Below are 230,686 nucleotides of genomic sequence, written 5' to 3' on the forward strand. Positions count from 1 at the left end.
CTGTCGATAACCAGTAAGCGGTGGTGGTTACGATGCTTAACAGTAAAGAGCAGTACAGTAAGGAAGTGGTACCCGCCCTGCAGAAAGAGTTCGGCTACAAGAACGTGATGCAGGTGCCGCGTATCGAAAAGATCACCCTTAACATGGGTGTCGGCGAAGCGGTTGGTGACAAAAAACTGATTGAAAATGCCGTGGCGGATCTTGAGCGCCTGGCAGGTCAGAAAGTGGTTGTTACCAAGGCACGTAAATCCGTTGCGGGTTTCAAGATCCGTGAAGGTTGGCCTATCGGTTGTAAAGTTACCCTGCGTGGCGAACGTATGTGGGATTTCTTTGATCGCCTGGTTCACATTGCGGTTCCCCGCATTCGTGACTTCCGGGGTCTGAATCCCAAGTCGTTCGACGGTCGTGGTAACTACAGCATGGGTGTGCGTGAGCAGATCATTTTCCCCGAGATCGAGTACGACAGAGTCGACAAGATCCGTGGTCTGGACATCACCATTACCACCACTGCCGGTACCGACGATGAAGGTCGCGAACTGTTGAAAGCCTTTGGCTTTCCGTTCAAGAAATAAGGAACGAGTGTAATGGCTAAGGTTTCCATGAAGAACCGTGAGCTCAAGCGCGAGCAGACTGTTGCGAAATTTGCAGCAAAGCGTGCTGAACTCAAGGCGATTATCAAGAACCCGAATACCAGCGATGATGACCGTTGGAATGCACAGATGAAGCTTCAGCAGCTTCCTCGCGATGCGTCCCCTTCGCGTCTTCGTAATCGTTGCCAGGTGACTGGTCGGCCGCACGGCGTTCTGCGCAAGTTCGAGCTTTCACGGATCAAACTCCGTGAATACGGCATGCGTGGTGACGTTCCGGGCCTGACCAAGGCAAGCTGGTAAGATAGGTACCCTGACTCCGGTCAGGTGCCTGTTGGTAAGCGGTGCGGCACGCCGCTGCACAACTAAAAAGATCAGGAGCCTCATACCAATGAGTATGCAAGACACGCTTGCGGATATGTTCACTCGTATCCGTAATGCACAGATGGCATCAAAAGCAGACGTTGCGATGCCGTCTTCAAAGATGAAGATCTCCGTAGCCCAGGTCCTTAAGGATGAAGGTTACGTTGACGATTTTTCCGTTTCAGCCGACGCGAAGCCCGAGCTGACGATCACTCTGAAGTACTTCGGTGGCAAGCCGGTTATTGAAGAGATCAAGCGGGTCAGCCGTCCGAGTCTGCGCCAGTACAAAGGCGCTGGGGAACTGCCGAAAGTATCCGGTGGTCTGGGAGTCGCGATTGTCTCAACGTCCAAGGGCGTTATGACAGACCGCGCCGCACGTGCTGCTGGCGTGGGTGGCGAAGTCATCTGCACCGTATTCTAGGAGAACCACATGTCCAGGGTTGCCAATAATCCTGTCGTGCTGCCTTCCGGTGTTGAGGTTAAGCTGAACGGACAGGAAATCAATGTGAAGGGCTCCAAGGGAGCGCTTCAAATCACCATTCACCAGGCGGTTGAAGTAAAGCAGGAAGAAAATGTTCTGCGCTTTGCGGCTCGCGATGGTGCTAAACAGTCCCGCGCTCTTGCTGGTACTACTCGTGCACTGGTCAACAACATGGTGACCGGTGTCTCCACAGGCTGGGAACGTAAACTTCAGCTGACGGGCGTAGGTTACCGTGCCCAGGCGCAAGGTAAGAAGCTCAACCTGACACTGGGTTTTTCGCACCCGGTCGAGTATGAGCTGCCCGAGGGGATTACCGCAGAAACTCCGTCCAATACGGAAGTTGTGATTCGCGGTATCGACAAGCAACAGGTTGGCCAGGTCGCTGCGGAAGTCCGCGCGTTCCGTCCGCCCGAGCCTTATAAGGGCAAGGGTGTTCGTTATGCGGATGAGCAGGTCAGACGCAAAGAAGCCAAGAAGAAATAAGGCGGGACTATGAGCGCGAATAACGAAAGATTGCGTCGCGCACGCAAAGTGCGCATGAAGATCCGTGAGCTGGGTACCAATCGCCTGTGCGTGCATCGCACACCGCGTCACATGTACGCCCAGGTCACGACTGCAGATGGCAGCAAGGTTATTGCCACTGCCTCCACGTTGGATAAGGAACTGCGCCAGGGTGCAACCGGTAACGTGGACGCTGCCAAGAAGGTCGGTCAGTTGATTGCTGAGCGTGCCAAGGCGGCAGGTGTTGAGCAGGTTGCTTTTGACCGCTCCGGTTACCGTTATCACGGCCGTGTCCAGGCGTTGGCCGACGCAGCCCGTGAAGCTGGCTTGCAATTCTAAGAGGTGGAGAAGATGAGCGTTAACGAACAGAAGGCGCCTGAGCTCCAGGAGAAGCTGGTTCAGGTCAATCGCGTCGCCAAGGTGGTTAAAGGCGGCCGTATTTTCGCCTTCACCGCACTGACTGTAGTGGGTGATGGTAAAGGTCGCGTTGGTTTCGGTCGTGGCAAGGCGCGTGAAGTGCCGGTTGCTATCCAGAAGGCCATGGAAGCTGCACGCAAAAACATGGTAGAGGTTCCGCTGGACGGCACCACTCTGCAATACCCGGTCAAGGCTCAGCATGGCGGCTCCAAGGTCTACATGCAGCCGGCGTCCGAAGGTACTGGTATCATCGCCGGCGGTGCGATGCGTGCGGTACTGGAAGTTGCGGGTGTTCAGAACGTACTGTCCAAGTGTTACGGGTCTACCAACCCGGTGAACGTTGTACGTTCCACCATCAAGGGTCTCCAGGCGACACAGGCGCCTGAAGATATTGCAGCCAAGCGCGGTAAGACCGTGGAAGAGATTCTGGGTTGAAGTCATGGCGAACGCAAAAACGATCAAAGTAACTCTGACCCGCAGCCCCATCGGCTGCCAGCCCAAGCACAAACTGTGTGTGAAGGGCCTGGGTCTTCGTAAAATCGGTCACACCGTGGAAGTGGAAGATACACCTTCCATCCGCGGCATGATCAACCGGGTTGATTACCTGGTTCGGGTTGAGGAGAACTAAGATGCGTCTGAACGAACTTAGTCCAGAACCCGGTTCACGTCCGGCCGCCAGGCGCGTTGGTCGTGGTATCGGTAGTGGTCTCGGTAAAACCGGTGGTCGCGGTCACAAGGGTCTGAAGGCCCGGTCCGGCGGCAGCGTAGCACCTGGTTTTGAGGGCGGTCAGCAGCCGTTGGCCCGTCGTCTGCCGAAGTTCGGCTTCACGTCTCGCCAGCAGCGTTATGTTGCCGAAATTCGCCTGAACGAACTGGCGAAGGTCGAAGGCGATGTAGTTGATCTCGAAGCCCTGAAGAAGGCAGATATCATTCGTGAAGAAATTCGCGAAGCCAAGGTTATCCTGTCCGGTGAACTGAGCCGTGCGGTAACCGTCAAGGGACTTCGGGTAACCAAAGGCGCGCGCGAGGCAATTTCTGCCGCGGGTGGTAAAGTCGAAGACTAAGGCGAGTCGAGGACTAAATGGCCAAGAACGCATCATTGCCTGCGGGCGCGGGTAAAGGACTGGCAGAGCTGCGATCGCGGCTCTGGTTTGTCTTCCTGGCATTGCTGGTGTACCGGATCGGTGCCCACATTCCGGTGCCGGGTATCAACCCGGACCGTCTGGCGGCATTGTTTGAGCAGAATCAGGGCACAATCCTGAGTATGTTCAACATGTTTTCCGGTGGTGCGCTTGAGCGCATGAGTATCTTCGCTCTCGGTATCATGCCGTATATCTCGGCCTCGATTATCATGCAGCTCATGACTGCGGTCAGTCCGCAGCTTGAGCAGCTGAAGAAAGAGGGCGAAGCTGGTCGGCGCAAGATCAGCCAGTACACGCGGTATGGTACGGTTATCCTCGCCCTGGTTCAGGGCGCTGGTATCTCTGTCGGTCTGGCATCGCAGGGTGTCACTTTCAATGATAGCTTCAGCTTCCACTTTGTGGCAGTTGTGTCCTTTGTCAGTGGCGCGGTGTTCATGATGTGGCTGGGTGAGCAGATCACCGAGCGCGGCGTAGGCAACGGCATTTCACTGTTGATTTTCGCAGGAATCGTGGCCGGCCTGCCCGGAGCAATCGGTCAGACGTTGGAACAGGCGCGGAACGGTGAGATGAGCCTGCTGGTGGTTCTTGGTATTGGCGTTCTGGCGATTGCTGTGATTGGCTTTGTGGTCTTTATGGAGCGTGGGCAGCGTCGGCTGACCATTAACTATGCCAAGCGGCAACAGGGTCGTCGGGTGTTCGCCCAGCAATCCAGTCACTTGCCGCTCAAGGTGAACATGGCCGGTGTTATTCCGCCCATCTTTGCGTCTTCCATCCTGCTGTTCCCGGCGTCGATCGGCCAGTGGTTTGGTCAGGGCGAGGGCATGGAATGGCTCAGCGATGTGTCGCAGGCGCTTGCTCCCAGCCAGCCGTTGTACATTATTCTGTTTGCAGCAGCAGTGGTCTTTTTCTGCTTCTTCTACACAGCCCTGATGTATAACCCGAAAGAAGTTGCGGATAACCTCAAGCGCTCTGGCGCATTTATTCCGGGCATCCGTCCTGGTGATCAGACCGCCAAGTATATTGATGGTGTGCTGACCCGCCTGACGTTGTTCGGTGCAATGTACATTGCAGCAGTGTCCCTGTTTCCTCAGTTCCTGATGGTGGCCGGGAATGTACCGTTCTATCTGGGTGGTACCTCACTGCTGATTGTTGTAGTCGTGGTGATGGATTTCATGGCGCAGGTTCAGTCGCACCTGATGTCCCATCAGTATGAATCGCTGATGAAGAAATCCAATCTCAAGGGCTATGGTCGGAACGGTTAATCCCGTTCCCCTTGAAAACTGGAGTCGACAATGAAAGTACGCGCTTCGGTAAAGAAAATTTGCCGTAACTGCAAAGTAATTCGTCGCAATGGCTCGGTACGGGTCATTTGCTCGGAGCCTCGTCACAAGCAACGCCAGGGCTGATCCGAATCGGATCCGGAACTGACATTGTAGAGGGTACGAATAATAGCGCTTGACCCCAGCCGGGGTCAGGCGCTATTATTTCGCGCCCTTTTATAGTGGCGGAAAATTCACACAGCAAAGCTTTGAACGCGGAGTAATTTGGATGGCACGTATAGCCGGTGTCAATATACCCGATCACAAACATGCTGTTATCTCGCTGACCTACATCTTTGGTGTTGGCAAGACAACAGCCCAGAAGCTTTGCGACGCAACCGGTGTCAAGCCGGACGTCAAGGTCAAGGACCTGAGCGACGAGCAGCTTGAAGCACTTCGTACTGAAGTGGGCAAGGTGTCTGTCGAAGGCGATCTGCGTCGTGAAGTACAGATGAACATTAAGCGTTTGAAGGATCTCGGATGTCACCGTGGTCTGCGTCATCGTCATGGCCTTCCGGTCCGTGGCCAGCGCACCAAGACCAACGCACGCACCCGTAAAGGTCCTCGCAAACCTATTCGTAAGTAACAGGTAGGCAATCATGGCAAAGCCAGGTACACGTACCCGTAAAAAGGTGAAAAAGACGGTTGTTGATGGCGTCGCGCACATTCACGCGTCCTTCAACAACACTATCGTGACCATTTCTGACCGTCAGGGCAACGTCCTGTCCTGGGCCACCTCCGGTGGTTCCGGTTTCCGTGGGTCACGCAAGAGTACACCTTTTGCTGCGCAGGTAGCAGCTGAAAGAGCCGGTAATGCGGCTGCTGAATACGGCCTTAAAAACCTGGACGTAGAGGTTAAGGGTCCTGGGCCCGGACGTGAATCTGCAGTTCGCGCGCTGAACGCGTGTGGCTACAAGATCACCAACATCACAGATGTGACGCCGATTCCCCATAACGGCTGTCGTCCGCCCAAAAAGCGCCGCGTCTAACACAGGAGACAGTGAATTATGGCTCGTTATATAGGCCCGAAGTGCAAGCTGTCTCGTCGTGAAGGGACAGATCTTTTTCTGAAGAGCGGTGTTCGCGCGCTCGATTCAAAGTGTAACATCGAGACTCCGCCGGGTATGCACGGCGCGCGTCGCGGTCGTCTGTCCGAGTACGGCGTACAGCTTCGTGAAAAGCAGAAAGTTCGTCGTATCTACGGCGTACTGGAGAAGCAGTTCCGCAACTACTATAAAGAGGCAGCCCGAATCAAAGGTGCAACCGGTGAAAACCTGCTGCAGCTTCTGGAAGGCCGCCTGGATAACGTTGTATACCGCATGGGCTTTGGTTCTACCCGTGCAGAGTCCCGTCAGCTCGTTTCTCACAAAGCCATCCTGGTAAACCACAAGGTAGTGAATATCGCTTCCTATCAGGTCAAGCCGGGTGATGTTGTGAGTGTGCGTGAGAAGGCCAGAAACCAGCTGCGTGTCAAAGGCGCACTGGATCTGTCTGCAAGTCGTGCACCGGTGAGCTGGGTAGAGGTCGACGCCAACAAGATGTCCGGCGTTTACAGGTCAGTACCCGAGCGTACTGAATTGCCGGCCGACATCAACGAGAACCTCATCGTCGAGCTTTACTCCAAGTAAAGCCTGATTTGCAACGTAAGTAGCAACGATAGCAGATAGGGGCGTCTATGCAGCGTTCAGTACATGAGTTATTGACACCTCGTACCATTGACGTGAAGGAATCAAGCGCCACACGTGCCAAGGTTACGCTTGAGCCTCTGGAAAGGGGCTTTGGTCATACCCTGGGTAGTGCACTGCGCCGGATTCTCTTGTCTTCGATGCCGGGCTGCGCCGTGACTGAAGCGCAGATCGGCGGTGTCCTGCACGAGTACAGTGCCATTGAGGGTGTCCAGGAAGACGTGATTGAGATTCTTCTGAATCTCAAGGGCGTCGCCGTAAAAATGCACGGTCGGGACGATGCCGAGCTTACGCTCAGCAAGAAAGGCCCGGGCGTTGTGACAGCCGGTGATATCAAGCTGGATCATGATGTCGAGATTGCTAACCCGGAGCACGTGATCTGTCACCTTAGCGAGAAAGGTGAAGTGAACATGCGGCTCCGCGTTGCCCGTGGTCGCGGCTATGAGCCGGCAGACCAGCGTGGTCTTGACGAGGACGAAACTCGTGCCATCGGACGCCTGCAGCTGGATGCAACGTTCAGCCCGGTTCGTCGTGTGGCTTATGCCGTGGAAAGTGCACGGGTAGAGCAGCGGACCGATCTGGACAAGCTGGTTATTGACCTGGAGACCAATGGCACCATCGACCCGGAAGAAGCAATTCGCCGGGCGGCTACCATTCTCCAGCAGCAACTGGCGGTGTTCGTCGATTTCGATCATGAGAAAGAACCCGAGCGCGTTGAAGAAGAGGAAGAAATCGATCCGATTCTGCTGCGCCCGGTTGATGATCTGGAGTTGACAGTGCGTTCAGCTAACTGCTTGAAGGCTGAGAACATTTACTACATCGGCGATCTTATCCAGCGCACAGAAGTTGAGCTGTTGAAGACGCCTAACCTTGGTAAAAAGTCGCTGACCGAGATCAAGGACGTTCTGGCGTCCCGTGGTCTGTCATTGGGTATGCGTCTTGATAACTGGCCACCGGCTAGCCTTCGTGGCGACGACCGGGTTCTGGGCGGTTAATCGCCGATTGGTTTAAGGTAAGGAATCAGAGCAATGCGTCATCGTAAGAGTGGTCGTAAGTTCAGCAGGACCAGTGCGCATCGCAAGGCCATGTTCCGTAACATGACTGCGTCACTGGTTGAGCACGAGCTGATCAAAACAACGCTGCCGAAAGCCAAAGAGCTTCGCCGGGTAGCTGAGCCTTTGATCACGCTTTCCAAGAATGATTCGGTCGCGAATCGTCGTCTGGCGTTCTCACGCCTGCGCGACGATGCAGCGGTTGCCAAGCTGTTTGGTGAGCTTGGTCCCCGTTACAGCGAGCGTCCGGGTGGATACCTTCGTATCCTGAAGTGCGGTTTCCGTGCCGGCGACAATGCCCCCATGGCATTTGTTGAGCTGGTTGGTCGCCCACTGGATATTGAGGCGGAAGAAGTGGACGAAGACGAGGATTAATCGCCTCGGCTTGGTTCGAAAAAACCGGAAGGGTCAAGTCTTCCGGTTTTTTTGTGCCTGGAATGAAAAAGGGGTCAGAAGAAGGCTTTCTTCTGACCCCGTGTTTGCCCGTGACAGCGGGGTCAGATGAAAGCTTTCATCTGACCCCATGTTCATCTCCGCAGCATCGGTTTCAGGTAACGACCCGTGTGGGAAGCCGGGCTATCTGCAACTTCTTCGGGTGTACCCTCTGCGATAATCTGTCCGCCACCGGAACCGCCTTCCGGGCCCAGGTCGATGATCCAGTCGGCGGTCTTGATCACGTCCAGATTGTGTTCGATCACGACAATGGTGTTGCCGTGATCCCGCAGGCGTTCCAGTACATTGAGCAGCTGCTGGATGTCATAGAAGTGCAGGCCGGTGGTCGGTTCGTCCAGGATGTACAGGGTTTTGCCGGTATCCCGCTTGGACAGTTCCTTGGCAAGTTTTACCCGCTGGGCTTCGCCGCCGGAGAGGGTGACGGCGCTTTGGCCCAGGCGAATGTAGGACAGGCCCACGTCCATCAGGGTCTGGAGTTTGCGGGCGAGGAACGGCACGGCATCGAAGAATTCCCGGCCCTCCTCAACGGTCATTTGCAGGACTTCGTTGATGTTCTTGCCCTTGTAGCGGACTTCCAGGGTTTCACGGTTGTAGCGTTTGCCCTTGCAGACGTCGCAGGGAACATACACATCTGGCAGGAAGTGCATCTCTACCTTTATTACGCCATCACCCTGGCAGGCCTCGCAGCGGCCGCCTTTGACGTTGAAAGAGAAGCGCCCGGGTTTGTACCCCCGGGAGCGAGACTCCTGGGTGCCGGCGAAGAGTTCCCGAATAGGAGTAAACAGGCCGGTATAGGTGGCGGGGTTGGAGCGTGGAGTTCGGCCGATGGGGCTCTGGTCAATATCGATGACCTTGTCTAGCTGGTCCAGGCCCTTCAGGGACTGATAGGGCGAATGGTTCAGGCTTGAGGCCTTGTTCAGCTTGGTGGCAGCCACCGGATACAGGGTGCTGTTGATCAGGGTTGACTTGCCCGAACCTGATACACCGGTGATGCAGGTCATCAGCCCGAGGGGCAGGGTAAGGGTGACATCCCTGAGATTATTTCCTGTTGCACCGGACAGGGTCAGTGTTTGACCGTTGCCCTTGTGTCGTTCTTTGGGAATCGCAATTTCCCGGGTGCCATTAAGGTACTGGCCAGTGAGCGAGTCAGGATTGTCGATGATCTGCTGAGGAGTGCCCTGTCCGATGACTTTCCCCCCGTGGATGCCGGCACCCGGGCCGATGTCGATCACGTGATCGGCGGCACGGATGGCGTCCTCGTCGTGTTCAACCACAATAACGGTGTTGCCCAGATCCCTGAGGTGGGTGAGGGTGGCCAGCAGCCTGTCGTTATCCCGCTGGTGCAGGCCGATGGAGGGCTCGTCCAGGATGTACATGACGCCCACCAGCCCCGCGCCAATCTGGCTGGCCAAACGGATCCGCTGGGCTTCCCCGCCGGACAGGGTGTCCGCACTACGCTCAAGAGTCAGGTATTCCAGGCCGACATTCACCAGAAACTGCAGGCGTTGCCGCACCTCCTTCAGGATTTTCTCAGCGATTTCCCCTTTTTGCCCGGGCAGGGCCAGGGTCTCGAAATAGTTGTGCGCGTCGCCCACGGGCAGCCGGGTTACGTCTGAAATGTTGTGATCTTCGATAAATACATGGCGGGCACTGCGGCGCAGACGTGAGCCGTGGCAATCCTTGCACGGCTGGGTGCTCAGGTTGCGGGCAAGTTCCTCCCGCATACTCTGGGAGTCGGTCTCCCGGTAGCGGCGCTCCAGGTTTGGCAGAATGCCCTCGAACGGATGAGCCTTTTCCATGATATGGCCCCGGGAATTCACATAACGAAACGGAATGTCTTCGTTGCCGGAGCCGAACAGCAACACGTTGCGAAATTCCTCAGACAGCTCCGCCCAGGGCGTTTCCAGATCGATACCATAATGCTCTGCTACGCTGCCGAGCATCTGGAAGTAGTAGACAGCTCTCCGGTCCCAGCCCTTGATGGCACCGGCGGCCAGCGTTGCTTCCGGGTGCTGGACAATCTTTTCCGGATCGAAGAACTGTTTTACACCCAGACCGTCGCAGGTCGGGCAGGCGCCGGCCGGGTTATTGAACGAGAACAGACGGGGTTCCAGTTCACTGAGGGCATAGCCACACTGGGTGCATGCGTAGCGGGCGGAGAAGGTATGTTCTTCACCTTCACCGCTCATCGGAGCAACCAGGGCAATGCCATCCGACAGCTCCAGAGCGGTTTCAAAGCTCTCGGCAAGGCGCTGCTCCAGACCCGGCTTGACCTTGAAGCGGTCGACCACTACATCAATCTGGTGTTTGCGTTTCTTGTCCAGGGCGGGGGCGTCGTCGATGTCGTAAACCGTGCCATCGATCCGAAGGCGAATAAACCCCTGGCTGCGCATGGTTTCGACCACCTGGAGGTGCTCGCCTTTCCGGTCACGAATGACCGGTGCCAGGATTATCAGTTTGCTGTCCTCCGGCATCGCCAGTACCTGGTCGACCATCTGACTGATGGTCTGCGCCTCCAGGGGCTGGCCGTGGTCCGGACAGCGGGGCTCTCCGGCCCGGGCGAAGAGCAGCCGGAGGTAATCGTAAATCTCGGTAATGGTGCCCACGGTGGAGCGAGGGTTGTGGGAGGTGGATTTCTGTTCGATGGAAATCGCCGGTGACAGGCCCTCGATGTGGTCCACATCCGGTTTTTCCATCATGGACAGGAACTGGCGGGCATAGGTGGACAGGGATTCCACGTAACGTCGCTGGCCTTCGGCATAGAGCGTGTCAAACGCCAGGGATGACTTGCCCGAACCGGAAAGGCCGGTTATCACAATCAGCTTGTCCCTAGGCATATCCAGGTCGATGTTCTTCAGGTTGTGGGTTCGTGCCCCTTTGATCTGGATATGGTCCATAACACCTCGCTCGGATAAAAACGAAAATTATACCGCGTTGGGTCCCCCACGGCGAAAAGGGTGTAGGGGGCAAGGCGCAGTGACCGGTCCCCCGTTGCGGCGCCTTCTGTTACAATGCGCCGCCTGCGAGGGATATGTGCCCTCAATCTGACTGCTTTCAACCCCCGGCTGAGGTACATAACTGCCATGAACACGCTGGAAAAACGCTCCGTATCGGCCCTGGCGTCAGTCTACGCCATGCGCATGCTCGGACTGTTCATGGTGATGCCGGTGTTCATGCTGCTCGGTAGCGAGCTTGAAGGCGCCACGCCCGCCTTGCTCGGTTTTGCCATGGGCGCCTATGGCCTCAGCCAAGCCTTGTTACAGATTCCTTTTGGCATGCTCTCTGACCGGGTCGGGCGAAAGCGCATGATCTATATCGGTCTCGTGCTGTTTGCTGCGGGTAGCCTTCTGGCTGGCGCCACGGATTCCATATACGTTGTGATTGCCGGGCGGATTCTTCAGGGGGCGGGGGCGATTGCCAGTGTGCTGATGGCCTTGCTCAGTGACCTGACCCGGGAAGAGGAGCGAACCAAGGCCATGGCCACGGTGGGGATCACCATTGGTTTGTCGTTCTCGGTTTCTCTGGTTCTGGGGCCCCTTCTTGGTGCCTGGTGGGGGTTGTCCGGTATTTTCTATGTCACCGCGGCGTTGGCCGTTGTGGCGCTGGTGATTGTAAATCGTCTGGTACCTACCCCCCATCAGCACAAAACCAGTGCCGATACTCATCCGGCCAGGGATATGCTGGGCCGTGTGGTTTCCGATGGCCGCCTGCTCAGGCTGGACTTCGGGATCTTTGCCCTGCACCTGGTGCTGACTGCTTTGTTTCTGGTATTTCCTTCGATGTTGCGGGATACCCTGGGGCTTGCCAGCAGTTCGCACTGGTGGTTTTACCTGAGCGTGATGGTAACGTCTTTTTTTGCCATGGTGCCGTTCATCATTATCGGCGAGAAAAAACGCAAGATGAAACCGGTTCTGTGTGGGGCCATCACCCTGCTGACCCTGGCCACCGCCGGGTTGACAGGGGTGTCCGCCAGCCTGGTGGCTGCGTGGGTTGGGCTGTTTTTCTTTTTCATGGCGTTCAACCTGCTGGAAGCCAGCCTGCCCTCGCTGATCAGCAAGGAGGCGCCAGCGGCCAGCAAGGGGACGGCGATGGGTGTCTATTCCACGTCCCAGTTCATGGGCGCGTTTCTTGGCGGTTCGCTGGGCGGCTTCCTGTTAGAACAGTCCGGTACTGAGGGTGTCCTCTGGTTTATGGTTGTCGTGCTTGGTCTTTGGTTGCTGGTTGCCCTGACCATGCCTTCGCCCGGCTATACCACCAGTTTCGTGGTACAGTTGCACAAGGTTATGGGTAACCAGTACGACGATATTGATGGCCACCTCCGTCGCCTGCCGGGTGTGCAGGATGTGGTCATTGTTGAAGACGCTGCTACCGCCTATCTTAAGGTGGATCGTCAGCAATTTGATGAAGCGTTACTTGCGGACTTTTCCTTTGTCCGGCAGGCTAGCAATTGTTGAAATCCGGAAGCCCGCAGGGAGTGCGGGTTGTCCCTGAAAACAGAGTCAGGAGCAGAACATGGCACGAGGCGTAAACAAGGTAATTCTTATCGGCAATCTGGGGCAGGACCCGGATACCCGCTACACCCCCAACGGCAATGCCGTGGTGAATCTGAATCTTGCGACAGACGAGAGCTACAAGGATCGTCAAACCGGCCAGCTGGTGCCGAAAACCGAGTGGCACCGGATCGTGATGTTCGGCAAGGTTGCCGAAGTTGCCGGCCAGTACCTGCGTAAGGGCTCAAAGGTCTACATTGAGGGCAAGCTGCAGACGCGTAAATGGCAGAACAAGGAAGGCCAGGACGTTTACACCACCGAGGTGGTGGTGGATATCAATGGCCAGATGCAGATGCTCGACAGCCGTGGTGCCGAAGGTGGCGCGAACCAGGGCGCCCCCGCGGGGCGGCCGCAGCAGTCTGACTATAACGCCCAGGGCGGGCAGCAGAACAATCCGCCACCGAAGCAGCAGTCGGGCGACTATGGCAGCCAGCCGTCTCAGGGTAGTATGCCGGAGCCGGTGGACGATTTCGATGATGACATTCCGTTCTGAATGACATAAAGTAATTATTGTTAAGTGATTCATGGTCAGGTTTATTTAATAGATTGGTTTTACAGGCAATAAATGAAAAATAAAGCCCTTTGAGTGTGTAAACATTTGAAGGGCTTTTTTGTTTTACATAGTTTTGCTTGTATATAAGATCGCACAAATGTCAGCTTGTAAAGATGGGGTTTTATGGCTATCCTTTTTTTGTCAATAAGGGTGGTGTAATGAAAATAGAGCTAGTCACACACAAAACGGGTGAGCAAATACCAATGATGCTGGATGCTTCTGGTATGCCAGTTGTCTTACCCAATGAGTTTGTCCTTTCCAGACGATCCCTTAGTACCAATACATTGGTTCGAAATTTGAGAGAGCTGTCAGTGCTCTATCGTTGGCTGGATAAATCAAATTGTGACTTATCTGCGAAATTACTGGCTCAAAACTCATTCAATGAAGCGGAATTAAAAGGTGGTTTGGTTGAAGCGTTAAGAATCGATCAGGCAAATGGACGTATAAGTGCAGTAGCACCTAATACCTTCAATCAACGGTTAACAACTATCCGACAATTTTTCAGTTGGTGCATGGACGTTCTGACTAGTCAGCTGCCCCTATCTTCCTTGGACTATGAGCGTTTAAGGGAGAGAAAGTCATTTTTGCTTAAAGCGCTCGATGGTAGCTTTATGTCTGCCACACCAATGAGAAAGAGTCTTCGAAAGGGGCTAAATGAGGCAGAAGTTGATTTCTTGCTTGCGGTATTGCACCCCGATGCTGAGCAGGGTTATGGGCGAGATTCTGCTGTAAAATTTAGAAATTATGTATCTGTTGGGCTGATGCTATTTTGTGGTTTAAGGCCAGGTGAGCTGCTTTGCCTCAGGGTAGAGGATGTCCAGGTTGGTGCGATTTCGGCGATAAAGGTTGAGCGTAGACCAGCGGACCCACTAGATGTAAGACGACCTAGGCCTCAAATAAAGCGCAATGGTCGAGTCATCCCGATTGAGAATAGGCAGCTTGCATTTGCTTTGGATGAGTACATTGTTACTTGGCGTGAAGTGCTTGAAAGTAAAAGCCAAGACGAATCAGACTATTTAATCTTGAGTGATGAGGGTTCGCCTTTGTCGCAATCCTCAATTACACAGTTCTTTCAGTTGTTGCGTTCGCAATACGCTGACGATCTTCCTGAAAACTTAACGGCCAAGTCTCTTAGGCATACATTCTCATCCCGGCTTGAACGGGTGTTGCGTGCTTCAGGAATGGATGAGCAGCGCAGAAGGGAAGCCCTAGCCTTGCTTCGTGGCGATAGTAGTTTGGATTCACAAGATACTTACATAGCCCAGGAAGTGGAGGAGCAGGCAATTAAGTCACTGAAGCGGTACCAGGCTGAAATAGTGTCTGGGAGGACGCCGGATTGAATACTAGATTATTGAAACCAAAGGCTGTCGAGCAGCCTTGGCCTGAGATAGAGAAACTAATTACCCGTGAAGGAAAGGAAGTTGATATATCCGGTGATACTTGGAGATTGCCGTATTCTGCGAGGGATAATTCAACCCTGAATTTCACAAAGATAATTAACTCCGAAATCAGAGAAGCGTTCAAAGTAAGCGTCTGGCCATCACACCTTGTCAGGTGTAGCCGGCGTCCAGTTGTGGGGCAATAGCTCGTCGATGGCGTTGTTTTTCTGCGTCGGCAATCGTGTCAGAACATCTTTCAGGTAGGCATAGGGATCATGCCCGTTCAGCTTGGCTGACTGGATCAGTGTCATCACCGCAGCCGCACGTTGACCACTGCGCAGTGACCCCGCGAACAGCCAGTTGGAACGGCCCAACGCCCAGGGCCGGATCTGGTTTTCCACCCAGTTGTTGTCGATGGGCACAGCACCATCGTCCAGGTAGCGCGTCAGCGCTTCCCACCGTTTGAGGCTGTAATCCAGTGCTTTAGCCGTGCCAGAGCCATCCGGCACTTTCTGGCGATGCGCCAGCATCCACTGGTGCAGTGCATCAGCAAGTGGTTTGGCTTTGGTTTGCCGGATTTCCCGTCGCTTATCTGGCGGCAGGTCTTTGGTTTCCCGCTCTATCTCGTAGAGGCCGCCGATGTACTCCAACGCCTTGGCGGCCAGTTCGCTCTTGTTGGCTTCGTGCAGGTCATAGAACTTGCGCCGGGCGTGGGCCATGCATCCGATTTCGGTGATGCCGTTGCCGAACCCGGCCTTGTAGCCGGCATAATCATCACAGACCAGCTTGCCCTGCCAGTCACCCAAGAAGGTGCGGGCGTGTTCGCCTGCACGACTGGGGGCGAAGTCATAAACAGTGGCTTTCAGGTCCGAGAATGGTGTGGTGCAGTAGGCCCAGACATAGGCCTTGTGGGTTTTCTTCTTACCCGGAGCCAGCATGCTGACCGGGGTTTCATCGGCGTGCAGAACATAGTGTTCCAGCAGGGTGTTCCTCAGCGCACCCACCAGGGGCTGCAACTGCACACCGCAGGCACCCACCCATTCGGCCAGGGTGGAGCGTGGGATTTCCAGGCCAGCGCGACCGAAGATGCGTTCCTGACGGTACAGCGGCAGATGGTCGGCGTACTTGGCCACCAGCACCTGAGCCAGCAGACCGGCGGTGGGGATACCCTTGTCGATCACCTGCGGTGGTACCGGTGCCTGGATCAGGGTCTCGCACTGGTCGCAGGCCCACTTGCCCCGGATGTGGCGCTCGACGGTGAACTCGCCGGGGACATAATCCAGCTTCTCACTGACGTCCTCGCCAATACGCTGGAGCTGGCAGCCGCACTGGCACTGAGTATTGTCCGGTTCGTGGTGGATCAGGGTACGGGGCAGTTCTGGTGGCAGCGGGGTGCGCTTGGGCTTTTGCTTGGGCCGGGCAGCCTTCTGCTCCTCGGTCATCGCCTGGTCCAGCTCGGCTTCGATGGCGGCCAGGTCGCTGTCGATCAGTTCGTCCAGCAGCTTGCCCTGAACCGCATCGAGTTGTTCACTGCGACGGGCGTACTTGTGACGCTTGAGGATGGCGACTTCGTGGGTCAGCTTCTCGATGATGGCGTTGCTGCGCACCAACTCTCGCTCCTTCCGGCCCAAGACTTGATCCTTGGCGTCCAGAGAGTCCATCAGTTCCGTCGCCAGGGCACGGAGCTGATCGGCAGAGAGTTGGTTTATGTCGGGGCGCTGAGTCATGCCCCCTAGTATGCCAAGTCCCTGTGCGGCAAGCGATTCGCGGTTCTGGCTATAGCGGCATCACGGCACTTGTGGTTACAGGATGGAGATGACTCCTTCCGCACCAAGGCGTTGCCAGGGCAGGCCCTGAACCAGGGCGGACAACTGCTCTTCGGTCAGGCGCAGTTGCTCACCGCGCCAGGTTTCGCCCCAGTGGAATTTGCCCCGGTTCAGCCGGCGGGCACACAGCCAGATACCCAGACCATCGTGGATCAGCACCTTCATCCGGTTGCCCCGTTTGTTGGCGAACAGATAGGCGCAATGCGGCCTGGCTGAACCGAACACCTGAATAACCCGGGCCAGGGCCTTGTCGGGCCCCGCCCGCATATCCAGCGGCTCAGTAGCCAGCCAGATCTCGTCGATGCGGATCATCCCAACAGATCCCGCAACAGGGCAGCACATTGATGGGCCTGCTCCGCAGGCCACTCCACCACAACCGCACTGCCGGCGCGGGGAATCTCGATGCGGATGGTGCTACGCTTGTCTGGGACTGATTGATTGCTCTGTGCAGAGGCCACTGTTGGCAGATTGACTGGCACGAATCCAGGTGTTGTCGCAGGCGCTTTCGGCGCTCGCCGCGCCTCGCTGATCCAGCGCCGGACCATGTTGGCATTGAGACCGTTATCCAGTGAGATTCGAGAAACGGAGGCACCGGGCTCCAGACATTGAGCAACTATCTGGGCTTTGAATTCCCGGGAAAACCGGCGACGGCGCTGGTAGGGTTTGGTTACGCTTAAGTCGTTCATGTTAAGTGTCCACTAGAAAATAAGTGGACACTATCCTGACGGCGGCAGCGCCTGGCTCAAGATGGGATTACCGGCCGCTTACCGTTCAAAGACCATGTTGCCGACCGACTTAAACGAATATCTACTCATGCGGGTTATGCTGCGTATCAGGATGTTTGGAGAGAAGTTCTGAGACATTGGGGGAGCCCAGTATCTCAAGTTGACACAGAGTCGCACTTAATCGGTCTGTTTGAAACCGCTATCAATCGTGCCCGCTCACGAAAAAGGTTGTGGGCAATGTACAGGCCCATACAGTGGTACCTTTGGAGCGCGGACAACAAGCCAGAATGTGGCTTTTCGGAAATTTATGCGCAAGAACTTGAGGCATTAGAGTTGCCAGGGAATCCGAAAGGTGAGGCTGTTCGGATGGAAGATCCTGAAAGTGGTCCTCTACACAAGTCTCTTGAGCTACCTCTGTTAATCAATGCAGTTAAATCGGATGAGGGGCGATCATTAGAGTATTTGCAGCAGAGGGTTGTGGTTGCCCTATCCATAGCATTTGGACGCAACCCAGCTAACTTAACCTTTCTGCGTGAGTCTGATTTTGAATGTCTGGTTCCCGGAGGTGAGGACCCCTGCTACATCATTCGCATGCCGAGAATTAAAAAGCGACTTGTGAACCCAAGAGATGATCTTTTAGATGAATATCTCGATCCGCATTTTGGTGCCATGATTGAGCAGCTGATAGAAACCAGTAAGTTGGTTCCGCTGAGCATTGCAGATAGGGCCTTTGTGAATCCGGGAGAGCGACCATTGCTTATTAACAGGAATGGAAACAAAGCCGCCATTTTATCCAAAGACATTGATAACGCATTTAATCTGACAAGCAGCGATATATCGCGTTTGCTTAGTGCGTTCGTAAAACGCCATAACATTATCTCGCCGCTTACTGGCGAATTATTGCATGTCACGCCAAGGCGGCTGCGCTATACCTTAGCAACGGGTCTGGCTGCTGAGGGAATCAGTAAGCGTGAGCTGGCCAGAATACTGGATCATACCGATACCCAGCACGTGAATGTCTATTTTGAGATGGCTGGAAAAATAGTTGAACACCTAGACAAAGCAACGGCGAAAGGTTTCTCGAAGTACCTCAGTTTTTTCAGAGGCAGGCTAATCGATAGTGATGAAGATGCCGTCAATGGTGAGCGAGATGACAAGCATCTAACGTTTGTAGATGATCAAAACCCTGCCGATCAAGCGGATATTGGTGTATGTGGTGAATCCAGTGTCTGCCATCTTGATCCCCCTTACTCATGTTATTTGTGCCCCAAGTTTCAGCCATATCGACATGCTGATCATGAGCATGTCCTGGACTGCTTGCTGGCCGGTCGCGAAGAGCGTTTAAAAAAGTACGAAAATGCGCGATTGGGCATACAGCTTGACGAGGTGATCGCTGCGGTCGCACAAGTGGCCAAACTCTGTGAGAAGGGAGCGCACAATGTCTGATGGTCGCTCTAATCGCAAGGCCAAGGTCGTCCCTTTCGTTGATCGTCTGGAGCGTGACAGGAATGAAAACCTAAAATCTTTAATCGACAAAGCAAAGCTAATGAAGTTGGAAGGGTTTGAGTCGGTTGTTTGGGGCGACCCCGAGTGGCAAGTCAATGCAGGGCGTCTAGTCAAGCTGACTGGTAAAAACACGAAATCAGTTTCTTTTGGTTTTTCGCTGTCACCGAGGCTGGGTTCTGAGCCTCTAGTCGGTTGCTGGGAACTAGTTGCCAAAGCATTGTTTGTTCTCAGGTTCCACAGGAAACATCAATCAGCACCGAATCAGCGCAGTTTCATTACCGCTATTGGATATGTCTCATATGCAGCTGAACAGCTAGGGCAGGAGTTAGTTGGGCTTACGCCAGAGGCTCTGGATAATGCGTCTGGTTTAATCTCAAAACACTACAGTGACACCACTGCCTACAACCTTCACAAGTATGTTGCAGAGTTCGCAGCGCATTGCGATTCGAATGGTCTATGTCGGGTTTTATTGCTGTACAAATACGCTAGGATGAGGCGGCCAGCGACCACAGGAGGGATAAATCACAAAAGGTTGGATGATCCAGAGGTTCTGGAGACGAAGTCGGACAAACTAGTTGATCCCGCTGTGTTTCGAGTCATTGGTGAACTCTACTTAAAAGTTCCCCAAGATCATAAGTATCGCTTCTATATTTTGATGTTGACGCTATTTGCTTGCACAGGAAGACGATTCAGTGAGGTTTCACTATTACCCAATCAGCAGCTGTCTCTTGATGAAGAGGGTAATGCCTATATCGAATACTTCCCGAGGAAAGCTAGTCGAGGAGATGTATTTACACCAAAGCGTAGGCTGTACTTGCCGTCAGAGGTAAGCTCTATTGTTGGCGATGTGCTCATTGATATAGCAGAAATTACCGCAAAAGAGCGGGCAACAGCAGAAGAAATGCAAAAAACTGGGGGGGCTGACCTAAGGTTTTTGGACGGCACCTCGGAAGATAAAAAGCTATATGCGGCTGATTTAACTGAATTGGGGATCAGTCATACTGTTTTGGGCACAATTGGCTGGCTCAGGAAGCAAAACCTTGCGTGGCCAGATCATAGCGCGTTAACCAAGCAGGGAATTAAGCCTGCAAATCCCATTTTTTACACTTACAAAAGTGGATTGGTTGAATACTGTTTCCGTGATTTCTCGGAAGCATATTTATCGGCTATCCATACGGATCAATTCGGCAAAGAGTACTACCTAAAAGATCTGTTATTCATTCGTCCTGTGGGACTTTCTAGTGGGAGCTACGCGCACTGGTTGGTGTCAATGGCCATTTATTTTGACCCACCTTTGGCCAATAAAATTGACCCACCTTTCATAGTCTAGCCTGTCGTTTTCTGCTTCAGCCGATAGCTTTCTCCTCCCAGCATAAAGATGTGTGAATGGTGGATGACCCGATCAATGATCGGCACCGCCACGTTGTCGTCGTGGAAGAACTCGCCCCAACTGGTGAAGTCCTTGTTGGTGGTGAGGATGATGGACCGGTATTCGTACAGGCTGTTGATCAGCTGGAACAGGTTGTACCGGGCCTGCCGCGTCATGGGCAGGTAACCCAGTTCATCGATGACCAGCAGGTCGTACTTGGCCAGTTGGCTGACCCGCTTTTTCAGCTCACCCTTCATCTCGGCCAGCTCTAGTTCTTCCACCAGATCGAGAGCGTTGCGGAACAGCACCCGGTAGCCGGCCTCCACAGCTTTGTGGCCAATGCCGATGGCCAGGTGGGTCTTGCCTACACCGGGCGGACCGATGAACACCAGGTTGTTTCGCTCGTCGATGAACTGGAAGTCCAGCAAGGCATTGACCTGGCGTTTGGTAATGGTGGTCTGGTGCCGGTAGTCGAAGCCCTCCAGGCGCTTCTCCGCTGGGAACGCAGCCATTTTCCGGTTCCGGCGGATGCGTTTGTCCTGGCGCTGGGTCAGTTCGTGCTCGGCAAGCCGGTCCGCGAAGCTGAGATAGGACATCTCGTTGGCTTCAGCCTCGGCCAGCAGGTTGGTCAGTTCGTCGGCGGCCGCGCTCAGGCGCAGGCTGCGGTAACGGGCCACGGTCTGTTCAAGCTGGCTCATGGGTCACCCCCTGGCCACTGGAGCGGCCAATATGGCGGTAAGCGCTCAGATCCAGTGTTTCTTTTGGTTCCGATAGCGGTTCCGGCTGTCGCTCCCGGAGAACGGCGGCCTGGGCTGCTTCCAGATAACTTTGCAGCCGTGTCGCGGTCATGCCGGGACGCTCTGCCAGCGTCGTAATTAATGCCGGATCCACGGGCGCATGGCGCTTGAGCAGGTCACGGGCAGCCACCAGCTGGTCCTTGTAGATCTTGGGCTCGGAACGCTTGAGCTGTTGGCACAACCGTGGCCCGATGTCACTGCCGATCAGGTCGTTGATCTTACCCTCAAGGGTGGCCACCCGCTGGGCATGATCCCGGTAGTGGTGGGTGTTCTTGATTACCTTGCCTTTATCGGCACACAGAGCATGGCTGGCAATGACTTCCCCTGTGTTCAGGTCGCTGATGTGGAGTTGGCCGCCGGACTCCAGAACGCCCACCCGGGCCTGCTGCCAGGCCATGGGCACAGAGTACTTGTTGGCCTTCCAGGCGATCAGGCCGGTCTTGTCGGCTCGACGTGTCTCGTGGGCCACAGATTGCACGCAAGCTGGTGACAGGTAAGCCTCCAGGTGTTCTCGCTCATCCCGTTCGAAGCGTTCCCGGGGTGGTTCTCCGGTGGTGCCGTGGATGCGGACATTGGCTACGCTCTCAAGCCAGTCCTGCACGTGCTGGCGCACGTGCTCCTGGTCCCGGAAGACTTCACCGTAGAGGCAATCCTGCTTGACGTACTTCACGCCAGCTTCCACCTTGCCCTTGCTCTCCGGGTCATAGCCTTCGCAGGCATGGATCCGGAACCCGGCCGTGGTGGCATACTCATGGAACCGTTGGTTTAGCGTCAGTTCCCGGTACTGCTCGTTGATCACCACCAGCTTGGTCTGATCGTAGACGCACTCCTCTGGCAGGCCACCGAAGTAACGCAGGGCTTCGTCATGGAGCTGGATAAACGTCTGGGTATCCAGCGGGCGGAAGGCCAGACCCACGTACATCAGCCGTGAGAAGGACAGCACGAACACACGAAGTGGAGAATCCGCTCTTCGCCACCGATCAGCACGCCGCGCAACTCACCCGGATCCACCTGACACTGAACACCCGGCACATCGTCCAGAATGGGTTCGTAGTAGCGCATCTGGGCCGAGGCCACTTCCTCCTTAAGCACCCGCACATAGCGTCGGATGGTGCGATCCGAGGCCGACAACTCGCCAACCCTCTCTTGCAGCTTGCGGGCAATCTTGACGGCGCTGAGCTTGGGAAACTGCTGGAGCAAATGCACCAGATAATCCCGGTGATCATCGAGTCGCTTGCTCCGCGAGGGGTCTGCAAACCGTTCTGAAATCGCATCCACCTCCATCCGCAGGTACTTGCGAACGGTATTGCGGGACAACCCCAGTTCCTGACTGATGGCGCGGATCGACAGCCCTTTGCCGTTATCGTGCAGTGCCTTGATCTTGTGTATCACAACCCACTCCTTCACTGACATGCCCCCGGCCATGGATAAAAGCGGGGGACAGTAGCTGGTTCTGTGGCCTGACGGCCACCCGGGGGTGGGTCAAAATTAATGGCCAGTAGTGGGTCATTTTAATTGGCCACTAACAGTTGGCTACCATTTGCACCCATGCGATGCTCGCCACATTTCTCCGCTATTTCCCTGCGCTTGCCGCCGAATACGCATCCGGCAGTATCGAGGTAGATTTTACCAGTCACCACTTCCGTCACACGCTTAATACCCTGCTTGATGAGGGCGGCTTAAGTGACCTGCTGCAAACTGAATGGTTTGGTCGAACCAACCCAAGAGACACCAAAGCCTATCAGCATACATCCCGCGAAAAACGAGCACTGATGCTCCGTGAAGACATCAAAACAGGCTTGGTTGGAGGACAGTTAGCTGAGCAAATCAAAGTTGTACCGGTAGGAGCCCAGGATGCCATTCTGAAAGCGCGAATTCAGGCGGTACATGATGTCGGTACGGGTATCTGTATCCACAATTTCTCTCAAACACCCTGCGAGCGGCATTTGCAATGTTCGGCGGACTGCAAAGACTACGTGTGGGCTAAGGATGATAAGGGGCGTCTGGACGAGCAGAAGCGCCAGTATGCCCTTACTGCGCTGACACGAAAAAATGCTGAAAAGCAGTTGGATAGCGCCAAGCCGAAAAAGAGTGCGGACTGGCTGGCACACAACGATAAAAAACTTAAAACACTGGCTGCCCAACTGGCCGACAACGGGGTGGAGCACTTTGACCCCGAAGAATATCTAAACGAGGTAGAGCATGGTTAAACGCTTCAGACGCATGTCCGACAGTGACATCAATTCAATTGTTGCCGATTTGGATCGCTGGGCGCTGGGTGAGCTTGGATCAAAACTAACCTGGGCTGTGCTAGAAGAACGCTTTGGCTTTAGCCGCCAATCGCTCCAGGCTAAATCTGAAATCAAAGCTGCTTATGACAACGCCAAACGAGCACTGTCGGGCGGATTGGTGAAAACCAAAGAACAGGCCACTAAAGAGGCCGAAGAGCTTCAGGTAGAGGTAGATCGCCTCAAAGCGGAGCTAGATGCCTACAAGCGAAAGGAAGAGCTGTGGATGCGTCGCTGGCAGCAAATCGCCTTTCATGTGCGGCAGAAAGGCATACAGATGGCCAGTGCTGATAGGGCCCCGCCAGAAGGGGCTGCTCTACCCTCTAACACTGAAACCGCGCAGATTCTCCAGCCGTTTGATAAGGAAATTCCACCTTCAGGGAGGATTTAGATTGTTATGAATATTGATTGGGATGTTGTGCGGAAAAACATAAAATTTTTGGTTGCGCTGTTTAGACCTTCATTGGCGAAGGCACTAAGTGTGCCGCTGTTGTTGGCAGGAATAGGTATCCTCAATCCTCCTTTGTGGCTGGATATTCTAAATTGGTTTTTGAGTAATCAGAAAGTCCTTCCAGAATATAGCGAGCCAATATCAACTCCAATGTATATAACTGGCTGGGTGCTAATCGGTTTTAGTATTTTGATTTATTTTATTGAAGTTTGGCTTCAAATTAAATCAATGCGTCAGGATAGCGAAAGAAAGCTACTGGATGTTGCCAAGGATCATCCAAAACAAACAGCAGATTTGATAGTTGATAAAATTCGGAGCGCAGGATTTACAGCTCAACACCTTCAAGACGAAAAAATAGAAGAACTAGCTCGCGAAATTACCTTACTGCGATTTTTCGGTTCCTTTCCTAAGGAAGAGAAGGCGACGGCTTTAGCAGAAAGCATTATTGGCGGTGAACTGTCTGGCGGTACCCCTCAAGCAAAAGCCAAGGCACTAGCGCTACTGGCAAGATACTTGTGCGTGGGGGAAAAAGTTGATCAGGCGAAAAGCTGGTTATCAGCCTCTAAAAAGCTATGCCAAACGGAAGAGGCAGAAATAGCTCAGGCCTTTATTGACGCGATTGGGTCAAAAAATGTAGATGCGGCGTCTGGTTTGCTTAAGGCAAGTAGCCCATCTAATTATGCCGCCTTCTTCATGATTAAAAAAACAGTAGAGGGAAACGAAGCTGCTTTTGACTGGCTTGACGGTGCAGGTTTAAGTGTTCAGGACCTAGATAATGATGGAAAAGTCGTTTTAGTTTCTGCATTGCTGTCAGAACATCGATGGGAAAAGGCTTTAAATTTTGTGCAGGCAATAGGCGATGAATCCCTGTCTATATCGCCAGCGCTGGCTCAGATTTCTGCATTCACATTTTTAGTAAATGCAATTAAGGCCACTGAACTTCGCGAAATCGTAATGAATTCTGTTCCATTAGCGGCAGAGCGATTTCCGCTGGCAGATGATTCTGACTCTATATTGCTTAGAAATCGCGCTGTCGAGCTGTTTAAAGTTTGTTCGGAACTGGCGAGGCGTCTTGGTGCTGAAGATGTCGCGAATATGGCAGATAACTATGAGCTGTGGTTAGAGCTTAGAAACAGTGAAACACATGAGCAGGCAAAGGTTCAACTTCAGAGCTACTTCGTTAATTACACTCAAAAAACGCTTGAGTATTTGCCATTGGCATTCGCGTTTGGAATTGATATTGATTTTGAGTCAATTGAAAAGGAAGTCAATAGGCAAACGGCACTAAGCTATGATAATGATCCAATTCTTGGTTTAGCTAGGTTTGTATTGGCACAAACAAAAAAACCAGCCTCGGCAGTGGCGGAGTATATCGTTCGCCACAGGACCCAAATGGAAAGAGCCGTTAATCCCATTGCCATTAATATGTTTGAAATAGAGGCATTGGCGCGATCAGGGCTGGTGGATGATGCAGAACAGCTCCTACAAAATATGGAGGGTTCGGGGGCGCCAGAAGATGAAGTAAGGAATCTGAAAAATATTATTGAGTCAGTCAAGGGTGAAGATCCAGTTGCATTAGCCATAAGCCAATTTCAACAAAGTAAAGCTACAAATGACCTTTCTCATTTGGTTAATTTGCTAGAAAGAGAAAATCTTGGGGATAGATACTACTCATATTGCCGGGAGCTTTTTGATCGCACTGGCCAGGAATCTGATGCTATTAGAGTCTGTAATGCCGCCTCTTCGCTTGGAAAATTTTCTGAGCTGCATCAATTTCTGTCAGATAGGATGGACATCATTAAGAGAAGCGAGGGGTTGCAGGCTCACTGGGCTTGGTCTCTATTTAGAAAGGGGGATCTAAGTGGCGCTCATGAACAGATTGCACTGTTGAGACAATCTAAATCACAACTACCTGGTCTTAAAACGCTTGAAATCAATTTATCTATATTCGGTGGTGACTGGGAATCCCTTAGCGTTTTTGTGGAGGATAGCTGGAATAGCCGGGAGGAGTTGAAGGCCGATGATCTTTTACAGGCCGCCCAGTTAGCTAAGGCCGTTTCCCCAGGTCGAGCAAGGCAAATAGTAGAGTTTTGTACTGGCAAATATACTGAAGATCCTCAAGTGTTAGCGGCATCGTACTTTACGGCGACCACGATGGGCTGGGAGGACAATCAAAAAGCATCCGAGTGGCTCAATAAAGCGATGGTTCTCTCCAATGACGATGGCCCATTGCATAGGGCATCATTAGAAGACTTAAAAGAGATGATGTCTGAAGCCAGGGAGAAAAATGAGAAGGTCTATAAAGCCTATATTGATGGTGATGCGCCTGTTTTTACAGTGGCGGAGCTATTGAACAGGACGATGTCTGACTTTTATCTGGTTCAGCCCCAGGAAAACAAAAACGCGAAAGATATACGGCGAAAAAATTTAGTCCCGATATTTCATGGTGCTAGGTCGGATCAGATTATTGATAGTGAGACGATTGCCATCGATGCCTCCAGTGCGCTGGTTATGGAGAATATAGGGCAACTACATTATTTGTTTGATTGCTTCGAGAGAATTGTTATCCCTCACTCGTTCATGCGCTGGTTGTTTGAAGAAAAGCAAAAAGTTGCTTTTCACCAGCCGAGCCAGATCGAAAAGGCAAAATATTTAGAGCGGCTGGTATCTGACGGCAGAATTTCCGTTTTCCATCCTAAAACGATCAACAATCCGGAGCTGGCGTTAGATATTGGTGATGAGCTTGCGTATATGCTTGAGGAGGCACATGCAAGTCCTAAAAATGAGTCGCAGGCATTGGTGGTGTGTTCCTGGCCTGTGTATAAGGTCGGTGGCTCTTTCAGGGAGGAGGAAGTTGACCTTTCATCATTTCATCACAGTCTGATTTCATGTTCACAATTAGTCAAAAAGCTCGAAGGTCTGTCTGTGATCACTGAAGCTCAGTGTGTTAAAGCCTTAAATTACCTACGCCAACACGAGAAAGAGTGGCCTGCCGATCTTGATGTGGCAAGTGGTGCAAGATTGTATCTCGATTCACTGTCAATCACCTATTTGATGACCGTTGAAATGCTCGACAAGCTCAGTGATGCTGGATTCGAAGTGTATGTCTTCAAGGGGGAGCGTGATAGGTATAGGTCGCTGATAAACTACGATTCAATCATCGAACAGGCAGATTCGAAAATAGAAAATATCAGGAAGCTATTTTCTAATGGGCTTACATCTGGGAAAGTGATCCTTGCTGAAATGCCGTTAAATAAAGACCAAGTGGCTGCCCCTAAGAATAATTATGCCAGGCCAACAGAAGAACTTTTTGAGACGCTTAAAATATGCGATACAGCCTTGATAGATGATCGATTTTTGAACAAGCATCGGAATATTACATTTGATGAAAGAACGGTATCAATTTTTACATCATTAGATTTTGTCGAGACGCTACACCATAAAGAGCTTATTTCTCAAGAACAGAAGCTTGATGCCAGAACATCACTTCGGGAGTTTGGGTTTGAGTTTGTTAGCATTTCCGCTGAAGAGCTTGAATATCATCTAAATCAATCAGTTATGGCAGATGGTGAGTTTAAGCCAACTAAGCAGCTAAAACTGATAAGAGAAAATCTGCTTTTGATCAGGATTAGTGGCTTGGTTCAACTCCCAAGAGATGCCCAGTGGCTACACGAAACGATGAAAACGATTGCACAAGCCATAAGGGCCCAGTGGTCGGTTGATATCCCACTTGAACTAAGCCGTGCCAGATCTTGCTGGCTTTATGAACTGATGGGCTATCGGGAGTGGGCTCAAGCCCATCAAATAAGGGGCGATGGAGGGATGGCCTATTTAGGTGAGGTTTTAAAGGTGAATTCCATGTTGATTGCACCGGAGTCTGTATCTGATAAGCAAAAGGAAGACTACAAAGCTTGGTTGGGTGAGTTTGTACTGGGGCCGCTGAAGGATTTCGATCCGTGGAGCTTTAAGAATGTGGTTGACTCTATGAAACAGCAGGTTAAAAGCATTTCTGACCAATCGACATTGGAGGAAGAGCTGGATGGCTAACTCCGATTCGATGCGTGCTTATATGGCCTCCCACGTTATCAATTTATTCCCCAGCCTGGTAAGGGCTGAACTATTATCTGATTCTAAGCTATTAGAAGAACTAGGTCTTGCGAGAGACGTTACGGTTAATTTTGTCGATAACGATATAGCCTTTTCCAGAAAAGCTTTCTTTAAGGCTATTCGCAGTGCTTTTGAAAATATCGAGGAAGAATTTTTTCTGGAGGATATTAAGGGCAATCCTTGGTCTCTACGCCATCATCCGGATGAACGTCCAGCCTTTTCTTTAACTAAGGGTGATTTGCAGATACTTAATGATAGTTTTTGGCCGCTTGGTGCTGATGTGGACAGGCGGTTAAGCCTATTTGAGACAGAAGCGAAGGGCAAATCACTTTCGAAAGACGAGCTGGACCGTTGGCGGGCAGTGCTTTCGACACCGACGATCAGTGATGATGATGTGTCAGATTTGTTGCTTGATTTGGAGCACTCGCCAAGTCACATTGAGGCCTTATTGCGACAGGAGTTTCAAGGCCCGTCAAATAAAGTTTCTACGCTGGTTCCAGATAATATTCGCTATTACGAAAGGCTTGTAGGGAAATGCTGTGGGAGTAAAAATATTGATGAGTACTGTAAGGTCGAGCTAAAACAGTATTTTGACAGCAGAATAGAAAGTGGAGTGACTGAGAATGATTTTTTGATGTGCATTCACAAGTCTATATCAGCAGTCGTTTCCAATGGCCCTATTGATGAGGTTCAGTATCACGCAATAGCAAGCCGGGCGATAGAATCCTGCCACCCAATACTTTTAATATCATGCCTCGAAGTAGGCATACTGAAATTCAAGGATACATCAGCTGCGATTATTAAGAAGCTGTTTGAATGCATATCTTCTGCCAAAACGTTAAATAACCTGCGCCTGTTTTGCTCAATGGCAGTTTTTGTTGATGGCGAACTGGCGCGATTGCAGATATTCAAAGGAATGCCACCATTCTACCGGCGCCTTTCTTCATTCGCCCAGTCAGCCTTAATTGTTAAAGTGGCGCTGGAAGAGGGCGTTGCTTTTGACAAAGTTGAGCAGTGGGCTTCTCAGCAAAGGGGGCTTTACTTTTTCTGCCAAAGCTTTATCGATTTAATAGAAGAGCCAAGGTGGCTGCCGACTTACTTAACCTCAGAGCAATTTATTAATGAACTGTATGGGCGGGTCAGTGTCGCGTGTCAAGAGCCCGATAAGTGTGAGGCGGTTGAATATCTTCAAAAGGAGCTTACGTCTGGTTCGCGATTGAATATGCACTCGTTCTTGCCTGGGCCATTGGAAGGTAACTCTGCACCAGCGGTTGTTCCGGATGAAATCTCGAATTTGCTTGCTAAGCATATTGACTGTGAGGCTACACTGGAGTCCTTTAGGGTTTTGATGAATTCGGCGCCCTTTTGGAATATTGATGATGATTATTTGGAGCGTGCTGTTTCACTGCTCGAAAGTGCGCAGCACAAATTAGCAGCGGTTAACGACAAGGATTCTGTCTATCAGGTGTTAAACGGACTGGCTCAGGTTGCTTGTATGACTAGAAGTAGAAAGCTTGCTGCGTCGGTGACGATTTTAAGCCGTCTATATCGGGACTATATTGATGTGGATTCTGAGCCCGAAAACTATCTGGCAATAGGTGCTGTGGCAGGAGCAGCCTTTGAGGATAAAGATGGTTGGGCAGAATATATAGGTCAATGGTGCACAGAATTGGCGTATATGCCAATCAGCGAAGACTCTATTGAGAGAATGGGGCGGATGCTTGAAAGGCTTTGCATTCTGGAGCCCTATTTATATTACACCTGTTCAAAAGCACTCGATATTTTTAGGATGCTGAGTAGAAAATAACAACCAGATTCATGAAACTATTTCGAGATATGGTTTGTGAGAGAGGCTCGCAAACAACTGGATTACGCATAGTTTGCTTAATTACGCATGTGGCGCGTAATCGTGCGTAATTTGAGGCAACTCTATCTCAAACCTCAAATTGGCCGGCTGGCTGCTGGTGGCGCCTTGGCCTAAGGAGCTCTTAGTCGGTGACGGCGTGAAAAAGGGTGTAAATACCAAGGTTTGACATAGAGTTGATGGCAAGAGCGGGAAATGGATTTTATTTCGCCGAGATCTTGCTAAAATGCGATTCAATGTTTGGTAGAAACAATCAGCCTTCCAATACCCGCCTTTTTGATTTTGGGTGTTGGAGCCGCCTGAGTTAATCAGGTTCTGTCGCTGAAAGTGTCAAGATTCTTTCTTTACGCTTGGCGGCTAATACTCCCACAGTACCTGCCCAGAAATTTGACAATATTGGGATTAACTTAACAGTTTTGGCTTTCGTTATGATAAAAACCAATATTTGCAACAAGTTGAATGGATTGTTCGCTACTTTATGTGAACTACGGGAGGCACTGCCAACGTCCATTCGGACCAATGCTTCAGGAACCTGCCTGGAGTGGATGCCGATTGAGGCGGCATCGAATTATCTGAGCCTTCCCCAGGGGCCATCGCCCGGCTCATTTGAAGCGGTGCCACTGCCTGGCGGAGCTTCGGCAACGGGAAGGGTTGTGGTTTACGGCTACGGATCCGATGTCTATAGCCCGGGAAGCCCGGGGCCACTCTCCCCGCCCGCGAGCATGCCTGCCGGAGCTCCGCCGGTTACGGTAACATTCAACGGCGGGGCGACTCACCGCTTTGCGGCGAAATCCCCTGCGCGCCGGTTCTACATTGTCGGAGACCCGGTATCAGTGTGTCAGCAAGGGCGCTTTCTCTACCGTTACAGGAACTATGGTATCAATAGTTCGCCCGCGTCCGGTTTGCCTGGCAGTTTTCCGGGGCGCGAGGTGATGGCTGCACAGCTGGTCAGTAATTCTCTGGTGTTCCGGGTTACGCCGCCGAGCCTTCAACGGGGAGCGGTCGTTTCGTTCAGTTTCGGTCTCGAGAGTCCGGATTCGGGTGAAACAACATCCATCAGCCAGGAGGTGCAGGTCCGAAATGTTCCGTGAAACTTCCATGGCAAGGTTGCAGCAAGGGGCGGGACTGCCGATCGCGCTCTTCATCATTACCGTTCTGACCCTGCTGGTGGCTGGCATGGCGCAGTTGCAGCAGGCAGGCAGTGAATCCGTAAGCCTCCAGATCCAGTCCCAACGGGCGTTTTTCGCAGCGGAAAGTGGCGCGCAGGTCGCCGTCGCCGAGGTGCTCGCCGCGGGCGATTGCAGTGCTGTCACGGGGTCTGTGACCTTTTCGGCGAACGGGCTGAGCGGCTGCGAGTCCGCTATGTTCTGTAATTCGGTGTCTGCCGACATTGATGGCGGGCCCGCTGAGGAGACGGTGTTTACGGTGCGCAGCGACGGGCAATGTGGCTCCGGAAGTGATCTGGCCAATCGCTCGGTAGAGGTACGTGTGCGATGAGACTGACCGGATCGTCGATAAACGCCGAGCTCAAATCCGAGGTGACGCGTGGGTAGCAGGCAGAGGGGCAGCTCAACAACCTTGAACAGTGTTTGCAGACTCATCGTTGCAATGACGGCGCTGGTTTTCGCGCCGGCAGCTCTGGGTGAGGACGCTTATTTCGAAACAGGTTCCGTTATCGTTTCCGGTTCGATTGATGCGGGCAACTGGGAGACTGTTACGCTCCGGGAAACCTATTCCAACCCGGTCGTGATCGTTGGTCCGGTATCCCATGACAATGACCTTTCCCTGAGTGCCAGGGTCCGGAATGTGTCCCCTGCGGGATTCCAGGTCGGCGTTCAGAGTCCCTGTGAGAGCGCTGGTGCGAGTGCGCCCGGAGGAGCCCAATGCCCGCCGCCTGGGGGCTGGCAGGCCGAGGCCATCCGGTATTGGGTGGTGGAAGAGGGCGTCTGGGAGTTTCCCGATGGTACGCTTCTGGAAGCCGGCCGGCTGTCCACCTCAACCGTCCGGTCGGCGGCAGGGTACTCGGGAGCGGTTGACACGGTAACCTTCCAGCAGGCTTTTTCTTCGTCACCCGTTGTGCTTCACGCTGTCAACACCTTCAATGACTCCGGCTGGATTACATCGTCCTCCTGGGGAAGTGGGAACGATACTCGCTTGAGACCGGGGGCATCGGCAATGAGTCTGGCGCTTGAAGGGGCAGAGGTGGTATCCGGCCATGGTGCAGAGGTGATTGGTTGGGTTGCCGTTGAGCCTGCGACTGGTGTCAATAACGGGCGTCCTTATGTCGCCGGACAGTCAGCCGGGCGGGACGTTGACCGCCATGAGGATGAGTGTCAGGGCTATCCTCTGAGCGGCTTTGCTGCGGGCCCTGATGTGGTGGTCAGTCACAATACCATGGCGGGGCGCAATGGTGGCTGGGTTCGCTTTTGTGGTGGTGAGTTATCACCTTCCGGTTTTTCCGTTCACATCGACGAGGATCAGGTCAACGATTCGGAGCGAACCGGTCTGGAGGAAGCTGTGAGCTGGTTCGCCTTTGAGGCGAATAGCAGCGGCCGCCTGATCCGGCCAACGACATTTTGCAGCGGCGTCACGGCGTTGTTCTGCGATGACTTCGATTCCGGAACGCTTGCCGGCGATGGCTGGGATGTTGATCCGTTCAGAGGTGGCCAAGCGGGGATTGGCGGGCAAACCAGTAACAGTGGAAACCTGTCGTTGTTCACCAGTAGTGGCGGTGTCTCGGTGACCTCACCCAGTTTTGATCTCTCCGGCTCAACCTCGGGCAGTCTTGAGTATTGGTGGCGGCGTGGTGATGACGCCTTCAGTGAAAACCCGGACAGAAACGAAGACCTGGTTGTTGAATTTCTGGATGATCGGAATCGGTGGATCGAAATTGAGTCCCTGGCGGGCGATGGGACGCCAGGACAAAGCGGGGCAACGCAGTTTGAGTTACCTTCCGGTGCCTTCCATTCGGCTTTCCAGTTTCGGTTTCAGCAGCAGCGGGGAAGCGGAGACGGCTACGATTTCTGGCATATTGACGACGTGGTGTTGAGAGCGCTCTCTTTTACCTGTGAGCCTGACCAGTTCAACCGCTCAGGTCTTGGTCCCGACTGGGTGACTACCCGATCAAGCGGCAACTTCACACCTCAAATTGTCAGTGGCCGCTTGCGTCTGACCGAGGCCGTGGGCAATCAGGCGACTGCCGCAACCTACCAGAGACTGTTTCCCGGAGCGGACAACCTGATTCAGATCGAGTTCGACTATTATGCGTACGGAGGAACGGGCGCTGATGGCCTTGCCGTGGTTTTTTCCGATGCCTCGGTCACTCCCCAGGCCGGGGGTTACGGCGGATCACTCGGCTACGCCCAGGAGCCTGATGGCAGTGGAGGGTTCTCTGGCGGCTGGCTGGGAATTGGTCTGGATGAGTACGGAAACTTCTCCAACAATAATGAAGGCCGGGTAGGGGGCAACACTGGCCGCACCCTCGATTCTGTCGCTGTGCGTGGTTCGGCACCGGACTATGCCTACATCGCGGATTCGGGCGGGTTGTCTCCCGGGATCGATTCGAACAATGATAATAACCCCTACCGATACAGAATAACGATTGACTCGAGGGGCGGAAAGACCCCTGAACTTACCGTTGAGAGAAACGGGCGAGGTACCGGAAACACCTTCCAGACCCTGATTCAGGAAACCCTGAGTGGTCAGCCGGAGATTCCGGAAAACCTGTTTCTCTCGCTGACCGGGTCCACCGGCGGTTCCACCAATATTCACGAACTCGATAACCTGCAGGTCTGTGCCGATAAAATCGGAGCGGTGCAGGCGCTTGTCGATCATTTCGAACTGGAGCACAGCGGCAGCGGACTGACCTGTCAACCGGCGGAGGTTACCATCCGCGCCTGCGCCAATGGCGATTGCAGCCAGCTGTTTCCCGGTCCCGTTGAGGTGACCATGGCCCCGTCAGCCTGGGTCGGCGGCGATACCTTTACCCTCAATGGTGCAGCCACCCGCGCCCTGCGGGTTACCAGCCCGGCAACCGTGACGCTTGGGGTGCCCGGCTCCGATCCAGGCACCATCGCCTTCTCCCAGACATTGTGTGACAACGGAACCGGCGGTCTGGCACCGGACAAATGTGACCTGACGTTCTTCGACACGGGCTTCGATATTTCGGTACCCGACCATGTTTCCGACACCGTGGTTTCCGCCAGTATTGCAGCGGTTCGCAAAGATAATGTTTCCGAGCAGTGCGTGCCCGCCTTTTCGAACGAAACCAAAGCGGTTGCCCTCTGGTTCAGTTACGTCAATCCGGCCTCGGGTACCCTGGATCTGTTTGTCGAAGGAAATCCGGTCCCGGGGTCACCGGGCGCGACCTCCTCTCTGGGGTTTGATGCAAATGGCGTGGCGACAGCGGACATCCGTTACCCCGACGTGGGGCGCCTGCGTCTGAATGCCCGTTACCAGGGCTCCGGCGACGATGCCGGTCTGGTCATGTCCGGAGATGGAACATTCGTTGTACGGCCGGACCACTTCGAGTTGCACGTACCGGGCAACCCGGCGGCGACCTCGGTTCAGGATGGCAATACCTTTGTTGCCGCCGGTACCGATTTTGAGATCTGGGTATCGTCAGTCAATGCCAGTGGCAATGTCACGCCGAATTTTGGCAGAGAAACACCGGCGGAGGCGGTTGAGCTCGATGCCTCGCTGGTCGCGCCGGCGGGAGGGGATTCTCCGGCACTATCCGGGGCCCTGGGTTCGTTCGGCGAGGATTGCTCTGGCGCCTCTGCTCCCGGTGGAACCGCCTGCGGCCGGTTCCAGTGGCCCGAAGTCGGCATCATCCGCATCACGCCGTCCCTTACCAGCGGCAATTACCTTGGCACGGCCGATGTCGTCGGCGATCCTCTCAGCTACGTTGGTCGCTTTATTCCGGACCGCTTCAGGGTGACCGTATCAGAGCGGGGGGAAGTGAAGCCTTTCTGTGAGTCCTCCACGGCCTTTGCCTACACCGGCCAGAGCCTGAGCTGGCGGTCTGGCCTGGAACCGCTGCTTACGCTAGAGCCGTTAAACGCCAACGGTGAGGTAACACAGAATTACACCCTGGGTGATTTCCAGCGTCTGTCAGTCGGTGGCCTGTCCCGTCTACCGGGTAGTTCTGATCGTTCCGCACTGGATACCGATGGCAACCCGTTGTCTGTTTCCGCCAGTCTGAGCACGCCTGCGTTGACGATTGTCGCCCCGGGGCAGTTGCAGTACCTGTTTTCCTCGTCCGATCAGTTGGTGTATGAAAAAAACGTCCAAAGCCGGATACCGCCGTTTTCGCCGGACTACCGAATCGAATTGTCGCAACTGGTTGATGCCGATGGCGTCAGCTCGCCACAGCTGCCGGTTGCCATTGATCCGGTTTTCCCACTCGAAATGCGATATGGCCGGTTGCAGCTGGAGAATGCCTACGGGCCGGAGACATCGGGTCTGGAAATACCCTTCGGGGCCTACTACTTCACGGTGGCCGGCTTCATTCCGAACATCGCGGACAGCTGCTGGACCTATGCCACCGGGACAGACGTTGCGCTGGACCAGACGGCGCTAACCGGAGGCAGCACCTCCGTAGTGGGCGTGTCGGATTCGTTGACGGCAGGGGCGCCCCCGGCGGGAAGTGGGCTGGTGCTGTCGGCACCGGGCGAGGGAAACAGAGGCAACGTCCCGGTCACATTCTCGGTGCCGCTCTGGCTGACCGGCGATTTCGACGGTGACGGCACACTGGAAGCGCCATCCGCTCTCGCCACCTTCGGCGTCTACCGGGGCCACGACCGGGTCATCTATTGGCGGGAGGTTCGCTGAATCAAAAGGTAAAAATGGGGTCAGATGAAAGTTCATCTGACCCCATTTTCAGGACCCCAATCGTCAATCGTCCTCATGCTCCGGGTGATCCATCCCCAGTTCATTGATCTTCCGGGTCAGCGTATTCCGGCCCCAACCCAGCAGGATTGACGCATCCCGGCGCCGGCCGCCGGTGTGCTTCAGCGCGGTTTCGATCATGATTCTCTCGAACTCCGGAACAGCGCTGTCGAGAATGCCTTTCTTGCCCCGTTTAAGCTCCTGTTCCGCCCAGTTTTTCAGGCCCTCCTGCCAGGTAGCCCCGGTGGCGGGTGCCTCTGCCTGGTGCAGCAGTTCCGGGGGCAGGTCATCAATGTGGATTTCCCGGCCGCTGGCCATGACAGTCAGCCACCGACAGGTGTTCTCCAACTGGCGGACGTTACCGGGCCAGGGCAGGGTGGTGAGGTATTCCTCCGCTTCGGGGCGCAGGATTTTCGGCTCCACGGCCAGTTCCTTGGCGGCCCTTTTCAGGAAGTGCTGCATCAACCGGGGGATGTCTTCCCGCCGTTCCGCGAGTTTTGGCAGATGCACGCGGATAACGTTGAGGCGGTGGAAAAGGTCTTCCCGGAAGCTGCCGGCCTGAACCAGCTTTTCCAGGTCCTGATGCGTGGCGGCGATGATCCGGACATCCACCTTGATCGGGGTGGTGCCGCCAACCCGATAGAACTCGCCATCGGCCAGTACCCGCAGCAGGCGGGTCTGGGTATCGGCGGGCATGTCCCCGATTTCATCCAGGAACAGGGTGCCGCCATTGGCTTGTTCAAAGCGGCCCTGGCGGGCGGCACCGGCGCCGGTAAAAGCACCTTTCTCGTGGCCGAACAGTTCGGATTCAATCAGGTCCTTCGGGATGGCGGCCATGTTCAGGGCAATGAACGGGTGTTTGGCTCGGGGGCTGTGGTTGTGCAGCGCCTGGGCCACCAGTTCCTTGCCGGTGCCGCTTTCGCCATTGATCAGTACGGTGATGTTGGAATGGGACAGCCGGCCAACGGCCCGGAAAACTTCCTGCATCGCTGGCGCTTCACCGATGATTTCGGCGGCGCGCTGGGCGCTTTCCGCCGGCGGTTCGGCGCTGGCACGTTTTTCGTGGCTGTGGGCAACAGCACGTTTGACCAGTGCCACGGCATCGTCCACATCGAACGGCTTGGGAAGATATTCAAAGGCCCCGGTCTGGTAACTGGTGACGGCGCTTTCCAGGTCAGAGTGGGCGGTCATGATGATCACGGGCACGTCCGGATGGACATCCACGATCTGGGAAAGCAGGGTGATGCCGTCAACGCCGGGCATCCGGATATCGCTGACGATGGCATCCGGCTGCTCGTGTTCCAGCCGCATCATGATGCTTTCGCCACTGTCGAAAACGCGGGGCTGCATACCGGCCTGGTTAAGGGCGCGCTCCAGCACCCAGCGAATACTGCGGTCGTCGTCGATGATCCAGACGTTTGCCGGTTGGCTCATGGGGTGTCCTCCAGGGGCAGGAAGATGATGAAGTCGGTTCGTCCTGGTTCGCTCTCGCATTCAACCAGTCCATGGTGTTGCCCGATGATGCTCTGGGTAATGGAAAGGCCCAGGCCTGTGCCGCTGGCACGACCGCTGATCATCGGATAGAAAATGTTCTGCAGCAGCTCCGGCGGAATGCCCGGGCCGTTATCTATAACGTCTATCCGGCACACCAGGCGATGGCGCCGATGGCCAATCGTAAACTGCCGCAGAGTGCGGGTCCGGAAGGTAATGGTTGGCGGCTCTTCGCGGCTTTGGCCGCCCTGGTTTTCAAAGGCGGCCTCCATGGCATTGCGGGCAATGTTCAGGAACGCCTGAATCAGCTGCTCCTTGTCGCCCCGGAACTCGGGAATGCTGGGGTCGTAGTCCCGGCTGAAATGGAGGCGGCCTTTGCTCTCGGCTTCCAGGAGGGTGCCTACCCGTTCCAGCACCTCATGGATGTTCGTCGGTGCCAGTTTGAGTGCCTTGTTCGGGCCTAGCATCCGGTCTACGAGGCTTCTCAGGCGGTCAGCCTCATCAATGATTACCCGGGTGTACTCGCGCTGATCCTCGCTGTTGAGCTCACGGTCCAGAAGCTGGGCGGCGCCACGGATTCCCCCAAGCGGATTCTTGATCTCGTGGGCCATACCCCGGACCAGAATGCGGGTGGTTTCCTGCTGGGAGATGATGTCCTCTTCACGGCTGATCCTCAGTAGCCGGTCCCTTGGCTGGATTTCGATCAGTAATTCGGTCGGATCCAGACTGATTGGGGTGACTGAGTAATCCACGGTGAGGCGTAAGCCGCTGGTTAACAGGAATTCGGCCTCACGGCGGGTGTAGGACTGGCCGTTGTCCACGGCGGCAAACAATGTTTTCAGGGCATCTTCGGAATCGACAAGGATGTCGCGGAAAGGCTGACCGTGGCTGCGTGTCATGCTGGTTTCGAACAGGCTTTCGGCGGACGGATTGAGATATCGTATGTTCAGGTTATCTTCCAGCACCAGGACAGCCGTGGTGAGGCTGTCGAGAATGCTTCTGTATCCGATTGCGTGGGCCAAAGGCAGTGCCATGCGTGATTTCCGTTGGTTCGACATAGTTTGACCTCTGGAGTTTTGCAAAAAGCGAACCACTTTGCGCCAGGTTCAGAAATGAGTGGGCAAAGTACGGGCATAGGGCCGTATCGGCGTTGAAATGTGCCGTAAGCTGGTGCAAACGGGGACAAGCCCTTGACCAGCCCGGAAAATTCGCCCCGTTGCTGGTCAGAGTATGGCTTTTTTCTGGTGCGCCCGCACCAAACTGGTGCGGGCAGTTTGGGCAGCTGGATAGTTGGGTGGTTTGGCTAGTTTGCCACGGAGGGGCGGTGAACGGTGAAGGAAATGGACGTACCGGTTTTTACCTGTACGCCGTTTTCATCCACGATGTGCACTCGGGCCTGGTGGGTGCCACGATAGACGTTGCTGACGGTAACCGAACCGGAAGTGCTCTGGCCAACCGGCTGGCCATCAAGGGTTACTTCATACTTGTGACCAGGCCGCAGGCCCGGCGTGCTGCGAACCTCGAACTGGATATCACCGCTACCACTGTAGAAGGCCTGGTCGTTATCCGGATACACAAAGGAGACGCTCTCGTACGCTGCACCCTCCCTCTGAACCTCTTCACGAAGCTTCTTGGTTTCCTGAACCACCTCGGGCTTCGGCAGAGTGATCGTAGTAACCGGTTTGACCTCTACGGCTTCAGCGCCTTCGCTCGGCTCATCGGAGAACGTAACGTTGCCGTAGGCATCGACGTTGCGGTAGACCTCGGCGGAGGCCGGGACCGCCAGAGCAAACAGTAGGCCGGCAACCAATCCAGACTTCGGATTCATAAGCTCACCTGTCATTGGGTTTTCCCGATTATCGGCGGCGCCCGGGGGCATTTCAACGCCTGTGGGGCGGGATGTTGGTTACATATCGTTAAGGGCTGCAGGCAATGTGCTTTTGCGCACAAAAAAAGCCCCGCACGGGGCGGGGCTTTGCTGCTCTTTAACTCTCTGGAGAGAGGTTTTAGCAGGAGTAGTACAGCTCGAACTCAACCGGATGAGTGGTCATGTTCAGCTTCTCAACTTCACCGCGCTTCAGATCAATATAGCCGGCAATCATGTCTTCAGTGAACACGCCTCCGCGGGTCAGGAACTCGTGGTCCGCTTCCAGGCAATCCAGAGCTTCAGACAGGGTTTCGGCAACCTTCGGAATGCTCAGGGCCTCTTCTTTGGGCAGATCGTACAGATCCTTGTCCATGGCATCGCCAGGGTGGATCTTGTTCTGGATGCCGTCCAGGCCGGCCATCATCAGGGCAGCGAAAGCCAGGTACGGGTTGGCAGCCGGATCAGGGAAGCGAACTTCAATACGACGCGCTTTCGGGCTGTTCACGTAAGGGATTCGGATGGAGGCCGAACGGTTACGGGCGGAGTATGCCAGCATGACCGGTGCTTCGTAGCCCGGAACCAGGCGCTTGTAGCTGTTGGTTGCCGGGTTGGTGAAGGCGTTGATGGCCTTGGCGTGCTTGATAACACCACCAACGTAGTACAGGGCGGCTTCGCTCAGGCCGGCATAGCTGTCGCCTGCGAACAGGTTTTTGCCGTCTTTGCTCAGTGACATGTGTACGTGCATGCCGGAACCGTTATCACCAACTACCGGCTTGGGCATGAAGGTGGCTGTTTTGCCATAAGCGTGCGCCACATTGTGTACGCAGTACTTGAGGATTTGAACTTCGTCAGCCTTGCGGGTCAGGGTGTTGGCGCCAACGCCGATTTCACACTGGCCAGCAGTGCCCACTTCGTGGTGGTGAACTTCAATTTCCAGACCCATGGATTCCATGGCCGCACACATGGCGCCACGCAGATCATGCAGGCTGTCAACCGGCGGAACCGGGAAATAGCCGCCTTTGACCCCCGGGCGGTGGCCGATGTTGTTGCGGTCGAAGTCTTCGCCGGATACCCAGGCGGCCTCTTCAGAATGAATGTGGTATGAAGAGCCTTGCATGTCGACGCTCCATTTAACGGAATCAAAGACAAAGAACTCCGGCTCCGGGCCGAACAGGGCGCCATCGGCGATGCCGGTGGACTTCAGGTATTCCTCGGCACGACGGGCAACGGAGCGCGGATCGCGCTCATAACCCTGCATGGTAGAAGGCTCTACGATGTTGCAGGTGATGTTAACGGTGGTTTCTTCAGTGAACGGATCGAGTACAGAGGTCGCGTCGTCCGGCATCAGGATCATGTCGGATTCGTTGATGCCTTTCCAGCCGGCAATGGAGGAGCCGTCAAACATTTTGCCGTCTGCGAAAAAGTCTTCATCTACTTCGGTGGCGGGCAGCGTCACGTGCTGCTCTTTACCGCGGCTGTCAGTAAAGCGCAGGTCAACCCATTTGACTTCGTGTTCTTTGATCAAATCAACTGTCTTGGACATTGTGCATGCTCCGTAAGTTATACCGCACAGGCGGCTGTATTCATGTTCGTGGTGCCGGATCGCTCAGAGTACTGAGTTCCGATCTGTTTCTCAGGTCTGCGCAGCTTAGCAAATGCCAGTGCGTCTTACCTGCAAATTTCGGCTGCTTTCGATAAAGCAAGGCGCTTGCCAATTTTCAGGGCATGCTCCAGAACGGCGCAACTGCCAGGGTTTGGGGCATGTTCAGGGCAAAGGCATTTTTACCAGGCTGGTTCTTGCGCTTTGTTGGCGCACACAATTGGTGCGTTAATTGACTGGGTGCGCTAAATAAGTGCAAAGCATCGCCTAAACCTAAATAGGGTAGGCGTTTTTCTTCATATTAACGACACAGACTTTTCGCTATACTACGCGCCGCTTCATTTTCACCCTGCCATTTTCAGATCCCGGATCGAAAAGCTCCATGCAGGGTGCCGGGCAGCCAGTTCCGGTAAATGAGTTCATTTTACGGATTTGAGACGGCATGTGTGGGGATTTCCCTGCGAACGACCCTCTCAGGTCATTGAGTGCATGCCGCAGGATTATTTTTGTGATTGAAAAACTTCGTAATATCGCCATTATCGCCCACGTTGACCATGGTAAAACCACGCTCGTAGACAAGCTGCTGCGTCAGTCCGGCACGCTGGATCGCAAAGAGCTGGAGAACGAGCGGGTCATGGATTCCAATGACCAGGAAAAAGAGCGTGGCATTACCATTCTGGCCAAGAACACGGCCCTGAAATGGAACGGTTACGACATCAACATCGTTGATACTCCGGGCCACGCTGACTTCGGTGGCGAAGTTGAGCGAGTGATGAGCATGGTTGATTGTGTGTTGCTGGTGGTTGATTCCATTGATGGCCCGATGCCGCAAACACGTTTTGTGACCCAGAAGGCGTTTGCCGCCGGCCTGCGCCCGATTGTCGTGGTCAACAAGATTGACCGTCCCGGTGCACGGCCCGACTGGGTTGTAGACCAGGTGTTTGATCTGTTCGACAACCTGGGTGCGACCGACGAGCAACTGGACTTCCCCATTGTTTTTGCCAGTGCCCTCAACGGCATTGCCGGCATGGACCATGAAAACCTGGACGACAACATGGATGCCGTGTTCCAGGCGATCGTTGATCATGTGCCGGCACCAAACGTCGATATGGACGGTCCGTTCCAGATGCAGATCTCCCAGCTGGACTACAACAGCTTCCTGGGCGTGATCGGTATTGGCCGCATCGCACGCGGCAAGATCAAAACCAATTCGCCGGTGACCGCGATTGGTGCCAGTGGCAAGAAGCGCAATGGTCGAATCCTCAAGATCATGGGGCACTCAGGCCTGCAGCGCGTTGAAGTGGATGAGGCACAGGCTGGCGATATCGTCTGCGTGAGCGGTATGGATGAGCTGTTTATCTCCGATACCCTGTGTGACCAGGCCAACGTTGAGGCCCTGCCGGCACTGACGGTGGATGAGCCGACCGTGTCGATGACCTTCCAGGTAAACGATTCGCCTTTCGCCGGCAGGGAAGGCAAGTACGTTACCAGCCGGAACATCAAGGAGCGTCTGGAAAAGGAGTTGCTGCACAACGTGGCGCTGCGCGTTGAAGAAGGCGATTCGGCGGACAAGTTCAAGGTATCCGGCCGTGGTGAACTGCATCTGTCAGTGCTGATTGAGAATATGCGCCGCGAGAACTTCGAGCTGGCGGTCGGGCGGCCTGAAGTTGTCATTCGTGAAGTGGATGGCGTCAAGCAGGAGCCCTATGAAAATGTCATCGTCGACATTGAAGAGCAGCACCAGGGCCCGATCATGGAGCAGATGGGGCTGCGTAAAGGCGACCTGACCAACATGGTGCCGGATGGCAAGGGGCGGATGCGTCTTGAGTACACCATTCCGGCACGGGGCCTGATCGGTTTCCGCAATACCTTCCTGACCATGACCTCGGGTACCGGTATTCTGACCTCGACCTTCAGTCATTACGGCCCCATCAAGGTTGGCGATGTCACCAGTCGCCAGAATGGTGTCCTCGTTTCCATGGCAACCGGAACAGCGCTGACCTATTCTCTGGAAACCCTGCAGAGCCGTGGCAAGCTGTTCCTGGACCCGGGCCAGGAAATCTACGAAGGCCAGCTTTGCGGTATTCACAGCCGTGACAATGATCTGGTGGTTAACCCCACCAAGGGCAAGAAGCTCGACAACATGCGAGCTTCCGGCAAGGATGAAGTCATCGGGCTGGTGCCGCCCATCAAGTTCACCCTTGAGCAGGCGCTGGAGTTCATCGATGACGACGAACTGGTTGAAGTGACCCCGAAATCGATTCGCCTGCGGAAGAAATTTCTGACCGAAAATGATCGCAAGCGTGCGAATAAGAAGTAAGCCGGCGCTTGGAAAAGTGAAAAAGGGGTCAGAAGAAAGCTTTCTTCTGACCCCGGGGCCTAAAAGTTCATCTGACCCCCGATTTTACCTCTCGGCTCGAAGCCTCCCGTGGGGTCAGATGAAAGCTTTCATCTGACCCCATCTTCATCCAGAATTCCGGGATAACCCTGTTCCGGAGCGCCCCATGCTTACCCTTTACCCTGAAATCAAACCCAACGCCCAGCACCGTATTGCGGTTGATGCGCCGCACGAGCTCTATGTTGAAGAAAGCGGCAACCCGGATGGCATCCCGGTTCTTGTGGTCCACGGCGGGCCTGGCGGAGGCTGTGAGGATTACCACCGGCGCTTCTTCGATGCCGAGCGTTTCCGGATCATTCTGATGGACCAGCGTGGTGCCGGCCGGTCGACGCCCCTGGCGGAACTTGAAGGCAACAGCACGGGAAAGCTGGTTGAAGATATGGAGGCTGTGCGCTCCTTCCTTGGTGTCGACAAATGGCTTCTGTTCGGTGGCAGTTGGGGCTCGACCCTGAGCCTGGTCTATGCCCAGGCCCACCCTGAGCGGGTGTTGGGGCTGGTTTTGCGAGGCATCTTTCTCTGTCGCCCCCGGGATATTCATTGGTTTTACCAGGATGGCGCAAGCCGGGTGTTCCCGGACTACTGGGCAGACTTTGAGGCACAGATTCCCGGGGCGGAGCGTGGCGACTTGGTCGCCGCTTATTATCAGCGGCTCACCAGCAGCAACGAGCTGGAGCAGATTCAGGCCGCCAAGGCCTGGTCTGTGTGGGAGGGGAGGTGCGCAACCCTGCATCCGAATCCGAGGGTGGTTGAGCATTTTGGTCATCCCCATGTTGCCATCGCCCTGGCCCGTATCGAATGCCACTATTTCATGAATTCCTCGTTCCTAGAGCCTGATCAGATCCTGCGGGATGCGGGCAGACTGTCGGAGATTCCGGGCATTATTGTCCATGGTCGCTACGATATGGTCTGCCCGCTGGAAAATGCGCTCGCACTCAGCAGGGCCTGGCCGGAGGCGGAGCTGCAGATCATTCGGGATGCTGGCCATTCCGCCTCTGAACCGGCGATTGTCGATGCGCTGATTCGTGGCGTTGAATCCGTGATCGCGAAAACTGAGAAAAGTGCTGGCTGAATCCTTTTTGAGGGTTGCGGCGTGCCATTACCGTGGATAAACTCTCGCCCGGATTTAATTTCCTCCTGTTTATGCGTCCTCAGAGAATTGAATGAAAGGACTGATCCAGCGAGTTTCGAAAGCCAGTGTTGCGGTGGATGGTGAGCAGATAGCCTCGATAGAAACCGGCCTGCTGCTGTTGCTGGGTGTTGTGAAGGGCGATGGCGAGCGAGAAGCACGGAAGCTGTGCCGAAAAATTCTCACGTATCGTGTTTTTCCCGATGCCGCCGGCCGGATGAACCGAAGTCTCTTCGATGTCGGGGGCTCCCTCCTTGTTGTTCCACAGTTTACGCTGGCTGCCGATACCTCATCCGGTACGCGACCGGGGTTTTCGCTTGCCGCCGGGCCTGAAGAGGCGAACGCCCTATACCGGCTCTTTGTGGCAGAGGCTGTTTCCGCGCTGGGGCCGGAAAACGTGGGTGAGGGAAAATTCGGTGCCGATATGAAAGTCGGTCTGGTGAATGACGGCCCGGTGACGTTCCTGCTCGAGAGCGGGCAGGGAACAGAATAAGTGCTTGCACTGGTATTGGGCGTCTGCTCCGCGCCCGATTCCTGCTGGTGCAAAGATGCCGGCGAATACCGGCGGGTGCAAACAGTAGTCTGTTTCCCAGAGGCTTTAACAATCTGATAATAAAGAGTTAATGTAAATCTGGCCTTGGAATTGATGTGCAACTGCCACGGAGCCCGTGAGCGCCTTAAAGCGTAAACACCTGCGTTTCTGGGGCCATAAGCACTAAAAATGCACCTCCAATAATTTGCAAAGTGGGAATCGTTGTATTAAAACTGCTTCATCATTCAGAGCTTTAAGAATGCCCTGTAACTGATTGAACCGCAAAGATCCGATTGCGAATGGTTTTTCTCAAAAAAAGAAGAAAAGTTGTCTCTGTGTCAAAAAAATGACATAGGGGTAATGCAGAACCGGCCTCACCCGCCTGGCGGGATGAGGCCTTATAAAATCGGGATAAGAACCCGTCGCTAAAACCTGAGTTAACTCAAAAAAAGGAAGACGCAACATGAAAAAAACAGCTCTTGCATCGGCCATTGCCGCATCAATGGCAGTTGCTCCGGCATTGGTATCTGCTGCCAACGTCGTGCCGGAGACCGGTTCGGAAGTTTCCAGGCTGGCTGCCCGCATGGATGCGCTGCCGGAAATCTATGGCAATGTCCAGATGATTTATACCAATGCCGATCAAGAAGGGTTCGGGGGTAGCAGAAGCCAGTTGACGGACTACGGATACTCGACGCTCGGGGTCCGGCACAGCCACGAAATTCTGCCTGGTGTTGAGGCTTTCGGGAAGCTGGAGCTGCAACGTTTTTCGCCGACGGAAGGGACGGAAAAGTCTTCGAATACGTCCATTCAAGTCGATGAGGCGTATTTCGGCATCCGGGGAGATTTCGGCGAGGTATGGGTCGGCTCGGATGACTCTCAGTACGAGGTGTTAATCGGAGATTACGGCAACTGGTATTACGAAGTGGCTCAGTCCAATTTTTATGCCAACTGGACGACCGGTGAAGATGATCTGATTCAGTACGTGTCGCCGAGCTTCGGGGGGCTTACCCTTCATGGTGTTGTACAGATTGACGGGAGCACCGAGCGCGGTGATGGCCAGAACAGGTATCCGTATCAGCTTGGGGTAAAATATCAGCGCGACCGCTTTGCCCTCGTGCTTGCCATGGACTCCAATGACGGTGCCGCGAACAACGAGAACACCTATGGCGCCCGGGTGGATTACACTGTCAACAGCGCATTGTCGCTGAACGCCTTCTATTCAACCCAGAAAGGCGACGAGGCCGTGGCCGCTGTCGGAGAAGGGGTCAGGGACAACCCTGTTACGTCTTTCGAGTCGTATGGGACAGTGGCAGGCAGTACCGGCCTGGGTGAGAACCTGTTTGGTGTCCAGGGTATCTACGCTATTGGTGCATCGCGCTTCACCCTGTCTTACGAGATGGAGAAAGACGATGTGGACGGAGCCGGTGATGGCAAGCGGGAATCCACCAACATCACTGCCCAGGCATTGCATAACGTTTCTGACAACCTTTATGTGTATGTCGAAGCCCTCCGTCGTAACGACAAAGAGGGGAACACTTACGATTCCGACTATAATGAGCTCAATATAGGCGGCGCGTACCTCTTCTGATTTTTAGGGCCGTTTTTCCGTGCCCCGGGAGTGAGTAGCCTGCACACTGGAGCCTGACGCCAGAAAAGCCGATGGCTCCGGATTTTGTTTTCCAATCCTGCGGAGGCCCGCAAATCATTCAGGGTAAGCGCCCACAGGTCCGCACCTGTCCCTTGATTCCGGTTTCCCACACGATTCCTGCCTGTAACCGTTAAATCCGAAAGCCTGTCGGCCCGCCTCCGTGTCGCTGAGCAATGCCTCAACGCCGACATAGTCCGGGCGGCTGAGTGGTAATCAGTGGTTCCCCGGAGGTTTCCTGGCAAATAATTTGTATCAATTTCGTTTGTCGACTGATAAGTATGGGCCGTGACTGGTAAAATCGAACAAGGGAGCCTGATGAATTATCCTGGGTGCATATAAAGTAACCGCCGCGGCCAAATACCGGTTTTGAGAGATCGAGATGAAAATTCTGATTGTTGAAGATAATGCCTTCTTAGCAGAAAGAATCTCAAACTGGCTTGAAAGATCTGATTATGCTGTTGATATTGCAAAGAACGCCGAAGAAGCCAACTTTTTTGTCGGTACAAGCTTGTATGAGGGAATAGTCCTCGACATCGGATTGCCCGATAAAGATGGCCTGTCGCTTATGCGGGAGTGGCGCAAAACCGGACGAGATGATGCGATACTTATCCTGACGGCCAGGTCAAACTGGTCGGAAAGAGTTCAGGGTTTAAATGCCGGTGCTGACGATTATCTGCCAAAGCCCTTTGAGTTCGAAGAGTTGCAGGCCAGACTGAACGCCATCATCCGAAGAAAAGAAGGGCGCTCTACAAACGAGATTGGGGTTGGTGGATACCAGTTGAATAACGACTGCAGGACATTATCGACCCCAACAGGTGAGGACCATCGGTTGACGGCCACTGAGTTCCGCCTGCTTCAGTGTTTTTTGCGTTCGCCCGGAAGAGTGTTCTCCCAGAATGACCTTGTGGATCTTTTATACAATATCGACAGGTCCCCGGGGAATAATGTGATTCAGGTCTACATAACGCGGCTTAGAAGACTGCTTGGGAAATCGAAAATAAAAACCCTTCGCGGACAAGGCTATTATTTCGATCCGGAAGAGCCTTAACCAGAGGCTCCTTAAATGTTCATCCGTTGAGGGGTGCCAATGCCTCATGGTAATACGCCAGAACATGGGCGTTATTTCTACCCCCTTATGAGAAAGCCGGATTGAGCTTGCTGGCGGAAAATATTACCTCCACTCTAAGCCCTGCCATTTTCGACTTTGAAAAAATCAGTTTACCGGAGTAATTGTCCACGATTTCATCTACGATGGACAACCCAAGGCCATAGCCAGGTGTTTGCTCATCAAGCCGCCGTTTTCTCTTTGTTAACTGGTCCAGATTATCCTGCGCAACGCCCGGCCCGTCGTCTTCTATCATTATTTTAAACATATTTTTTTCCTGGGCCAATGTTATATCGATCCTGCCATCGCTCCACTTTGCTGCATTATCAAGAATATTGCCAACTACTTCATTAAAGTCATGCTCATCGATTGGCCAGAAAAAATCATCAGGCAAGTCTTTTTTCAATAAATAGCTTTTCCGTGGGTAGATTCTCCGCACAACATCAATGATTGCCTCAACCTTTTCCACAACCTTTATGGGCTTTCCTGAATATTGCCCCGACATCTCGGCTCTTCTCATCTGGGCGTCAATGATTTTCCGAAGTTCGGATAATTTGGCATGAAGAAATTCCCGGTCATCGTGTTCAATGGGGGTTTCCTGATCGCCTGTGATCGCGATAGCAACGGTTAAAGGCGTCTTGATACTGTGCGAGAGATCGGACATTGATCTTCTGGAGCGCTTCAGACGCCTGTCCAGAACCTCAAGAAGATGATTGAAATCAACTACAACCTCTCTGAACTCCACGGGTGAATCCTCCGCCAGGCGTGTCCGGCGACCATTCTTTAACTCAGACAACTGAACACTCAAATCCCCCAGTGGTTTCAGGGCGGTATTTACGCTCAGATATATGAAAAAAATAATGGAAAAAAACAATGCGAGTGCGACAACCCCAATGACTAAATGCACATCATCCGAAATAGCTGGCTTATAATTTTCTTTTTCCAGAACCAAAATTTGTATTTTTTTGCCGCCTATGTCGATTTCCGATGCGATCCCCAGCAATGTATGGTCTTTATCGTTATAATGTATTATTCCACGCTCATCACCTGACAGGATGTTTTTTACAACATCCAGGAATGTCTTCTCAGAGACAACAATACTCTCTCCGGAGTTTACTGAAAAAATATAACTCCCCTGGTCTCCCGAATTGACGATCTGCTTTATTTTATTGTCAGTCAGCTGGCCCGAGCCAGCCAGTAGCTCTGTGAACTGAGAGAGTTGAGCTTCCAGCCTGCTTCGATGCAATTCTTCATGTAAATAACCAATGAGAAGCTGATGGGAGATCCATACCACAAGCATAAATGCAAGGCCCATTGGAAAAAGGTAGGAAAAAAGCGTTTTTCTGATTGAGCGGCGCCCCCACCAGTTACGAAAAGTGCTTATGTTATCTTGTAGGCGCTTATAAGTTTTCGGGGGGTTCATTGGAGAGCACCGCATGGGGTTTCAGGAGTGTTGCATATGAATACGGAGGGAAGCGGATTAATACCGGAAACTATCTAAAATACAGGGACTGAAGGTTTTCAGCCTTCAGTCCCTGTCCTGCTTCTACACTGACCGGGCCCGGAGAGCTTCCGGCCCTGATACACCGTCATCGATGCGTATTGCTTTTGCCAGCCTGGAAATCAGGACCTTGCCATCTCCGGGGTGGCCTTCCTGAGTGCGGCCAGCCCGAACAATGGTATCAGCCACCGTATCGGCGGCTGACTCGCTATCAACATCCACTTCCAGCTTGACCATCTCGACTTTCGCCATCTGGCTGCCGTCATTGACAGTGTGGCCAAATTCGCTCAGTGACACAACGGCTATACTGGCAACCCCGGCCAGTTTAGCCACTTCATCTATGACAAGTTCGCTCATGGCTTTACGAACATAAGCTTTTATTTCGTACATCTGAATCACTCCTTGCCGTTAAAGGTCGACTTCCTCACGCTTCATTGCAAACCACTGGTAGATACTTGGCAACACGACAAGCGTCAGCAAGGTCGACGTAATCAACCCTCCGACCACGACTGTCGCAAGAGGGCGCTGGACGTTTGAGCCTATTCCGTCCGCCAGCAGAAGCGGCACCAGGCCGAGAATCGCGACGGATGCCGTCATCAGGACGGGGCGCAGGCGGCGCTTGGCTCCCAGCTTTACGGCTTCCATTACTTCGTAGCCCTGGTCTCTCAACTGGTTGATGTAACTTACCATCACCACGCCATTCAGTACGGCGACACCGAATACGGCGATGAAGCCGACCGCCGCCGGCACCGACAAGTACAGTCCGGTCACAAACAGGGCAACGATTCCGCCAGTGACGGCGAATGGTACGTTGAGAAAAATAAGCGTGGCATAGCGCAGGCTGCCGAAGGCCGAGTATAACAGCAGGAATATCAGCGCCAGGGTAATTGGCACCACAACCTGGAGGCGCGCCATCGCCCGCTGCTGATTTTCGAACTGGCCACCGAACTCCACGAAATAGCCCGGGGGCATTTCAACCTGCTGTTTGATCCGGGCACGCAATTCTTCAACAACCCCGCCCATATCACGGCCGCGCACATTCATCTGAACATAAAGCCGGCGGCTGGCGTTTGAGCGCGAGATTTTCTTCGGCCCCGCGTAGGTGGTCACGCCTGCAACACGTTTCAGCGGAATCATTTCGCCGCTGGCGCCCCGCAGAGGCAGCTCGCGAATCTCATCAAGTGAACCCCGGAACTGTTCCTGCAGGCGCGCATAGATCTCGAACCGGCGAACCCCGTCAAACACCAGCCCGGAGGTTCCGCCACCGATACCCAGTTCGACGGTTTCCATCACATGATCAACGCTGATGCCGTATTGCGCCAGGGCATTACGATCCGGACGGATTACAATCTGCTTTTTCCCCGCCATCTGCTGAGATCGAACATCGGTTGCGCCAGGTACTTCCTTGGCCAGGGCCTCGACTTCTTTGCCGATTCGGGACAGTTCCTTGAGATCGTCGCCAAAAATACTCGCGACCAATTGCGCCTGCACACCGGACAAAAGCTCGTCTGTCCTGAGCTGAATGGGCTGCGACATGTTATTCGCGAGGCCAGGTATTTTCTCATTTAACGCTTCCGCTATTCGGCCTTGTAACTCCTCATAGCTCAAACCGTCCGGCCATTGATCCAGGGGCTTAAGGGTTATGAGGGTTGCCACAACATTCACCGGCTCCGGGTCACCACCAACTTCTGCCCGACCCACGCGTGCGTAGCTCTCCGTTACCTCGGGGAAATCCTCGAGAACTTCCTGAATGCGTTTCCCATAACTGATGGCTGAGTCCAGGCTGGCACCTGGCGGCAGGGTGGAGCGCAACTGAAACGTGCCCTCGCGAAGGGTTGGTACAAACTCGCTGCCCAGGAACGGAAAGAGAAACAGGCTCCCGGCGAAAGCAAGAACAGCAATGCCCATCACCAGCTTGGGGGCCTTTACCACGGTGTTGACCACCGGTTCGTAGAGCCAGCCCAGGGCCTGCACCAAACGTGGCTCCTTGTGTACGACACCCATTTTGAACGCAAGTGACGCCAGCGCGGGCACCAGTGTAAGCGCCAGGATCAGGGCGCCGATCAGGGCAAAACTGATGGTATAGGCCATCGGGGAAAACAGCTTCCCTTCCACACCCTGCAGGGTAAACAGAGGCAGGAAGACAATGATGATGATGCCAATGGCAAAAACGATAGGCCGCGCTACCTCCCGTGCAGCTTCACCCACAAGGCGTGCGATGCTGATCTGCTCGGTTGATCGCTCCTCAAGGTGCCGGAATATATTCTCGATCATTACCACGGCGCCATCGACCATCATGCCGATACCGATTGCGAGCCCGCCCAGGCTCATCAGGTTTGCGGACAAGCCGGTAAAACTCATTGCTATGAATGCGATCAGTACCGAGAGCGGAAGTGTCAGCACAACGATCAGCGTGGAGCGGATGTTGCCAAGGAAAAGATAGAGAAATGCCAGAACAAAAATAGCGCCTTCGAGCAGTGCCTTTTCGACGGTACCAATTGCTTTTTCGACCAGCGTTGCCTGCGAGTAGTAAGGCTTTATGGACAGGCCCTCGGGCAACGACTCGTTCAGTTCGGCAATCTTCTTGTCGACGTCTTCCAGCACCTTGCTCGTGTTGGTGCCAATCAGCTTCATGACATAGCCGCCAACCGACTCTTTGCCGTCGGAAACCTGAGCGCCCCGGCGGATGGCAGGCCCCAGGGCGACTGAGGCAACATCCTTTATATAGATGGGCGTATCATTAGGCCTCGATACGATAACATTCCGGATGTCGTCCAGGCTTTCCTTTCCGGGATTGATCCACCCGTAGCCACGAACGATATATTCTTCGCCACCCCGGGTTATGAATGAGGCGCCGACGTTCCGGTTGTTGCCCGCCAGCGCCTGGCGCACATCCGCGACTGTCAGGTCTCGTGCCTGCAGGGCCCTGGCATCGATATTGACCTGATACTGCTTGACGTCACCGCCAATCGACAGTACGCCAGTCACACCCGGCACCGTCCGTAACTGGGGCTTGATAATCCAGTCCTGAATCGTGCGCATCTCCTGCAGGCTGAAGTTTTTCCCTTCTTCTTCAACAAGCGAATACATCAGAATCCGGCCAAGCCCGGTGGTGATAGGCCCTAACTCAGGCTCACCCATCCCTTCGGGTATCTGTCTTTTTGCTTCCGCCAGGCGTTCCATAACGAGCCGGCGGGCAAAATAGATGTCAGTACCATCCTCAAAATAGATGGTCACCCGGGACAGGCCGAAGATAGAGGTACTCTGCACCTTTTCCAGTTTGGGAATGCCATACATGCTGATTTCAATCGGGTAGGAAATCAGTGTTTCGACATCAACCGGAGACAGCCCCGGGCTGGTTGTGAAGACTTGCACCATGGTTGGCGTGGCATCTGGAAACGCATCCACCGGTAATTTATTGAATGAAAAATAGCCGGCCACGATAACTGCCAAAGCAGCCACGATTGTCATCAGCCGGTTGTTCAGTGCGTAGTTTACAATAGCGTTGATCATAGGTTCTCCGGCTTAGTGGCCATGGCTTGCGCTGCGACCGCTGGACGTTATGGCGGACATAAGATCGAAAGCACCCGAGGATACAACCTGTGTTTCCGGTTCAATTCCCGAGCGGATTTCTATCCAGCCATTGGCCTCATCGCCAAGCGTGACCGGGACGGCTTCATACTCTCCCCGCTCTTTTCCCGGCACAAAAACAACGTCCTGCTGATCAATGGTCTGCACGGCATCCCGGGGAACCAGCGGGACCGTGCTTTCCGGCTGTGTCATGATTTCGGCCGTTGCAAAGCTGTAGGGTCGTAGCCTGGAGTCCGGGGTTTTGATTTCGGCGCGGACAGCTATGGTGCGAGACTCGCGATCCAGAACGCTTGAAATCCACGTCACCTTTCCGGGGTGATGGGATTCCGACCTGCCCCTGATCGTAACCCGTACTTCGTCTCCGGGGCTCACCTGGCCAATGTCGGTCTCGCTGACTTTGATCATTGCCCAGACAGAGGAGGTATTTACTACCATGAAGGGCGTATCGGTTGGTGTCAGTGTCTGGCCGATACTGACATCCAGCTTTTCAACGACGCCGGATATCGGAGACCTGAGAGCGTAGCCGGCAAGCCCCCCATTGCCCGCGGCACTGTCTCCGAAGATCTTCAGCTTTTCCCGGGTTGCTTCAAGTTCCGCAACGGTAGTCAGGTAAGACGCTCTTGCCGAGAGGTAGTCCTCTTCACTGGAGATTCCTCGTTCCTCAAGTTCTTTTTCCCGTTTGAATTCGGCTTCGGCCGTCACTTTGCGGGCTTCCAGCGACTTGAGCCTGGAACGAATATCCGCGAGTTCGACACTTGATAGGATCGCCAGCACATCCCCGCTACGGACCTTATCGCCGAGATCGACTTTGATTTCGGCCACTTTGGACTCCAGTAACGGACCAACGGTTGCGACCTGGCTGGGAACAAACTGAACTTCAACCGGAGCTGAAACCAGAGACTCGGCGCGGCCGGAGGGCGCCGGCATGGTTTCAATATCAAGCAGCGCAGCCTGTTCAGAGGTCAGGTGGATGCGCCTTTTGTCCTGGGCTTCCTCACCCGCATGTTCGTCTGCGCCAGCGGGCTCGTGTTGCTCGATTTTTTCATCCTGATGATTGCTTTCTTGTGCATATCCTGTCGCCGGCAAACCCAGAGCCAGCAGGACGGCCGTCAGACAGGTAACGATTTTTTTCTGCAGCATAAGATTATCCCTTGGGAAAAGTTGGAACTTGAGATGGGTAAACGACAAGGGCCCGCTAAGGTGATACGCCCATGGAAACCGCCCCGCCAGTGCCGATCTCCAGAGCTTGCGTTGCCCGGATGTAATCTTTCTGAACCTGGATGTATTCGTTGCGTACCGAGAGGAGATTATCCTGGGCAGACAACAGGCTTGCCGCGCCGACCTTGCCGGCGGCAAGCGCTTGCTGCATCAGTTGCAAGGTCTCTTCGGAGCGCCTCAGGATCGATTCGCTCATCTGCTCAAGCTGAGTTCTTGCCGCCTTGTACTGAGCGATTGCCGACAACACGCTGCGCTTTATCGATAACTTCAGGCTTTCCGCTTCAATCTCGGCGGTTTGCAGTCCGGCGGCGGCATCCATGCGCTCCCCCCTGTAACGGTGCGTGATGGCCAGCGGAATCGATACTCCGCCACCCACCACGTTGTCTCCCAGATCGCGCTGATAAAAGCCAAACACCTCCAGGTTGGGTATTGTCAGGCTTTCGGCGATGTCCAGTGCTGACTCGTTGGCGGCAATTCGTTTCGCGGCTGCCTGAAGGTCCGCTCGCTGTTGCAGGGCCATCTCTATCAACCGATCCTCCTCCGGGAGATCGGTCAATGTCGGACTGAAGTCGCCCCTGACATCAAGTGGGAGCCGGGGATCCACCCCAAGCACTTCCGCCAGTTCCAGTCGCCGGTCCTCAAGCCTCCGGCCCGCGGCTGCTTTCTGACTTTTTGCCCTTGCCAGTCCGATCACAGCGGTATTGACGTCCATTTTTGTCATTTTGCCCCGGCGGTACGAAGCCTCAATCAATTCACTGGTCTGCTCCATGAGGTCGACCGCCCGTTTTGCGGTCGCCAGCTCTTCCCTGGCCAAAACCACGTTGAAAAATGCGGAGCGTACGCGGGCCGCCGTCGCGATTCGTAAAAACTCAAGATCCTGCTCGGTGGCAGTCAGCTCGCTTGTCGCCCGATCTCTTCCCAGGTCCCTCCTGTTACCCATCCAGATTTCCTGGCTAAGCCGGATTTGGTAGTTGACATTATCCGGAATTCGCGAGGGGTATTTTTCTCCCTGGACCTCAATCACCGGATTGCTTGGTGTCAGCCGGCCGGAGTGCACAACCTGCCCACGCTGCCCGGCAACCCGCGATTTTTGCAGTGCTAAAGCCGGGTTGTTGTCAAAGGCCGTGGTCAGCGCTTCGTCCAACGAAAGGGCCTGCTCCGCCCTCATCTCCTGGTAATCGCTCAGAGATACGCTTGCGCCTGCGAGGGTCCAGGCCGGAGCGGCGCCCACCACAGACACGACCAGTAATCGACAAAGCCGTCTCGGTATATTTCCCATATCTGCTTATCCCGTTCGTGGATTGGTTCGGTTAGCGGCAAGCTAGGGTAGCTCCCCCTTCTTAAACGAGCTTGAACAGGAAGCCGGTTTTAGCTGTTACCTGAATCCGTGGTTTGATTGCCGCGGACAAGCCCCTGAGTCCGCAAACGGGGGCTTGTCCGGGTCGCCCGGGAGCCTTTTGACTCATTCGTGTAATGGGTCTTGTTGCTGGTGAGGGTAGGTTGGGACGTTTACCATGCCTCCTTATTCCATCAGTGGATCAGTTTTGTCAGCAGTGCGTTATAGTAGGTCGCCTTCTTTAATCGAGTTTGAACAAAAAATCACTTTTAAGGGCCGGGCAATACTCCCCCCTCAATACCGGTGGAAAATCCATGGCGGAAGAACTGGAAATCAAGTTAACTCTCACCCCGGACGCCCTGAACCAGGCCGGAGAATGGCTCTCGGCCCAGAAAGGCGTCAGGGCGGGCACCGGGAAGACGCTGGTCAACCGTTACTTCGACACGCCTGCCGGAGACCTCAATCGCCGGAAGGTGGCCCTGCGGATTCGTCAGGCCGGTGACCAGTTCATCCAGACCCTGAAAGCCCGGGGCGAGTTCGTGGATGGTGCCCACCGGCGCCAGGAATGGGAGTGGCCGCTCGTTGGCCCAGAACTCAAACTGGGCCTGATTGCGGATACGCCGGTGGGCCAGGGCGTGAATCTTGCCGAACTGCAGCCGGTGTTCGAGACCAACTTTGAGCGTCGCGTGCTTGTGATTGACCAAGAGGACAGTGTGATCGAGGTGGCCATCGATTCCGGTGCGATTGTGGCCGGAGGCCAGTCGCTTCCGCTTAATGAGATTGAATTTGAGCTCAAGTCGGGGGATTCGTCGGCACTGCTCCCATGGGCGCGTAGGCTGGCGGACGAAGTGCCGGTGTTCCTGAACCTGGTCAGCAAGGCAGAGCAGGGGTACCATCTTGCGGGGCTTTATCATCCGGCTCCAGAGCCGGGGGGGAAATCTGATCTGGCAGTGAATGATTTTCTGTTCCTTCTGAGTGTTTCATGGCTGACCGGTCAGCCCCTTTGCTTTGGCAGGGAACGTCTGGATGCGATTGGCCGGCTGGCCGGTGAGCGCGGCGTCGGGGAACTGTACGAAAAGGTGGTGACTGCCCTGGCCGACGGCCCGGCGGTCAGTGATCTGGTTTCAGGCAAGGAGCTGGGGCAGCTTCAGTTGGCGATTGCCGCAGGCTAGTATCCTTGACAAAAATCCGTCAAATATTTGTCAAGGACACTGGTTTGCTGAATTTTCTTCCTTCGCAGCCTGTTCCTGCAGATCGTGCCACTTATTAATGAATTCGCGGTAGCGCGCAAGGGCCTCCTCCACCAGCTGCACATCGGGCGTTTCACTGGAGTTGACCAGTACGATCAACCCCTTACCCTCAACCACCTGGTCGGTTGACGGGTGGCAGACCACTTCGTTGTCCGCATCAATAAAGGCCAGGGCGGTGCCGATGCCATGGCGTACCAGGGCACTGACGATATCGGCCCAGTTCAGGTCGTCCAGTTTCAGGTCGTATCGGTGGGGGTGGTCGTGTTCGTAGTTGAACAGGTCTTCCAGAACCTTTTCCGAACCCGGCGCTACCACTGAACGCACCATGATCTCAGGGTAGGTCCGCACCGGGCGGATGGTTGTTCGTATTCCCAGTGCCTTGAAGCGCGCCCGGTTGTCGTCGTTTACACATTCAACGATGGTGTGATTTCCGAGATTCAGCTCTGCCAATCGATGGGCGATGTCGAACGTCAGGCTGTCCGAATAGGGATCGGCTTCATCGGCGGCAAGCACGATAATGTGTCTCGCGCTGCCTGCGTGAACCGCTTTCAGAGACTCCGCTTCAAAACCGGCACCGTGATAGTGCACTACCCCGATGTCGGATAATTCGGTTGGCAGGCCCGTGGGAAACTGCCGCGTCAGGATCATGATTGGAATGGTTTCATAGTCTGGTATCCCGCGAATCTGGGAGGCAAACCGTATGAAGTACTGTTCGCCGCCGTGCTTGGGGGTGTTAATGATCACGATATGGTCGTTCATTTTGTAGATCCATTTTCCCATCAGAATGCGTTCCCGGCGATAGAACCGGTACTCGATGTAATCACTTATGATTAGCGTCAGCATGGTGATTGCGCCAACAAACATGATCAGTATGGTGCTGATGCGGCCTGCGTAGGTTTTCGGTGCGAAATCGCCATAGCCCACCGTGGATATCGTTGTCATGGTGATCCAGACCGATTCAAACAGGGTCAGGTCCTCGACAGTCCAGATAACCAGGATCTGCAGCACCAGCAGGCCGGCGAGTATCAGGAACAGGCGCTTCATCCGATGGCGGATCAAGCCCCCCATAGGGAGGTGTGTTGCTTGATGCTCGGGGTTTAGCGGGCGGCGGTTTCTCTGCATCCGTCGGTTCGGCCTGTTCAGTTGCGGGTGGGTTCGTTATACAGTACTCGAAATATAACAGAGAGACAGGGGTTTGCATTATGTCCGAGCCATGGCACAGCCTTCCGGAACCGCTGGCCGACGATGTCGCCGCGTGCTGGCACTCGGTGTTTCCGGGCGGAGTTCCGGGATGGCTGATTTCGGATGACGAAATCAGCGAGGCTGTGGTGGCCGATGCGCTGTCCCGGAGTCCGTTCCTGCGCCAGGCCCTTGAACGGCACCCTGAGCAGGTGCAGACCCTGCTCGAGTCGAGGCTGCTGACGGAGCCGACAACCCCTGAGTATCTGGACCGGCGATGGCAGGAGTATCTGAACGAAGTGGACGGTGAGCCGGCGCTGCATTCCGCCTTGCGCCGGTTCCGCCGGGAATCCCAGTTCCGGATGATCTGGCGGGACCTGATGCGCTGGGCTGATCTGGCCGAGACCATGGCAGCCACCAGCGCCTTCGCCGAGATCTGCATTGATGGCGCACTGGACTGGCTCTACCGGGATTCCTGTGAACAGTATGGCACGCCCAGGGGAGCGGACCCGGTGACGGGCGAAGAGGCAGACCAGAAAATGGTTGTTCTCGGGATGGGGAAGCTGGGCGGTCGTGAGCTGAACGTGTCGTCGGATATTGACCTGATCTTTGCCTTTCCGGGCAAGGGCGAGACCCAGGGAGGGCCGCGCTCCCTCGACAATCAGCAGTTTTTCGTCCGCCTGGGCCAGCGGCTGATACAGGCCCTGGACCAGATCACGGCAGACGGGTTCGTGTTCCGCGTGGATATGCGCCTGCGGCCCTATGGCCAGAGCGGCGCCCTGGCTCTGAGTTTTGCTGCCCTGGAAACCTACTATCAGGACCAGGGGCGCGACTGGGAGCGTTACGCCATGGTCAAGGCCCGGGTGGTGGCCGGGGATCAGCGGGCGGGGCAGGTGCTGATGGAAAGCCTGCGGCCGTTCGTGTACCGCAAATACATCGATTTCAGTGCCTTTGAGTCCCTGCGCAGTATGAAGGCCATGATCAGCCGGGAAGTGCGGCGCAAGGGGCTGGAAAATAACATCAAGCTGGGCCGCGGCGGTATCCGCGAGATCGAGTTTGTGGTCCAGGCATTCCAGCTGATTCGCGGTGGCCGTGACCGGGAGCTCCAGCAGCGGGAGTTGCTGGTGATTCTGCAGGAGCTTGAAGCCCTGGAATTACTGCCGCCGACGGTTGTCCGGGAGCTCCGTGACGCCTACGTGTTCCTGCGTAACCTTGAGCATGCCCTTCAGGGCGTGGAGGACAAGCAGACCCAGCTTTTGCCGGAGGACGATTTGTCCCGGGCCCGTGTTGCCATGATCATGGGGTTTGAACGCTGGCAAGCCTGTGAGGAAGCGCTCAGGGAGCATCGGGCGCGTGTTGCCACCCACTTCTCAAATATCATTGCCACTGAAGAGAACGAAGAGGAAGGCCCGGCATCTCTGGATGAAGGCTGGTTCGAGCTCTGGCTGGCGGAAATGGATGGAAACACCGCCATCGAGTGGCTGAAGTCGCGGGGCTATGAGAATCCGGAGGCAAGTTCTGCCGAGCTTGCCGAGCTACGCGAAAACCGCACGGTTCAGACGCTGCAGACCCAGGGCCGGAAACGGCTTAATCAGTTCATGCCCGTTCTTCTGGAAGCGCTCACCCGGGTTGATAACCCCTCGGAGACCCTGTCCCGGGTCTTGCAGCTGGTAGAGGCGATTTTGCGGCGTACTGCTTATATGGTGTTGTTGCTCGAAAACCCGGGCGCACGCACGCAGTTAGTCGGCCTGTGCAGTGAAAGCCCCTGGATCGCCCGCCAGCTGGCGGAAACGCCATTGCTGCTGGATGAGTTGCTTAACGCCGAGAGCCTTTACAACCCTCCGGCAAAAGCAGAGCTGCAGGACGACCTTCGACAGCAGATGTTGCGGATTCCCTTTGAGGATCTTGAAGAGCAGATGGAATCCCTGCGCCACTTCAAAAAGGCCCATATTTTGAGGGTCGCAGCTTCCGAGCTGAAAGGTACGCTGCCGCTGATGAAAGTCAGCGATTATCTGACCTGGATCGCCGAGGTGGTCCTGGACCACGTGGTGGATGTGGCCTTCGCCAATCTGGTCAGCCGCCACGGCTACCCGGGAAAAGCCGATGGCTCGGCCTGCGAGACGGATTTCGCGATCATCGGTTACGGCAAGCTCGGCGGGATCGAGCTGGGTTATACCTCCGATCTTGACCTGGTCTTCGTGCACAACGCCGATCCAGAGCTGGCCACCGACGGTGAGAAGCCGATAGACAATGCGGTTTTCTATACCCGACTGGGGCAGCGGATTGTTCATATCCTCAATACCCAGACGCCGTCCGGCCAACTCTACGAAGTGGATATGCGCCTGCGGCCCTCCGGCAATTCCGGCCTGCTGGTCAGTACACTGCAAGCCTTCGAAAAATATCAGCGCGAAGATGCCTGGACCTGGGAACACCAGGCCCTGGCCCGCGCCCGGGGCGTCGCCGGCTGCACGGAAACCCTGGAAGCGTTTGAATCTATCCGGCACGACATCCTCTGCCAGCAAAGGGATCGCGACAAGCTTCGCGCGGATGTGGTCGAGATGCGAGAGAAAATGCGGGCCAGCCTGGGCACACCGGAGAGCCGGCAGGCCGAGGTATTCCATATCAAGCATGATGCCGGCGGCATCATTGATATCGAGTTCATGGTCCAGTACCTGATGCTGGCCTGGTGTGCCGAGCATCCCGAGCTGACCCAGTGGTCCGATAACATCCGTCAGATGGAAGAGTTGGGCAGAGCCGGCGTGATGACCGTTGAAGACGCTGAAAAATTACGGAAAACCTTCATAGCCTTGCGTTCCACTATTCACCGTCGGGCGCTCCAGAACCTCAACAGCCAGATAGAAGGTGACGCCTTTCTGGAGGAGCGTGAGTACATCCGTGCGATGTGGAAAAAAGTGATGATTGATGCTTGAGGCAAATTCAATTCCGGCAGAATTTCCTGCTAGAATGCCGGTTCCCCGAAAACTGCTTTTTTAGGAGCAACGAAGCATGTCGATGGCTGATCGCGATGGCGTTATCTGGCTGGATGGTGAAATGGTTCCCTGGCGCGAAGCCAAAACCCACGTCCTGACTCACACCCTGCATTACGGCCTGGGCTGTTTTGAAGGTGTGCGGGCCTACAACACCGCGAACGGTCCGGCTATTTTCCGCCTGAAAGAACATACCGACCGCCTGTTCCGCTCCGCTCACATCCTGAACATGAAGATGCCGTTCAGCAAAGATGAGTTGAACGCAGCCCAGTGCGCGGCAGTACGTGAAAACAATCTGGATGAAGCCTATATGCGCCCGATGGCGTTTCTCGGTTCCGAAGGTATGGGGCTGCGCGCCGATAACCTCAAGGTGCACGTGATGGTTGCGGCCTGGAGCTGGCCCTCCTACATGTCTCCGGAGGCGAGAGAAATGGGGATCAAGGTGCGCACCTCTTCCTACACCCGCCACCATGTCAACATCACCATGTGCAAGGCCAAAGCCAACGGCAACTACATCAATTCGATGCTGGCGCTGAACGAAGCCATCTCCGGTGGTGCCGAGGAAGCCCTGCTGCTGGACAACGAAGGTTATGTTGCCGAAGGCTCCGGTGAGAATATCTTCATCCTGCGCGACGGCGTGCTGCATACACCGGAACTGACCTCCTGCCTTGAGGGTATCACCCGTGCGACGATCCTTGATTTTGCCCGGGATCTGAATATTCCGGTTAAAGAGCGCCGGATTACCCGTGATGAGGTTTACATCGCCGACGAGGCTTTCTTTACCGGCACCGCTGCTGAAGTGCTTCCGATCCGTGAGCTGGACGGCCGGATCATTGGCGCCGGCAAGCGTGGTCCGGTAACCGAGAAGCTCCAGTCGATGTACTTTGATGCGGTGAAGGGCAAGCTGGCCGAGCACAGCCGCTGGCTGACTCACGTTAAAGGCTGATTTCAGAAGGTTCGCAAGCCGCCGCTGACTGTTTCAGCCCGGCGGTTTTGTTTTTTTGTAAACCCTATTCATTGGCGGGACGAGCAAATGGCAGATGTAATCAAGGTGCCGGTATCGTTTGGCGAAGTGCTGGACAAGATCACCATTCTCGAAATCAAGTCCGAGCGCATCAAGGATGAGGCGAAGCTCAGGAATGTTCGGCTTGAACTGGGCGAACTGAATGCCACCTGGGATGACGCGGTAAAGGACAAGGCGTCCGAAATCGCCGGCCTGCGCAAGCAGCTGAAGGCTGTTAACGAAGAACTTTGGGTGATCGAAGACGACATCCGAGACCAGGAAGCCGCCCGGGACTTCGGGCCGAGATTCATTGAGCTGGCGCGTGCGGTTTATGTCACCAACGACAGGCGCGCTGCCATCAAGAAAGACGTGAACCTGGCGCTGGGCTCCCGTTTCGTGGAAGAAAAGTCCTACCAGGACTACACTGCCCGCAAGTGAAATCCGGGGTCAGAGATCTGGGGTCAGATGAACGCTTTCATCTGACCCCGTTTTCAGCTTTGCCCACCGGGTGAGCTTCAATCCACCGATCCAGCATATCCGTTGCATCCGCCACCGTGATCAGCTCCATAGCCCCTTCATACTCTGCCTTGGCGCCCCAGCGTGCCTGCTCGACCGTTTTCCCGGTGAATGTCTCCAGCGCTTGCGGATAGCGGTTCACGCACCACTCCTGCGAATTGTAGGGTCCCGAGCGATAAGGGTTACTTGCCGCATACAGTCCCAGTACATCCGTGCCAACGGCGCTGGCAATATGCGCCGGCCCGGTATCAGGCGCCACTACCAGGTCAGCGTGGGTCATCAGGGCGGCCAGTTGCTTCAGGGTGTCCTTGCCGCAGATGTTGTGCGCCTTCTCTGCCATCGCCGCTTCAATGGCGGCGCAATACTCGGCTTCAAACGGGGCGGGGCTACCGACCAGAATAACCTTCATTCCGAGCTTCCGGATGGCATGGTCAGCGAGCTTTGCATAGCGCTCGGCCGGCCAGTTGCGCAGTGTGTGGCTGGCACAGGGGCTGATGACAAGGTTCCTTCGGTCATTTGCCAACTGAGCCCTGGCAAAGCCATGGTCATCCTCGCTTATCGGAATTTGCCAGCGCGGTGGTGCGGCCGTCAGCCCCAGCGGCTCAAGGAAACTGGCAAGGCAATCACGAACGTGTTGTCGTGGCGCAGGCTTGATCCGGCGATTGATGAAAAAGCCTTGTAAATCCTTGCTTCGGGCCTTGTCGTAACCGACTTTAACGCCTGCCGGAATGCACGCCGCCGCCAGATTGGCGCGAAAAGCCACCTGCATGTGAAGCAGTGCATCAAATTTTCGACCCTGCATCTTCTTGCGAAGATCGGAGTAGCCCCTGCGGCCGGCCTTTTTGTCGAAAACAATAAATTCAACGCCGGGCAAATCGCCGACCAGCTTTGCTTCGATCTTGCCGATGACCCAGGTGATCTTCACGCCGGGAAGCTGCTCCTGGAGGCTCAGAACAACAGGAATCACGTGGGTCACGTCGCCTATGGCGGACAGGCGAAGAATGCAGATGGAATTCATCAGGTTTTGATCCGGTTCAGGTTGTGGCCTGGGGCTGTAGAGCTTTGTCGGCAATCATTGGTAAACTGGCGGCCATTCTATCGTACTCGAACGTGTCCGTCCCGGCGCGTGCGGGTGCGGTCCATCCTCTTGGATTGTTTCGGTGACCGCGGGTGCCCAGCATGGTGGAGTCTGAAATCTGTAGTCGGGAACAAGGCTCTGCAATGCTGGTTCATCCCGATTACCGGGGCAGGGTTACTGCCGACTGGTTCAATGCCGACTATTGGGGCGATAATGCCCGGCCAGTGAGCAGCGGAGGCCGTGGCGGCGCCTGGTTTGTGAGGGCCGGAGATGACAGGCTGGTTCTACGGGAGTATCGCCGCGGCGGATTGATGGCCAGGGTAGCGCAACATGCCTACGCTTATGTGCGTGAATCTGACGTGCGCTCTTTTGCCGAGTTCCGTCTGCTGAACAAGCTGGTGACACTGGGGCTTCCGGTACCTCGCCCTGTCGCGGCCTGGTACCGAAAGCTTTCACCGGTACAATACCGGGCTGCCATCATGATCGAGCAGCTTGAGGATACCGTGCCTCTGGCAGAGTGGATTCTGAGGCTAGACAGTCAGGCCTGGGAATCGCTCGGGACAACCATTCGCCGGTTTCACGATGCCGGCGTCATGCATGCGGATCTCAACTGTTTCAATGTGCTTGTCCGGCGCGGAGAGTATTTTCTTATCGATTTCGACAAAGGTCGGCTCATGAGGAATGGTACCCGGGCCCGCTGGAAAGCGGCCAACCTTGAGCGGTTTTCCCGGTCACTGGTAAAGGTCGCCGGTGCGCAGGCCCGGGAGCAGGTCTGGAATTCATTTTTGAACGGATACAACAGGGGAATGGCCACTTGACCAGTCCACAGCAGGGCGAATTGCTACCGTCAATCCTATGTCTCACCGATGCATGTGATTGTCCGGAGACTGAGCTTTTTATCGGTCTGAAGAGCGCCGGCTTTGATCTCGACGTTATGTGCAACCCCAAGGGCCGGAACTATCAACGCCTGCTGGACGAAGGGATGGTTGCCCAGCCCATGGCCTTGAAAAGCCGGTTTGACAAGGACGGGGTGTCTGCCATCCGTGATCAGCTTTCCAAGAAGCATTATGAGGTGATTCACGCCTACAACCCGAGGGCGCTGGCCTGCGGGCTTCGTGCTTCCCGGGGAACGGATATCAAGGTGGTGGCCTACCGTGGGGTAATCGGAAACATCAGCTTCCTTAACCCGGAGTCCTGGATTACCTTTTTGCATCCGCGGGTCAGCAGGATTGTATGTGTTGCCGATGCGATCAGGGATTATCTGGCGAGTCTGCGTTTTCTCTGGATGCGCATTCCGGACACAAAGCTCCAGCGAATCTATAAAGGCCATGACCTGGAGTGGTACCAGGCTACACCGGCAGACCTGACGCAGTTTGGCGTGCCAGACGATGCCTTCGTGGTTTGTTGTACCGGGCGGAACAGCCCCCGAAAGGGGTTTGATGTCCTGATCAATGCCATGGATGAGCTTCCGGCCGATGTCGATGTCCACCTGCTGCTGGTTGGGGATGTGATCAACAATGATGAACTTCAGGCCCTGGCAGCCGGGTCTTCTCATCCGGAGCGCATTCATTTTACCGGGTTCCGAACTGATGCGCCTGCCATTGCCGCTGCCAGCAATGTGTTTGTCCTGCCATCAAAAGAGCGCGAGGGGCTGCCCAGGGCCGTTATCGAAGCCATGGCCTATGGGGTGACGCCTGTCGTGACCAATGTAGGTGGCATGCCGGAACTGGTTGAAGACGGGGCCAATGGCCTGGTGGTTGGCCCCAGCAATTCCGGAGAATTGTCGGCCGCCATTGCCCGGCTATATCGTGACAGGGAACTGGCGTCGAGGCTTGGGCAAGCCGCGAGGGAAAGGATCGGTCGGAATTTCCACACCTCACAAACCGTCAGAGAGACGGGTGAGCTATACAAAGCACTGACGGGCAGGGACTGAATGCGCCGGTATCTTTTTTTTGTCAATCAACCCTATTCCTATTCAATCCTTCGCCCGCTTCAGGCTGAAATTCGCCGGCGGGGCGATGAGGCAGCGTGGTTTGTCGCCGGCTGCTCAACAGCGCCCCTTCTGCCCGATGAGCGTCGCCTCGCGACCGTTAAAGAGGTGATGGACTACAAGGCTGATGCCACCTTTGTGCCCGGGGACTGGGTGCCTTATTTCTTTCCGGGTATCAAGGTTGAAGTGTTTCATGGTATGGCACGAAACAAGCGTGGCCACAGCAGCGAAGAGGACAGTGATCATTACCGGATCCGGGGCTGGTTCGATCTATACTGTACCCACGCGATGAAGGATACGGCTAAGTTCCGGGAACTGGCTGAGCAGCACCGGCATTTTGCAGTCGCCCATACGGGGTGGCCCAAGCTTGATCCGTTGTTATCCCAGCCGGTTCGGGGTAAACGGCCGCGTTCGGAAGCTGAGTTGCCGGTGGTGTTCTATGCATCAACATTTAGCCGTTCCGTAACTTCCGCGCCGGACCTGGTGGAAAAAATTGGCGAGCTTTCCCAAAGTGGTCGCTGGAGGTTCATTGTAACCCTTCATCCCAAAATGGATGCCGGTGTGGTCGAACAGTACCGGAATCTGGCTGGCGAGAATCTGCGTTTTGTCGAGAGTGATGAAGATCTGCTCCCAATTCTGCCTGCAGCGGACGTCATGCTGTGTGATACCTCCTCAATCATGTTCGAGTTCATGTTTCTGGATCGGCCAGTGGTCACCTACAGGACGAAAATGCCAGGCCCCTATCTGATTGATGTAGACAAAGTGGAAGAGCTAGAACCCGCTCTTAAAAAAGCATTGCAGTATCCAAAGGATCTGATGAATGCGACTCGGGCTCTGTGCTCGGATCTTCACAGCTTTCGGGACGGCCGCTCCAGCGAGCGAGTACTGAATGCAGTAGGCGACTTCGTGACCGTTAAACAGGCCGGGTTGCGAAAAAAGCCGCTGAATCTGCTGAGAAAGTTCAAGGTTAGGCGACGATTGCGTCGCGAGCTTCGAGCCTCAGCTCCGCATGGCTAGGTTTCTGTGTGCATTGAGCTCTGACTGCGATGCTGTGGTAAGTTCCAGTCGATGGCGAAGCCGATGTCGGCCTTAAAAAATAATTCGGATACGGATTTTAAATGGCCAGTTTTTTAGCGAATCCTGATGTAAAAGTGGTGGTGTTAACTTTACCTCAATCCTCAGATAGACAGACCAGAATAAAAAGGTCCCTGGATGAAGCAGGGATCGGCTTTGAGTTCTTCTGGGGTGTTGACGGACGGAAAGACAATGACCCGTCGTTGAGCATGTACGATGAGTCGAAACGGCTGCGAGCCAAAGGGCAGCCGATGACGCCGGGGCAGCTCGGATGCTTTGCGAGCCATTACAATATCTGGAACAGATGCATCAAAGATCAAAAGAAATATGTGGTCCTTGAAGATGACGTTGTGTTTGACACCGCGGGCTTCCGGTTGTTTCTTCAGGCTCTTCCTGCCTTGCCACCCTCTTTCGAGTGCCTGAGGCTTTTCGACAATAAAACTCGGAACCATAAAAAATATAAATTAGGCGAGGTTGGCCCGTTCAATATCCTGAGATATACCAAGGGGCCCATGAGCACTATGGGGTATTATCTGACGCCAGCCGCCGCCCGGAAATTCCTTGTTTCCGCCGATCCTATCTTTTTACCCGTGGACATCTACATGGACCGATATTGGCAGAACGATGTGGTGTGTTTGGGGATCAGTCCAGGCTTTGTATCCCATGACTTCGGTTTTGAGTCCATTATTGGGTATGAGCAAAAAACCGGCCGCCGACCTTTGTCTATGCGGCTGAATAGAGAACTGTTTATGTTGAGTGAAAGGGTGCGACGCTTTTTCTATAATCTTTGCTTGGGCAGTAAGTACAGATCGAGGAGGGGGGCCAATGATACCTAACTTGATTCATGCTATTTGGCTGGGCGATAAAATGCCACCTTTGCCGCACGCCTGCCTCGATGACTGGAAGAAAATGGGGTTCGATTACTGCTTGTGGAGCGACTCGAATGATCGGATCCAGAATTGGATTGACTCTTGCTCGTTCGCGAAGGAATGTTACGAGCGAGGGCTCTATGCCTTCGTTTCGGATTACCTTCGTTTGAAAATCCTTCAGGAAGAGGGAGGGCTTTATCTCGATACAGACGTAACGATCCGAAAGGATCCTTTCCCACTGTTTTCGGGTGCAAAGTTTGTCATTGGTTACGAAACAGGGGACTATTTAGGCACGGCAGCAATCTATGCAGAACCTGACTCAAGAATCCTGGCTGAGTTAATCCGGTTCTATGAAGACGAAATATGGAGGTCACCTCTATATATCGGGCCGCAAATCGCAACACACCTGATAAAGGATAGAAAGCTTCTTGAAGTTGAGAGTTGCAAGCTGCTGCCCGCAGAATACTTTTTTCCTTACCAGCAAGAACCAATACACTTTGAGTGCCCGGACGAAAGCTATCTCGTTCATTGGTTCCAGCACAGCTGGAAAGATTCTCGAGGAATGGTCTTCGTTAAAGCCAAGCACCTTGGCGTGTGGGGAAAGCTTTACGTTTGGCAGAAATATTTTTTCCGAGGGTTTTCCCGAGGCTGATCCCCCTTCGCTACAGGTGTCGGAAACCTGAAGCTGTACACGACCCCATAGAAAACCGAAAAGATGAATATGCCGTCTGCTGAGTAGAAGTAGGACTCGAAGAAATTCACGGTCAGCCAGAAAATAACAACAATGAGTGAAAATGCTTTCCAGGTTTTTTGAACTGAGTGAGGAGATGCCATAGTGGTATAAACGGGAGGCCAGACGATCACGAAATAAATGATAGTGGCCCCCAGGAGCCCAAAGCTAACGAGGGTTTCTAAATGCGAGTTGTGCAAATGAGTAAAGTTATCCCGAACGAGCTTCGGCAGCTTTTCGGATTCGGTTATGACTAACTCCCTGGCATCTTCCCCGCTTCCCAGAATGGGGCGCTTCTTGATCCACTCCCATGCCTCCAGCCAGAGGTGAATTCGCAAACCAATGCTGCCGGAGTCGGGAACGGACTCCAGATCAAAGTTTACGATTTTCGTTATGGTGGGTTTTTCCGTTGTTATCCGCTGCTCAACAATATCGATACTTGAGACTGCGACAATAATTAATGCAAACGCAGAATAGGTTAGGACAGTGGCACGTGTTGATACTCGTGAATGAGATATTAATTTGTGTGCCAATGGAGCAAATAAAAAGCATGCGACCAAAGCAAGCCACACCTGTCTTGACTGGGTTATCAGAATAACAAGTATAAAGAATGCCAGAAACGTTGCTGCACCGAGCTTTTTAAGAACTTCAAGCCTAAGAGAAAGGTTGAGCTTAATAACAAAAAGAAATGCGGCCGAAATCAATCCAAAACCCGCGAAAAGTGACGTGTACTGAGCATTCACAACATCAAAATCAATACGCGAACCGCGAAGGCCGCGTACAATTTCCCCTGTAAAATCAGGCGAATGAGTAATGTAGATTCCCAAGACACTCAGGCAATAGGCAAGAAGGATGGCAGCGATTCGTTCGTTCTTTCCATTAGTCCAGTACGCGATAAACCAGAAGAAAAAGAAGTCATAAAACAAGAAGGGGGATGGAGAGTCTTTGGCAAGCTCAGGTATTTGAACCTTGCTGTTGATCCAGCTTATTGCAGGGACGATTAGTGATAGAATGAATGCAATGAATATAGGGTCTTTCTTTACAAGTCGAAAATTGTAGTATGCAGATGCGATGGTTCCGAGCACCACCAGGAAGATAAAGATATCGCCCAAATCTCGATAGAAACGCTTGAATAAAACAAATCCGACTACACAGGTGAACATCACCAGTGAGAAAGTTCGTCCCTTTAAAACAGACTCGATATTAGTTTTCAACGAAGTACCCAAGATGTAGTTCAAGAGGAGTCGTTAATATCAAAACAACAAGATGGCACCTGAGATAAAATGTGATGTTACTCATGGAAGGTGTCAGATTGAGATCTGTCGAGTGTCCACAGCCCCGCATACTTATTAAAGGTAACCTGAGCGTACGTCACAGCGGTAAGATAACCCACAGCACCGTCCAGAAAACCGAACCGGATAAAATAAACCTGTACAAAAGTCATTAGCCCTCTTAGCGTCGGGTAGATCATGGTCCGGGTTTTCTTGCCCCTCCGATGCTTTTCCATCGCGCCTAGCCAGGCATATTTGGCACTCTTCTCCAGGGAGTGCCCGAAATCCCGGTGGGTGTAATGGGTCAGGCGACCACGGAGGGTTTTGATCTTCCGGCCGGCTGGAATCAGTATCCGCTCGTGGACCAGCGCGTCGGAGAAGCTCACACCTTGTCGGCGAAACAGTCTAAGGGGGGCCCGGCCACTGCGCCCGAAATCAAGGCGGCTGCCATAGATGGTGACCGCCCAGGGGAGCTTGTAAGCATCTGCATCCGGGTCTGACAAGTGGTGGTTGATTTCCCTGGCAAGCTCCGGTGTGATGCGTTCATCCGCATCCAGAGACAATACCCATTCACCCGTGGCTTTCTCGAGTGCTCGCTGTTTCTGGACCCCGAACCCCGGCCAGTCTGTCACCTCCACGACATCGGCCAATCCCCTGGCAATCTCTACGGTTCTGTCGGTGCTGCCGCTATCCAGGACAATAATCTCGTCGGCAACCAGTCGTGCCGATGTCAGGCAGTCGGCAATATGGTCTTCTTCGTTTTTAGTGATGACCGTCGCAGAGACCTTGCGAGCCCTGTTGCGAACGTAGGACCCACTCAGTTCCGTAAACATTGCAGAGGCCAGGGAGGCAACCGCGAGGAGGTAGAAGGTCACAAACAGGCTCCGGTTGAAGGTGGCTTCGGTCAATCCGAAGAAAAAGTATCCGGCACAGACCATGGTGCCGGCCGTTGCCAGGTGCGCGGTAGGAATATGACGGCTGAACAGGTGGCGCGCAAAAATGGCGAGTGGGATGAAAATGAGCAGCGCCCAGCTGAGGATGCCCGGGATGCCGCTGGTTGCAGCAACATTCAGCAAATCATTGTGGGCGTGGCCGGTACAGCAGTCGATAAAGTGCTTTGGCAGATTCCCGGCCTCAACCTCCGATTCAATCCGATGGGTGAAGCCGCCCAGGCCGGCCCCGGTCCAGGGGCTTTCCCGGAACATGTTCCAGGCTTGCGCCCAGACTTCCAGGCGTATCTCCATCCCTGTATCCAGCCCCCCATCATGAAGCAGGCCTTCCAGTGAGTGGGACATGCGGTCACTGATTACGATTGCGCCAGTGACGAGCAGGGGAATTGCGACCAGGCCGGCGATGCGCAGGCGTTTACCAAAGAGCGGGACAAGCGCGGCCAGGAGAAACGGTAGTGCTACCAGGTTACTGCGGGTTTCCGAAAGCATGGAAATCACGATGGCAGCTGTTCCGGCCAGGAAGAGCAGCGTTGCTACGCCCCTGCGGTTGTCGCGGGTGAAGAATAGGGCGGCAACAATCGTCAGCATACCGCCGAGGAGGGCGAGATTGCCAAAGCTGATGGGGTTGATGCCGCCGCCGAAGCGAGAATTCAGGACCTGTTCAAAGGTACCCTGCCGGGCGGCGACGGTGACCAGGAAAACCCCGATGATGGACACCGCTATCAGGCCGATGGCGACAAATGTGGTTCGGGCTCCAATCCGGGCATAGCTCATGGCTACGATCAAGGGCCAGAACAGAATAAACCGGGCGTGTGTGCCAAATGTTTTGCCGCCCTCATAATCGAAGCCTTCCAAGGCCCACGAGAGAAAGCTTACCAAAACAAAGAACCAGAACGCGAAATGCAGCAGTCGAAGCTCTTTGGGCTTGTCCCAGCCAGTTTTGTCTAGCGATTTCCGAACACTGAGCGCAATCCCGGCGATAGCAAGCAAGAGGGTGGCACCGGCCAGAATGCTTGACGACAGGAGTGCGCCCCCCAGCCCGATCATCAGCAGTGCATGGAACGACAGTCTCGGGCTCAGCATACGCGATCCGGGTTGTAGGGGTTGATCTCTCCCGGTGGCCGATGACGCATCCGTTTGTACTCCCATTGATACTGTTCAGGAATTTCCCGGACGCACTGTTCAATGGCGTGATTCATGGCGGTCGTCGCGACAACCGGATCACTGTCACCGAGGCCAGGCCCGGTTTCCCGGACCACGATGCGAAAGCCCTCAGCATCGGGCAGACGTTCGGCGTAGGTGATCAGAACATTGGCTCCGGTCCGTTGAATGAGCCTGGAGACGAGCGTCATGGTCTTTACTTCCATGCCAAAGAAGGGTGCAAAGGCATTACCTTTGCCCCGGGGTGACTGGTCCGGCAGGATGCCGGCAACGCCACCTTCCCGCAGGATGGAGGCCAGTCGGGCCAGCCCGCGCCGGTCGCCCCGTACGAGCTCGGAACCGACGCGCCCCCGGACCTTGATCATGTAGTCTTCTAATTCGGGCATATTGGGAGGGCTGTAAAGTGCCGCCATTTTGTAGCGTGAGGAAAAAAAGAGGCCGGCCAGTTCCCAGTTTCCGAGATGGGGCGCGAGCAGGATCAGCCCCCTGTTGCCGGCCATGGCCTGGTCAATCAGTTCCAGGCCTTCGGTTTCCCGGATCAGGCCAAGGCATTTCTCCACCGGCCATTCCCACATCAGAGGAACTTCCAGCATGGTCATGCCGGTCTGGGCCAGGGATGCTTTTGACATGGCTGCGCGCTCGGGCCCGGAGAACTCGGGCAGGCAGATCGAGAGGTTGATGTCGGTCACCTGGCGTGACTGGGTTGGCAGCCTCCACACCAGGTAGCCAACGAATCGGCCAGCCCGCTGGGCGCCGGCAAGAGAAAGCCAGCCGGCAATCCTGAGCAGACCGGCGATTACGAAATACTTGAACTTGCTCATTTTCGGCCGTACCGGTCCTCGTACCTTACGATGTCATCTTCGCCCAGATAAGAGCCAGACTGCACCTCAATCAGCTCCAGATCGATGACCCCAGGATTTTCAAGGGAATGTACTTGCCCAACGGGGATGAAGGTAGACTGATTTTCCGTGACCAGATAGGTTTTTTCGCCATTGGTGACGCGGGCTGTACCGCTGACCACAATCCAGTGTTCGGCGCGATGGTGATGCATTTGCACCGACAGTTTGGCTCCGGGTTTCACCGTAATCCGTTTGACCTGATACCGGGCACCGTTATCGATGGAGTCATAAACCCCCCAGGGCCGGTAGACTTCCCGATGGTTCATGTGTTCGTGTCGGCCATCATTTTTTATCTGCTCAACGACCGTTTTCACGTCCTGAACGCTGTCTTTGTGGGCCACCAGCAGCGCGTCCTTGGTTTCAATGACAACCAGGTTGTCCACGCCAACGGTCGCCACCAGACGGCTGTCTGCGCGCACGAGGGTGTTGGACGTTTGGTGGGTAATCACATCCCCGGTCAGACTGTTGCCGTTCGGGTCTTTGTCGCTGACGGCCCAAAGCGCCGACCATGACCCGATATCGCTCCAGCCGGCATCCAGGGCAACCACGGCGGCCTTGCCGGTCTTCTCCATCACCGCGTAGTCAACGGATTCGGAGGGGCATTCGGCAAAGCGCTGGGCATTGACCCGGGTAAAGTGCAGGTCATCGGCAGTATCGGCGATGGCGGCGCGGCAGGCGGTGAGGATATCGGGACGGTATGCTTCGAGTTCTTCAAGATACCGGCGGGCACCGAACAGGAACATGCCGCTGTTCCAGAGGTATTCTCCGGAATCGAGGTAGCTGTTCGCGGTTGCCTGGTCCGGTTTTTCGACAAATTTGTCAACCGCATAGCTGTCCGGGCCCAGTTCGGTGCCTCGGTGTATGTAGCCATAACCGGTTTCCGGATGGTGGGGGACAATGCCGAAGGTAACCAGTTTACCTTCCCGGGCCAGGGGGATGGCCTTTTTGACGCCCTCCTGAAAGGCTGTGACGTCCTTGATCAGATGATCAGCCGCCAGTACCAGCATCAGGGGATCATCGGCGCCGTTTTCCACGGATTCAGACAACTGGAGGGCGGCCAGTGCAATAGCCGGGGCGGTATTGCGTCCGCACGGCTCAAGAATAATGCGGGTATCTTCGTGGCCGGATTGGCGCATCTGTTCTGCCGCCAGAAACCGGTGCTCTTCGTTGCAGATCAGAAGCGGGTTCGCTGCGCCCATGCCCTCAAGCCGCGCCACGGTGGCCTGCAGCATCGACAGGGGGCCGTTGGTCAGTTTCAGGAACTGTTTCGGGTTCAGCTGCCGGGACATCGGCCAGAGCCTTGAGCCGGTGCCGCCAGCCATAATGACGGGGTGAATCATCTGTACACTCCGGGCTTGAGTTGGAGAATGCCAAAAAAACCGCATAAATCAGGCGCGTCATCTTACCATAAGGCATCCATGATATTGTTCTGACCAAACCGTAAACTGATTACCAAGCCACCAGGAATTGTGATGAAGCTACCGTTATCCGTTTATTACATCACCCAGGACGAAGAACTGCGGCTGCCGGAGTCGCTGGCAAAGGTTGCCGGCTGGGTGGATGAGATCATCGTAGTCGATTCCGGGAGTACTGACCGAACCCGTGAAATTGCAGAAGCCGCCGGCGCCCGGTTTGTTCACAATGACTGGCAGGGATTTGCCTGCCAGAAGGCCTTTGCCGCCAGTTTGTGCCGGAACGACTGGGTGCTGGACCTGGATGCGGATGAAGTGCTTTCTGGCGAGCTGGTGAGCAATATCAAGGGCTTGTTTTCAAAGCCTGTGGATGCTGACATCGCGGGCTTCAGAATGCGCTGGGTACTCTCCCAGCCGGACCCCAGGCATCCATTCCGGCACGACAAATCAAAAAAGATCCTGAGGCTCTACAACCGAAACAAAGCCGTTATCGAGGCGGAAAAAGACAGCAACAATGACCGGCCACAGGTAAAACATGGTCGCGTACTGGATCTGAAAGGCGATGTCCTGCATCGCACCCTGATTTCGCTGGAGCAGATGGAGCGCAAGTACTGTCAGTTGTCGACAGAGCAGGCCCGCTTTCTGGCAGAAAAGGGAAGGAAAATTTCGAGCCCCCGGCTTTTTGCCGAGTTCCCTTTGAAGTTTCTGAAATATTACCTGGTACACCGGCAAATACTGAATGGCTGGTTTGGCCTTAGCGTGGCAATCACGGCCGCCAACCGGAATTTCATGCGGCTGGCCAAGGCCAGGGAATTGCAGATGCTGGCGGCCCTTGAGAAAGGTGGTAGGCAGAAGCAGCCCTGACGTTTTCTCAGCTTCCGGAATGCCTGGCCGTTGCCGAGAGGTACAGGGTTTCGGTCTGAGCCACCATGGCCTCCAGGGTCAGCGTTTCCCGGGCAAAGGCCATTGCCGGTTGTTCAGCCTGGTTCAGGGCATCCAGGTCGGCTAACGATCTGGATAGCAGGTCCGCGAGATCCTGATCGCTGTGCCCCGGACTGAGAGCTGTGGCGGGAAGAATATCCCGGGGCCCGGATACCGGCGTTGACACAACCGGACAGCCATGCAGCAGCGACTCTACCAGCACATAGGGAAAACCCTCCCGTTCCGAGCTGATTACCGCCAGTTGTGCCTGCCTGTAAACCGGTGCCAGGTTTTGGCGGAACCCCGCCAGGGCGATCTGTTGTTCCAGTCCTGATTGGCGGATGAGGCCTTCAAGCGGCTTCCGCTCGCTGCCCTCACCAAAAATGGTCAGTTGGCAGCCTTCTGCAGACTTGCCTAGCATCGACCAGGCCCGGATGAGGACGTCAAAGCCTTTTACGGGCTCCAGTCGCCCGACGGCAATGACATTGATATTGCCTTTTGGCAGGGCTGGTCCGTCGTCCCGATTCTTCAGTTGCCTGGTGATGTCGATACCGTTGTAGATCAGGTGCTTTTGGGGGTGCTGCAGAGCCCTGAAAATCTGTGGGCTGACCGCAATAACCCGGTCAAGACGATCAAAGGCCTTGTGGCTGGATTTGGTGCCATGAACCGTGCCCACCCGCACGCGTGCCAGTTTTCCGGTTTTGCCGGCAAGTTGCGCGGCCTTGTTGCCCTGGGCGTGAAGAATATCCGGCGACAATCGGCGCAGGCATCGGCGAAGGGCCAGTTGCAGCCACAGGTTACGGCGCCCCAGATGGACGGGTAGCGGATGAAATCCGACATTGGCCGGAAATTTGTCACGGTAAGCCCGGTGGCCAAGGACATGGACCCTGTGGCCGCGGTCGGCCAGAGCTCCCGCCAGATCGGCCGTGTGTTGCTCCATGCCGCCCCAGGTTGTGCCGGGCGTTGCGAGGAGAAATGCGATGGTTAATCGTCTGGACGGATTCATGTTCGGTAGGCGGGCTGCTTTAGTATTTTCTCGTAAACCTGCAACGTCGCCTCTGTTTGCGCCTCAAGACGGAACCGGTAGGGAATCTCGATCGCCGGCGGTTCGGAATCCAAAAGCCGGGATACGGTCTGGGCGAAGTCCCCGATATTGTCCGGTGGCACCAGTCCTTCCCTGAAGCAGGCTTGCAAGGTTTCCGCTGCGCCGCCCCGGTTATAGGCGACGACGGGCGTTCCGGAAGCCAGAGCCTCGGTCACTGTCCTGCCAAAGGGCTCGGGTTTGGTGCTCATGTGGCAGACCACATCCGCAAGCAGATACAGGTTGGTCATGTCATTGCGCTGGCCAAGGAAGCTGACCTTGTCGGCCAGGTCCAGACGGGCGCGTTCTTTCTCCAGCTCTTCCAGGAAATGCTCCTTGCCGGGTTCGGCGCCGCCCACGATGATGCCATGGCAATCCGGCCGTTCACGCACCAGCTGTGCCATCATGGTCAGGAAATCCAGCTGGCCTTTCCAGCGTGAGATGCGACCGGGCATCATGATGATTTTCTGGTCGACTAGCTGGGGGTATTGCCGGAACCAGCGGTCCAGCCATTGTGAAGTGAGCTCCCGCTGGCGGAAGGCATCCACATCCACACCTCGCTGGATGACCGTCAGTTTTTCTTCCGGCACGGGATAGTTATTCAGAACATAGTCCTGCACGCACCGGGAAACGGCGATTATGTGGTCAGCACGGGTCATGATGGCGCTGTAGGGATTGACCGAGTACATGCCATGAAAGGTGGACACAACCGCGGGGCGCTTGTGGGCCGGAATGCTTTTCAGGGCCAGAAAAATGATCCAGGCCGGCATGCGGGAGCGGACATGCACAATATCCGGTTTCAACGCCAGCAGCAGTTTTCGCATGGGCAGAATCTGCCCGAAAGACGCTGGGGTCTTCCGGTGTATGGGCATGAATATGTGTTTCGAGCCCTGGCCGCGGAGCTGCTCGGCCATGGGGCCGCCTTTTGAGACCACAAACGATTCATGGCCACGTTTGACGAGGTCCGCGGCGAACTCCACGGTTCCTCTTTCCACCCCACCGCTGTAAAGCGCCGGCAGTGCCTGGAGAATTTTCAACGCTTGGTCCCCTTGAGCTGGCGTTGGTTGGCTTTGTGATTCTGTGGCAGAAGTCCCTGTTCCAGTACCCAGCGGGCGGCACGATTGGCTTCCCAGAGGGCGTGATCATGGCTGACATTGCCGGCCATAACGCTGGCATGGTCGCGCCACTGGCCAATGTAACCCTCCCGGACCAGCCGGTCTACGCCCCCGGCCACCCGGCTGCCGGGCCTGGCCGATAACTCGAAGATCCCGGTCGGAACACCCGAAGTTGCCGCTTCGCACACCATCGACATACTGTCCGGTGTCACCCAGACTGCCCGTGAGGCAGAAAGCTGATGGTTGAGCCAGTCCGCATGAGTCTGCTGCGGGTGAACGACGGTAGTCCGCAGCCCGGCGAGTTCATCGAGTCGGTCCTGAAGTGCTTCCGGGGTTCGCCGGGAACTGCTGATGGTCCATCGCCAGTCCGGATATTGCCCGATCAGATGAGACACCTGCCCGAGGATGACATCATCCTCCCAGTCAAAATGAGGTGAAGGGCCGCCAACCAGCAAAAGCGCTTCCCGCTTTCCGGTGATTTTTGCCAGAGGCGTTATGGTATTCACAACACCCTCGGTAATGAATATCCGGGAATCGGGCTGGACACGGTCATGGGCTGGAATCAGGGCACCGCTGACCAGTGATAGCGGGAAGCCGGGCTTCATGATGACCAGTGTTCTGGTTCCCCTGAGTTTCCGCAGGGAAAGTAATAGCCGGTGCGTGCCGGACCCGGCTGCGATCACAAGATCGGGGTGGGGCAGTGCCGGTTCCATGCGTGGCGCAATGGCCAGCAGGGTTCGCCAGATCGGGACCTTTATTGCGGAGGCGTCGACCCAGTACAGGCTTGCTCCGGCGAGCACGCGAAGTCGATTACCAAGACCTTTCAGCTGGTTCCGGTGGCCCGGTTTGTTGTCGGTCAGAAGCCACACCACCGGTGCGGCTGAGTCCTGTTCACTGGGCTTCGGCATGGTTGTCAGGCACTGAATGCCCACCTCCTTGTTGCCCCGGGGTTATAGGGTTCAGCGGCGGCCATAAAAGCCGGGATCGTCCGGGTCCGGACGAGTCTTGAAGCGCCGGTGCATCCACAGGTACTGATCCGGTGCGCGCCGGACTTCTCTTTCGATAGTCTGGTTGATCAATGTTGCATCCTGGAGGTCATCCCCGCTGGGAAAGTCCTCCAGAGCCGGGTGGAAATAGATGTCGTACCCGGGGCCGTCTTCCCGGCGGAAGTGACTGAAAGGCACTACCTTGCACCCACTGCGTTCGGCAATGCGTGAGGTTGCGGTAATCGTGCCGGCAGGGACACCAAAAAATGGCGCGAATACGATGTCCTTGCGACCGTAATCCTGGTCCGTGGCGTACCAAACCGCGCGGTTTTTCTTCAGGCTGCGGAACAGGCCCCGAAGGTCCCTGGCGCTCAGAGCCTGGCCATACCGGCGCTCACGGGCGCGGGTCATAACGGCGTTCATCAGCGGGTTATTGTGATCGCGCTGCATCACGTCGGCCTCGATGAATTCCGTTACCAGGCTGCCACCCAGATCCAACGTGCTGTAGTGGCCGCCGAGCAGCAGAATGCCCCTGCCTTCGGACAGGGCCTTTTCAAAATGCTCCAGGCCATGAACCCGGGTAATGCCCGTCAGCCTGGCCGGGTTGCGGAACCAGGCAATGCCCAGCTCCAGCAAGCCGATGCCATTGGCGATAAAGGCTTTGCGCACAAGGGCGGACTGCTGGGCAGTGGTGAGCTCCGGAAAGCACAGCCGGATGTTAACCCCGGCAATGTGGCGGCGGCTGCGCGCGAGGCGGAGTGCCAGCAGTCCGGCGACCTTGCCAAGCCACCACTGGACGCGGATCGGCAGCCGGGAAACAGACCACATCACCACGATGCCCAGCCAGGTAGGCCACCACCGGGGATGAAGGTATGCGGAGTAGTTGGTGTTTCGCGGTAGTTTGCGGTATTTCCTGTTCACGTAAAGCGGTTCCTGCCAGGCCGTGTCCTGATCGTCCTAACCCCACCGGGTGGCCGATCAATCGGAAGCAAATCAATGGGTTTTGCGCTATGATAGCGCACTGTTTTGCCCGGAGTCCTGTGTGCTGCAATTTATCTATTCCCAGCTGATAAGGCTGCTTCTGCCGTTTATTCTGCTGCGTCTGTGGTGGCACGGCCGGCGCGCGCCGGAGCTGCGACGAAACTGGCACCAGCGCCTCGGGCTGGTGCCGGCGGCCTCCGGATCCGTGGTCTGGGTGCACGCGGTCTCGGTGGGCGAAACCATTGCCGCAGCCCCGATGGTCCGGCGCCTGTTGGCACGGAACCCCGACATCACCATCCTGATGACCGCCATGACCGATACCGGGCTGGCCCAGGCACGCAAGATGTTTGGTGATCAGGTGCAGTATGCCTACGCGCCCTATGATACGCCGGGTGCCATCCGGCGGTTTCTGGACCGGGTCAAGCCCCGGATACTGGTTATTATGGAAACTGAAATCTGGCCGAACATGATTCGTCAGTGCCGGGCTCGTCGGGTTCCGGTGTTTCTGATCAACGCCCGCCTCTCCGAGCGCTCTGCGCGCGGGTATGAGCGCATCCGGGGCCTTGTGGCACCTATCATGCAGAGCATCAGCTGGGTCGCCGCCCAGGCAGAGAAGGATGCCGACCGGTTCCGGAGAATCGGTGTTTCGCCATCGAAGGTGGCCGTCACGGGGAGCGTCAAGTTCGATGTTGATATTCCGGATGAGGTGCGGGCAGCGTCCATTGCCCTCAGGCAGAGCCTGGCCGGCCGGCCGGTCTGGATTGCCGGTAGCACCCATGGCGGCGAGGATGAGCAGCTGTTGCTGGCACATCTCAGGGTATTGGAAAAACATCCAGACGCCCTGCTGATTCTGGTTCCGAGGCACCCGGATCGCTTTGAGTCGGTGGCCGAAAAAGCTGTCCGGAAGGGGCTCACGCTCGCCCGCCGGTCACTGGGGGACGATCCCAGCAAGGCGCGGGTCTATCTCGGGGATACCATGGGCGAGTTGATGATGTTGTATGGCGCCAGTGATCTGGCCTTTGTCGGTGGATCGTTGATTGAGCGCGGCGGGCATAATCCCCTGGAGCCTGCTGGCTGGGGTATTCCTGTGTTTTCAGGGTCCTACATCTTCAATTTTGAAACCATCTACCAGCGGCTGCTGGATGACAAGGGGGTCAAGCTGGTCGCCGATGCGGATGAGCTGGCGACTCACGTGTCATTGCTGTTCGGTGATGACGAAGAACGCCAGGCCATCGGCCGCCGGGCCCTGGAGGTGGTCAATAAAAACCGGGGAGCCCTGGATAAGGTGGTCGACGGGATCATTGAGCGAGTCTGAGACCAGGCTGGACGCAAAGGCGGGTGAACCGATTCACCCGCCTTTGCGGTTATTGGGTAGGATCGTCCAGCGTTTCTTCCTCGTTTGCCAGCGCCTCGATCCCGGGGGCAGCGGCGCTCAGCCAGTTGTTCAGGTCGATCAGATCCCGAGGGGTCAGGATTCCGGCGGCCTGTTTGAGCTGAAGCGAGTTGATCACATAATCGTAGCGGGCGTTGGCGTAGTCCCTCAGGGCTACGTAATAGGCCCGTTCCGCATCCAACACTTCCACAATATTTCGCGTTCCAACCTCATAGCCGGCGCGGGTGGCGTCGAGGGCGCTGCGGCGGGAGATGATGGTCTGTTCCAGGGCGGAAGCGGTCTCTATATTGTTGTTGACCGTCAGGAACAGGCTCCGGGTATTCACCCGTACGTCCCGGCGCACCGTATTCAGGTCCTGTTCGGCGGCGGTGACCAGCGAACGCTGTTCCCGGGCGCCGGCCTGGGTGCCGCCGCCCGTGTAGAGCGGGATGGTCAGTGACAGTGAGGCAACGGACTGGCTGCCCTCCTGCTGGGTAAAAAGGGCGTTCTCCAGACTGGTTTCCTGGTAGGAGGCGCTCAGCTCAAGGGTTGGCAAATGACCGGACTTTGCCGCTTTCAGGCTGGCTTCGCTGGCATTGAGTTGCCTCAGGGCCGCCTGAATAGACCAGTTTTGCTCCACCGCGGTTGCTTCCCACGAAGTCGGATCCATGGGCTCCGGGCGCCCGAGCGGAAAATTCTGCCTGAGATTTTCCATGGCGTCCGGATATTCTCCGGTTAACCGGGCCAGTTGTTCCCTGGCCACATTCAGGTCGTTGTCGGCGGCGATGCGCTGGCTCCTGGCATCGTCGTAGCTGGCACGCGCTTCATAGACTTCGGTGACGGCAATGAGCCCCACGTCAAACCGTTCCCGGGCCTGTTCGTACTGGCGCTGGATGGCCGTCTCAGTCGCTTTTGCGGTTGTGACGGTGTCCCTGGCGCGCAGGACATCGAAGTAGGCGGTTGCCACATCCAGAATCAGTTGTTGCTGGGCCAGGTTGTACTGGGCCTCGGCCGCCTCGGTCTGGAACTGGCTGGCTTCGTAGCTGAACCAGTCTTGAGCCCGGAACAGTGGCTGAGTCAGCTCGACGCCGTAGCGGTAGGTTCGATAACTGTCTCCCGAGAAGAGTTGCCGCGTCAGCTCATCGGCGTTTGCCCCCCCGGGTATATTCCTGGGCTCGAAACTTGTGTAGCTTGCTGACCCAACCGCCGAGATTTTGGGCAGCAGGGCGCTCTTGCTGACATCGCTGGTTGCCTGCTGCGCCTGGAACTGCGCCAGGGACGAGGCAATGCCGGAGTCATAGGACAGTGCCTTTTCATAGGTTTCCATCAGATCCAGAGAGAACGCAGGCTGGGCTGCGAGCAGGCTGATCAATCCTGGAAGTAAACGCTTATTCATTGCTTCTCCTGACAAACTATCTCCGGGTATCCCTGATCTGGATAGGGGGTTCGGAAGGCCTGTATTCAAGGTATGGGCCGGTGCCGACGGTGACCCAAAGGTATTGGTTGCTCATTATGGACAATAAACGCCTCCGCCTCTACACTTGCAGAGTTCACTCATTTTGTGAGCAGTTCGCGTCTTGACGGGGTGCTGATACACCGAAAACCGGTGGTTGGCTGAGATTGCAGTGCGGAACCCGCAACCTGATCCGGATAATACCGGCGTAGGGATTAAGACCATTCAAAACGTGCTGGTTCCAGCCTCTTCCGTACCGGAAGGCCCGTCATACGCGACCCGACAACCCTATAACACCGGGAGCAGACCATGACGGACTTGCCAGCCTATCTCAGTGAATCCGCGGCGGCGGATTCCGCCGCCATCAAACCATTATCAGGCTCACGAAAAGTATACGTGCAGGGTAGCCGATCCGATCTGCGGGTACCTATGCGGGAAATTACCGTGCAGGACACGCCCACGGAGATGGGCGGCGAGCCGAACCCTCCGGTGGTTGTGTACGATACGTCCGGCCCGTACACAGATCCTGAAGCTGCTATTGATCTTCGTAAAGGCCTCAAACCAGTCCGCGCCGCCTGGATCGCCGAACGCGGTGATGTGGAACAGCTTCCGGACTATTCTTCCGGGTTCACCCGCCGCCGTATGAAAGACCCCCAGCTTGACCCGCTGAGGTTCATGGACGAGCGAAAACCGCTACGGGCCAAACCTGGCCAAAACGTTTCCCAGATGCACTACGCCCGGCAGGGTATCGTGACCCCGGAGATGGAGTACATCGCCATCCGTGAAAACATGAAGCTGCAGGAGGCCCGGGAACAGGGTCTGCTGAAAGACCAGCATCCCGGACAGTCCTTCGGTGCGGGCCTGCCGGACCAGATTACCCCCGAATTCGTCCGGGACGAAGTGGCTCGCGGCCGCGCCATCATCCCCGCGAACATCAATCACCCGGAATCCGAGCCGATGATCATTGGCCGTAACTTTCTGGTGAAGATTAACGGCAACATTGGCAACTCAGCGGTCAGCTCCTCCATTGAGGAAGAAGTCGAGAAACTGACCTGGGGCATCCGCTGGGGCGCCGATACCATCATGGACCTGTCTACCGGCAAGAACATCCACGAGACCCGGGAATGGATCATCCGCAACTCCCCGGTACCCATCGGCACCGTTCCGATCTATCAGGCACTGGAGAAGGTCGGTGGTGTCGCCGAAGACCTGACCTGGGAAATCTTCCGGGACACCCTGATTGAACAGGCCGAGCAGGGCGTGGATTACTTCACCATCCATGCCGGCGTTCGCCTGCACCACGTGCCGCTCACCGCCAAGCGCACCACCGGCATCGTTTCCCGGGGCGGTTCGATCATGGCCAAGTGGTGTCTCGCTCACCACAAGGAAAGCTTCCTGTACGAGCATTTCGAAGACATCTGCGAAATCATGAAAGTCTACGATGTCTCTTTCAGCCTCGGCGACGGCCTGCGCCCCGGCTCCATCGCCGACGCCAACGACGCAGCCCAGTTCGGCGAACTGGAAACCCTGGGTGAGCTGACCAAAATTGCCTGGAAACACGACGTCCAGTGCATGATCGAAGGCCCCGGCCACGTGCCCATGCATCTGGTAAAAGAGAACATGGACAAGCAACTGGAATGCTGCGACGAAGCCCCGTTCTACACCCTCGGCCCGCTGATCACCGACATCGCCCCGGGCTATGATCACATTACCTCCGGCATCGGCGCGGCGATGATCGGGTGGTATGGCTGCGCCATGCTCTGCTATGTGACCCCCAAAGAGCACCTGGGCCTGCCCAACAAGGACGACGTAAAAACCGGCATCATCACCTACAAGATCGCCGCCCACGCCGCCGACCTGGCCAAGGGCCACCCGGGCGCCCAGATCCGCGACAACGCCCTCTCCAAGGCCCGTTTCGAGTTCCGCTGGGAAGACCAGTTCAACCTCGGCCTGGACCCGGACACGGCCCGCGCCTACCACGACGAAACCCTGCCGAAGGAATCCGCCAAGGTGGCCCACTTCTGCTCCATGTGCGGCCCGAAGTTCTGCTCCATGCAGATCTCCCAGGAGGTTCGGGATTACGCGAAGGAGCATGGCCTCGATGAGGTATCCGCAGTGGATGCGGGCATGCAGGAGAAATCCCGGGAGTTCGTGGAGTCTGGGAGCAAGCTCTACGACAAGGTCTAAAGCCGTACTTTGAGTTTTCCTGGTGGCTCTGTCTGGGCGTGAGTAATTCGTATGAGTGGTTTTGCCTGTAATTAAAGACATCATATTCAAAGTTTGGTTTGGAGGGTCTTATAGGCGAAAGCACATTGTCCGATAGGGTGTGTCGGGACCGGGTTCCCAAAACTGTGCGGAGCCATGGATGGCGGAGCTCAAGCGTCACATGGACGTGCCGTAAGGAGCGTGTTTTGGGAACCCGGTCCCGACACACCCTCCCCCGAAAACAACAAGCTGGGGCCGGAGCTAGAGCTTGAAGTAAGACCCAAGTAAAGGCTATCGTTCAAAGTCGATTCAACAACCGGATGAAAGATGACCAAACCGTTCCAGTTTAAAGCCAGCGACGTCAAAGTCGAAAAACGCGAAACCGTCTTCCAGGGCTTCTTCCGTATGGACAAGCTCTGGCTGACACACCCGCGTTTTGATGGCGGGGACATGCCCGTGTTTACCCGGGAACTCTTTATCCGGGGCGATGCCACCTGCGTGCTGCCCTACGACGCTGAACGGGATGAAGTCGTACTCCTTGAACAGTTTCGCCTCGGCGCCTTGGGCCGCACGCAATCGCCCTGGTTGCTGGAACTGGTCGCCGGCATGAACGAAGATGGCGAAAGCCCGGAAGAGGTTGCCCGGCGGGAAGGGCAGGAAGAGGCCGGGCTTACTTTTCAGCGGCTCGACAAGATCTGCGATTACCTGGTTTCTCCCGGTGGCAGCACCGAGATGATCCACCTTTACTGTGGCCGCATCAGCACGGAAGATGCAGGCGGTCTTTATGGCATGGAACACGAACACGAGGATATTCGCGCCCACGTCGTTTCCTCGGAAGATGCCATAGCGATGATCCACGATGGCCGCATCAACAATGCTGCCGCCATTATTGCCCTCCAGTGGCTTGAACTGAATCGGGCCCGTTTGAGGAGAGGGTGGCAGTAATGGGTGAGTGGACCATGAAACCCAAGCGGTATGTTCCGGACCTGCGTCAGCTCGGTGCCCTGTGTGATGGCAACTACCGGAGACTGCAGAAGCTGCGTCAGCTGGAAGTGGACGGTAAGCCCGTGTGCGAGTTTGAGTTGCACCGGGAGAATCATTACCTCGGGCGTGTCCGTATCCAGGTGCTGCAGACTGCAAGGTTTACCGAAACCCTGCTGCTTGAGCAGGTGCACAACCCGGGGCGCTGGCTCAATAATCCGCAAATGACCGTCCGGGTCTACCACGATGCTTCCATGGCCGAGGTCATCAGCTGTTACCGGGATCGCCAGATTGCCCCTGTGAATGACTACCCCAACCGTTTTATGCACCACCCGGACGAGAAGGTCCAGGTCAACGGCTTTCTGGCCGACTGGCTGGATTATTGTCTGCGGTTTGGCCACCTTCCCATGGAACATGCCGCCTGGTCTGCCGGTGAAGGCGTCGACTGAAACGACGTTTTAAAGGGCGGCAGGCAGTACTAAAGTGGTGTGGCCATGGCCCCCTGATGTGCCATAGTTGTCAAAAATTGCAATATATCGTCCGAGCCTGGCCAGAATGTGACTCCAGTTCGATTCGCGAGTGATAAATCCGCAAACTGACGTCGTACACTTGTGTCCAGACCAAGTGTTGCGCAGCGAGTAGATCCAGAACGCCATGACCATTAAGGAAGAAACCCGGCCGCTCCGGGTATTGCAACTGACCGATCCGCACCTGATGGCGCGTGCCGACGGGGACCTGCTGGGCGTTAAGACCCGCGAAAGCCTGCAGGCAGTCATTGCAGAAGTGCTGAAGGTACACGGCCAGCCTGACCTGATACTGGCCACCGGGGATCTGGCCCAGGATGGTTCGGTGGACGCCTATCGCGTGTTTGGAGAGAGCCTTGAGGTGTTTTCCTGCCCCTCCACGTGGATTGCGGGCAATCACGACCGTATCGAAAACCTGGAAAGAGTTGCCGCAGAGTTCGATGCGAACCAGCGCCATGTGATCCAGGGCGGGTGGCAGTTCGTGATGCTGGACTCCTCCGTGCCCGGCAAGGTCTTTGGTGCCCTGGCCGATTCGGAGCTGGAGTTCCTGGCCCAAGCCCTGGAGCAGCATCCGGATCTGCCAGCCGTCGTTGCATTGCACCACCATCCCGTAGACATCGGATCTGACTGGATGGAAAAGATTGGCCTCACCAACCGGGATGCCTTCTGGCGGGTTGTGGACCGGTTCCCTCAGGTAAAAATTGTGTTGTGGGGACATATCCATCAGGAACACGAACGCGAGCGCCATGGTGTGCAGCTGATGGCCACGCCGTCTACCTGCATTCAGTTCACCTCCGGTTCCAGCAAGTTCGCCGTTGAGGACTTGCCACCTGGCTACCGCTGGTTTGAGTTCCATGACACCGGGGACTTCATGACGGAAGTCCGCCGGGCCACAGATTTCCAGTTCGAGCTGGATCAGAACAGCACCGGTTACTGAATCCGCTCTCGCAGCTCACGGGCTGCAGCCACCATGTTCTTGAGCGCCGGAATGACTTCCTCCCATTGACGGGTCTTCAGGCCGCAGTCCGGGTTAACCCATAGCCGCTCCGCTGGTATCTGCTCTGCAGCCTTCACCATAAGCGACTTGATCTGCTCGCTGTCCGGTATGTTGGGGGAGTGAATGTCGTAGACGCCGGGGCCGATGTCGTTCGGATACCGGAAGCCCCGGAATGCATCGAGCAGCTCCATGTCCGAACGGGATGTTTCGATGGTGATGACATCTGCGTCCATGCGAGCGATGGCTTCGATTATGTCGTTGAATTCCGAGTAACACATGTGAGTATGGATTTGGGTTTCATCTCGAACGCCGTTGGCGGCAATCCGAAATGCCTCTATCGCCCAGTCCAGGTAGTCGCTCCAGTCTGATTTCCGCAGCGGAAGGCCTTCCCTCAGGGCCGCCTCATCAATCTGGATAATGCCAACGCCGGCGGCTTCCAGATCAAGCACTTCCTCCCGAATCGCCAGCGCCAGCTGCAGGCAGGTATCCCTGCGGGGCTGGTCGTCCCGTACGAAGGACCAGTTAAGAATCGTCACGGGACCGGTCAGCATGCCCTTTACAGGTTTTTCGGTCAGTGACTGGGCGTAGCGAGTCCACTCCAGGGTCATGGCTCTCGGGCGGGAAATGTCGCCGAACAGAATGGGCGGTTTCACGCAACGGGAGCCGTAAGACTGGACCCAGCCGAACTGGCTGAAGGCATAACCCTCAAGCTGTTCGCCGAAGTATTCAACCATGTCATTGCGCTCCGCCTCGCCATGCACCAGAACATCCAGGCCCAGTATTTCCTGCTCGTCAATGCAACGGCTTACTTCCTCACGAATCCGTTGCCTGTAGGCGGCTTCTGTCAGTGTGCCCTTACGGAATTGCAGGCGAGCCTGGCGGATGTCCCGTGTCTGGGGGAAGGACCCAATGGTCGTGGTTGGAAACAGGGGCAGGTCAAGTTTCTGTTGCTGGGCTGTGATGCGCGCTGAGTAGGGGCTTTGCCGCTGACCGAGGTCCGGCCTGATTGCCTGGATTCGGGTCTCTATCGAGGGGTTATGAACCCTTCCGGACGTTTTCCGGTTTTCCGTCGCTAGAGCGGATTCAGCCAGTTCCTTACGGACTGCGTTTCTGCCCTGATTCAGGGCGGTGGCGAGAATGGCCAACTCGTCCAGTTTCTGAAGGGCAAACGCCAGCCAGCCGCGGATTTCCGGGTCCAGCTTTTCTTCGCTGTTGAGATCTACCGGAACATGCAGCAAAGAGCAGGACGGCGCCAGCCACAGGCGATCACCCAGTTTTTCATGGACCTGCTCCAGCCAGTCCAGGGTCTTGCCGAGATCTGTTCGCCAGATATTCCGGCCGTTGATAACACCCAGGGAAAGTTGTTTGTGGGGTGGCAGCCAGTCCACCATCCGCGCTACTTCCTGTGGCGCGCTGATGGCGTCGAGGTGTAGGCCGGCAACCGGCAGTTCGCAGGCCATTTGCAGGTTTTCCCGCAACTCACCGAAGTAAGTGGTTACCAACAGCTTGAGGCGGCTGGTCTTGAGATGGTGGTAGGCCAGGCTGAAGGCGTGGCGCCAGTCTGCATCAAGATCGGCGACCAAGGCGGGCTCGTCCACCTGAACCCAGTCGATTCCATGATTCGACATCAGATCCAGAAGTTCCGAGTACACAGGCAAAAGGGAGTCCAGCAGGGTCAGCCGGTCACTGTCGTCTTTGGATTTTCCCAGCCAGAGATAGGTCACCGGGCCGATAATCACCGGTTTAGGAATCAGCCCCTGGGCCCTGGCTTCGTTGATCTGTTCAATCAGCCGGTCGGCATTGAGCTGGAAACGGGTGTCCTGCTGGAATTCCGGCACGATGTAGTGATAGTTGGTGTCGAACCACTTGGTCATTTCTCCTGCCTGCACGCCACAGCAGGACGGCTCCTGCCCGGAGCGGCCCCGGGCTACCCGGAAATACTGATCGAGCGCGCTGCCTCCGGTCTCGCTCACCCGTTCGGGCAGGTTGCCCAGGGTAAAGCTCATATCCAGAACCTGATCGTAAAACGAGAAATCGCCCACCGGAACCCGGTCCAGCTTCCGCTGGCTATGCCAGTGCTTTCGGCGCAGGTCAGTACCTGTGATCTGCAGTTCTTCTTCGGTGATTTGCCCTTTCCAGAAGGCTTCCTGGGCAAATTTCAGCTCCCGGCGGGCGCCAATGCGCGGGAAGCCGAGATTGTGTGTGGTCACCATGGTGTTGTCCTTTGTTCAATCGTGTTGTTTGCAGGAGGGGTCAGGTTATCGCCCTTGCGAGATGAAAAATAATGGTAAAATTTCAGGTATCAATGAATTTAGCTCATGTTTGGAGGCGGAATGATTGAGCGTGGCCATCTGGAAATTCTCAGGGCGGTGGATCAGCAGGGGTCCCTGACGGCGGCCGCCGAGCGGCTACACCTGACCCAGTCTGCTCTGAGCCATTCGGTCCGAAAGCTGGAGCGACAGCTTGGTACGGACATTTGGGTGCGGGAGGGGCGGCAGCTGCGGCTGACCCAGTCAGGTGAGTATTTACTTGCCCTGGCCAACAGGCTATTGCCGCAGATTGAGCACGCCGAGATGCTGATTGGTCAGTTTGCCAAGGGTCAGCGGGGAACCCTCCGCATCGGGATGGAATGCCACCCCTGTTATCAGTGGCTGCTGAAAGTAGTGGGGCCCTACCTGGAGCAGTGGCCGGGGGTGGATGTGGATGTGAAACAGAAATTCCAGTTCGGCGGCATTGGCGCCCTGTTTGGCCACGATATCGACATGCTGGTAACGCCAGACCCATTGCACCGTCCTGGTCTGGTCTTTGAGCCGGTGTTTGATTACGAGCAGGTACTGGTGGTGGGGGCGGATCATCCGCTGGCTGGCAAACTCTGGGCAGAACCGGAGGATCTGGAAAACGAGACTCTGATTACCTACCCGGTAGAGATTGAGCGGCTGGATATCTACACGCGTTTTCTACTGCCGGCCCATGCCAGCCCGGCGCGGCATAAAACCATTGAAACCACGGACATCATGCTGCAGATGGTCGCAGCAGGGCGCGGTGTGGCAGCCTTGCCGCGATGGCTGGTGGAAGATTACGGGGGGCGGATCCCGGTAAGGGCTGTTCAGCTTGGTAAGACAGGTATTCCCAAACAGATCTTTCTGGGGCTTCGCGAGCGGGATCGGGAGGTGGATTATCTGAATTCGTTCATGACGTTGGCAAGAGAGGTTCGCTGGAGCTAGTGTCTTCGGTTAAACTGCGCAAAAAATTAGTTCAGGAAACCAGACTATGAGTGAGATACCCGCAGACCTGAAATACATTGAGACACACCAGTGGGTTCGCGTGTCTGACGATGGCACAGCGACGGTCGGCATTACGGATTTTGCCCAGGAGCAGTTGGGTGATGTGGTTTATATCGGCGTTCCGGATGTGGGCGCGACGGTTAACGGTGGTGAGGAAGCCGGTGTGGCGGAGTCTGTGAAGTCGGCTTCGGATGTGTTCAGTCCGGTGACCGGTGAGGTTCTCGAGGTGAATGAGAGCCTGGAGGATGAGCCGGAGAAGGTCAATGAAGACCCCTATGGCGATGGCTGGCTGTATAAAGTGAAGCTGGCGGATGCCGGTGAGCTCGATGGCCTGATGGATGCTGCGGCGTATTCCGAGCATGTGGCTGCCGAGGAGTAGCAATTTTCCTTTGGTGCATGAGCAAGCGGGCTGGGCTTCCGAAAACACGCTCCTGGCGGCCCATCCCTGGGGCGCTTGGGCTCCGCCCCTCAGCGCTAAATGCTCCTGCGTCGCGCTGAGGGTCCTGGGCAGGCCATCCGTGGCCAGCCCGTGAAGAGTTATCACTCCTCACCCATGGCTCCGCACAGTTTTCGAAAGCCCAGCCCGCTTGCTCCCGTAGTTTGGGTGTTGTCCTCACCCGTTCATGTATAATCCTCGCCCCGAATTTTTCTCTGCCTGGTGGTCGTTATGAACTTCCCTGTCCTCTATCTACGCAAAGGCGCAGAGCGCCGTCTCCGTGCTGGCCACCTTTGGGTATACAGTAACGAGGTGGATACTCGCCGCAGTCCGCTGACGGATTTTGAGGCCGGTGCTCAGGCGGAGCTCCGGGCTTCGAATGACAAGCCGTTGGGTACGGTGTTCGTGAATCCCCATGCGCTGATATGCGGCCGGCTGATCAGTCGGGACCCTGGCCATGGGATGACGCCGCAACGGTTGACCCAGCGGATGGAAGCGGCGCTGGAGTTGCGGAATCGGCTGTTTGACAAGCCGTTTTACCGTTGGGTGTTTGGTGACAGTGACGGGCTTTCGGGGCTGGTGATTGACCGGTTTGGTTCCACCGTCGTTGTGCAGATTTCCACGGCCGGTATGGAGTTGATGAAGGAAGCGGTTGTCCGGGCTGTTCAGCGTCTGGTTCATCCGGAGGCGATCATCCTCAAGAACGATGGCAAGATGCGCAAGGTCGAGGGGCTGGAGACCTATGTGGAGCAGGCACATGGCCCGGAGGTCAGTCTGCTGCAGGTTGAGGAGAACGGCGTCCGTTTTGAGGTTCCGCTGGAGGGTGGCCAGAAAACCGGCTGGTTCTATGATCACCGGATGAATCGGCAGCGTCTTCAGGCCTATGCGCCGGGCAAGCGGGTTCTGGATGTGTTCAGTTACGTCGGTGGCTGGGGTCTTCAGGCGGCCTGTGCCGGGGCCACTCAGGTGACCTGTGTGGACAGTTCGGCCGGTGCGATTGATTCGGTTCACCACAATGCCCGGCTCAATGGTCTGGACAATGTGGAAACGATTGAAGGCGATGCCTTTGAGGCGCTCAAGGCGCTGGCGGATGAGAAGGAAAAGTACGACATCGTGGTGCTGGACCCTCCGGCACTGATTCCCCGGCGCAGGGACCAGAAGGCGGGGGAAGAGGCCTATGCGCGGTTGAACCAGCTTGGCCTGCGTTTGCTGGAGCGGGACGGGGTGCTGGTTTCGGCGTCCTGTTCGATGCATCTGTCGCAGGAGAAACTGGTAGATATCATCCGGGGCAGCGGCCGGAAGATTGACCGCTTTGTCCAGTTGCTGGAGCAGGGGCATCAGGCCCCGGACCACCCGGTAATTCCGGGCATTCCCGAGACCGATTACATCAAGTCCTGCTTTGTCCGCTCGCTTACCGGGTTCTTCTGAAGCCAGTGAAGTCGGGGTCAGATGAAAATGGGGTCAGATGAAATTTTCATCTGACCCCATTTTCATCTGACCCCAAATTTACTTCAGTTGCGCAGCGAGATAACGGGCCAGCCGCTGTCCCGGGCAAACTTCTCCAGGGTGGGATCCGGGTCGACGGCTACCGGGTTGTCCACTTTCTTCAGCAGCGGCAGGTCGTTGTGGGAGTCGCTGTAGAACCAGGCGCCTTCAAGTGTCCTGTCATGGGCTTCCAGCCAGTCGTTCAGGCGTTTGACCTTGCCATCCTGGAAGCTCGGGGTTCCCGCCACTTCGCCGGTGTAGCGGCCGTTCACCAGTTCGGGTTCGGTGGCAATAAGATGCTCAATGCCGAGGGTTTCGGCAATGGGTTCAGTCACAAAGCGGTTGGTGGCGGTAATGATCATCAGGGTGTGGCCCCGCTCCCGGTGGCTGTTCAGGAGGTCTTCCGCGCTGGCCTGCATCATGGGGCGTACTTTCTTCGCCATAAACGCCTCCCGCCAGGCCAGCAGCTCGCCCATGTTATGGCTGGCCAGGGGCTGAAGGGCAAAACCGAGGTAATGCAGGATATCCAGCTCGCCGTTCAGGTATTCCTGATAGAAGCGGTCATTGGCAAGGCGATATTCCTCGGCATCCACAATGCCTTCCTCTACCAGAAATTCACCCCAGGCATGGTCGCTGTCGCCGGCCAGAAGGGTGTTGTCCAGATCAAAAATTGCGAGCGTCAAGCTGTTACCTCCAGTGATCACAGGGCCTGCGGGAAAGCGCGAAGTCTAACACGACCTGTCCTCAACGGCTCCGTTTGCCGAACCCTTGGGATTCTGTAAGAATGAGAGCAACTTGGGCAAATCTGACCGGTGAATTTTTGTACTGGTCTACCGACTTTTAAGAGGACTGTGCCGTGATCGATTCAGACGGTTTCAGACCCAACGTCGGAATCATTCTGGCCAACCACAGGGGAGAAGTTCTCTGGGCAAGGCGAATAGGGCAGGATTCCTGGCAGTTTCCACAGGGTGGTATCAAGCATGATGAATCACCCGAGGAAGCACTGTACCGGGAGCTTGGAGAGGAAATCGGCCTGTGTGCGAACGATGTGGAAATCATCAGTTGCACCCGGGGCTGGCTGAGGTATCGACTCCCGAGGAGGATGGTACGCCACAACTCGCTTCCCGTTTGTGTGGGTCAAAAACAGAAATGGTTCCTGCTGAGGATGTTATCGCCGGATGCGCAGGTTTGCGTGGACGGCACGAATTCACCGGAGTTCGACGGCTGGCAGTGGGTAAGCTACTGGTATCCACTGGGCCAGGTAGTTTCATTCAAGCGTGAAGTGTATCGACGTGCGCTGAGAGAGCTTGCGCCGCGGCTGTTCTACAACATGGAACAGTGGCATCGGGCGGAGCAGAACCGGCGTTTAAAGGAACAACAGAAATGACGGACTGACACCGCCATGCTGAGCATTCTGCGAAGTCTAGTACAAGAGGTAAACAGCGCCCGCGATTTGCAGGAGGCGCTGGATATCATCGTATCGCGGGTGCAGAAGGCCATGGGAACGGAAGTCTGTTCCGTCTACCTGCTCGATCCCGCTACCAACCGCTATATCCTGATGGCCACCGAAGGCCTCTATCGGAAAGCAGTGGGGCAGGTGAGTCTCGCGTATTCCGAGGGCCTTGTCGGTCTGGTGGGCGCCCGTGAAGAACCCATCAACCTGGAAGATGCGCCGTCCCATCCACGCTATCGCTACTTCCCGGAAACCGGGGAGGAGCGATTCCGCTCCTTCCTGGGCGTCCCGATCATTCACCATCGCCGTGTCCTTGGCGTACTCGTTGTTCAGCAGCGGGAAAGCTCCCGGTGTTTCGACGAGGGTGAAGAAGCTTTCCTGGTAACCGTATCGGCACAGCTGGCGGGTGTTATTGCCCACAGTGAAGCGACCGGGGCTATCAGTGGTCTGTCCCTGACCGGAGAAGAGGCTCACGATGTCAGCTTCAGTGGCGTCCCCGGCGCTCCGGGTGTGGCGATCGGGAGTGGCGTTGTGGTTTACCCGTCCGCCGATCTGGATGTGGTTCCTGAAAAACCCACCGACGACATCGACCAGGAACTGGAACTGTTCCGGGCTTCGGTGAAGGCGGTCCGGGAAGATATCGAACGCGTAGCCAAACGGCTCGCCTCGCAGCTGCGCCCGGAAGAGCAGGCGTTGTTCGATGTCTACCTGAGGATGCTGGGCGACGATGCCATGCCCGGCGAGGTCGCAAACAAGATCCGGGAAGGGATCTGGGCCCAGGGTGCTCTGAAGCAGGTGGTCCAGCAGTACATCCGCCACTTCGAGATGATGGACGACCACTACCTCCAGGAACGTGCTGTTGATATCCGGGACCTGGGCCGCCGTCTGCTGTCCCATCTCCAGGAGGGTGAGCAGAAACATCTGAATTATCCGGAACGTACTGTTCTGGTGAGCGAGGAGCTTACGCCCGCCATGCTGGGTGAGGTGCCCAAGGGGCAGCTGGTAGGTCTGGTGTCGGTGAAGGGCTCCAGCAACTCACATGTGGCGATTCTTGCCCGTGCCATGGGTGTGCCCACGGTAATGGGGCTGGTGGATATTCCCGTTAACCAGCTCGATGGCAAGGACCTGATTGTTGACGGTTTTGAGGGCCAGATATTCGCGTCACCGTCTGCGGATCTTCGCTCGTATTACCAGGCGATCTGTGAGGAAGAAGATGAACTGATCCGGGGCCTGGAAGTGCTCAAGGACAAGCCCTGTGAAACCACCGATCATCACCGGGTTTCGCTGCTGGTAAACACCGGGCTGATGACCGATGTCGTTCGCTCGCTGTCCCACGGTGCCGAGGGCATTGGTCTGTACCGGACGGAAGTCCCCTTCATGGTCAAGGACCAGTTCCCCTCCGAGCAGGAGCAACGCGAATATTACCGGGAGCAGCTCGAGGCCTTTGCGCCCAGTCCGGTCACCATGCGCACGCTGGATATCGGCGGCGACAAGGCGTTGACCTACTTCCCGATCCACGAGGAAAACCCGTTCCTGGGCTGGCGCGGCATCCGGGTAACGCTGGACCATCCGGAGATTTTCCTGGTTCAGGTGCGGGCAATGCTCAAGGCCAGCGAGGGCCTGAACAACCTGCAGATCATGCTGCCGATGATTTCCAATATCTCGGAGGTGGAGGAATCCCTGCACCTGATCTACCGGGTGTATCACGAGGTCCGGGAAGAGGGCTACGAGATTCACATGCCGAAAGTCGGTGTGATGATCGAGATTCCCGCAGCGGTCTACCAGATCCGCGAGCTGGCCGACCGGGTGGATTTCCTGTCGGTGGGTTCCAACGATCTGACGCAGTACCTACTGGCGGTGGATCGCAACAACCCGAGGGTTGCCCAGCTCTATCATTCCTACCACCCGGCAGTGCTTCAGGCACTGGTCCGGATTGCCCAGGATGCCCATTCGGTCGGGAAGCCGGTGGGCATTTGCGGGGAACTGGCCGGCGATCCCGGTGGCGCGTTGCTCCTCATGGCCATGGGGTATGATTCCCTGTCCATGAACGCGGCCAGCTTACCAAAGGTCAAATCGGTCATTCGGAGTATCAGCCGGGAGTGGGCCGTCCAATTGCTGGAAGATGTATTGCTGCTGGATTCTCCGCACGTCATCAAGAGTTGTGTGGATCTGGCTCTCCGAAACGCCGGTTTTGGCCGCTACCTGAGGCCCGGCAAGTCAAGCGCCATGGCGGTTTCCGAGGCGGCCGTTTCCTGACGGCGAGCTGTTTCGGCGAATATAGGGTGTGTACTCTAAAGCGGGTTGTTACCTTGGTATCTGCAGTATCCGGTGGTTCAGAACACGGAATCGCACTTTTTGTCCGGAAAAGGAAAGGCTATGAAGGCACCAACTGATCTTAAATCCGCTCCCCGCATCGGGCTTGCCCTGGGCGGTGGTGGTCCTTTGGGCGGAATATACGAGATCGGAGCATTGCGTGCCCTGGACGAAGTGCTGGACGGCCTCGACTTCAACAGTATCGATGTTTATGTCGGGGTAAATGCCGGTTCTTTTGTGGCGGCGAATCTGGCAAACCAGATGACCACCGCACAGCTGTGCCGGATTTTCGTGCGCAATGAGGCCGAGGTTCACCCCTTTCACCCGGAAGTCTTCTATCGGCCGGCATTCCGGGAAATCGGCAGTCGGTTGCTGGCGGTGCCGGGGCTGGTTGCAACCGCGGTGCGCCGGTTTGTGAATAACCCCTACGATCAAAGCCTGCTGGAAGCCATGACCATACTGGCGCAGGCAGCTCCAGCGGGACTGTTTGATAACGAAGGTCTGCATGAATATCTCAAGCGTGCCTTTACCATGCTGGGGCGGACCAACGATTTCCGCCAGCTGAAGCGTAGCCTCTACATAGTGGCAGCCGATGTCGAGAGTACGGAGGCAGTCTGTTTTGGTGCCCCGGGCTTTGACCATGTGCCCATTTCAAAGGCGATTCAGGCAAGCACCTCGTCGCCGGGCCTGTATGTGCCCGTGAATATTGATGGCCGCTATTACGTGGACGGCACCCTGCGCAAGGGGTTGCACGCCTCCGTTGCCTTCGAAGATGGCGCGGATCTCGTATTCGCCGTGAATCCCCAGGTGCCCATTGATGCCAGCGCTGCGGTCCGTGCCGGATCCATGAAGCCAGGTGAGCTGACCCGATCCGGTATGCCGAACCTGTTGTCCCAGATGTTCCGGACCATCGTCTACTCACGTATGCAGTCCGGTATTGCCCAGTACGCCCGGGACTATCCAGACAAGGACATTCTGCTGTTCGAGCCAACCCGCGACGACGCCAAACTGTTCTTCTCCAATGTGTTCAGTTTCCAGTCCCGGCGCATGGTCTGCGAACATGCCTACCAGATGACCCGGCGGGATCTCCTGAACCGCGCGGACCAGTTGGAGCCCAAGCTGGCGAAATACGGCATCAAACTGCGGCGGGATCGTCTGGAAGACGAACAGCGCACGATCAGTACCAGCCTTTACGGGGAAATGCTGCCCCTGTATGTGGCCAAGGGCAGAAAGAAAAGGGCAGACAAGGGGAAGCTGGCAACCGGCCTTGAGAATGTCACCCACCTCTTTTCGAAAGCCGAGTAATCGGGGGTCAGATGAAATTGGGGTCAGATGAAATTTCATCTGACCCCAATTTCATCTGACCCCAACTTCACGTTTAGAGGATAAACCGGCTCAGATCCTCGTCTTCTGCCAGCTCTCCAAGTTTTTCATCCACATACTCGGACGTGACCTCAAAGCCATCGGTAACCTCGTCGCCGGCATCGAAGGACAGGGTCTCGAGCAACCGTTCAAGTACGGTATGAAGCCGCCGGGCACCAATGTTTTCGGTGCTTTCGTTAACCTTCCAGGCAACCTCCGCGATACGGGCGATGGCGTCTTCGCGGAAAGTCAGTTTTACGCCTTCGGTTAACATCAGCGCCTCATACTGCTGAACCAGGGACGCATCCGGTTCGGTCAGAATGCGCTTGAAGTCCTCTGGGGTGAGTGCCTGCAGCTCCACCCGGATTGGCAGGCGGCCCTGGAGTTCCGGAATGAGGTCCGAAGGCTTGGACAGGTGGAACGCCCCGGAGGCGATAAACAGGATGTGATCAGTGCGTACCGCGCCATACTTGGTGCTTACCGTGCTGCCCTCGATCAGCGGTAACAGATCACGCTGAACGCCTTCGCGGGATACATCGGATGAGGTGTTTTCCGAGCGCTTGGCGACCTTGTCGATTTCATCAAGGAACACGATCCCATTCTGTTCCACTGCCTCGATGGCCTTCTGCTTGATCTCTTCCTCGTTGACAAGCTTGGCGGCCTCTTCCTCCTTGACCCGCTTCAGGGCATCCGAAACCTTCATCTTGCGGGTCTTGCGCTTGTCGGAGGAGAGATTGGAAAACATGCTTTGCAGCTGATTGGTCATCTCCTCCATGCCCGGAGGCGCCATGATTTCCACGCCGGCACCGGAGTTGCGCAGGTCGATTTCAATTTCCTTGTCGTCCAGCTCGCCTTCCCGGAGCTTTTTCCGGAACAGCTGGCGGGTGGATGAGTCTGAGCTGCGCTGGCTGTCTTCGCCGAAATCCCTGGGTGGCGGAATGAGTGCATCCAGAATCCGGTCTTCCGCCGCATCGAGTGCCTGGCTTTCATGGCGCTTCATCTCTGCTTCACGCAGCATTTTTACGGCCATGTCCGCCAGGTCCCGAATAATGGATTCGACATCGCGGCCAACATAACCCACCTCGGTGAACTTGGTGGCTTCCACTTTCAGGAACGGAGCATCGGCCAACCTGGCCAGGCGCCGGGCAATCTCGGTTTTACCGACACCGGTGGGGCCGATCATCAGAATGTTCTTCGGTGTAATCTCATCACGCAGGCTGCTGTCCAGCTGCATCCGGCGCCAGCGATTTCTCAGGGCGATGGCTACCGCCCGCTTGGCTTCTTGCTGGCCCACGATGTGTTTGTTGAGTTCGTGGACAATCTCACGGGGAGTCATTGCAGGCATGGTTGCTCCGGATCAGTCGTTTTTGGAGAGCACTTCAAGGGTGCGATTGTGATTGGTGTAGATGCAAATGTCAGCGGCGATATCCAGGCCCTTCTCGACAATCTCGTGGGCGGAAAGATCGGTGTTCTCGAGCAGGGCCCGGGCCGAGGCCTGGGCAAAAGGACCGCCTGAGCCAATGGCAATCAGACCCTGTTCCGGCTCAATGACGTCGCCGTTGCCGGTAATAATCAGCGAGGCGGTCTTGTCAGCCACGGCCAGCAAGGCTTCCAGCCGGCGCAGCGCCCTGTCCGTTCGCCAGTCTTTCGCCAGCTCCACCGCGGCCCTGGTGAGGTTGCCCTGGTGTTTCTCCAGCTGGGCCTCGAATCGTTCAAACAGGGTGAAGGCATCGGCCGTGCCACCGGCAAACCCGGCGATCACCTGGCCGTTGTAGAGGCGGCGAACCTTCCGGGCATTGCCTTTCATTACGGTGTTGCCCAGGGAAACCTGGCCGTCGCCACCCATGGCAACTTCGTCATCGCGCCTGACAGAAAGAATGGTAGTCATTGGGGCTCCAATTGCCTGATTGAACTTAGTATCCGCAAGTTATGGAGGCTTCTGACTGGAATTCAAGAGTGCTCCGGCTGGGGAGAAGGCCCGGGTTGGGTTTTTGCTTTCCAAAACACGGGCCGGAAAACGAAGATCAACCTTCCTTGGGAACCTTCCGAACCAATGGCTGGATGCTGAGGGAAACCAGCTTGTCGATTGCAGAGTTCATCTGGCTGCGGGACGTGAACGGCCCTACGTTGACCCGGTACCAGATGGAACCATTGTCCAGATTAATCCGCTGGATGCTCGCACGCAGGCCCTGGAAGGCAATCTGGGCCCGCTGGCGTTCGGCGTCTTCCTTGCTGCGGAAGGAGCCTGACTGCACCAGGTAGTCGAAGTCCTGTTGGGTTGGGCCAGGAGTGTACTCGTCAACTTTGGGGGGTACGACCTCGGATTCCGGCAGCATGTCATAAAAGCGGAATGCCGGTTTCTGGTCTTCCTGGCGGGCTGTTTCCGCTGGCTTTTTGGCTGTTTTTTGGGCCGGTTTTTCAGTCGCTGGCCGAACGTTGCCGCCTGGACCGGGCGGCAGGGAGTTCAGGTAGACAATAAAACCGATGAACCCGCCGACGGCCGCCAGAGACAAAATCCACTTCAGCGACAACCCCCCGCGCTGCGAGCGGGCAGTGGCTGCCGGTTTTGGCCGGGCAGCCTTCGCCTTGGCCTGTTTCACAGGTTTGCGGCGCACGGTGGCTGAAGCCTTGGTTGATGACCTGTCTTTACGGGCGTAGTCTCGGGACATTCGTTTTACATCTCTTCCGGGGCGCTGACGCCCAGCAGGTCCAGGCCGTTGGCGATAACCTGCCTGATTGCAAGGTAAAGGCTGACACGGGCATCGCGGGTGGCTGTGTCTTCGATTAACACCTTGTGAGCGTTGTAGTAAGTGTGGAACTGGCCCGCCAGGTCCCGCAGGTAGTGCGTCAGATGGTGCGGCTCACGCTGGGCGGCGGAATTGGCAATCAGTTCCGGGTATTTGGCCAACTGGTTGGCCAGTTCTTTTTCCTCGTCCAGGGTCAGCAGTGACAGATCACCCACGCATTCGTTGCGACCGCGCTCCACGCCTTCCTCCGCCAGTTTGCGAAGCACACTGCAGATGCGCGCATGGGCATACTGAATGTAGTACACCGGGTTTTCATTGGTCTGAGAGCGGGCAAGATCGATATCGAAGGTCAGTTGGGAGTCGACGCGCCGGGCGGCCAGGAAGAACCGGGTGGCGTCGCGGCCAACTTCATCGATCAGGTCCCGGACGGTGACATAGCTGCCGGCCCGTTTGGAGATTTTTACCTCCTGGCCGGAGCGGATGACCATGACCATCTGGTGCAGAACATAGTCTGGCCAGCCTTCAGGGATTCCGGCGTTCAGCGCCTGCAAGCCGGCACGAACGCGGGTAACGGTAGAATGGTGATCGGCACCCTGTTCGTTGATAACGGTGGTAAAGCCCCGCTGCCATTTGTCGAAGTGATAGGCCACATCCGGCAGGAAGTAGGTGTAGCCACCGTCTTTCTTGCGCATGACGCGGTCTTTGTCATCGCCGAATTCTGTGGTTTTCAGCCACAGGGCGCCGTCCTGCTCGTAGGTGTAGCCGTTTTCCTGCAGGCGCCTGACCGTGGCTTCGACCTTGCCTTCCTCATAAAGGGAGGACTCAAGAAAATAGACATCAAACTGGACACCGAAGGCTTTCAGATCCAGATCCTGCTCCCGGCGCAGGTAGGCCACGGCAAACTCCCGGATGGCGTCACGGTCTTCCGGATCTGCCTTGGCAGTCACCTCGCGGTCATCCGCGGTCACTGTCTCGCCGGCGAGGTAGGCGTTGGCCACGTCAATGATGTAATCGCCGCGGTAGCCATCCGCCGGCCAACTGTCGTTTTCCGGGGTCAGACCTTTCACCCGTGCCTGAACTGAAAGCGCCAGATTGTTGATCTGGGCACCGGCATCGTTGTAATAAAACTCCCGGGTTACATCGTAGCCGTTGGCTTCCAGCAGCCGGCACAGGCAGTCGCCAATCGCCGCGCCGCGTCCGTGGCCGACATGCAGGGGGCCAGTGGGATTGGCTGATACAAACTCCACCTGCACTTTTTCGCCTTTGCCCTGATTGTTACGGCCAAAGCCTTGTCCTTCATCCAGAATCGAATTCACGACTTCGAACGCACTGGCGGTGCTCATGAAGAAATTGATAAAGCCCGGCCCGGCGATCTCCACCTTCTCCACCGCCTTGCTCTGTGGCAGCTTTGCAATCAGTGCTTCCGCCAGCTGACGGGGCGGGCAGCCGGCTGCTTTGGATGCGACCAAAGCAATATTGCAGGCGTAATCACCGTGGGACTTGTCCTTGGTATTGCCTACCTGGGGGGTAAAAGACTGGTCCGCCGGCAGAGTACCATCGGATTGGAGCGCTGCCAGTGCAGACTGGAGCAGTTCGGAAACGGTCTCTTTCATGCTGTCAGATGACTCGGTTTGCTGGAGAATTGGAATCGGGGGCTGGGCGCCCGTTGATAATAGAAGGGGGTCATTATCGCGGAAAGGCGTGGCGTACTCAAATTCAGTAAGAAAAGCCCCGCACGTAGGCGGGGCTTTCAAGGTCAGTCGTTCACATTACAGGCCTGGTCGCTTCCATACAGGCCTTCTATCCCGCCGGGAGGTGGGATATCGGTATTGTTCAAATCAGAGGCTGCACATGAAAGAAAGAACTCTGAAGATTCGACACTTTCCGAGCCGCCCACGCGGACAGTTGCGGTCAGCTCCACTCTCACCCAGTTGCAGTGGCTTTGCGGATAGATCAGTGAGAAGTCTGCCGATCCATCGGTCGCTGAAATAACAGAAGATGCACTGGTCGTCGCTGAGTTAGTTGGCTCAAGCGCTAAGCTTCCATTAATGTCCTCTCCAGCATCCAGCTGTCCGTTGCGATTTAGGTCTTCGGCATCACAGAAAACTGGGTTGCCTGGGCTAATAACCCACGTGTCGTCTATCGAGGGCACATAACTTCCTTTAATGTAGCCAGTAGGGAGTACGCTAAGCTCGATGTTGGCATTTTCGACAGGAGCACCGTTCGCATCGGTCACGATTGCCACATAGTCCTTGATATAGCGTACGGTGTCCGGCTCAATGATCTCGTTACCAGTTCCGATTGCAAGTCGCAGCGCTTGCCTTGCAACTGTAAGAGTGACGGTGTCCGAAATGGACCCTGCGACAGTTGCCTGTATCTCTACTCCACCCCGCCCACTGGTGTTTGCCCCAGCTTGGTAAATGGTCGAAGCGCGCCCTTGAGAATCTGTGACGTCCCGGCTTGATGTGAGGCTACCGCCGCTGCCGTCCTCTAGGATACTGAAGGAGACTTCCTGATTTTTGACAAGGTTGTTGTCTGCGTCTCGAATAACCGCGACAATTTCCGTTGTTTCACTCAGGTCGAGTTGGGTTTTGATTGCTTGCAAGTTGATCTCATCGGGCGTGGTCGCGACGAATTCGAAGGTAAGGTCGGCGGAAAGCCCCGAATTAGTATCAGATGCGGTAATGGTCGAAATGCCTGCGTTGGTTGACGAAATGTCAATGCTGGCTTGGCCGCCTGACGTAGTCACCACGCCACTTGCTGGAGTCAGCGTCCCACGGGTCGCTGTAAACTGTATCTGTGTACCGTCTGCAACTGGGTTTCCATTTACCAGCCACTCCATGGTTACTTCTTGTTGGGTGTTCAGGTCTACTTCGGTATTTGGGGCAGGCGATGTGAAGCCGAAGCTGTCGCCGGCTACAACGATATCGCGAGTAGTGGAGATGGTACTTGAACCGCTATAGGCGGCGGCTGTAACCGTTGCTGTTCCTCCCGTGGAGCCACTATTTAGCTGGACATCTACCAAGCCATTAGTGCTGGTCGTCAGGGTTGATGCGGAGAGGGTGCCTAAAGTTGTCGAAAGATTGACGGTCTCGCCTGAAATGCCATTTCCATCTGCGTCAGAGAGAGTCACGCGGAGCGCCGTGCTTGAGCCGAGGGAAATGGAGGTGGGGCCGGAAATTGCCAGAGAGGTTCCAGATATATCCACGCTGACCGAGTCTGAGATCGATCCGCTTTGGGCGGTGATGGTCACGGTTCGATTTCGAGGATCACCGTCTGTTGTCAGGATGGCCGACGCGACTCCTGCCTGATCGGTTTCACCCTGTGTAACTTCGAGAGTTCCACCGTTAGTTGCGCTGAAGCTGACTGTAACCCCTTGCAAAAGAACGCCATTGGAGTCCTTAACTCGGGCTGTGATAGCCGACTGGGCATTGGTTGAGGTGTCTAACCTCACGGGACTGGCGACCAGATCAATGGTTCCGGCTTCCGCTGTATCTGGAGAGGTCGTTGGATTTCCGCCTCCACCGTTGTTCGGAGAGCCAGCGAGAGGGCTTGAGTTCTCGTCCACAGGCCGAGAGCAGAAGCGCTAGTAGAATAGCCGTAGAGCGCGCAAGGATGTTCCCTGACATTATTTTTTCTCCAGTTTCCATTTACAGCAAAAGCCTTCAGATGCGCATTCCCTGCACGAGAACCGCAAGCTCAGGTGTTTTCACAGGATTGGTTGTTAGTTTGCTGAAAATCATAGCACAGGATCTCGATCCGCAATGATGATTAGTATTCATTTATGAAAAACTTTGTAACCTGTCGCTCAGCCTAAAGGCCAGGCAATCAGCCGGTTTCCTGCGGATCAACATCAATCATCCATTTGACCCCGGCCGGCAGCTTTCGCTGGTCCAGTTCCTGGCAGATTCCGGTCAGCAAACTGTTCAGCCGCTTTCGGTTCCGGGCGTTCAGGATCAGTTGTGCGCGGTGCTTGTCGGCGCGTCGGGCAATCATTGCGGGCAGTGGGCCCCAGGTTTCAATGCCCGGAGCATGGGTGAGCGGTTTGATGGCGTCCAGGACTTGCAGGCTCTTTTCCATGGTGTCGGCTTCTGCCCGGAAGATCGCCATGGCGCGGAACGGCGGGAACAGACCTTCCTCGCGTTCGCTGAGGAGCTGCTCGGCGATGTCCAGATAATGCCCCTCGCAGAGGGTTTTTAGTAGCGGATGGTCGCTGTGGCAGGTTTGCACCAGCACTTTTCCGGGTTTCGTGCCGCGGCCGGCACGGCCGCTGACCTGCAGCAGGGTCTGAATGAGCTGCTCGGGCGCCCGGAAGTCGACACTGAACAGACCGCCATCGGCGTTGACCACCACCACGAGAGTCACATTGGGGAAGTCGTGGCCTTTGGCCAGCATCTGGGTGCCGACGAGTACGCACGGCTTGCCACTGTTAACCTGGTTCAGGATGCCCTGGATGCTGCCCTTGCGCTGAGTGCTGTCGCGGTCGACCCGCACCACGGGCGTCTCTGGGAAGGCGGATGCCAGAATGTCCTCGGTTCTCTCGGTTCCCTGGCCAACAGGTTTGAAAGCGTCACTCTGGCATTTCGGGCAATGCTCGGTGGCTGCTGTCTGAAAGTCGCAATGATGGCACCGCATGGCCCGGTCCCGGCGGTGATAGGTAAGCCGGGTGTCGCAGCGGGGGCACTCGACCATGTGGCCACAGTCAAAACACATCATTACCGGCGCAAAGCCGCGCCGATTGACGAAAACCAATGCCTGGTCACCCTTGGCGAGGGTTTGTTCAATGGCGTTCAGGGCAGGGCGGGAAAGGCCGCCCTCAAGGGGGCGACTGCGAATATCCAGCAGGCTGATGACCGGTGGAGTCGCATTTCCCGCCCGCTCTTCGAGTTTCACCAGGCGGTATTTGCCCTGTTCCGCATTGTGAACAGATTCAAGTGAGGGCGTGGCCGAGCCCAGAATGACCGGGCAGCGGTTCAGGTGCGCGCGGTAAACCGCCAGGTCACGGCCGGAATACCGAAACCCTTCGCCCTGTTTATAGGAATTGTCATGCTCTTCATCGACGATGATTGTGCGCAAGCCGGTAAAGGGCAGCAGAACAGCCGACCGGGTGCCGATGAGGATGACGGGCTCACCCTCACGAATCTTCAGCCAGGTGCTCAGGCGCTCGCTGTCGTTGATGGCGGAATGCCACACCACAATGCGGGTACCGAAATAGTGCCTGAAACGGGCGACGGTCTGTGGGGTAAGGTTAATTTCCGGAACCAGCACAAGGGCCTGGTCGCCTGCCCCAAGGTGTCGCTTGAGATAGTGCAGATAGATTTCCGTTTTGCCGCTGCCTGTAATTCCGTATAGAAGGGAGGCACTGAACCCTTCCTGGGGGCTGGTCAGCTCTTCGGCCGCGACTGCCTGGGCAACTGAAAGAGTTGGGCGCCTCGCCAGAAATTCAGGCGCCTCAGGCTCTGAACCAGGAGCGGGTGGCGAGATGGGTTTGACCAGCTGTCGGTCGCTGAGAGCCCTGAGTTGGGCGCGGGTAAATCCGGCCTTGATGATGTCGCTGGCGGCTGCGCCCTGGTTGTGCTGATTCAGCCATTCAAGCAGTGCTTTCTGTCGATGGGCGTTGGCGGGAAGGGGCTCGCTGTGAATGCAGGCCATCCACCACTCCACGGGCTTCTCTTCCGCTTTGCGGCCCCGCCTGAGGGCGGGGGGCAGGGCAGTAAACAGGCACTCGCCCAGAGGATGCTGGTAGTAGTCGCTAGCCCAGCTGAGAAGGTTGACGGTCTCGTCCGGCAATGCCGGCCAGTCCTCCATGGTCGCGAACACCGGTTTAAGGCTGACTCCCGGAGGCGGTTCTACCCCGGTTTGTACAATAAGGCCTGTTGCCTGCTGGCGGCCAAAAGGAATTCGCACCCTCTGGCCCGGCACAAGCCTGAGGCCTTCCGGAACGGTATAGTCGAAGAGCCGGCGCAGCGGACGATTCAGGGCAATGCGTGCGATCAACGGCACTGAGTGCCCCACTGGAAAACGAGTGTCACGGTTTTTCCCTATCCTGTTTAATCGGCGGCCTGCCGCGAAATCTCTGATGGGCGGGTCCGGAAATCAGGGCGGCGCTTGCCTGATGCGGTAATTGCAAGTAAGATTCGCGGTCTGTTTCCGGCAGGGCATGATTGTGCCCCGTCTTCTCAATTGATTCAAACATGCGGTGCCTGGCGCCTGGGTAGTTCAGATGCCCCGTGATCAGGTAGCGGCATGACCTAACGAGGTTCGCCATGAAAGAAGGTATTCACCCCAAGTACGAAGAGATTGCCGTTACCTGTTCCTGCGGTAACACCTTCAAGACACGTTCTACCTACACGAACGATCTGCAGCTGGATGTGTGTTCACAGTGTCACCCATTCTACACTGGCAAGCAGAAAGTCATGGACACCGGTGGTCGTATCGACCGTTTCCAGAAGCGTTTCGGCGGCCGTATCGGTGGCAAGAAAGACTGATTGCTGCGGATTCGAGAAGGCGCCTCCGGGCGCTTTTTTTTTGATCTGTAATGCGGTACGTAGCCGGCAAATACATACGCAATTAGCCCTATTGACTGTTCACAAAATGTTCGCGTGCCACTTGTCGTTTTCGGTCTGGCGGGCCATAATGGCGCGCTCCGCTGGGCAAGCCCCGGCGGTTTATTACCTTTAAACGTGACAAACGGAACAGTGGCAATGTCTCAAGATCTGAAAGAAGCAGCCCTTGAATATCACGCCAAGCCGCGGCCTGGTAAGCTGAGTGTTGAAATCACAAAGCCAACCAGGACTTCCCGCGACCTTTCCCTGGCGTATAGCCCCGGGGTTGCCGAGCCGGTCCGAGAGATCGCAAAGGACCCGGAGAATGCATACAAGTACACCGCCAAGGGCAACCTGGTGGCTGTCATCTCTGATGGGACCGCGATTCTTGGCCTGGGCAACCTGGGTCCGCTGGCAAGCAAGCCGGTTATGGAAGGCAAGGGCGTACTGTTCAAGCGCTTTGCCGGAATTGATGTCTTCGACATCGAAGTCAATTCCGAGAGCCCGCAGGCGTTTATTGAAACGGTCGAGCGTATTGCCGATACCTTCGGTGGGATCAACCTTGAAGACATCAAAGCGCCGGAGTGCTTTGAGATTGAGCGCGCTCTGATCGAAAAATGCAACGTGCCCGTCTTTCATGATGACCAGCACGGTACTGCCATCGTCACTGCAGCTGGCATGATCAATGCCCTCGAACTGCAGGGCAAAAAGATTGAAGAGGCGAAGGTGGTTTGTCTGGGTGCCGGTGCAGCCGCCATTGCCTGCATGAAACTGCTGATCAGCTGCGGTATTCGCTCTGAGAACATCTTCATGCTCGACCGTAAGGGTGTGATCCACTCTGGTCGTGATGATCTGAACCAGTACAAGGCGATGTTTGCCAATGAGACTGACAAGCGCACGCTGGATGACGCTATCGACGGTGCCGATGTGTTCCTTGGCCTTTCCGGTCCGGACCTGCTAACCGGCGATCAGCTCAAGAAAATGGCTCCGAACCCGATCGTATTCGCATGCTCCAATCCGGACCCGGAAATTAACCCGGAAGTTGCCCGGGCAGTTCGCAATGATCTGATCATGGCGACCGGCCGTTCCGATTACCCGAACCAGGTCAACAACGTGTTGGGCTTCCCGTTCATCTTCCGTGGAGCGCTGGACGTTCGCGCCACGGTGATCAATGAAGAGATGAAAGTGGCCGCCGTAAACGCAATTCGCGAGCTGGCCAAGGAGCCGGTGCCGCAGGAGATCTGTGAGGCTTACGGTGTTGAAAGCTTCGAGTTCGGTAAGGAGTATATTATTCCCAAGCCGATGGATGTCCGCTTGCTTGAGGTGGTGCCGGCGGCGGTTGCCCGGGCTGCTGTGGATTCCGGGGTTGCCCGTAACCCGTACCCTGCGCATTACCCGCTCAAGTCCATGGACGACATCATCTGATACGTTGTTCAGGGCAATAAAAAAACCGGCGGGTGATCCCCGCCGGTTTTTTTATGTCTGTTCCGTTTGTGTCAGAAAATCCTGCGTGAAAGGTCGTCTTCTCCGGAGCTCCCGTTGCGATCGCTCTCTTCTTCGGACAGCAGTGGCGGTGGTGCATCATCTTCCCGAAAGACCTCAAACACACCGTCTTCGCCCGGTCTTGCCCGCTGTCCGGTCTCCGGGTTGATCCGGATGTTCACGATGCCGTTAGGGCGGGGCATGAAGGAAGGAGGCTCGCCCTCGAGGGCGACTTTCATATAATCCAGCCAGACGGGCAATGCAGTGCTCGCGCCAAATTCACCCCTGCCCAGTGGTGCCGGCTGATCGAACCCAACCCAGGTTGTTGTGGCCAGTTCATGATTGAACCCCGCAAACCAGGTGTCTTTCTGCTCGTTGGTGGTGCCTGTCTTGCCCGCAATATCCTCACGCCCCAGTGCCAGGGCCCGACGACCTGTGCCCAGGCGGATGACGTCCCGCATCATGGAATGAAGAATGAATACTGAGCGTTCATCTGCGAGCCGGCGCATCACTCGCACCTGCTGTGTATTATCGGTGCTTTCCGCAGGTTCTGCTTCCGTGCTCGTTTCGCTGTTTTCGGTGTCTGTTCCGTTCTCTTCTGCGATCTCCTTGCACTCCTGGTCGCACAGAACGGTTTTCGGAGCCTGATAGACAATCTCGCCGCGGACGTTCTTGATGGTCTCGATCAGATAGGGTTCAACGTCATACCCGCCGTTGGCAATCACCGCCATGCCTCTGGCAAGCTCCATGGGGGTAAGCAGGCCGCTCCCAAGGGACAGTGACAGGTTGTCCGGCATTTTCTCGACCGGAATTTCCAGTTGCGCCAGGTAGTCAATCGTTTTCTGGATGCCAAGATCGCGTAGTAGTCGGATGGAAACCAGGTTTCGCGAGCGATAGAGGGCTTCGCGAAGTCGGGTCGGACCATAAAATTGCCCGGATGAATTCTGTGGCCGCCATGCGGACTCGAGTTCGGAGTCATTAAACACTATCGGCGCATCGTTATAGATGGTTGCGGGTGTCATGCCGCTTTCGAGTGCGCTGAGGTAAAGGAAGGGCTTGAAGGTGGAGCCGGGTTGTCTTTGCGCCTGGACGGCCCGGTTGTATTTGCTCTGGCCGAAGCTGTAACCGCCTGTGAGAGCCTGAATGGCACCTGTTTGGGCTTCCAGAGAGATCAGGGCACCTTCAACGCGGGGAATCTGTGCGAGTGATACAATGGCCGGCCTGGCCGGCTCCGCAGTCCCGTTGCGGTCTTGGTCTTCCTTTTCGGGAGTTGTCCCCGCCGGCTTTGGCGCCTGAACGCGCACGTAGACAACGTCGCCCACTGCAACCACATCCGAGGGCTTTTCGGGTTCCGGGCCAGTGAGGTCTTCGGTTTTATAACGTCTAGCCCATGTCATGGTTTCGAAAGGCATGATAGCGGGGCCTGGCATTCGAGCGTGTACCCGGACATTTTGGGCTTTGTCGTCAACGTTGGTAACAATGGCAGGGATCAGGGACTCGACCCGGGGATAATTCTGCACAATCTCCGACAGGTCGCCGTCGGCCAGAGTCTCCGGATCAATCTGGCCGATAGGGCCCCGGAATCCATGGCGCCGGTCGTAGGCTTCCAGGCCATCTCTGAGGGCTTTCGTGGCAGCCTGCTGCTTCGTGCTGTCAACGGTGAGCGTAACTGTATAGCCATCGGTGTAGGCGTCTTCGCCGTAGCGCCGAACCAGTTCGGAGCGGGCCATCTCTGCGACATAATCAGCGTCAACTTCGCTGTCAGTACTGTTGTAACTGGCTGTGAGTGGGGCTGCAAGCGCAAGCCCATAGGCGTCCGGGGTGATGTAGCCCAGTTCCTGCATCCGGCCCAGAATCCAGTTCCGGCGAATCATCGCGCGCTCCGGGTTGGCCAGCGGGTTGTAGGCGGACGGCGCTTTTGGAAGGCCCGCGAGCATGGCCATTTGAGCGAGCGAAAGCTGGGAGACGGGCTTGTTGTAATAGACCTGGGCTGCGGCGGCAATCCCGTAAGCCCGGTTGCCGAGATAAATCTTGTTCAGGTAGAGCTCAAGAATCCGGTTCTTGTCCAGTTCACGTTCTATCTGAAGAGCCAGAAGTATCTCGTTGAACTTCCGTATAAAGGTTCTGTCCCGTGACAAAAAGTAATTTTTTGCAACCTGCATCGTGATGGTGCTGCCCCCGGACTGGATCTCCCCGGTTGAGACCAGTTCGATGGCAGCCCGCGCCAGGCCTTTGATGTCGACCCCGAAATGCTCGTAAAAACGCGAGTCTTCAGCGGCCATAAAGGCTTGTAACTGAATTGTTGGGATCTGTTCGATTGTGATCGGTGCCCTTCTCTTTTCACCGAATTCTGCTATTAATCTCTTGTCTTTGCTATATACCCGCAGCGGTGTCTGGAGTTTTATTTCCAGCAGTTGAGCAACCGGTGGAAGCCCGGGGCGAAGATAGAGATAAAAGCCTGAGGTTACGATAACGGCGACACTCAGTCCGGTAAGAAACACCCAGGCAAAAAGGCGAGATGTGCGCAACAAATGAGACATTTTTTTCTGACAACTATTGGATATAGGTCTATCATTTGAGAAATTGCTTTAGGAAGGACGAGTCGCTTCACCGCTGCAATGGTTCTCGGTTAAAGAAGAACAGGCATTGTAGACGGAATACTGAAGAAATTCTCTTAAATAAAAAACACATAAGTTACGTAACCCGGTGCATCTAACCAGGTATAGGGTGAGCGCGTGTTCGGATTGTTAGGAAAGAAATCCAGTGCAGTGCTGGGCGTGGATATAAGCTCCAGCTCGGTCAAACTTCTGGAGCTGTCGAAGCAGGGTGACCGGTACAAGGTCGAAAGCTACGCAGTGGAGCCGTTACCGGCGAACGCTGTGGTCGAAAAAAATATCACGGATGTCGAGGCGGTGGGCGAAGTGCTGAAGCGCGTTGCCTCCAAGTCCCGCACCAGCGTGAAGCAGGTTGCGGTCGCGGTCTCCGGCTCCGCGGTTATCACCAAGGTCATCCAGATGGATGGTGGCCTCAACGAGTTCGAGATGGAAGATCAGATCGCCCTCGAGGCAGATCAGTACATTCCATACCCGCTGGATGAGGTGGCCATCGACTTTGAGGTACAGGGTCCCTCCGAAAGCAATCCTGATCAGGTTGATGTGCTTCTGGCCGCGTGCCGGAAAGAAAATGTCGACATACGGGAAGACGCCCTCGAGATTGCCTCACTGACAACCAAAGTTGTTGATGTCGAAGCCTACTCACTGGAACGGGCATATGCGCTGATAGAGCCGCAGCTTGACTCACAGGGTGAAGAGCTGGTGGTTGCTATTGTCGACATTGGCGCAACCATGACAACACTCAGTGTCCTGGCCGGCGGAAAGACAGTGTACACCCGGGAGCAGATTTTTGGCGGCAAACAGCTGACTGAGGAAATCCAGCGCCGGTACGGATTGTCTCTTGAAGAGGCCGGGCTCGCCAAGAAGCAGGGTGGATTGCCCGATGACTATGAGTCAGAGGTTCTGACGCCGTTCCGTGAAGCTGTCGTGCAGCAGGTGGCGCGGGCGCTTCAGTTCTTCTTTGGTGCCAGCCAGTATAATGCTGTCGACTATGTGGTTCTGGCAGGCGGTACTGCCTCTATCCAGGGGCTGACTGAAATGGTCGAAGAAAAAACAGGAACACCGGCACTGGTGGCAAACCCGTTTGCAGATATGGCAGTGGGGTCACGGGTCAATGCATCGGCGCTGAGTAATGATGCTCCCTCTCTGATGATTGCCTGCGGCCTGGCAATGAGGAGCTTCGACTGATGGCAAAGATTAACCTCCGACCCTGGCGCGAAGAACTTCGTGCCGAAAAGCAGAAACAGTTCGTCGTGATGATTCTTGGTGCGGCGATCATTGCCGGTGGCCTGGTATTCCTCTGGAAGTCCGATATGGACAGCCGGATCGCTTACCAGCAATCGCGGAACGCTTATATTGAAACGGCGGCCAAGAAGCTGGATCAGCAGATCAAGGAAATCGAGAATCTCAAACGCAAACGGGATGAGCTGCTTGCCCGGATGCATGTTATCCAGGACCTTCAGGGTAAACGCCCGGTTATTGTCCGGGTTTTTGACGAGCTGGTCAGAACGCTGCCCGATGGTCTTTTCTATACTGACCTCAAGCGCACAGGAGACCGGCTGGATATCGTGGGCATGGCGGAATCCAACAGCCGCGTTTCCACGTTGATGCGTCAGTTCGAGGAGTCCTATTGGTTTGCTGATCCCAACCTATCAAACGTGTCGGCAGCTGACAGCCGCCGGGCCGGGTACAGTCAGTTTCACCTCTCGGTACAACAAAAAACACCTGAGCCCGAAGGGGAGGATAAGTAATGAGCCTCGCGGACTCACTTAAAAGCCTTAATGAATTTGATATCAACGACCTCGACGTCAACAACGCAGGTATCTGGCCAGCACCGATCAAGGCCATTGTGGTTCTGATCATCTTCGGGCTCATTATCGGGGGTGGGTACTGGTTCTTTATCAAGGATCAGTACGCCCAGCTTGAACGGGTTGAAAAAACGGAGCAGGAGCTTCGCAAGAAGTACGAAGAAAAAGCGTACCAAGTGGCGAATCTTGAAGTCTTCAAGGCTCAGATGGCGGAGATGGAAGAAACGTTTGGCGCGCTGGTAAGGCAGCTTCCCAGCGAGACCGAAGTGCCAGGTTTGCTGGAGGATATTACCAATACCGCCCTGGGTAGTGGTCTTGCGCTCCAGGAAGTGAAGCTGCAGCCGGAGCAGCGCCGGGACTTCTATTCCGAATTGCCGATCAATATCCGGGTGTCCGGTTCCTACCATGAGCTGGCGTCCTTTGTCAGCAGTGTCGCAAGCCTTCCTCGGATCGTGACCCTGCACGACTTGACCATCAAACCAACTGGCGGAGACGGAGAGCGGCTTGATATGCAGGTTGTGGCCCGTACCTACCGCTACCGGGCTGGAGAATGAGCATGACAGCAAAGCATGCGGTAAAAGCCTGGCTGGGTGTGTGTCTGGTGTCTCTCCTGACAGCCTGTTCCCAGGGCAGCGGATTTTCAGATCTTGACAAGTTCATGGCCGAAACGAGGGCGAAGCCGCGGGGATACGTGGAGCCTCTGCCCGAGTTCAAGGCCTATGAAGCCTTCAGTTACTCAGCCGCAGACAGACGGGCACCGTTTGAGCCGCCGATCGACGTTCAACTGACCATGGTGGATGAGAAGCCGGTCAGTGATGTTGAGCCGGATCTGGACCGGCCAAGAGAGGTGCTTGAGAACTTTGATCTCAAGGCGCTTCGGATGGTCGGTACGCTTCAGGGCGCCTCAGGCAGCCTGTTCGCTCTTGTCGAAGACGACACGGGTGGCATCCACAGGGTGCGCACCGGAAACTATATGGGGCAGAACTACGGTCGTATCGTGGGCGTCAGTGAAACCCGTATTGAGCTGATTGAAATCGTTCCCAATGGCCGGGGTGGCTGGGTCGAGCGTCCTCGCTCGCTGACCCTCGAAGAAGGCGCAGGCTAGGGAGCGGCTGGATGAAAGTTGAAAGAAACATGCACGTACAAAAAAGTTTAGGGTCGAGGCTAGCGATGTTCAGAAAACTCAATGTATACGTCAGCGTGATTGCTTTTGGGTTGTTCTCCGGCCTGGCCAACGCGGTCACGCTGGAAGACGTGTCGTTTTCGTCGCTACCGGGCGAACGGCTTGAAGTGACACTGGAATTCGATGGGCCGCCGCCGGAACCCACCGGTTACACCATTGAGCGCCCTGCTCGCATCGCTGTCGACCTGAGGGACACGATCAGCGGTCTGGACAGTCGCAGCATTCCTCTGGGGTCTGGTAACGCCCAGAGTATGACGGTGGTGGAAACCAGGGACCGAACGCGGCTGATCTTCAACCTCGTTGAACTGGTTCCTTACGACACGGTTCGCAGTGGCGATTCACTGGTTATGACTATTGGTGGCGAGGCTGGGGGCGAGGCTCAGGGTGCCGTGGCTGGCGCGCCTGCTTCGTCCTCCCAGAGTAGCCCGGGAGCATCGGCTTCTTCTTCGGCCAACGCCCTTGGCGGTGTGGATTTCCGTCGTGGCAAAGAGGGGGAAGGCCGGGTTCTTGTCGATCTGGGCAGCTCCGGCACGCCAGTGGACTTGTCGGAACGGGCTGGCAAAATCCGGCTGACCATGGATGGCATTACCGTTCCTGCCAATCTGCGTCGCCGGCTGGACGTTACTGATTTTGCAACGCCGGTTACCCGCATCGATACCTTTGTTGAAGATGGCAATGCGGTGGTCGAGATCAGCCCGGCAGGGAATTACGATTATATTGCCTATCAGTCCGGCAGCCAGTTCACGGTCAGTGTGGAAAAGCTTACTGAACAGGAGGCAGAGTCACGCCGTGAAGAGAAGTTCCCGTATACCGGCGAGAAGCTCTCCCTGAACTTTCAGGACATTGAGGTTCGTTCGGTTCTCCAGCTGATTGCGGATTTCACAGGCCTGAACCTGGTCGCCAGTGACACGGTGGGTGGCAGCATCACGCTTCGTTTGCAAAATGTTCCCTGGGACCAGGCTCTGGATCTGATTCTGAAGACCAAGGGGCTCGACAAGCGGCAGATCGGTAACGTGTTGCTGGTGGCTCCGGCAGATGAGATTGCTGCCCGGGAAAAGCTGGAGCTGGAAACCAATAAACAGATTGCAGAGCTGGCGCCGGTACGGCTGGATATTGTTCAGGTCAACTACGCCAAGGCTGCCGACATTGTTGCCCTGATCAAGGAAGATGAGGAGCTGATTTCAGACCGTGGATTTGTCTCCTCGGATGTTCGCACCAACACCATCAGTATTCGTGAGACTGCGCAAAAGCTCGAGGAAATCCGTCGGCTTGTCTCCACATGGGATGTGCCGGTGCGGCAGGTATCCATCGAGGCGCGAATTGTCCGGGCCCAGACCAATGTGGCGGAAAACCTTGGTGTTCGCTGGGGTGGTGCTGCTTACGATGTGAGCGGCGATAATGTATTCACTGTCGGTGGCTCGCAGCAATCCTTGCAGGAGGCGCGTGATGCTGCAGCAGGAAACAGCAGTACAATCACCTTCCCGGGTGCGCTGGCGGTCGACCTCGGTGTGAGCGGTGAAGGCGCCTCCTCGTTTGCCATTGGCTGGGGCAGCGATGACTTCCTGGTTGACCTGGAGCTGTCTGCGCTGGAGAGCGACGGTCAGGCCGAAGTGGTTTCACAGCCTCGTGTTGTGACCGCGGATCGCCAGACAGCGTCTATCAAATCCGGTGAGGAAATTCCTTACCAGGAAGCTGCTTCCAGCGGTGCGACATCGGTCTCGTTCAAGGAAGCCGTGCTTTCTCTCGAGGTGACGCCGCAAATCACCCCGGATGACAAGATTATTATGGATCTGGTGGTCAACCAGGACTCCCGTGGTGAAGTTACCGCCGGTATTCCTTCGATCAATACCAACCAGGTAACCACCCAGGTTCTGGTTGGCAACGGAGAGACGGTGGTGCTGGGTGGTATCTTCCAGTCGGAAGTTGCGACCCAAACTACGAAGACCCCGTTCCTTGGAGATATTCCCTACCTGGGTCGTCTTTTCAAGCGTACCGAGAAAATTGATGAGCGCAGTGAGCTGTTAATTTTCATAACGCCCAAGATCATCAAGAGCGATCTTGTCCGGTAACCGGGATCCCGAAAAAAAGCCGCCGCCTGGAACCGGCGGCTTTTTTGTGCCTGAATTCCCCACAGGCCGGGTACGGAGCTTATGCAAGTACCGGCCCTGTGATATTCTCACCCGCCTGATCAAAACTGAGCGGAAGTTATGTCTTTGCCAAAACGCGTTGTCCTCGTTGGCCCCATGGGGGCCGGGAAAAGCACGATTGGTCGGATGCTCGCCAAGGAGCTGGGCTATCGTTTTCTCGATTCGGATCGCATCATTGAACAGCGTTGCGGGGCGAACATACCGTGGATTTTTGATGTTGAAGGTGAGGATGGATTCCGTCAGCGGGAAACTGCGATGCTTGACGAATTGTCGAATGAAAACAACACCGTGCTCGCCACTGGGGGTGGCGCGGTGATGCGGCCTGAGAACCACCCCCTGCTTAAAAAGGATGCGATGGTGATCTACCTGAAAACGTCGATTGAGCAGCAGGTAGAGCGCACGCGGAAAGACCGTAACCGACCATTACTGCAGAACGATGATCCGGAAGCCGTCCTGAGAAATCTTTTCTCGATCCGGGATCCGCTGTATACAGGCCTGGCCGACATCATCATGTACACAGATCGCAAAAGCCCCAGGCTTGTGGTTCGGCAGCTGGTTAACCGGCTGAATCCGAGAACTCCACGTCACAAAAGGCAGATCCGGAAGGAAGGTCGTAATCATGTCTAACCTGCTTCGTGAACTTTCGGTTGAGCTGGGGGATCGCAGCTACCCCATTTTTATTGGCGAGGACCTTCTTGGCACCTGGGATCTGTCGCGTTTTGTTGGCGGCTCCCAGGTCATGATTGTGACCAATGAAACCGTCGCGCCCCTGTATCTCGAGAGTGCGAAAGGCTGCTTTCCCGGGAAGCGTATTGATACAGTCGTTCTACCCGATGGCGAAAAATTCAAGGACTGGCAGACTCTGAACCGGATCTTTGATGGTCTGCTGGAGCAGCGGCATACCCGGAAAACCACGTTGGTCGCACTTGGAGGAGGGGTTGTCGGCGACATGGCAGGCTTCGCCGCGGCTTGCTATCAACGGGGAGTTCCGTTTATCCAGATACCGACCACGCTATTGTCACAAGTGGACTCCTCCGTAGGTGGCAAAACGGGAATCAATCACCCGTTGGGTAAGAACATGATCGGTGCTTTCCACCAGCCACAGGCCGTTCTGATTGATACCGGAAGCCTGCAGACCTTGCCTCCAAGGGAAGTGTCGGCCGGCCTGGCTGAGGTGATCAAGTACGGGCTCATCCGGGATCTGGATTTTCTTGCCTGGCTTGAAGACAAGGTGGGCGCTCTTGTTGCCCTCGATCCCGATGCGCTTGCAGAAGCCATCTACCGGTCCTGTGCCTGCAAGGCGGAGGTTGTTGCGCTGGATGAGCGCGAAGGTGGTCTGAGGGCGATACTGAATCTTGGTCACACCTTTGGCCATGCCATAGAGACCTTTGCAGGCTATGGCAACTGGCTCCACGGAGAGGCGGTTGGAACGGGCATGATCATGGCGGCGGAGCTTTCTGCCCTCGAAAGTATGATTTCCCGGGCCGACTGCGACCGGATAACCCGTCTTATTCTGAGTGCCGGGTTGCCCGGCAAACCTCCAGTCGGGATGACGGCGGACGATTTCATGAGTCTGATGGCGGTAGACAAAAAGAATGTCGACGGGCAACTCAGGCTTGTTTTGCTCCGCTCAGTTGGTGATGCCGTTGTAACCTCCGAGGCTGGCCCGGAAAACCTGGCATTGACCTTTGCCCGCTTCTGCAGCCTGGAATGAAGTCAGGCTAATGGCTTCGATGATTTCGCGTGGCTTGCGGTAAAGGAATAGCAGACAAGGAAGACCCGTGACCGAGGAAAGCTTGAACAGTCTTGATGGCGGCGGCCTGTTTCCCAGGCTGCAGCAACGGTATGGTCTGCGCGCCAACCCTCTGGAAATGGAGGCGCCGTTTTTTCCGGATGCCATGCGTCATCATGCGCTGGAAGCCTTGCGCCACCTCTGTGGGTTCGGCGACATGGCGCTTTTACTCACCGGTGCCGCAGGGTCCGGCAAGAGCCGAATACTGGCGGAGCTGGTGCGAAGCGAGTCATCCCGAGTCGACTTTCACCGGATTCCCGCTTCAGCGTTAACCAGTGCCCAGGCCCTTGCCAGAGACCTGAAAACGGTTGCGCGGTCGGGAATGGGGTCGGATGGGAATCCCCGGGATCTTATTTACCGTTTCTTCAAATGGTCCGAATCCCGGGTTCGCAAAGGCCAGCGGATGGTGTTGTTGATTGACGATGCCGACCGGGCGCCGGTGGAATTACTCAGGCTCATTCTTTCTGCCTATCTGGCGTCGGAGCGCGGGTCTTCAGCGGTTCCTGTTTTCTCGGGAAGCGATAATCTGGTCGAGATGTTAGCACTTGATGATGCTTCTACATCCGTTCACCAGATTCATCTGCGCCCGCTGACGAAAGACGAAGTCGCTGCCTATCTTGAGCCGAGAGTTCATGCGGCCGGCGGGAAGGCCAGTGAGCTGCTGGGTCCCGTACGGGTGTCGAAAATTCACGCTCTGAGCCAGGGCAGCTTTGCGAGACTCAAGCGGGTAACGCCCGGGGTCTGGCTGGATATGGTAGCCACATCGCCTGCGATGCGTTCTCAGGGGCTGCCCTGGAAGCGCATCGGCTGGCCGGCGCTGGCCCTGTTACTGCTCGCGGGCTCGTGGTGGTTTGTTTCCCGTCAGTACGATGAGTCGATGGCTGAGGAGTCAGTGAAGGTGCCTGAGCCAGTCCGCAAGAGCATCACCATCGGCCCTCAAACCGAGGCTGTTGAGCCTCCATCGGAGGAGCCTCTCCCGGAGACTGAAACCCTGTTGACAGAGGTTGCAACAGAGCCAGAGCCAGAGCCAGAGCCAGAGCCAGAGCCAGAGCCAGAGCCAGAGCCAGAGCCAGAGCCAGAGCCAGAGCCAGAGCCAGCATTTACACCTGAAAACCCGGAGTATTTTGTACCGCTTGAGCAGGTGAGGGCCCGCGAAGGGTGGACGATTCAGCTCGTGGCCGGCAACCTGGAGCAAACGGCACTTAACATCGTAGAGCGCCACTCACAGCTTGGTGAGATTGTTTACACCCTTGGCGAAAGACAGGGTCAGCCCTGGTTTATGGTATTCTATGGTGAGTTCCCCACCCGAGAGGCGGCGAATGAGGCTGTATCCAATTTACCCCAGGAACTGGTTTCCCGGTCGCCGTGGGTTCGATCAATCGACAGTTTGCAGTAGCGCCTTGTCTGGCGCTAACTCGTTGTTCCATAACCTGTCAGTTGGTAATTCCGTTTTCGGCTTCCCACAATAACTCAACTCCGATTTGAGTACGTATTTCTACGTGTGTAAAATAGCCAGCCCCCATTTTCAGTGTCAAAGAGTGGTTGTATGGCTGCGTGCCAAGTAACTCTTTGATTGAAAAGTATTTCTACGCGAGAGAACGCTTATGATGACAGGTTTGTATCATCCCGACGAATTCAGGGACAACTGCGGGTTCGGCCTGATTGCCCATATGAAGGGCGACGCCAGCCACAAGTTGTTGCAAACTGCCATCGAGTCTCTGACCTGCATGACCCACCGGGGTGGTATCGCTGCAGACGGAAAGACCGGCGATGGTTGTGGCCTGCTGATCCAGAGCCCGGACGGCTTCCTGAAGAAAGCCGCCAAGTCAGCTTTTGGCAAGGAGCCAGGTGACCTTTTTGCCGTGGGTCAGGTATTCCTGAACCCGGATGAAGCCAAGGCCGCCGCTGGTCGGGACGCACTTGAAAAGCGGCTGACCGAACAGGGTCTGGAGATCCTCGGCTGGCGTGAAGTGCCGGTGGATGACAGCTGCCTTGGGCCCATGGCTCTTGATTGCCTGCCCCGGATTGAACAGGTGTTCGTGGTTCCTGCCGGCAAGGAAGATCGTGAGTTTGCGATCAGCCTGTTCGTGGGCCGTCGCCACGCCGAGGGCGACATGGCGGATGATCCCGAGTTCTACATCTGCAGCCTTTCCCATCGAACCCTGGCCTACAAGGGCCTGATGATGCCGGCGGATCTTGCCAATTTTTACAAGGATCTGGGCGATCCTGACCTGGAGACGGCGATCTGTGTTTTTCACCAGCGTTTCTCCACCAACACCATGCCCAAGTGGCCGCTGGCCCAGCCGTTCCGGTATCTGGCCCATAATGGTGAGATCAACACCATTGATGGCAACCGAAACTGGGCCATCGCCCGCGCTGCCAAGTTCAGCTCGCCGGAGCTTCCGGACCTGCAGACCCTGCAGCCGCTGGTAAACCTTACCGGGTCTGATTCTTCCAGCATGGACAACATGCTGGAAGTGCTGCTCGCTGGTGGTGTAGACCTGTTCCGCGCGGCCCGGATGATGATTCCCCCGGCGTGGCAGAACGTCGACAGTATGGATTCGGAACTCCGGGCGTTCTATGAATACAACTCCATGCATATGGAGCCCTGGGATGGTCCGGCTGGCCTGGTTATGTCTGACGGCCGCTACGCCGTCTGCATGCTGGACCGTAATGGCCTGCGGCCCGCTCGCTGGGTCATTACCAGGGACGACTTTATTACCCTGGCCTCTGAAATCGGAACCTATGGCTACCAGCCTGATGATGTTGTAGCCAAGGGGCGGGTCGGCCCGGGCCAGATGCTGGCCATTGACACCGAATCCGGCGAAGTCCTGCATACCCGGGACATTGATCAGCGCCTCAAGGCCGCGCAGCCCTACAAACGCTGGCTCCGTGAGAATGCGCTGCGCGTTGAAACCACTCTGAACCAGGACACACCTGACTTCAGGCTGATGGATGCTGACGAGCTGCTGGTTCATCAGAAGATGTTCATGGTGTCTTTTGAGGAGCGTGACCAGGTTCTGCGTCCGCTGGCCGAGAATGGCCAGGAGGCCGTCGGCTCCATGGGTGACGACACCCCGATGGCGGTTCTGTCGAGCAGGGTCCGCCACGTGGCGGATTACTTCCGCCAGAAATTCGCCCAGGTCACCAACCCGGCGATCGATCCTCTGCGTGAGGCGATCGTTATGTCACTGGAAACCTGTCTGGGTGCCGAGCGAAACGTATTCGAGGAAACCTCGGATCACGCGGACCGGATCATCCTGACCACCCCGGTTCTGTCGCCTGCGAAATTTCTCAAGATTGCCAACAATGACCGACAGGGCTTCGAGGTGGCGCGCATCGCCATGAGCTACCGCCCGGAGCAGGGTCTTGAGCAGGCTATCCGTCAGGTTTGCGAGCACGCCGAACAGGCAGTCCGTGATGGCAAGGTGTTGCTGGTGCTGACGGACAAGGATCTGAAGGAAGGCGAGCTGCCGGTAAACGCCATGATGGCGACCGGCGCTGTTCACCACCATCTGGTCCGGCAGGGCTTGCGCTGCGATTCCAACATCATCGTGGAAACCGGCTGGGCCCGGGATCCCCATCATTTTGCGGTGCTCTTTGGCTTTGGCGCCACGGCGGTCTATCCGTACCTTGCCTATCAGGTTCTGAATGATCTGATCCGCACCGGCGAGTTGCTGATTGATCCGATTGATGCGAAGAACAACTACCGCAAGGGCATTAACAAGGGCCTGTTGAAGATCCTGTCCAAGATGGGTATCTCTACCATCACTTCCTACCGTGGTGCCCAGCTTTTCGAAGCCATTGGTCTGGCCGATGAAGTGGTTGATCTGTGTTTCCTTGGGGTGCCCAGCCGTATCCAGGGTGCCGGGTTCTATGATTTTCAGCAGGACCAGGAGCAGTTGGCCGCCGTTGCCTGGAAGCCTCGCAAGCCCATCTCCCCGGGCGGCCTGCTGAAATACATTCATGGCCAGGAGTACCATGCCTTCAACCCGGACGTGGTGGGCAAGCTGCAGGAAGCGGTTACCACAGGCGATTACGGCCATTACAAAGAATACGCCGGACTGGTGAACGAGCGCCCGGTGGCGACTCTGCGTGACCTGTTGGGGTTCCGCAAGGATCTCAGGCAGATCGCCCTTTCCGAGGTGGAGCCGGTCGAGAATATCTTCCCCCGCTTTGACTCCGCGGCCATGTCTCTGGGCGCACTGTCGCCGGAGGCTCATGAGGCTTTGGCTGTTGCCATGAACACGCTTGGCGGCCGTTCCAACTCCGGCGAGGGTGGGGAAGACCCTGCCCGTTATGGCACCGAAAAGCGCTCCAAGATCAAGCAGGTTGCCTCCGGTCGTTTTGGTGTCACCGCGGAATACCTGCGCAGTGCCGATGTTATGCAGATCAAGGTGGCTCAGGGTGCCAAGCCGGGTGAGGGCGGCCAGTTGCCGGGTGGCAAGGTCAACGACCTGATCGCACGCCTGCGCTACTCAGTGCCCGGCGTAACGCTGATTTCGCCGCCACCGCATCACGATATTTACTCCATTGAGGATCTGGCCCAGTTGATCTTTGACCTCAAACAGGTCAACCCGCAGGCTCTGGTGTCTGTGAAGCTGGTGTCCGAGCCGGGTGTCGGCACCATCGCGGCCGGTGTTGCCAAGGCATACGCAGACCTGATTACGGTTTCCGGCTATGACGGCGGCACGGCGGCAAGCCCGCTGACGTCGATCCGCTATGCGGGCTCTCCGTGGGAGCTGGGACTGACGGAAACCCAACAGGCGCTTCGGGCCAACGATCTTCGGGGTAAGATTCGCCTGCAGACCGATGGTGGCATCAAGACCGGCCTGGATGTTGTGAAAGGTGCAATCCTTGGCGCCGAGAGCTTTGGCTTTGGAACCACGCCCATGGTTGCGCTGGGCTGTAAATACCTGCGCATCTGTCACCTGAATAACTGTGCGACCGGTATTGCCACCCAGAATGACTACCTGCGTGAAGAACACTTCAATGGCACGGTGGAAATGGCGATGAATTTCTTCCGCTTTGTTGCTGAGGAAACCCGTGAATGGATGGCGAAGCTTGGTGTGCGCACTCTCGAAGAGCTGGTCGGACGTGTGGATCTGCTGGAGCGGCTGCCGGGCGACACCGAGCGCCAGAAGAAGCTGGATCTCACTCGTCTGTTGTCTAATGACCACATTCCGGCGGACAAGCCACAGACCTGCCAGGTGGAGCGGAATCATCCGTTCGACAAAGGTACGCTTGCGGAGCAGATGGTTCAGGATACCGCCACGGCGATCAAGGAAAAGAGTGGTGGTGTCTGGCCCTACAGGGTGACCAACTGCGACCGGTCCATCGGTGCTCGCCTGTCCGGTGAAATTGCCGCGCTGCACGGCAACCAGGGCATGGTCGATGCGCCGATTACCCTCGATCTTACCGGCACTGCTGGCCAGAGCTTCGGTGTCTGGAACGTGGGTGGTCTCAATCTGGTGCTCGAAGGCGATGCCAACGACTATGTCGGCAAGGGCATGACCGGCGGCAAGCTGGTGGTGAAACCGCCCCGTGGCAGTGCCTTCAAGACCCAGGAAACCTCGATTGTCGGCAACACCTGCCTGTATGGCGCCACCGGCGGCAAACTGTTTGCGGCGGGAACGGCGGGCGAACGTTTCGCGGTTCGTAACTCTGGCGCTCACGCTGTTGTGGAAGGTACCGGGGACCACTGTTGTGAGTACATGACAGGCGGCCTGGTCACCGTTCTCGGTTCTACCGGGCACAACTTCGGTGCCGGCATGACCGGTGGCTTTGCCTATGTGATGGATATCAACAACACCTTCGTGGACAAGTACAACCACGAGCTGGTGGAGATTCAGCGGATTTCCAGTGAAGACATGGAGTCATACCGCAATCACCTGCGAGGTGTTATCCGGGAGCACATCTCGGAAACCGGCAGTGAATGGGCTGAGCACATTCTTGAGGATTTCGACGACTACATCGGCCGTTTCTGGTTGGTGAAACCCAAGGCTGCCAACCTCCGCAGCCTGCTGGCCAGCACCCGGGCGCGTCCGGAATAAGGCGACGGGCAGAACAGGGTTCGGGGTGCGCAGCCTGACTGCCACCCCTCGTCGAAATCGAGTTGATGAGAGCATCGAAATGAAAGAACGACTGAGTAACGACTTCCAGTTTGTCGAAGTTGGGCGGATTGACCCGAAGAAGGTGCCGGCCAGGAAGCGAAAGAAAGAGTTTGGTGAGATTTACCACCCGTTTACGGCGGACCATGCCGCCTCCCAGGCCCACCGTTGCCTGGAGTGTGGTAACCCCTACTGCGAGTGGAAGTGCCCGGTACACAACTACATCCCGAACTGGCTCAAGCTGGTGTCCGAAGGAAATATCATGCGCGCGGTGGAGCTGTGTCACCAGACCAATTCATTGCCCGAGGTCTGTGGCCGTGTGTGTCCCCAAGACCGCCTGTGTGAAGGCGCCTGTACCCTGAATGACGGCTATGGCGCGGTCACCATCGGCTCGGTGGAGAAATACATCACGGACACCGCCTTTGCTCTGGGCTGGAAGCCGGATATGTCCGCAGTCAAGTGGACAGACAAGAAGGTTGCAGTCATTGGTGCTGGCCCTGCCGGTCTGGGTTGCGCCGATGTCCTGGTTCGCAACGGTGTAAAGCCGGTTGTGTTCGACATCTATCCGGAAATTGGCGGCCTGCTGACCTTCGGAATCCCCGAGTTCAAGCTGGAGAAGTCAGTCATGACTCGGCGCCGTCAGGTGTTCGAGGAGATGGGTGTGGAATTTCGCCTGTCCACCGAGGTTGGCAAGGACGTCCAGTTGCAGGACATTATCGACGAATACGATGCCGTCTTCATGGGCATGGGCACCTACACCTACATGAAGGGTGGTTTTCCGGGTGAAGACCTGCCCGGAGTCTACGACGCGCTGCCGTTCCTGGTCTCCAACGTTAACCGTCGCCTGGGCTTTGAAAAAGACAAGGCCGACTTCATCGACATGAAAGGCAAGCGTGTCGTTGTTCTGGGTGGTGGTGACACCGCCATGGACTGCAATCGCACCTCCATCCGTCAGCAGGCTGAGAGCGTGACCTGCGCCTACCGTCGGGACGAGGAAAACATGCCGGGCTCCCGTAAGGAAGTGGCCAATGCCAAGGAGGAGGGCGTGAAGTTCCTCTTCAACCGGCAGCCAATCGCCATCCTGGGTGAAGATCGGGTTGAAGGTGTTAAAGTGATCCAGACGCGACTGGGCGAGCCCGATGACAACGGCCGCCGCCGCCCGGAAGTGGTGCCGGGCAGTGAGGAAGTGATTCCGGCGGATGCCGTTCTGGTTGCTTTCGGATTCCGTCCCAGCCCTGCCGAGTGGTTCGATGAGCTGAAGGTGAGCACCGACGACTCAGGCCGGGTAACGGCACCGGAGGAATCCGAGTTCATGTTCCAGACCAGTAATCCGAAGATTTTCGCTGGCGGCGACATGGTCCGCGGCTCGGATCTGGTCGTAACCGCTATCTGGGAAGGCCGCCAGGCGGCCGAAGGCATCATGGACTACCTGGATGCCTGATTGTCCCGGACATGGGGTCAGATGAAAGCCTTCATCTGACCCCTGGTTCACCTGGCTTCTCTCTAACGCCTTTCCAATTGATCCGACACCTTTCCAATTGACCTAAACCGCGTATCATTACCTTCCAGAAAATTCGTTTCCCAGACCAGGAGTTGCCATGACCGAGCTGAAAAATGACCGTTTCCTGCGCGCACTGATGCGCCAGCCCGTGGACCGTACTCCGGTATGGATGATGCGACAGGCAGGGCGATACCTGCCGGAATACCGCGCCACACGGGCGAAGGCCGGGGATTTTCTCAGCTTGTGCAAGAATACTCCGCTGGCGTGCGAGGTCACCCTTCAGCCGCTTGAACGTTACCCCCTGGACGCCGCCATTCTGTTCTCGGACATCCTGACCATTCCGGATGCACTGGGGCTGGGCCTTTACTTTGAAACCGGGGAAGGCCCCAAGTTCCGGAACACCATTCGTTCTGAAGCCGACGTGGCTGCACTGCCGAAAATCAACGCCAGGGTGGATCTGGACTACGTCATGAACGCGGTCTCTACCATTCGCGGCGCCCTGAACGGCAGCGTGCCTCTGATTGGTTTCTCCGGCAGCCCATGGACCCTGGCCACGTATATGATCGAAGGTGGTTCCTCCAAGGATTTCCGGGAAGCCAAGAAGCTGATGTACGGCCAGCCGGAGGTGATGCACCGGTTGCTGGACCATCTGGCGGATGCGGTTATCGATTACCTGAATGGCCAGATCAGGGCCGGCGCCCAGGCGGTGCAGATTTTTGATACCTGGGGCGGCGTGCTCAGCAGTTGGGCCTATGAAGAGTTCTCGCTGCGCTACATGAAGAAAATCGTCGACGGCCTGATTCGCGAGAATGACGGCCGCAGAGTACCGGTAATCCTGTTCACCAAGAATGGCGGTCAGTGGCTGGAGTCCATCGCGGACTCTGGCGCCGACGCCGTTGGTCTCGATTGGACCACGGACATCGGCAACGCCCGCGCCCGCATTGGCGATCACGTAGCCCTTCAGGGCAACATGGATCCGGCCATGCTGTACGCGCCGCCTGAGCGGATTCGCCAAGAAGTGGCGGATATCCTGCGCCGTTATGGTTCCGGCACAGGGCACATCTTCAACCTTGGCCACGGAATTACACCGGACGTGGATCCGGAGCATGCCAAGGCGTTCATCGAGGCGGTCGTTGAATTGAGTCCGGAGTATCACCGCTGAGCATTGGGGTTCTTTTTCCCCTAGCCTGAGGGCTTTGCAGGTGAGGCCGTTGTGGGGCCCTTTCCAAAAAACGCTACAAGCACTTCCCTGTGCGCTTGTTTCCGGCCATCCATGGCCTCCAACATTTTTGGAAAGGGCCCCACAACGGCCTCTATCTCACAGCGGCGATATATCTTCCTAACAATCGACCACTCCAAAATCCTCTGGATGCATCCTTCTGTCCGGTCTATAGTCAGGTAAACCAAGATCGGTAAACAGGAGTAGTCACTTGCCCACCAAAACTCCCGAAAAACGCCGGTTTCACCGGATTGAATTCGACGCGCCCTGCGAACTCCACTGTCTGGAGACTGTCTGGACCACCGAGGTGCTGGATATTTCCTTGAAAGGCGTTCTGGTAAAACGGCCGGAGGGGTGGGATGTGCCTTTGAATCAGCCGTGTGAGGTGATTATTCACCTGGATGATCATGAAGCAGGTATTGTTATGGCGGTTGAGCTCAGGCACGTGGAGCCGCACAGGCTTGGCTTCAAATGTCGGTACATTGACCTTGATAGCGCTACCCACCTCAAACGTCTTGTTGAGCTTAACCTTGGTGATCAGGCGCTGTTGGAGAGGGAGTTTGCTCATCTCATTGATTAGGCGGGTTTTGTCGGATTACGTCTTCGCCTAATCTGACCTACGTTGCGGGTCAAAAGCTAAGAGATATGAGGGTGGGACTATTACTGCCAAGCATGCAGGACAGGATGGCTTTTCTATTTCCAAAAATGTTGGAGGCCAGGGATGGCCGGAAACAAGCCCACATGGATGTGCTCGTAGCGGTTTTTGGAAATAGAAAAGCCATCCTGTCCGTCAACTCCCAAGACAAGATACTCAGAGATCTTCCAGAGCCGAGAGCGCGTCACTGAGCTTGGTCACCGGAATCACTTTCATGCCCTCGATGGCCTTGCGGGGGGCATTGGATTTGGGCACCAGTGCCCGGGTAAAGCCGTGCTTGGCGGCTTCGTAAATGCGCTCCTGGCCGCTGGGGACCGGTCGGATTTCGCCGGAAAGGCCGACTTCGCCAAAAATCACCAGATCCTGGGGCAGGGCGCGGTCGCGGAAGGAGGAGACAATCGCGGCCAACAATGCCAGGTCGGCGCTGGTTTCATTCACCTTCACACCGCCGACCACGTTCACGAACACATCCTGATCAGATACATGCATGCCGCCGTGACGGTGCAATACGGCGAGAAGCATCGCCAGCCGGTTCTGGTCCAGGCCAACCGCCACGCGTCTCGGATAGCCGCCCTGGGCCATGTCCACCAGTGCCTGGATCTCCACCAGCATGGGCCGGGTGCCTTCCCAGACCACCATCACCACGCTGCCGGGCGCCGCTTCCTCGCCACGGTTGAGGAATATCGCGCTGGGGTTCTTCACTTCCTTAAGGCCCTGTTCCAGCATGGCGAATACGCCCAGTTCATTCACCGCGCCAAACCGGTTCTTGATGCCGCGAAGTGTGCGGTAGCGGCTGTCGCTGGAACCTTCCAGCAGGATGGAACAGTCGATCATGTGCTCCAGAACTTTCGGGCCGGCCAGGCTGCCGTCTTTGGTAACGTGCCCGACAAGGAACAGGATGGTGCCGGTCTGCTTGGCAAAGCGGGTCAGGAAGGCGGCGCTTTCGCGTACCTGGGACACACTGCCGGGGGCTGATTCAATCTCTGCCACGTGCATCACCTGGATACTGTCCACCACCAGAATCCGCGGCTTTTCTGCTTCCGTTACCTGCATCACCCGCTCAACACTGGTTTCAGACAGCATCTTCAGGTCTTTGGTGGGCAATCCCAGCCGCTTGGCGCGCATGGCGACCTGCTGCAGGGATTCTTCACCGGTGACATAAAGCGCGGGGACGCTGGCGGCCAGATGGCATACTGCCTGAAGCAGCAGGGTACTCTTGCCGGCGCCCGGATGGCCGCCCATCAGAACGGCCGACCCCTCCACCAGGCCGCCACCGAGAACCCGGTCGAACTCCTGCATGCCCGAGCTGATGCGAGGCTGTTCAGCCAGGCTGACGTCGTCCAGGCTCTGGACTTCCGACAGGCTGCCGGCAAAGCCCTCGAAGCGGGCGCCACGAGCGCCTTTGATGTTGCTGCTGACACCGCGGACTTCGCTGATGGTATTCCAGGCCTGGCAGGCGGTGCACTGGCCCTGCCATTTGGAGTAGTCGGCACCGCATTCGGTGCAGACATAGGCGGTTTTTGCTTTGGCCATGGCGATCTCGGGGGATAATGGATGAAAGCGGGGGCAGATGTGAAAACGGGGTTGAAAACGGGTTCATGAAAACGGGGTCAGATGAAAGCTTTCATCTGACCCCTCTTTTAGCACCCTCTTTCATGACCCCTCTTTTACTAACATCAGGCCAGCTTCTTGTACTTCATACGCTTGGGCTGCATGGCAGAATCGCCCTTGCGCTTCTTGAAGTCTTCGTCGTATTCCGTGAAGTTGCCCTCGAAGTACACCACTTCGCCGTCATCCTCGAACGCCAGGATATGGCTGGCTACCCGGTCCAGGAACCAGCGATCGTGTGAGATCACCAGGGCGGAGCCCGGGAAGTTGAGCAGGGCTTCTTCAAGGGCGCGCAGGGTTTCCACGTCCAGATCGTTGGTCGGTTCGTCCAGCAGCAGGACGTTGCCGCCTTCCTTGAGCAGTTTGGCCAGGTGCAGGCGGTTACGCTCACCCCCGGACAGGTCGCCAACCCGTTTCTGCTGGTCGCTGCCCTTGAAGTTGAAGCGCCCCACATAGGCCCGGGACGGGGTCTCGTAGTTGCCTACCTTGATAATATCGTTGCCGTCGGAGAGTTCTTCCCAGACGGTTTTACTGCCGTCCAGGTCGCGCATCTGGTCCACGTAGGCCAGTTCCACGGTTTCACCGACGGTAATGGTGCCGGAGTCAGGCTGGTCGTAACCCGCGATCATCCTGAACAGGGTCGATTTGCCGGCACCGTTGCCGCCGATAATGCCCACGATGGCACCGGGTGGTACGCTCAAGGACACGTCTTCGTACAGCAGGCGGTCACCGAAGGACTTGCTGATACCGTCCACTTCGATCACCTTGTTGCCGAGGCGAGGTCCAGGCGGAATGTACAGCTCGTTGGTTTCATTGCGCTTCTGAAACTCCTGGGAACTCATCTCCTCAAAGCGGGCCAGGCGGGCCTTGCTCTTGGACTGACGGCCCTTGGCGTTGCTGCGAACCCATTCCAGCTCCTGCTTGATGGCTTTCTGGTGAGAGGCCTCCTGCTTGGACTCCATCTCCAGGCGCTTTTCCTTGTTCTCCAGCCACTGGCTGTAGTTGCCCTCGAAGGGAATGCCATGGCCACGGTCCAGTTCCAGGATCCAGCCGGCGACGTTGTCGAGGAAATACCGGTCGTGGGTGATGGCAACCACGGTGCCTTCATAATCGTGCAGGAAGCGCTCAAGCCAGGCCACGGATTCGGCATCCAGATGGTTGGTGGGCTCGTCCAGCAGCAACATGTCTGGGCCGGACAGCAGCAGGCGGCACAAGGCAACACGGCGGCGCTCACCACCGGACAGGATTTGCACTTTCTGATCCCAGGGCGGGAGGCGCAACGCGTCGGCGGCGACTTCCATCTTGCGTTCAATGTCGTGGCCGTCGGTGGCCTGGATGTAGGCTTCCAGTTCGCCCTGTTTCTTGGCGAGGGCGTCAAAATCCGCATCCGGTTCGGCGTAGGCTGCGTAAACTTGGTCCAGTTCCGCCAGGGCGTCATGAACACCGGAGACCGCCTCGTCGACGATTTCCTTGACGGTTTTCTCTTCGTCCAGCTCCGGCTCCTGGGGCAGGTAGCCCACGTTAATGCCCGGTTGGGGGCGGGCTTCGCCGATGTAATCCTGGTCCACGCCGGCCATAATGCGAAGCAGGGTGGATTTACCAGCACCGTTAAGGCCAAGAACGCCGATCTTGGCGCCGGGGAAGAAGCTCAGTGAGATGTCTTTCAGAATCTCTCGCTTGGGCGGTACCACCTTGCCCACGCGGTTCATGGTGTATACGTATTGGGCCATGTTGGCGTAAACCTCTTGGTAAGACAGGTTCGTGAATTCGCAATCTGATGGTTCGGGCGGCGGGGCTGGCCTTCCGGGATACGCTGTGAATACGTCCATGTACGCTCGACAAAATCATCCCTGATTTTGACGATCCCGGAAGGCCAGCCCCGCCGCCCTTGATCCGAGCTAGTGCTATTGACCCGGTAAGGTATCGAAACCTACCAGTGATAGCAATTGAGCAGAAACCGGCGTTGGCCGCATGCCGGTATCTGCGGACGGTATAAAGGATGATTTTTCACCCGTTTGTAAGATAGAATAGCGGCCCAATTTTTCAGGGAGCCTCCGGAGATTGCCAAAGCTCTCCGGGCCAGCCAAGCACACAGAGGCAGCGCATCCATGTTTAATCGTGAAATGAAAATCGCCGGCTTTGACGACGAACTCTGGAACGCCATGCAGGCGGAAGAGAAGCGCCAGGAAGCTCATATCGAGCTGATCGCGTCCGAGAATTACACCAGCCCCCGGGTGATGGAAGCCCAGGGCAGCATGCTGACCAATAAGTATGCGGAGGGCTACCCGGGCAAGCGCTATTACGGCGGGTGCGAGTTTGTGGATATTGCCGAAGATCTGGCGATTGAGCGCGCCAAAGAGCTATTCGGTGCCGCCTACGCGAACGTGCAGCCGCATTCCGGCTCCCAGGCAAACTCTGCTGTGTTTATGGCGCTGCTGAAACCCGGTGATACCGTTCTCGGTATGAGTCTGGCGCACGGTGGTCATCTTACCCACGGTGCCAGCGTCAACTTCTCCGGCAAGATCTACCATGCCGTGCAGTATGGCCTGAACCCGGAAACCGGCCTGATCGATTACGACGAAGTGGAAGCGCTGGCGGTTGAGCACAAGCCGAAAATGATCATTGCCGGCTTCTCCGCCTATTCCCAGGAACTGGACTTTGCCCGATTCCGTGAAATCGCGGATAAGGTTGGCGCCTTTCTGTTTGTCGACATGGCGCACGTTGCCGGCCTGGTAGCCGCCGGTGTGTACCCGGATCCGATTCCCCACGCCCACGTGGTTGCGACCACCACCCACAAGACCCTGCGTGGTCCCCGTGGCGGCCTGATCCTGGCCTGTGACGACGCTGATCTGCAGAAGAAGCTGAACTCTGCGGTGTTCCCGGGCAGCCAGGGCGGCCCGTTGATGCACGTGATTGCCGCCAAGGCCGTCTGCTTCAAGGAAGCTATGAGCGACGAGTTCAAGACCTATCAGCAGCAGGTGGTCAAGAACGCCTCTGCCATGGCCCAGGTGTTTGTGGATCGTGGCTATGACGTGGTGTCCGGTGGCACAAAGAACCATTTGTTCCTGGTTAGCCTGATCAAGCAGGACATCACTGGCAAAGACGCAGATGCGGCGCTGGGGCGGGCACACATCACCGTGAACAAGAACGCGGTCCCCAACGATCCTCGCTCTCCGTTTGTCACTTCCGGTCTGCGCCTTGGTACTCCGGCGATTACCACCCGTGGTTTCGGTGAGTCTGAGTGCCGTGACCTTGCTGGCTGGATCTGCGACATCCTGGATAACCTGGAGGATGAGGCGGTAAACAGTCGGGTTCGTGAGCAGGTGAGTGCTCTGTGCGCCCGTTTCCCTGTCTACGGCTGATCGTTTTATAGCTAGACTACAGGCATGACCCGCCGGGCCGATCAGTCGGCCCGGCTTCCTCTCCGGAGCTCCTGACTATGCATTGTCCCTTCTGTGGTGAAGCAGATACCAAGGTGATTGATTCCCGGCTGGTGGCCGAGGGCGATCAGGTGCGTCGCCGCAGGGAATGCCTGTCGTGCCGTGAGCGTTTCACCACTTTTGAGTCTGCCGAGCTGGTGATGCCGCGGGTGGTGAAGCAGGACGGCACCCGGCAACCTTTTGATGAGGAAAAGCTGCGCTCGGGGTTGATGAAGGCACTGGAGAAGCGGCCAGTCAGCATTGAGCAGATCGATGCCGCCCTGAACCGCATCAAGTACCGTTTGCGGGCGACCGGTGAAAGGGAAGTGAAATCGATGCAGCTGGGTGAGGAGGTAATGACCGAGTTGCGGCAACTGGACAAAGTGGCCTATGTCCGTTTCGCGTCGGTGTATCGCAGCTTCCAGGATATCAACGAGTTTAAGGAAGAAATCGAGCGCCTGTCTGCCAGCAATGGAGATACAGCCGTTGATGTTGCCAAGGCACTGGCAGATAACCGCTCTGCAGAAGGAAAAGCATGATCGAAAACCGCGACAGGGCCATGATGGCCCGGGCTGTCCAGCTTGCCTGGCGCGGTCGGTACTCGACGCACCCCAACCCCAGGGTGGGCTGCGTCATCGCCCGGGGCGATCTGGTGCTCGGGGAGGGCTGGCATGAGCGTGCCGGCGAAGCCCATGCCGAAATCCGTGCGCTGAGCCAGGCTGGCCCGGATGCCCGGGGTGCCACGGCTTATGTGACTCTGGAGCCCTGCAGCCATTTCGGCCGCACACCGCCCTGCGCCAGGGCTCTGATCGACGCCGGAGTGGCCCATGTCTATGCGGCGACAAAGGACCCGAATCCTTCGGTGTCCGGGCGTGGACTGGATATGCTTCGGAAAGCCGGGGTCCGGGTTACTGAAGGCCTGCTGGCGGATGAAGCCATCCGCCTGAATCCGGGTTTCATGAAGCGCATGAACACCGGTCGTCCCTGGGTGCGTCTGAAAATGGCGGCCAGTCTGGATGGCCGCACGGCAATGGCCTCCGGCGAGAGCCAGTGGATAACCGGCAGCGATGCCCGCCGGGATGTGCAGCGTCTCAGGGCCATCAGCGATGCCATCCTCACGGGTGTCGGTACCGTTCTGGTGGACGATCCATCGTTGACTGTTCGCCGTGAAGAGCTGGGCGATATCGGTGACGCCACGGAGCCATCGAGGCAGCCCCTGAGAGTGATCGCCGACCGGGATGCGCGGACGCCCTGTTCGGCGAAGATCCTGCAGGGTGGCAATGTGCAGGTGTTCTGTGCGTCGTCAACTCTGGCGACGACACCGGCCCAGGATCTGGCGGCACTGGGCATCAGTCTCACCGGGGTGGCCTGGAAGGACAACGGCATTGATCTGGCCGAACTGCTGGATTCTCTCGGGGAACTCGGCATCAATGAGCTGCTGGTCGAAGCGGGCCCCACACTGGCAGGCACGTTCATCAGCGAAGGCCTGGTAGACGAACTCTGGCTCTATCAGGCGCCGGTTTTCCTCGGTAGTACGGGACGTCCGACCGCGCGCCTGCTGCTGGAAACCATGGCAGATAAAGTACAATGGAAGGTGCTGGACCGACGTCAGCTAGGGGAGGATCAGCGCCTGATTCTCGCTCGCCGGTAATCCATACATTCAGGAGGTTTCATCAGCAGATGGCTGCCGGAACTCCGCAAGGGTGCAAAACCATATGGCACTGAACAGCATTGAAGACATCATTGAAGATATCCGTCAGGGCAAGATGGTCATACTGATGGATGACGAGGATCGCGAGAATGAGGGCGATCTCGTGATGGCCGCCGAGCATTGCACGGCTGAAGCCATCAACTTCATGGCCCGTTTTGGCCGCGGCCTCATCTGCATGCCCATGACCCGGGATCGCTGTGAGCAGTTAGGTCTTCCGTTGATGGTCCAGCAGAACGCGTCCGGTTTCGGTACCAAGTTTACTCTGTCCATTGAAGCGGCCGTGGGCGTGACTACCGGTATTTCTGCCGCAGACCGTGCCCGCACGGTTCAGGCGGCGGTAGACCGCAACGCGAAGGCGAGTGACCTGGTTCAGCCCGGCCATATCTTTCCGCTGATGTCCGATCCGGGTGGTGTTCTGAGTCGCGCCGGCCATACCGAAGCGTCCTGCGATCTTGCCGGACTGGCTGGTTGCGAGCCGGCGGGTGTGATCTGCGAGATCATGAACGACGATGGCTCCATGGCCCGCAGGGAAGACCTGGAACGATTTGCCGAAGAACATGATCTCAAGATTGGTACCATTGCCGACCTGATTCACTACCGCACCATGAACGAGCGCACCGTTGAGTGTGTGGAAGAGAACGACCTGGACACCGAATACGGTGTCTTCAGCCTTCGTACTTACCGTGACAATATCCAGGGTGCGACTCACCTGGCTATGGTGAAGGGGAGTATTTCCCAGGAAGAGCCGGCTCTTGTACGTGTACACATCACCGACACCTTGCGGGACCTTCTGGGTGCCCGCCGCAAGGATTCACGAAGCTGGCCTCTGCACCACGCCCTTGAAAAAGTGGCAACCGAGGGCAGGGGTGTGGTTGTTCTGCTGAACAGCGCCGAAGACAGCTATAACCTGGAAGACCGCATCCACGAATTTTTTGATGAAGGGCAAGGGTCCTCCGGCAAGGGCAGCTCCGGTGTTTATTTCACCGTGGGCACCGGTTCCCAGATTCTCCGGGACATCGGTGTGGGCAAGATGCGTCTGCTGAGCCCGCCGATCAAGTTCTCGGCCATTTCCGGTTTTGATCTGGAAGTTGTTGAGTACGTTCCCTATACCCCTGAATGATAAACCCGGTCGTGGCATTGGTGCCGCGACACGTGAAGGAGCCATCGATGGCGGATATCAGAGTAATTGAAGGTGATTTTACCGAGTGCACCGGGCGTTATGCGCTGGTGGTAGGCCGTTTTAACGGTTTTGTTGTTGAAAGCCTGGTTGAAGGCGCGCTGGATACCCTGCGCCGCCACGGGATCTCCGATGATGATGTCACCATTGTGCGGGTGCCTGGCGCCTATGAGATGCCACTGGCCGTCAAGCGTGTTGCCGAAACCGGCGAGTACGATGCCATCATTGCGCTGGGTGCCGTCATTCGTGGCGGCACCCCGCATTTCGAATACGTTGCCGGTGAAGCGTCAAGCGGTATCGGCGCGGTAAGCCTTGATACAGACGTACCGGTGACCTTTGGTGTGCTGACGGTGGATTCCATCGAACAGGCTATCGAGCGTTCGGGCACCAAGGCTGGTAACAAGGGCGCCGAAGCGGCCATCACGGCCCTTGAAATGGTCAGCCTGTTCAGGAAACTGGGTGAGTAATGAGCGAAACTGAAGGTACATCACCGCAGCCGGCACCGGCCGGCCAGCCGAAAGCCGGTGATCGACGCCGCGCCAGGGCTCTGGCCATGCAGGGGCTTTATCAGCGCCACTTCAGCAAGACGGCCATTTCCGACATTGAGGCCGAGTTCATGGTTGACAATGACACGAGCAAGGTTGATCTGCTGTACTTCCGCGACCTGCTCCGTGGTGTACACCGGGAGCAGGGCGAACTGGACAAGCTGATTGAGCCGTTCCTGGATCGCCCGATCAATGAGGTGGATCCGGTGGAGCTGGCCATTGTCCGGCTTGGTGCCTATGAACTGAAACATCGTCTTGATGTGCCCTACAAGGTGGTTATTAACGAAGGCATTGAAATGGCCAAGCGCTTTGGTGGCACCGAGGGCCATAAATTCGTCAACAGCATCCTCGACAAGCTGAGCGGCCGACTCCGGCTTGCCGAGACACGCTCCCGTGCCCGCTAGCTGATGGGCGAGTTCGAGCTGATTCGGCGTTATTTTTTGCCGCTCGCCAGGCAGCAGACAGCCCGGTCCCTGATTCTGGGGCCGGGGGATGACTGCGCAATTCAGCATATTCCCGCGGGCCGGGATCTCGTCTTCTCCATGGATACCCTGGTTGAGGGTGTCCACTTTCCCAGGAATTATCGCCCGGATTACCTTGGCTGGCGTGCTTTGGCCGTAGCGGCAAGTGATTTGGCCGCCATGGGGGCCGATCCGGAGTGCTTTACCCTTGCACTGACCATGCCTGCTGCAGACGAACAATGGCTTGCAGGTTTTGCCGGCGGGCTCAGAAGTGCCAGCAATGCGTTCGGGATGGCGCTGGCCGGCGGTGATACAACCTCCGGTCCGCTTACTCTGACTCTTCAGGTGCACGGAACCGTTGAGCATGGAGCCGCCATTCGGCGCGCGGGTGCCCGGCCTGGTGACCTTGTCGCGGTCTCCGGAACGCTTGGAGACGCCGGTGCGGCGCTGGACTACCTTGACGAGGCGAGCCCTTCGCCAGACGTTACAGCCCTGCTGGATCGTTATCATTCACCGCGGCCCAGGCTGGCACTTGGCAGCGCTGTCCGTGGCATTGCGAGTGCCGCTGTTGATATTTCTGACGGCCTGCTTGCGGACCTTGGGCATATTCTTGAGGCCTCTGACGTCGGGGCGAGCATCGACAGTGCCCGACTGCCGGTATCACCGCATCTGAAGCGCCTGAAAGGCGATGCAGCGCTGGATTATGCGCTGCGGTCCGGGGATGACTATGAGTTGTGCCTGACCATCCCCGCAGAGTGCTGGAGAAACGCCCCGGACGCGGTCCGGAAAAAACTGTCGGTGATTGGTACGGTTGAATCCCCGCCCGGGTTGATTCTCGATGGTAAGCCGTGTGGTGCAGATGCCGGGTTCGATCATTTCAGGAGCAGACCATGAGCCAGAAAGATGAGGCGTCCGAACCGGAAATTCCCGAAGTTCTCCTGCCTCCGGGATTCCTGCGTAATCCGGTCCATTTGCTGGCCTTCGGTTTTGGTAGCGGTGCAACGGCACGGGCTCCCGGAACATGGGGAAGTCTCGCGGCAATTCCTCTCTGGTATGGCTTCGCCTGGTTACCACCGATAGCCTACTGGCTGGTGGTGTTGCTGGCTTTTGTCGTGGGTATCTGGCTGTGCGGAAAAACCGCTGAGGACCTCAAGGTCCACGATCACGGGGGCATTGTCTGGGATGAATTTGTCGGGATGTGGATCGCCCTGGGACTGTTTCCGGATACCATTTACGGCGTATTGGGCGCTTTTCTGCTTTTCCGTCTTTTTGACATCGCAAAACCATGGCCCATCGGGTGGCTGGACGAACGAATGCCCGGTGGGCTTGGTATCATGGTGGACGATGTGCTGGCGGGGGTTATGGCTCTGGTCTGCCTTTGGGCAGTTGACCGCTGGCTGATCCCGGTAATGATTTAGGGGGCCTCAATGAGGCTCCCTGTTAATGAAGTTGCTGTTCTTCGGGTAACAACCGGACAACATGTAAAAATCGCTTTAAGCCAGTCTCGGCTCGTTCCCGTGACGCAAACGGGCCACTGTCAAACCCTTCCCGGGTAGTGAAGTACCATTTGCTCCCCACACAAAAGAATCGACTACTGCGAAAGGGAACCGGCCCTTGTTCTCCGGTTCTGCATTGGGTATCCATGGTGTCTCCTGTGCCCGCTTTTCTGTTCTGCTTTTTCGGGCGCCGCGTTAATGTCTGCCGATCTGTTTAAAATTAATCCAATTCAGGACGAATTCAACATTTTTTTACATTTTTACGGGGTGCGTCTCAAACGGGATCAGAGACCGCGGCTCGGGACAGGCCGGCAAAGCTATGCCATTGCCTTGCCCTTGTCAGATGCACTGGTCAAAATGCTACGGGTCCGGCGCGAGCCTGAATCTGTTTTGTTCCTCATAGCCAAGGAGATTAAATGAGCATTTGTCACGTTAACCGTGGTTTCAAATCGGCGATGAAAGGCTGGCATAAACACGCCGTTAGCCTTCGCGCCGGGCTGGCAGCATTGCTTGCGTTGTCATTGGTGGGCTGTGCCTCCCCGGTAAGTAGGGTAGAGACCTGGGACGGCAATCCAGAGGCAGCGACGAACGCCGCGACACTGAAAACACCGGGTGAAATTCGGGTTACCCGGGTGAATGGCCGCACCACGGGCAACTTCCTAATGAACGACCTGGCGCTGGACTATGCTTTGCTGCCCGGTGAAAACGAGGTTGTTTTCGTCTACAAAACCATTTGGGCAAAGAGCGGGGTGGTCAGAAACGAGGAATCGAAAGTTCACGTTATCGAAAGCAAGCCTCAGGAGGCCCGCTTCGAAGCCATCGCTGGCGAGACTTACCGCTTTGAATTCAAGCAACCGGATTCCCGGCAGGAAGCAGAACGGATGATGCCGGAGTTTTCTGCAACGATTGTGTCCTCGGCGGGGGATTCAGTGGCAAGCTCGACCGAATGGAATCCCGCTGAAGCAAGCAGGGTAGCCCGGACTCCCATCCCTGAATCCCCGTCTGAGGGCGCTTCCGCGAATGATGTTAATGCCCTCGACCAGCTTAAGGCGGTTTGGGCAACGGCAAGCGACGAGGAGAAAAAAGCGTTTCTCCGTTGGGCGTTTGAATAATCTCTGATCCTGCGCCCGCCGTTTCCGGGCCGTGTTCAGCCCCGGAAACGGCTCAAGGCTTTCTTCAGAAGTCCCTCCAGCGCCGTCATCGCATCGTCCGCCAGGGTCTGGGTTGAACTTGCGGGAATTGGCCCGTGGCCGTCGTCTGCCCCGAGCCGGTGTATCGCCTCCTCAATCGCATCAAGGCTTTCGGCGACATGGGCCTGCAATGAATCCCCGTTTGCGACCACGTCCGGACAGGTGGTGAAGTTCAGTGTCAGCCTGCCTTCATAGCTTACCGCCACTATCACCAGCCCCATGCTGTCGAACAGCGGCGCCGTGTTGTACTGCTGAACCAGACGCGCTCCCTGCAGATATAGCGGTACCTGGGGGCCCGGAACGTTGGTGATCGGCAGATTGAATACCGGCTGATAACGCTGGGCAATCTGCAACTCCGAGTAAAGTCTGGCGGACAGGGCCAGCATGGTTGACGGTAAAAGTTCCGTTAGCCGGTCGGCGGCTATGGCCTCACGGTAGGGCTCCGAGGCGACTGCGTTCCAATGAATCCGGCGAATCCGTTGCGCAGGGTTTGGCTCGTTGGTGGCGAGATCCAGCAGCATGGCGGACATCTGGTTTCCGGTCGCCCTGCGCAAGCTGTTTGAGCGAACAGAAATTGGAGTCATTGCCACCAGGGATTTGCCGGCGTCCGAGCCCTCGCTGATCAGGTACCGTCTTAGGGCCTCGGCGCACAAACCGAGAACCACGTCATTCAGGGTGACGTCCCCAAGGGACGCCTTCACCGTTTTCAGGCGAGACAGCTCAACACTGGCCGCGATAATTTGCCGGTTCGCGGTTATCTGCCGGTTAAACGGGCTATGGGGGGCAGAGAACAGCGGCAGTGGCAGAGGCAGTTTGCGTAACTGCTTCTGAATCAACCCCCGTGCGGTGGCTTCGGCGGCATTGACGGCGAGCGAGGTGAATTGCAGTGGTGTTCGAAGGATATTTGCGCCTGCCTGCAACATGACCCGCTCTTCCGAAGGTTCTGGTCGGGGGTGCCAGGGCCGGGGTGGTGTAATCGAGCGAGGCTCCGGAGTGTACTCGAGTAACTTTCCGATGATTTCTTCGCCGCTGAAGGCATCGATAGCCGCATGGTGTAACTTCACGATCAGCGCAAAGCCCGCACTGCCGGCATCCTCCTCATCCAGCTTGAAACCGTCCACGAACGTTATGTGCCAAAGAGGACGGTCTCTTTTCAGGGGTTCCTCCAGAATCTTGGAGGCCAGTTTCATAAGGCTGGCTTTGCGACCATGTTCGCCGAGATTGACGTAGGCGAGGTGGCGCTCGATACTGAAGTCCGGGTCGTCGATCCAGTAGGGGCGGCCCAGGCGCAGGGGGATTTCCTTGAGACGCTGACGGAACACCGGCACCACGTGGAGCCGGCTGCGAAGGTAGGCAACAAATGTACTGAAGGCCAGTGGTGTTTCTCGTTCGCTGGCATCAAAGAGATAGATCCCGCCAATATGCATCGGGGTCGTTTCCGATTCCAGGTACAGGAACGAGGCATCCAGTTCCGACAGCTGCCGCATCAGAGAACTCCCTTGGGCGTTGGTTTTACAACTTCTTCCCGGCTGAGCCGGTCCCAGAACCACATAAGGGCCTTGCCCTGGTCTTCAGCATGTCTGGCAAGATGCAGCATGATGGGCTGCCGGGGCTCGTGCACCTGCTTGGAGATCAGGCTACCGTCTTTCAGCTGTTGGCTGATTCTTGCCCTGGGTAGCCACCCGACGCCGAGACCTGCGGCCTGAATCGCAATTTTCTGGTCGATGTTGGCGACGGTCAGGGTTCGTTGCCGGCGAAAAATGCCGGCATGTCCCGGTGGCAGCGAACGCGAGGTATCAGCCGCCACGGCTGCCGGGTACCGGGAGATATCCTCCTCTGAGAGAGGCTCTTCGGCACTTGCCAGCGGGTGATCGGGGCCGACAGCAAACACGAAAGGCATTTCACCAAGGGCTCTGGTTGTGAAGTTTCCCGACGGTTTGCTGAAATTGTCCGCGCCGATGATCAGGTCGACCCGGCGACTTTGCAGGGCGTCCCAGGTGCCGGCAAACACTTCTTCCACGATTTGCACATCGACCGGCACTCCGAGTTCATGGAATTCCCGGATGGCCGGGAACAGGCATTGTGCCGGCAGCAATGAGTTGAATCCGATCTTTAATCTGGTTTCCCAGCCCTGGGCCACCTGACGGGTTGTGTGGGCAAGGTTTTCTGCCGCCTCCAGCAGGGTGCGGCCTTCTTCCAGGAGGTAATGACCCGCCGGGGTCAGCCTGGCGCGGTGGCCGGTGCGGTCGTAGATGGCAACGTTCAGGTCTTCTTCCAGTTTTTGCACGGTGTAGCTTATGGCCGAGGGTACCCGGAAGAGTTCGCCGGCGGCGCCGGCAAAACTGCCTTTGCGGTCAATGGCGTCAAGGACTTTGAGGGCGTCTATGGTGATGGCTGTGTGCATGTTCGAATTATCTGAGGTTGTTGGCCAGAAATGCTTGTTTGAGAGGGTAGCAGGGTCGCCGGTATTCTTCCTTCAAATTATCAGGCTTTGGAGGGCAGGTAACAGGGCCGCTGTCAGTTTTGGGGGCAGCGGGTATTGGAGAAGGCCTTTGCAAACACGCCGTGAACCCTTCCCTGGGGGCTCGGCATTGCCATCCTTGGCAATGCACGGTTTGCAAAGGCCTTCTCCAATACCCTTGGCAGACTTTTTGCCGGCGCCCCCTTGTTACAGGGGCCACACTTTCAAGGTTTTTCATCGGAGGGTTTATGGGGCTTTTGATTGACGGCAAATGGCATGACCAGTGGTATGACACCGATAAGACCGGTGGCAAGTTTGAGCGGGAGGCGGCGCGGTTTCGGAACTGGGTGACCGCAGACGGCGTGCCGGGGCCGGATGGTGAAGGTGGTTTCAAGGCTGAGTCCGGTCGCTACCATCTTTATGTGTCCATGGCGTGCCCGTGGGCGCATCGGACGCTGATTTTCCGGAAGCTGAAGGGGCTGGAGAAGCATATTTCAGTGTCTGTTGTGCACCCGGATATGGTAGAGAATGGCTGGGAGTTCCGGCCTGACAGTGAGCAGCACCGGGATTACTTGCATGGCTTCCGTTTCATGCATGAGGTCTACACCAGAGCTGCGCCTGAGTATTCCGGGCGGGTGACGGTGCCGACGCTGTGGGATAAAGAAAAACAGACGATTGCGAGTAACGAATCCGCCGAGATTATCCGGATGTTCAATTCGGCCTTCGATGGGCTGGAGGGTGTTCGCTCGGACCGGAACTTCTATCCCGAGGAACTGCAGGGGGAAATTGATGAGGTCAATGCCCGGGTCTATGACACAGTCAATAACGGTGTCTACAAGGCGGGTTTTGCTACCGCTCAGGATAAATACGAGCAAGCCTACGACGCTCTTTTCGAGTCGCTGGACTGGCTGGAGGATCGGTTGTCTGGCCAGCGGTATCTGGTGGGTAGCCAGTTAACTGAGGCGGACTGGCGGCTGTTTACCACGCTGATTAGATTTGATGCGGTGTATTACAGCCATTTCAAATGCAATCGCCAGCGGATCAGTGATTTTCCGGCGCTTTCTGCCTACGTGCGGGATTTGTATCAGGAGCCCGGCGTGGCCGAAACCGTGGATATCGGGCAGATCAAACGTCATTACTACGTGAGCCAGCGGACCATCAACCCGACCCAGATTGTGCCGGTGGGGCCGGCGTTGAACTTTGACGAGCCTCATGGGCGCGAGCGCCTGAGTTGAAATCGGGGTCAGATGAAATTTTCATCTGACCCCATTTTCAGACCCCATTTTTACGTCAACTCACCCGGGCCACCGCGACGTCGGTCAGCAGCTCCATGGCTTCTTTGTGGTCTGAGGCCGGCAGGGTTGTCAGGCAGGCTTTGGCCAGGTCCGCCTGTTCCCGGGCCTTGGTCATGGTGTATTCAATGGCGCCTGAGCGCTCAACAATTTCGAGAATCCTGGGCAGGTCGTCCAGCCCGCCTTTGCGAATGGCCTGGCGGATCAACTGGCGCTCATTTTCCGTGCCGTGTGCCATGGCGTAAATCAGGGGCAGGGTGGTCTTGCCTTCGGCAAGGTCGTCGCCCACATTTTTGCCCATGGCTTCGGCATCGCCCCGGTAATCCAGGACATCGTCCACCAGCTGGAACGCCAGGCCCAGATGCTTGCCGTAGTCCTTCAGGCCCCGTTCCTGGTCGTCACCGGCCCCGGCGAGCAGGGCGCCGGTGTGGGACGCGGCTTCAAACAGCATGGCGGTCTTGTTGTGAATGACCTTCATGTACTGGTCTTCGGTCAGGTCCGGATTTTTCACGTTCATCAGTTGCATGACTTCGCCTTCGGCGATCACGGCCGTGGCGTGGGACAAAACCTCCATGATAGGCAGGCTTTTGAGCTCCACCATCATCTCGAAGGCCCGGGCGTAGAGGAAATCACCTACCAGCACGCTCGGGGCATTACCCCAGCGTGCATTGGCCGTGCTCCGGCCCCGCCGCATGTCGGAGGTGTCCACCACATCGTCATGGAGTAGGGTGGCGGTGTGCAGGAATTCGATGACAGCCGCCAGTTTCAGGTGGTCGCTTTTGTCGTAGCCCGCAGCCTGGCTGGAAAGCAAAACCAGTAAGGGTCTCAGCCGCTTACCGCCGCTTTCGATGATGTACTGGGCGATTTTTTCCACCAGGGGAACGTCTGAGGAAAGCCGCTGGATGATCAGGTCATTGACGCGGCTGAAGTCGTCGGCCACGGTGTCGTGAATGCGCTGGGCTGTCATGCGGCTTGTGGATCCCTTGCTGGTGTTGTCGTCGTTGCGTTCGCTGATAATAAAGGCAGGTCGCGGCAATGCTAGGTATTGCAGGTTGAGGTGTCAACGTTAAGTCGGCGAAGTCGGGGTCAGAAGAAAGCTTTCTTCTGACCCTATGTTCAACTTGCTTAGCATGGCGTCTTCTCGTACAATCACGCGCCCAACTCATCCCAACCTGCGCTCCCTGCTATAGGGTCGCCAGAGCGCTTCCCTTAGAACCAGGTGGATAAGAGCAGGGATGGGTCAATCGCGGAGAACGAGTAAATGTACGCAGTTATTGTCAGCGGTGGTAAGCAGCACCGTGTAAAAGAAGGCGAAACCCTGAAGCTGGAAAAGCTGGAAGTTGAAACCGGCGGTAACGTTGAGTTTGATCGCGTTCTGCTGATCGCCGATGGTGACAAGGTTCAGGTTGGTGCGCCGGTTGTTGATGGTGCCAAAGTGACTGCGGAAGTGGTTAGCCACGGCCGTCACGACAAGATTCAGATCATCAAGTTCCGTCGTCGTAAGCATTCCATGAAGCGTCAGGGCCACCGTCAGTGGTTTACTGAAGTAAAGATCACGGGTATCCAGGGCTGAGGCTCTCGAATTACCCCCTAGAGAAGGAGGCTGGTAATGGCTCATAAAAAAGCAGCAGGTAGTACCCGTAACGGTCGCGATTCCGAGTCGAAACGACTTGGTGTGAAGCGCTTTGGCGGTGAGACTGTTTCTGCAGGCAGCATCATCATTCGTCAGCGTGGCACCCGTTTCCACGCTGGTAGCAACGTTGGCATTGGCAAGGATCACACCCTGTTTGCGAAAGCAGACGGCCAGGTGAAGTTCGAAGTCAAAGGCCCGCAGAGCCGTAAGTTCGTGAGCATCGTTCCGGCTGCGTAAGCAGCGGCGATCCGGTTCTGTCGAACCTTGGGTGGCGCTGATATCCTGATATCATCAGGTGTTCAGAGCCATCCGGAGCCCCGCAAAGCTTCCTTGAGGCTGCGGGGCTTTTTAGTTTATGCGCATCGCGCAAAGGGTTGATTCATGAAATTCGTAGACGAAGCCACCATCATTGTGGAAGCCGGCAAGGGCGGTCACGGCTGCCTGAGCTTCCGGCGTGAAAAATACGTTCCCAAGGGCGGCCCCGACGGTGGCGACGGGGGCGATGGTGGTTCCGTGTATCTGGAAGCAGACGAGTCGCTCAATACATTGATTGACTACCGTTTCCAGCGTAAACACAAAGCCCGGAATGGTGAGCCAGGCTCCGGCCGCAACTGCACCGGTACCAAGGGTGAGGATCTTGTCCTGCCAGTGCCGGTGGGCACCACGGTTGTGGATATGGACACCCATGAGGTGCTCGGGGACCTGACCCATGCAGGGCAGCGTCTGAAGGTTGCCCAGTGCGGTTTTCATGGCCTTGGCAATACCCGCTTCAAGTCCTCGGTTAACCGTGCGCCCCGGCAGACCACCAAAGGCTCTGAAGGCGAGCTGCGCAACCTTCGGCTGGAGCTGAAGGTGTTGGCGGATGTCGGGCTGCTGGGTATGCCCAATGCCGGTAAGTCCACCTTTATCCGTTCGGTGTCGGCGGCCCGCCCGAAAGTGGCGGATTACCCCTTTACCACACTGGTGCCTAACCTCGGGGTCGTCAGTGTGCAGGCGCATCAGAGTTTTGTCATTGCCGACATCCCCGGCCTGATCGAGGGCGCAGCCGAGGGCGCCGGGCTCGGTATCCGGTTCCTCAAGCACCTGGTCCGCACCCGGCTTTTGCTGCACCTTGTGGATGTTGCGCCTTACGACGGATCTTCGCCGGCGGATGCCGTCCGGGCGATTGAGCATGAGCTTGAGAAGTTCAGTGAGACTCTTGCCAATCGGCCCAGATGGCTGGTGCTGAACAAGGTGGATATGGTGGCTGAGGAAGACCGCGATGCCCATTGCCAGGCCATCGTTGATGAGCTTGGCTGGGAAGGGCCGGTGTTCCGGATTTCCGCGCTTAGTGGTGAGGGCACCAGGCCGCTGGTTCAGGCGGTTATGCGCTGGATTGAAGAGCAGGCCGAAGAAGAGGCCCAGAATCCCGAGGTCGCTGAGCGGGAAGCCCGTCGCCGTCGACAGATGGATGAAGAGGCCCGGGTCCGTATCGAGGCGGAGCGTCAGGCTCGCCGTGCTGCCCGCGAGGACGACGATGACGATGACTTCGACGATGATGACTACGACGTCGAAGTGGTTTACGCGCCCGAGTAAAGCAGGATTAACACCAGGGAGACCGCTCAAGCACCATGACTGAACGCCTACAGTTGCGCCAGGCCCGCCGCCTGGTTATCAAGATCGGAAGCGCCCTGCTGACCAACGATGGCAGGGGGCTGGATGTGGCTGCTCTGGGCTTGTGGGTGGATCAGATTGCAGAGCTGGTCGAAGAAGGGGTGGAAGTGGTCGTGGTCTCCTCCGGTTCGGTGGCTGAGGGGATGAGCCGTCTTGGCTGGACAGTGAGGCCGGAGCAGTTGCACGAACTCCAGGCCGCCGCCGCGGTTGGGCAAATGGGATTGGTTCAGACCTGGGAGGCCCAGTTCAAGCGGCATGATATCCACACTGCCCAGATTCTCCTCACTCACGATGACCTCTCGGACCGCAAGCGATACCTCAACGGCCGAAGCACGCTCAGGGCGCTGCTCGACTTTGGCGTAGTGCCGATCGTCAACGAAAACGACACGGTGGTGACCGACGAGATTCGGTTCGGTGACAACGATACCCTTGGCGCACTGGTCGCTAACCTGATTGAGGCGGACGGCCTGATTATCCTGACTGATCAGCTTGGTCTGTTTGACAAGGATCCCAGGAAGAACGCCAATGCCCGGCTGGTCACTGAGCGCAAGGCTGGTGATCATGAGCTGGATGCCATGGCCGGAGGCGGGGCCGGTGTGCTGGGGCGGGGTGGCATGATGACCAAATTGCGTGCGGCTCGCCTGGCCGCCCGGTCTGGTGCGTTTACCGTTATTGTTGGTGGTCGTATCGAGGGGGTGATCGGCCGGCTGCGCCAAGGCGACGTGATTGGCACCCTGCTGCTCCCGGAGCAGGGCCGGATCGCTGCCCGCAAGCAGTGGCTGGCCAGCCATTTACAGACCCGGGGCAAGTTGACCCTGGATGACGGTGCGGTGAAGGTGGTGTGTCTCGGCGGGCGCAGCCTGCTTCCGGTGGGCGTAAAGGGTGTGGTCGGGCAGTTTCGCCGTGGCGAAATGGTGTCCTGCGTTGATCAGGCTGGCAAGGAGATTGCCCGGGGGCTTGTGAATTACGATGCCGACGAGGCCAGGGCGATCGCCGGTCGATCCAGTGACCGGATTGCCGAGGTTCTGGGCTACAGTTCCGGCGAGGAAATGATACACCGGGATAACCTCGTTATAGTGTAATGCTTGTTTCTGATAACTGAAGCATAAAAAAACCGGCCAACTGGCCGGTTTTTTTATGCTTCTGAAGTCGGGCGACTTACGCGCTCTTCAGAGACTTGATCTTGGCGCTCAGGCGGCTCTTGTGACGAGCAACCTTGTTCTTCGCGAAGATACCCTTGTTGACCATGCTGTCCAGAATCGGCTGGGCCTGCTGGAAAGCAGCCTGGGCTTCTTCGTAGTTGCCGGCCTCAATCTTGGACTGGATCTTCTTCATGTAAGTACGAGCCATGGAACGCAGGCTTGCATTGTGCTTGCGGTTCTTCTCGTTCTGACGTGCGCGCTTCTTGGCTTGCGGGGTATTTGCCACCGTAAAACTCCTGAAAATCTCAAATTCGTTGCTGAATGATTCGTTACATCGCGGGCGCGCCAAAACCAGCGCGTCGAAATAAATGACGCGGAACTATGCCGCTCAAACCTCGAAATGTCAAGGCCAAAACCCATTTCATGCCCTGACACAGAAGGCCTGTGGTAAACTCGCGGCCACTTGTCTATTTCCACAATGCCAGACCAGAGCCCGCATGTCTTCGGAACCTGAATCATCTCCTGAGCAAAAGCAATTGCCTAAAGCGCCTGGCCTGCTCAGGTCGTCGGGACTTGTGGGCATTATGACCATGCTGTCCCGGGTGCTTGGCCTGGTCCGGGACATGGTGATTGCCCGCTATTTTGGCGCCGGTGCCGGGGCGGATGCTTTTTTTGTCGCCTTCAAGATTCCCAACTTTCTGCGCCGGCTGTTTGCCGAGGGCGCTTTTTCCCAGGCCTTCGTTCCAGTGTTGTCGTCCTACCGGGAAAATCAGTCCCACTCCGACGTGCAGCGGCTGGTCAATGCTGTGGCCGGTTCACTGGGTCTGGTGTTGCTGGGTGTAACACTGGTGGCGATCCTGGGAGCGCCGGTGTTGACGGCAGTTTTTGCGCCGGGGTTTCTTGATGATGACGTGAAGTTTGCCCTGACCAGCGAGATGCTGCGCATCACCTTCCCCTATTTATTGCTGATCTCCCTGACCGCCTTTGCCGGCGGCATACTGAACAGCTACGACCGGTTCGCTGTGCCGGCGTTTACCCCGGTTCTTCTGAACCTGGCCATGATTGCGGCGGCGATCTGGCTGACGCCACTGATGGACGAGCCGGTGATGGCGCTGGCCTGGGGGGTGTTCATTGCCGGTGCCCTGCAGTTGTTCTTCCAGCTGCCTTTTCTGATGCGCCTCGGCCTGTTGCCCAGGCCTCGAGTCGATTATCGCCACGAAGGTGTCAGCCGGATTCTTAAATTGATGGCGCCCGCCCTGTTCGGGGTATCGGTCAGCCAGATCAATCTGCTGCTTGATACCGTGCTGGCTTCCTTTCTTCAGACCGGCAGTGTCTCCTGGTTGTATTACTCCGACCGGCTTGCGGAACTGCCTCTTGGTGTATTTGGCATTGCCATTGCCACGGTGATTCTTCCAAGCCTGTCCCGCAAGCATGCGGCGGCATCGGCTGACCAGTTTGCGGCCACCCTGGACTGGGCAGTCCGTGCGGTCCTGTTGATTGGTTTGCCGGCGGCGCTGGCCCTCGTCTTGCTGGCGGAGCCGCTGATTGCCACCCTGTTTCACTACGGCGAAGTGGCCGACCGGGATGTGGCCATGTCGGCCCAGAGCCTGCGGGCCTATTCCGCGGGGTTGCTTGCGTTCATGCTAATTAAAGTGCTGGCTCCGGGTTTCTTTGCCCGCGAGGACACTAAAACGCCGGTCAAGATCGGTGTTATCGCCATGGTGGCGAACATGGTGTTCAACCTGATACTGATTTTTCCGCTGGCGCATGCCGGACTGGCATTGGCAACCTCCCTGTCGGCCTGGCTGAATGGGTATCTGCTGTGGCGAGGGTTGCGCAAGGAAGGAGCCTGGCAGAGCCAGCCCGGCTGGCCCCGTTTCCTGCTGCAGGTTCTATTCGCCAATGGTGCGTTGGCTGCCGTTATTTTGTGGCTCAAGGCGCCGGTGGCAGTGTGGCTGGCAAACGGCGGTTATCAGCGGGCGGCGGATATGGCGATATTGGTGGGTGCCGGTGTGGCCATTTACTTTGTTGCCCTGGCGCTGGCCGGGGTTCGGGTAAGACATTTCCGCCAGAGGTAAGGTATAATCGCGCGTTTTCTCACCAGCGTTGCGGTAACAAGGGTAGCGCTGAAAGCTAGCTGGCAATTGAAGGTTCGCATTACATGCGTCTGATCCGGGGCCTGACCAACCTGAAAAAGCTGTCCCGGCGGGAGGATTCTCCACTCGCCAACGGGTGTGTCGCCACCATCGGTAATTTTGACGGTGTGCATCTGGGCCACAAGACCATTATTGATCAGGTCAGGAGCAAGGCCGAAGCCCTTGGCGTGCCTTCCATGGTCATGATTTTCGAGCCCCAGCCCCGGGAGTTTTTCCAGGGTAGCGAGGCGCCGCCAAGGTTGATGGGGTTCCGGCAGAAATTTGAGGCCCTGTTGGCCGAGGGCATCGATATCGTGCTGTGCCTGCGCTTCAATCAGGCCTTCCGCAGTTACTCTGCCATGGGCTTTATCGAAGACATCCTGATTCAGGGGCTGGCCGTCCGGCACCTGGTGGTGGGGGACGATTTCCGCTTTGGCTGCGACCGGGCCGGGGATTTCGCCCTTCTAAAGAAAGTAGGCAAGGATGCAGGGTTCACGGTTGAGAATACCCGCACGGTAACGGTTGATGGCGAGCGGGTGAGCAGCACCCGTGTGCGGGAACTGATCACGGTGAACGGCCTGGAGCAGGCAGAGGCGCTGCTCGGACATCCATACCGCATCCGGGGCAGGGTGGTATATGGCAGGCAACTGGGGCGCCAGATCGGGGCGCCAACGGCGAACATCCTGTTGCACCGGCTACCAGCGCTGCAAGGGGTGTATGTGGTGGCGGCCACACTGGACGATGGCGCCGTGTACGATGGCGTTGCCAACATAGGCCTGCGGCCGACCGTGGATGGCAAGCAGCCGTCCCTGGAAGTGCACCTGTTTGACTTTGCTGGCACACTTTATGGCCAGCACCTGGAAGTCGTGTTCCGCCACGGCCTGCGGGACGAGGAAAAGTTCGCTTCCGTGGATGAACTGAAAGAACAGATTACCCGGGATTTCGAGCACGCCCGTGCGTGGATTTCGGAGCACGGCACTGTAAAAAGCGCGCATTGAAACGCCCGGCTGCGCCCCAACGAATAAAAGACTGACCAACACTGACCAAGACCAAAAGAGTACGCACACAAACATGAGCGACTACAAGCACACCCTGAATCTGCCGGAAACCGCCTTTCCCATGCGCGGTAACCTGGCCAGGCGCGAGCCGGAAATGCTCAAGCGCTGGCAGGATCTCGACGTCTACGGCAACCTGCGCAAGCAGCGTGAGGGGCGGGACAAGTTCATTCTCCACGATGGTCCTCCCTACGCCAACGGCAGCATTCACATAGGTCATGCGGTCAACAAGATTCTCAAGGACATGATCGTCAAGTCTCAAGGCTTCATGGGCTACGACGCGCCCTATGTGCCGGGTTGGGACTGCCATGGCCTGCCCATCGAACACAAGGTGGAGCAGGAGATCGGCAAGGCAGGCGTGAAGGTGGATTACAAGACCTTCCGCCAAGCCTGCCGTGACTATGCCACCAAACAGATCGCCGGTCAGAAGGAAGACTTCATTCGCCTGGGTGTGATGGGTGAGTGGGACAAGCCCTATCTGACCATGGATCCCAAGGTGGAAGCCGGGATCGTTCGCGCCCTGGGCAAGATCGTAGCCAAAGGTCACCTGGTTCGTGGCTATAAGCCGGTTTACTGGAGTGTGGTGGGTCAGTCCGCACTGGCAGAGGCCGAAGTTGAGTACCAGGACAAAACCTCTACCCAGATTGACGTCCGCTTCACCGCCGTTGATCAGCCAAAAGCGCTCTCACTGTTTGGCACTGATAGGGGCGAAGGCGATGTGTCTGTCGTCATCTGGACCACCACCCCCTGGACCATTCCGGCCAACCAGGCCGTGTCCGTGAATGCCGAGCTGGACTATGCGCTGGTCCAGACCGACGTCGGGCAGGGGCCGGAGCGCATGATCCTGGCTGCCGAGATGGTGGAAGGCGTCATGGCCCGCTGGCAGGTGGAAGACTATGAAGTGCTGGCGACCTGTTCCGGCGCCGCACTGGAGCACCTGGTGCTCCAGCATCCGATTTACGACAGGCAGGTGCCGGTCATCCTGGGGGAGCACGTATCCACCGACGCCGGTACCGGTGCTGTCCATACCGCGCCGGATCACGGTATGGAAGACTTTGAAGTAGGCAAGGCCTACAACATCGGCACCATCAACCTGGTTCAGGCCGACGGCACCTACACCTCGGCGGCCGGTGAACTGGCTGGCGTGCACGTTTACAAGGCCGATGAGCCGGTTTGCGGCGCGCTTGAGCGCGAAGGCAAGCTGGTCCGTTCGGAGAAGTTCCGTCACAGCTACCCGCACTGCTGGCGCACCAAGACCCCGCTGATCTACCGGGCGACTCCCCAGTGGTTTATCAGCATGGACAAGGAACACCTCCGCGCCGACGCTCTGGAAGCGATCAAGGGCGTGCGCTGGGTGCCATCCTGGGGCAAGAATCGCATCGAAGCCATGTTCAACCAGTCTCCGGACTGGTGCATCTCCCGGCAGCGCACCTGGGGCGTACCCATCACCCTGTTTATCCACAAGGAGACACAGGAACTGCATCCGGACACCCAGAACCTGATCGAGAAGGTGGCCCAGCAGATTGAGGAGGGCGGTATCGACGCCTGGTACGAGCTGGATGCGTCCGCGCTGCTGGGCAGCGATGCCGAGCAGTACGAGAAGGTGACCGATACCCTCGATGTCTGGTTCGACTCCGGCGTGACCCACGAATCGGTGCTGCGGGTTCGCGAGGAACTGGGCCAGTTCCCGGCGGATATGTACCTGGAAGGTTCAGATCAGCACCGTGGCTGGTTCCAGTCGTCCCTGAAAACCTCCATCGCCATGAACGGTGTGGCGCCTTACAAGCAGGTTCTGACCCACGGCTTTACCGTCGATGGTAAGGGCCACAAGATGTCCAAATCCCTGGGTAACGTGATCGCGCCCCAGGAAGTCATGAACGAGCTGGGTGCTGACATCCTGCGGCTGTGGGTGGCGGCGACGGACTACAGCGGTGAAATGACCGTCTCGAAGGACATCCTGCGCCAGACCGCCGATGGTTACCGCCGGATCCGGAACACCTCCCGCTTCCTGCTGAGCAACCTGACCGGTTTCGATCCGGAACAGCACATGGTGGCACCGGAGGACATGATCGCCCTGGACCGCTGGATGGTGGATCGTGCCCTGCAGTTGCAAGAAGAGCTCCATGAGGATTACGGCAACTATGCCTTCCTGCGGATCTACCAGAAGGTCTACAACTTCTGCGAGGCGACCCTGGGCGGCTTTTACCTCGATATCATCAAGGACCGCCAGTACACCACCCAGGCCGACAGCCTGGCCCGTCGCTCCTGCCAGACGGCTCTCTATCACGTAGCCGAGGCCCTGGTTCGCTGGATTGCCCCGATCCTGAGCTTCACCGCCGATGAAATCTGGCAGCACCTGCCGGGCAAGCGGGGCGATACCGTATTCTACGAAACCTGGTACGAAGGCCTGACCGCGCTGCCGGAAAACGCCGAGCTTGGTCGCGACTACTGGCGCGAGATCTACAGCGTCAAGGAAGCCGTCAACAAACGGCTGGAGGAGGCCCGGGCGCGTGGAGAGATCAAGGGCTCCCTGAGTGCGGAAGTCACCCTTTACTGCGAAGGTGATCTGGCGGCAGAGCTCAAACACCTTGGTGAGGAACTGCGTTTCGTCCTGATCACGTCTGAGGCCACCGTGAAGCCGGTCTCCGAGGCGGGCGACGCCGAGATGACTTCCCACGAAGGCCTCCGGGTGAAGGTGACTCCGGCTACCCACACCAAGTGCGAGCGTTGCTGGCATCACCGGGAAGATGTCGGCCGTAACGCCAGGTACGAGGACCTCTGTGGTCGTTGCGTGACCAACGTGGAAGGGCCCGGTGAAGCCCGCGCTTACGCCTGATGGACGCTGCCATGCCTGAACAGGTCGCCGGAAGCAAACTCAAGTGGCTGTGGCTGGCGGTGCTTGTGATCATCCTCGATCTCGGCACCAAGGCCATGGCCACGGCCATGCTGACCTACGGCGATCCGGTTCCGGTCATCCCCATGTTCAACCTGACCCTGCTCCACAATACCGGCGCCGCGTTCAGCTTCCTGGCCGAAGCCGCGGGCTGGCAACGCTGGTTTTTCGTAACCCTGGCCCTGGTGGTCAGTGTTGTGCTGATCTACTGGCTGAAAAACCTGAAGCGCCATGAAACCTGGACCGCCGTTGCCATCGTGCTCATACTCGGTGGCGCCCTGGGTAATGTCTACGACCGGGTGGTGCACGGCTATGTCGTCGACTTCCTGCATTTGTACTGGCAGGACTGGCACTTTCCCGCCTTTAACCTGGCCGACACCGCCATCACCATCGGTGCTGCCATGATGATTCTCGATATGTTCCGCAAACCCACCGATTCTGGTGGGGATGCTGAAAGGAGCGAGTAACTCTTATGAATGAACTGCCTGTCGACAAGGGTACCCGGGTCAAACTGCATTTCGCCCTGAAGTTTCCGGATGGTGAAGTGATCGATTCCACCTTTGAGAAAGAGCCGGCCACCCTCGAAATCGGCGATGAAAACCTGCCGGAGAATTTCGAAGCCTACCTGATGGGCATGAAGGCCGGCGACCGGGAAAGCTATCAAGTGCCCCCGGAAAAAGCCTTTGGTCAGCACAACCCCAACAACGTACAGACGTTCAAGCGCCACGAGTTCAGCCCAGATATGGTGCTGGAGCCGGGCGTGATGATCTCCTTCGCGGATGCCCGCCAGAGCGAACTGCCGGGCGTTGTCAGCCGGGTGGAAGGCGATGAAGTGGAGGTGGATTTCAATCACCCCCTGGCAGGGCGTACACTGACCTTCGAAGTACAGATTATTGATGTGGAGCCCGCAGGGGCGACCCATTAAAAAGAAATAGCTGAGCGTCATACTCTGAACTAGCGGGGTGCGGGGAAGAGCCTGCCGGGACTGTCTGCAGCATGGATGCTGCAGTCAAGCGTACAGGGACGTATTCACAGCGTGTCCCGGCAGGTTCTTCCCCGTAGCCCGCGGTCGCAATGCTCCAAAGTCCTTCGTCCGGAAATAGTGGCAAGATAATGCAAATCAGACTCGCAAACCCCCGTGGCTTCTGTGCCGGTGTTGACCGTGCCATCGAAATCGTCAATCGCGCCCTGGATGTCTTTGGCGCTCCGATCTACGTGCGTCACGAAGTCGTGCATAACAAATTCGTGGTGGACAACCTCCGCAACCGCGGCGCCATCTTCGTTGACGAACTGGACGAAGTCCCGGACGACAAGCTCGTCATCTTCAGCGCCCACGGCGTCTCCCAGGCGGTACAAAACGAAGCCGCCCGCCGCGGCCTGAAAGTCTTTGACGCCACCTGCCCGCTGGTCACCAAGGTCCACCTGGAAGTGATGCGCTACAGCCGCGACGGCCGGGAATGCATCCTGATCGGCCACCATGGCCACCCGGAAGTGGAAGGCACTATGGGGCAGTATGATCACAGCAGTGGTGGCGAGATTTACCTCGTGGAGAACGAGGAAGACGTAGCAAAGCTGGAAGTGAACGACCCCGGGAAGCTTTCCTACGTCACCCAAACCACGTTGTCCATGGACGATACCGCCCGTGTCATCGACGCTCTGCGTGCAAAATTCCCCGAAATCCAGGGACCCCGCAAAGACGACATCTGCTACGCCACCCAGAACCGCCAGGACGCCGTGAAGCAGCTCGCCGGAGACTGTGACCTGATGCTGGTGGTTGGCTCCCCGAACAGTTCCAATTCCAACCGGTTGCGAGAATTGGCTGAGCGGATGGGTACGCCGGCCTACCTGATCGATGAGGCATCTCAGATTGATCCTGCCTGGCTTGAGGGAAAGACCTCAGTTGGCGTAACCGCTGGTGCCTCTGCGCCCGAAGTATTGGTGAACGATGTGATCAATCGCCTCAGGGAATTGGGGGGTGGTGTTCCGGAGGAAGTTGCCGGGCGTGAGGAGAATATTGTGTTTTCGATGCCCAAAGAGCTCAGGATTGATGTGGTAGAGGTTTCCTGACTTTTGCCCTCGTATGGCAGGTGAGCTTTGCCGGATGGGGCCTTGCTTCATTCGGGAAGCTTCCCAGACTTTCAATATCCTGCCCTATTTCCCCCCCCCTTTTTTTTGTGAACCGTTACACCTCACTTCTTAAGTAGCGACCGTTTATCATGCTAAGACTCCCGCTTATCGCAGGTGGGTGGTTTCGCACCCTGACTCAAAATAATCTGTAACCAATCAGAAATAGGGAAGAATTATGTCCGGATTCCAGCGAAGCTCTGGCTTTACGTTGCTTGAACTGATTATAACGATCGTCATTCTGGCAATCGTTGCATCGTTTGCAGTTCCGTCTTTTCGCGAGACCGTACTTAATAATCGGCTGACGTCTCAAATAAATGAAGCGTCCAGCCTTATGAGCTATGCCCGCAGTGAAGCATCCAAAATGCAGGATGGCGTGATTACTGTCTGCGCCAGTGCTGACAGCGCTTCATGCAGTGGTGCAAACACGTGGGAGACCGGCTGGATTGTGATGCGCGACCTTGACGGTGATCGCGTGCTCGATGCCGGAGACGACCAGCTCCTCCGGATCAGCCAGGCCCTAGAAGGTGGCAACACCATGAGAATCGCTGGCCTTACCAGTGGTGGAGGCTCATTTGTGCAGTTTTCAGGCAATGGCTTCCCGATTCCTCCGGGAATTGGTCTATCGGCTGCAGGCACGATTACAGTATGTGATTCCCGTGGTGCGGCGGCAGCTCGGGCAATTGTTGTCAGCGTGTCCGGTCAGACACGTCTGGCGCGAGATACCTCGGGTAACGGCGTACTGAACGATCACAACAACGCAAATATCACCTGTCCGTGAGAGTGGCGCAATGATGAAAACGTCGTTTATTCCGAAGCGCGGTGCCAACAGAAGCGAAATGAAAGGCATGAAAAGTCAGGGCTTTACGCTGATTGAAATTCTGGTGACCGTGTTCATCCTGGCGATAGGGCTTCTGGGCCTCGCCGGTTTGCTGGTCGACGGAATGCGAAACAATCAGGGTGCGTATTTGCGGACCCAGGCGAGCATTCTGGCCTATGACATGGCTGACCGCATACGGGCCAATCGGGCCCAGGCTGTAGGCGGTGGAGCCTATGACGGCTTCACGACCGTTGGCGCATCCACAAACCTCCCGGTTTGTGCGACGCAGAACGGCGGATGTTCGCCGGCGCAACAGGTAACGGTGGATTTGGCTCAGTGGGCGCGCCAGATTCAGGGAGTCGGAAGCGACATGACGCTCTTGCCTGGCGGGCAAGGCTCGATTCAGTTCGATGCCGGCACCGAGATGTTTACGATCTCTGTCCAGTGGGATGAAGTTGTCAGAGAAGGCGATGCTAACGAACAAATCGCCGGTGATAATTCCTTTTTCCTGAATTTCTCATTATGAGGTGCTTGATGGGAGCCAAAAAAGTTCAGGGGTTCATTACCCATAGCCCAAAAGGGCAGGCCGGTTTATCGCTGGTTGAATTGATGGTCGCGCTTGCCCTGAGTGCAACGCTGATTCTTGGCATTTTCACGGTCTATGTGGATTCAAGCCAGACCGCTCGCCTCAGTACGTCTCTTGCGCGGATTCAGGAATCCGGTCGGATCGCGACGGATATCGTCGGGCGAGACATGCGGATGATTGGTTTTCAGGGATGTGCGGACCCTGCAGACGTGACCATGAGGATTATCGCGGATAACGCCCCTACGGCAGATTTCTTCTCCACCACCCTTAGAGGCTGGGAAGTCGCCGACGGCAACTGGGCCAATGGCACCGAGTTTGACGGGACCCCGATTGAGGCCAATGCCCTCGTTGGAAGCGATGTGATTTCGATACAGCGCGGCCAGACCATTGACGTCGAGGTGACCGGAAACATGAACGTGGTAAACGCCAACATTCAGGTGGCAGGCACTGCGATTAATTCGTTTACCCAGAATGACATTGTTCTGATTTCCGATTGCGAGAACGCGGATCTTTTTCGAATATCGAGCGACCCAAGTAGCGGCACCTGGGCGCACGCCCAAAACGTGAACTCCAGCAACAATCTGGGGCAGGCGTACAACGAAAGCGCCCGGATTATGAGGTTCTCATCCAACGTTTATTTTGTCGCCGATACCGGGCGTGATGACATTCAGGGTAACGACATAATTGCTCTCTATAGGGGCGCCAATAACATGCTCGCTGCCGGCGGGCCAAGCTTCCAGGTTGACGAGCTGGTGGAGGGGGTCGAGAGCATGCAAATCCAGTATGGGGAGATACTGCCCACCAACAATATCCGTTACGAAACCGCTGACAACGTCACCGATATGTCTCGCGTGGTCGCGCTGAGAATCGGCTTGCTGATCAGTGACGCTGACCAGGTTCGGGACACGGACGATACATCGAGCTATGCGCTGCCAGGCGAAGTGATTACTGAAGCAAGTGGTGCCGGCCCGGTGACGCACCCGGAAGACACCCGCTTGAGGCGGACTTTCATCAGTACGGTGACCTTGAGAAACAGGGATTAAGCATAGGTGCATAGAACGCCAGAGGATAGAAGCTATGACTGAATTGAAGACAGGTCGCCAGGAGCGTGGCGCAGTTCTGATCGTAAGCCTTGTGGTTTTGTTGGTCTTGACGCTCATCGGTGTCGCGGGGATGAATACGTCAGTGATGCAGGAGCGTATGGCCGTGAATGCCCAGAACTCCAATCGGACATTTCAGGCTGCCGAGAGTTCCGCCAGTGCCTTGACGGAGCGGTTAATCGGGAATGATTTGAGCTTGCTAAGAGAGTCGATGCAATCTGCGGACAATATGAGCAGTTCGGTTAACTTCACGGTTGACGCCGGGAACGGCGTTGCCGGTACCTACCAGGCCCGGTACCTCGGCGAAATAATAGCCGGTAGCGGCAGCTCACTGGATGCTAACGAGAGCTCCACGGCACTGGATGGTTATCGATATGAGTTAAGTGGCACTGCAACCATGGCAGGGACCGGTGCGACTTCAACGGTCTTCAAGGGAATCGAATATTACTGATTGTTGGTTTTGGGACCAGCTCTGGAGGAAAAGATGATCAAGAAAATGCTTTGTTTACCACTGGTAATGTTCGTTTGGGCGATCACTCCGGTCAGTGCGGCGAGTCTTGAGGATGCGCGGTTAATTGATAGCCCGATTGAGGCCTATGAAGCCGCTTCCGTCGAGTTGATGGTAGATTCATCGTCACGGGTATTCAGTGTGGTTACCGAAGGCTGCGAGCTTTGCCCTGAACCACGCCTGCTTCCAGCTCGTGGATTCAAGGTTCAGGTTGGCAAGCGTGACGTAGGTGCAGATGGATACCGGCGCGTTTCTGGCCAAGCCGGTACCGTACTCGTGGATTCGGATAGTGGGATGGCGTTGATGGTCATTTATCCTATCCAGCAAGAAGGAGAGCTGCAATGAAGGTCTTCATAAAACGATTCGCGTGGGGCCTGCTTTCCATGTCCCTGACGGTTGGCACCTCTACAGCGGTTGCTGACGATACCGAGATTTTCTTTACAGACGCTGACAAGATCGTCAAGCCCAACATTCTGTTTATTCTCGATAAGTCCGGAAGCATGAGCAATATCGCGGAAGGAACGTCCAATCGCCTGGAGGTTGTTCAGGCGGTAATGGGCAATCTTCTGGATGATATGGAAGACGTCAATGTCGGGGCCATGTATTTTGGTGGCAACGATGGTGGTTATTTCCTCTCGGCAATCAAACCGATTGCTGACGTCAGGTCACCATTGAAAACCGCAATCAATGGGCTCTCGCCGGGCGGAAATACGCCGCTTTCCGAGACAACTTTTGAGGCAATGAGGTATTTTCAGGGAGGTGATACGTTCATCCGTGATTCCAGCGTTGCCGATGTGATGGATGGAAACAAATACGACAGCCCGATCGAGTACCAGTGCCAGCCAAACAACATCATTTTGTTAACGGACGGCCAGCCCACTCAGGATACCAACTATCAAAGCACCATGGAGAGCACCGTCGGCTCGTGTTCCGGCAACTGCCTCGACGAAATTGCGGAGTACATGTTTGATAACGACATGAGCACGGAACAGGACGGTCCGCAGTCCATCCGCACATACACTGTGGGCTTCCAGAGCAATCAGACGCTGCTTTCTGACGCCGCTTCCAATGGCGGCGGACAGTACTTTCAGGCTAACGACGCCGCTTCATTGGCAACCGCGTTTGAGACAGCCTTCAACGACATCCTTGCGACCTCTGCAACCTATGTGGCTCCAGGCATTGCGGTCAACACTTTTGACCGCCTGAATCACCTCGATGCGCTCTATTTTGCTCTGTTCCAGCCGGCGAAAGGAGCCCGTTGGCCGGGTAATCTTAAGCGCTACAAACTCGCTATCCAGGAGAATTCCACTACCGGGCAAAGTGAGGCCGTCATTGTCGGCGAGGACGGGCAGCCAGCCGTCGACCCGAACAGCGGTTTCTTCAAGGATAGTGCCCAGAGCTGGTGGAGCAATATCCAGGATGGCAAGGTTGTTACCGACGGCGGAGCCTCGTCACAGCATGCAGATCCCAACTCCGATCGCAAGGTCTATTCGAATCTCGCCACAAACAGGGGGCTGACGAATAGCGCCAATGCGCTCGCAACAGGTAATAATAATCTGACCAAGGCTCTCTTCGGGGACACAAACATGTCCGATGCAGATTTCTCCGCCCTGGTTAACTGGACCCGGGGTCAGGATCTCGATGATTCGGACGGTGATGCATCAACAACCGACTCACGGAAGTTTATCGCGGACCCGCTCCACTCCGTACCGCACCTGATCGTCTATGGTGGCAGTGAGTCTTCACCGGATACCGCAGTGTTCTTTGGGGATAATCAGGGCTTTATCCACGGTATCGATGGTGAGACCGGGGAAACGCACTTCTCATTCATGCCCAGAGACCTTCTGAAAAATCAGGCAGGTTTAAAAGAAAACAGCGAGACCGCGAATAAAGTGTATGGCATGGACTCGTCTATCCTCAGCTGGGTTAATGATGACAACAATGACGGCAGTATCATTGCTGGCGACGGCGATTTCGCTTATATCTACTCGGGTATGCGCCGTGGTGGTTCCAACTACTACGCACTGGATGTAACCAACCCTGATCAGCCAGACTTTCTCTGGTCGATTCAGGGTGGGCAAGCCAATACCGATTTCGCTGAGCTGGGCCAAACCTGGTCGAGACCTTCCAAGACCAAGGTGGAAATTGGCAACCAGATCCACGACGTGTTGATCTTCGGCGGCGGATACGATGCTGACCAGGACGATGCAACAACGCGCACCGTTGACGATATCGGCCGGGCTTTGTACATCGTGGATGCTGAAACCGGTGACCGTCTCTGGTGGGCTGGCCCCACAGGCAGTGGCGCGAACCTTGAGCTTGCTGATCTGAAATACAGTATCCCCTCTGCCCCCAAGGCTCTAGACCTGACCGGTGATGGTAAGATTAACCAGATATACGTGGGTGATATGGGCGGACAGATTTTCCGGTTTGATGTTACCAATTCCAACGCTGCCGATGACCTGGTTACCGGTGGTGTAATCGCAGATCTGGCGGAGGATAACAGTACCGCGAACAATCGGCGTTTCTACCATGCGCCGGACCTGTTCGGTTTGAAGTTTGGCGGAACGCGGTTCCTTGGTCTGGTCATCGGGTCGGGCTTTCAGGCTCACCCTCTGGACGAAAATATTGATGACCGCATTTACATGATGCGAATTCCTGAGATCAGCGCGCCGCCGGTCGACGACCAAGGCAACGTGCTGTACACGCCCATTACTGAGACAGATCTTTACGATGCCACTGACAACCTGGTTCAACAGGGAACATCGCAAGAGCAGAACGACGCTGCTGCGGCGATTGGCTTGGCGGATGGCTGGTATATCCGCCTGACGAACAGCGGTGAAAAGGTGCTCTCGACAAGCCAGACCATCAATAATGAGGTGTTTGTCACTACTTACGAGCCAACTCCAAGTACAAACATCTGTATTCCGTCGGCCGGTACATCGCGCCTGTATCACCTGTCGGTGCTTGATGGGCGTGCTGTCGTCAACTACGACGGAGTGGGCGCAGCCGACGAGCTGACCCGCCCTGACCGGGAGGTGGAACTCAATACGATCGGTCTGCCTGCCGACCCTCAGCGCATGCGTGTTGATGATACGGATGTGGTGTGTGTTGGCGCGGAATGTGTGACGGTAGACTCTCTCAAGGGCGTCGTTGAAACCTATTGGTACGAGGAGTAAGTCTTGGTTAAGGCAAGGAGTTCCCAGTCAGGTTTTACGCTTATTGAACTGATGATCGTGGTGGCGATTATTGGGATCATCGCCGCCATTGCTTATCCCAGTTACGTAGAGTACACGGATCGTACTCGCCGTTCTGATGCTCAAGGAGCGTTAACCGGGCTCTCGGGTGCTATGGAGCGATATTATGCTTCTAACAACACTTATGAGAGTGCAGCGGCCGGTGGTGCGGATACCGGTGCTCCGGCTATATACCCGGATGAGGCGCCGCTCGACGGTGGGCAGAAGTATTACGATCTGACCATCGAGGCTGCGGATGCAAACTCCTACACCTTGCGGGCAACTCCGAAAGGCGTGCAAGCGGGAGATGGAAACCTGGAGCTTGACTCTACCGGTGCGCGACGCTGGGATCGCGACAATGATGGCTTTGGCGCTGGTGATAATACCTGGGAAAACTAACTTCCGGTAATCCTTGCAGCAATGATTGAAACGCCGGCCTTCAGGGTCGGCCTTTTCGTCTATGTCCGACAATTAACCAGGGCAGAAAACCTTCGCTCCCCATGAAAGCTTAATCATGCCATCCGCGTCCTTGTCGTGCTCGGCCCGGAAACGACCGGCAATGTTGACCGCCATGTAGCTCATGTTGCCGCTTGCCGGATTCGAAGGACAAAGTATCAGGCTTCCCATTGCGCCATGAGCCATACCCCTGGGATTAAACTGAAAGTAGCCTCGCCCGGCTGTGCGAGAGCGTATCCGGAAACCCCCGAAGTCTGGCGTGAATTCCCGGATTACCGTGTCTTCGTCAGGTTGTTTGTTATTGTCTGAATCAACAAATACCGAAATGGTGTTTTGCCAGTCGTCTATGCATTTGTTCTGTGACGAGAGGGGGCAGACCGTGATCAGCTGACGCTGACTTGCCGCCGACCAGCGGGCGAATGCGAAGATTGAGTGATAGTGTTCAATAAGAGTTCTGTGATTTGATCGCTCGATCCAACCTCCGAACGACTGAACAGCAAAACCGGTGGCAATGGCCAGCACGGCGACCGTAATAACAAGCTCCGGCAGTGTAAAACCTGCAGGTGATTTGGCGGTACTCATCGTTAACATCCATGTTCTATCTTTTTGGGAAGTGCCGGATTCACGTCCTGCGATATCCGGTAAGATTATTTTAAAAGGATGGAATTTATATTCTGTGAACCAGTCCCTTTAAATGTCTGCTAACTTTACTCCATCCCCAACTTCTTCAATCGATACCGCAACGCCCGAAAACTGATCCCCAACCGCTTCGCCGCCGCCGTCTTGTTCCAGCGGGTCGCCTCCAGAGCCTTCTCAATCGCTTGCCGTTCGATGCTTTCCAGGTATCCTTCCAGATCGATTTCACCATCCGGCACGGTAAAATTCTCACCTTCGCCGGCCTGGCCCTCGGCAATAATCTGTGAGGGCGATGCGGCATGCTGTACACCATTCCCGAGATGCAGATCGTCAGCGTCAATCTGGTCGGCATCGCACAGGGTAAACGCGCGTTCCAGAACATTCTCCAATTCCCGCACGTTTCCGGGAAAATCGTAGCTCTTGAGGCGCTCTATCGCAGCGGGAGTTAACGTGGCCGGATCGCATTCGTACTCTCCGGCAATACGTTCAAGAATGTGGCCGGCGAGTATGGGGATATCATCGAGCCGCTCCCGCAAAGGCGGAACAGCCAGTTCGATCACGTTAATCCGGTAGAACAGGTCCTGGCGGAAGCTGCCTTCCTGAACCAGTTCCGGCAGGTTTTTATGGGTGGCGCTCAGCACCCGGATATCTACCGGTACTTCCTTGGTGTCACCTACTGGTCGGACCGCTTTTTCCTGGATGGCCCTGAGCAGTTTCACCTGCATGGCCAGCGGCAGGTCTGCGACTTCATCCAGAAACAGAGTGCCACCGTTGGCAGAGCGGAACAGGCCGTCCTTGTTTTCCACAGCCCCGGTAAAGCTGCCTTTCTTGTGCCCGAAGAATTCACTCTCCATGAGTTCCGAGGGAATCGCACCACAGTTCACGGCAATGAAAGGTCCCTCCCGGCGGGGGCCCTGAAGGTGAATCATTCGGGCAACCAGTTCCTTACCACTGCCGGACTCACCACTGATGAATACCGGCGCCTGGCTTCTGGCCAGCTTTCGGGTCTGGTTCCGGAGTTTCCGGATCTCCGGAGATTTACCGAGTAGCAGGCCGGGCTCGTCGGCTCCATCTTCCGAGTCCGCCTTGGGCTCCGAGAGCTTGAGCGCACTGTTTACCAGCTCTCTTAAGCGGGGCAGTTCCACCGGCTTGGAAACAAAATCGAAAGCCCCGGCTTTGAGGGATTCAATCGCCGTGTCCATATTGCCGTAGGCGGTAATGACGGCCACCGGTGTTGCCGGAGCATGCTGCTGGATCCACTGAACCAGTTCGATACCATTGCCGTCCGGCAGGTTCATGTCGGTGAGGCAGAGGTTCGGTTTGTTCTGCTCCAGCAGCGCCAGAGCGCTGGTCAGGTCGGGTGCCGTGAAGGTGGTTATGCCCATTCGGGTGAGGGTGATTTCCAGCAGTTCCCGGATGTCCGGTTCGTCGTCAACGATCAGCGCTGTGTATGTGGTCATGTTGTGTCGTCGGTTCCATGTCGTTGTTCAAACGCCCGATATCCGCCGGTGTAGGGTCAGATCATTCGCCCAGGGTGGGCGAACGTAATGCGGAAACAGCAGCCGGGCTGGTCGTCGTCTACCAGGGAAAGATGCGCCTGATTAGCCTCGCACAGTTCCCGTGCCAGATAAAGCCCGAGCCCGGTTCCGCTCTTGTCGGTGGTGAAAAAGGGCTCGAACACCGAGTTACGGTTTTCAGGGGCAATGCCAGGCCCGAAATCGCGGACATCCACGTAGGCTCGTTCGCCATCTGCTGTGGCTCCGGCGTGAAGTTCGATGTGCCGCTCGCCGGTCTGCTGTTTACTATACCGCAAGCCATTATCGCAGAGGTTAACCATCACCTGCTCGATCTGGCTTTTATCGAAACGGGCTGGCGGCAGGTCGTCTGAGTCGTTCTTCAGGATGATATTTGAGGAGGTGCAGTCTTGGTCCTGGGTTTGGAGAAAATCTTCCCTGAATTCCTTTAGCCAGGGCTCCAACTCGATCAGGTCGGCGTTGGCGGCCCGGCGCCGGGAGAGGTCCAGAACATTCTCGATGATGCCATTTACCCTGCGGGAATGGCGCCGGATGATTCCAAGCATCTGGCGGTCGCCGGGCTCAAGGTTCGGGGCCTCTTCCATCAGCTGTGCCGCATGGCTGATCGCACCCAGAGGGTTGCGAATCTCATGAGCAATGCCTGCGGTGAGTCGCCCGAGAGAAGCCAGTTTCATCTGTTGTGCCTGCTGGGTGACCTTACTCATATCTTCAATGAACACGAGTATCTGGTCGCCGCGTTCCTGGTCCAGTTGGGTAAAGTTTGCCTGCAATAACGGGGACGTAGGCGAGGGCTGGAAGGGTTCGATCCGGCGAGTGGGGTCTTTCAGCCAGGCTTCGAGGCCCTGTTTCAAGGGTTTGGGTAGCACGGTTGTGAATTCATGAATGGGTGCCGCGGCTTTGGGGGCGCCGTACAAAAGCTCCTCGGCGGCGGCATTGGCCAGGCGAATCTGGCCGAAACAATCCAGCACCAGTATGCCGGTGCGCATGCGCTGGATAATCTGCTGGTTGATCTGCTCCAGTTCGGCAATGCTGCGGGCCCGGCTGGTGGCCAGTGCCTCGCTGCGCATCATCCGGCGGGAGATGTTCTGCAACACGAAGGCCGCCGCAAAGTAGAGGATGCCCAGGGAGCCGGCCCGGACAATATCGTCTGCCGATTCACCCAGTGCCAGTACCGCCCACCCGGAGATGCCCAGCGAACTGATGGCGGCCAGTGCCGCATAAAACGTTCCCATGCGGCTTGGGGTCAGGATGTTGCCCGCGGCCACGGAAACAATAACAAGGTTGGCCAGGCCGTTGGTAATGCCCGTGCTGGTGAGCAACAGCCCGTGCATGATCAGAATGTCCAGCAGAATCGAGAGCGTGATGTGCCGCTGGCCAGGATGAAACCCCGCCACGAGGAGCAGGGCGATAAAGGCGTTCAGCCCCAGATACGCTGAAACGCCGGCCTGGTAGTAGTCGAGCATCCGGAATTGCACGTCGAAATTGACCGGATCGACGAACAGCAGCGCCACCAGTATCAGGCTGACCACCAGGCGGTAGTGGTTGTAGATCCTGAACAGTTTTGCCTGCTGCAGGCCGGAAGGCGTGGTGGGAACGGCCGGGCTTATGGTGTTGGCTGTTGTTGTAGATGTCTCTGTTGCCATGATTTACCGGAATCCGCTGTTGGTCGGAAGAAATCCACGCGCGTGCGGGGTTATAATAGCCTTTTCATGGCAATGAGTTACAGGAGCCGATTTATGTCCGTGTCCGGAAAACAGGCCGTCTACGGGGTGACAGCCAGAAAACTGCGGGTGGTGATGGCCCAACTGGACTTTCTGGTGGGTGATATTCCCGGCAACACGGAGCTCGTCATTGATGCTGTCCAGCGGGCGGCATCGGACCACCAGGCGGACGTTGTGGTCTTTCCCGAGCTTTGCCTGACGGGTTATCCGCCGGAGGACCTGCTGTTGCGGCCAAGCCTTGAGGTTCGTGTTAACGAAGCGCTGGAGCGGCTGCAGGAGGCGCAACTGGAGCCGGCCATCGTTATCGGTGCACCCCTGCGCCACGGAGCGCTCCTGTATAACGCGGCTGTGGTTATCGACGGTGGCGAAATCACCGGTCGGTACTTCAAGCGTTTCCCGCCCAATTACCAGGTGTTTGATGAAAAGCGGTACTTCGCTGAAGGTGCGGATGTTTTGACCCTTGATATCCGTGGTGTTCAGGTCGGCATCACCGTCTGTGAAGACATCTGGAAGGAAGGGCCGGTAGAGGACTGTGCCGCAGCCGGCGCACGGCTGATCCTGAACCTGAACGCCTCCCCCTACGATATCGATAAACAGGCCCGCCGGAAGGCCCTGCTGGAGCGTAAAGCGAGAGAGAATCTGGTCAGTATTGTTTATGTGAACCTCGTTGGTGGCCAGGACGAGCTGGTCTTTGACGGTGGCTCCATGGTGTTCGATCACTCCGGTGTGCTGATGGCAGAAGCGCCCCAGTTTGGCGAGGGCCTTTACCCGGTCGATTTTTTGTGTGAGCGCCACTGCCAGCCGATTTCCCAGCCCTTACCTGAGGAGCCGTCACTGGAAGCCAATGTGTACAAGGCTCTGGTGACGGGCGTTCGGGATTATGTAAATAAAAATGGCTTTAAATCGGTGGTTCTGGGGTTGTCCGGCGGCATCGACTCGGCGGTCACCCTGGCGGTGGCGGTTGATGCCCTGGGTAAGGACCGTGTCCGGGCGGTGATGATGCCTTTTCGTTATACCTCCAGCATGAGCCTTGAGGACGCCGAGGCTGAAGCGGTGGCACTGGGGGTTCAGTACGACGTGTTCTCTATCGAGCCCATGTACGATGCCTTCATGGAAACCCTGGCCGGGCCTTTCGAGGGTACCCGTCCTGACACAACCGAGGAGAACTTGCAGGCCCGCCTGCGCGGTGTTCTGCTGATGTCCCTGTCCAACAAGTTCCGCTCTCTGGTGCTGACAACCGGTAACAAGAGCGAGATGGCGGTGGGCTATTCAACGTTATACGGGGATATGGCCGGGGGGTTTGACGTTCTCAAGGATGTGCCGAAAACCCTGGTGTTCCGGTTGGCCAGGTACTGCAACACGGTATCCCAGGTAATCCCGGAGCGGGTTATCACCCGGCCGCCCTCCGCCGAACTGGCGCCGGACCAGAAAGATGAGGACAGTCTGCCCGGCTACGATGCGCTGGATCAGATCCTGAACCTCTACGTGGAGCGGGATTTCAGTGCCGACGCCATCGTTGCGGAAGGCTTTGAACGGGCCGATGTGGAGCGGGTTATCCGCCTGGTGGACACCAACGAATACAAGCGCCGGCAGGCGCCGATTGGCGTACGGATTACCGAGCGTGGTTTTGGCAAGGACCGTCGTTATCCCATTACCAACGCCTGGAAAAGCGGAAAGTAGCCGATTGCCCGGGGTCAGATGAAATTGGGGTCAGATGAAAACTTCATCTGACCCCAATTTCAGCCTTTTATTCGTCGCCCATCAGGCCAAAGGTGACAACGTTGGTGAGTGAACGACTCTCTCCCTTCAGCAGGTCTGCCTCGAACTCGCCATTGCTGTTAAACGCTTCGCTGTCTGGAAAGTTGGTGCGAAGCAGGGCGATGGCGTCTTGGGCGCCCTTTTTCAGGTCAAGAAACTGATAGGTTTCGACCATGATGATCAGGGCCTCTTCAACGGAAGGCGATGACGGGTAGTTCTCCACCACGTATCGGCCACGGTTGTTGGCGGCAACATAGGCCTGGCGCTTGATATAGTAGCGGGCTGCGTTGATTTCCAGTTCGGCCATCCGATTACGGATCGCAACCATGCGCTGGCGGGCGTCTGCCACATACTGGCTGTCCGGGTAGCGGTTGAGCAGTTCCGAAAAATCCCGGAAGGATTGCATCTGCTCACCCGGATCCCGGGCGGCCACGTCGATCGGGAAATAACGGGCCGCAAGCCCCAGGTCCAGGTTGTAGGAGGCAAGGCCGCGCATATACAGGGCATAATCCGCGTGGTCACTTTGCGGGTTCAGCCGCAGAAAGCGGTCAGCCGCCGCTCGGGCGCCTTCGAGATCCAGGTTCTGGTAACGGGCATAAATGAGATCAAGCTGAGCCTGCTCGGCATAGCGGCCGAAGGGATAGTAAGTTTCCAGCGAATCCAGGTTTTGTTCCGCTTCGTTGAAATTCCCGGAGCTCATGGCTTGGCGGGCATTCTCATAGTAAGTCTTCTCCGGAAGCACTTCTTCCTGCTTATTGGAGGCGCAGGCACTGATCAGAACAACCAGTGTGGAAAGTAGCAGTAAACGAAGACCTGATCTCATGCCGGAATCCCGTATAATGTCGATTAATTCAAGGGCAGCCATTGTAGCGGGGAAGTTGCTCCATGTGCAGAGGCATGTGAAGAGCAACGCCCCGCTGTTTCAAAGAATCTGACCGAAACGTAACACACACAGGCCCTGGGGGCTTAATGTCATCTGAAAATCGAATCGTCGCCAGCTTTGTTGTCCCACCGACGTTGAGTGACCGGCGCCTGGATCAGGCAGCGGCAGAGCTGATGCCCGAGCACTCCCGTTCGCGACTGCAATCATGGATTAAAAGTGGTGTGTTGACAGTGAATGGCGAGGCGCGCAAGCCTCGGGACAAGGTGATGCTCGATGATCGCCTGGAGCTGGATGCCGAGCCGGAAATTCGGGTGAGCTGGCAGGCTGAGGAAATCTCCCTGGATATCGTCTACCAGGACGAGCATCTTCTGGTCATCAACAAGCCCGCCGGGCTTGTGGTGCATCCGGCGGCCGGCCATGCCGACGGCACGCTGGTCAATGCGCTGCTGAACTATGCACCAGAAGTGGAAAATCTTCCAAGGGCAGGTATCGTGCATCGGCTCGATAAAGATACCTCGGGCATCATGGTCGTTGCCCGCAGCCTGATTGCCCACACCTCCCTGGTGGACCAGTTGCAGACACGAACCATGGGGCGCGAATATGAAGCGGTTGTGGTCGGCACGCTGACGGGTGGTTCAACGGTGGATGCGCCTATCGGCAGGCACCCTCGGGAGCGTAAAAAGATGGCGGTGGTTGCTTCGGGCAAGCCGGCGGTTACCCATTATCGCCTGGTAGAGCGTTTTGCCGCCCACACGCTCATCCGCTGCAAACTTGAAAGCGGCCGTACTCACCAGATCCGGGTGCATATGGCCCATGTCAAACACCCGCTGGTTGGTGATCCGATGTATGGCGGTCGCCTGCGGCTTCCCAAGGGAACCACTGAAGAGCTGCGCGAGGCGCTCTCCGCGTTCAACCGCCAGGCACTCCATGCCCGGCAGCTGACGCTGGAGCATCCGGAGACCGGTGAAATCCTGAGCTGGGAAGTACCCTTGCCGGGAGACATGGTCACGCTGATAGAAGCCCTGCGCAAACACGCCCGGGAGCTGGAACACCGTGATTACTGAAGGAACCCTCCTGAACCCGGGCTGGTCCGGGCCGGGAAGGGTGCAGGCCATCAGCACAACCCGCGCAGGCGGTGTCAGCGGATCGCCGTGGAACAGCCTCAATCTCGGCGGCCATGTCGGAGACAACCCGGAACACGTGCAAGAGAACCGGCGGAGACTTGCCGAATTCATCAGGCTGGATAGTGCCCGGATCGGTTGGCTTAACCAGGTGCACGGCACCAAGGTTGTCGAACTCACACCGGACAACGTCCAGCAAATCGCGAATGCTGACGCCAGCTACACCCGACACCCCGGCATCGCCTGCGCCATCCTCACCGCCGATTGCCTGCCGGTGATTCTCTCGGATTACAAAGGTACGGTCGTCGGCGCCGCCCATGCCGGCTGGCGGAGCCTGTGCGGTGGCGTAATTGAGAATCTGGTGAGCGCCATGGCTGTAGCACCCGAAACGCTGCAAGCCTGGCTCGGCCCGGCCATCGGTCCAGACAGGTTCGAAGTCGGCCCGGAAGTCCGTGACGCGTTTTTGAGGCATGATCCGGAAGCCGCCCGCGCTTTCAGGACCGACGGTGCCCGGTCGGGGCATTTCATGGCAGATATCTACGCCCTTGCCACCCTGAGGTTGAACAATCTCGGTGTTTCCGCCGTCACTGGCGGTGGTCTGTGCACAGTGCAGGACCAAGACCGGTTTTTTTCCTATCGAAGGGATGGTCAGACAGGGCGCATGGCAACCCTGATCTGGAGAGCCTTACCCGACCCAGGCTTGCACCGAAGCCAGAACTGACGGCCGTCAAATTTCTGACGAATAGACCGCAGTCCCGCTTGAAGTCCCCCCACTTGCCCCTACATTAAGGGTCAAAGCAATCGAATATCCGCCATCACCGGCACTACGGTATTCGCAGAATTTTGGGGAAACTACACATGAGAATCGACAAGCTGACCAGCAAGCTGCAGACCGCCCTCGCGGACGCACAATCCATCGCGGTCGGGAAAGATCACAACTTCATCGAACCAGTGCACCTGATGCAGGCGTTGCTTGATCAGGAGGGCAGTGCCATTAAGCCGTTGCTCAAGCAGTCCGGTGCCGAGCCCGGACGCATTCGCCAGGCCATCGCACGGGAAATCGAGAACCTGCCGGAAGTGCAGGGATCGGCCGGCGATGTCTCCATGTCCAATGACATGGGCCGGCTGTTCAATATTGCCGACAAACTGGCCCAGAAGCGGAAGGACCAGTTCATTTCCAGTGAACTGATGTTGCTGGCGGCGCTGGAAGACCGTGGCACCCTGGGTCGGGTCCTTCGTGAGCAGGGTGTCGACAAGGCCGCCCTGGAGAAGGCCATCAACGAGGTTCGTGGCGGTGAAGCTGTAAACGATGCCGGCGCGGAAGAAAATCGCCAGGCGTTGTCCAAATACACCATCGACCTGACCGAGCGCGCCGAGGCCGGCAAGCTGGACCCGGTGATTGGTCGTGACGACGAGATCCGCCGCACGATCCAGGTGCTGCAACGTCGCCGGAAGAACAACCCGGTACTCATCGGTGAGCCTGGCGTGGGTAAAACCGCGATCGTTGAAGGTCTGGCCCAGCGAATCGTGAACGGCGAGGTGCCGGATGGCCTCAAGGACAAGAAGGTCCTGTCCCTGGATATGGGGTCTCTGATTGCCGGTGCCAAATTCCGGGGTGAATTCGAAGAGCGGCTGAAGGCAGTGCTGAATGAGCTTTCCAAGCAGGAAGGCCAGATTATCCTGTTTATCGACGAAATCCACACCATGGTTGGTGCCGGCAAAGCCGAGGGCTCCATGGACGCCGGCAACATGCTCAAGCCGGCCCTGGCCCGGGGCGAACTTCACTGTGTGGGCGCCACCACGCTCGATGAATACCGTGAAAACATCGAGAAAGACGCGGCCCTTGAGCGTCGGTTCCAGAAAGTACTGGTGAGTGAGCCCAGTGAGGAAGACACCATCGCAATCCTGCGGGGCCTGAAGGAGCGCTATGAGGTTCACCACGGGGTTGAAGTTACCGATGGTGCAATCATTGCGGCGGCTAAGCTGTCTCACCGTTACATTGCCGACCGACAGTTGCCCGACAAGGCGATTGACCTGGTGGATGAAGCCGCCTCCCAGATTCGCATGGAAATGGACTCCAAGCCGGAGCCGCTGGACCGCCTTGAGCGTCGATTGATCCAGCTGAAAATCGAGCGTGAGGCCCTGAAGAAAGAGACCGATGCCGCGTCGAAAAAACGTCTGTCCGAGTTGTCTGACGTGATCACCGGCGTCGAGCGTGAATACGCTGATCTGGAAGAAGTCTGGAATACAGAGAAGGCGGCTCTTCATGGCTCGCAGAAGATCAAGAGCCGGCTGGAGCAGGCCCGGATCGATCTGGAAAATGCCCGCCGGGCGGGCGACCTTGGCAAGATGTCCGAGCTTCAGTACGGGCAGATTCCCGAGCTTGAGCGCCAGCTGGATATGGCCAGCCAGGCCGAGATGATGGAGATGAAGCTGCTCCGGAACCGGGTAACGGACGAGGAGATTGCCGAGATCGTCTCCAAGTGGACCGGTATTCCGGTGTCCAAGATGCTTGAGGGTGAGCGCGACAAGCTGATGCGCATGGAAGAGGCGCTCCATGACCGGGTTATTGGTCAGGACGAGGCTGTGGAAGCGGTTTCCAATGCAGTGCGCCGCTCCCGGGCGGGGTTGTCCGATCCCAGCCGCCCCAACGGTTCATTCCTGTTCCTTGGCCCGACCGGTGTCGGTAAAACCGAGCTTTGCAAGGCCCTGGCATTCTTTCTCTTTGATACCGAGGAAGCCATGGTTCGCATTGATATGTCCGAGTTCATGGAGAAGCATTCGGTGGCTCGCCTGATCGGTGCGCCTCCGGGGTATGTGGGTTATGAGGAAGGCGGCTACCTGACCGAAGCCGTGCGCCGTCGCCCCTATTCGGTGCTGTTGCTGGATGAGGTGGAAAAAGCCCACCCGGATGTCTTCAACATCCTGTTGCAGGTGCTTGAAGACGGGCGGCTGACAGACGGCCAGGGTCGCACGGTAGATTTCCGGAATACAGTAATCGTGATGACGTCAAACCTTGGCTCGGACATCATCCAGCAGAAAGCCGGGGAGGAGAATTACGAATCCATGAAGAATGCGGTCATGGAAGTTGTCGGCACACATTTCCGCCCCGAGTTCATAAACCGGGTGGATGAGGTGGTGGTGTTCCATCCGCTGGCCGAAAGCCAGATCCAGGGCATTGCCCGGATTCAGATAGAGTCTCTGAGCAAGCGCCTGAAAGATCAGGATATGAAGCTGGAGCTGGATGATGCTGCCATGGAGTTGTTGGCGGAAGTGGGCTATGACCCGGTCTACGGTGCCCGGCCGCTGAAGCGGGCCATCCAGCGGATGATCGAGAACCCGCTGGCCCAGAGGCTGCTAAAGGGAGAGTTTGTGTCGGGTGATGTCATTCGTGGCACGGTGAAGGAGCACCACCTGGATTTCACCAAAGCCTGAGGCCTAAACCGGGGTCAGATGAAAGCGTTCATCTGACCCCATGTTCACATCGGTTCGCAGTTATCTTTCGCCATTCGCTCAAGTTCTGCCCGTTTCTCGGCAAGCTCTTCCGGAGTCAGATAGCGCAGTTCGCCGTTTTCCTCAATCCGGATGCGGGCGTGGTTGGCAATTACCTCCAGATTGGACCGGGCTGTCGCGCAATTTGCCTCGCGCTGTTTCCGGCGGGCCTCCTCAACGGCGGTCTCCTGGCGCTGCCTTGCCTCATCTTCCTGGTGTTCCTGCAGATTCTGCAGTCGCTCCTGGGGGCTCGGTCTGTTTCCGGAAGCATCCGACGAAGTGCCGGAGCGAACATTGACGCGTTCGGCCTTGGCGCCATTGGGCTGCCGGTCACCAAAGTGGGTAACTCCGTTTTCGTCGGTCCATTTATAGACAGAGGCGCTCATGGCGACACCTGGTACAACGGCCAGTAATAAGGTCAGCGTCAGGGTTTTTCGGTTCATGGCTCTACTCACGTATGTTCACTGCTCCCGGGCAGGCAGACAACCTGGATAAACCGGGCCCGTTTTTCTCTTTCGATTATGGCCTATCATGCCACCAGTGCTGTGGATTTTCTTCTGTCTGGTTCAAATCTTTGCACCGGATTTGCGCCAGGTATGGCAGACCTTCGGCCAGTGTAGGCACAGAAACCCGCAGCGGCTATTGACAGGGAGTTTAGCGCTGTCAGAATTACCGATTGCCTGAAGACTGGGGTCAATACGGCAGGCAATCCCGAGCGAGTATCCCCCGTTAATCACCACACTGAACGCGCCGCGCATTGGTCGCGGGATGGTTGTTGCTTACGTGCAACCCGTTGATTGGCCGTTCTCCGCAACCCTCAGGAGGGCGGCTGGCCAGGAGACAACCTCTTTTTAAGGTGTGGAGGAGCAGCCGGTTCCGCTTTCAAAAGAAGCATGGAGACCGTGAATCCAGGCAACCGGGATGAATCCCGGCTCATTCACTCGTAGAAGAGGGTAGAAAATCGTGGAGTTATTGTCTGGCGCCGATATGCTGATCCGGTCCCTTAAAGATGAAGGTATCGAGTACATATATGGCTATCCGGGTGGTGCGGCCCTTCATATTTATGATGCGCTGTTCAGGCAGGACGAAGTCAAACATATTCTGGTAAGGCACGAGCAGGCGGCGGTCCATATGGCCGACGGTTATGCGCGGGCGACCGGAAAACCGGGTACTGTCCTGGTGACCTCGGGTCCTGGAGCCACCAACACCATTACCGGCATTGCTACCGCATTCATGGACTCCATCCCTATGGTGGTTCTGTGCGGCCAGGTTGCGTCAACCCTCATTGGAGAAGACGCCTTCCAGGAAACCGATATGATGGGTGTTTCCCGCCCGGTGGTTAAGCACAACTTCAGCGTTCGTCATCCCGAGGAAATTCCGGAAATTATCCGCAAGGCGTATTACATCGCGGCGACCGGTCGCCCCGGGCCGGTTGTTGTGGATATACCCAAGGATATGACCACGCCGAACGAGCGTTATGAGTATGCTTACCCCAAGAAGGTCAAGCTGCGCTCGTACAATCCCGCCATCCGCGGCCATGCCGGCCAGATCAAGAAAGCCGTCGACATGATGCTCGCTGCCAAGCGCCCGATCATCTACGCGGGCGGTGGGGTCATTCTTGGCAAGGCCTCGGATCAGCTAACTGAACTTGTCCGGATGCTGGGCTATCCGATCACCAATACGCTGATGGGCATTGGCTGTTACCCAGCCAGCGATAAACAACATCTTGGCTGGCTTGGCATGCACGGCACTTACGAAGCCAATATGGCCATGCACCATTCGGATCTGATTCTCTGTGTTGGGGCCCGCTTTGATGACCGTGTCACCAATGCCACCGAGAAGTTCTGTCCGGGTGCGCGCATTATCCACGTTGACATAGACCCGGCTTCCATCTCCAAAACCGTTGATGCTGATGTGCCAATCGTCGGCCCGGTGGATGCGGTGCTCAGGGAAATGCTGTCGCTGGTCAAGGAAAGCAAGGAAAAGCCGGATGCCGAGGCGATTGCTTCCTGGTGGAAGCAGATTGATGAGTGGCGGGCCTTCCATGGCATGCGTTATGAGACCAGCCCGGATGTGATCAAGCCCCAGGAAGTGATTGAAATGCTGTGTCGCCTGACCAACGGCGAGGCCTTTGTCACTTCCGACGTCGGCCAGCATCAGATGTTTGCCGCCCAGTACTACAAGTTCGACAAGCCCAATCGCTGGATCAATTCCGGTGGCCTGGGCACCATGGGCTTCGGCTTGCCCGCGGCCATGGGTGTCAAACTGACCCATCCGGACGACGAAGTACTCTGCATCACGGGTGAAGGCAGTATCCAGATGAACATCCAGGAGCTGTCGACTTGCAAGCAGTACAATCTGCCGGTCAAGATCATCAACCTGAACAACCAGGCCTTGGGCATGGTTAAGCAGTGGCAGGATATGAACTACGAGTCCCGCCACTCCCAGTCGTACATGGAGTCCCTGCCGGACTTCATCAAGCTGGCGGAGGCCTATGGCCACGTCGGGGTCCGGATCGACAAGAAGGAAGACCTGGAAACCAAGCTGAAGGAAGTGCTGGCCATGAAGGACAAGCTGGTGTTCGTGGATATCTATGTGGACCGGTTTGAGCATGTGTATCCGATGCAGGTTGCCCGTGGCGCCATGAAGGACATGTGGCTCAGCAAGACGGAGAGGGTGTGATCATGCGTCGAATCATTTCTGTTTTGCTTGAAAACGAACCGGGCGCACTGTCACGGGTAGTAGGCCTGTTTTCCCAGCGTAACTACAATATCGAAAGCCTGACTGTGGCGCCGACCGAGGACGAGACCCTGTCCCGTCTGACGGTGACAACTACCGGTTCGGACAAGGTTATCGAGCAGATTACCAAGCAGTTGAACAAGCTGATCGAGGTAGTAAAGCTGGTCGATCTGACCGAGGGCGCCCACATCGAGCGTGAACTGATGCTGGTGAAGCTGAAAGCGACCGGTTCCCAGCGTGCCGAGATAAAGCGTACGGTGGACATCTTCCGCGGCCAGATCGTGGATGTGACCAGCTCGGTTTACACCGTTCAGCTGGCAGGCGACAGCGAAAAGCTCGATGGTTTTATCCAGGCCATTGGCACCTCGGGTGTGCTGGAAGTGGTGCGTACCGGTGTATCCGGTATTGCCCGTGGCGAAAAGGTGCTCAGCCTTTAACAATTTCAAACAGAGTTTGAACATCATGGCCTTCCGGGGCCATCACAAATAACAGAGGTTTCTCATGCAGGTTTATTACGATAAGGATTGCGATCTTTCCATCATCCAGGGCAAGAAAGTTGCCGTCATCGGTTTCGGTTCGCAGGGCCACGCCCACGCGTGCAACCTGAAGGAATCCGGCGTTGATGTCACCGTTGGTCTGCGCCCGGGCTCTTCCTCCATCGCCAAGGCGGAAGCCTACGGCCTGAAGACCAGCGACGTTCCCTCTGCCGTTGCGGCAGCCGACGTTGTTATGGTTCTGACTCCTGACGAGTTCCAGGCTCAGCTGTACCAGGCTGAAATCGAGCCGAACCTGAAGCAGGGCGCAACCCTGGCCTTCGCTCATGGCTTTGCCATTCACTACAACCAGATCGTTCCACGCAAGGATCTGGATGTCATCATGGTTGCCCCGAAAGCCCCGGGCCACACGGTCCGTACCGAGTTCACCCGTGGTGGCGGTATCCCAGACCTGATCGCCATCTTCCAGGACTCTTCCGGCAACGCCAAGAACCTGGCCCTTTCCTATGCCAGCGGTATCGGTGGCGGTCGTACCGGCATTATCGAAACCACCTTCAAGGACGAGACTGAAACCGATCTGTTCGGTGAGCAGGCAGTTCTGTGCGGTGGTACTGTCGAGCTGGTCAAAGCGGCTTTTGAAACGCTTGTGGATGGCGGTTACGAGCCGGAAATGGCTTATTTCGAGTGTCTGCACGAGCTGAAGCTGATCGTTGATCTGATGTACGAAGGCGGCATCGCCAATATGAACTACTCCATCTCCAATAACGCGGAGTATGGTGAGTATGTGACTGGCCCGGAGATCATCAACGAGCAGTCCCGCGAGGCCATGCGCAACGCACTGAAGCGCATCCAGAGCGGTGAGTACGCCAAGATGTTCATCTCCGAAGGTGCGCTGAACTACCCGTCCATGACGGCGCGTCGTCGCCAGAACGCTGCTCACGAAATCGAGATTGTGGGTGAGAAACTGCGCGGCATGATGCCGTGGATCTCCGCGAACAAGATCGTGGATAAGGACAAAAACTAAGCGGAATTCCGCCTGGTTTGAAAAACGCGGCCCGGGTGGCCGCGTTTTTCGTATATAATCCGCTCAAACGCTTTCCGGAGTAATGGGAATGACTGAAGAAAGAACATCTGCTGACGACATGCAGAATCCAGACTATGAAGTTGAAGCCGGAGAAGTTGTTGAGGAAGAGCTTGTTGGAGGTGCGCCGGTTCGGCGTAAAGGTATCTACCTTCTTCCCAATGCGCTGACGACGGCCTCCCTGTTTTCTGGTTTTTACGCCATTGTTTCTGCCGCAAACGGCGTCTTTGATAACGCCGCCATTGCCATTTTTGTTTCGATGATCCTGGATGGTCTGGACGGTCGCGTGGCCCGGATGACCAACACTCAGAGCAAGTTTGGTGAGGAATACGACAGTCTCGCCGACATGGTGGCCTTTGGTGTTGCACCGGGTCTCGTTGCCTTTTTCTGGTCACTGAACAGTTTTGACAAGGTTGGCTGGGCTATTACCTTCATATACGTCGCTGGCGCCGCGCTGCGTCTGGCCCGTTTCAATACCCAGATCGGTTCTGTCGACAAGAAATTTTTCGTTGGCCTGCCAAGCCCGGCAGCTGCCGCTTGCGTCGCCGGGCTGGTCTGGTGTTTCCATCTCTTCGAACCGGCCACCTGGCTCACGTTGCTGACCATGGTCGTGGTGGGTGGTACCGGAGTTCTGATGGTCAGCAATATTCTGTATCGCAGTTTCAAGGATCTGGATCTGCGTGGCCGGGTGCCCTTCGCAGCGATTCTTCTTGTTGTGCTTATATTTGTGGTGATTGCGCTAGACCCTGCAACCGTACTCTTTACCGGGTTCCTTATCTACGCGTTGTCCGGTCCCATTCGTGCCCTGTTCCGCGGAAAACCCCGGAAAACCCTGGGCGCCACCGACTAAAATGCGGTTTCCCCCCCGGTCTTTCTCACGGAAGCCCGGGGAATTTTAGCCGCAGTCTCCGGTCAACGCCTTACTTGGCTGACGCCCTGACGGAGACTTTTCATGTTTATCAAGAAGCGCCCATCCTGGGCTTTGCCCCACTTCGCAATAACGCCCGAGTCCGTCTATCTGAATCGAAGACAGTTCATGTCCGGCACCGTTGCCATGGCCGCCGGGCTTTCCATGCCCGGGCTTTTATCTGCCGCAGAGTTACCGGTTCAGGGTGAAACCCTGGATTTCATCTCAATGCCCCGCTACTCCACGAATGAAAAGAAGACGCCATTCGAAGATGTGGCCCGGTACAATAATTTCTATGAATTTGGAACGGGAAAGGATGATCCTGCCAAATATGCCGACGAAATGACGGTCGATCCCTGGTCGGTGGTTGTTGAGGGAGAGTGTGAGCGGCCAGGTGAGTACGCGCTTGAGGAGCTGCTCAAGCCTTACGAGTATCAGGAGCGTGTTTACCGTCTCCGTTGTGTTGAGGCGTGGTCCATGGTGATACCCTGGATTGGTGTGCCGCTGGCGGACATCCTCAAGCGATTGCGGCCCACCTCCCGCGCGAAGTATGTGTACTTCGAAACTCTGTACGATCCGGGCCAGATGCGCGGGCAGCGCTCCCTCTTCAGCACCATCGACTGGCCTTACCAGGAAGGGTTGCGGATGGATGAGGCCATGAACGAACTGAGCTTTCTGGCAGTCGGGCTTTATGGTAAGGCTCTGCCTAAACAGAATGGCGCGCCAATTCGACTGGTTGTCCCCTGGAAGTACGGTTTCAAAAGCATCAAGTCCATCGTAAAGATCCGGTTCCAGGAGGAGCGGCCAAAAACGACCTGGGAAATGATTGCGCCACAGGAATACGGCTTTTACGCCAACGTGAACCCCGCGGTTGATCATCCCAGGTGGAGCCAGAAGAAGGAAAGGAGGCTTCCCTCCGGGCTGTTTTCTCCCAACTGGGTGGAAACGGTCAGATTTAACGGCTATGGCGAGCAGGTCGCCCATCTCTATAAAGGCATGGATCTGCGGAAGTACTATTAATGCTCATTTCCCGCTGGGTCGGACACCCCCGATTTCTGCTGGCTTTCCGGTTTTTGGCCGCCTTGCTGGCCAGTGCGCCCCTTCTGTTTCTGATCACCGGTATCGCAGCGCAATCTCTCGGGCCAGACCCGGGCCAGGAAGTAACCGAGTCTCTGGGGCTGGCGGCCTTTCAGCTACTCATAGCCACGCTATGTATGACGCCGCTCAAGCGCTGGACCGGCTGGGGCGGCTGGATCCGGATTCGGCGCATGCTGGGATTGTTCGCGTTTTTTTACGCAACGCTTCATGTTCTGGCGTTTCTGCAGTTTATTCTTGGTTGGACTGACTTGTGGGCAACTTTTACCAAACGGCCTTACATCGTAGCGGGCGCCTTGTCTTTCCTGATGCTGGTTCCTCTTGCTCTGACATCAACCAGGGGAATGATGAGGCGACTGGGCAAGAACTGGATGCAGCTGCACAAACTGGCTTATCCGAGTGTTGTTGTCGCCTGGGTTCATTTTATCTGGCAGGCTCGCAGCGATGTGGGGGAGATGGTGTTTTATGGTCTGGCCATACTGGTGCTTCTTGCGGTTCGCTGGAAGTGGGCGGGCTCGCGGGGAATGATTCCGTTTGCCAGGGGCTGATTTCTGTTTGTTTATTCGGCAGGTTGATCAGTGGCTGATCGATAGGGTAGGTGGAAACCGAAACGGCTAACAATTAATTCAAAAACCTCGTTGACAGTTTTCCTGACGTCTGTAGAATGCGCACCACTTCTGAGGGACAAGCCACTTACGGCAACCTCCCGAAAGATAGCAACTGTTTGAAAGTATTCGAAAATTTGATATTTAAATTGTTCGAAATAAACGGTTGACAGGGTGGCGGAACGATGTAGAATACGCCTCCTTGATTGAGCCACGGCTCAACCGCTCTTTAAAAAGTTAACCAAGTAATTCGTGTGGGCGCTGGCCGAGGTATTTCGGAGATGAAATATCAGGACAGTGACTCGTCGAAATTGAGTTTTGTCTTGAGCAAGAATAGAGGATCTTCGGATTCTTGTATGATTTAAACTGAAGAGTTTGATCATGGCTCAGATTGAACGCTGGCGGCAGGCTTAACACATGCAAGTCGAGCGGTAACAGGTCCTTCGGGATGCTGACGAGCGGCGGACGGGTGAGTAATGCTTAGGAATCTGCCTGGTAGTGGGGGATAGCCCGGGGAAACCCGGATTAATACCGCGTACGCCCTTCGGGGGAAAGCAGGGGATCTTCGGACCTTGCGCTATCAGATGAGCCTAAGCCGGATTAGCTAGTTGGTGGGGTAAAGGCCCACCAAGGCGACGATCCGTAGCTGGTCTGAGAGGATGATCAGCCACATCGGGACTGAGACACGGCCCGAACTCCTACGGGAGGCAGCAGTGGGGAATATTGGACAATGGGGGCAACCCTGATCCAGCCATGCCGCGTGTGTGAAGAAGGCTTTCGGGTTGTAAAGCACTTTCAGTGAGGAGGAAGGCCTTAAGGTTAATACCCTTGAGGATTGACGTTACTCACAGAAGAAGCACCGGCTAACTCCGTGCCAGCAGCCGCGGTAATACGGAGGGTGCAAGCGTTAATCGGAATTACTGGGCGTAAAGCGCGCGTAGGTGGTTTGATAAGCGAGATGTGAAAGCCCCGGGCTTAACCTGGGAACGGCATTTCGAACTGTCAGGCTAGAGTGTGGTAGAGGGGTGTGGAATTTCCTGTGTAGCGGTGAAATGCGTAGATATAGGAAGGAACACCAGTGGCGAAGGCGGCACCCTGGACCAACACTGACACTGAGGTGCGAAAGCGTGGGGAGCAAACAGGATTAGATACCCTGGTAGTCCACGCCGTAAACGATGTCAACTAGCCGTTGGGACTCTTGAAGTCTTAGTGGCGCAGCTAACGCACTAAGTTGACCGCCTGGGGAGTACGGCCGCAAGGTTAAAACTCAAATGAATTGACGGGGGCCCGCACAAGCGGTGGAGCATGTGGTTTAATTCGACGCAACGCGAAGAACCTTACCTGGCCTTGACATGCTGAGAACTTTCCAGAGATGGATTGGTGCCTTCGGGAACTCAGACACAGGTGCTGCATGGCCGTCGTCAGCTCGTGTCGTGAGATGTTGGGTTAAGTCCCGTAACGAGCGCAACCCCTATCCCTAGTTGCTAGCAGTTTGGCTGAGAACTCTAGGGAGACTGCCGGTGACAAACCGGAGGAAGGTGGGGATGACGTCAGGTCATCATGGCCCTTACGGCCAGGGCTACACACGTGCTACAATGGCGCGCACAGAGGGCTGCAAACCCGCGAGGGGGAGCCAATCTCACAAAACGCGTCGTAGTCCGGATCGCAGTCTGCAACTCGACTGCGTGAAGTCGGAATCGCTAGTAATCGTGAATCAGAATGTCACGGTGAATACGTTCCCGGGCCTTGTACACACCGCCCGTCACACCATGGGAGTGGATTGCACCAGAAGTGGTTAGTCTAACCTTCGGGAGGACGATCACCACGGTGTGGTTCATGACTGGGGTGAAGTCGTAACAAGGTAGCCGTAGGGGAACCTGCGGCTGGATCACCTCCTTAAACGAAGCCGAAGGCTTCGGTCAGAGTCCACACGAATTACTTGGTTGGCTAATAAAGAGAGCAAAGGGTCTTACAGGCCCGTACCTTTGGGTCTGTAGCTCAGTTGGTTAGAGCGCACCCCTGATAAGGGTGAGGTCGGTGGTTCAAATCCACCCAGACCCACCAAAATTGCGTTATCCGTCGTTATCGCCGGGCTCACGTGCTACTCGCACGCTACACCCGCCGATGCCTAGGCTAACCCAATTTTCGGAGCATGCCTTGGAGTTGCGGGGCACGCCGGTTGGGTAACCCGAAGTGAGTGACGAACGCGGATGCGCCGGACAGGTTTTGTCAATCCAGGCGCAGCGTGAGTGAGTGAAGGAGTGACCCTCGATGGGTCATGACGGATGCGAACGAAGGCTGCAACGACGAGTGACAGAAGCTGGACAAGTAGACGGGGCTATAGCTCAGCTGGGAGAGCGCCTGCCTTGCACGCAGGAGGTCGGCAGTTCGATCCTGCCTAGCTCCACCAAATTTACTGACCAACGCGAGTTGGCAGTGTACAGAAACAAGTTTTTCAGTTTGATGACCGAGTTAAGGGTTATGGCTGAAGGCCTTCTTTCTGATCACTGGGTCAGATTTGCTCTTTAACAAATTGGACGAGATAGAACACGAAGACGTTTTCTCATTATCTCCGAGAAAACGTGTTCAATGTGATAGCGATTTCAAGCGTTATCCGGTGTTGTCGTTGAAGTGGTTGTTATATTGCTTCAAGTGACTGTCTCGAAACAGGGTTCTTTGTCAGGCTTGCCTGGTAAGGGATGTTGATTCGTGAACAGTTGTCTTGGGGTTATATAGTCAAGCAACTAAGCGCATACGGTGGATGCCTTGGCAGTCAGAGGCGATGAAAGACGTGGAAGCCTGCGATAAGGCTCGGGGAGCTGGCAAACAAGCTGTGATCCGGGCATCTCTGAATGGGGAAACCCACCGACTTTCGGGTCGGTACCGTACAGTGAATACATAGCTGTGCGGGGCGAACCGGGGGAACTGAAACATCTAAGTACCCCGAGGAAAAGAAATCAACCGAGATTCCCTCAGTAGCGGCGAGCGAACGGGGACCAGCCCTTAAGCTGGACGACGGGTAGGAGAAGGCTCTGGAAAGGGCCGCCATAGTGGGTGATAGCCCCGTATCCGAAACCCAAGTTCAGTGAAATCGAGTAGGACGGGACACGTGATATCCTGTCTGAACATGGGGGGACCATCCTCCAAGGCTAAATACTCCTGACTGACCGATAGTGAACCAGTACCGTGAGGGAAAGGCGAAAAGAACCCCTGTGAGGGGAGTGAAATAGATCCTGAAACCGTATGCGTACAAGCAGTCGGAGCGGACGTGTTCCGTGACGGCGTACCTTTTGTATAATGGGTCAGCGACTTATGTTCAGTGGCGAGGTTAACCGTTTAGGGGAGCCGTAGGGAAACCGAGTCTGAATAGGGCGATTTAGTCGCTGGGCATAGACCCGAAACCGGGCGATCTATCCATGAGCAGGTTGAAGGTTGAGTAACATCAACTGGAGGACCGAACCCACTGTCGTTGAAAAGCCAGGGGATGACTTGTGGATCGGAGTGAAAGGCTAATCAAGCCCGGAGATAGCTGGTTCTCCCCGAAAGCTATTTAGGTAGCGCCTCGGACGAATACCACAGGGGGTAGAGCACTGTTTCGGCTAGGGGGTCATCCCGACTTACCAACCCGATGCAAACTCCGAATACCTGTGAGTACTATCCGGGAGACACACGGTGGGTGCTAACGTCCATCGTGAAGAGGGAAACAACCCAGACCGCCAGCTAAGGTCCCCAAGTACCAGTTAAGTGGGAAACGATGTGGGAAGGCTCAGACAGCTAGGAGGTTGGCTTAGAAGCAGCCATCCTTTAAAGAAAGCGTAATAGCTCACTAGTCGAGTCGGCCTGCGCGGAAGATGTAACGGGGCTCAAACTGGTCACCGAAGCTGCGGCTGTGCACGCAAGTGCACGGGGTAGGGGAGCGTTCTGTAAGCCTGCGAAGGTGTGTTGAGAAGCATGCTGGAGGTATCAGAAGTGCGAATGCTGACATGAGTAACGACAATGGGGGTGAAAAACCCCCACGCCGGAAGACCAAGGGTTCCTGCGCAACGCTAATCGGCGCAGGGTGAGTCGGCCCCTAAGGCGAGACCGAAAGGTGTAGTCGATGGGAAACGGGTTAATATTCCCGTACCTTGGATAGCTGCGATGGAGAGACGGAGAAGGCTAGGTGAGCCGGGCGACGGTTGTCCCGGTTTAAGCGAGTAGGGAGTGGACTTAGGCAAATCCGGGTCCACAATCTCGAGACGCGACGACGACTGCTCATAGAGCGGGAAGTCATTGATGCCCTGCTTCCAGGAAAATCTTCTAAGCTTCAGGCTATTCGGGACCGTACCCCAAACCGACACAGGTGGTCAGGTAGAGAATACCAAGGCGCTTGAGAGAACTCGGGTAAAGGAACTAGGCAAAATGGTGCCGTAACTTCGGGAGAAGGCACGCCGGTATTACGTGAAGCCCCTGCGGGTGGAGCGGACGCCGGTCGAAGATACCAGGCCCCTGCGACTGTTTATTAAAAACACAGCACTGTGCAAACACGAAAGTGGACGTATACGGTGTGACGCCTGCCCGGTGCCGGAAGGTTAATTGATGGGGTTAGCGCTTGCGCGAAGCTCTTGATCGAAGCCCCGGTAAACGGCGGCCGTAACTATAACGGTCCTAAGGTAGCGAAATTCCTTGTCGGGTAAGTTCCGACCTGCACGAATGGCGTAACGATGGGGGCGCTGTCTCTACCCGAGACTCAGTGAAATTGAAATCGCCGTGAAGATGCGGTGTATCCGCGGCTAGACGGAAAGACCCCGTGAACCTTTACTATAGCTTCACAGTGAACTTTGAGCATGTTTGTGTAGGATAGCTGGGAGGCTTTGAAGTGGGAACGCCAGTTCTCATGGAGCCAACCTTGAAATACCAGCCTGACCTGTTTGAGGTTCTAACTTGGTCCCCTGATCGGGGATGAGGACACTGTGTGGTGGGTAGTTTGACTGGGGCGGTCTCCTCCCAAAGCGTAACGGAGGAGCACAAAGGTGGGCTAAGCATGGTCGGACATCATGCGGTTAGTGTAATGGCACAAGCCCGCTTAACTGCGAGACAGACACGTCGAGCAGGTACGAAAGTAGGTCATAGTGATCCGGTGGTTCTGTATGGAAGGGCCATCGCTCAACGGATAAAAGGTACTCCGGGGATAACAGGCTGATACCGCCCAAGAGTTCACATCGACGGCGGTGTTTGGCACCTCGATGTCGGCTCATCACATCCTGGGGCTGAAGCCGGTCCCAAGGGTATGGCTGTTCGCCATTTAAAGTGGTACGCGAGCTGGGTTTAGAACGTCGTGAGACAGTTCGGTCCCTATCTGCCGTGGACGTTGGAGATTTGAGGAAAGCTGCTCCTAGTACGAGAGGACCGGAGTGGACGAACCTCTGGTGTTCGGGTTGTCACGCCAGTGGCATTGCCCGGTAGCTATGTTCGGACAGGATAACCGCTGAAAGCATCTAAGCGGGAAGCCCCTTCCAAGATGAGATCTCCCTGGCCCCTCGAGGGCCCTGAAGAGCCGTTCAAGACCAGGACGTTGATAGGTCGGGTGTGTAAGCGCTGCGAGGCGTTGAGCTAACCGATACTAATTGCTCGTGCGGCTTGACTATATAACACCCAAGACAATTGCGGGTAACGCAAACCGAAATCGATTATCACTCAGAAAACACCCTGAACGTTCCATCTCGTCCCCCAGTGATCAACCGTTTTGCCTGACGACCATAGCGGTCTGGAACCACCTGATCCCATCCCGAACTCAGAAGTGAAACAGACCAGCGCCGATGGTAGTGTGGCGTTGCCCATGTGAGAGTAGGTCATCGTCAGGCTCCTAATATAAACAAGCCCCGACAGCAATAGCTGCCGGGGCTTTTTTGTTTTGGATCGAGGCCCTGCTGTGCACTACAACGGCCCCCATGTGACAAGGCGTGCCACGCACGCCGCAGGCCTGAGCAATGTAGGTCATCGTCAGGCTCCTAATACAAAACCCCAGTACCGCAAGGTGCTGGGGTTTTTTATTAGCTGCGAGACAGTGGTGGCCGAAGGCACGGAGTCAGCCAAGGCACTTTTAGATAGAGCTTCTTGAGCAGTCGCATGCCCTCATCGTGATCTGCGCTGTCTCTTCGCCCCAGAGTTTCGGGTAGGCCCGGGAAACCCGGGGACACAAAGCGTTACGCGCCATTTGCTATCGTATACTATATAGTTTGGGAGGAGTCTTGATTAAGATTCTGGCCACTTTTTATCCTGAAGGGCATGCTGCCAATGCCATGCAGTCCGAAGAAAGGTCCTGGCGGTATCGACTGTGAAGCAGGCGGTATTAGTGCCGGCCTGTCAGAGAAAACTCTCAGGCTGCTGCTCGAGGCCATGGAAATTACCGCAGACGGGATTGGCATCTTTGACCCGGACGACCGTCTCATCTTCTCCAACAGCGCCAACGCCGCATTATTTGGCTTAACGCCGCAGCAGGCCCAGGGTAAAACCTTTGAAGAGCTGGTGCGCCACTGCTATCGAGAGCATGTCGGGATAAATATTGAAACTGACGACATTGAACAGTGGCTGGCCATGGCCCACCAAAAGCGCCGTCGCCATCGCTACCGTTCCTTTCAAACAGATATGTTGGATGGACGCTGGGTGCAGCTTACCGAGCAGCTTACCGAAGGCGGCGAGATGTTCACTTTCTTTACAGATATCACCGAGCAGAAACGTATAGAGCGCAAGTTGGAGAGACTCACAGCCAAGCTGAGCACGCAGGCCAATACCGATGATCTCACCGGCATTAATAACCGCCGCAACTTTCTGCGCCTTGCCCAGCAGGAAGTGAGCCGCTGTCGCCGCGCAGGCAGGGACTGTGCCCTGTTGGTGATCGATGTGGACTTTTTCAAGCTGGTAAATGATGAGTATGGTCATCAGGTCGGCGATTGTGTGCTGTGTAACATCACTGCGGCTCTCAGCAAGGAATTGCGGGAATACGACGTATTGGGCCGGTTGGGTGGGGAGGAATTTGCGGCCCTGATTCCGGAAAATGGTACAGTGCAGGCGCTTGAGGTGGCCGAGCGGTTGCGAAAAGCCGTGGTTTCCATCGATCATGGTGAAGTTTGCGACGGGCTCCGGCCGACAATCTCGGTAGGGCTTGCGGTCAGCGAGGGCGCCGGGATCGCCTTGGACTGGTTGATTTCCCGGGCGGACCAGGCCCTCTACCGGGCCAAGAATGCCGGGCGTAACTGCTGCGTCCTCTGGAGCGATGCAGGCAACTGACCTGAACAGAGTGATATACTCCCGTTAATTCCTATTCTTTGGTGTTCCTGACAGAGGGGCTTATGTCTGCAACTGAGCATTTGGTTATCTTCGATACAACGCTCCGTGATGGTGAGCAAAGCCCCGGCGCCACCATGAACAAGGCGGAGAAGCTCCGTATTGCCAAAGCGCTGGAAAGGCTTCGCGTTGACGTTATAGAGGCGGGTTTTGCCATTGCCAGTCAGGGTGATTTCGAGGCGGTGAAATCAATCGCCGAGTCGATAAAAGACTCAACGGTCTGTAGCCTTGCCCGGGCGCTTGATAATGACATCGACCGTGCCGCCGAGGCGATCAGACCGGCCGAGCGTGGCCGTATTCATACCTTCATTGCCACCTCTCCAATCCACATGAAGCACAAGCTCCAGATGCAGCCAGACGATGTTGTCGGGCAGGCTGTGCGGGCAGTAAAGAGAGCCCGTAGCCACGTGGACGATGTGGAGTTTTCCTGCGAAGACGCCGGCCGTTCCGAGCTTGATTTTCTGTGTCGTATCATTGAGGCGGCGATAGACGCCGGAGCCCGCACCATTAACATCCCGGATACCGTGGGCTATGCGATTCCCGAACAGTTTGGCGAAACCATTCGTCAGCTCCTGAATCGCATTCCCAATGCCGATAAGGCGATTTTCTCGGTGCATTGTCACAACGATCTCGGCCTTGCCGTGGCCAACTCGCTGGCCGCTGTTTCCCAGGGAGCTCGCCAGGTAGAATGCACCATAAATGGTTTGGGTGAGCGTGCCGGTAACGCTGCTTTGGAAGAGGTTGTGATGGCCGTTCGTACCCGTCAGGATCTGTTCCATATCGATACCCGAATCGAGGCACAACATATTGTCCCGGCTTCGCGCCTGGTCTCGACCATCACCGGTTTCCCCGTTCAGCCCAACAAGGCCATTGTCGGCGCCAATGCCTTTGCCCATGAGTCCGGCATTCATCAGGATGGTGTTCTCAAGCATCGTGAGACCTATGAAATCATGCGTGCCCAGGATGTGGGCTGGCACACCAACAGTCTGGTATTGGGTAAGCATTCCGGCCGAAATGCCTTCCGCACGCGGTTACTTGAGCTGGGTATCCAGTTCGAAACCGAGACAGAGCTGAATGAGGCGTTCACGCGGTTCAAGGCTCTGGCGGACCTGAAACACGAGATTTTCGATGAAGATCTGCAGGCGATCGCCAGTGATACCCGCCAGAAGGAGGAAGATGGCCGTTACGGTCTGGTCTGTATGCAGGTCTGTTCGGAAACCGGCGTGGTTCCCAAGGCAAATCTCACACTGACGATGGATGGCAAAGAGCACAAGGTGGAAGCCGAAGGCAGCGGCCCTGTAGATGCCACGTTCAAGGCCATTGAGTCCCTGGTGGACTCCGGATGCAACCTCCAGCTTTATTCCGTCAACAATATCACCAGTGGTACCGACGCCCAGGGCGAGGTAACGGTGCGTCTTGAGCGGGGCGGTCGGATCGTTAACGGCGTTGGGGCCGATACCGATATCATCATCGCTTCTGCAAAGGCCTACATTGAAGCCCTTAATCTGATCAGCAAAGGCGGCATTCGGCAACATCCACAGGTAGCGGATGTCTGAAGTTTTACAACTGCTTGGAAACCACAGGCGAGCTCAATGATTAGGTCAGAAGCAGAGCGCCAGTTCTATCTGGGAGCGGCAGGCATCCGTGTATGGTATGCCCGCCAGCCACTGCCTGGTGCGGCGCCGAGTCCGGAATTTGAATTCCCGGAAGAGGCAGCTGTTGCGGAGGTTCCGCTGGAAATTTCCGAGCCTGCCTCTCGCCCGTGCGGGGTTTCCGGAAAAACGGCCCGGTCAGTGCCGTCGGTCAGGAACCGCAATCAGGGTGCCGCACGAATTGCCGATCTGCAGGCGTTGATGGAGGGCGGTACCGGGGCTTTGGAGAAGCCTGCGTCTGAGTCTCCGGAACAGGAATCTCCGGTGGGTGCGGACCAGAATTCGCCGCAACCAGAGCCTGCAGGTGAGGTTGTCGCAGGAGTTCCGGAGAACCCGGTCAGAAATATAAGCCTGATGCTCCTGGCCGGCGATAATGTTGCCCTCATAGCAGCCATATCGGCCGAAGCCAGTACCCGGCTCCAGGAAACCCTGGCGCTGAACATTCTCAAGAGTCTGGGCGAACAGGGGGGGCGGGTTTTGGGCCACGTGCGCTGGCCCGTGTTCAATAATCTTCTGGTTCCCGGAAATTCTACCGGTGACCTTGTTGAGGTGATGCGCAATGTCCTGTCCGGGCTGGATCACCAGAAAGTTGTTGTGCTGGGAACCGAGGCCGAGACCGGAAAAGATTGGCTGGCAGAAGCCCTGGGGCGCGATATAACGGTTAATTTCCAGCACTCTCTCGCTGAACTTGCCGGCGATCCCGCTATGAAGCGTTCGCTCTGGCATCAGCTCAAGGCTATGGCAGGCCGCTGATGCCCTGTCCGGAGCCTTACCAGTGCGTGATGGAGGCAGACCTTCTGTTTCGGCCGCTGGTGCCAGAGGACATCACCGCGGTATTGGATATTGAGCTGCAGGGTTATTCTTATCCGTGGAGCGAAGCGGTATTCCTCGACTGTTTCAAGGACAGTTATCGCTTCTGGGCAGCCTGTCAGGGCGAATCGCTTGTGGGATACGCGGTTGTCACCTACGTGGTCGGCGAGGCGCACCTCCTGAATATTTGCATGCACCCCCGAGTTCGTGGCAAGGGAGTCGGCCGACAGCTTCTGAGGCATGTGCTCGCTGCCGCGTCCCATGAAGGCATGTCACAGCTTTTACTGGAAGTGCGAGCCAGCAACAAAGCTGCCATAGCGCTCTATGAAGATGAGGGTTTCAGGGAAATAGGGCGTCGCCCCGGGTACTACCCTTCAGCCAATGGCCGGGAGGATGCCCGGGTGATGGTTCTTGGCCTCGGCCAGTGACCGGCATTGCTTGTGTTCGCGTAACAGCTGGTTAGGCCCTATAATAGCGGCCTTTTCCAGAACATCAGATTCAGGTTGCTCTCCGACTATGTCTAACCTTTCCCAGGAAGTGGCCAAGCGCCGCACCTTCGCGATTATCTCGCACCCGGACGCCGGTAAAACCACCATTACCGAGAAGGTCCTGTTATTCGGCCAGGCGATTCAGAAGGCCGGTACCGTCAAAGGAAAGAAGTCCGGCCAGCATGCCAAGTCGGACTGGATGGAAATGGAGAAAGAGCGTGGTATTTCCGTGACCACATCGGTCATGCAGTTTCCCTATGGTGGCAAGCTGGTGAACCTGCTGGATACGCCGGGTCATGAGGATTTTTCCGAAGATACGTATCGTACCCTGACGGCGGTCGATTCCTGCCTGATGGTGATCGACAGTGCCAAGGGCGTTGAGGAACGGACCATCAAGCTGATGGAAGTCACGCGTTTGCGTGACACCCCCATTATTACCTTCATGAACAAGCTGGACCGGGATACCCGGGATCCGGTGGAGTTGATGGACGAAGTTGAGGATATTCTGAAAATTGCCTGCGCGCCAATTACCTGGCCGATCGGAATGGGCAAGAGCTTCAAGGGCGTTTACCACCTGCTCCGGGATGAGGCGATTCTTTATCAATCCGGTCAGGGCCACACCATTCAGGAAAAACGGGTTATCGCAGGGCTGGATAACCCGGAGCTGGAACAGGCGGTTGGGGCATACGCCGAAGACTTGCGGGATGAAATCGAGCTGGTCAAGGGCGCTTCCCATCAATTTGATCAGGAAGCCTTTCTCGCAGGTGAGCTGACACCGGTATTCTTTGGTACCGCTTTGGGCAACTTCGGCGTCGACCACATGCTGGACGGTTTGGTGGAGTGGGCGCCGGAGCCGCAGCCCCGGGAAACCGACCAGAGGCTGGTGCAGCCGGCCGAAGACGGGTTTTCGGGATTTGTGTTCAAGATCCAGGCAAACATGGATCCCCAGCACCGAGACCGTGTGGCGTTCCTCCGCATCGTATCCGGTAACTACAGTCAGGGTATGAAGGCCCGTCATGTGCGCATCGGCAAAGAGGTGCGTTTTTCCGACGCACTGACTTTTATGGCCGGTGATCGGGAACACGCCGAAGAGGCCTTTGCGGGCGACATTATTGGCCTGCACAATCACGGCACCATTCAGCTGGGTGATACGTTCACCGCCGGCGAAGACATGAAATTTACCGGGATTCCGAATTTCGCTCCGGAACTGTTCCGCCGTATCCGACTCAAGGATCCGCTCAAGGCCAAGCAGCTCCAGAAGGGCCTGATACAGCTGTCCGAGGAGGGCGCCGTTCAGGTCTTCAGGCCGCTCCGTAACAACGATCTTATTGTGGGTGCGGTAGGTGTGTTGCAGTTTGATGTGGTGGTCAGTCGTCTGAAAAGCGAATACAAGGTCGAGGCCGTCTATGAGCCGATTAATGTGGCCACTGCCCGCTGGGTGACCTGCAATGACGAGCGGAAACTCGATGAGTTCCAGCGCAAGAACAACGACAACCTGGCGCTCGATGGCAGCGACCGGCTGGCCTATATTGCCCCGACCATGGTAAACCTGAATCTGGCCCAAGAACGGTACCCCGACATACAGTTCCACAAGACCCGGGAGCACTGAAGGCGCCTGGGCGGAGGTGACTTTGCAACTGATCGACGCCCACTGCCATTTCGATTTTCCACAGTTTGACGGCCGTCGCGAGACGGAGCTTGAGCGGGCTCGCTCCCGCGGTGTCAGTCGTTTGGTCATACCTGGTGTGCGCCGACCGGACTGGGGCAGGGTTCGGCGAACAGCGCTGGCCCATGAGGGTCTGTTTTACTGTCTGGGGATTCACCCGTGGTTTGTGGATGAGCATTCCGGGCAAGACCTCGTTGCGCTTGAGCAGTTGCTGGCGAGTAAGCCCGAGCGTTGTGTCGCAATCGGCGAGTGCGGGCTGGACCGGCTCAGGGGAAGCCTTGAGGCTCAATGGCCCTGGTTTGAGGCTCAGGTGAGTCTGGCGTCCGAACTGAATATGCCGCTGGTTATTCACTCGGTTAAAACCCATGATGAGGTGCACGGCCTGCTCAATCGCAGGCAGTGGAGTGGTCGGGCCTTGATTCACGGTTTTTCCGGAAGCTTTCAGCAGGCGGAAAAGCTGGTCGATCTGGGCTGTTTCATAGGGGTTGGCGGAGTGATTACCCATCCCCGGGCGCGCAAGACCCGCGATGCCATTGCAAGGCTGCCAACTGAATCCCTGGTGCTCGAGACAGACGCACCGGATATGGCACCTGAAGGCGTCCGGCCGGGGCGGAATTCTCCGGTCTATCTGCCGCAAATTCTGGACATTCTGGCAGAAATCCGGGGGGTGGAACCGGAAGCGCTGGCGCTGGCGCTAAAGGGTAATGTGTCGAGATTATACGGATGGCCCGCTGCCGGTATAGGGGAATAACGAAACAGCGCGAGACAGGGTTGGATTTCCCGGGTGGTTCGAGTATACTTCGCGCCCTGGCTTTTCAAGGCGATGTCACTATCTCAGCCCCGAATAGTGTCACTGCCGACCAACTAACAGGTATAGAGACCCCTCCGGATGCAAAGCATTTACCGGTGGTGGTTTTTAACGTTTCTTATATAGCGTTCAAGGCGGAATCAATGAAGACTCTGAGTGCGAAACCAGAAACAGTAAAGCGTGACTGGTACGTTGTAGACGCAGCCGGCAAGACGCTGGGTCGTCTGTCAACCGAAATCGCCCGTCGTCTGCGGGGCAAGCATAAGCCTGAGTACACCCCCCATGTAGACACTGGCGATTACATTGTTGTGATCAATGCGGGCCAGGTGCGGGTGACTGGCAACAAGGCATCTGACAAGATGTACTATAGTCACACCGGCTTTCCGGGTGGAATCAAGTCCATCAACTTCGAGAAGCTGGTCGACAAGGCGCCCGAGCAAATTATTCAGAAGTCTGTCAAAGGCATGCTTCCGAAGGGTCCGCTCGGCCGCGCCATGTTCAAGAAGCTGAAAATCTATGCCGGCGCTGAGCATCCTCACGCAGCCCAGCAGCCCAAAGAACTCGACATTTAACGGAAGGCGGATATGTCTGTAGCACAAAATTACGGTACTGGTCGCCGCAAGACATCCACGGCTCGAGTCTTTATCAAGCCGGGAAGCGGTAATATTTCCATCAATGGTCGCTCTATCGAAGATTTCTTCGGTCGTGAGACTCTGCGCATGATCGTTCGTCAGCCGCTTGTGGTTGCTGAATCTACCGATCGTTTCGATCTCAACATCACCGTTAAGGGTGGTGGTATCAGTGGCCAGGCTGGCGCGATTCGCCACGGCCTAACCCGGGCACTGATGGATTATGATGAAACTCTGCGTCCAGCTCTGCGCAAAGCGGGTTATGTTACCCGTGACGCCCGTGAAGTTGAGCGTAAGAAAGTGGGTCTGCGCAAGGCGCGTAAGCGTCCTCAGTACTCCAAGCGTTAATATTGCTGGAGCAGATCCTGAAAAACCCGGCCCCTTCGGTCGGGTTTTTTTATGTTCGGATGATTTGCCAGCAAATTGATCTGGAGCAGGGATAAGGCGCCAGTCGTGGCTTTCCGACTTGTAAGCCCCTGGTAATTTCATTACCATTTGTTCGCTTATATTTTTGGGTTGTGAAGTCCTTTTAGATGCACATTGCCGGCGGAATTGCCGGCTGTGACATCGCCTGATGGGAGAAAACCATAATGAGTAATGGCGACGTAAGCCAAGGCCGGCGCCGGTTTCTGATCGGTGCTACGTCTGTGGTGGGTGGAGTCGGCGTCGTCGGTGCGGCCGTTCCTTTCGTGGCATCCTGGAATCCCAGTGCCAAAGCGGAAGCAGCAGGTGCACCGGTAACCGTCAACATCAGCAAAGTTGAACCGGGTCAGAAGATTACCGTCGAGTGGCGGGGTAAGCCGGTCTGGGTTATCCGCCGAACAGAGGAAATGCTTACAAATATCAAAAAGCAGACCGACCGGCTGCGGGATCCGAATTCGGAAGAGCCCCAGCAGCCTGAGTATATCACGGATGGCACTTTCCGCTCCCTGAAGCCGGAAATTGCCGTGATGGTTGCTATCTGCACTCATCTCGGTTGTGTTCCAGCGTATCGTCCGGAAATCGCGCCGGCCGATCTGGGCGAGAAATGGCTGGGTGGCCTGTTCTGCCCCTGCCACGGGTCCCGCTACGACATGGCGGGCCGGGTTTACCTGTCGCAGCCTGCCCCCCTTAACCTCGAGATTCCGCCTTATCGCTTCGACGATGACGCGACCGTCACGATTGGTCTTGATCCGGAGGCAGCGTAATGCAAAAGCTGATTAGTTGGGTAGACGAGCGTCTGCCAATTGTTGACGCCTGGAACAAACACCTTGCCAAGTATTACGCGCCGAAAAACTTTAATGCGTGGTACTTCTTTGGTTCCCTGGCCATGTTGGTGCTGGTCAACCAGTTGGTTACCGGTATCTGGCTGACCATGAGCTACAACCCGACCTCGGAAGGTGCGTTCGCCTCCGTCGAGTACATCATGCGGGATGTTGAGTGGGGGTGGCTGCTTCGCTATCTGCACTCCACCGGTGCGTCCGCGTTCTTCATTGTGGTGTATCTCCACATGTTCCGGGGCCTGATGTATGGCTCATACCAAAAGCCCCGTGAATTGATCTGGCTGTTTGGCATGCTGATCTATTTGGCGCTGATGGCTGAGGCTTTCATGGGTTATCTGCTGCCCTGGGGGCAGATGTCCTACTGGGGCGCTCAGGTTATCGTTAACCTGTTCGGCGCGATTCCGGTGATCGGTGACGACCTGTCCCTGTGGGTTCGCGGAGATTACCTGATTTCCGGCATAACGCTTAACCGCTTCTTTGCACTGCACGTGGTTGCCTTGCCGATCGTACTGCTGGCTCTTGTGGTGCTGCATATACTGGCGCTGCACGAAGTCGGATCGAATAACCCCGACGGTATCGAAATCAAGAAGAACAAGGACGAGAACGGCATTCCTAAAGACGGCATTCCGTTTCACCCTTACTATTCGGTCCATGACCTGCTCGGCGTGGCGGTCTTCTTCTTCATCTTCTTTGTCGTAGTCTTCTATTTTCCGGAAGTGGGTGGCCTGTTCCTGGAGAAGCCAAACTTTGAGCCCGCCAATCCGCTCAAGACTCCTGAGCATATCGCTCCTGTGTGGTACTTCACGCCGTTCTACGCCATGCTGCGTGCGGTCACCTTGGAGCTGTTTGGTCTGCCGGCGAAGTTCTGGGGTGTGGTTGTGATGGGTGGCGCCATTGCGATTCTGTTTGTCCTGCCGTGGCTTGACAGGAGCCCGGTCCGCTCCATCCGTTACAAGGGCTGGCTGAGCAAGATTGCGCTTGCGGCTTTTGCAGTGAGCTTCGTTGTGCTCGGCTACCTTGGGCTGGTGCCGGCGACCGAGGGGCGCACGATGGTCGCCCAGATTCTGACGGCGGTATACTTCCTCTATTTCATTCTGATGCCGTTCTACACGCGCATTGAGAAAACCAAGCCAGTTCCAGAGAGGGTGACAGGATAATGAGAAAGCTGATCTTTGGTCTTTTCATCGCATTCCTGCCGGCCCTGGGGCTGGCAGCCGGAGGTGCTGCGTCTCTCGACGCGTTTGAGTCAGATCACTCTGATAAGGCGTCTCTGCAGCGTGGTGTAGCTACATTCACCAACTACTGCATGGGGTGTCATTCCATGGAATACGCCCGCTACAAGCGAGTGGCCGACGATCTGGAGATCCCGGCTGAGCTTTATGAGGCGAATCTGATCTTCACTGGCGCCAAAATCGGTGAGCTGATGAAAAACTCCATGAACAAGGACATGGCCGCCGACTGGTTTGGCGCGCCGCCGCCTGACCTGACCCTGGAAACCCGTCTGCGTGGTGAAGCCTGGGTCTATTCCTACCTGCGTGGTTTCTATAAGGACGAGACGCGTCCGTTCGGCGTAAATAATGTCGTGTTCCCCTTGGTGGGTATGCCACATGCGCTGGTTGGGCTTCAGGGGCTTTGCGCTGTAGAGCCGCACATCGGTGTTGAGGCCAGTGTCGAGCCGCTTAGTGGCAGCATCAATAACGCCGATGTCTGTCCTGAGTACGCGATTGAGGGCAGCATGACAGGCGCCGAGTTTGACCAGGCCATGTACGACCTGACCAACTTCATGTCCTACATGGCCGATCCGGTCAAGCTGGAGCGTGAGCGCCTGGGGATTTTTGTCCTGATCTTTGTCGCCATCTTCTTTGTGTTCGCTTACCTGCTCAATCGTGAGTACTGGAAGGACGTACACTGAGAAATAGGGTATAATCCCGTCCCCTGAGTTCCAGCGGGCAATAACCGGCCCGCTGGATTTTTGCGTTTTTTCAGGATCATTTCGGTTTGTTTACTCGTGAGGTAGTTCTATGGGCGTTGTGACCAAGCGGTCATCAATGACGTTTTTCTCGGATCCGGCCAGTCATTACAGTCACAGGGTGCGTATTGTTCTGGCAGAGAAGGGTGTTACCGTTGATATCGTTAATGTGGACCCGGACAATCCGCCGGCCGAACTGGCCGATCTGAACCCATACAACGCCCTGCCGACGCTGGTGGATCGTGATCTGGTGCTTTATGAGCCCAATATCATGATGGAGTACCTCGACGAGCGTTTTCCTCACCCGCCGTTATTGCCGGTTTATCCGGTCGCCCGAGCCAACAGCCGGCTGATGATCCATCGTATCCAGAAAGACTGGTGTGGTCTGGTTGACCGGATTCTGGCCCAGCCAAACGCCAAAGCTTCCGAGACGGCGCGTAAAGAGCTGCGGGAAAGCCTGCTGGCAACGGCACCGCTGTTCGGTGAAATGCCTTTCTTTCTGTCCGAAGAGTTCACTATTGTGGATTGCTGCATTGCGCCGATTCTATGGCGTCTCCCGACACTAGGTATCGACCTCGACGAAAAACAGGCCAAGCCGCTGCAGAAATACATGGACAGCATTTTCAGCCGGGAGGGTTTCAAGGCAAGCCTGTCTGATCTGGAAGAAGACATTCGCAGCTGATTTGGAAACGTTCCGCTGGCCGGAGCAGGAGAGTGGCAGTGGCTGAGAGCAAAAACACCATGACGTCCAGCCGTCCGTACCTGGTACGTGCTTTCAATGAGTGGATTCTGGACAATGACTGTACGCCCTACATTGTGGTGGATGCAGGCATTCAGGGTGTGCAGGTGCCGACCGAGCATGTGGCAAACGGGCAGATTGTTCTGAATATAAGCCCGGGCGCCGTTCGTGGCCTGGTCATCGGTAATGGTGCGCTGGAGTTCAGTGCCCGCTTCGGCGGTGTGCCCATGCAGGTGTTCATACCTCTGCAGGCGGTTATGGCGGTCTACGCGAAGGAGAATGGTGAAGGCATGGTGTTCGGCAGTGAGCCGGGCTCACCGGATCCTGATGGCACTACCCGCGAGCGCGACGGAGACCAGTCTCCTTCCGGGCAGGAGGATCGGCCCTCAGGAAGGCCGACGCTCAAGGTCGTTAAGTAGCCGTTTTTCCCGTTCCAGAAAGCCAGCGCAAGCTGGCTTTTTTATCCTCCGAAAAGCTTGCCGTCGATCAGCCCGCACAGCGCATTAATGATTAACAGTAGCAGGGGTGTTGCCTCGGTTGGGCTCAGGTTGTTGAGCGCGATCTCGTGGTCTTCGGGATGCATGAGAGAGGTAATGTCGGACTTCTCCCTGGCGCTGAGAACAACAACGCTCATTTCCCGGTCGTGGGCGGCCTGGATGGCCTGAATGAGGTTGGCTTTGTGGCCATCGTCAACGATCACAAAAAGCAGGTCTCCGGGCTTGCCGATTGCTCTGACCTGCCGCGAGAAGGTGTCGTTGAACCGGTTGTCCCGACAGATAGCTGAGTAGGTAGTAGCGTCTGCCCCGAGGTTGATGGCCGGTAGCGCGGGCCTGTCCTGTTCAAATCTGTTCAGGAGTGAGGTGCAGAAGTACTGGGCCAGTATATTGGCGTTACCATTGGCGCAGGTGATGATTTTTCCGTCCTGGAGCAGGGTGGCTACGAAGGCGTCTGCAACATCCTCAATGGCGGGGCCTGCGGTGCTTGCCGCCTGAGCCGTGTGCTCCATGTGGCTTGCGAACCACTGATTGATCTGGTGTTCCGTATCGGTCATCGTCAGTATCACCATCCTGCCAGAATTGCATTCCTGATCCATTGTACCCGGTATTTTTTGACGGTACCCGGGCTGATCGCAACCACGTCAATTCGTGAGACGCTATTCCAGAGCCCATGCCTGTGCAGATAAAACGAAACCGCCTTTATCAGTCGCTTCTGTTTTGGGTAATTGATGGAGCTTGCGGGGTCGACGAGGCTGCCGGGCCCCCGGTACCGGACTTCAAAGAAGACCAGCGTTTCGCCATCCCGGCCGATCAGATCTATCTCACCGCCGCGATTATAAACGTTACGTTCAACAATCCGGACACCGCGACTGGCAAGGTAGCGAGCCGCAACGCCTTCGAAGTGATTTCCCTGGGCTTTTGTGCCATCCATGGCGATTGAATTGTTCCTTAATTCTGTCTGGTGACCGGCATTGCCACATTTCGGGAAGAGGTGTCGGAGACTCCGGGCGTGAGCTTCGGCAGAAGTTCCGGCGTTCCGTTCCGGAATTGTGCCCATAGCTGTTCCCGGTGGATGCTGCCGTACGGTGTCATGGTCAGGACGCCGGTCTGCCCCGCAATCGAGGCGCTGTCGACCTGCCTGAGCAGTGGTAGCCGTTTGCTAAGGTGCCAGGCGTCTGCGCCCATGGCAAACAGTCGGCCTTGCTGGCCTCGGGTGCCTGACATGATCTCCGTGGCCCCTGCGCGAAGTTCGCTATCGTCCCCGAGAACCCAGGGAATATCGGTGAAAATAACCCCGTTCAGGTCACGGTCCCGGGAAGGCGATGGGGTGCCTTCGTAGATGATGGAGGGCGAATAAACGGGCAGGTCGCCCCCGAAATAGAAGGCAAACAGCGGCTTGAACTGGCGCGCGACCGTGGCCTCTGCCACCATGACGATGGCGTCCGCATCCTGACGACGGCGGGGCTCGAATTCAACGTTTATACCAATGGTGCGTTCGACCTGGATGGCCCGGTCACGGGATACGGTAATGCCAAGCAGGTCGGCTGTCACGGCCCTGAGATTGTCTTCCCTGAAGAAGCGTTCGATATCCAGGGCAACACCATCAGAGGCGGCGATCCGCTGCAGGAGCGCTTGTTCCACGCGGTCGCCCCACTCGCCTTGGGGAATAAGTACCAACACCTGACGCAGCCCTTCGGCCAACAGTCTGTCGGCTATCTGGCGCGCTTCATCTTCGGCTGACAGGCCAAACTGGTAGAGGCCGTCCGGTGCCTGGGTGCCGGATGGCAGGTAATTCAGTCCCAGAGCCGGTATCGGAAGAGTGTTCATGGAACCAAGTCCGGCGAGGGCCTCTTTCTCAAGAGGGCCGACCACCAGATCAATGTCCTGTTCTGAAAGCTCGCGATACAGTTCGCTGAACGGTGTTGCGGAGGTGTCAAAGATCCGGATATCGGTTTTACTGCGATTAGCGGAGTCGTCCAGGTAGTAGGCGGCAAGAAAACCGTCCCGAATCGCTTTCCCTGCTGTTGCCAGCGGGCCTTTAAGGGGCAGCGCCAGAGCGATTTTCTCGGGTCGGCTGTCGGCAAGTGTCGCGATCAGCCGCAGGTCGGACGGCAGCACCTGCGCGGCGGGATGGCCCGGCCAGTTGTTCTGCCAGCCGCGTATGATCCGACCCTGTTCATCGATGCCGATATCGGGTGCTCGTACAATCCTTGCCAGCTCCAGCCAGCCTTGGGCCTCATAGCCGATTGCATCCGCTGAGGCGGAATCCAGCTGGCCATCAGGTACTTGCTCCAGAAATGACCAGACCCGGTCATGAATTTGCTGTGCATCGGCAGTATTGTCGGTCTGGGCCAGCAATATGAGGGTCATGGCCGCGGACAACGGGTTTTCTGCAAGTGCGAAGGTGTCGGCTTGCAGATTTGCTGCCCGCGCCATCAGGTCTGCCGGGTAGTCGATGAAATCCGAAGGTGACATCCCACTGGCAAGTTCTTTTGCCCAGGATTTATCGGCAAGCGTCGTTGCGCTTGCCATGGACAGGAGCAGTTTCTGGTTTTCAAGTGCCGGTGCAGCTTGCGCCAGCCGCTCACTTTGGAGTAGCGTTCGGGCTGCCGCGTGGTCGCCCTGATCCTGGAACCGGCTGGCAATTCTGAGCAGGTAGGCCTGGGCCGTCTCGAGGTTGTCTTCCCTGCTGGCCATTTCAAGGGCCTGATCGGCAGTTTGCGCAATGTGCGAATCAAGATTGACGCTGGCACAACCGGCGGAAAAAAGGGCGGCGGCAAGAACGCTGGCCAGGGCTCGTTTATGGTTGCGGGTCTCTATCATGGCAAGCTCGATATACTCCGGATTATTGGGCTTGTGGCGCCAGACTAACGGTGGCAAGTTTAACAGCTCCGGGCTGAATTCACATGACGTAACTGTCACGGTCCGGGGGTTCCCATCAATGAGGCAGGCACTTTGAAAAATGTGGTCAGTGATTTCCCCTCTGGGGTGAGCCGGGAAGGTGCTTCAGGCGGAACGCTTTTTATTGTTGCTACGCCGATTGGTAATCTGGACGATATGTCTCCGCGCGCAACCAGGGTCCTGGCCGGTGTTGATGTGGTAGCCGCTGAGGATACAAGGCACAGTGGCCGGCTGCTGAATCATCTGGGCATTCAGAAGCGGCTGGTTGCGCTGCACGATCACAACGAAAAAGACCGTGCTGCCAGCTTGCTGGCGGAACTTGAAGCGGGGCGGGATGTGGCCCTGATTTCCGATGCCGGCACTCCGCTGATCTCCGATCCGGGCTATGTTCTGGTCCGTGAGGCCAGAGCCGCCGGATTCGTGGTCAGTCCCATTCCGGGTGCCTGTGCTCTGGTGACCGCGTTGAGTGCCGCCGGGTTGCCCACAGACCGGTTCCTGTTTGTGGGATTTCTTCCCGCAAAGCGTTCCGGCCGCCGCGCGAGTCTTGAGTCTCTCTCCAGTGAAGTTGCGACCCTCGTCTTTTACGAATCGCCCCACCGGATCCTCGAATCCGTGCGGGATATCGCCGAGGTTCTGGGGCCTGACCGGGAGATGGTGCTGGGCCGGGAAATCACCAAGACTTTCGAGACCTTCTATTCAGGCGCGGTGCACGAGGTTCTGGCCGAGCTGGAGCAGGACCCCCATGGCACCCGTGGTGAGTTTGTGGTGATGATCCGTGGTGCCGAACCTCGCGCTGACGATAGCGATGCGGCGACTCTGGATGTTGATCGGGTGCTGAAGGTGCTGCTGGCGGAATTGCCGGTAAAGAAGGTGGCGAAGATGGCCGCCGAATTGACCGGGCTTTCAAGGAACGAGCTTTATCGGCGGGCGCTGGCGCTGAAAGATGGTTGAGTGCCCGTGGCAGTTTCTCTTGCAAGGCTGTAGGCGCAGGAGTATTGTCACGGCCGAGCTCGCCAGACAGTCGCCGCCGGTTTCACCGGGGGAGGAAAGTCCGGGCTCCACAGGGCAAGGTGCCAGGTAACGCCTGGGCGGCGCGAGCCGACGGAAAGTGCAACAGAAAGCAGACCGCCTAAGCGCCTTCGGGCGACGGTAAGGGTGAAACGGTGCGGTAAGAGCGCACCGCGTGGCTGGCAACAGTCCACGGCGATGGTAAACCCCACCTGGAGCAAGACCAAATAGGAATCCAATGGCGTGGCCCGCGCTGGATTCGGGTAGGTTGCTTGAGGCCTGTGGTGACGCAGGCCCTAGATGAATGACTGTCCAAGACAGAACCCGGCTTATCGGCGAGCTCACTTTTTTATTCCCTTCATGTGAAGTCTGTCATTCTCAACAGATGTCTTTTATAGCCAAAAAATCTTAAACCTCACTTGTCTTCTTTAGATCTTTTTGCAGGTGTTTGATTTTACTTCTTTTCTTTTTCGTAATCTCACCATTTCATTGAATCCGGCTCTGTAACCTCTTGTCATAAAAGGAACTTTCCCGCGTGTGGCGCTGTTTGCGGCGCTTGCATTGTGTATTGCGTGTTTCTATAGTGTGCGGAAGTGGGAAAAAGTGGTTTCTAGTGGTTTTTTGTGGATTTCAGGCACCCAGAGACAGTGTGAATGAGTAATTTTCTCGGCAGTCATGCCATCAATATGGATGCGAAGGGTCGCCTGGCGATCCCTGCCAAGGTGCGCGAACAGCTCGCGCAGGCCTGTGGTGGGCGCATTGTATTGACGGCGAATGCCGACGAAGAGCGGTGTCTGCTGGTCTATCCCGAGCCCGAATGGGAAGTTCTGAGGCCCAAGATTGAGGCCCTTCCCAATATGAATAAGGCGGCCCGCCGACTGCAGCGTCTGATCCTGGGTAACGCGGCGCCCATGGAGCTGGACTCAGCCGGGCGCATCCTGATTCCCCCGACCCTGAGAAGCTACGCCCATCTGGAGAAAAAGCTGATGCTGATCGGGCAGGGCAAAAAGTTCGAGTTGTGGAGCGAAGAGCGCTGGTTTGCCTGGCTGGATGAGTCCTCCGATGACGATGACATGCCGCCCGAGATGGAGGCGCTGTCGCTATGACCTCCGATCGCAGGCAGGAAGCCGGAGCGTCTTATTCGCATCGCTCGGTGCTCCTGGATTCGGCGGTCGACTATCTGGTCAACGACCCCGACGGATACTACGTGGATGGCACTTTTGGGCGGGGTGGCCACAGCCGTCTGATTCTTGGGCGTCTGGGTGAGGCGGGCCAGCTGCTGGGTATTGATAAGGACCCCGAAGCAATCAGGGCGGCCCGGGGACTCGAAGCGAAGGACGGCCGCTTCCACTGTTTTCACGGCTCTTTTGCCGAGCTGGACACAGCCGTCACCGGGCAGGGCTGGAAATCGGTGAACGGTGTGTTGCTGGATCTTGGTGTCTCGTCACCCCAGCTTGATGACGCGTCCCGTGGTTTCAGTTTCATGCGCGATGGCCCATTGGATATGCGGATGGATACCGGGCAATCACCGACTGCCGCGCAATGGCTGGCAACGGCAGAAGAAGCTGAAATCGCAGACGTGATCTGGCGGTATGGGGAGGAACGCTTCTCCCGCCGTATTGCCCGGCTCCTGGTTCAGCGTCGGCAGGAAGTGCCTGTTGAGACGACTCGCCAGCTGGCGGAACTGGTCAGCGAGGCGGTGCCCAAAAAAGAGAAGCACAAGCACCCGGCCACGCGGACCTTCCAGGCGATCCGGATTTTTATCAACCGGGAGCTGGAAGATCTCGAAATTGGCCTCCGGGCGGCGGTCGATCGGCTGGCAACGGGTGGCCGGCTGGTGGTCATCAGCTTTCATTCGCTGGAAGACCGGCTGGTTAAACGATTTATGCGGGATCTGGCCCGCGGGCCCCAGATGCCCAAAGGTGTACCGGTGACCGCAGACCAGGAAGCGTCGGACTTCCGACTTGTTGGCAAGGCCAATAAGGCCGGTGCTGACGAAGTAAGCGACAATGTACGCGCCCGCAGCGCAGTCATGCGGGTGCTGGAACGCACTGATATCAGAAAAAACTCGCAGGGGAGCGTGTAGTCATGGGCGCGGTAGCCATTGAAGAGCCGGTTAAAACGGCAAAGTTGAACAAGCAGAAAGTCCGGGATGGCGTGGCAACGGCTGTTCGTATTTCACGGCAGGTTTTTGATGCCACACGGCAGGGCAAGGTCCTGGTGTCTCTTGCTCTGGTGGTGGTGCTGGTTGCTTCCTCCATTGGTGTTGTCGTGAGCGCTCATGAGAACCGTGGGCTTTTCAATACCTTGTCGCAGCTTCAGGCGGAGCGGGATCGGTACCAGAGTGAATGGAGTCAGCTTCTGCTTGAACAAAGCGCCCTGAGCGCTCATGGCCGGGTGGAGAATCTGGCGGCAGAGCGTTTCAATATGGTGGTGCCGGGGCGTCAGGACATTGTACTGGTACCTCTGATGTCTCCGGTTGCCAGTCAGTAACCAACGAAAACAACAACATTCAGGGTGATCGACGTGTCCGATCAGGGGAAGCAGACAACATGGGGGCAGCGTTTGGCGTCCGGGCTGGCAGCCTGGCGCTTTGGCTCCGTGCTGGGCGTCTTTCTCCTGGTTGTCGGGGTGCTGGGCTGGCGTCTGGTCGACCTGCATGTGGTCGACAACGAATTTCTGCGCAAGCAGGGGGATGTCCGGACCATGCGGGTTGAGGCCATCGACGCCCACCGAGGTGTTGTTACCGATCGATATGGTGAACCTCTGGCGGTCAGTACGCCGGTGCAGACCATCTGGGCCAACCCCTCCGAGACCGATCCCGCTGAGCCGCGTCTGACCAATCTTGCCCGGCTGCTCGACATCAGTGAAGCCTCCCTGCGTGAGCGGCTGAAGGAGTATTCCGGTCGTGAGTTCATCTACCTGCGCCGCAAGGTTCAGCCTGATCTCGCCAGACAGGCCCTGGCTCTGGATATTCAGGGTGTTTATGCGCGCCAGGAATACCGTCGTTACTACCCCGCAGGCGAAGTGACGGCTCACGTGGTCGGTTTTACAAATATCGACGAGCGTGGCCAGGAGGGTATCGAGCTGGCCTACAATCAATGGTTGTCCGGCGAATCCGGCCGCAAGCGGGTTCTCAAGGATAACCGGGGCAGGATTATCAAGGACCTGACGCTGATCAGGGACGCCCGCCCCGGTCGTAATCTCGCGCTCAGTATTGATCTGCGTCTTCAGTACCTGGCTTACCGTGAGCTAAAAGCCGTGGTAACCGCCCACAATGCCCGCGGCGGCACACTGGTCATGCTGGATGTCGATTCCGGTGAGGTTCTGGCAATGGTGAACCAGGGGTCTTACAACCCCAACGACCGCAGCCAGCTGGCAGCGGAAAACCTCAGAAACAAGGCCATCACTGATCTGTTTGAGCCCGGTTCAACCATGAAGCCGATCACCATGGCGGCAGCGCTGGAATCTGGTAAATATTCAGTCAATAGCACCATTGATACCAACCCGGGTTACCGGCGTTTTGGCCGTTTTACCATCCGCGATCATCGCAACTATGGCCTGCTGGGTGTGACTGACATTATTGTCAAATCCAGCAATGTGGGAATCAGCAAGATCGCTACCGATCTCGGCGGTGATGTTATCCGGGATCTGTATGCGCGAATGGGGCTCGGCCAGCCAACCGGGATCGGCTTTCCCGGGGAAGCCGTCGGTGTGCTGCCAGCGCCATCGAAGTGGCGGCCGGTGGAAGAGGCGACCCTGTCCTATGGTTACGGTATGAGCGTGAATGCTCTTCAGCTGGCACAGGCCTATATGGTGATTGCCAATGGTGGTGTGCATTACCCCCTGAGCCTTGTGAAGCGCGATGAAGAGCCCGAAGGCTATCGGGTGTTGTCCGAGCAGGTCAGCTATGAGGTCCGCAATATGCTCCGGCAGGTGGTTTCCCGTGGTACGGGAAAGCGGGCCCAGCCGGGATTCTATTCTGCCGGGGGCAAGACCGGAACGGTTCACCTGGTTGGCGATCAGGGCTATGAAGACAGTCAGTACAAAGCCATCTTTGCAGGTATCGCACCTATTGATAATCCGAGACTGGTTACGGTTGTGGCCGTTGATGCGCCGCAGTCCGGTGAATATTACGGCGGGGAAGTGGCAGCGCCGGTGTTCGCCAGGGTGATGAGTGACGCACTGCGACTACTGAATGTGAAGCCTGAACTGGACGTTGGGGAGGCAAAAACTGTTTCTCCAGCGCCCGGGGAGCGAGGGTAAGCCTATGTGCATCACATCTCTCAGCACTTTGTTGCAAGGAGTCATGGTGGTTCCGTCGGTCTTCGACGTAACTATCCATGGTCTGAAGACCGACAGCCGGGAGGTGGCCTCCGGCGACGCGTTTATTGCGCTGTCGGGGACCAGTACGCCCGCTGATTTTTATGTCGATGCGGCGATTAAAGCGGGTGCTACGGCTATCCTTCTGGAATCCGATCGGGCCACCGAATGCTCGGAACGACATGGGGCCCTGGTGGTCCCGGTGGTCGGTCTTCGTGGTTTGGTCGGGAGGATTGCCGATCGGTTTTTCGAACATCCGTCGCAACGCCTGCGCCTGATTGGTGTCACCGGAACCAACGGCAAGACGTCGGTTTGCCAGTACGTTGCCCAGCTCCTTAAAGAGACGGGAACACCCTGCGGTGTCCTCGGCACCCTCGGTTATGGCATGCCCGGTGCACTGCATCCGGCGACCCATACCACGCCAGACGCGGTTCAGGTGAACCGGGTTCTGTCACGGATCCTGAAACAGAACGGTCGCGCAGCTGTCATGGAAGTCTCCTCCCATGCCCTGGACCAGGGGCGAATCGACAACCTCACCATGACCTGCGCCGTGTTTACCAACCTGACCCGGGATCATCTGGATTACCACGGGTCGATGGCGGCATACGGCGAGGCGAAGGCCTGCTTGTTTGAGCGTGAGGAGTTGCACTTCTCTGTCATCAACTTTGACGACCCTTTCGGCCGGCAGCTATTTGATCAGCTGGCGGGCAAATGTGATCGCGTCCGCTACAGTCTGCACGAAGCCCAGACAGAACTCTGGTTGCGCGAATTCCGGCCAACCGATGAGGGCTTTGAGGCGGAAGTGGATGGTGAGTGGGGCCGGTTTGCTATTTCCGTTCCCCTGATGGGCAGTTTCAATGCCAGTAATGTGCTGGCGGCCATGGCCACAGTCCTGACCCTCGGCGTTCCGGTCGAGCGGGTGCAGCAGGCCACTGCCCGCCTGACACCGCCGCCGGGAAGGCTTGAAAGGTTTGGTGGTGCCAGCGGCGTCAGGGTGGTGGTTGACTACGCCCACACACCGGATGCCCTTGCCAATGCCCTTGCGGCGCTGCGCCCCCATGTTGCCGGAGACCTGATTTGTGTGTTCGGATGCGGCGGCGACCGCGATGCTGGCAAGCGTCCGGAAATGGCGCGGGAGGCTGAAAAGCTGGCGGACCGCGTTGTGGTGACCGATGACAATCCGCGCAGCGAAGACCCCGCTGTCATTGTCCGCGACATTGTTGCCGGGTTTACGGATACGGAGAAGGTTGCGGTCATTCATGACAGGGCTGAGGCAATCCAGACGGCTATCCGCACGGCAACCCCGGATGACCTGGTGCTTATCGCCGGAAAAGGCCATGAGGCCTATCAGGAAATCGCCGGCCAGAAGTACCCCTTCAGCGATGCCGAGCACGTTCGTCACATCTTGAAGCTGAACGGGGGTGTGGCATGATGCGCGCCTTTTCACTGGCCGAGGCCCGAAGCTGGCTGGGTGCCGAGTGCGAGTCTGATGATCTGTCGTCAGTGGTGTTTGGTGGAGTCTCAACCGATACCCGCACTCTTGAACAGGGGCAGCTGTTCGTTGCTCTCCGGGGCGAGAATTTTGATGGCCACCGTTTTTTGCGGCAGGCCCGCGAGCAAGGAGCCGCTGCTCTGGTTGTCGATGTGCCGGACAGCACCGTGTCGTTACCCCAGCTCGTGGTAGCCGACACGCTCATGGCCCTGGCGCAGCTGGCGGCCGGGAATCGCGGAGAGAGTGAAGCCAGAATCCTCGCCATCACCGGCAGCAGTGGCAAGACGACCGTCAAGGAAATGTGTGCCGCGATTCTGTCGCAGATGGGACCAACACTGTCGACCCGGGGCAACCTGAACAACCACATCGGTGTGCCGCTGACGCTGTTCGGTCTCTCGCCGGAGCACCGTTTTGGCGTTATTGAGCTGGGAGCCAGTGGGCTGGGCGAAATCGCCCATACGGTTGCATTGGCAAAGCCCGGGGTTGCTATTCTGACCAACGCGGGTCAGGCCCATTTAGAGGGCTTTGGCAGCTACGACAATATTGTGCTGGCCAAAGGCGAAATTATCGATGGGGTTGATGCCGAGGGCCTGGTGGTGCTGAACCGGGATGATCCGGCCTTCAGCCAATGGCAGCAACGTGCGGGTGGTCGCCGGGTTGTCGGTGTCAGCCGGCTGGATGCGGCAGCGGACTACCACGCCGTGATTGAGAGTCATGACGACGGCACCAGAGCCATTCAGGTGCACGGCCCGGACAACTGGCGCTGCCGGGTTTCGCTGGCGCTTGAGGGTGATCACAACATCACCAACATGTTGCTGGCCATTGCCGCAACCCGGGAGCTGGGTGCCGACGACCGGGCCATTATCAGTGGGCTGGGGCAGGTTGCGCCGGTTAAGGGGCGGCTACAGGTGTTGAACCTGTCGCCGGAACTGACGTTGATTGATGACAGTTACAACGCCAACCCGGCTTCGATGAAAGCTGCTTTGGGTGTTCTGGGTCAGCGGGCAGGGCAGAAGATTGCAGTCCTGGGCGCGATGGCAGAGCTTGGCCCGGACGCACGGGCGCTACACCAGGACGTGGGAGAGTGCGCCAGGGAGCATGGCATTGACCGAATGATCACTGTGGGGCCTGGCTGTGAGGGGTACGCCGATGGGTTTGGTGAGGGCACAGAGCCGTGTCTGACCCATGACCAGGCAGTCGAATCTGTTGTCAGGGCAAAAAACACACCGTTGACAGTGTTGGTCAAGGGTTCTCGTAGTTCCGCCATGGATCGCGTGGTGGAGGGAATTAAAGAAAAGGTGAATAACTCATGCTGCTCTGGCTGACAGAGGTCCTGTCACAATATTTTTCGGCACTGACGGTGTTTCAGTACCTGACCCTGCGCGGAATTCTGGGAACACTCACGGCCCTGCTCATTTCACTGATCATCGGCCCGGTTATGATCCGTAAGCTGAGCCAGTACCAGATTGGCCAGGCGGTGCGGGACGACGGCCCGCAAACCCATCTCAGCAAGGCCGGTACGCCCACCATGGGTGGTGCGCTGATTCTGGTCGCCATCGGTGTCAGCACCCTGCTTTGGGCGGATCTGGGAAATCGTTATGTCTGGGTCACCATTCTGGTGACTCTTCTGTTTGGTGCCATCGGCTGGGTCGACGACTATCGCAAAGTGGTCGAGCGAAACCCGCGCGGCTTGCCGGCCCGCTGGAAGTACTTCTGGCAGTCGTTGATCGGTGCCACTGCGGCGATTGTGCTCTATTTCAGTTCTGCCTTGCCCCAGGAAACCTCCCTGTATGTGCCGTTCGTCAAGCAGGTTTCCCTGACCCTCGGGCCGGTGCTCTTCATCCTGTTGAGCTACTTCGTCATTGTCGGTAGCAGCAACGCTGTCAACCTTACAGACGGGCTGGATGGCCTTGCCATCATGCCCACGGTCATGGTGGCCGGCGCGCTTGGCATTTTTGCGTACCTGTCCGGCCATGCCCAGTTCGCCAATTATCTTCTGATTCCGCACCTGCCCGGAACCGGTGAACTCATTGTGTTCTGTGGTTCCCTGGTGGGCGCTGGCCTGGGATTTCTGTGGTTCAACACCTACCCGGCCCAGGTCTTCATGGGGGATGTTGGCGCGCTCGCCCTCGGTGCGGCTCTCGGGGTGGTTGCGGTTATTGTCCGGCAGGAAATTGTGCTCTTCATTATGGGTGGTGTCTTCGTTATGGAGACAATCTCAGTGATCCTGCAGGTTGCCTCGTTCCGTCTGACCGGGCGCAGAATCTTCCGCATGGCCCCCCTGCATCATCACTTTGAATTGAAAGGCTGGCCAGAGCCCCGGGTTATTGTCCGGTTCTGGGTCATCACAGTCGTTCTGGTCCTGATTGGCATTGCCAGTCTGAAACTGAGATAGGAAAACGCTGCTGCTATGAGTGTCATTGTTTCGGATCGCCGCACACTGGTCGTAGGGCTCGGTAAAACCGGGCTCTCCTGCGTGCGCTATCTGTCTGAACAAGGGCGGGACATAGCGGTTGCAGACACCCGCACGGCGCCTCCCGGTCTGGATGAGCTCAGAGCAGGCTGGCCGGATACTCCGGTGCATCTCGGGCCTTTCGACCGCGACCTGTTTGCAGGTTTCAACGAATTGGTGGTGAGCCCGGGCATCAGTATTGCGGAGCCAGCGATCGCGGGTGCTGCGAAGCAGGGCGCACGCATCCGGGGCGACATTGACCTGTTCGCCGAGGCGGCGGATGCCCCCATCGTTGCAATCACCGGCTCCAACGGCAAAACCACGGTGACCACCCTGTTGGGTGAAATGGCCAGAGCGGCCGGTCGCAAGGTGGCCGTGGGGGGCAATATCGGTACTCCGGCCCTGAACCTGTTAAACCAGGGCGCAGACCTGTACGTGCTCGAGTTGTCCAGTTTCCAGCTGGAGACCACGGAAGAGCTGAACGCCCTTGCGGCCACGGTACTGAACGTCAGTGACGATCACATGGACCGCTACCCGGACAGGATGGCCTATTTCCAGGCCAAACAGCGGATTTACCGGGGCTGCAGGAATGCCATTGTCAATCTGGACGATGCCCTCAGTACACCGATGGCGCGGGACAACCTCAGGTTCCTGTGTTTTGGTTTTCACAGGGTAAACCCGGAAACCTTTAGTACCCGGGATGACGACCAGGGCACCTGGATTACTTTTGGTTTCGACAACCTGATCCTCGCCAGTGAACTCAGGCTGCTCGGGCGCCACAATATCAGCAATGTCATGGCGGCCCTGGCACTGGGACACGCTACGGGACTGCCGATGGACGTGATGCTGAAGGTGGCCCGGGAGTTTCCGGGCCTGCCGCACAGGTGCGAATTTGTTCGCCGGTTTAACAGCGTGGATTTCATAAACGATTCCAAGGGCACGAATGTCGGTGCAACGGTGGCGGCCATCGAGAGCCTGGCTCCAGAGAATGGCAAGGTTGTGCTGATTGCCGGCGGTGATGGAAAGGGCGCCGATTTCACCGCGCTGGAGGCACCCATTGCCCTGCACTGCCGGGCGGTGGTGCTGATCGGTCGCGATGCCCCGGCCATTGCTGATGTTCTTGGCAGTGGTGTTCCGGTTTATCAGTCGGAGAGTCTGGCAGACGCGGTCTCCAGGTCTGCGGAACTGGCGTACCCGGGGGACCGGGTGTTGCTGTCCCCGGCCTGTGCCAGCTTTGATATGTTCCGCGATTACCTGGACCGTGGTGATCAGTTCCGTTCACTGGTGGAGGGCCTGTGATGAACGCAGATCTTTCATTGCCAGACCGGAACCAGTGGCTTGGAGAAATCCAGCCGCTGGCCATGCTGGTGATCAGTTCCGTGGCGCTGATGGTCGTAGGGGTTGTGATGATTTCGTCAGCATCCATGGATATGGCCGCTGAAACCCTGGGTAACAGCTATCACTACGTGATTCGCCAACTGATGTTTGCCGGCCTTGGTTTTCTTGCGGCACTGGTGGCCGTCAATGTGCCTGTGGCCTGGTGGGAACGCAGTGGCTGGTTGCTTCTGGGTATCGGTCTTCTGGTGCTCGTTCTGGTCCTTACACCCCTCGGACGAACCGTGAACGGCTCGACCCGATGGATTCCTTTTGGCCTGTTTAATGTCCAGGTATCGGAAGTGGCCAAGCTATGCCTGATAGCGTACCTGGCCGGCTACGTTGTCCGGCGCCGTGAGGAGTTGCTCAATACCTGGGCCGGCTTCCTGAAACCCTTGGTGGTTCTGGGGCTCGCATCGGTTCTTCTGGTTATTCAGCCAGACTTTGGTGCCACGGTGGTGCTGGTCACGGCCGCGGCGGGAATGATCTTCCTGAGCGGTGTGCGGCTGAGTCGGTTTGTGCCGTTGATCGGCACGTTGGTGGTGTTGGGTGCCATTCTCATCGTCACCCAGCCGTACCGCCTGAAGCGGGTCGTCAGTTATCTCGACCCCTGGAAAGACCAGTTCGACAGCGGCTACCAGCTGACCCAGTCGCTGATTGCCTTTGGTCGTGGAGACTGGGGCGGTGTCGGCCTGGGCAATTCCATCCAGAAGCTGTTTTACCTGCCAGAGGCTCATACCGATTTCATCTTCGCGATTATTGCCGAGGAGTTCGGGCTCCTGGGTTCGCTGCTTGTGCTCAGTCTGTTCACACTGCTGGTGATTACCGGCTTCGTGATCGCCCGCCGGGCCGAGAATGCGGGCATGCCTTTTGCCGCCTGCTTTGCTTACGGCCTGACTTTGCTGGTTGGCCTGCAGGCCGGTATCAACATGGCGGTCAGTACCGGTCTGCTGCCCACCAAGGGACTGACCCTGCCGCTGGTCAGCTATGGCGGCTCCAGCCTGATAATCACCTGCGTCAGCATCGGCATTCTGGCCAGGGTTGAAATGGAGCGTCTCGATCAGGAAAAGCTGGCCCGTGAAAAGGCCGGTCCGAAAAAGCGGGGGGGTGCGGTTTATGACTGACCAGCGCCGCTTTCTGATGATGGCTGGCGGTACCGGTGGGCATGTTTTCCCGGCTCTGGCCACGGCACGTGCCCTTGAAGCCCGCGGTCACCAGGTCTACTGGCTTGGCGCCAGCGGCGGTATGGAGCAGAGGCTGATCGGTGAGACCGATATTCCGCTTTCGCTGATTCATATTTCCGGTTTGCGGGGTAAGGGCAGACTTGCGCTGGTGCTCGCACCGTTCCGCCTGATGCGGGCTCTCGGTGAGGCATTCACCGTCCTGCGCCAGATTCGTCCGGATTGTGTGGTCGGCATGGGCGGTTTTGTCACCGGGCCCGGTGGTGTGGCCGCCTGGCTGACCCGGACCCCGCTGGTGATACACGAACAGAATGCCATTGCGGGAATGACCAACCGGATTCTGGTGAGGTTTGCGGAAACCGTGCTCGAAGCCTTCCCCGGAAGCTTTGGACCGAAAGTCGTCACCCGGTGCACCGGCAATCCGGTCCGGGAGGATCTGGCGACGTTACCCGCACCAGAGCAGCGGTTGGCGGGCCGGGAGGGTCCTCTCAGGTTGCTGGTGATTGGCGGCAGTCTTGGTGCCCAGGTGTTCAACCAGCAGTTGCCGGAGGCACTGGCCCTGCTGCCAGAAACACAACGACCGGTTGTTCGCCACCAGTGTGGTGAACGCCATGCTGAGGTTGCCCGGGCGGCTTATGAAAAACACGGGGTTGAGGCGAGCGTCGAACCGTTTATCAAGGACATGGCAGATGCCTACCAATGGGCCGATCTGGTTCTGTGCCGCTCCGGCGCGCTGACCGTCTCCGAGCTCTGTGCCGCGGGCATCGGCGCTGTGTTGGTGCCGTTTCCCCATGCAGTGGACGATCACCAGACCAAAAACGGTGAGCAAATGGTGGCCGAGAAGGCCGCCATATTGATCCCGCAATCAAAGATGACCCCGGTCGTACTGGCAGAAACCCTGGGTGATTTATCCCGGGACCGCAGCCGGGTAACCGATATGGCGAAGGCTGCCAGAACATTGGCCCGCCCTGATGCAACGGAGAGAGTCGTGAATTACTGTCTGGAGGCCGCTAATGGCTGATGCAAACAATCCGCCCCTGGTCTATCAGGTGCCTGAAATGCGCCGGATCCGCCACATCCATTTCGTGGGTATTGGTGGTGCCGGTATGAGTGGCATAGCCGAGGTGCTCAAAAACCAGGGGTATGACGTCTCCGGCTCGGATCTGAAAGAAGGCCCGGTTACCGGTCGCCTGAAAGCCATGGGCGTCGAGGTTCAGATCGGTCATAGGGAAGAAAACAGTGCCAGCGCAGATGTCGTGGTGGTTTCGTCTGCTGTGGCTTCTGACAATCCGGAAGTCACAGCCGCCCGCAACCGGCGTGTTCCTATTGTGCCCAGGGCCGAAATGCTGGCTGAGATCATGCGTTACCGGCACGGGATCGCTGTGGCTGGTACCCATGGTAAAACCACCACAACCAGTCTGATCGCATCGGTTCTGGGTGAGGCCGGGCTGGATCCGACTTTCGTGATCGGCGGCAAGCTGAACAGTGCCGGCACCAATGCCCAGCTCGGTGGGTCCCGCTATCTGGTGGCGGAGGCTGACGAAAGCGATGCGTCGTTCCTGCATCTGACACCGGTCATTTCGGTGGTTACCAACATCGAAGCGGACCACATGGATACCTATGGCGGCGATGTTGAAAAGCTGAAGCAGACCTTCGTCGATTTCCTTCATAACCTGCCGTTTTATGGCGTGGCGGTGATGTGCGTAGACGACGCTTATGTCCAGGAAATCATTCCCCGGATATCGAGGGCGATCATTACCTATGGCATCGACAACCCGGAGGCGGATTACCGGGCCGAGAACATCACCTCCGATGGCTTGCGGACCCACTTTGTGGTGAAGCGCCCGGCCGGCCGGAGCGATCTGACGGTGGAACTGAAAATGCCCGGTCGTCACAACGTGGCGAACGCGCTGGCGGCGATTGCCGTGGCGACCGATGAAGGTGTCGCGGATGAGGCGATTGGCCGTGGTCTGGCCGGATTTGCCGGTGTCGGACGCCGGTTCCAGGTGTACGGCGACTACAAGACGCCCAAAGGCACAATCACTCTGGTGGATGATTATGGTCACCACCCCACTGAGGTTGAGGCGGTTATCCGTGCCGCCCACGATGCCTGGCCGGATCGACGTCTGGTGATGGTGTACCAGCCGCACCGATATAGCAGGACCCGTGATCTTTACGAAGATTTCGTCCGCGTGTTGTCGGAGGTGGACAGTTTGCTGCTGATGGATGTCTATTCTGCCGGCGAGCCTGCGATCCCGGGGGCTGATGGCCGCGCCCTGTGCCGCAGCATTCGCCAGAGAGGGCAGGTAGAGCCGGTGTTCGTTGAGGATAACCGGGAGATTGAATCCCTGCTGGCCAATGTGCTGCAGGATGGCGACCTGTTGATAACCCAGGGCGCCGGGGATATTGGTGGAGTGGCTTCGCGGTTGGCGGCCGCGGGAGTGATCACAGGTGAGTGAGATGCATCATGCGGAACCACAGGCCTATCAGGCCGACCCCGACCTCGTGCGGGCTCTCGGACGCGTGGCCGTTTTTATGGGCGGTGATTCCGCAGAGCGGGAGGTATCCCTGAAAAGCGGAAAGGCGGTACTGGCGGCACTGGTGTCGGCCGGCGTGGATGCCTACGCAGTGGATGTCCGGGGCTGCCTGTTGAGAACCGTGGACAGCCCGGAGTTTGACCGGGTGTTCATTGCCCTGCATGGCCGTGGCGGTGAGGACGGTACGCTTCAGGCCATCCTGTCTCAGGCGGGTATTCCCTACACCGGTAGCGAAATGCTGGCCTCGGCCCTGGCCATGGACAAGTTGAGAACCAAGTACGTGTTCGAGGGCTGCGGTCTGCCGACTCCGAAATTCCGGACCATGTCCGATGTTGCCCAGGCCGACCAGATCATTGGCGAATTGCGGGCTCCGTTGAGTGTGAAGCCTTCCCGGGAAGGTTCCAGCATCGGTATCCGTAAGGTTTACACCGCAGCCGAGCTGGCCGAAGCCTACGAAGCGGCTGCGGCGCTGGACAGTCTGGTATTGGTGGAAGAGTGGATTGAAGGGCCGGAGTTTACTGTCAGTCTGCTGCAGGACCAGGCGCTTCCGGCGATCGGGCTGAGCACGGACCACGTGTTCTACGACTACGACGCCAAGTACCTGGCGGACGACACCCGCTACCGGATTCCCTGCGGTCTGGCACCTGAGGATGAAGTGCGGCTTCAGCACCTGGCACTGGATGCGTTCCGGGTTGTCGGCTGCCGGACCTGGGGCCGGGTTGACATCATGCAGGACAGCGACGGCAAGTTCTGGCTGCTGGAAGTCAATACCGTGCCGGGAATGACTGATCACAGTCTCGTACCTATGGCGGCCAAGGCGGCGGGCATCAGCTTTGAAGAGCTGGTGGTAAGGATTCTCAGGGACACACTGGAGGTCGCCGATGCTTGAGACACTGCTGATCCGGAGCCGGGCTACACCGTCCGAGCCCCCGCGGCGCCGGGGGGCAACCTCCCTCGGGACTGAGCGGGACCGGTTTGGCGTGTTGAGAGGTGTTCTGGCAGCGGTGCCCTGGCTTCAGGTGGGTATGGGCGCGGTGATTGTTCTGCTTGCCGCTCTGGTGCCCTGGGGAACCGGCAAGGTATTGGGCGCCATGGATCAGCAGATCCTGGCGGTGGATGTGAAAGGGGATTTTATCGGCGATAGCCGGATTGCAATCGAGCGTGCGGCCGGCAACTGGATTGGCAAGAGCTATTTCGCCACGGATCTGTCCGACATCAAGGCCAGCCTGGAGCGTCGGCCCTGGGTTGAATCCGCTGCCGTGCAGCGGGTCTGGCCAGATCGCCTGGTGATTGATATCCGGGAAAAGAAGCCGTTGGCCTACTGGACCGACGGGCGCCTGGTAAGCCGGACCGGTGAACTGTTTGCGCCATCCAACCCGGAAGTGGCGGGCAGGTTACCCCGGCTGGCGGGACCGGATGAACGGGTGCGTGATGTGATCGACATGGCGCGGACCATGAGCGAAAAGCTGGTTGCCCGGGGACTGGGTTTTGCGGGTTTGTCCCTGGAACATCGGGGCGCCTGGACCCTGCAGCTGGCCAACGGCATCGAAGTGGTGCTTGGTCGGGATCAGGTGAAACAGCGATTTGAACGGTTTATCACGGTTTATGAAAACCGGCTGGCGGCACGGTCGGACGAAGTCAGTCGGGTGGATGCCCGTTACACCAATGGTGTGGCGGTCAAGTGGAAGGCTGCTGTGGCAGCTTCCGGCCCAAAATCATAGCAACGGTTAATACAGACCTACGGTTTGGTGGAACACATGTCATCGGTTGAAACGGAAAACATGATTGTCGGCCTCGACATCGGAACTTCGAAAGTGGTTGCGATTGTCGGCAAGCGCAAGATGGACGGCACCATCGAAGTGGTGGGCATTGGCTCGCATCCTTCCAGGGGCCTCAAGCGCGGGGTGGTGGTAAACATTGAAACCACTGTCCAGGCGATTCAGCGCGCCGTGGAAGAGGCAGAGTTGATGGCAGGGTGTCGCATTCATTCGGTATACGCAGGTATCGCCGGTAGCCACATCAAGAGCCTGAACTCCCACGGGATTGTTGCCATCCGTGACCGGGAAGTCACCCAGGCCGATATCGACCGGGTAATTGATGCCGCCCAGGCGGTTGCGATTCCGGCAGATCAGAAGATCCTGCACATTCTGCCCCAGGAATTTGTGATTGACAGTCAGGAAGGCATCAAGGAGCCGATGGGCATGTCCGGTGTGCGGCTGGAGGCGAAGGTTCATCTGGTGACCTGCGCGGTTAACGCCGCCCAGAATATCGAGAAATGCGTGAAGCGCTGTGGCCTTGAGGTGGATGACATCATCCTGGAGCAGCTGGCGTCCAGTCACGCCATTCTCACCGAAGATGAAAAGGAACTGGGCGTCTGTGTGGTGGACATCGGTGGCGGAACCACCGACATCGCCGTGTTCACCGGTGGTGCGATTCGTCATACCGCGGTGATCCCGATCGCCGGCGATCAGGTGACCAACGATATCGCCATGGCACTGCGGACACCGACCCAGAATGCCGAAGAAATCAAGATCAAGTATGCCTGCGCGCTGACCCAACTGGCCGGCGCCGATGAAACCATCAAGGTGCCCAGCGTCGGGGATCGCGCTCCGCGGGATCTCTCGCGGCAGGCTCTGGCCGAGGTCGTGGAGCCCCGTTACGAGGAGCTGTTCACACTGGTGCAGTCCGAATTGCGCCGGTCCGGGTTCGAGGACCTGATTCCGGCGGGCATCGTGATTACCGGCGGTTCTTCCACCATGGAAGGCGTGGTGGAGCTGGCCGAAGAGATCTTCCACATGCCGGTAAGGCTGGCCTGTCCGCAGGCAGTCTCCGGCATGACGGAAGTGGTCAACAATCCGATCTACGCCACCGGCGTGGGGTTGTTGATTCATGGTTTCCGCCAGATGGATCTGGGGCGGACGCCGGTGCTCAAGGGTGAAGATGCACCCTCGCTGTTTGAGCGCATGAAAGCCTGGTTCACCGGTCATTTCTGACGGCGCCGGGTGGCAGTACACGAAGGTATCTCGAAAACACAATCTCGAACAAACAGTCCGGAACAGGGCTGAAAACAGCACGAAGGAGTAGGGGAAATGTTTGAACTCGTCGATAATGTCCAGCAGAACGCTGTCATTAAAGTCGTCGGTGTTGGCGGAGGTGGCGGCAATGCCGTGCGCCACATGCTCAACAGCGACATCGAAGGTGTCGAATTTATCTGCGCCAATACCGATGCGCAGGCGCTGACCGACATGGACGCTCGCCAGATCATCCAGTTGGGGGGCAACATCACCAAAGGTCTGGGTGCCGGCGCCAATCCTGAGGTGGGCCGTCAATCCGCCCTGGAAGACAGGGATCGCATTGCCGAGGCGATCAAGGGCGCTGATATGGTGTTCATCACCGCTGGCATGGGCGGTGGTACCGGCACCGGTGCAGCGCCGATTGTGGCGGAAGTGGCCCGTGAACTTGGCATCCTTACCGTTGCCGTGGTTACCAAGCCATTCCTGTTCGAGGGTGGCAAGCGCATGAGCGTTGCCGAATCCGGCCTGAAGGAACTTGAGGAGAGCGTCGACTCCCTGATCACCATCCCCAACGAAAAGCTGCTGGCGGTGATGGGCAAGAAAACCAGCCTGTTGGATGCGTTTGCCGCGGCAAATGATGTGCTGCTGGGCGCTGTTCAGGGGATCGCGGATCTGATCACCCGCAACGGTATGATCAACGTTGACTTTGCCGACGTAAAAACGGTCATGTCCGAAATGGGTATGGCAATGATGGGTACGGCCCGGGCCACCGGCGAAAACCGCGCACGGGAAGCTGCCGAAGCGGCCATCCGCAGCCCGCTGCTGGAAGACATCAACCTGCAGGGCGCCAAGGGTATCCTGGTAAACATTACCGCCGGTATGGACCTGAATCTGGGCGAATTCTCCGAGGTTGGCGACATCGTGCGTGAGTTTGCTTCTGACTCGGCTACTGTCGTAGTGGGTACCGTCATTGATCCGGAAATGACCGACGAACTGAAAGTGACCGTCGTTGCGACCGGGCTTGGCGGCGACCGCGAGAAGCCGGCCAAGGTTGTGGACAATACCCGCACCCTGGATGGGAAAACCGATTACAACCAGTTGGACCGCCCCGCCGTTCTGCGCCGTCGGGCCGTTTCCCATGGAAATGTGGCCATTGACCAGAGCAAAGAGAGCGCGGAACAGGGCGTTGACTATCTCGATATTCCCGCATTCCTTCGCCGGCAGGCGGACTGATAGTCTGTTGGAATTGTGATCCGGTTCCGGTCTGCGTGCGAAAAAAACGGAACCTCGAAGCCGGTAAATACGTGCGCTGAGTGCCTTGGGCCGGCGCCCGATGAACGTTTGGCGGGGACTGATTGGTTAAATGGTATTCAGTCTTATTTTCTGGTATTCTCCGGGCAGAATTTTGCCTAGAATATCGCCTTTTTGTGACGGAATTATGTACCGATGATCAAACAACGGACACTCAAAAACACCATCCGTGCCACCGGTGTTGGCTTGCACTCGGGTGAGAAAGTATATCTGACCCTGAAGCCTGCCCCGGTGGATTCAGGCATCATCTTCCGCCGTTCTGATCTGGACCCGATGGTCGAGATCCGTGCCTGTGCGGAAAATGTGGGTGAGACCATGCTGTCCACGACGCTGGTAAAAGACGGTGTCCGTGTGGCGACTGTCGAGCATCTGCTCTCCGCCATGGCTGGTCTCGGTATTGATAACTGCTTTGTGGAGCTCAGTGCTGCAGAAGTGCCGATCATGGACGGCTCTGCCGGTCCCTTCGTGTTTCTGCTGCAATCTGCCGGTATTGCCGAGCAGGAGGCTGCCAAGCGCTTTATCCGCATCAAGCGTGAAGTGACCATTGAAGAGGGCGACAAGAAAGCTACCTTCCTGCCGTTCGAAGGCTTCAAGGTAAGTTTCGGGATCGATTTCGATCACCCGGTCTTCAAGGGTCGTGCCCAGACTGCCACGGTCGACTTCTCGAGCACGTCCTTCGTGAAGGAAGTCAGCCGCGCACGGACCTTTGGTTTCATGCGCGACATCGAGAAGCTGCGTGCCATGAACCTGGCGCTCGGTGGCAGCGTGGATAACGCCATTGTGGTTGACGACTACAAGATTCTGAACGAAGACGGTCTTCGCTATGATGACGAGTTCGTCAAGCACAAGGTGCTGGACGCAATTGGCGACCTGTACCTGCTGGGCAACAGCCTGATTGGTGAGTTCCGCGGCGTAAAGTCCGGTCACGATCTGAACAACAAGTTGCTGCGTAAGCTCCGGGCTGAGGAAGATGCATGGGAAGTGGTTACGTTTGACGACGAAGCCACTGCGCCGATTTCCTACATGAAGCCCGCGCTGGCAGCCCAGGCTTAAAGCAGGACGCTTTAATCCCGGACGTGGCTTGCGAGTTTTTCGAGAACCTCGCGTAGTGCTTTATCCTTCGTGTGCCCGGCCTCCTCTTTGAGGAGCCGGGCATTTTCCTTACTTAAGGGTGCCTTTTTAAACGCGGGCTTCTCCCGGAACCTTGGCGGCGCGACTTTAACCTTCAGTTTCCAGACAAACCGGAACAGCTCGTTCTCTCGCAGTTTTTCCATGATTTCGTGCTGGCGGAAGCGAATCTGGCTGGCCTTGCCGGCGGTCTCCGCAGAAAGAACCAGTTCACCTTCCTTGCAGCTTATAAAGCGTGTGCCCTTGACCAGGTCTCCCGGAACGGCGGCCAGAACATGCTCCTCGGCCTGACGGTGAAGTTCCGCCCGTGCCACAAGATCCTTGAGTACCGGGGTCTTGCCGAGCTTGTCGAAGGTCATTTTTTGCTCACTTTTTCGTTTCATGGGCGCGTTTTTACTCGACGGCTCTGATTACGATTGGTTACACTTCGGCACGGTTTATGCGTAGTGCCTGTATTACACTCGTTTTACATTGTGGTAAATGAGTATGTCTACCGGGCGCTGCAATTTTTTCAGTATGTAGCTGTTGCCAGAGGATGGCAGGCCCACTCGGAATTTTTCCGGGGCGCAACGCTACAGGATGCGGTTGCGGCTCAACGATGAAACCAGAAGATGATATGAATATTATTCTTGTTGGCAAACACCACGGAAAGTCCCGTGTGTTGGCGATCAACGGTACTCTTGCCGTCGGCCTGCTCTTTTCGGTGCTCTCAATGCTCGTGGTCGCCGGCTGGGCCGGCTATGAGGTGGCCGTCCAGCGAGCTGAGGCGAGAGAACCTAGTAACTCGGAGCTGGTGGCAGGCTGGCAGCAAAGGTTGGCACAACAGAAGGCGGAGCTGGCTGGAATCGAGGAAAATGTCCAGCAGCAGGTGGACGCGCTGACACTTCGCCTGGGTGAAATTCAGGGGCGCCTGTTGCGACTGGATGCCCTGGGGCAACGGTTCGTGGAGTCCGGCCTGGTCGCGAGCGACGAATTCGATTTCGATCAGCCGGCTGCGGTAGGTGGTCCGGAAGATGGGGTGTCCGGCGATTCTTTCTCTGCGCCCGAGCTCACTCGCATGATCGAGGAAATGGAGCGGCGGATTGAAGACCGGGAGCAGCAGCTGCGTCTGCTGGATCAGGTGGCTTCCCGGCAGAAGCTCGAAGATGAGCTCTACCTTGAGGGCCGACCTATCACGTGGGGCTGGCTGTCCTCACGCTATGGTTACCGCTCTGATCCTTTCACCGGCAAACGTACATGGCATGCCGGGGTTGATCTTGCCGGCAAGGACGGCAGCAACATTATTTCGGTTGCCGGTGGCGTCGTGACCTATGCCGGCGAGCGCTACGGCTATGGCAATCTGGTTGAAATTGACCATGGCGACGGTCTTGTTTCCCGGTACGCTCACTGCAAAACCGTCAAGGTTCAGGTGGGTGATGTTGTTCAGAAAGGCCAGGTTGTGGCTCTGATGGGCAGTACCGGGCGCTCCACTGGCCCGCATGTCCATTTTGAAGTACTCCGGAACGGAAAGTCAGAGAATCCGGAAACTTACATCAAACGTGCGAGCCGTTAGTCATTTCCTGGCTCGCCGTTAGCTTTTGATTCTCCTCCGCCATTCGGTGGTCAGCCAGGTTTATATCCCGGAATCCGGTGTTTCGCCGCAGCCTTATTTTGCTCGTGTGCACCCTGTCTTTTGTCCTGTTACAAAATAAGGTTAGAATGCCGGCTTCCTCCGTTTAATCAAAGAAGCAGTGGTCTATGTTCACAAAGCTTGCAACCAAGATGTTCGGCAGTAAAAACGCCAGAGAAATCAAGAGAATGCGCAAACCGGTCTTGCGTATCAATGAGCTTGAAGAGCAATATGGCAATCTGTCTGACTCCGAGTTGCAAGGCAAGACAGCGGAGTTCCGCCGGCGGATCGATGAAGGCGAATCCCTGGATGCCCTGTTGCCGGAAGCGTTTGCGACGGTAAGGGAGGCTGGCCGCCGGGTTATGGGCATGCGTCATTACGACGTTCAGCTGATCGGTGCGATCACCCTGCACGAAGGCCGAATCGCGGAAATGAAAACCGGTGAAGGCAAGACCCTGGTTGCGACCGCTTCGGTCTATCTTAATGCGCTGTCTGGTAAGGGTGTGCATGTCGTTACAGTGAACGATTACCTGGCCCGTCGTGATGCCGACTGGATGGGTAAGATCTATCGCTTTCTCGGAATGCAGGTAGGGGTAGTGGCTTCCGGTCAGCCGCCTGAAGAGAAGCGGGCTGCCTACCAGGCGGACATAACCTACGGCACCAATAACGAATTCGGCTTCGACTATCTGCGCGACAATATGGCTTTCAGCACCGAAGACAAGGTTCAGAGAGGGCTGAACTACGCCATCGTGGACGAAGTGGATTCGATTCTTATCGATGAGGCCCGTACACCGCTGATCATTTCCGGTGCCGCTGAGGACAGCTCGAAGCTTTACCTGGCTATTAACGAGCTGATTCCCAGTCTCGAAGAAGGAGAGGTCAGCGAGGAGGAAGGTGAGCCTAGTGGCGATTTCACGATTGACGAAAAGTCCCGCCAGGTTGAGCTTACCGAATCCGGTCACGAGAAGGTTGAGGAGTTGTTACTAAGTCGCGGCCTGCTGAAAGAGGGTGAGAGCCTTTATTCCGCTGCCAATCTCAGCCTGCTGCATCATGTTCACTCGGCGCTGCGTGCCCATCGCCTGTTCCAGAAAGATGTGGATTACATTGTCCAGGGTGACCAGGTGGTCATCGTAGATGAGCATACCGGCCGCACCATGCCGGGCCGCCGCTGGAGTGAAGGCCTGCATCAGGCGGTTGAGGCAAAAGAAGGTGTCAGGATCCAGGCTGAGAGCCAGACTCTGGCGTCTACCACTTTCCAGAACTATTTCCGGCTTTACGACAAACTGGCGGGCATGACCGGTACGGCCGATACCGAAGCGTTCGAATTCCGCCAGATATACGGCCTGGATGTGGTGGTCATTCCGCCCAATAAACCCATCCAGCGGATTGATTACAACGATCTGGTGTATCTCACCCAGGAAGAAAAGTTCCACGCGATTATCGACGAGATCAAGGATGTCACCGCCGAGGGCCGCCCGATTCTGGTGGGCACGGCGTCCATCGAAGCGTCCGAACTGCTTTCAATGCTGCTCAAGAAGGCGCAGATCGAGCACAAGATTCTGAACGCCAAGCAGCATGAATCCGAAGCCCACATCATTGCTCAGGCGGGGCGTCCGGGCGCCGTTACCATCGCCACCAACATGGCTGGTCGTGGCACGGACATCGTGCTGGGCGGTAATTGGGAACACGAAGTGACTGCCATGGACAACCCTTCCGAAGAAGAGGTTGCCCGGATCAAGGCGGAGTGGACGGAGCGCCATAACCAGGTTCTTGAAGCCGGCGGCCTGCACATCGTCGGTACCGAGCGTCACGAGTCCCGCCGGATTGATAACCAGCTGCGAGGCCGTGCCGGTCGTCAGGGCGATCCCGGTTCTTCCCGCTTCTTCCTGTCCCTGGAAGACAACCTCATGCGTATCTTCGCGCCTGACCGGGTCAAAAGCCTGATGCAGGCCATGGGCATGAAAAAGGGTGAGGCCATTGAGCACCGGATGGTCACCAACGCCATCGAGAAGTCCCAGCGCAAGGTGGAAGGGCGCAACTTCGACATGCGTAAGACGCTGCTGGAATACGATGACGTCGCAAACGACCAGCGTACGGTTATCTACGAGCAGCGCAACGAAGTCATGTCCTCCGACGACATCTCGGACATGGTCAGGACCATCCGGGAAGACGTGGTCGACTCGCTGATCAGCGAATACATCCCGCCCCAGAGCATGCCGGAGCAATGGGATGTGGCGGGGCTGGAATCCCAGCTTCAGTCCGAGATGGCGATCGATCTGCCGGTTCAGAAGTGGCTGGAAGAAGACAGCAAACTGTACGAAGAGAACCTGCGTCAGAAAATTCTGGACGAGATCGTCGCTGCGTATGAAGCCAAGGAAGAGATTGCCGGCTCCGAGGCCATGCGCAAGTTCGAGAAGCAGGTCTTCCTGCAGGTGCTCGATACCCTGTGGAAGGAACATCTTTCCAACATGGACCACCTGCGCCGCGGTATCCATTTACGGGGCTACGCCCAGAAGAACCCCAAGCAGGAATACAAGCGCGAGGCGTTCAACCTGTTTGAAGCCATGCTCGATACCATGAAGCGGGATGTGACCCGTGTGCTCTGCCATGTGCGCGTTCAGAGCCGGGAAGAAATGGAAGAAGTAGAGCGCCGTCGCAAACAGGAGCTGGAGCAGGAATTGGCCCGCGCCCGCCTGCGCCATGATGAGACCAGTGCCACCGCACAGAGCCAGGGTGAGGGCGACGCGGAAGATGCCCGGCAGTCGACGCCCGACACCTTCGTGCGTCAGGAGCGCAAGATAGGTCGAAATGAGCCCTGCCCCTGCGGGTCCGGTAAGAAATACAAGCAGTGTCATGGCAAGGTCAGCTGATTCAGTAAGCTGATCGGGAATCCGGAACCCGCAATCTGCCAGCAAGAACTGGCGGGCTGCGGGTTTTTTCGTTTTGAGTTGGCCGTATGGTCCCTCGTGCAGGTTTAGATATTAAGGAGTAACAGAATGGCGGTAGGTCCGGGAACCTTACCTGAGTTTTATCCGGTGGCCGGAGTCCGGCTTGGCATTGCCAGTGCCGGTATCAAGAAGCCGGGGCGAAAGGATGTGGTTCTGTTTGAGCTGGCCCCGGAAAGCCGGGTTGCCGGGATCTTCACCAGGAATCAGTTCTGTGCCGCACCCGTCACGCTGAGCCGCAGGCACCTGACAGAGGCATCGCCCCGGTACCTGCTGATCAATACCGGTAATGCCAATGCTGGCACGGGGGCGCGGGGCATGCAGGATGCGAAGGCCTGTTGCCAGGCTCTGGCAGCTCAGGCCGGCGTCAGTGAGGCCGAGATCCTGCCTTTTTCCACGGGGGTCATTGGTGAGCCGCTGCCGGTTCAGAAGATTGTCGGTGCGCTTCCCGAAGCCCTGGCGACTGCAGCTGAAGACCGCTGGGCCGAAGCTGCCAGCGGTATTATGACGACCGACACCCGACCCAAGGGCGCGTCCTGCCAGGTGGAGCTGGATGGCTACACTGTGTCCATTTCCGGGATCAGCAAGGGAGCAGGCATGATTCGCCCCAATATGGCAACGATGCTTGGCTTTATTGCCACCGATGCCCGAATTGCGCCGGAGCTTCTGCAGACTCTCGCCTCCGAACTGGGAGAGATGTCCTTCAACCGCATTACCATCGATGGCGACACCTCCACCAACGACGCCTGCATGCTGATTGCCAGTGGCCAGTGCGGTGGCCCGGAAATTACCGGATCCAGCCCATCGCTGGCGAAGCTCAGGGAGGCCCTTGAGACTGTGTATCTGGAGCTGGCACATGCCATCGTCCGTGACGGCGAAGGTGCTACCAAATTCGTCACAATTGACGTCATTGGGGCGGCCAGTCAGCAGGAAGCGCTGGGTGTGGCCTATACCGTTGCCCATTCCCCGCTGGTGAAAACCGCCCTGTTTGCCTCAGACCCTAACTGGGGGCGGATTCTGGCGGCGGTGGGGCGCGCTGGTGTTGAAGGGCTGGATCTTAATGCCCTGGAAATTTACCTCGGGGATGTCTGTCTGGTGCGCAATGGCGGTCGGGCAGAGGATTACTCGGAAGCCCGGGGCCAGGCGGTGATGGACCGGGAAGAGATCACCATTGCCATTGATCTCAAGCGAGGTGAAGTGCGGGAAACCGTCTGGACCTGCGACTTCTCCCACGATTATGTCACGATCAACGCCGAGTACCGTACCTGAACATGACATCAGCGAAACCCCTGGTGAAAGAAATCCATGTCGCCGTGGCGGTTATTGTCCGCAATGGCCAGGTGCTCATTGCCCGCCGGCCAGACCATGTGCATCAGGGGGGCTTGCTTGAGTTCCCTGGTGGCAAGGTGGAGCCGGGTGAAAGTGTTCAGGCGGCACTGGTGCGCGAGATTGCCGAGGAAACCGGCCTCAGAGTGCCTGAGGCCTCTCTGGAGCCGGTCATTGGTATTCGCCATGACTATGGTGATAAGCAAGTTTTCCTCGATGTGTGGGCGACCAGAGCCGCTGAAGGCGAACCTGAGGGCCGTGAGGGCCAGCCAGTAGAATGGCTTGGCCCCGATCGGCTTCGGGATCAGGATTTCCCGGCTGCCAACCGGCCTATTATCCGGGCATTGCGGTTGCCCCGGCAGTTGGCGATTACCGGAACAGCCGCCAGTGCTGATCAGGCCATCGAGCGTCTTCGGTCAGGATTGGCTGATGTCCCGCAGTCGCTGGTGGTGCTCCGTGCTCCGGCCATGACCGGGCCGGATTATCGTCAGCTTGCGGCAGCGGCGGTGCCGGTGTGTGAAGCGGCCAGCACCGGTCTGATCGTGCACGGCGCCCCCGGGTTCTTTGATGGCACGCCTGGTGCCCGTGGTCTGCATCTGCCATGGCGTGAAGCGATCAAACAAGTGGAGAGGCCGGTTCCGGCGGATGCGTGGCTGGGTGTTTCCTGCCATGATGCGATGGAGATTGACCATGCTGTCGCCATTGGCGCGGACTACGTCACGCTCGGGCCTGTCAAGCCAACCCGAAGCCATCCAGGACAGCTGGCCATGGGCTGGGAAGCGTTCGGAGCCCTGGTCTCCGGGGCGCCGCTTCCCGTTTATGGGCTGGGAGGGCTCGGCCTTGCGGACCTGTCCGAGGCCCGGCAACGGGGTGGTCAGGGGATCGCCGGTATCCGCTTCTGGTGGCCGGAAAACTGACCATTATCAGCGGCGGCCATTGTGATCTCTGTTATGCTGTCAGCCCCCGTATTTTTTATTATCTGGCACAACCGGTTCCGGGAGATTCTGTGAGTAAACTGACGCATCTTGACGACAAGGGCGAAGCCCGAATGGTGGATGTGACCGACAAGGCCGCCACCGAACGGGAGGCTCGCGCCGAAGCAACCATTCGAATGGCGCCGGAGACCCTGAACATGATTGTGGATGGGGAGCACCCCAAGGGGGATGTCCTGGCCGTGGCCCGTATTGCCGGGATCATGGCTGCAAAGAAAACTCACGATCTGATTCCCCTGTGTCACGCCCTCAATCTTACCTCGGTCAAGGTAGAGCTGACGCCTGGTGAAGATGGTGCTTCGGTACACATTCTTACCCGCTGCAAGCTGTCCGGCCAGACCGGTGTCGAGATGGAAGCGCTGACCGCCGCAAGCGTTGCAGCATTGACTCTTTACGACATGTGCAAGGCTGTCGACCGGGGCATGGAAATCGCTTCTGTCCGCCTGCTGGAGAAGAAAGGTGGCCGGAGTGGTCACTGGGTGGCCGACAAGTCCTGGTCTGGCCAGTCGTCGAACTCGTAAGTGTTCGCTGCTGAGCACATGCCAGAGGCGCTGCAGTGCAGGGACTACGCCAAGCAGGCGGGCCCGTGATAGAATGCGCGGCCCCAATGACTGAACCACGAGGAACCACTGTGGCTGTTCGTTACATCCAGACCTGCCGGTTGCCGACCCCGTTCGGGGTGTTTGATATGCATGGCTTCGAAGAACCGGACACCGGAAAGGAGCATGTTGCCCTGACCCTGGGCGAACTGGACAGTGACGAACCCATGCTTGCCCGCACTCACTCCGAGTGTCTTACCGGTGATGCCCTCTACAGCATGCGTTGCGACTGTGGCTACCAGCTTGAGGAGGCTCTGCGCAATATTGCCCGTGAAGGTCGCGGAATCCTGATGTATCTGCGCCAGGAGGGCCGGGGGATCGGGCTTTTGAACAAGATCCGTGCCTATCACCTGCAGGATCAGGGCGCGGATACGGTGGAGGCCAATGAGCGCCTGGGGTTCGCCGCCGATCTGCGTGATTACAGCATGTGCAAGGACATGCTGGAGCATCTGGGCATCACAAGCCTGCGCCTGATGACCAACAATCCACGCAAGGTGAAGGCTCTTTCGTCTTACGGTATCGTTATTGCTGAACGGGTGCCTCTGCACGTTGGCCGTAACCCTCACAACGAGCATTACCTCAACACCAAGCAGAGCAAGCTTGGGCACTGGTTGGAAACACACCAGGACGACGACCCCGAGGCGTGAACCGGAACCAAAAAGCCCGCGACAGTCGGCGGGCTTTTTGCGTTTCAGGAGCCAGGGTTTGTTTATTTGACGACTTTCAGATTCTGGTGCCGAAGGGTTTCCATTCGCGCGGCAATTGATGCTTCGATGCCTCCCGCATCCAGGCCACAATCCGTCAGCAGCTCCCCATGCTTGCCGTGGTCCATGAACGTGTCCGGCAGCCCAAGCTGGAGCACGGGCATGGATACCTGACGGCTGTTCAGGAATTCGGTGACCGCGCTGCCGGCACCACCGGCAACGGCGTTCTCTTCCAGAGTCACCAGCAGCTGGTGCTGCTCTGCAAGCTCAAGCACCAGTTCTTCATCAAGGGGTTTCACGAATCGCATATCCGCCACCGTCGCTCCCAGTACTTCGGCCGCTTCCAGTGCCGGTGCCAGCAGGGTACCGAAGTTGAGGATGGCGAGCCCCTTGCCTGCGCGCACTCTCCGGCCCTTACCGATCTCCAGTGGCGTAAGCTCCTGCTGGATCTCTGCCCCAGGCCCGGTTCCCCTCGGGTATCGAACCGAAGCAGGGCCCTCGTATAACATGCCGGTCTGCAGCATCTGACGGGTTTCGTTCTCATCGGACGGTGTCATGACCACCATATTCGGTATGCAGCGCAGGTAGCTGATATCGAAGGCCCCGGCGTGTGTGGGGCCGTCCTCGCCCACCAGGCCGGCGCGATCGATGGCAAGCAGCACATCCAGATTCTGGATGGCGACATCATGGATCAACTGGTCGTAGGCACGCTGCAGGAAGGTGGAGTAGATGGCAACCACCGGCTTTGCGCCATCACAGGCCAGGCCGGCTGCGAGGGTGACGGCGTGCTGTTCGGCAATCGCAACATCGAAATAGCGATCCGGGAACCGCTGTGAAAAGGCCAGCAGGTCGGAGCCTTCGCACATGGCAGGCGTTATGCCAACCACTCGCTCATCCTGCTCAGCGGAGTCACACAGCCACTGGCCAAAGACATTGGCGTACTTGGGCTTCGCGGGCTTTGGTTTCACCGGCTCGGGCTTGCTCGGCGGCACCGGCTCGATCTTGTTGATGGCGTGATAACCTATCGGGTCCGCCTCTGCCGGAGCAAAACCTTTGCCTTTGGTCGTCACCACATGCAGAAACTGCGGGCCTTCCAGCTCGCGGATGTTCTCGAGGGTCTCGACCAGCAGGGGCAGGTCATGGCCATCAATGGGGCCGATGTAGTTGAATCCCAGCTCCTCAAACAGGGTGCCCGGGGCAATCATGCCCTTGAAATGCTCTTCCGTCTTTTTCGCGAGGGCCATCAGGTGCGGGGCGCCCTGAAGGACTTTCTTGCTGCTGTCGCGAACCTGGTTGTAGGTGGGGCTGGACAGCAGCTTGGCAAAGTAGTTGGACAGCCCCCCGACGTTGCGGGAAATCGACATGTCATTGTCGTTCAGTATCACCAGCATGTCGGCGTGCAGGTGGCCGGCATGGTTCAGGGCCTCGAAGGCCATGCCAGCGGTCATGGCGCCGTCGCCAATGACTGCGATACTTTTACGGCCGGTGCGTTGCAGGCGAGCGGCAATGGCCATGCCAAGCGCGGCACTGATGGACGTGCTGGAGTGGCCCACGCCGAAGGTGTCGTATTCGCTTTCGGCCCTTTTCGGAAAGCCGGCAAGTCCGTCTTTGCGCCGGATGCTGGCCATGGCGTCACGCCGGCCGGTCAGAATTTTATGGGGGTAGGCCTGGTGGCCAACATCCCAGACCAGGCGGTCGATCGGAGTATTGAAAACATAGTGAAGGGCTACGGTAAGCTCGAGCACACCAAGACCGGCCCCGAAATGGCCGCCGGTCTGGCCCACTGACCACAACAGAAACGCCCTGAGTTCCCGGGCCAGCTGGGGCAGCTGTTCCGGGGCCAGCTCGCGCAACTGGGCCGGTGCATCAGTCCGGTCCAGCAGCGGAGTGTTGGGCCGCTGTGACGGGATTTCCTTGAAAATATAAGTGTCCTGCATCTGCTCGGGTCTTTTCCGGTACGTTCAGTAACTGACGGGCATTATAAGGGAACAGGGGACGCTGTTTCACACAAACCGGGCCAGTTGTTACGAAAATATTTACGGTCAGTGTGCGCCTTCGGGGCGCCGGGGTTCAATGGGTTCTTGCCACCACGTAATCGGCCATTGCCCGCAGCGGGTCCGCTTCGGGGCCGAACGCCCGAAGGCTTTGGTGGGCGTCCTCAAGCAAGGCCGCCAGATGCTCCCGGGCACCGGCCACTCCGAGCAGGGCGGGGTAGGTGGGTTTGGCCCGGGCGGCGTCAGAGCCCTGGGGTTTGCCAATAACCCGGGTGTCCCCTTCGATGTCCAGCAGGTCGTCCTGGACCTGGAAAGCCAGACCAAGGGCCTTGGCATAGCGGGTCAGCGACGCCAGTGCCTGCTCGCTGACCGAAGGCGCAGTGATGGCGCCAATCCGGACGCTGGCTTCGATCAGTGCCCCGGTTTTGTGCCGGTGCATGGTCTCCAGTTGGGCCAGAGTCAGGGTTTTACCAACGGATTCAAGATCGATCGCCTGGCCGCCGACCATACCCCTGTGGCCGCTGGCGCCCGCCAGTTCCCGCACCATGGCCAGGCGCGCGGACTCGGAGAGCCCGGGGGCCTCTGCCAGCCAGCCAAACGCCAGCGCCTGGAGGGCATCCCCGGCCAGAATGGCAGTCGCTTCATCAAAGGCGATGTGGGTGGTGGGGCGCCCGCGCCGGAGCTCGTCGTTATCCATGGCGGGGAGGTCATCATGGATCAGTGAATAGGCGTGGATCAGTTCCACGGCACAGGCGGGAATCAGGGCCTGGTCACCGGGCTGGCCCAGAGCCTTTGCCGCGGCCAGGCACAGGGCGGGCCGGATTCGTTTGCCGCCGCCCAGTACGCTGTAACGCATGGCTTCGTGCAGCCGACCGGATGCGGACTTCTGTTCCAGGCAGCGGTCGAGTGCCGCGTCAACGCGGGCCCGGCAGGTTTCGAGAAAGTCCGCTGCGAGTTGGTTCGGTCCGGACATCAGTCAGCATCATCCGGAGAGAAGGGGTGGGTTTCAAGGCTGCCGTCGCTGTTCTGAACCAGCTGCTCGACGCGCTGCTCCGCGCTCTTAAGGGCCTGCTGGCATTCACGGGTCAGTCTGACGCCGCGCTCGAACGCCGTCAGGGATTGCTCAAGGGACAGCTCTCCCTGCTCCAGATCGCGAACCAGCTTTTCCAGTTCATCAAGGGATTTTTCGAAATCGGCTATGGATGTGGCGCCTTGTTCACCGGCCATCAGGGGCCCTCCGATCAGGTGTCAGAATTTTGCGGAGTATACCAGAGCTTGCTTGCTATCGCTGCCAGTGGAAGTGACGGCGTTCACCGGTTTCGGCATCAGGCCCCCAGCTCTGTTCG

General features: G+C 56.7%; 195 protein-coding genes, 2 tRNA genes, 3 rRNA genes, 1 other RNA gene, 1 pseudogene and 1 riboswitch (2 of these 203 only partly in view). Of the genes and pseudogenes, 147 read left to right on the plus strand and 55 right to left on the minus strand.

All coding sequences use genetic code 11. From position 1 onward, the window contains the following. The 16 genes from rplX to rplQ form a co-directional block, all read left to right on the plus strand. Window positions 1-17 carry the end of a 50S ribosomal protein L24 gene (gene rplX, locus D0851_RS15700; protein WP_117619472.1) on the plus strand. The gene continues 304 nt to the left of window position 1, outside the view, so only the last 17 of its 321 coding nucleotides appear in the window; the start codon falls outside the window, past its left edge; its stop codon occupies window positions 15-17. A 15-nt stretch (window positions 18-32) separates the two neighbouring features. Then, on the plus strand, window positions 33-572 hold the full coding sequence (gene rplE, locus D0851_RS15705; RefSeq protein WP_117619473.1) for a 50S ribosomal protein L5: 540 nt from the start codon (window positions 33-35) through the stop codon (window positions 570-572). A gap of 12 nt (window positions 573-584) precedes the next feature. Continuing rightward, window positions 585-890 carry a 30S ribosomal protein S14 gene (rpsN, locus tag D0851_RS15710; RefSeq protein WP_048497748.1) on the plus strand — a complete coding sequence of 102 codons (306 nt, stop codon included), beginning with the start codon at window positions 585-587 and terminating at the stop codon, window positions 888-890. An 88-nt stretch (window positions 891-978) separates the two neighbouring features. Beyond that, window positions 979-1,371 (plus strand): 30S ribosomal protein S8, encoded by a 393-nt coding sequence (gene rpsH / locus D0851_RS15715; RefSeq protein WP_117619474.1) that lies wholly within the window; start codon window positions 979-981, stop codon window positions 1,369-1,371. Between the two features lie 9 nt (window positions 1,372-1,380). Further along, window positions 1,381-1,914 carry a 50S ribosomal protein L6 gene (rplF, locus tag D0851_RS15720; RefSeq protein WP_117619475.1) on the plus strand — a complete coding sequence of 178 codons (534 nt, stop codon included), beginning with the start codon at window positions 1,381-1,383 and terminating at the stop codon, window positions 1,912-1,914. A 9-nt stretch (window positions 1,915-1,923) separates the two neighbouring features. Then, on the plus strand, window positions 1,924-2,271 hold the full coding sequence (rplR, locus tag D0851_RS15725) for a 50S ribosomal protein L18 (protein ID WP_048497751.1): 348 nt from the start codon (window positions 1,924-1,926) through the stop codon (window positions 2,269-2,271). A gap of 12 nt (window positions 2,272-2,283) precedes the next feature. Then, window positions 2,284-2,784: a 30S ribosomal protein S5 gene (gene rpsE / locus D0851_RS15730; RefSeq protein ID WP_008174892.1), complete on the plus strand. Its 501-nt coding sequence runs from the start codon at window positions 2,284-2,286 to the stop codon at window positions 2,782-2,784. A 4-nt stretch (window positions 2,785-2,788) separates the two neighbouring features. Then, window positions 2,789-2,977 carry a 50S ribosomal protein L30 gene (rpmD, locus tag D0851_RS15735; RefSeq protein ID WP_012139786.1) on the plus strand — a complete coding sequence of 63 codons (189 nt, stop codon included), beginning with the start codon at window positions 2,789-2,791 and terminating at the stop codon, window positions 2,975-2,977. A gap of 1 nt (window position 2,978) precedes the next feature. Further along, the gene (rplO, locus tag D0851_RS15740) at window positions 2,979-3,413 is read left to right on the plus strand and encodes a 50S ribosomal protein L15 (protein WP_099619750.1); all 435 of its coding nucleotides are present in this window, start codon (window positions 2,979-2,981) and stop codon (window positions 3,411-3,413) included. A 17-nt stretch (window positions 3,414-3,430) separates the two neighbouring features. Then, complete coding sequence (gene secY / locus D0851_RS15745; RefSeq protein ID WP_117619476.1) at window positions 3,431-4,753, plus strand: preprotein translocase subunit SecY; 1,323 nt, start codon at window positions 3,431-3,433, stop codon at window positions 4,751-4,753. A 30-nt stretch (window positions 4,754-4,783) separates the two neighbouring features. After that, the gene (gene rpmJ / locus D0851_RS15750; protein ID WP_008174902.1) at window positions 4,784-4,897 is read left to right on the plus strand and encodes a 50S ribosomal protein L36; all 114 of its coding nucleotides are present in this window, start codon (window positions 4,784-4,786) and stop codon (window positions 4,895-4,897) included. 142 nt (window positions 4,898-5,039) lie between these two features. Further along, window positions 5,040-5,396, plus strand: a complete 357-nt coding sequence (gene rpsM, locus D0851_RS15755; protein WP_048497755.1) for a 30S ribosomal protein S13 — start codon at window positions 5,040-5,042, stop codon at window positions 5,394-5,396. A 13-nt stretch (window positions 5,397-5,409) separates the two neighbouring features. Continuing rightward, the gene (rpsK, locus tag D0851_RS15760; RefSeq protein WP_007153992.1) at window positions 5,410-5,799 is read left to right on the plus strand and encodes a 30S ribosomal protein S11; all 390 of its coding nucleotides are present in this window, start codon (window positions 5,410-5,412) and stop codon (window positions 5,797-5,799) included. Window positions 5,800-5,817: 18 nt separating this feature from the next. Beyond that, window positions 5,818-6,438: a 30S ribosomal protein S4 gene (rpsD, locus tag D0851_RS15765; RefSeq protein WP_117619477.1), complete on the plus strand. Its 621-nt coding sequence runs from the start codon at window positions 5,818-5,820 to the stop codon at window positions 6,436-6,438. A gap of 47 nt (window positions 6,439-6,485) precedes the next feature. Next, the gene (locus tag D0851_RS15770) at window positions 6,486-7,490 is read left to right on the plus strand and encodes a DNA-directed RNA polymerase subunit alpha (protein WP_117619478.1); all 1,005 of its coding nucleotides are present in this window, start codon (window positions 6,486-6,488) and stop codon (window positions 7,488-7,490) included. Between the two features lie 33 nt (window positions 7,491-7,523). Beyond that, window positions 7,524-7,922, plus strand: a complete 399-nt coding sequence (gene rplQ, locus D0851_RS15775; RefSeq protein ID WP_117619479.1) for a 50S ribosomal protein L17 — start codon at window positions 7,524-7,526, stop codon at window positions 7,920-7,922. 152 nt (window positions 7,923-8,074) lie between these two features. Here the strand turns inward: rplQ and uvrA are convergent, their stop codons facing one another. Next, on the minus strand, window positions 8,075-10,897 hold the full coding sequence (gene uvrA, locus D0851_RS15780) for an excinuclease ABC subunit UvrA (RefSeq protein ID WP_117619480.1): 2,823 nt from the start codon (window positions 10,895-10,897) through the stop codon (window positions 8,075-8,077). 186 nt (window positions 10,898-11,083) lie between these two features. Between uvrA and D0851_RS15785 the strand changes: the two genes are divergently transcribed. The 3 genes from D0851_RS15785 to D0851_RS15795 all read left to right on the plus strand — a co-directional run bounded on the left by D0851_RS15785 (window position 11,084) and on the right by D0851_RS15795 (window position 14,443). Beyond that, a complete protein-coding gene (locus D0851_RS15785; RefSeq protein ID WP_117619481.1) occupies window positions 11,084-12,454 on the plus strand; it encodes an MFS transporter in 1,371 nt (456 codons plus the stop codon). A gap of 58 nt (window positions 12,455-12,512) precedes the next feature. Continuing rightward, complete coding sequence (ssb, locus tag D0851_RS15790; protein WP_117619482.1) at window positions 12,513-13,043, plus strand: single-stranded DNA-binding protein; 531 nt, start codon at window positions 12,513-12,515, stop codon at window positions 13,041-13,043. A gap of 173 nt (window positions 13,044-13,216) precedes the next feature. After that, complete coding sequence (locus tag D0851_RS15795) at window positions 13,217-14,443, plus strand: tyrosine-type recombinase/integrase (RefSeq protein WP_205422222.1); 1,227 nt, start codon at window positions 13,217-13,219, stop codon at window positions 14,441-14,443. Window positions 14,444-14,643: 200 nt separating this feature from the next. Here D0851_RS15795 and tnpC read toward each other — a convergent pair whose 3' ends face one another. The 3 genes from tnpC to tnpA form a co-directional block, all read right to left on the minus strand. After that, the gene (gene tnpC, locus D0851_RS15805; protein WP_117619484.1) at window positions 14,644-16,209 is read right to left on the minus strand and encodes an IS66 family transposase; all 1,566 of its coding nucleotides are present in this window, start codon (window positions 16,207-16,209) and stop codon (window positions 14,644-14,646) included. A gap of 75 nt (window positions 16,210-16,284) precedes the next feature. After that, a complete protein-coding gene (gene tnpB, locus D0851_RS15810) occupies window positions 16,285-16,620 on the minus strand; it encodes an IS66 family insertion sequence element accessory protein TnpB (protein WP_162893759.1) in 336 nt (111 codons plus the stop codon). Then, window positions 16,617-16,994 carry an IS66-like element accessory protein TnpA gene (tnpA, locus tag D0851_RS15815; protein ID WP_117619486.1) on the minus strand — a complete coding sequence of 126 codons (378 nt, stop codon included), beginning with the start codon at window positions 16,992-16,994 and terminating at the stop codon, window positions 16,617-16,619. Before tnpA ends, tnpB begins: the two co-directional genes overlap by 4 nt. 276 nt (window positions 16,995-17,270) lie before the next feature. Here tnpA and D0851_RS15820 point away from each other — a divergent pair, with 276 nt between their 5' ends. Then, complete coding sequence (locus D0851_RS15820; RefSeq protein WP_227539326.1) at window positions 17,271-18,479, plus strand: tyrosine-type recombinase/integrase; 1,209 nt, start codon at window positions 17,271-17,273, stop codon at window positions 18,477-18,479. Next, complete coding sequence (locus tag D0851_RS15825; RefSeq protein WP_205422224.1) at window positions 18,472-19,869, plus strand: hypothetical protein; 1,398 nt, start codon at window positions 18,472-18,474, stop codon at window positions 19,867-19,869. The genes D0851_RS15820 and D0851_RS15825 overlap by 8 nt, the downstream gene beginning before the upstream one ends. Here D0851_RS15825 and istB read toward each other — a convergent pair. Beyond that, window positions 19,866-20,606: an IS21-like element helper ATPase IstB gene (gene istB, locus D0851_RS15830; protein ID WP_092034459.1), complete on the minus strand. Its 741-nt coding sequence runs from the start codon at window positions 20,604-20,606 to the stop codon at window positions 19,866-19,868. The genes D0851_RS15825 and istB overlap by 4 nt on opposite strands. Next, window positions 20,593-22,097: pseudogene (gene istA / locus D0851_RS15835) on the minus strand (IS21 family transposase). Before istA ends, istB begins: the two are co-directional and overlap by 14 nt. Window positions 22,098-22,258: 161 nt before the next feature. Here istA and D0851_RS15840 point away from each other — a divergent pair. From D0851_RS15840 to D0851_RS15875, 6 genes are all read left to right on the plus strand, one after another. Continuing rightward, window positions 22,259-22,915 carry a hypothetical protein gene (locus D0851_RS15840; protein WP_205422226.1) on the plus strand — a complete coding sequence of 219 codons (657 nt, stop codon included), beginning with the start codon at window positions 22,259-22,261 and terminating at the stop codon, window positions 22,913-22,915. After that, window positions 22,908-23,384, plus strand: coding sequence for a protein kinase (locus D0851_RS15845; RefSeq protein WP_117619487.1), 477 nt, complete (start codon window positions 22,908-22,910; stop codon window positions 23,382-23,384). The genes D0851_RS15840 and D0851_RS15845 overlap by 8 nt, the downstream gene beginning before the upstream one ends. Before the next feature lie 6 nt (window positions 23,385-23,390). After that, window positions 23,391-27,491, plus strand: coding sequence for a PIN domain-containing protein (locus tag D0851_RS15850; RefSeq protein ID WP_117619488.1), 4,101 nt, complete (start codon window positions 23,391-23,393; stop codon window positions 27,489-27,491). After that, a complete protein-coding gene (locus D0851_RS15855; RefSeq protein WP_117619489.1) occupies window positions 27,484-29,358 on the plus strand; it encodes a hypothetical protein in 1,875 nt (624 codons plus the stop codon). Before D0851_RS15850 ends, D0851_RS15855 begins: the two co-directional genes overlap by 8 nt. A gap of 1,137 nt (window positions 29,359-30,495) precedes the next feature. Beyond that, window positions 30,496-30,912 carry a hypothetical protein gene (locus D0851_RS15870; RefSeq protein ID WP_117619491.1) on the plus strand — a complete coding sequence of 139 codons (417 nt, stop codon included), beginning with the start codon at window positions 30,496-30,498 and terminating at the stop codon, window positions 30,910-30,912. 111 nt (window positions 30,913-31,023) lie between these two features. After that, window positions 31,024-35,247, plus strand: coding sequence for a DUF6701 domain-containing protein (locus D0851_RS15875; RefSeq protein ID WP_117619492.1), 4,224 nt, complete (start codon window positions 31,024-31,026; stop codon window positions 35,245-35,247). Window positions 35,248-35,310: 63 nt separating this feature from the next. Here D0851_RS15875 and ntrC read toward each other — a convergent pair whose 3' ends face one another. The 4 genes from ntrC to glnA all read right to left on the minus strand — a co-directional run bounded on the left by ntrC (window position 35,311) and on the right by glnA (window position 40,205). After that, on the minus strand, window positions 35,311-36,738 hold the full coding sequence (gene ntrC, locus D0851_RS15880; RefSeq protein WP_117619493.1) for a nitrogen regulation protein NR(I): 1,428 nt from the start codon (window positions 36,736-36,738) through the stop codon (window positions 35,311-35,313). After that, window positions 36,735-37,829 (minus strand): nitrogen regulation protein NR(II), encoded by a 1,095-nt coding sequence (gene glnL, locus D0851_RS15885; protein WP_117619494.1) that lies wholly within the window; start codon window positions 37,827-37,829, stop codon window positions 36,735-36,737. The genes ntrC and glnL overlap by 4 nt, the downstream gene beginning before the upstream one ends. A 269-nt stretch (window positions 37,830-38,098) precedes the next feature. Then, complete coding sequence (locus tag D0851_RS15890; RefSeq protein WP_117620436.1) at window positions 38,099-38,623, minus strand: DUF4124 domain-containing protein; 525 nt, start codon at window positions 38,621-38,623, stop codon at window positions 38,099-38,101. A gap of 178 nt (window positions 38,624-38,801) precedes the next feature. After that, window positions 38,802-40,205, minus strand: coding sequence for a glutamate--ammonia ligase (gene glnA, locus D0851_RS15895; RefSeq protein WP_117619495.1), 1,404 nt, complete (start codon window positions 40,203-40,205; stop codon window positions 38,802-38,804). 565 nt (window positions 40,206-40,770) lie between these two features. On the opposite strand from glnA, the gene typA reads away from it, so the two are divergent. The 5 genes from typA (at window position 40,771) to D0851_RS15920 (ending at window position 47,014) form a co-directional block, all read left to right on the plus strand. Continuing rightward, window positions 40,771-42,582, plus strand: coding sequence for a translational GTPase TypA (typA, locus tag D0851_RS15900; protein WP_117619496.1), 1,812 nt, complete (start codon window positions 40,771-40,773; stop codon window positions 42,580-42,582). Window positions 42,583-42,766: 184 nt separating this feature from the next. Next, complete coding sequence (gene pip / locus D0851_RS15905; protein WP_117619497.1) at window positions 42,767-43,729, plus strand: prolyl aminopeptidase; 963 nt, start codon at window positions 42,767-42,769, stop codon at window positions 43,727-43,729. A 91-nt stretch (window positions 43,730-43,820) separates the two neighbouring features. Further along, entirely contained in the window at window positions 43,821-44,279 is a 459-nt protein-coding gene (dtd, locus tag D0851_RS15910; protein WP_117619498.1) for a D-aminoacyl-tRNA deacylase, read from the plus strand. Between the two features lie 502 nt (window positions 44,280-44,781). Beyond that, complete coding sequence (locus tag D0851_RS15915; protein ID WP_117619499.1) at window positions 44,782-45,906, plus strand: porin; 1,125 nt, start codon at window positions 44,782-44,784, stop codon at window positions 45,904-45,906. Window positions 45,907-46,345: 439 nt separating this feature from the next. After that, complete coding sequence (locus D0851_RS15920) at window positions 46,346-47,014, plus strand: response regulator transcription factor (protein ID WP_117619500.1); 669 nt, start codon at window positions 46,346-46,348, stop codon at window positions 47,012-47,014. An 85-nt stretch (window positions 47,015-47,099) separates the two neighbouring features. Here D0851_RS15920 and D0851_RS15925 read toward each other — a convergent pair whose 3' ends face one another. The 5 genes from D0851_RS15925 to D0851_RS15945 all read right to left on the minus strand — a co-directional run bounded on the left by D0851_RS15925 (window position 47,100) and on the right by D0851_RS15945 (window position 54,660). Continuing rightward, window positions 47,100-48,494 carry an ATP-binding protein gene (locus D0851_RS15925; protein WP_162893760.1) on the minus strand — a complete coding sequence of 465 codons (1,395 nt, stop codon included), beginning with the start codon at window positions 48,492-48,494 and terminating at the stop codon, window positions 47,100-47,102. 123 nt (window positions 48,495-48,617) lie between these two features. Continuing rightward, window positions 48,618-48,962 carry a P-II family nitrogen regulator gene (locus tag D0851_RS15930; protein ID WP_117619502.1) on the minus strand — a complete coding sequence of 115 codons (345 nt, stop codon included), beginning with the start codon at window positions 48,960-48,962 and terminating at the stop codon, window positions 48,618-48,620. An 18-nt stretch (window positions 48,963-48,980) separates the two neighbouring features. After that, window positions 48,981-52,085 (minus strand): efflux RND transporter permease subunit, encoded by a 3,105-nt coding sequence (locus D0851_RS15935; protein ID WP_117619503.1) that lies wholly within the window; start codon window positions 52,083-52,085, stop codon window positions 48,981-48,983. Window positions 52,086-52,097: 12 nt separating this feature from the next. Next, a complete protein-coding gene (locus D0851_RS15940; protein ID WP_117619504.1) occupies window positions 52,098-53,303 on the minus strand; it encodes an efflux RND transporter periplasmic adaptor subunit in 1,206 nt (401 codons plus the stop codon). Between the two features lie 55 nt (window positions 53,304-53,358). Beyond that, window positions 53,359-54,660: a TolC family protein gene (locus tag D0851_RS15945; protein ID WP_227539327.1), complete on the minus strand. Its 1,302-nt coding sequence runs from the start codon at window positions 54,658-54,660 to the stop codon at window positions 53,359-53,361. Window positions 54,661-55,031: 371 nt separating this feature from the next. Between D0851_RS15945 and D0851_RS15950 the strand changes: the two genes are divergently transcribed. Beyond that, complete coding sequence (locus D0851_RS15950) at window positions 55,032-55,889, plus strand: CYTH domain-containing protein (protein ID WP_117619506.1); 858 nt, start codon at window positions 55,032-55,034, stop codon at window positions 55,887-55,889. Between the two features lie 30 nt (window positions 55,890-55,919). Here D0851_RS15950 and D0851_RS15955 read toward each other — a convergent pair whose 3' ends face one another. Then, window positions 55,920-57,089 (minus strand): potassium channel protein, encoded by a 1,170-nt coding sequence (locus D0851_RS15955; protein WP_117619507.1) that lies wholly within the window; start codon window positions 57,087-57,089, stop codon window positions 55,920-55,922. Window positions 57,090-57,169: 80 nt separating this feature from the next. Between D0851_RS15955 and glnE the strand changes: the two genes are divergently transcribed. From glnE to D0851_RS15970, 3 genes are all read left to right on the plus strand, one after another. After that, window positions 57,170-60,076, plus strand: coding sequence for a bifunctional [glutamate--ammonia ligase]-adenylyl-L-tyrosine phosphorylase/[glutamate--ammonia-ligase] adenylyltransferase (gene glnE, locus D0851_RS15960; RefSeq protein ID WP_117619508.1), 2,907 nt, complete (start codon window positions 57,170-57,172; stop codon window positions 60,074-60,076). 76 nt (window positions 60,077-60,152) lie between these two features. Then, window positions 60,153-61,079, plus strand: a complete 927-nt coding sequence (locus tag D0851_RS15965; RefSeq protein WP_117619509.1) for a branched-chain amino acid transaminase — start codon at window positions 60,153-60,155, stop codon at window positions 61,077-61,079. Between the two features lie 87 nt (window positions 61,080-61,166). After that, complete coding sequence (locus D0851_RS15970; RefSeq protein ID WP_117619510.1) at window positions 61,167-61,574, plus strand: DUF6165 family protein; 408 nt, start codon at window positions 61,167-61,169, stop codon at window positions 61,572-61,574. 37 nt (window positions 61,575-61,611) lie between these two features. Here the strand turns inward: D0851_RS15970 and D0851_RS15975 are convergent, their stop codons facing one another. After that, window positions 61,612-62,670, minus strand: coding sequence for a glycosyltransferase family 9 protein (locus D0851_RS15975; RefSeq protein ID WP_117619511.1), 1,059 nt, complete (start codon window positions 62,668-62,670; stop codon window positions 61,612-61,614). 161 nt (window positions 62,671-62,831) lie between these two features. On the opposite strand from D0851_RS15975, the gene D0851_RS15980 reads away from it, so the two are divergent. From D0851_RS15980 to D0851_RS16000, 5 genes are all read left to right on the plus strand, one after another. After that, on the plus strand, window positions 62,832-63,548 hold the full coding sequence (locus tag D0851_RS15980) for a 3-deoxy-D-manno-octulosonic acid kinase (protein WP_117619512.1): 717 nt from the start codon (window positions 62,832-62,834) through the stop codon (window positions 63,546-63,548). Beyond that, on the plus strand, window positions 63,545-64,663 hold the full coding sequence (locus D0851_RS15985) for a glycosyltransferase family 4 protein (protein WP_117619513.1): 1,119 nt from the start codon (window positions 63,545-63,547) through the stop codon (window positions 64,661-64,663). The genes D0851_RS15980 and D0851_RS15985 overlap by 4 nt, the downstream gene beginning before the upstream one ends. Beyond that, complete coding sequence (locus tag D0851_RS15990; protein ID WP_117619514.1) at window positions 64,664-65,737, plus strand: CDP-glycerol glycerophosphotransferase family protein; 1,074 nt, start codon at window positions 64,664-64,666, stop codon at window positions 65,735-65,737. It abuts the gene before it with no gap. A gap of 101 nt (window positions 65,738-65,838) precedes the next feature. Continuing rightward, window positions 65,839-66,630 (plus strand): glycosyltransferase family 25 protein, encoded by a 792-nt coding sequence (locus D0851_RS15995; protein ID WP_117619515.1) that lies wholly within the window; start codon window positions 65,839-65,841, stop codon window positions 66,628-66,630. Further along, on the plus strand, window positions 66,620-67,315 hold the full coding sequence (locus D0851_RS16000; protein WP_117619516.1) for a glycosyltransferase family 32 protein: 696 nt from the start codon (window positions 66,620-66,622) through the stop codon (window positions 67,313-67,315). The genes D0851_RS15995 and D0851_RS16000 overlap by 11 nt, the downstream gene beginning before the upstream one ends. On the opposite strand, the gene D0851_RS16005 is transcribed toward D0851_RS16000, so the two are convergent. The 4 genes from D0851_RS16005 to D0851_RS16020 all read right to left on the minus strand — a co-directional run bounded on the left by D0851_RS16005 (window position 67,270) and on the right by D0851_RS16020 (window position 73,014). Further along, window positions 67,270-68,607: an O-antigen ligase family protein gene (locus D0851_RS16005; RefSeq protein ID WP_162893761.1), complete on the minus strand. Its 1,338-nt coding sequence runs from the start codon at window positions 68,605-68,607 to the stop codon at window positions 67,270-67,272. The two genes, D0851_RS16000 and D0851_RS16005, sit on opposite strands and share 46 nt — an antisense overlap. A gap of 77 nt (window positions 68,608-68,684) precedes the next feature. Further along, window positions 68,685-70,697: an O-antigen ligase family protein gene (locus tag D0851_RS16010; protein ID WP_117619518.1), complete on the minus strand. Its 2,013-nt coding sequence runs from the start codon at window positions 70,695-70,697 to the stop codon at window positions 68,685-68,687. Further along, entirely contained in the window at window positions 70,691-71,596 is a 906-nt protein-coding gene (locus D0851_RS16015; RefSeq protein WP_117619519.1) for a lysophospholipid acyltransferase family protein, read from the minus strand. Before D0851_RS16015 ends, D0851_RS16010 begins: the two co-directional genes overlap by 7 nt. After that, window positions 71,593-73,014 (minus strand): mannose-1-phosphate guanylyltransferase/mannose-6-phosphate isomerase, encoded by a 1,422-nt coding sequence (locus D0851_RS16020; protein WP_117619520.1) that lies wholly within the window; start codon window positions 73,012-73,014, stop codon window positions 71,593-71,595. Before D0851_RS16020 ends, D0851_RS16015 begins: the two co-directional genes overlap by 4 nt. 132 nt (window positions 73,015-73,146) lie before the next feature. On the opposite strand from D0851_RS16020, the gene D0851_RS16025 reads away from it, so the two are divergent. Further along, window positions 73,147-73,950 (plus strand): glycosyltransferase family 2 protein, encoded by an 804-nt coding sequence (locus D0851_RS16025; protein ID WP_117619521.1) that lies wholly within the window; start codon window positions 73,147-73,149, stop codon window positions 73,948-73,950. 7 nt (window positions 73,951-73,957) lie between these two features. Here the strand turns inward: D0851_RS16025 and D0851_RS16030 are convergent, their stop codons facing one another. The 4 genes from D0851_RS16030 to lpxL are packed head-to-tail and all read right to left on the minus strand — an operon-like array spanning window position 73,958 to window position 78,110. Next, window positions 73,958-75,013 carry a glycosyltransferase gene (locus D0851_RS16030; RefSeq protein ID WP_117619522.1) on the minus strand — a complete coding sequence of 352 codons (1,056 nt, stop codon included), beginning with the start codon at window positions 75,011-75,013 and terminating at the stop codon, window positions 73,958-73,960. Beyond that, complete coding sequence (locus D0851_RS16035) at window positions 75,010-76,125, minus strand: glycosyltransferase family 4 protein (protein WP_117619523.1); 1,116 nt, start codon at window positions 76,123-76,125, stop codon at window positions 75,010-75,012. The genes D0851_RS16030 and D0851_RS16035 overlap by 4 nt, the downstream gene beginning before the upstream one ends. Next, window positions 76,122-77,111: a mitochondrial fission ELM1 family protein gene (locus tag D0851_RS16040; RefSeq protein WP_117619524.1), complete on the minus strand. Its 990-nt coding sequence runs from the start codon at window positions 77,109-77,111 to the stop codon at window positions 76,122-76,124. Before D0851_RS16040 ends, D0851_RS16035 begins: the two co-directional genes overlap by 4 nt. Before the next feature lie 51 nt (window positions 77,112-77,162). Further along, window positions 77,163-78,110, minus strand: coding sequence for an LpxL/LpxP family Kdo(2)-lipid IV(A) lauroyl/palmitoleoyl acyltransferase (gene lpxL, locus D0851_RS16045; RefSeq protein ID WP_117619525.1), 948 nt, complete (start codon window positions 78,108-78,110; stop codon window positions 77,163-77,165). Window positions 78,111-78,231: 121 nt separating this feature from the next. Between lpxL and waaA the strand changes: the two genes are divergently transcribed. Next, complete coding sequence (gene waaA / locus D0851_RS16050; RefSeq protein WP_117619526.1) at window positions 78,232-79,485, plus strand: lipid IV(A) 3-deoxy-D-manno-octulosonic acid transferase; 1,254 nt, start codon at window positions 78,232-78,234, stop codon at window positions 79,483-79,485. Window positions 79,486-79,534: 49 nt separating this feature from the next. Here waaA and D0851_RS16055 read toward each other — a convergent pair whose 3' ends face one another. After that, entirely contained in the window at window positions 79,535-80,938 is a 1,404-nt protein-coding gene (locus D0851_RS16055; protein WP_117619527.1) for a TolC family outer membrane protein, read from the minus strand. Between the two features lie 175 nt (window positions 80,939-81,113). Continuing rightward, window positions 81,114-81,227: riboswitch (TPP riboswitch) on the plus strand. A 77-nt stretch (window positions 81,228-81,304) separates the two neighbouring features. On the opposite strand from D0851_RS16055, the gene thiC reads away from it, so the two are divergent. From thiC to cpdA, 4 genes are all read left to right on the plus strand, one after another. Then, window positions 81,305-83,182, plus strand: a complete 1,878-nt coding sequence (thiC, locus tag D0851_RS16060) for a phosphomethylpyrimidine synthase ThiC (RefSeq protein WP_117619528.1) — start codon at window positions 81,305-81,307, stop codon at window positions 83,180-83,182. 345 nt (window positions 83,183-83,527) lie between these two features. Then, window positions 83,528-84,145, plus strand: coding sequence for an NUDIX domain-containing protein (locus tag D0851_RS16065; RefSeq protein WP_117619529.1), 618 nt, complete (start codon window positions 83,528-83,530; stop codon window positions 84,143-84,145). Next, complete coding sequence (locus D0851_RS16070; protein ID WP_117619530.1) at window positions 84,145-84,630, plus strand: DUF1249 domain-containing protein; 486 nt, start codon at window positions 84,145-84,147, stop codon at window positions 84,628-84,630. The genes D0851_RS16065 and D0851_RS16070 overlap by 1 nt, the downstream gene beginning before the upstream one ends. Window positions 84,631-84,835: 205 nt before the next feature. Continuing rightward, window positions 84,836-85,642: a 3',5'-cyclic-AMP phosphodiesterase gene (gene cpdA / locus D0851_RS16075; protein ID WP_117619531.1), complete on the plus strand. Its 807-nt coding sequence runs from the start codon at window positions 84,836-84,838 to the stop codon at window positions 85,640-85,642. On the opposite strand, the gene metE is transcribed toward cpdA, so the two are convergent. Beyond that, window positions 85,636-87,915: a 5-methyltetrahydropteroyltriglutamate--homocysteine S-methyltransferase gene (metE, locus tag D0851_RS16080; protein ID WP_117619532.1), complete on the minus strand. Its 2,280-nt coding sequence runs from the start codon at window positions 87,913-87,915 to the stop codon at window positions 85,636-85,638. The genes cpdA and metE overlap by 7 nt on opposite strands. A gap of 120 nt (window positions 87,916-88,035) precedes the next feature. On the opposite strand from metE, the gene D0851_RS16085 reads away from it, so the two are divergent. The 3 genes from D0851_RS16085 (at window position 88,036) to D0851_RS16095 (ending at window position 90,850) form a co-directional block, all read left to right on the plus strand. After that, window positions 88,036-88,926 carry a LysR family transcriptional regulator gene (locus D0851_RS16085; protein WP_117620437.1) on the plus strand — a complete coding sequence of 297 codons (891 nt, stop codon included), beginning with the start codon at window positions 88,036-88,038 and terminating at the stop codon, window positions 88,924-88,926. A gap of 46 nt (window positions 88,927-88,972) precedes the next feature. After that, on the plus strand, window positions 88,973-89,365 hold the full coding sequence (gene gcvH, locus D0851_RS16090; RefSeq protein ID WP_117619533.1) for a glycine cleavage system protein GcvH: 393 nt from the start codon (window positions 88,973-88,975) through the stop codon (window positions 89,363-89,365). A 288-nt stretch (window positions 89,366-89,653) separates the two neighbouring features. Continuing rightward, window positions 89,654-90,850 carry a class I SAM-dependent rRNA methyltransferase gene (locus D0851_RS16095; protein ID WP_117619534.1) on the plus strand — a complete coding sequence of 399 codons (1,197 nt, stop codon included), beginning with the start codon at window positions 89,654-89,656 and terminating at the stop codon, window positions 90,848-90,850. 83 nt (window positions 90,851-90,933) lie between these two features. Here D0851_RS16095 and D0851_RS16100 read toward each other — a convergent pair whose 3' ends face one another. Then, the gene (locus tag D0851_RS16100; protein WP_117619535.1) at window positions 90,934-91,590 is read right to left on the minus strand and encodes an HAD family hydrolase; all 657 of its coding nucleotides are present in this window, start codon (window positions 91,588-91,590) and stop codon (window positions 90,934-90,936) included. 173 nt (window positions 91,591-91,763) lie between these two features. Between D0851_RS16100 and D0851_RS16105 the strand changes: the two genes are divergently transcribed. From D0851_RS16105 to D0851_RS16115, 3 genes are all read left to right on the plus strand, one after another. Next, window positions 91,764-92,294 carry an RNA pyrophosphohydrolase gene (locus D0851_RS16105; protein ID WP_117619536.1) on the plus strand — a complete coding sequence of 177 codons (531 nt, stop codon included), beginning with the start codon at window positions 91,764-91,766 and terminating at the stop codon, window positions 92,292-92,294. A 15-nt stretch (window positions 92,295-92,309) separates the two neighbouring features. Continuing rightward, a complete protein-coding gene (ptsP, locus tag D0851_RS16110; RefSeq protein WP_117619537.1) occupies window positions 92,310-94,616 on the plus strand; it encodes a phosphoenolpyruvate--protein phosphotransferase in 2,307 nt (768 codons plus the stop codon). Between the two features lie 120 nt (window positions 94,617-94,736). Then, on the plus strand, window positions 94,737-95,978 hold the full coding sequence (locus tag D0851_RS16115; protein WP_117619538.1) for a patatin-like phospholipase family protein: 1,242 nt from the start codon (window positions 94,737-94,739) through the stop codon (window positions 95,976-95,978). Window positions 95,979-96,051: 73 nt separating this feature from the next. Here the strand turns inward: D0851_RS16115 and hslU are convergent, their stop codons facing one another. The 6 genes from hslU to D0851_RS16145 all read right to left on the minus strand — a co-directional run bounded on the left by hslU (window position 96,052) and on the right by D0851_RS16145 (window position 104,785). Then, window positions 96,052-97,380 carry an ATP-dependent protease ATPase subunit HslU gene (gene hslU / locus D0851_RS16120; RefSeq protein WP_117619539.1) on the minus strand — a complete coding sequence of 443 codons (1,329 nt, stop codon included), beginning with the start codon at window positions 97,378-97,380 and terminating at the stop codon, window positions 96,052-96,054. A 12-nt stretch (window positions 97,381-97,392) separates the two neighbouring features. After that, entirely contained in the window at window positions 97,393-97,923 is a 531-nt protein-coding gene (hslV, locus tag D0851_RS16125) for an ATP-dependent protease subunit HslV (protein ID WP_008170810.1), read from the minus strand. A gap of 136 nt (window positions 97,924-98,059) precedes the next feature. After that, window positions 98,060-98,704 (minus strand): SPOR domain-containing protein, encoded by a 645-nt coding sequence (locus tag D0851_RS16130; RefSeq protein ID WP_117619540.1) that lies wholly within the window; start codon window positions 98,702-98,704, stop codon window positions 98,060-98,062. A gap of 5 nt (window positions 98,705-98,709) precedes the next feature. Further along, entirely contained in the window at window positions 98,710-100,395 is a 1,686-nt protein-coding gene (gene argS / locus D0851_RS16135; protein WP_117619541.1) for an arginine--tRNA ligase, read from the minus strand. A gap of 143 nt (window positions 100,396-100,538) precedes the next feature. Next, entirely contained in the window at window positions 100,539-102,350 is a 1,812-nt protein-coding gene (locus D0851_RS16140) for an Ig-like domain-containing protein (RefSeq protein WP_117619542.1), read from the minus strand. A gap of 260 nt (window positions 102,351-102,610) precedes the next feature. Then, entirely contained in the window at window positions 102,611-104,785 is a 2,175-nt protein-coding gene (locus tag D0851_RS16145; protein ID WP_117620438.1) for a primosomal protein N', read from the minus strand. Window positions 104,786-105,048: 263 nt separating this feature from the next. On the opposite strand from D0851_RS16145, the gene rpmE reads away from it, so the two are divergent. Beyond that, window positions 105,049-105,270 carry a 50S ribosomal protein L31 gene (rpmE, locus tag D0851_RS16150; RefSeq protein ID WP_117619543.1) on the plus strand — a complete coding sequence of 74 codons (222 nt, stop codon included), beginning with the start codon at window positions 105,049-105,051 and terminating at the stop codon, window positions 105,268-105,270. A gap of 216 nt (window positions 105,271-105,486) precedes the next feature. After that, on the plus strand, window positions 105,487-106,752 hold the full coding sequence (locus tag D0851_RS16155) for a malic enzyme-like NAD(P)-binding protein (protein WP_117619544.1): 1,266 nt from the start codon (window positions 105,487-105,489) through the stop codon (window positions 106,750-106,752). A gap of 71 nt (window positions 106,753-106,823) precedes the next feature. Here the strand turns inward: D0851_RS16155 and D0851_RS16160 are convergent, their stop codons facing one another. After that, the gene (locus tag D0851_RS16160) at window positions 106,824-109,349 is read right to left on the minus strand and encodes a penicillin-binding protein 1A (RefSeq protein ID WP_117619545.1); all 2,526 of its coding nucleotides are present in this window, start codon (window positions 109,347-109,349) and stop codon (window positions 106,824-106,826) included. Between the two features lie 195 nt (window positions 109,350-109,544). On the opposite strand from D0851_RS16160, the gene D0851_RS16165 reads away from it, so the two are divergent. The 12 genes from D0851_RS16165 (at window position 109,545) to D0851_RS16220 (ending at window position 125,761) form a co-directional block, all read left to right on the plus strand. Continuing rightward, window positions 109,545-110,609, plus strand: coding sequence for a pilus assembly protein PilM (locus tag D0851_RS16165; RefSeq protein WP_117619546.1), 1,065 nt, complete (start codon window positions 109,545-109,547; stop codon window positions 110,607-110,609). After that, complete coding sequence (locus tag D0851_RS16170; protein WP_117619547.1) at window positions 110,609-111,172, plus strand: PilN domain-containing protein; 564 nt, start codon at window positions 110,609-110,611, stop codon at window positions 111,170-111,172. Before D0851_RS16165 ends, D0851_RS16170 begins: the two co-directional genes overlap by 1 nt. Then, on the plus strand, window positions 111,172-111,783 hold the full coding sequence (locus D0851_RS16175; RefSeq protein ID WP_117619548.1) for a type 4a pilus biogenesis protein PilO: 612 nt from the start codon (window positions 111,172-111,174) through the stop codon (window positions 111,781-111,783). The genes D0851_RS16170 and D0851_RS16175 overlap by 1 nt, the downstream gene beginning before the upstream one ends. A 2-nt stretch (window positions 111,784-111,785) precedes the next feature. Further along, window positions 111,786-112,334, plus strand: coding sequence for a pilus assembly protein PilP (locus D0851_RS16180; RefSeq protein ID WP_117619549.1), 549 nt, complete (start codon window positions 111,786-111,788; stop codon window positions 112,332-112,334). 65 nt (window positions 112,335-112,399) lie between these two features. After that, the gene (gene pilQ, locus D0851_RS16185; protein WP_205422227.1) at window positions 112,400-114,481 is read left to right on the plus strand and encodes a type IV pilus secretin PilQ; all 2,082 of its coding nucleotides are present in this window, start codon (window positions 112,400-112,402) and stop codon (window positions 114,479-114,481) included. A 138-nt stretch (window positions 114,482-114,619) separates the two neighbouring features. Next, window positions 114,620-115,186, plus strand: coding sequence for a shikimate kinase AroK (gene aroK, locus D0851_RS16190; protein ID WP_117619551.1), 567 nt, complete (start codon window positions 114,620-114,622; stop codon window positions 115,184-115,186). Continuing rightward, window positions 115,179-116,273: a 3-dehydroquinate synthase gene (aroB, locus tag D0851_RS16195; RefSeq protein WP_117619552.1), complete on the plus strand. Its 1,095-nt coding sequence runs from the start codon at window positions 115,179-115,181 to the stop codon at window positions 116,271-116,273. The genes aroK and aroB overlap by 8 nt, the downstream gene beginning before the upstream one ends. A 67-nt stretch (window positions 116,274-116,340) precedes the next feature. Continuing rightward, window positions 116,341-117,747, plus strand: a complete 1,407-nt coding sequence (locus tag D0851_RS16200; RefSeq protein WP_117619553.1) for an SPOR domain-containing protein — start codon at window positions 116,341-116,343, stop codon at window positions 117,745-117,747. Between the two features lie 208 nt (window positions 117,748-117,955). Further along, entirely contained in the window at window positions 117,956-122,404 is a 4,449-nt protein-coding gene (gene gltB, locus D0851_RS16205; protein ID WP_117619554.1) for a glutamate synthase large subunit, read from the plus strand. Window positions 122,405-122,483: 79 nt separating this feature from the next. Continuing rightward, complete coding sequence (locus D0851_RS16210) at window positions 122,484-123,902, plus strand: FAD-dependent oxidoreductase (protein WP_117619555.1); 1,419 nt, start codon at window positions 122,484-122,486, stop codon at window positions 123,900-123,902. Window positions 123,903-124,059: 157 nt separating this feature from the next. Continuing rightward, on the plus strand, window positions 124,060-125,124 hold the full coding sequence (gene hemE / locus D0851_RS16215) for a uroporphyrinogen decarboxylase (protein ID WP_117619556.1): 1,065 nt from the start codon (window positions 124,060-124,062) through the stop codon (window positions 125,122-125,124). A 268-nt stretch (window positions 125,125-125,392) separates the two neighbouring features. Further along, the gene (locus D0851_RS16220; protein WP_117619557.1) at window positions 125,393-125,761 is read left to right on the plus strand and encodes a PilZ domain-containing protein; all 369 of its coding nucleotides are present in this window, start codon (window positions 125,393-125,395) and stop codon (window positions 125,759-125,761) included. Between the two features lie 231 nt (window positions 125,762-125,992). Here D0851_RS16220 and radA read toward each other — a convergent pair whose 3' ends face one another. Further along, window positions 125,993-127,369, minus strand: coding sequence for a DNA repair protein RadA (radA, locus tag D0851_RS16225; RefSeq protein ID WP_117619558.1), 1,377 nt, complete (start codon window positions 127,367-127,369; stop codon window positions 125,993-125,995). A gap of 143 nt (window positions 127,370-127,512) precedes the next feature. Continuing rightward, on the minus strand, window positions 127,513-129,174 hold the full coding sequence (gene ettA, locus D0851_RS16230; protein ID WP_117619559.1) for an energy-dependent translational throttle protein EttA: 1,662 nt from the start codon (window positions 129,172-129,174) through the stop codon (window positions 127,513-127,515). Window positions 129,175-129,552: 378 nt separating this feature from the next. On the opposite strand from ettA, the gene glyA reads away from it, so the two are divergent. From glyA to D0851_RS16270, 8 genes are all read left to right on the plus strand, one after another. Next, complete coding sequence (glyA, locus tag D0851_RS16235; RefSeq protein WP_117619560.1) at window positions 129,553-130,806, plus strand: serine hydroxymethyltransferase; 1,254 nt, start codon at window positions 129,553-129,555, stop codon at window positions 130,804-130,806. A gap of 77 nt (window positions 130,807-130,883) precedes the next feature. Next, window positions 130,884-131,402, plus strand: coding sequence for a transcriptional regulator NrdR (gene nrdR / locus D0851_RS16240; RefSeq protein ID WP_117619561.1), 519 nt, complete (start codon window positions 130,884-130,886; stop codon window positions 131,400-131,402). Further along, complete coding sequence (gene ribD, locus D0851_RS16245; RefSeq protein ID WP_117619562.1) at window positions 131,399-132,514, plus strand: bifunctional diaminohydroxyphosphoribosylaminopyrimidine deaminase/5-amino-6-(5-phosphoribosylamino)uracil reductase RibD; 1,116 nt, start codon at window positions 131,399-131,401, stop codon at window positions 132,512-132,514. Before nrdR ends, ribD begins: the two co-directional genes overlap by 4 nt. Window positions 132,515-132,578: 64 nt before the next feature. Continuing rightward, window positions 132,579-133,694 (plus strand): bifunctional 3,4-dihydroxy-2-butanone-4-phosphate synthase/GTP cyclohydrolase II, encoded by a 1,116-nt coding sequence (ribBA, locus tag D0851_RS16250; protein WP_117619563.1) that lies wholly within the window; start codon window positions 132,579-132,581, stop codon window positions 133,692-133,694. 47 nt (window positions 133,695-133,741) lie between these two features. Beyond that, window positions 133,742-134,218, plus strand: a complete 477-nt coding sequence (ribE, locus tag D0851_RS16255; RefSeq protein WP_117619564.1) for a 6,7-dimethyl-8-ribityllumazine synthase — start codon at window positions 133,742-133,744, stop codon at window positions 134,216-134,218. Continuing rightward, window positions 134,218-134,700, plus strand: a complete 483-nt coding sequence (gene nusB, locus D0851_RS16260; RefSeq protein WP_117619565.1) for a transcription antitermination factor NusB — start codon at window positions 134,218-134,220, stop codon at window positions 134,698-134,700. The genes ribE and nusB overlap by 1 nt, the downstream gene beginning before the upstream one ends. Before the next feature lie 3 nt (window positions 134,701-134,703). Then, complete coding sequence (thiL, locus tag D0851_RS16265) at window positions 134,704-135,651, plus strand: thiamine-phosphate kinase (protein ID WP_117619566.1); 948 nt, start codon at window positions 134,704-134,706, stop codon at window positions 135,649-135,651. Beyond that, the gene (locus tag D0851_RS16270) at window positions 135,648-136,175 is read left to right on the plus strand and encodes a phosphatidylglycerophosphatase A (RefSeq protein WP_117619567.1); all 528 of its coding nucleotides are present in this window, start codon (window positions 135,648-135,650) and stop codon (window positions 136,173-136,175) included. Before thiL ends, D0851_RS16270 begins: the two co-directional genes overlap by 4 nt. Window positions 136,176-136,197: 22 nt before the next feature. On the opposite strand, the gene D0851_RS20645 is transcribed toward D0851_RS16270, so the two are convergent. Then, entirely contained in the window at window positions 136,198-136,401 is a 204-nt protein-coding gene (locus D0851_RS20645; RefSeq protein WP_099619836.1) for a DUF6316 family protein, read from the minus strand. A gap of 50 nt (window positions 136,402-136,451) precedes the next feature. Between D0851_RS20645 and D0851_RS16280 the strand changes: the two genes are divergently transcribed. Both D0851_RS16280 and D0851_RS16285 read left to right on the plus strand, forming a co-directional pair. Beyond that, on the plus strand, window positions 136,452-136,673 hold the full coding sequence (locus D0851_RS16280; protein WP_117619568.1) for a hypothetical protein: 222 nt from the start codon (window positions 136,452-136,454) through the stop codon (window positions 136,671-136,673). After that, entirely contained in the window at window positions 136,670-137,365 is a 696-nt protein-coding gene (locus D0851_RS16285) for a DUF2057 family protein (RefSeq protein WP_117619569.1), read from the plus strand. The genes D0851_RS16280 and D0851_RS16285 overlap by 4 nt, the downstream gene beginning before the upstream one ends. A gap of 35 nt (window positions 137,366-137,400) precedes the next feature. Here D0851_RS16285 and D0851_RS16290 read toward each other — a convergent pair whose 3' ends face one another. Both D0851_RS16290 and D0851_RS16295 read right to left on the minus strand, forming a co-directional pair. Further along, the gene (locus tag D0851_RS16290; protein ID WP_117619570.1) at window positions 137,401-138,930 is read right to left on the minus strand and encodes a WS/DGAT/MGAT family O-acyltransferase; all 1,530 of its coding nucleotides are present in this window, start codon (window positions 138,928-138,930) and stop codon (window positions 137,401-137,403) included. After that, window positions 138,930-139,847 (minus strand): LysR family transcriptional regulator, encoded by a 918-nt coding sequence (locus tag D0851_RS16295; protein WP_117619571.1) that lies wholly within the window; start codon window positions 139,845-139,847, stop codon window positions 138,930-138,932. Before D0851_RS16295 ends, D0851_RS16290 begins: the two co-directional genes overlap by 1 nt. 305 nt (window positions 139,848-140,152) lie before the next feature. On the opposite strand from D0851_RS16295, the gene D0851_RS16300 reads away from it, so the two are divergent. Further along, window positions 140,153-141,139, plus strand: coding sequence for a glutathione S-transferase family protein (locus tag D0851_RS16300; protein ID WP_117619572.1), 987 nt, complete (start codon window positions 140,153-140,155; stop codon window positions 141,137-141,139). Window positions 141,140-141,194: 55 nt separating this feature from the next. Here D0851_RS16300 and ispB read toward each other — a convergent pair whose 3' ends face one another. Continuing rightward, complete coding sequence (ispB, locus tag D0851_RS16305; protein WP_117619573.1) at window positions 141,195-142,163, minus strand: octaprenyl diphosphate synthase; 969 nt, start codon at window positions 142,161-142,163, stop codon at window positions 141,195-141,197. 294 nt (window positions 142,164-142,457) lie between these two features. Here ispB and rplU point away from each other — a divergent pair, with 294 nt between their 5' ends. The 4 genes from rplU (at window position 142,458) to proB (ending at window position 145,564) form a co-directional block, all read left to right on the plus strand. After that, window positions 142,458-142,769 carry a 50S ribosomal protein L21 gene (gene rplU / locus D0851_RS16310; protein ID WP_027831003.1) on the plus strand — a complete coding sequence of 104 codons (312 nt, stop codon included), beginning with the start codon at window positions 142,458-142,460 and terminating at the stop codon, window positions 142,767-142,769. Between the two features lie 36 nt (window positions 142,770-142,805). Further along, a complete protein-coding gene (gene rpmA / locus D0851_RS16315) occupies window positions 142,806-143,066 on the plus strand; it encodes a 50S ribosomal protein L27 (RefSeq protein WP_088829262.1) in 261 nt (86 codons plus the stop codon). Window positions 143,067-143,210: 144 nt separating this feature from the next. After that, window positions 143,211-144,404, plus strand: a complete 1,194-nt coding sequence (cgtA, locus tag D0851_RS16320) for an Obg family GTPase CgtA (RefSeq protein WP_117619574.1) — start codon at window positions 143,211-143,213, stop codon at window positions 144,402-144,404. Window positions 144,405-144,439: 35 nt separating this feature from the next. Continuing rightward, window positions 144,440-145,564 carry a glutamate 5-kinase gene (proB, locus tag D0851_RS16325; RefSeq protein WP_117619575.1) on the plus strand — a complete coding sequence of 375 codons (1,125 nt, stop codon included), beginning with the start codon at window positions 144,440-144,442 and terminating at the stop codon, window positions 145,562-145,564. A 76-nt stretch (window positions 145,565-145,640) separates the two neighbouring features. On the opposite strand, the gene rpsT is transcribed toward proB, so the two are convergent. After that, a complete protein-coding gene (gene rpsT, locus D0851_RS16330; protein ID WP_117619576.1) occupies window positions 145,641-145,910 on the minus strand; it encodes a 30S ribosomal protein S20 in 270 nt (89 codons plus the stop codon). Between the two features lie 211 nt (window positions 145,911-146,121). Between rpsT and murJ the strand changes: the two genes are divergently transcribed. The 13 genes from murJ to D0851_RS16395 all read left to right on the plus strand — a co-directional run bounded on the left by murJ (window position 146,122) and on the right by D0851_RS16395 (window position 160,480). Next, a complete protein-coding gene (gene murJ / locus D0851_RS16335; RefSeq protein WP_117619577.1) occupies window positions 146,122-147,702 on the plus strand; it encodes a murein biosynthesis integral membrane protein MurJ in 1,581 nt (526 codons plus the stop codon). Between the two features lie 83 nt (window positions 147,703-147,785). Further along, the gene (ribF, locus tag D0851_RS16340) at window positions 147,786-148,757 is read left to right on the plus strand and encodes a bifunctional riboflavin kinase/FAD synthetase (RefSeq protein WP_117619578.1); all 972 of its coding nucleotides are present in this window, start codon (window positions 147,786-147,788) and stop codon (window positions 148,755-148,757) included. Window positions 148,758-148,830: 73 nt separating this feature from the next. After that, complete coding sequence (gene ileS / locus D0851_RS16345; protein WP_117619579.1) at window positions 148,831-151,650, plus strand: isoleucine--tRNA ligase; 2,820 nt, start codon at window positions 148,831-148,833, stop codon at window positions 151,648-151,650. After that, window positions 151,650-152,174: a signal peptidase II gene (lspA, locus tag D0851_RS16350; RefSeq protein ID WP_117619580.1), complete on the plus strand. Its 525-nt coding sequence runs from the start codon at window positions 151,650-151,652 to the stop codon at window positions 152,172-152,174. Before ileS ends, lspA begins: the two co-directional genes overlap by 1 nt. Before the next feature lie 5 nt (window positions 152,175-152,179). Beyond that, window positions 152,180-152,632, plus strand: a complete 453-nt coding sequence (fkpB, locus tag D0851_RS16355) for an FKBP-type peptidyl-prolyl cis-trans isomerase (protein WP_117619581.1) — start codon at window positions 152,180-152,182, stop codon at window positions 152,630-152,632. Window positions 152,633-152,820: 188 nt separating this feature from the next. Beyond that, on the plus strand, window positions 152,821-153,774 hold the full coding sequence (gene ispH / locus D0851_RS16360; protein ID WP_117619582.1) for a 4-hydroxy-3-methylbut-2-enyl diphosphate reductase: 954 nt from the start codon (window positions 152,821-152,823) through the stop codon (window positions 153,772-153,774). Between the two features lie 235 nt (window positions 153,775-154,009). Further along, window positions 154,010-154,612 carry a GspH/FimT family pseudopilin gene (locus D0851_RS16365; RefSeq protein ID WP_117619583.1) on the plus strand — a complete coding sequence of 201 codons (603 nt, stop codon included), beginning with the start codon at window positions 154,010-154,012 and terminating at the stop codon, window positions 154,610-154,612. A 10-nt stretch (window positions 154,613-154,622) separates the two neighbouring features. Continuing rightward, window positions 154,623-155,177, plus strand: coding sequence for a type IV pilus modification protein PilV (pilV, locus tag D0851_RS16370; RefSeq protein ID WP_227539330.1), 555 nt, complete (start codon window positions 154,623-154,625; stop codon window positions 155,175-155,177). Window positions 155,178-155,185: 8 nt separating this feature from the next. Then, window positions 155,186-156,280 carry a PilW family protein gene (locus D0851_RS16375; protein ID WP_117619584.1) on the plus strand — a complete coding sequence of 365 codons (1,095 nt, stop codon included), beginning with the start codon at window positions 155,186-155,188 and terminating at the stop codon, window positions 156,278-156,280. A gap of 34 nt (window positions 156,281-156,314) precedes the next feature. After that, the gene (locus D0851_RS16380) at window positions 156,315-156,788 is read left to right on the plus strand and encodes a PilX N-terminal domain-containing pilus assembly protein (RefSeq protein WP_117619585.1); all 474 of its coding nucleotides are present in this window, start codon (window positions 156,315-156,317) and stop codon (window positions 156,786-156,788) included. 33 nt (window positions 156,789-156,821) lie between these two features. Continuing rightward, on the plus strand, window positions 156,822-157,190 hold the full coding sequence (locus tag D0851_RS16385; protein ID WP_117619586.1) for a hypothetical protein: 369 nt from the start codon (window positions 156,822-156,824) through the stop codon (window positions 157,188-157,190). A 209-nt stretch (window positions 157,191-157,399) separates the two neighbouring features. Beyond that, the gene (locus D0851_RS16390) at window positions 157,400-160,024 is read left to right on the plus strand and encodes a pilus assembly protein (RefSeq protein ID WP_341581395.1); all 2,625 of its coding nucleotides are present in this window, start codon (window positions 157,400-157,402) and stop codon (window positions 160,022-160,024) included. A gap of 3 nt (window positions 160,025-160,027) precedes the next feature. Next, a complete protein-coding gene (locus D0851_RS16395) occupies window positions 160,028-160,480 on the plus strand; it encodes a type IV pilin protein (RefSeq protein ID WP_117619588.1) in 453 nt (150 codons plus the stop codon). A gap of 72 nt (window positions 160,481-160,552) precedes the next feature. Here D0851_RS16395 and D0851_RS16400 read toward each other — a convergent pair whose 3' ends face one another. The 3 genes from D0851_RS16400 to D0851_RS16410 all read right to left on the minus strand — a co-directional run bounded on the left by D0851_RS16400 (window position 160,553) and on the right by D0851_RS16410 (window position 164,351). Further along, window positions 160,553-161,119 carry a GspH/FimT family pseudopilin gene (locus tag D0851_RS16400; protein ID WP_162893763.1) on the minus strand — a complete coding sequence of 189 codons (567 nt, stop codon included), beginning with the start codon at window positions 161,117-161,119 and terminating at the stop codon, window positions 160,553-160,555. Window positions 161,120-161,244: 125 nt separating this feature from the next. Next, window positions 161,245-162,633, minus strand: a complete 1,389-nt coding sequence (locus tag D0851_RS16405; RefSeq protein ID WP_117619590.1) for a sigma-54-dependent transcriptional regulator — start codon at window positions 162,631-162,633, stop codon at window positions 161,245-161,247. 56 nt (window positions 162,634-162,689) lie between these two features. Continuing rightward, on the minus strand, window positions 162,690-164,351 hold the full coding sequence (locus tag D0851_RS16410; protein WP_117619591.1) for a sensor histidine kinase: 1,662 nt from the start codon (window positions 164,349-164,351) through the stop codon (window positions 162,690-162,692). Between the two features lie 93 nt (window positions 164,352-164,444). Here D0851_RS16410 and D0851_RS16415 point away from each other — a divergent pair, with 93 nt between their 5' ends. Continuing rightward, window positions 164,445-166,109, plus strand: a complete 1,665-nt coding sequence (locus D0851_RS16415) for an NAD+ synthase (RefSeq protein WP_117619592.1) — start codon at window positions 164,445-164,447, stop codon at window positions 166,107-166,109. Window positions 166,110-166,176: 67 nt separating this feature from the next. Here the strand turns inward: D0851_RS16415 and D0851_RS16420 are convergent, their stop codons facing one another. Then, window positions 166,177-167,010, minus strand: coding sequence for an outer membrane protein assembly factor BamD (locus D0851_RS16420; RefSeq protein WP_117620440.1), 834 nt, complete (start codon window positions 167,008-167,010; stop codon window positions 166,177-166,179). A 146-nt stretch (window positions 167,011-167,156) separates the two neighbouring features. On the opposite strand from D0851_RS16420, the gene rluD reads away from it, so the two are divergent. The 3 genes from rluD to clpB all read left to right on the plus strand — a co-directional run bounded on the left by rluD (window position 167,157) and on the right by clpB (window position 171,626). Next, complete coding sequence (gene rluD, locus D0851_RS16425; RefSeq protein WP_117619593.1) at window positions 167,157-168,134, plus strand: 23S rRNA pseudouridine(1911/1915/1917) synthase RluD; 978 nt, start codon at window positions 167,157-167,159, stop codon at window positions 168,132-168,134. Then, window positions 168,124-168,912, plus strand: a complete 789-nt coding sequence (pgeF, locus tag D0851_RS16430; protein WP_117619594.1) for a peptidoglycan editing factor PgeF — start codon at window positions 168,124-168,126, stop codon at window positions 168,910-168,912. Before rluD ends, pgeF begins: the two co-directional genes overlap by 11 nt. A gap of 137 nt (window positions 168,913-169,049) precedes the next feature. Next, complete coding sequence (gene clpB, locus D0851_RS16435) at window positions 169,050-171,626, plus strand: ATP-dependent chaperone ClpB (RefSeq protein ID WP_117619595.1); 2,577 nt, start codon at window positions 169,050-169,052, stop codon at window positions 171,624-171,626. Window positions 171,627-171,670: 44 nt separating this feature from the next. Here the strand turns inward: clpB and D0851_RS16440 are convergent, their stop codons facing one another. Beyond that, entirely contained in the window at window positions 171,671-172,126 is a 456-nt protein-coding gene (locus D0851_RS16440; RefSeq protein ID WP_117619596.1) for a DUF4124 domain-containing protein, read from the minus strand. Between the two features lie 520 nt (window positions 172,127-172,646). Between D0851_RS16440 and D0851_RS16445 the strand changes: the two genes are divergently transcribed. The 24 genes from D0851_RS16445 (at window position 172,647) to D0851_RS16560 (ending at window position 196,372) form a co-directional block, all read left to right on the plus strand. Next, window positions 172,647-174,365, plus strand: a complete 1,719-nt coding sequence (locus tag D0851_RS16445; protein WP_117619597.1) for an acetolactate synthase 3 large subunit — start codon at window positions 172,647-172,649, stop codon at window positions 174,363-174,365. 2 nt (window positions 174,366-174,367) lie between these two features. Continuing rightward, the gene (gene ilvN / locus D0851_RS16450; RefSeq protein ID WP_048497877.1) at window positions 174,368-174,859 is read left to right on the plus strand and encodes an acetolactate synthase small subunit; all 492 of its coding nucleotides are present in this window, start codon (window positions 174,368-174,370) and stop codon (window positions 174,857-174,859) included. Window positions 174,860-174,923: 64 nt separating this feature from the next. Next, window positions 174,924-175,940 (plus strand): ketol-acid reductoisomerase, encoded by a 1,017-nt coding sequence (gene ilvC, locus D0851_RS16455; RefSeq protein WP_117619598.1) that lies wholly within the window; start codon window positions 174,924-174,926, stop codon window positions 175,938-175,940. Window positions 175,941-176,028: 88 nt separating this feature from the next. Further along, a complete protein-coding gene (gene pssA, locus D0851_RS16460) occupies window positions 176,029-176,847 on the plus strand; it encodes a CDP-diacylglycerol--serine O-phosphatidyltransferase (protein WP_117619599.1) in 819 nt (272 codons plus the stop codon). 102 nt (window positions 176,848-176,949) lie between these two features. Further along, window positions 176,950-177,924, plus strand: coding sequence for a protein-methionine-sulfoxide reductase catalytic subunit MsrP (msrP, locus tag D0851_RS16465; protein ID WP_117619600.1), 975 nt, complete (start codon window positions 176,950-176,952; stop codon window positions 177,922-177,924). Continuing rightward, window positions 177,924-178,547, plus strand: a complete 624-nt coding sequence (locus D0851_RS16470) for a sulfite oxidase heme-binding subunit YedZ (protein ID WP_117619601.1) — start codon at window positions 177,924-177,926, stop codon at window positions 178,545-178,547. Before msrP ends, D0851_RS16470 begins: the two co-directional genes overlap by 1 nt. Before the next feature lie 420 nt (window positions 178,548-178,967). Beyond that, window positions 178,968-180,503, plus strand: a 16S ribosomal RNA gene (locus tag D0851_RS16475). Between the two features lie 88 nt (window positions 180,504-180,591). After that, a tRNA-Ile gene (locus tag D0851_RS16480) sits at window positions 180,592-180,668 on the plus strand. 270 nt (window positions 180,669-180,938) lie between these two features. Then, window positions 180,939-181,014: transfer RNA gene (locus D0851_RS16485), tRNA-Ala, on the plus strand. Between the two features lie 324 nt (window positions 181,015-181,338). Continuing rightward, window positions 181,339-184,231: ribosomal RNA gene (locus D0851_RS16490) — 23S ribosomal RNA — on the plus strand. A gap of 101 nt (window positions 184,232-184,332) precedes the next feature. Next, window positions 184,333-184,447 (plus strand): 5S ribosomal RNA (gene rrf / locus D0851_RS16495). The 16S, 23S and 5S rRNA genes sit together here with 2 tRNA genes alongside, the layout of an rRNA operon. A 433-nt stretch (window positions 184,448-184,880) precedes the next feature. After that, complete coding sequence (locus D0851_RS16500; RefSeq protein ID WP_162893764.1) at window positions 184,881-185,873, plus strand: GGDEF domain-containing protein; 993 nt, start codon at window positions 184,881-184,883, stop codon at window positions 185,871-185,873. A gap of 62 nt (window positions 185,874-185,935) precedes the next feature. Beyond that, a complete protein-coding gene (locus D0851_RS16505) occupies window positions 185,936-187,486 on the plus strand; it encodes a 2-isopropylmalate synthase (RefSeq protein ID WP_117619603.1) in 1,551 nt (516 codons plus the stop codon). A 36-nt stretch (window positions 187,487-187,522) separates the two neighbouring features. Further along, window positions 187,523-188,335: a 2-isopropylmalate synthase gene (locus tag D0851_RS16510; RefSeq protein ID WP_117619604.1), complete on the plus strand. Its 813-nt coding sequence runs from the start codon at window positions 187,523-187,525 to the stop codon at window positions 188,333-188,335. Further along, window positions 188,335-188,820, plus strand: a complete 486-nt coding sequence (gene rimI / locus D0851_RS16515) for a ribosomal protein S18-alanine N-acetyltransferase (RefSeq protein ID WP_117619605.1) — start codon at window positions 188,335-188,337, stop codon at window positions 188,818-188,820. Before D0851_RS16510 ends, rimI begins: the two co-directional genes overlap by 1 nt. An 88-nt stretch (window positions 188,821-188,908) precedes the next feature. After that, window positions 188,909-190,489 carry a peptide chain release factor 3 gene (gene prfC / locus D0851_RS16520; protein WP_117619606.1) on the plus strand — a complete coding sequence of 527 codons (1,581 nt, stop codon included), beginning with the start codon at window positions 188,909-188,911 and terminating at the stop codon, window positions 190,487-190,489. Window positions 190,490-190,511: 22 nt separating this feature from the next. Further along, window positions 190,512-191,297, plus strand: a complete 786-nt coding sequence (locus tag D0851_RS16525) for a TatD family hydrolase (protein WP_117619607.1) — start codon at window positions 190,512-190,514, stop codon at window positions 191,295-191,297. Between the two features lie 200 nt (window positions 191,298-191,497). Then, the gene (gene rplM, locus D0851_RS16530) at window positions 191,498-191,926 is read left to right on the plus strand and encodes a 50S ribosomal protein L13 (protein WP_117619608.1); all 429 of its coding nucleotides are present in this window, start codon (window positions 191,498-191,500) and stop codon (window positions 191,924-191,926) included. A gap of 12 nt (window positions 191,927-191,938) precedes the next feature. Continuing rightward, window positions 191,939-192,331, plus strand: coding sequence for a 30S ribosomal protein S9 (gene rpsI, locus D0851_RS16535; RefSeq protein ID WP_117619609.1), 393 nt, complete (start codon window positions 191,939-191,941; stop codon window positions 192,329-192,331). A gap of 242 nt (window positions 192,332-192,573) precedes the next feature. After that, window positions 192,574-193,170: a ubiquinol-cytochrome c reductase iron-sulfur subunit gene (petA, locus tag D0851_RS16540; RefSeq protein WP_117619610.1), complete on the plus strand. Its 597-nt coding sequence runs from the start codon at window positions 192,574-192,576 to the stop codon at window positions 193,168-193,170. Further along, on the plus strand, window positions 193,170-194,402 hold the full coding sequence (locus D0851_RS16545; RefSeq protein ID WP_117619611.1) for a cytochrome b: 1,233 nt from the start codon (window positions 193,170-193,172) through the stop codon (window positions 194,400-194,402). The genes petA and D0851_RS16545 overlap by 1 nt, the downstream gene beginning before the upstream one ends. Continuing rightward, a complete protein-coding gene (locus D0851_RS16550; protein WP_117619612.1) occupies window positions 194,402-195,157 on the plus strand; it encodes a cytochrome c1 in 756 nt (251 codons plus the stop codon). Before D0851_RS16545 ends, D0851_RS16550 begins: the two co-directional genes overlap by 1 nt. A gap of 109 nt (window positions 195,158-195,266) precedes the next feature. Beyond that, window positions 195,267-195,896, plus strand: a complete 630-nt coding sequence (locus D0851_RS16555; RefSeq protein WP_117619613.1) for a glutathione S-transferase N-terminal domain-containing protein — start codon at window positions 195,267-195,269, stop codon at window positions 195,894-195,896. Between the two features lie 59 nt (window positions 195,897-195,955). Further along, window positions 195,956-196,372 carry a ClpXP protease specificity-enhancing factor gene (locus D0851_RS16560; RefSeq protein WP_227539560.1) on the plus strand — a complete coding sequence of 139 codons (417 nt, stop codon included), beginning with the start codon at window positions 195,956-195,958 and terminating at the stop codon, window positions 196,370-196,372. A 41-nt stretch (window positions 196,373-196,413) separates the two neighbouring features. Here the strand turns inward: D0851_RS16560 and D0851_RS16565 are convergent, their stop codons facing one another. The 3 genes from D0851_RS16565 to D0851_RS16575 are packed head-to-tail and all read right to left on the minus strand — an operon-like array spanning window position 196,414 to window position 199,330. Continuing rightward, window positions 196,414-197,004 (minus strand): SIS domain-containing protein, encoded by a 591-nt coding sequence (locus D0851_RS16565; RefSeq protein ID WP_117620441.1) that lies wholly within the window; start codon window positions 197,002-197,004, stop codon window positions 196,414-196,416. 8 nt (window positions 197,005-197,012) lie between these two features. After that, on the minus strand, window positions 197,013-197,381 hold the full coding sequence (locus tag D0851_RS16570; RefSeq protein ID WP_117619615.1) for a YraN family protein: 369 nt from the start codon (window positions 197,379-197,381) through the stop codon (window positions 197,013-197,015). Between the two features lie 17 nt (window positions 197,382-197,398). Next, window positions 197,399-199,330, minus strand: a complete 1,932-nt coding sequence (locus D0851_RS16575; RefSeq protein WP_227539331.1) for a penicillin-binding protein activator — start codon at window positions 199,328-199,330, stop codon at window positions 197,399-197,401. Window positions 199,331-199,405: 75 nt separating this feature from the next. Between D0851_RS16575 and rsmI the strand changes: the two genes are divergently transcribed. The 18 genes from rsmI to lpxC all read left to right on the plus strand — a co-directional run bounded on the left by rsmI (window position 199,406) and on the right by lpxC (window position 219,096). Next, window positions 199,406-200,302 (plus strand): 16S rRNA (cytidine(1402)-2'-O)-methyltransferase, encoded by an 897-nt coding sequence (gene rsmI, locus D0851_RS16580; RefSeq protein ID WP_117619617.1) that lies wholly within the window; start codon window positions 199,406-199,408, stop codon window positions 200,300-200,302. A 54-nt stretch (window positions 200,303-200,356) separates the two neighbouring features. Then, an RNA gene (gene rnpB, locus D0851_RS16585) (RNase P RNA component class A) lies at window positions 200,357-200,707 on the plus strand. Window positions 200,708-201,012: 305 nt separating this feature from the next. After that, window positions 201,013-201,465 (plus strand): division/cell wall cluster transcriptional repressor MraZ, encoded by a 453-nt coding sequence (gene mraZ, locus D0851_RS16590; protein ID WP_117619618.1) that lies wholly within the window; start codon window positions 201,013-201,015, stop codon window positions 201,463-201,465. Then, window positions 201,462-202,445: a 16S rRNA (cytosine(1402)-N(4))-methyltransferase RsmH gene (gene rsmH / locus D0851_RS16595; protein WP_117619619.1), complete on the plus strand. Its 984-nt coding sequence runs from the start codon at window positions 201,462-201,464 to the stop codon at window positions 202,443-202,445. Before mraZ ends, rsmH begins: the two co-directional genes overlap by 4 nt. Window positions 202,446-202,447: 2 nt before the next feature. Then, window positions 202,448-202,852, plus strand: coding sequence for a cell division protein FtsL (ftsL, locus tag D0851_RS16600; RefSeq protein ID WP_117619620.1), 405 nt, complete (start codon window positions 202,448-202,450; stop codon window positions 202,850-202,852). A gap of 33 nt (window positions 202,853-202,885) precedes the next feature. Further along, window positions 202,886-204,625 carry a peptidoglycan D,D-transpeptidase FtsI family protein gene (locus D0851_RS16605; RefSeq protein ID WP_117619621.1) on the plus strand — a complete coding sequence of 580 codons (1,740 nt, stop codon included), beginning with the start codon at window positions 202,886-202,888 and terminating at the stop codon, window positions 204,623-204,625. Window positions 204,626-204,629: 4 nt separating this feature from the next. Further along, a complete protein-coding gene (locus tag D0851_RS16610; RefSeq protein ID WP_117619622.1) occupies window positions 204,630-206,114 on the plus strand; it encodes a UDP-N-acetylmuramoyl-L-alanyl-D-glutamate--2,6-diaminopimelate ligase in 1,485 nt (494 codons plus the stop codon). After that, a complete protein-coding gene (locus D0851_RS16615) occupies window positions 206,111-207,499 on the plus strand; it encodes a UDP-N-acetylmuramoyl-tripeptide--D-alanyl-D-alanine ligase (RefSeq protein ID WP_117619623.1) in 1,389 nt (462 codons plus the stop codon). The genes D0851_RS16610 and D0851_RS16615 overlap by 4 nt, the downstream gene beginning before the upstream one ends. Further along, window positions 207,484-208,569 carry a phospho-N-acetylmuramoyl-pentapeptide-transferase gene (gene mraY, locus D0851_RS16620; protein WP_117619624.1) on the plus strand — a complete coding sequence of 362 codons (1,086 nt, stop codon included), beginning with the start codon at window positions 207,484-207,486 and terminating at the stop codon, window positions 208,567-208,569. Before D0851_RS16615 ends, mraY begins: the two co-directional genes overlap by 16 nt. Before the next feature lie 15 nt (window positions 208,570-208,584). After that, window positions 208,585-209,925, plus strand: coding sequence for a UDP-N-acetylmuramoyl-L-alanine--D-glutamate ligase (gene murD / locus D0851_RS16625; RefSeq protein ID WP_117619625.1), 1,341 nt, complete (start codon window positions 208,585-208,587; stop codon window positions 209,923-209,925). Next, window positions 209,925-211,124 carry a putative lipid II flippase FtsW gene (ftsW, locus tag D0851_RS16630; RefSeq protein WP_117619626.1) on the plus strand — a complete coding sequence of 400 codons (1,200 nt, stop codon included), beginning with the start codon at window positions 209,925-209,927 and terminating at the stop codon, window positions 211,122-211,124. The genes murD and ftsW overlap by 1 nt, the downstream gene beginning before the upstream one ends. Further along, on the plus strand, window positions 211,117-212,202 hold the full coding sequence (murG, locus tag D0851_RS16635) for an undecaprenyldiphospho-muramoylpentapeptide beta-N-acetylglucosaminyltransferase (protein WP_117619627.1): 1,086 nt from the start codon (window positions 211,117-211,119) through the stop codon (window positions 212,200-212,202). Before ftsW ends, murG begins: the two co-directional genes overlap by 8 nt. Beyond that, window positions 212,195-213,640: a UDP-N-acetylmuramate--L-alanine ligase gene (gene murC / locus D0851_RS16640; protein ID WP_117619628.1), complete on the plus strand. Its 1,446-nt coding sequence runs from the start codon at window positions 212,195-212,197 to the stop codon at window positions 213,638-213,640. Before murG ends, murC begins: the two co-directional genes overlap by 8 nt. Before the next feature lies 1 nt (window position 213,641). Then, complete coding sequence (locus D0851_RS16645; RefSeq protein WP_205422351.1) at window positions 213,642-214,607, plus strand: D-alanine--D-alanine ligase; 966 nt, start codon at window positions 213,642-213,644, stop codon at window positions 214,605-214,607. Beyond that, on the plus strand, window positions 214,600-215,439 hold the full coding sequence (locus D0851_RS16650) for a cell division protein FtsQ/DivIB (RefSeq protein WP_117619630.1): 840 nt from the start codon (window positions 214,600-214,602) through the stop codon (window positions 215,437-215,439). The genes D0851_RS16645 and D0851_RS16650 overlap by 8 nt, the downstream gene beginning before the upstream one ends. Window positions 215,440-215,475: 36 nt before the next feature. Further along, window positions 215,476-216,711: a cell division protein FtsA gene (ftsA, locus tag D0851_RS16655; protein ID WP_099619447.1), complete on the plus strand. Its 1,236-nt coding sequence runs from the start codon at window positions 215,476-215,478 to the stop codon at window positions 216,709-216,711. A gap of 96 nt (window positions 216,712-216,807) precedes the next feature. After that, window positions 216,808-217,965: a cell division protein FtsZ gene (gene ftsZ, locus D0851_RS16665; protein WP_117619631.1), complete on the plus strand. Its 1,158-nt coding sequence runs from the start codon at window positions 216,808-216,810 to the stop codon at window positions 217,963-217,965. A gap of 213 nt (window positions 217,966-218,178) precedes the next feature. Further along, complete coding sequence (gene lpxC / locus D0851_RS16670; RefSeq protein ID WP_099619445.1) at window positions 218,179-219,096, plus strand: UDP-3-O-acyl-N-acetylglucosamine deacetylase; 918 nt, start codon at window positions 218,179-218,181, stop codon at window positions 219,094-219,096. 11 nt (window positions 219,097-219,107) lie between these two features. Here lpxC and D0851_RS16675 read toward each other — a convergent pair whose 3' ends face one another. Beyond that, window positions 219,108-219,554: a DciA family protein gene (locus tag D0851_RS16675; RefSeq protein WP_117619632.1), complete on the minus strand. Its 447-nt coding sequence runs from the start codon at window positions 219,552-219,554 to the stop codon at window positions 219,108-219,110. 215 nt (window positions 219,555-219,769) lie between these two features. Between D0851_RS16675 and D0851_RS16680 the strand changes: the two genes are divergently transcribed. The 6 genes from D0851_RS16680 (at window position 219,770) to ribA (ending at window position 227,289) form a co-directional block, all read left to right on the plus strand. After that, window positions 219,770-220,723, plus strand: a complete 954-nt coding sequence (locus tag D0851_RS16680; RefSeq protein ID WP_117619633.1) for a M23 family metallopeptidase — start codon at window positions 219,770-219,772, stop codon at window positions 220,721-220,723. A 185-nt stretch (window positions 220,724-220,908) separates the two neighbouring features. After that, window positions 220,909-223,650: a preprotein translocase subunit SecA gene (gene secA / locus D0851_RS16685; RefSeq protein ID WP_117619634.1), complete on the plus strand. Its 2,742-nt coding sequence runs from the start codon at window positions 220,909-220,911 to the stop codon at window positions 223,648-223,650. Window positions 223,651-223,776: 126 nt separating this feature from the next. Continuing rightward, window positions 223,777-224,994 carry a bifunctional glutamate N-acetyltransferase/amino-acid acetyltransferase ArgJ gene (gene argJ, locus D0851_RS16690; protein ID WP_117619635.1) on the plus strand — a complete coding sequence of 406 codons (1,218 nt, stop codon included), beginning with the start codon at window positions 223,777-223,779 and terminating at the stop codon, window positions 224,992-224,994. A gap of 2 nt (window positions 224,995-224,996) precedes the next feature. Beyond that, complete coding sequence (locus D0851_RS16695) at window positions 224,997-225,968, plus strand: Nudix family hydrolase (protein WP_117619636.1); 972 nt, start codon at window positions 224,997-224,999, stop codon at window positions 225,966-225,968. 89 nt (window positions 225,969-226,057) lie between these two features. Then, a complete protein-coding gene (gene moaC, locus D0851_RS16700; RefSeq protein WP_117620442.1) occupies window positions 226,058-226,564 on the plus strand; it encodes a cyclic pyranopterin monophosphate synthase MoaC in 507 nt (168 codons plus the stop codon). Window positions 226,565-226,674: 110 nt separating this feature from the next. Next, window positions 226,675-227,289: a GTP cyclohydrolase II gene (gene ribA / locus D0851_RS16705; protein WP_117619637.1), complete on the plus strand. Its 615-nt coding sequence runs from the start codon at window positions 226,675-226,677 to the stop codon at window positions 227,287-227,289. Between the two features lie 62 nt (window positions 227,290-227,351). On the opposite strand, the gene dxs is transcribed toward ribA, so the two are convergent. The 4 genes from dxs to D0851_RS16725 all read right to left on the minus strand — a co-directional run. Continuing rightward, window positions 227,352-229,283, minus strand: a complete 1,932-nt coding sequence (gene dxs / locus D0851_RS16710; RefSeq protein ID WP_117619638.1) for a 1-deoxy-D-xylulose-5-phosphate synthase — start codon at window positions 229,281-229,283, stop codon at window positions 227,352-227,354. Window positions 229,284-229,416: 133 nt separating this feature from the next. After that, complete coding sequence (locus D0851_RS16715; protein WP_117619639.1) at window positions 229,417-230,313, minus strand: polyprenyl synthetase family protein; 897 nt, start codon at window positions 230,311-230,313, stop codon at window positions 229,417-229,419. After that, complete coding sequence (locus D0851_RS16720) at window positions 230,313-230,567, minus strand: exodeoxyribonuclease VII small subunit (protein ID WP_117619640.1); 255 nt, start codon at window positions 230,565-230,567, stop codon at window positions 230,313-230,315. Before D0851_RS16720 ends, D0851_RS16715 begins: the two co-directional genes overlap by 1 nt. Window positions 230,568-230,622: 55 nt before the next feature. Further along, window positions 230,623-230,686, minus strand: the end of a protein-coding gene (locus tag D0851_RS16725; protein ID WP_117619641.1) for an NRDE family protein. The gene runs 710 nt beyond the window's last position; 64 of the gene's 774 nt are visible here — the last part of the coding sequence; its start codon lies off the right edge, out of view; the stop codon is at window positions 230,623-230,625.

This window comes from Marinobacter sp. Arc7-DN-1 (genome assembly GCF_003441595.1).
Taxonomy (GTDB): domain Bacteria; phylum Pseudomonadota; class Gammaproteobacteria; order Pseudomonadales; family Oleiphilaceae; genus Marinobacter; species Marinobacter metalliresistant.

Bases quoted from the DNA above. Each gene is read 5' to 3' on its own strand.
- rplE (WP_117619473.1), top strand. From the start codon at position 33: ATGCTTAACAGTAAAGAGCAGTACAGTAAGGAAGTGGTACCCGCCCTG.
- rpsN (WP_048497748.1), top strand. From the start codon at position 585: ATGGCTAAGGTTTCCATGAAGAACCGTGAGCTCAAGCGCGAGCAGACT.
- rpsH (WP_117619474.1), top strand. From the start codon at position 979: ATGAGTATGCAAGACACGCTTGCGGATATGTTCACTCGTATCCGTAAT.
- rplF (WP_117619475.1), top strand. From the start codon at position 1,381: ATGTCCAGGGTTGCCAATAATCCTGTCGTGCTGCCTTCCGGTGTTGAG.
- rplR (WP_048497751.1), top strand. From the start codon at position 1,924: ATGAGCGCGAATAACGAAAGATTGCGTCGCGCACGCAAAGTGCGCATG.
- rpsE (WP_008174892.1), top strand. From the start codon at position 2,284: ATGAGCGTTAACGAACAGAAGGCGCCTGAGCTCCAGGAGAAGCTGGTT.
- rpmD (WP_012139786.1), top strand. From the start codon at position 2,789: ATGGCGAACGCAAAAACGATCAAAGTAACTCTGACCCGCAGCCCCATC.
- rplO (WP_099619750.1), top strand. From the start codon at position 2,979: ATGCGTCTGAACGAACTTAGTCCAGAACCCGGTTCACGTCCGGCCGCC.
- secY (WP_117619476.1), top strand. From the start codon at position 3,431: ATGGCCAAGAACGCATCATTGCCTGCGGGCGCGGGTAAAGGACTGGCA.
- rpmJ (WP_008174902.1), top strand. From the start codon at position 4,784: ATGAAAGTACGCGCTTCGGTAAAGAAAATTTGCCGTAACTGCAAAGTA.
- rpsM (WP_048497755.1), top strand. From the start codon at position 5,040: ATGGCACGTATAGCCGGTGTCAATATACCCGATCACAAACATGCTGTT.
- rpsK (WP_007153992.1), top strand. From the start codon at position 5,410: ATGGCAAAGCCAGGTACACGTACCCGTAAAAAGGTGAAAAAGACGGTT.
- rpsD (WP_117619477.1), top strand. From the start codon at position 5,818: ATGGCTCGTTATATAGGCCCGAAGTGCAAGCTGTCTCGTCGTGAAGGG.
- D0851_RS15770 (WP_117619478.1), top strand. From the start codon at position 6,486: ATGCAGCGTTCAGTACATGAGTTATTGACACCTCGTACCATTGACGTG.
- rplQ (WP_117619479.1), top strand. From the start codon at position 7,524: ATGCGTCATCGTAAGAGTGGTCGTAAGTTCAGCAGGACCAGTGCGCAT.
- uvrA (WP_117619480.1), bottom strand. From the start codon at position 10,897: ATGGACCATATCCAGATCAAAGGGGCACGAACCCACAACCTGAAGAAC.
- D0851_RS15785 (WP_117619481.1), top strand. From the start codon at position 11,084: ATGAACACGCTGGAAAAACGCTCCGTATCGGCCCTGGCGTCAGTCTAC.
- ssb (WP_117619482.1), top strand. From the start codon at position 12,513: ATGGCACGAGGCGTAAACAAGGTAATTCTTATCGGCAATCTGGGGCAG.
- D0851_RS15795 (WP_205422222.1), top strand. From the start codon at position 13,217: ATGGGGTTTTATGGCTATCCTTTTTTTGTCAATAAGGGTGGTGTAATG.
- tnpC (WP_117619484.1), bottom strand. From the start codon at position 16,209: ATGACTCAGCGCCCCGACATAAACCAACTCTCTGCCGATCAGCTCCGT.
- tnpB (WP_162893759.1), bottom strand. From the start codon at position 16,620: ATGATCCGCATCGACGAGATCTGGCTGGCTACTGAGCCGCTGGATATG.
- tnpA (WP_117619486.1), bottom strand. From the start codon at position 16,994: ATGAACGACTTAAGCGTAACCAAACCCTACCAGCGCCGTCGCCGGTTT.
- D0851_RS15820 (WP_227539326.1), top strand. From the start codon at position 17,271: ATGTACAGGCCCATACAGTGGTACCTTTGGAGCGCGGACAACAAGCCA.
- D0851_RS15825 (WP_205422224.1), top strand. From the start codon at position 18,472: ATGTCTGATGGTCGCTCTAATCGCAAGGCCAAGGTCGTCCCTTTCGTT.
- istB (WP_092034459.1), bottom strand. From the start codon at position 20,606: ATGAGCCAGCTTGAACAGACCGTGGCCCGTTACCGCAGCCTGCGCCTG.
- D0851_RS15840 (WP_205422226.1), top strand. From the start codon at position 22,259: ATGCTCGCCACATTTCTCCGCTATTTCCCTGCGCTTGCCGCCGAATAC.
- D0851_RS15845 (WP_117619487.1), top strand. From the start codon at position 22,908: ATGGTTAAACGCTTCAGACGCATGTCCGACAGTGACATCAATTCAATT.
- D0851_RS15850 (WP_117619488.1), top strand. From the start codon at position 23,391: ATGAATATTGATTGGGATGTTGTGCGGAAAAACATAAAATTTTTGGTT.
- D0851_RS15855 (WP_117619489.1), top strand. From the start codon at position 27,484: ATGGCTAACTCCGATTCGATGCGTGCTTATATGGCCTCCCACGTTATC.
- D0851_RS15870 (WP_117619491.1), top strand. From the start codon at position 30,496: ATGTTCCGTGAAACTTCCATGGCAAGGTTGCAGCAAGGGGCGGGACTG.
- D0851_RS15875 (WP_117619492.1), top strand. From the start codon at position 31,024: ATGACGGCGCTGGTTTTCGCGCCGGCAGCTCTGGGTGAGGACGCTTAT.
- ntrC (WP_117619493.1), bottom strand. From the start codon at position 36,738: ATGAGCCAACCGGCAAACGTCTGGATCATCGACGACGACCGCAGTATT.
- glnL (WP_117619494.1), bottom strand. From the start codon at position 37,829: ATGGCACTGCCTTTGGCCCACGCAATCGGATACAGAAGCATTCTCGAC.
- D0851_RS15890 (WP_117620436.1), bottom strand. From the start codon at position 38,623: ATGAATCCGAAGTCTGGATTGGTTGCCGGCCTACTGTTTGCTCTGGCG.
- glnA (WP_117619495.1), bottom strand. From the start codon at position 40,205: ATGTCCAAGACAGTTGATTTGATCAAAGAACACGAAGTCAAATGGGTT.
- pip (WP_117619497.1), top strand. From the start codon at position 42,767: ATGCTTACCCTTTACCCTGAAATCAAACCCAACGCCCAGCACCGTATT.
- dtd (WP_117619498.1), top strand. From the start codon at position 43,821: ATGAAAGGACTGATCCAGCGAGTTTCGAAAGCCAGTGTTGCGGTGGAT.
- D0851_RS15915 (WP_117619499.1), top strand. From the start codon at position 44,782: ATGAAAAAAACAGCTCTTGCATCGGCCATTGCCGCATCAATGGCAGTT.
- D0851_RS15920 (WP_117619500.1), top strand. From the start codon at position 46,346: ATGAAAATTCTGATTGTTGAAGATAATGCCTTCTTAGCAGAAAGAATC.
- D0851_RS15925 (WP_162893760.1), bottom strand. From the start codon at position 48,494: ATGAACCCCCCGAAAACTTATAAGCGCCTACAAGATAACATAAGCACT.
- D0851_RS15930 (WP_117619502.1), bottom strand. From the start codon at position 48,962: ATGTACGAAATAAAAGCTTATGTTCGTAAAGCCATGAGCGAACTTGTC.
- D0851_RS15935 (WP_117619503.1), bottom strand. From the start codon at position 52,085: ATGATCAACGCTATTGTAAACTACGCACTGAACAACCGGCTGATGACA.
- D0851_RS15940 (WP_117619504.1), bottom strand. From the start codon at position 53,303: ATGCTGCAGAAAAAAATCGTTACCTGTCTGACGGCCGTCCTGCTGGCT.
- D0851_RS15945 (WP_227539327.1), bottom strand. From the start codon at position 54,660: ATGGGAAATATACCGAGACGGCTTTGTCGATTACTGGTCGTGTCTGTG.
- D0851_RS15950 (WP_117619506.1), top strand. From the start codon at position 55,032: ATGGCGGAAGAACTGGAAATCAAGTTAACTCTCACCCCGGACGCCCTG.
- D0851_RS15955 (WP_117619507.1), bottom strand. From the start codon at position 57,089: ATGCAGAGAAACCGCCGCCCGCTAAACCCCGAGCATCAAGCAACACAC.
- glnE (WP_117619508.1), top strand. From the start codon at position 57,170: ATGTCCGAGCCATGGCACAGCCTTCCGGAACCGCTGGCCGACGATGTC.
- D0851_RS15965 (WP_117619509.1), top strand. From the start codon at position 60,153: ATGTCGATGGCTGATCGCGATGGCGTTATCTGGCTGGATGGTGAAATG.
- D0851_RS15970 (WP_117619510.1), top strand. From the start codon at position 61,167: ATGGCAGATGTAATCAAGGTGCCGGTATCGTTTGGCGAAGTGCTGGAC.
- D0851_RS15975 (WP_117619511.1), bottom strand. From the start codon at position 62,670: ATGAATTCCATCTGCATTCTTCGCCTGTCCGCCATAGGCGACGTGACC.
- D0851_RS15980 (WP_117619512.1), top strand. From the start codon at position 62,832: ATGGTGGAGTCTGAAATCTGTAGTCGGGAACAAGGCTCTGCAATGCTG.
- D0851_RS15990 (WP_117619514.1), top strand. From the start codon at position 64,664: ATGCGCCGGTATCTTTTTTTTGTCAATCAACCCTATTCCTATTCAATC.
- D0851_RS15995 (WP_117619515.1), top strand. From the start codon at position 65,839: ATGGCCAGTTTTTTAGCGAATCCTGATGTAAAAGTGGTGGTGTTAACT.
- D0851_RS16000 (WP_117619516.1), top strand. From the start codon at position 66,620: ATGATACCTAACTTGATTCATGCTATTTGGCTGGGCGATAAAATGCCA.
- D0851_RS16010 (WP_117619518.1), bottom strand. From the start codon at position 70,697: ATGCTGAGCCCGAGACTGTCGTTCCATGCACTGCTGATGATCGGGCTG.
- D0851_RS16015 (WP_117619519.1), bottom strand. From the start codon at position 71,596: ATGAGCAAGTTCAAGTATTTCGTAATCGCCGGTCTGCTCAGGATTGCC.
- D0851_RS16020 (WP_117619520.1), bottom strand. From the start codon at position 73,014: ATGATTCACCCCGTCATTATGGCTGGCGGCACCGGCTCAAGGCTCTGG.
- D0851_RS16025 (WP_117619521.1), top strand. From the start codon at position 73,147: ATGAAGCTACCGTTATCCGTTTATTACATCACCCAGGACGAAGAACTG.
- D0851_RS16030 (WP_117619522.1), bottom strand. From the start codon at position 75,013: ATGAATCCGTCCAGACGATTAACCATCGCATTTCTCCTCGCAACGCCC.
- D0851_RS16040 (WP_117619524.1), bottom strand. From the start codon at position 77,111: ATGCCGAAGCCCAGTGAACAGGACTCAGCCGCACCGGTGGTGTGGCTT.
- D0851_RS16055 (WP_117619527.1), bottom strand. From the start codon at position 80,938: ATGAATAAGCGTTTACTTCCAGGATTGATCAGCCTGCTCGCAGCCCAG.
- thiC (WP_117619528.1), top strand. From the start codon at position 81,305: ATGACGGACTTGCCAGCCTATCTCAGTGAATCCGCGGCGGCGGATTCC.
- D0851_RS16065 (WP_117619529.1), top strand. From the start codon at position 83,528: ATGACCAAACCGTTCCAGTTTAAAGCCAGCGACGTCAAAGTCGAAAAA.
- D0851_RS16070 (WP_117619530.1), top strand. From the start codon at position 84,145: ATGGGTGAGTGGACCATGAAACCCAAGCGGTATGTTCCGGACCTGCGT.
- cpdA (WP_117619531.1), top strand. From the start codon at position 84,836: ATGACCATTAAGGAAGAAACCCGGCCGCTCCGGGTATTGCAACTGACC.
- metE (WP_117619532.1), bottom strand. From the start codon at position 87,915: ATGGTGACCACACACAATCTCGGCTTCCCGCGCATTGGCGCCCGCCGG.
- D0851_RS16085 (WP_117620437.1), top strand. From the start codon at position 88,036: ATGATTGAGCGTGGCCATCTGGAAATTCTCAGGGCGGTGGATCAGCAG.
- gcvH (WP_117619533.1), top strand. From the start codon at position 88,973: ATGAGTGAGATACCCGCAGACCTGAAATACATTGAGACACACCAGTGG.
- D0851_RS16095 (WP_117619534.1), top strand. From the start codon at position 89,654: ATGAACTTCCCTGTCCTCTATCTACGCAAAGGCGCAGAGCGCCGTCTC.
- ptsP (WP_117619537.1), top strand. From the start codon at position 92,310: ATGCTGAGCATTCTGCGAAGTCTAGTACAAGAGGTAAACAGCGCCCGC.
- D0851_RS16115 (WP_117619538.1), top strand. From the start codon at position 94,737: ATGAAGGCACCAACTGATCTTAAATCCGCTCCCCGCATCGGGCTTGCC.
- hslU (WP_117619539.1), bottom strand. From the start codon at position 97,380: ATGCCTGCAATGACTCCCCGTGAGATTGTCCACGAACTCAACAAACAC.
- hslV (WP_008170810.1), bottom strand. From the start codon at position 97,923: ATGACTACCATTCTTTCTGTCAGGCGCGATGACGAAGTTGCCATGGGT.
- D0851_RS16130 (WP_117619540.1), bottom strand. From the start codon at position 98,704: ATGTCCCGAGACTACGCCCGTAAAGACAGGTCATCAACCAAGGCTTCA.
- argS (WP_117619541.1), bottom strand. From the start codon at position 100,395: ATGAAAGAGACCGTTTCCGAACTGCTCCAGTCTGCACTGGCAGCGCTC.
- rpmE (WP_117619543.1), top strand. From the start codon at position 105,049: ATGAAAGAAGGTATTCACCCCAAGTACGAAGAGATTGCCGTTACCTGT.
- D0851_RS16155 (WP_117619544.1), top strand. From the start codon at position 105,487: ATGTCTCAAGATCTGAAAGAAGCAGCCCTTGAATATCACGCCAAGCCG.
- D0851_RS16160 (WP_117619545.1), bottom strand. From the start codon at position 109,349: ATGTCTCATTTGTTGCGCACATCTCGCCTTTTTGCCTGGGTGTTTCTT.
- D0851_RS16170 (WP_117619547.1), top strand. From the start codon at position 110,609: ATGGCAAAGATTAACCTCCGACCCTGGCGCGAAGAACTTCGTGCCGAA.
- D0851_RS16175 (WP_117619548.1), top strand. From the start codon at position 111,172: ATGAGCCTCGCGGACTCACTTAAAAGCCTTAATGAATTTGATATCAAC.
- D0851_RS16180 (WP_117619549.1), top strand. From the start codon at position 111,786: ATGACAGCAAAGCATGCGGTAAAAGCCTGGCTGGGTGTGTGTCTGGTG.
- pilQ (WP_205422227.1), top strand. From the start codon at position 112,400: ATGTTCAGAAAACTCAATGTATACGTCAGCGTGATTGCTTTTGGGTTG.
- aroK (WP_117619551.1), top strand. From the start codon at position 114,620: ATGTCTTTGCCAAAACGCGTTGTCCTCGTTGGCCCCATGGGGGCCGGG.
- aroB (WP_117619552.1), top strand. From the start codon at position 115,179: ATGTCTAACCTGCTTCGTGAACTTTCGGTTGAGCTGGGGGATCGCAGC.
- gltB (WP_117619554.1), top strand. From the start codon at position 117,956: ATGATGACAGGTTTGTATCATCCCGACGAATTCAGGGACAACTGCGGG.
- D0851_RS16210 (WP_117619555.1), top strand. From the start codon at position 122,484: ATGAAAGAACGACTGAGTAACGACTTCCAGTTTGTCGAAGTTGGGCGG.
- hemE (WP_117619556.1), top strand. From the start codon at position 124,060: ATGACCGAGCTGAAAAATGACCGTTTCCTGCGCGCACTGATGCGCCAG.
- radA (WP_117619558.1), bottom strand. From the start codon at position 127,369: ATGGCCAAAGCAAAAACCGCCTATGTCTGCACCGAATGCGGTGCCGAC.
- ettA (WP_117619559.1), bottom strand. From the start codon at position 129,174: ATGGCCCAATACGTATACACCATGAACCGCGTGGGCAAGGTGGTACCG.
- glyA (WP_117619560.1), top strand. From the start codon at position 129,553: ATGTTTAATCGTGAAATGAAAATCGCCGGCTTTGACGACGAACTCTGG.
- nrdR (WP_117619561.1), top strand. From the start codon at position 130,884: ATGCATTGTCCCTTCTGTGGTGAAGCAGATACCAAGGTGATTGATTCC.
- ribD (WP_117619562.1), top strand. From the start codon at position 131,399: ATGATCGAAAACCGCGACAGGGCCATGATGGCCCGGGCTGTCCAGCTT.
- ribBA (WP_117619563.1), top strand. From the start codon at position 132,579: ATGGCACTGAACAGCATTGAAGACATCATTGAAGATATCCGTCAGGGC.
- ribE (WP_117619564.1), top strand. From the start codon at position 133,742: ATGGCGGATATCAGAGTAATTGAAGGTGATTTTACCGAGTGCACCGGG.
- nusB (WP_117619565.1), top strand. From the start codon at position 134,218: ATGAGCGAAACTGAAGGTACATCACCGCAGCCGGCACCGGCCGGCCAG.
- thiL (WP_117619566.1), top strand. From the start codon at position 134,704: ATGGGCGAGTTCGAGCTGATTCGGCGTTATTTTTTGCCGCTCGCCAGG.
- D0851_RS16270 (WP_117619567.1), top strand. From the start codon at position 135,648: ATGAGCCAGAAAGATGAGGCGTCCGAACCGGAAATTCCCGAAGTTCTC.
- D0851_RS20645 (WP_099619836.1), bottom strand. From the start codon at position 136,401: ATGGATACCCAATGCAGAACCGGAGAACAAGGGCCGGTTCCCTTTCGC.
- D0851_RS16280 (WP_117619568.1), top strand. From the start codon at position 136,452: ATGTCTGCCGATCTGTTTAAAATTAATCCAATTCAGGACGAATTCAAC.
- D0851_RS16285 (WP_117619569.1), top strand. From the start codon at position 136,670: ATGAGCATTTGTCACGTTAACCGTGGTTTCAAATCGGCGATGAAAGGC.
- D0851_RS16290 (WP_117619570.1), bottom strand. From the start codon at position 138,930: ATGCGGCAGCTGTCGGAACTGGATGCCTCGTTCCTGTACCTGGAATCG.
- D0851_RS16295 (WP_117619571.1), bottom strand. From the start codon at position 139,847: ATGCACACAGCCATCACCATAGACGCCCTCAAAGTCCTTGACGCCATT.
- D0851_RS16300 (WP_117619572.1), top strand. From the start codon at position 140,153: ATGGGGCTTTTGATTGACGGCAAATGGCATGACCAGTGGTATGACACC.
- ispB (WP_117619573.1), bottom strand. From the start codon at position 142,163: ATGACAGCCCAGCGCATTCACGACACCGTGGCCGACGACTTCAGCCGC.
- rplU (WP_027831003.1), top strand. From the start codon at position 142,458: ATGTACGCAGTTATTGTCAGCGGTGGTAAGCAGCACCGTGTAAAAGAA.
- rpmA (WP_088829262.1), top strand. From the start codon at position 142,806: ATGGCTCATAAAAAAGCAGCAGGTAGTACCCGTAACGGTCGCGATTCC.
- cgtA (WP_117619574.1), top strand. From the start codon at position 143,211: ATGAAATTCGTAGACGAAGCCACCATCATTGTGGAAGCCGGCAAGGGC.
- proB (WP_117619575.1), top strand. From the start codon at position 144,440: ATGACTGAACGCCTACAGTTGCGCCAGGCCCGCCGCCTGGTTATCAAG.
- murJ (WP_117619577.1), top strand. From the start codon at position 146,122: ATGTCTTCGGAACCTGAATCATCTCCTGAGCAAAAGCAATTGCCTAAA.
- ribF (WP_117619578.1), top strand. From the start codon at position 147,786: ATGCGTCTGATCCGGGGCCTGACCAACCTGAAAAAGCTGTCCCGGCGG.
- ileS (WP_117619579.1), top strand. From the start codon at position 148,831: ATGAGCGACTACAAGCACACCCTGAATCTGCCGGAAACCGCCTTTCCC.
- lspA (WP_117619580.1), top strand. From the start codon at position 151,650: ATGGACGCTGCCATGCCTGAACAGGTCGCCGGAAGCAAACTCAAGTGG.
- fkpB (WP_117619581.1), top strand. From the start codon at position 152,180: ATGAATGAACTGCCTGTCGACAAGGGTACCCGGGTCAAACTGCATTTC.
- ispH (WP_117619582.1), top strand. From the start codon at position 152,821: ATGCAAATCAGACTCGCAAACCCCCGTGGCTTCTGTGCCGGTGTTGAC.
- D0851_RS16365 (WP_117619583.1), top strand. From the start codon at position 154,010: ATGTCCGGATTCCAGCGAAGCTCTGGCTTTACGTTGCTTGAACTGATT.
- pilV (WP_227539330.1), top strand. From the start codon at position 154,623: ATGATGAAAACGTCGTTTATTCCGAAGCGCGGTGCCAACAGAAGCGAA.
- D0851_RS16375 (WP_117619584.1), top strand. From the start codon at position 155,186: ATGGGAGCCAAAAAAGTTCAGGGGTTCATTACCCATAGCCCAAAAGGG.
- D0851_RS16380 (WP_117619585.1), top strand. From the start codon at position 156,315: ATGACTGAATTGAAGACAGGTCGCCAGGAGCGTGGCGCAGTTCTGATC.
- D0851_RS16385 (WP_117619586.1), top strand. From the start codon at position 156,822: ATGATCAAGAAAATGCTTTGTTTACCACTGGTAATGTTCGTTTGGGCG.
- D0851_RS16390 (WP_341581395.1), top strand. From the start codon at position 157,400: ATGGGCAATCTTCTGGATGATATGGAAGACGTCAATGTCGGGGCCATG.
- D0851_RS16400 (WP_162893763.1), bottom strand. From the start codon at position 161,119: ATGAGTACCGCCAAATCACCTGCAGGTTTTACACTGCCGGAGCTTGTT.
- D0851_RS16405 (WP_117619590.1), bottom strand. From the start codon at position 162,633: ATGACCACATACACAGCGCTGATCGTTGACGACGAACCGGACATCCGG.
- D0851_RS16410 (WP_117619591.1), bottom strand. From the start codon at position 164,351: ATGGCAACAGAGACATCTACAACAACAGCCAACACCATAAGCCCGGCC.
- D0851_RS16415 (WP_117619592.1), top strand. From the start codon at position 164,445: ATGTCCGTGTCCGGAAAACAGGCCGTCTACGGGGTGACAGCCAGAAAA.
- D0851_RS16420 (WP_117620440.1), bottom strand. From the start codon at position 167,010: ATGAGATCAGGTCTTCGTTTACTGCTACTTTCCACACTGGTTGTTCTG.
- rluD (WP_117619593.1), top strand. From the start codon at position 167,157: ATGTCATCTGAAAATCGAATCGTCGCCAGCTTTGTTGTCCCACCGACG.
- clpB (WP_117619595.1), top strand. From the start codon at position 169,050: ATGAGAATCGACAAGCTGACCAGCAAGCTGCAGACCGCCCTCGCGGAC.
- D0851_RS16440 (WP_117619596.1), bottom strand. From the start codon at position 172,126: ATGAACCGAAAAACCCTGACGCTGACCTTATTACTGGCCGTTGTACCA.
- ilvN (WP_048497877.1), top strand. From the start codon at position 174,368: ATGCGTCGAATCATTTCTGTTTTGCTTGAAAACGAACCGGGCGCACTG.
- ilvC (WP_117619598.1), top strand. From the start codon at position 174,924: ATGCAGGTTTATTACGATAAGGATTGCGATCTTTCCATCATCCAGGGC.
- pssA (WP_117619599.1), top strand. From the start codon at position 176,029: ATGACTGAAGAAAGAACATCTGCTGACGACATGCAGAATCCAGACTAT.
- msrP (WP_117619600.1), top strand. From the start codon at position 176,950: ATGTTTATCAAGAAGCGCCCATCCTGGGCTTTGCCCCACTTCGCAATA.
- D0851_RS16470 (WP_117619601.1), top strand. From the start codon at position 177,924: ATGCTCATTTCCCGCTGGGTCGGACACCCCCGATTTCTGCTGGCTTTC.
- D0851_RS16500 (WP_162893764.1), top strand. From the start codon at position 184,881: ATGCCATGCAGTCCGAAGAAAGGTCCTGGCGGTATCGACTGTGAAGCA.
- D0851_RS16505 (WP_117619603.1), top strand. From the start codon at position 185,936: ATGTCTGCAACTGAGCATTTGGTTATCTTCGATACAACGCTCCGTGAT.
- D0851_RS16510 (WP_117619604.1), top strand. From the start codon at position 187,523: ATGATTAGGTCAGAAGCAGAGCGCCAGTTCTATCTGGGAGCGGCAGGC.
- rimI (WP_117619605.1), top strand. From the start codon at position 188,335: ATGCCCTGTCCGGAGCCTTACCAGTGCGTGATGGAGGCAGACCTTCTG.
- prfC (WP_117619606.1), top strand. From the start codon at position 188,909: ATGTCTAACCTTTCCCAGGAAGTGGCCAAGCGCCGCACCTTCGCGATT.
- rplM (WP_117619608.1), top strand. From the start codon at position 191,498: ATGAAGACTCTGAGTGCGAAACCAGAAACAGTAAAGCGTGACTGGTAC.
- rpsI (WP_117619609.1), top strand. From the start codon at position 191,939: ATGTCTGTAGCACAAAATTACGGTACTGGTCGCCGCAAGACATCCACG.
- petA (WP_117619610.1), top strand. From the start codon at position 192,574: ATGAGTAATGGCGACGTAAGCCAAGGCCGGCGCCGGTTTCTGATCGGT.
- D0851_RS16545 (WP_117619611.1), top strand. From the start codon at position 193,170: ATGCAAAAGCTGATTAGTTGGGTAGACGAGCGTCTGCCAATTGTTGAC.
- D0851_RS16550 (WP_117619612.1), top strand. From the start codon at position 194,402: ATGAGAAAGCTGATCTTTGGTCTTTTCATCGCATTCCTGCCGGCCCTG.
- D0851_RS16555 (WP_117619613.1), top strand. From the start codon at position 195,267: ATGGGCGTTGTGACCAAGCGGTCATCAATGACGTTTTTCTCGGATCCG.
- D0851_RS16560 (WP_227539560.1), top strand. From the start codon at position 195,956: ATGACGTCCAGCCGTCCGTACCTGGTACGTGCTTTCAATGAGTGGATT.
- D0851_RS16565 (WP_117620441.1), bottom strand. From the start codon at position 197,004: ATGACCGATACGGAACACCAGATCAATCAGTGGTTCGCAAGCCACATG.
- D0851_RS16570 (WP_117619615.1), bottom strand. From the start codon at position 197,381: ATGGATGGCACAAAAGCCCAGGGAAATCACTTCGAAGGCGTTGCGGCT.
- mraZ (WP_117619618.1), top strand. From the start codon at position 201,013: ATGAGTAATTTTCTCGGCAGTCATGCCATCAATATGGATGCGAAGGGT.
- rsmH (WP_117619619.1), top strand. From the start codon at position 201,462: ATGACCTCCGATCGCAGGCAGGAAGCCGGAGCGTCTTATTCGCATCGC.
- ftsL (WP_117619620.1), top strand. From the start codon at position 202,448: ATGGGCGCGGTAGCCATTGAAGAGCCGGTTAAAACGGCAAAGTTGAAC.
- D0851_RS16610 (WP_117619622.1), top strand. From the start codon at position 204,630: ATGTGCATCACATCTCTCAGCACTTTGTTGCAAGGAGTCATGGTGGTT.
- D0851_RS16615 (WP_117619623.1), top strand. From the start codon at position 206,111: ATGATGCGCGCCTTTTCACTGGCCGAGGCCCGAAGCTGGCTGGGTGCC.
- mraY (WP_117619624.1), top strand. From the start codon at position 207,484: ATGCTGCTCTGGCTGACAGAGGTCCTGTCACAATATTTTTCGGCACTG.
- murD (WP_117619625.1), top strand. From the start codon at position 208,585: ATGAGTGTCATTGTTTCGGATCGCCGCACACTGGTCGTAGGGCTCGGT.
- ftsW (WP_117619626.1), top strand. From the start codon at position 209,925: ATGAACGCAGATCTTTCATTGCCAGACCGGAACCAGTGGCTTGGAGAA.
- murG (WP_117619627.1), top strand. From the start codon at position 211,117: ATGACTGACCAGCGCCGCTTTCTGATGATGGCTGGCGGTACCGGTGGG.
- murC (WP_117619628.1), top strand. From the start codon at position 212,195: ATGGCTGATGCAAACAATCCGCCCCTGGTCTATCAGGTGCCTGAAATG.
- D0851_RS16645 (WP_205422351.1), top strand. From the start codon at position 213,642: ATGCATCATGCGGAACCACAGGCCTATCAGGCCGACCCCGACCTCGTG.
- D0851_RS16650 (WP_117619630.1), top strand. From the start codon at position 214,600: ATGCTTGAGACACTGCTGATCCGGAGCCGGGCTACACCGTCCGAGCCC.
- ftsA (WP_099619447.1), top strand. From the start codon at position 215,476: ATGTCATCGGTTGAAACGGAAAACATGATTGTCGGCCTCGACATCGGA.
- ftsZ (WP_117619631.1), top strand. From the start codon at position 216,808: ATGTTTGAACTCGTCGATAATGTCCAGCAGAACGCTGTCATTAAAGTC.
- lpxC (WP_099619445.1), top strand. From the start codon at position 218,179: ATGATCAAACAACGGACACTCAAAAACACCATCCGTGCCACCGGTGTT.
- D0851_RS16675 (WP_117619632.1), bottom strand. From the start codon at position 219,554: ATGAAACGAAAAAGTGAGCAAAAAATGACCTTCGACAAGCTCGGCAAG.
- D0851_RS16680 (WP_117619633.1), top strand. From the start codon at position 219,770: ATGAAACCAGAAGATGATATGAATATTATTCTTGTTGGCAAACACCAC.
- secA (WP_117619634.1), top strand. From the start codon at position 220,909: ATGTTCACAAAGCTTGCAACCAAGATGTTCGGCAGTAAAAACGCCAGA.
- argJ (WP_117619635.1), top strand. From the start codon at position 223,777: ATGGCGGTAGGTCCGGGAACCTTACCTGAGTTTTATCCGGTGGCCGGA.
- D0851_RS16695 (WP_117619636.1), top strand. From the start codon at position 224,997: ATGACATCAGCGAAACCCCTGGTGAAAGAAATCCATGTCGCCGTGGCG.
- dxs (WP_117619638.1), bottom strand. From the start codon at position 229,283: ATGCAGGACACTTATATTTTCAAGGAAATCCCGTCACAGCGGCCCAAC.
- D0851_RS16715 (WP_117619639.1), bottom strand. From the start codon at position 230,313: ATGTCCGGACCGAACCAACTCGCAGCGGACTTTCTCGAAACCTGCCGG.
- D0851_RS16720 (WP_117619640.1), bottom strand. From the start codon at position 230,567: ATGGCCGGTGAACAAGGCGCCACATCCATAGCCGATTTCGAAAAATCC.